Annotated in this window: 204 protein-coding genes and 3 pseudogenes (2 of these 207 only partly in view); 90 read left to right on the forward strand and 117 right to left on the reverse strand. The window is 61.3% G+C overall.

Translation table 11 applies throughout. The annotated features are described in order from the left end of the window. From ACSQ2W_RS07385 to ACSQ2W_RS07400, 4 genes are all read left to right on the forward strand, one after another. On the forward strand, positions 1-286 hold the 3' end of the coding sequence (locus ACSQ2W_RS07385) for an ornithine cyclodeaminase family protein (RefSeq protein WP_436085671.1). Its footprint begins 659 nt before the window's first position; only the last 286 of its 945 coding nucleotides appear in the window; its start codon lies off the left edge, out of view; it ends in the stop codon at positions 284-286. Between the two features lie 391 nt (positions 287-677). Next, positions 678-3,146 carry an ATP-dependent helicase HrpB gene (gene hrpB / locus ACSQ2W_RS07390; RefSeq protein ID WP_436085672.1) on the forward strand — a complete coding sequence of 823 codons (2,469 nt, stop codon included), beginning with the start codon at positions 678-680 and terminating at the stop codon, positions 3,144-3,146. Positions 3,147-3,176: 30 nt separating this feature from the next. Further along, the gene (locus ACSQ2W_RS07395) at positions 3,177-4,481 is read left to right on the forward strand and encodes an ActS/PrrB/RegB family redox-sensitive histidine kinase (protein ID WP_436085673.1); all 1,305 of its coding nucleotides are present in this window, start codon (positions 3,177-3,179) and stop codon (positions 4,479-4,481) included. Between the two features lie 80 nt (positions 4,482-4,561). Continuing rightward, entirely contained in the window at positions 4,562-5,155 is a 594-nt protein-coding gene (locus tag ACSQ2W_RS07400; RefSeq protein WP_436085674.1) for an ActR/PrrA/RegA family redox response regulator transcription factor, read from the forward strand. An 11-nt stretch (positions 5,156-5,166) separates the two neighbouring features. Here ACSQ2W_RS07400 and ACSQ2W_RS07405 read toward each other — a convergent pair whose 3' ends face one another. Beyond that, positions 5,167-5,700 carry an MmcB family DNA repair protein gene (locus ACSQ2W_RS07405; protein WP_436085675.1) on the reverse strand — a complete coding sequence of 178 codons (534 nt, stop codon included), beginning with the start codon at positions 5,698-5,700 and terminating at the stop codon, positions 5,167-5,169. Positions 5,701-5,881: 181 nt separating this feature from the next. Between ACSQ2W_RS07405 and ACSQ2W_RS07410 the strand changes: the two genes are divergently transcribed. Further along, entirely contained in the window at positions 5,882-6,544 is a 663-nt protein-coding gene (locus ACSQ2W_RS07410; RefSeq protein WP_436085676.1) for a L,D-transpeptidase, read from the forward strand. 139 nt (positions 6,545-6,683) lie between these two features. On the opposite strand, the gene ACSQ2W_RS07415 is transcribed toward ACSQ2W_RS07410, so the two are convergent. Continuing rightward, positions 6,684-8,855: a malate synthase G gene (locus ACSQ2W_RS07415; RefSeq protein WP_436085677.1), complete on the reverse strand. Its 2,172-nt coding sequence runs from the start codon at positions 8,853-8,855 to the stop codon at positions 6,684-6,686. A 109-nt stretch (positions 8,856-8,964) separates the two neighbouring features. After that, positions 8,965-10,965, reverse strand: coding sequence for a hydantoinase/oxoprolinase N-terminal domain-containing protein (locus ACSQ2W_RS07420; RefSeq protein WP_436085678.1), 2,001 nt, complete (start codon positions 10,963-10,965; stop codon positions 8,965-8,967). A 143-nt stretch (positions 10,966-11,108) separates the two neighbouring features. On the opposite strand from ACSQ2W_RS07420, the gene ACSQ2W_RS07425 reads away from it, so the two are divergent. After that, positions 11,109-11,726, forward strand: a complete 618-nt coding sequence (locus ACSQ2W_RS07425) for a hypothetical protein (protein ID WP_436085679.1) — start codon at positions 11,109-11,111, stop codon at positions 11,724-11,726. On the opposite strand, the gene ACSQ2W_RS07430 is transcribed toward ACSQ2W_RS07425, so the two are convergent. The 5 genes from ACSQ2W_RS07430 to hslV all read right to left on the reverse strand — a co-directional run bounded on the left by ACSQ2W_RS07430 (position 11,689) and on the right by hslV (position 16,622). Then, positions 11,689-13,083 (reverse strand): cytochrome P450, encoded by a 1,395-nt coding sequence (locus ACSQ2W_RS07430; RefSeq protein ID WP_436085680.1) that lies wholly within the window; start codon positions 13,081-13,083, stop codon positions 11,689-11,691. The two genes, ACSQ2W_RS07425 and ACSQ2W_RS07430, sit on opposite strands and share 38 nt — an antisense overlap. 79 nt (positions 13,084-13,162) lie before the next feature. Continuing rightward, positions 13,163-14,077, reverse strand: a complete 915-nt coding sequence (locus tag ACSQ2W_RS07435; protein WP_436087701.1) for a DUF1402 family protein — start codon at positions 14,075-14,077, stop codon at positions 13,163-13,165. A gap of 211 nt (positions 14,078-14,288) precedes the next feature. Further along, entirely contained in the window at positions 14,289-15,593 is a 1,305-nt protein-coding gene (gene hslU / locus ACSQ2W_RS07440) for an ATP-dependent protease ATPase subunit HslU (RefSeq protein WP_436085681.1), read from the reverse strand. Beyond that, complete coding sequence (locus ACSQ2W_RS07445; protein WP_436085682.1) at positions 15,590-16,108, reverse strand: GNAT family N-acetyltransferase; 519 nt, start codon at positions 16,106-16,108, stop codon at positions 15,590-15,592. The genes hslU and ACSQ2W_RS07445 overlap by 4 nt, the downstream gene beginning before the upstream one ends. After that, positions 16,098-16,622 (reverse strand): ATP-dependent protease subunit HslV, encoded by a 525-nt coding sequence (hslV, locus tag ACSQ2W_RS07450; protein ID WP_436085683.1) that lies wholly within the window; start codon positions 16,620-16,622, stop codon positions 16,098-16,100. Before hslV ends, ACSQ2W_RS07445 begins: the two co-directional genes overlap by 11 nt. 223 nt (positions 16,623-16,845) lie before the next feature. On the opposite strand from hslV, the gene hisB reads away from it, so the two are divergent. The 7 genes from hisB (at position 16,846) to coaA (ending at position 21,571) form a co-directional block, all read left to right on the forward strand. Next, positions 16,846-17,454, forward strand: coding sequence for an imidazoleglycerol-phosphate dehydratase HisB (gene hisB / locus ACSQ2W_RS07455; protein ID WP_436085684.1), 609 nt, complete (start codon positions 16,846-16,848; stop codon positions 17,452-17,454). Positions 17,455-17,480: 26 nt separating this feature from the next. Then, the gene (locus ACSQ2W_RS07460; RefSeq protein WP_436085685.1) at positions 17,481-17,960 is read left to right on the forward strand and encodes a DUF2628 domain-containing protein; all 480 of its coding nucleotides are present in this window, start codon (positions 17,481-17,483) and stop codon (positions 17,958-17,960) included. Next, positions 17,960-18,610: an imidazole glycerol phosphate synthase subunit HisH gene (gene hisH, locus ACSQ2W_RS07465; protein WP_436085686.1), complete on the forward strand. Its 651-nt coding sequence runs from the start codon at positions 17,960-17,962 to the stop codon at positions 18,608-18,610. Before ACSQ2W_RS07460 ends, hisH begins: the two co-directional genes overlap by 1 nt. Position 18,611: 1 nt before the next feature. Further along, the gene (gene hisA / locus ACSQ2W_RS07470; protein ID WP_436085687.1) at positions 18,612-19,355 is read left to right on the forward strand and encodes a 1-(5-phosphoribosyl)-5-[(5-phosphoribosylamino)methylideneamino]imidazole-4-carboxamide isomerase; all 744 of its coding nucleotides are present in this window, start codon (positions 18,612-18,614) and stop codon (positions 19,353-19,355) included. A gap of 103 nt (positions 19,356-19,458) precedes the next feature. After that, complete coding sequence (gene hisF, locus ACSQ2W_RS07475) at positions 19,459-20,235, forward strand: imidazole glycerol phosphate synthase subunit HisF (RefSeq protein WP_436085688.1); 777 nt, start codon at positions 19,459-19,461, stop codon at positions 20,233-20,235. Between the two features lie 18 nt (positions 20,236-20,253). Then, on the forward strand, positions 20,254-20,568 hold the full coding sequence (locus ACSQ2W_RS07480) for a phosphoribosyl-ATP diphosphatase (RefSeq protein ID WP_436085689.1): 315 nt from the start codon (positions 20,254-20,256) through the stop codon (positions 20,566-20,568). Positions 20,569-20,575: 7 nt separating this feature from the next. After that, positions 20,576-21,571 carry a type I pantothenate kinase gene (gene coaA / locus ACSQ2W_RS07485; protein ID WP_436085690.1) on the forward strand — a complete coding sequence of 332 codons (996 nt, stop codon included), beginning with the start codon at positions 20,576-20,578 and terminating at the stop codon, positions 21,569-21,571. Positions 21,572-21,574: 3 nt separating this feature from the next. Here the strand turns inward: coaA and ACSQ2W_RS07490 are convergent, their stop codons facing one another. The 3 genes from ACSQ2W_RS07490 to ACSQ2W_RS07500 form a co-directional block, all read right to left on the reverse strand. Further along, the gene (locus tag ACSQ2W_RS07490; RefSeq protein WP_436085691.1) at positions 21,575-22,186 is read right to left on the reverse strand and encodes an alpha-ketoglutarate-dependent dioxygenase AlkB family protein; all 612 of its coding nucleotides are present in this window, start codon (positions 22,184-22,186) and stop codon (positions 21,575-21,577) included. A gap of 68 nt (positions 22,187-22,254) precedes the next feature. After that, positions 22,255-22,689: an alternative ribosome rescue aminoacyl-tRNA hydrolase ArfB gene (gene arfB / locus ACSQ2W_RS07495; RefSeq protein ID WP_436085692.1), complete on the reverse strand. Its 435-nt coding sequence runs from the start codon at positions 22,687-22,689 to the stop codon at positions 22,255-22,257. Between the two features lie 139 nt (positions 22,690-22,828). Further along, positions 22,829-24,439: a phosphoenolpyruvate carboxykinase gene (locus tag ACSQ2W_RS07500; RefSeq protein ID WP_436085693.1), complete on the reverse strand. Its 1,611-nt coding sequence runs from the start codon at positions 24,437-24,439 to the stop codon at positions 22,829-22,831. A 340-nt stretch (positions 24,440-24,779) separates the two neighbouring features. On the opposite strand from ACSQ2W_RS07500, the gene ACSQ2W_RS07505 reads away from it, so the two are divergent. The 12 genes from ACSQ2W_RS07505 to trxA all read left to right on the forward strand — a co-directional run bounded on the left by ACSQ2W_RS07505 (position 24,780) and on the right by trxA (position 42,861). Next, positions 24,780-25,511 carry a response regulator transcription factor gene (locus tag ACSQ2W_RS07505; RefSeq protein WP_085995046.1) on the forward strand — a complete coding sequence of 244 codons (732 nt, stop codon included), beginning with the start codon at positions 24,780-24,782 and terminating at the stop codon, positions 25,509-25,511. Positions 25,512-25,695: 184 nt separating this feature from the next. After that, the gene (locus ACSQ2W_RS07510; RefSeq protein ID WP_436085694.1) at positions 25,696-27,477 is read left to right on the forward strand and encodes a stimulus-sensing domain-containing protein; all 1,782 of its coding nucleotides are present in this window, start codon (positions 25,696-25,698) and stop codon (positions 27,475-27,477) included. Then, positions 27,474-27,956 (forward strand): HPr kinase/phosphorylase, encoded by a 483-nt coding sequence (locus tag ACSQ2W_RS07515; protein WP_436085695.1) that lies wholly within the window; start codon positions 27,474-27,476, stop codon positions 27,954-27,956. The genes ACSQ2W_RS07510 and ACSQ2W_RS07515 overlap by 4 nt, the downstream gene beginning before the upstream one ends. 129 nt (positions 27,957-28,085) lie before the next feature. Then, a complete protein-coding gene (locus ACSQ2W_RS07520; protein ID WP_018327133.1) occupies positions 28,086-28,487 on the forward strand; it encodes a PTS sugar transporter subunit IIA in 402 nt (133 codons plus the stop codon). Next, entirely contained in the window at positions 28,456-28,773 is a 318-nt protein-coding gene (locus ACSQ2W_RS07525; RefSeq protein ID WP_436085696.1) for an HPr family phosphocarrier protein, read from the forward strand. Before ACSQ2W_RS07520 ends, ACSQ2W_RS07525 begins: the two co-directional genes overlap by 32 nt. Positions 28,774-29,003: 230 nt before the next feature. Next, positions 29,004-30,404, forward strand: coding sequence for an adenosylhomocysteinase (ahcY, locus tag ACSQ2W_RS07530; protein WP_436085697.1), 1,401 nt, complete (start codon positions 29,004-29,006; stop codon positions 30,402-30,404). A 504-nt stretch (positions 30,405-30,908) separates the two neighbouring features. Continuing rightward, entirely contained in the window at positions 30,909-33,389 is a 2,481-nt protein-coding gene (locus tag ACSQ2W_RS07535) for an ATP-binding protein (RefSeq protein ID WP_436085698.1), read from the forward strand. Further along, positions 33,389-34,879 (forward strand): tRNA (adenosine(37)-N6)-threonylcarbamoyltransferase complex ATPase subunit type 1 TsaE, encoded by a 1,491-nt coding sequence (gene tsaE, locus ACSQ2W_RS07540; protein ID WP_436085699.1) that lies wholly within the window; start codon positions 33,389-33,391, stop codon positions 34,877-34,879. The genes ACSQ2W_RS07535 and tsaE overlap by 1 nt, the downstream gene beginning before the upstream one ends. Positions 34,880-34,971: 92 nt before the next feature. After that, the gene (locus tag ACSQ2W_RS07545; RefSeq protein WP_436085700.1) at positions 34,972-35,712 is read left to right on the forward strand and encodes a nucleotidyltransferase family protein; all 741 of its coding nucleotides are present in this window, start codon (positions 34,972-34,974) and stop codon (positions 35,710-35,712) included. Next, positions 35,709-38,894: a double-strand break repair protein AddB gene (addB, locus tag ACSQ2W_RS07550; RefSeq protein WP_436085701.1), complete on the forward strand. Its 3,186-nt coding sequence runs from the start codon at positions 35,709-35,711 to the stop codon at positions 38,892-38,894. The genes ACSQ2W_RS07545 and addB overlap by 4 nt, the downstream gene beginning before the upstream one ends. After that, a complete protein-coding gene (gene addA / locus ACSQ2W_RS07555; protein WP_436085702.1) occupies positions 38,884-42,450 on the forward strand; it encodes a double-strand break repair helicase AddA in 3,567 nt (1,188 codons plus the stop codon). The genes addB and addA overlap by 11 nt, the downstream gene beginning before the upstream one ends. Positions 42,451-42,537: 87 nt before the next feature. Continuing rightward, positions 42,538-42,861, forward strand: coding sequence for a thioredoxin (gene trxA, locus ACSQ2W_RS07560; RefSeq protein ID WP_018327141.1), 324 nt, complete (start codon positions 42,538-42,540; stop codon positions 42,859-42,861). An 89-nt stretch (positions 42,862-42,950) separates the two neighbouring features. On the opposite strand, the gene ACSQ2W_RS07565 is transcribed toward trxA, so the two are convergent. From ACSQ2W_RS07565 to ACSQ2W_RS07590, 6 genes are all read right to left on the reverse strand, one after another. Then, positions 42,951-43,550: a GNAT family N-acetyltransferase gene (locus tag ACSQ2W_RS07565; RefSeq protein WP_436085703.1), complete on the reverse strand. Its 600-nt coding sequence runs from the start codon at positions 43,548-43,550 to the stop codon at positions 42,951-42,953. 169 nt (positions 43,551-43,719) lie between these two features. Beyond that, positions 43,720-45,063 (reverse strand): bifunctional folylpolyglutamate synthase/dihydrofolate synthase, encoded by a 1,344-nt coding sequence (locus ACSQ2W_RS07570; RefSeq protein WP_436085704.1) that lies wholly within the window; start codon positions 45,061-45,063, stop codon positions 43,720-43,722. A 111-nt stretch (positions 45,064-45,174) separates the two neighbouring features. Further along, positions 45,175-46,095 (reverse strand): acetyl-CoA carboxylase, carboxyltransferase subunit beta, encoded by a 921-nt coding sequence (gene accD, locus ACSQ2W_RS07575; protein WP_436085705.1) that lies wholly within the window; start codon positions 46,093-46,095, stop codon positions 45,175-45,177. Between the two features lie 50 nt (positions 46,096-46,145). Next, complete coding sequence (gene trpA / locus ACSQ2W_RS07580) at positions 46,146-46,985, reverse strand: tryptophan synthase subunit alpha (RefSeq protein ID WP_436085706.1); 840 nt, start codon at positions 46,983-46,985, stop codon at positions 46,146-46,148. 4 nt (positions 46,986-46,989) lie between these two features. Next, a complete protein-coding gene (gene trpB / locus ACSQ2W_RS07585; protein WP_436085707.1) occupies positions 46,990-48,210 on the reverse strand; it encodes a tryptophan synthase subunit beta in 1,221 nt (406 codons plus the stop codon). Continuing rightward, a complete protein-coding gene (locus tag ACSQ2W_RS07590) occupies positions 48,207-48,893 on the reverse strand; it encodes a phosphoribosylanthranilate isomerase (RefSeq protein WP_436085708.1) in 687 nt (228 codons plus the stop codon). Before ACSQ2W_RS07590 ends, trpB begins: the two co-directional genes overlap by 4 nt. 134 nt (positions 48,894-49,027) lie before the next feature. Between ACSQ2W_RS07590 and ACSQ2W_RS07595 the strand changes: the two genes are divergently transcribed. Then, complete coding sequence (locus ACSQ2W_RS07595; RefSeq protein WP_436085709.1) at positions 49,028-49,228, forward strand: YqaE/Pmp3 family membrane protein; 201 nt, start codon at positions 49,028-49,030, stop codon at positions 49,226-49,228. 5 nt (positions 49,229-49,233) lie between these two features. Here the strand turns inward: ACSQ2W_RS07595 and ACSQ2W_RS07600 are convergent, their stop codons facing one another. From ACSQ2W_RS07600 to ACSQ2W_RS07650, 11 genes are all read right to left on the reverse strand, one after another. After that, positions 49,234-49,992 (reverse strand): M48 family metallopeptidase, encoded by a 759-nt coding sequence (locus ACSQ2W_RS07600; protein ID WP_436085710.1) that lies wholly within the window; start codon positions 49,990-49,992, stop codon positions 49,234-49,236. 123 nt (positions 49,993-50,115) lie between these two features. After that, positions 50,116-50,547, reverse strand: coding sequence for a DUF2852 domain-containing protein (locus tag ACSQ2W_RS07605; protein ID WP_436085711.1), 432 nt, complete (start codon positions 50,545-50,547; stop codon positions 50,116-50,118). A gap of 144 nt (positions 50,548-50,691) precedes the next feature. Further along, entirely contained in the window at positions 50,692-51,969 is a 1,278-nt protein-coding gene (gene phaZ, locus ACSQ2W_RS07610) for a polyhydroxyalkanoate depolymerase (RefSeq protein ID WP_436085712.1), read from the reverse strand. 218 nt (positions 51,970-52,187) lie between these two features. Then, positions 52,188-53,021 carry an amidohydrolase family protein gene (locus ACSQ2W_RS07615; RefSeq protein WP_436085713.1) on the reverse strand — a complete coding sequence of 278 codons (834 nt, stop codon included), beginning with the start codon at positions 53,019-53,021 and terminating at the stop codon, positions 52,188-52,190. After that, positions 53,018-54,037, reverse strand: a complete 1,020-nt coding sequence (locus ACSQ2W_RS07620; protein ID WP_436085714.1) for a zinc-binding alcohol dehydrogenase family protein — start codon at positions 54,035-54,037, stop codon at positions 53,018-53,020. The genes ACSQ2W_RS07615 and ACSQ2W_RS07620 overlap by 4 nt, the downstream gene beginning before the upstream one ends. 97 nt (positions 54,038-54,134) lie before the next feature. Next, on the reverse strand, positions 54,135-55,109 hold the full coding sequence (locus tag ACSQ2W_RS07625) for an ABC transporter permease (RefSeq protein ID WP_436085715.1): 975 nt from the start codon (positions 55,107-55,109) through the stop codon (positions 54,135-54,137). A 42-nt stretch (positions 55,110-55,151) separates the two neighbouring features. Beyond that, on the reverse strand, positions 55,152-56,705 hold the full coding sequence (locus ACSQ2W_RS07630; RefSeq protein WP_436085716.1) for a sugar ABC transporter ATP-binding protein: 1,554 nt from the start codon (positions 56,703-56,705) through the stop codon (positions 55,152-55,154). A 129-nt stretch (positions 56,706-56,834) separates the two neighbouring features. Further along, positions 56,835-57,824, reverse strand: coding sequence for an ABC transporter substrate-binding protein (locus ACSQ2W_RS07635; protein WP_436085717.1), 990 nt, complete (start codon positions 57,822-57,824; stop codon positions 56,835-56,837). Between the two features lie 239 nt (positions 57,825-58,063). Continuing rightward, positions 58,064-58,510: an RbsD/FucU family protein gene (locus ACSQ2W_RS07640; RefSeq protein WP_436085718.1), complete on the reverse strand. Its 447-nt coding sequence runs from the start codon at positions 58,508-58,510 to the stop codon at positions 58,064-58,066. Between the two features lie 24 nt (positions 58,511-58,534). Next, positions 58,535-59,554 (reverse strand): aldo/keto reductase, encoded by a 1,020-nt coding sequence (locus tag ACSQ2W_RS07645; protein WP_436085719.1) that lies wholly within the window; start codon positions 59,552-59,554, stop codon positions 58,535-58,537. 32 nt (positions 59,555-59,586) lie between these two features. Continuing rightward, positions 59,587-61,092 carry a UxaA family hydrolase gene (locus tag ACSQ2W_RS07650; protein ID WP_436085720.1) on the reverse strand — a complete coding sequence of 502 codons (1,506 nt, stop codon included), beginning with the start codon at positions 61,090-61,092 and terminating at the stop codon, positions 59,587-59,589. Positions 61,093-61,373: 281 nt separating this feature from the next. Between ACSQ2W_RS07650 and ACSQ2W_RS07655 the strand changes: the two genes are divergently transcribed. Further along, the gene (locus tag ACSQ2W_RS07655; RefSeq protein WP_436085721.1) at positions 61,374-62,252 is read left to right on the forward strand and encodes an FCD domain-containing protein; all 879 of its coding nucleotides are present in this window, start codon (positions 61,374-61,376) and stop codon (positions 62,250-62,252) included. 17 nt (positions 62,253-62,269) lie between these two features. Further along, positions 62,270-63,361 (forward strand): mannitol dehydrogenase family protein, encoded by a 1,092-nt coding sequence (locus ACSQ2W_RS07660; protein WP_436085722.1) that lies wholly within the window; start codon positions 62,270-62,272, stop codon positions 63,359-63,361. On the opposite strand, the gene ACSQ2W_RS07665 is transcribed toward ACSQ2W_RS07660, so the two are convergent. Both ACSQ2W_RS07665 and gabD read right to left on the reverse strand, forming a co-directional pair. Further along, positions 63,362-64,165 (reverse strand): aldolase/citrate lyase family protein, encoded by an 804-nt coding sequence (locus tag ACSQ2W_RS07665; protein ID WP_436085723.1) that lies wholly within the window; start codon positions 64,163-64,165, stop codon positions 63,362-63,364. It lies immediately after the preceding gene. 160 nt (positions 64,166-64,325) lie between these two features. Further along, a complete protein-coding gene (gene gabD / locus ACSQ2W_RS07670; RefSeq protein ID WP_436087702.1) occupies positions 64,326-65,780 on the reverse strand; it encodes an NADP-dependent succinate-semialdehyde dehydrogenase in 1,455 nt (484 codons plus the stop codon). Positions 65,781-66,059: 279 nt separating this feature from the next. Here gabD and ACSQ2W_RS07675 point away from each other — a divergent pair, with 279 nt between their 5' ends. Beyond that, a complete protein-coding gene (locus tag ACSQ2W_RS07675) occupies positions 66,060-66,662 on the forward strand; it encodes a nitroreductase family protein (RefSeq protein ID WP_436085724.1) in 603 nt (200 codons plus the stop codon). Between the two features lie 67 nt (positions 66,663-66,729). Here the strand turns inward: ACSQ2W_RS07675 and gyrB are convergent, their stop codons facing one another. From gyrB to ACSQ2W_RS07700, 5 genes are all read right to left on the reverse strand, one after another. Then, positions 66,730-69,198: a DNA topoisomerase (ATP-hydrolyzing) subunit B gene (gene gyrB, locus ACSQ2W_RS07680; RefSeq protein ID WP_436085725.1), complete on the reverse strand. Its 2,469-nt coding sequence runs from the start codon at positions 69,196-69,198 to the stop codon at positions 66,730-66,732. Between the two features lie 117 nt (positions 69,199-69,315). After that, positions 69,316-69,690, reverse strand: coding sequence for a helix-turn-helix domain-containing protein (locus ACSQ2W_RS07685; RefSeq protein WP_436085726.1), 375 nt, complete (start codon positions 69,688-69,690; stop codon positions 69,316-69,318). After that, on the reverse strand, positions 69,687-70,244 hold the full coding sequence (locus ACSQ2W_RS07690; RefSeq protein ID WP_436085727.1) for a Smr/MutS family protein: 558 nt from the start codon (positions 70,242-70,244) through the stop codon (positions 69,687-69,689). Before ACSQ2W_RS07690 ends, ACSQ2W_RS07685 begins: the two co-directional genes overlap by 4 nt. Then, positions 70,237-71,346, reverse strand: a complete 1,110-nt coding sequence (mltA, locus tag ACSQ2W_RS07695) for a murein transglycosylase A (protein WP_436085728.1) — start codon at positions 71,344-71,346, stop codon at positions 70,237-70,239. The genes ACSQ2W_RS07690 and mltA overlap by 8 nt, the downstream gene beginning before the upstream one ends. A gap of 13 nt (positions 71,347-71,359) precedes the next feature. Further along, positions 71,360-72,052 carry a Tim44/TimA family putative adaptor protein gene (locus ACSQ2W_RS07700; RefSeq protein ID WP_436085729.1) on the reverse strand — a complete coding sequence of 231 codons (693 nt, stop codon included), beginning with the start codon at positions 72,050-72,052 and terminating at the stop codon, positions 71,360-71,362. A gap of 138 nt (positions 72,053-72,190) precedes the next feature. Between ACSQ2W_RS07700 and ACSQ2W_RS07705 the strand changes: the two genes are divergently transcribed. Together ACSQ2W_RS07705 and secB are read left to right on the forward strand one after the other, a co-directional pair. Beyond that, positions 72,191-72,703 (forward strand): FxsA family protein, encoded by a 513-nt coding sequence (locus ACSQ2W_RS07705; RefSeq protein ID WP_436085730.1) that lies wholly within the window; start codon positions 72,191-72,193, stop codon positions 72,701-72,703. A 77-nt stretch (positions 72,704-72,780) separates the two neighbouring features. Continuing rightward, positions 72,781-73,272 (forward strand): protein-export chaperone SecB, encoded by a 492-nt coding sequence (gene secB / locus ACSQ2W_RS07710; protein ID WP_436085731.1) that lies wholly within the window; start codon positions 72,781-72,783, stop codon positions 73,270-73,272. A gap of 54 nt (positions 73,273-73,326) precedes the next feature. On the opposite strand, the gene dnaQ is transcribed toward secB, so the two are convergent. From dnaQ to ACSQ2W_RS07735, 5 genes are read right to left on the reverse strand one after another with little or no spacing between them, the layout of a single operon-like run. Further along, positions 73,327-74,034, reverse strand: coding sequence for a DNA polymerase III subunit epsilon (gene dnaQ, locus ACSQ2W_RS07715; RefSeq protein WP_436085732.1), 708 nt, complete (start codon positions 74,032-74,034; stop codon positions 73,327-73,329). After that, positions 74,034-74,627 (reverse strand): dephospho-CoA kinase, encoded by a 594-nt coding sequence (gene coaE, locus ACSQ2W_RS07720; protein WP_436085733.1) that lies wholly within the window; start codon positions 74,625-74,627, stop codon positions 74,034-74,036. Before coaE ends, dnaQ begins: the two co-directional genes overlap by 1 nt. Continuing rightward, positions 74,624-75,484, reverse strand: coding sequence for a shikimate dehydrogenase (locus ACSQ2W_RS07725; RefSeq protein ID WP_436085734.1), 861 nt, complete (start codon positions 75,482-75,484; stop codon positions 74,624-74,626). Before ACSQ2W_RS07725 ends, coaE begins: the two co-directional genes overlap by 4 nt. Beyond that, positions 75,477-76,076 (reverse strand): Maf-like protein, encoded by a 600-nt coding sequence (locus tag ACSQ2W_RS07730; RefSeq protein WP_436085735.1) that lies wholly within the window; start codon positions 76,074-76,076, stop codon positions 75,477-75,479. The genes ACSQ2W_RS07725 and ACSQ2W_RS07730 overlap by 8 nt, the downstream gene beginning before the upstream one ends. A 31-nt stretch (positions 76,077-76,107) precedes the next feature. After that, the gene (locus ACSQ2W_RS07735; RefSeq protein ID WP_436085736.1) at positions 76,108-76,932 is read right to left on the reverse strand and encodes a pyruvate, water dikinase regulatory protein; all 825 of its coding nucleotides are present in this window, start codon (positions 76,930-76,932) and stop codon (positions 76,108-76,110) included. 404 nt (positions 76,933-77,336) lie between these two features. Between ACSQ2W_RS07735 and hemE the strand changes: the two genes are divergently transcribed. From hemE to ACSQ2W_RS07775, 8 genes are all read left to right on the forward strand, one after another. Then, positions 77,337-78,371 carry a uroporphyrinogen decarboxylase gene (gene hemE / locus ACSQ2W_RS07740; protein WP_436085737.1) on the forward strand — a complete coding sequence of 345 codons (1,035 nt, stop codon included), beginning with the start codon at positions 77,337-77,339 and terminating at the stop codon, positions 78,369-78,371. Further along, positions 78,368-78,907, forward strand: coding sequence for a protoporphyrinogen oxidase HemJ (gene hemJ, locus ACSQ2W_RS07745; RefSeq protein WP_436085738.1), 540 nt, complete (start codon positions 78,368-78,370; stop codon positions 78,905-78,907). The genes hemE and hemJ overlap by 4 nt, the downstream gene beginning before the upstream one ends. 193 nt (positions 78,908-79,100) lie before the next feature. Continuing rightward, on the forward strand, positions 79,101-80,366 hold the full coding sequence (rho, locus tag ACSQ2W_RS07750; RefSeq protein ID WP_436085739.1) for a transcription termination factor Rho: 1,266 nt from the start codon (positions 79,101-79,103) through the stop codon (positions 80,364-80,366). Positions 80,367-80,551: 185 nt separating this feature from the next. Further along, positions 80,552-81,871, forward strand: coding sequence for a tRNA uridine-5-carboxymethylaminomethyl(34) synthesis GTPase MnmE (gene mnmE / locus ACSQ2W_RS07755; RefSeq protein WP_436087703.1), 1,320 nt, complete (start codon positions 80,552-80,554; stop codon positions 81,869-81,871). Positions 81,872-81,967: 96 nt separating this feature from the next. Then, positions 81,968-83,851 (forward strand): tRNA uridine-5-carboxymethylaminomethyl(34) synthesis enzyme MnmG, encoded by a 1,884-nt coding sequence (mnmG, locus tag ACSQ2W_RS07760; RefSeq protein ID WP_436085740.1) that lies wholly within the window; start codon positions 81,968-81,970, stop codon positions 83,849-83,851. Continuing rightward, positions 83,848-84,486, forward strand: coding sequence for a 16S rRNA (guanine(527)-N(7))-methyltransferase RsmG (rsmG, locus tag ACSQ2W_RS07765; protein ID WP_436085741.1), 639 nt, complete (start codon positions 83,848-83,850; stop codon positions 84,484-84,486). Before mnmG ends, rsmG begins: the two co-directional genes overlap by 4 nt. A 14-nt stretch (positions 84,487-84,500) precedes the next feature. After that, on the forward strand, positions 84,501-85,295 hold the full coding sequence (locus ACSQ2W_RS07770; protein ID WP_436085742.1) for a ParA family protein: 795 nt from the start codon (positions 84,501-84,503) through the stop codon (positions 85,293-85,295). Between the two features lie 44 nt (positions 85,296-85,339). Further along, positions 85,340-86,227, forward strand: a complete 888-nt coding sequence (locus ACSQ2W_RS07775) for a ParB/RepB/Spo0J family partition protein (protein ID WP_436085743.1) — start codon at positions 85,340-85,342, stop codon at positions 86,225-86,227. A 59-nt stretch (positions 86,228-86,286) separates the two neighbouring features. On the opposite strand, the gene holA is transcribed toward ACSQ2W_RS07775, so the two are convergent. The 3 genes from holA to leuS are packed head-to-tail and all read right to left on the reverse strand — an operon-like array spanning position 86,287 to position 90,470. After that, positions 86,287-87,321, reverse strand: a complete 1,035-nt coding sequence (gene holA / locus ACSQ2W_RS07780) for a DNA polymerase III subunit delta (protein WP_436085744.1) — start codon at positions 87,319-87,321, stop codon at positions 86,287-86,289. A 13-nt stretch (positions 87,322-87,334) separates the two neighbouring features. After that, the gene (lptE, locus tag ACSQ2W_RS07785; RefSeq protein WP_436085745.1) at positions 87,335-87,853 is read right to left on the reverse strand and encodes an LPS assembly lipoprotein LptE; all 519 of its coding nucleotides are present in this window, start codon (positions 87,851-87,853) and stop codon (positions 87,335-87,337) included. After that, positions 87,840-90,470 (reverse strand): leucine--tRNA ligase, encoded by a 2,631-nt coding sequence (gene leuS, locus ACSQ2W_RS07790; protein ID WP_436085746.1) that lies wholly within the window; start codon positions 90,468-90,470, stop codon positions 87,840-87,842. Before leuS ends, lptE begins: the two co-directional genes overlap by 14 nt. A 248-nt stretch (positions 90,471-90,718) precedes the next feature. Between leuS and ACSQ2W_RS07795 the strand changes: the two genes are divergently transcribed. After that, complete coding sequence (locus ACSQ2W_RS07795; protein WP_436085747.1) at positions 90,719-91,378, forward strand: YggS family pyridoxal phosphate-dependent enzyme; 660 nt, start codon at positions 90,719-90,721, stop codon at positions 91,376-91,378. Positions 91,379-91,506: 128 nt separating this feature from the next. On the opposite strand, the gene ACSQ2W_RS07800 is transcribed toward ACSQ2W_RS07795, so the two are convergent. Further along, the gene (locus ACSQ2W_RS07800; RefSeq protein WP_436085748.1) at positions 91,507-92,388 is read right to left on the reverse strand and encodes a LysR substrate-binding domain-containing protein; all 882 of its coding nucleotides are present in this window, start codon (positions 92,386-92,388) and stop codon (positions 91,507-91,509) included. A 139-nt stretch (positions 92,389-92,527) separates the two neighbouring features. Between ACSQ2W_RS07800 and ACSQ2W_RS07805 the strand changes: the two genes are divergently transcribed. Next, positions 92,528-92,914: an ectoine synthase gene (locus ACSQ2W_RS07805; protein WP_436085749.1), complete on the forward strand. Its 387-nt coding sequence runs from the start codon at positions 92,528-92,530 to the stop codon at positions 92,912-92,914. 127 nt (positions 92,915-93,041) lie between these two features. Here the strand turns inward: ACSQ2W_RS07805 and ACSQ2W_RS07810 are convergent, their stop codons facing one another. Beyond that, entirely contained in the window at positions 93,042-93,743 is a 702-nt protein-coding gene (locus tag ACSQ2W_RS07810; RefSeq protein ID WP_436085750.1) for a DUF1013 domain-containing protein, read from the reverse strand. Between the two features lie 236 nt (positions 93,744-93,979). Here ACSQ2W_RS07810 and acs point away from each other — a divergent pair, with 236 nt between their 5' ends. Then, a complete protein-coding gene (acs, locus tag ACSQ2W_RS07815) occupies positions 93,980-95,932 on the forward strand; it encodes an acetate--CoA ligase (protein WP_436085751.1) in 1,953 nt (650 codons plus the stop codon). A gap of 43 nt (positions 95,933-95,975) precedes the next feature. Here acs and ACSQ2W_RS07820 read toward each other — a convergent pair whose 3' ends face one another. Together ACSQ2W_RS07820 and ACSQ2W_RS07825 are read right to left on the reverse strand one after the other, a co-directional pair. Further along, a complete protein-coding gene (locus ACSQ2W_RS07820; RefSeq protein WP_436085752.1) occupies positions 95,976-96,446 on the reverse strand; it encodes a thermonuclease family protein in 471 nt (156 codons plus the stop codon). 49 nt (positions 96,447-96,495) lie between these two features. After that, positions 96,496-96,696, reverse strand: coding sequence for a DUF1674 domain-containing protein (locus tag ACSQ2W_RS07825; RefSeq protein ID WP_436085753.1), 201 nt, complete (start codon positions 96,694-96,696; stop codon positions 96,496-96,498). A 125-nt stretch (positions 96,697-96,821) separates the two neighbouring features. Between ACSQ2W_RS07825 and htpX the strand changes: the two genes are divergently transcribed. The 4 genes from htpX to purH all read left to right on the forward strand — a co-directional run bounded on the left by htpX (position 96,822) and on the right by purH (position 102,825). Beyond that, positions 96,822-97,781 carry a zinc metalloprotease HtpX gene (htpX, locus tag ACSQ2W_RS07830; RefSeq protein ID WP_436085754.1) on the forward strand — a complete coding sequence of 320 codons (960 nt, stop codon included), beginning with the start codon at positions 96,822-96,824 and terminating at the stop codon, positions 97,779-97,781. Beyond that, entirely contained in the window at positions 97,772-99,196 is a 1,425-nt protein-coding gene (locus ACSQ2W_RS07835) for an RsmB/NOP family class I SAM-dependent RNA methyltransferase (RefSeq protein ID WP_436087704.1), read from the forward strand. Before htpX ends, ACSQ2W_RS07835 begins: the two co-directional genes overlap by 10 nt. Positions 99,197-99,401: 205 nt before the next feature. Further along, positions 99,402-101,087, forward strand: coding sequence for a heparinase II/III family protein (locus tag ACSQ2W_RS07840; RefSeq protein ID WP_436085755.1), 1,686 nt, complete (start codon positions 99,402-99,404; stop codon positions 101,085-101,087). A 124-nt stretch (positions 101,088-101,211) separates the two neighbouring features. Continuing rightward, positions 101,212-102,825: a bifunctional phosphoribosylaminoimidazolecarboxamide formyltransferase/IMP cyclohydrolase gene (gene purH / locus ACSQ2W_RS07845; RefSeq protein ID WP_436085756.1), complete on the forward strand. Its 1,614-nt coding sequence runs from the start codon at positions 101,212-101,214 to the stop codon at positions 102,823-102,825. Between the two features lie 185 nt (positions 102,826-103,010). Here the strand turns inward: purH and ACSQ2W_RS07850 are convergent, their stop codons facing one another. Then, positions 103,011-104,402 (reverse strand): MFS transporter, encoded by a 1,392-nt coding sequence (locus tag ACSQ2W_RS07850; protein ID WP_436085757.1) that lies wholly within the window; start codon positions 104,400-104,402, stop codon positions 103,011-103,013. A gap of 44 nt (positions 104,403-104,446) precedes the next feature. After that, the gene (locus ACSQ2W_RS07855; protein ID WP_436085758.1) at positions 104,447-109,234 is read right to left on the reverse strand and encodes an NAD-glutamate dehydrogenase; all 4,788 of its coding nucleotides are present in this window, start codon (positions 109,232-109,234) and stop codon (positions 104,447-104,449) included. A gap of 287 nt (positions 109,235-109,521) precedes the next feature. Between ACSQ2W_RS07855 and pdxY the strand changes: the two genes are divergently transcribed. Beyond that, positions 109,522-110,397 (forward strand): pyridoxal kinase PdxY, encoded by an 876-nt coding sequence (gene pdxY, locus ACSQ2W_RS07860; protein WP_436085759.1) that lies wholly within the window; start codon positions 109,522-109,524, stop codon positions 110,395-110,397. A 213-nt stretch (positions 110,398-110,610) separates the two neighbouring features. After that, positions 110,611-111,252, forward strand: a complete 642-nt coding sequence (locus ACSQ2W_RS07865; protein WP_436085760.1) for a carbonic anhydrase — start codon at positions 110,611-110,613, stop codon at positions 111,250-111,252. A gap of 265 nt (positions 111,253-111,517) precedes the next feature. Here ACSQ2W_RS07865 and ACSQ2W_RS07870 read toward each other — a convergent pair whose 3' ends face one another. Then, complete coding sequence (locus ACSQ2W_RS07870) at positions 111,518-112,339, reverse strand: lytic murein transglycosylase (protein ID WP_436085761.1); 822 nt, start codon at positions 112,337-112,339, stop codon at positions 111,518-111,520. Positions 112,340-112,561: 222 nt separating this feature from the next. Further along, positions 112,562-113,596 (reverse strand): aspartate-semialdehyde dehydrogenase, encoded by a 1,035-nt coding sequence (locus ACSQ2W_RS07875; protein WP_436085762.1) that lies wholly within the window; start codon positions 113,594-113,596, stop codon positions 112,562-112,564. 489 nt (positions 113,597-114,085) lie between these two features. On the opposite strand from ACSQ2W_RS07875, the gene ACSQ2W_RS07880 reads away from it, so the two are divergent. Beyond that, positions 114,086-115,972 (forward strand): MFS transporter, encoded by a 1,887-nt coding sequence (locus ACSQ2W_RS07880; RefSeq protein ID WP_436085763.1) that lies wholly within the window; start codon positions 114,086-114,088, stop codon positions 115,970-115,972. A gap of 150 nt (positions 115,973-116,122) precedes the next feature. Here the strand turns inward: ACSQ2W_RS07880 and ACSQ2W_RS07885 are convergent, their stop codons facing one another. The 3 genes from ACSQ2W_RS07885 to ACSQ2W_RS07895 form a co-directional block, all read right to left on the reverse strand. Continuing rightward, on the reverse strand, positions 116,123-116,797 hold the full coding sequence (locus tag ACSQ2W_RS07885; RefSeq protein WP_436085764.1) for a phosphatase PAP2 family protein: 675 nt from the start codon (positions 116,795-116,797) through the stop codon (positions 116,123-116,125). A 284-nt stretch (positions 116,798-117,081) separates the two neighbouring features. Continuing rightward, positions 117,082-118,194 carry a 3-isopropylmalate dehydrogenase gene (gene leuB / locus ACSQ2W_RS07890; protein WP_436085765.1) on the reverse strand — a complete coding sequence of 371 codons (1,113 nt, stop codon included), beginning with the start codon at positions 118,192-118,194 and terminating at the stop codon, positions 117,082-117,084. Positions 118,195-118,261: 67 nt separating this feature from the next. Next, on the reverse strand, positions 118,262-118,492 hold the full coding sequence (locus ACSQ2W_RS07895; RefSeq protein ID WP_436085766.1) for a hypothetical protein: 231 nt from the start codon (positions 118,490-118,492) through the stop codon (positions 118,262-118,264). An 89-nt stretch (positions 118,493-118,581) separates the two neighbouring features. On the opposite strand from ACSQ2W_RS07895, the gene ACSQ2W_RS07900 reads away from it, so the two are divergent. Next, positions 118,582-118,758 (forward strand): hypothetical protein, encoded by a 177-nt coding sequence (locus tag ACSQ2W_RS07900; RefSeq protein ID WP_436085767.1) that lies wholly within the window; start codon positions 118,582-118,584, stop codon positions 118,756-118,758. 119 nt (positions 118,759-118,877) lie between these two features. Here ACSQ2W_RS07900 and ACSQ2W_RS07905 read toward each other — a convergent pair whose 3' ends face one another. Both ACSQ2W_RS07905 and ACSQ2W_RS07910 read right to left on the reverse strand, forming a co-directional pair. Continuing rightward, positions 118,878-119,705, reverse strand: a complete 828-nt coding sequence (locus tag ACSQ2W_RS07905) for an amino acid ABC transporter permease (protein ID WP_436085768.1) — start codon at positions 119,703-119,705, stop codon at positions 118,878-118,880. Between the two features lie 10 nt (positions 119,706-119,715). Continuing rightward, a complete protein-coding gene (locus tag ACSQ2W_RS07910) occupies positions 119,716-120,513 on the reverse strand; it encodes a basic amino acid ABC transporter substrate-binding protein (protein WP_436085769.1) in 798 nt (265 codons plus the stop codon). Positions 120,514-120,760: 247 nt separating this feature from the next. Here ACSQ2W_RS07910 and ACSQ2W_RS07915 point away from each other — a divergent pair, with 247 nt between their 5' ends. Further along, positions 120,761-121,267, forward strand: coding sequence for a nuclear transport factor 2 family protein (locus tag ACSQ2W_RS07915; RefSeq protein ID WP_436085770.1), 507 nt, complete (start codon positions 120,761-120,763; stop codon positions 121,265-121,267). 43 nt (positions 121,268-121,310) lie between these two features. Here ACSQ2W_RS07915 and ACSQ2W_RS07920 read toward each other — a convergent pair whose 3' ends face one another. Next, positions 121,311-122,132 carry a class I SAM-dependent methyltransferase gene (locus ACSQ2W_RS07920; protein ID WP_436085771.1) on the reverse strand — a complete coding sequence of 274 codons (822 nt, stop codon included), beginning with the start codon at positions 122,130-122,132 and terminating at the stop codon, positions 121,311-121,313. A 100-nt stretch (positions 122,133-122,232) separates the two neighbouring features. Beyond that, positions 122,233-122,793: a 50S ribosomal protein L19 gene (gene rplS / locus ACSQ2W_RS07925; RefSeq protein WP_436085772.1), complete on the reverse strand. Its 561-nt coding sequence runs from the start codon at positions 122,791-122,793 to the stop codon at positions 122,233-122,235. Positions 122,794-123,100: 307 nt separating this feature from the next. Between rplS and ACSQ2W_RS07930 the strand changes: the two genes are divergently transcribed. After that, the gene (locus ACSQ2W_RS07930; protein ID WP_436085773.1) at positions 123,101-123,847 is read left to right on the forward strand and encodes a sulfite exporter TauE/SafE family protein; all 747 of its coding nucleotides are present in this window, start codon (positions 123,101-123,103) and stop codon (positions 123,845-123,847) included. On the opposite strand, the gene trmD is transcribed toward ACSQ2W_RS07930, so the two are convergent. From trmD to ffh, 5 genes are all read right to left on the reverse strand, one after another. Next, positions 123,829-124,521 carry a tRNA (guanosine(37)-N1)-methyltransferase TrmD gene (gene trmD / locus ACSQ2W_RS07935; protein WP_436085774.1) on the reverse strand — a complete coding sequence of 231 codons (693 nt, stop codon included), beginning with the start codon at positions 124,519-124,521 and terminating at the stop codon, positions 123,829-123,831. The two genes, ACSQ2W_RS07930 and trmD, sit on opposite strands and share 19 nt — an antisense overlap. A 10-nt stretch (positions 124,522-124,531) precedes the next feature. Beyond that, on the reverse strand, positions 124,532-125,095 hold the full coding sequence (gene rimM, locus ACSQ2W_RS07940; RefSeq protein WP_436085775.1) for a ribosome maturation factor RimM: 564 nt from the start codon (positions 125,093-125,095) through the stop codon (positions 124,532-124,534). Between the two features lie 93 nt (positions 125,096-125,188). Next, entirely contained in the window at positions 125,189-125,551 is a 363-nt protein-coding gene (gene rpsP, locus ACSQ2W_RS07945) for a 30S ribosomal protein S16 (RefSeq protein WP_436085776.1), read from the reverse strand. Positions 125,552-125,658: 107 nt separating this feature from the next. Then, positions 125,659-125,961, reverse strand: a complete 303-nt coding sequence (locus ACSQ2W_RS07950; RefSeq protein WP_436085777.1) for a chorismate mutase — start codon at positions 125,959-125,961, stop codon at positions 125,659-125,661. 18 nt (positions 125,962-125,979) lie between these two features. Further along, a complete protein-coding gene (gene ffh / locus ACSQ2W_RS07955) occupies positions 125,980-127,560 on the reverse strand; it encodes a signal recognition particle protein (RefSeq protein ID WP_436085778.1) in 1,581 nt (526 codons plus the stop codon). A gap of 375 nt (positions 127,561-127,935) precedes the next feature. On the opposite strand from ffh, the gene ACSQ2W_RS07960 reads away from it, so the two are divergent. Next, entirely contained in the window at positions 127,936-128,958 is a 1,023-nt protein-coding gene (locus tag ACSQ2W_RS07960; protein WP_436085779.1) for an MBL fold metallo-hydrolase, read from the forward strand. An 89-nt stretch (positions 128,959-129,047) separates the two neighbouring features. Here ACSQ2W_RS07960 and ACSQ2W_RS07965 read toward each other — a convergent pair whose 3' ends face one another. Then, positions 129,048-129,476 carry a GFA family protein gene (locus ACSQ2W_RS07965; RefSeq protein ID WP_436085780.1) on the reverse strand — a complete coding sequence of 143 codons (429 nt, stop codon included), beginning with the start codon at positions 129,474-129,476 and terminating at the stop codon, positions 129,048-129,050. Positions 129,477-129,753: 277 nt separating this feature from the next. Here ACSQ2W_RS07965 and dapF point away from each other — a divergent pair, with 277 nt between their 5' ends. The 5 genes from dapF (at position 129,754) to ACSQ2W_RS07990 (ending at position 135,091) form a co-directional block, all read left to right on the forward strand. Further along, positions 129,754-130,665: a diaminopimelate epimerase gene (gene dapF / locus ACSQ2W_RS07970; protein WP_436085781.1), complete on the forward strand. Its 912-nt coding sequence runs from the start codon at positions 129,754-129,756 to the stop codon at positions 130,663-130,665. Beyond that, positions 130,662-131,942 carry a tRNA (N(6)-L-threonylcarbamoyladenosine(37)-C(2))-methylthiotransferase MtaB gene (gene mtaB, locus ACSQ2W_RS07975; protein ID WP_436085782.1) on the forward strand — a complete coding sequence of 427 codons (1,281 nt, stop codon included), beginning with the start codon at positions 130,662-130,664 and terminating at the stop codon, positions 131,940-131,942. Before dapF ends, mtaB begins: the two co-directional genes overlap by 4 nt. Positions 131,943-132,031: 89 nt before the next feature. Further along, on the forward strand, positions 132,032-133,774 hold the full coding sequence (gene ftsY, locus ACSQ2W_RS07980; protein WP_436085783.1) for a signal recognition particle-docking protein FtsY: 1,743 nt from the start codon (positions 132,032-132,034) through the stop codon (positions 133,772-133,774). Positions 133,775-133,832: 58 nt separating this feature from the next. Beyond that, positions 133,833-134,507, forward strand: coding sequence for a septation protein A (locus ACSQ2W_RS07985; RefSeq protein WP_436087705.1), 675 nt, complete (start codon positions 133,833-133,835; stop codon positions 134,505-134,507). Further along, the gene (locus ACSQ2W_RS07990) at positions 134,504-135,091 is read left to right on the forward strand and encodes a DUF2585 domain-containing protein (protein ID WP_436085784.1); all 588 of its coding nucleotides are present in this window, start codon (positions 134,504-134,506) and stop codon (positions 135,089-135,091) included. Before ACSQ2W_RS07985 ends, ACSQ2W_RS07990 begins: the two co-directional genes overlap by 4 nt. A 195-nt stretch (positions 135,092-135,286) precedes the next feature. On the opposite strand, the gene ACSQ2W_RS07995 is transcribed toward ACSQ2W_RS07990, so the two are convergent. The 5 genes from ACSQ2W_RS07995 to ccmA all read right to left on the reverse strand — a co-directional run bounded on the left by ACSQ2W_RS07995 (position 135,287) and on the right by ccmA (position 138,463). Further along, entirely contained in the window at positions 135,287-135,889 is a 603-nt protein-coding gene (locus ACSQ2W_RS07995) for a DsbE family thiol:disulfide interchange protein (protein ID WP_436085785.1), read from the reverse strand. Then, a complete protein-coding gene (gene ccmD, locus ACSQ2W_RS08000) occupies positions 135,886-136,056 on the reverse strand; it encodes a heme exporter protein CcmD (RefSeq protein ID WP_436085786.1) in 171 nt (56 codons plus the stop codon). The genes ACSQ2W_RS07995 and ccmD overlap by 4 nt, the downstream gene beginning before the upstream one ends. A 2-nt stretch (positions 136,057-136,058) precedes the next feature. Continuing rightward, positions 136,059-136,820 (reverse strand): heme ABC transporter permease, encoded by a 762-nt coding sequence (locus ACSQ2W_RS08005; RefSeq protein ID WP_436085787.1) that lies wholly within the window; start codon positions 136,818-136,820, stop codon positions 136,059-136,061. A gap of 154 nt (positions 136,821-136,974) precedes the next feature. After that, complete coding sequence (gene ccmB / locus ACSQ2W_RS08010) at positions 136,975-137,634, reverse strand: heme exporter protein CcmB (RefSeq protein WP_436085788.1); 660 nt, start codon at positions 137,632-137,634, stop codon at positions 136,975-136,977. A 199-nt stretch (positions 137,635-137,833) separates the two neighbouring features. After that, complete coding sequence (gene ccmA / locus ACSQ2W_RS08015) at positions 137,834-138,463, reverse strand: heme ABC exporter ATP-binding protein CcmA (RefSeq protein WP_436087706.1); 630 nt, start codon at positions 138,461-138,463, stop codon at positions 137,834-137,836. A 267-nt stretch (positions 138,464-138,730) separates the two neighbouring features. Here ccmA and acnA point away from each other — a divergent pair, with 267 nt between their 5' ends. The 3 genes from acnA to ACSQ2W_RS08030 all read left to right on the forward strand — a co-directional run bounded on the left by acnA (position 138,731) and on the right by ACSQ2W_RS08030 (position 143,156). Continuing rightward, positions 138,731-141,421, forward strand: coding sequence for an aconitate hydratase AcnA (gene acnA / locus ACSQ2W_RS08020; protein WP_436085789.1), 2,691 nt, complete (start codon positions 138,731-138,733; stop codon positions 141,419-141,421). Between the two features lie 213 nt (positions 141,422-141,634). Beyond that, entirely contained in the window at positions 141,635-142,354 is a 720-nt protein-coding gene (locus ACSQ2W_RS08025) for a DUF1223 domain-containing protein (protein ID WP_436087707.1), read from the forward strand. A 394-nt stretch (positions 142,355-142,748) separates the two neighbouring features. Next, positions 142,749-143,156, forward strand: a complete 408-nt coding sequence (locus ACSQ2W_RS08030; RefSeq protein ID WP_436087708.1) for a DUF2794 domain-containing protein — start codon at positions 142,749-142,751, stop codon at positions 143,154-143,156. A 1-nt stretch (position 143,157) separates the two neighbouring features. On the opposite strand, the gene ACSQ2W_RS08035 is transcribed toward ACSQ2W_RS08030, so the two are convergent. The 4 genes from ACSQ2W_RS08035 to ACSQ2W_RS08050 form a co-directional block, all read right to left on the reverse strand. Next, a complete protein-coding gene (locus ACSQ2W_RS08035) occupies positions 143,158-143,715 on the reverse strand; it encodes an N-acetyltransferase family protein (RefSeq protein WP_436085790.1) in 558 nt (185 codons plus the stop codon). A 137-nt stretch (positions 143,716-143,852) separates the two neighbouring features. Beyond that, the gene (locus ACSQ2W_RS08040; protein ID WP_436085791.1) at positions 143,853-144,596 is read right to left on the reverse strand and encodes a Bax inhibitor-1/YccA family protein; all 744 of its coding nucleotides are present in this window, start codon (positions 144,594-144,596) and stop codon (positions 143,853-143,855) included. A 225-nt stretch (positions 144,597-144,821) separates the two neighbouring features. Continuing rightward, complete coding sequence (locus ACSQ2W_RS08045) at positions 144,822-147,374, reverse strand: ABC transporter permease (RefSeq protein ID WP_436085792.1); 2,553 nt, start codon at positions 147,372-147,374, stop codon at positions 144,822-144,824. Continuing rightward, positions 147,371-148,096, reverse strand: a complete 726-nt coding sequence (locus ACSQ2W_RS08050) for an ABC transporter ATP-binding protein (RefSeq protein WP_436085793.1) — start codon at positions 148,094-148,096, stop codon at positions 147,371-147,373. Before ACSQ2W_RS08050 ends, ACSQ2W_RS08045 begins: the two co-directional genes overlap by 4 nt. A 74-nt stretch (positions 148,097-148,170) precedes the next feature. Here ACSQ2W_RS08050 and ACSQ2W_RS08055 point away from each other — a divergent pair, with 74 nt between their 5' ends. Both ACSQ2W_RS08055 and thpR read left to right on the forward strand, forming a co-directional pair. Beyond that, positions 148,171-148,812: an arylesterase gene (locus ACSQ2W_RS08055; protein ID WP_436085794.1), complete on the forward strand. Its 642-nt coding sequence runs from the start codon at positions 148,171-148,173 to the stop codon at positions 148,810-148,812. 141 nt (positions 148,813-148,953) lie between these two features. Beyond that, a complete protein-coding gene (gene thpR, locus ACSQ2W_RS08060) occupies positions 148,954-149,544 on the forward strand; it encodes an RNA 2',3'-cyclic phosphodiesterase (RefSeq protein ID WP_436085795.1) in 591 nt (196 codons plus the stop codon). Here the strand turns inward: thpR and ACSQ2W_RS08065 are convergent. Beyond that, positions 149,481-149,945: a low molecular weight protein-tyrosine-phosphatase gene (locus ACSQ2W_RS08065; protein WP_436085796.1), complete on the reverse strand. Its 465-nt coding sequence runs from the start codon at positions 149,943-149,945 to the stop codon at positions 149,481-149,483. The genes thpR and ACSQ2W_RS08065 overlap by 64 nt on opposite strands. A gap of 92 nt (positions 149,946-150,037) precedes the next feature. On the opposite strand from ACSQ2W_RS08065, the gene ACSQ2W_RS08070 reads away from it, so the two are divergent. The 4 genes from ACSQ2W_RS08070 to rlmN all read left to right on the forward strand — a co-directional run bounded on the left by ACSQ2W_RS08070 (position 150,038) and on the right by rlmN (position 153,318). Further along, on the forward strand, positions 150,038-150,370 hold the full coding sequence (locus ACSQ2W_RS08070) for a 4a-hydroxytetrahydrobiopterin dehydratase (protein ID WP_436079652.1): 333 nt from the start codon (positions 150,038-150,040) through the stop codon (positions 150,368-150,370). A gap of 64 nt (positions 150,371-150,434) precedes the next feature. Further along, positions 150,435-150,812, forward strand: a complete 378-nt coding sequence (locus ACSQ2W_RS08075; RefSeq protein WP_436087709.1) for a YkvA family protein — start codon at positions 150,435-150,437, stop codon at positions 150,810-150,812. 500 nt (positions 150,813-151,312) lie between these two features. Beyond that, a complete protein-coding gene (locus ACSQ2W_RS08080; RefSeq protein WP_436087710.1) occupies positions 151,313-151,816 on the forward strand; it encodes an invasion associated locus B family protein in 504 nt (167 codons plus the stop codon). A 329-nt stretch (positions 151,817-152,145) separates the two neighbouring features. Further along, positions 152,146-153,318 (forward strand): 23S rRNA (adenine(2503)-C(2))-methyltransferase RlmN, encoded by a 1,173-nt coding sequence (rlmN, locus tag ACSQ2W_RS08085; protein ID WP_436087711.1) that lies wholly within the window; start codon positions 152,146-152,148, stop codon positions 153,316-153,318. A gap of 60 nt (positions 153,319-153,378) precedes the next feature. Here rlmN and ACSQ2W_RS08090 read toward each other — a convergent pair whose 3' ends face one another. Next, positions 153,379-154,020 (reverse strand): LysE family translocator, encoded by a 642-nt coding sequence (locus ACSQ2W_RS08090; RefSeq protein ID WP_436085797.1) that lies wholly within the window; start codon positions 154,018-154,020, stop codon positions 153,379-153,381. A gap of 204 nt (positions 154,021-154,224) precedes the next feature. Between ACSQ2W_RS08090 and ACSQ2W_RS08095 the strand changes: the two genes are divergently transcribed. Together ACSQ2W_RS08095 and ACSQ2W_RS08100 are read left to right on the forward strand one after the other, a co-directional pair. Further along, positions 154,225-154,734, forward strand: coding sequence for a BA14K family protein (locus tag ACSQ2W_RS08095; protein ID WP_436085798.1), 510 nt, complete (start codon positions 154,225-154,227; stop codon positions 154,732-154,734). Between the two features lie 232 nt (positions 154,735-154,966). Then, positions 154,967-156,184, forward strand: coding sequence for an argininosuccinate synthase (locus tag ACSQ2W_RS08100; RefSeq protein ID WP_436085799.1), 1,218 nt, complete (start codon positions 154,967-154,969; stop codon positions 156,182-156,184). A 61-nt stretch (positions 156,185-156,245) separates the two neighbouring features. Here ACSQ2W_RS08100 and ACSQ2W_RS08105 read toward each other — a convergent pair whose 3' ends face one another. Continuing rightward, positions 156,246-156,527, reverse strand: a complete 282-nt coding sequence (locus ACSQ2W_RS08105; protein ID WP_436087838.1) for a hypothetical protein — start codon at positions 156,525-156,527, stop codon at positions 156,246-156,248. Between ACSQ2W_RS08105 and ACSQ2W_RS08110 the strand changes: the two are divergent. From ACSQ2W_RS08110 to typA, 4 genes and pseudogenes are all read left to right on the forward strand, one after another. Next, positions 156,438-157,030 (forward strand): annotated as a pseudogene (locus ACSQ2W_RS08110) (LysE family translocator). The gene ACSQ2W_RS08105 and the pseudogene ACSQ2W_RS08110 sit on opposite strands and share 90 nt — an antisense overlap. Before the next feature lie 118 nt (positions 157,031-157,148). Beyond that, positions 157,149-159,239, forward strand: coding sequence for a M3 family metallopeptidase (locus ACSQ2W_RS08115; RefSeq protein ID WP_436085800.1), 2,091 nt, complete (start codon positions 157,149-157,151; stop codon positions 159,237-159,239). A 371-nt stretch (positions 159,240-159,610) separates the two neighbouring features. Next, on the forward strand, positions 159,611-161,176 hold the full coding sequence (locus tag ACSQ2W_RS08120) for an alkaline phosphatase D family protein (protein WP_436085801.1): 1,566 nt from the start codon (positions 159,611-159,613) through the stop codon (positions 161,174-161,176). 138 nt (positions 161,177-161,314) lie between these two features. Beyond that, entirely contained in the window at positions 161,315-163,144 is a 1,830-nt protein-coding gene (typA, locus tag ACSQ2W_RS08125) for a translational GTPase TypA (protein ID WP_113006703.1), read from the forward strand. 78 nt (positions 163,145-163,222) lie between these two features. Here typA and gfa read toward each other — a convergent pair whose 3' ends face one another. The 8 genes from gfa to ACSQ2W_RS08165 form a co-directional block, all read right to left on the reverse strand. After that, a complete protein-coding gene (gene gfa / locus ACSQ2W_RS08130) occupies positions 163,223-163,798 on the reverse strand; it encodes an S-(hydroxymethyl)glutathione synthase (protein ID WP_436085802.1) in 576 nt (191 codons plus the stop codon). Between the two features lie 124 nt (positions 163,799-163,922). Beyond that, complete coding sequence (locus tag ACSQ2W_RS08135) at positions 163,923-164,561, reverse strand: metallophosphoesterase family protein (RefSeq protein WP_436085803.1); 639 nt, start codon at positions 164,559-164,561, stop codon at positions 163,923-163,925. Between the two features lie 153 nt (positions 164,562-164,714). Beyond that, on the reverse strand, positions 164,715-165,284 hold the full coding sequence (locus tag ACSQ2W_RS08140) for a CarD family transcriptional regulator (RefSeq protein WP_436085804.1): 570 nt from the start codon (positions 165,282-165,284) through the stop codon (positions 164,715-164,717). A gap of 413 nt (positions 165,285-165,697) precedes the next feature. After that, positions 165,698-166,036, reverse strand: coding sequence for a ferredoxin FdxA (fdxA, locus tag ACSQ2W_RS08145; protein ID WP_436079664.1), 339 nt, complete (start codon positions 166,034-166,036; stop codon positions 165,698-165,700). 202 nt (positions 166,037-166,238) lie between these two features. Then, positions 166,239-166,652, reverse strand: a complete 414-nt coding sequence (locus ACSQ2W_RS08150; protein WP_436085805.1) for an RNA-binding S4 domain-containing protein — start codon at positions 166,650-166,652, stop codon at positions 166,239-166,241. A gap of 4 nt (positions 166,653-166,656) precedes the next feature. After that, positions 166,657-169,722: a helicase-related protein gene (locus tag ACSQ2W_RS08155; protein WP_436087712.1), complete on the reverse strand. Its 3,066-nt coding sequence runs from the start codon at positions 169,720-169,722 to the stop codon at positions 166,657-166,659. Between the two features lie 538 nt (positions 169,723-170,260). After that, positions 170,261-170,986, reverse strand: coding sequence for an acetoacetyl-CoA reductase (gene phbB / locus ACSQ2W_RS08160; RefSeq protein ID WP_436085806.1), 726 nt, complete (start codon positions 170,984-170,986; stop codon positions 170,261-170,263). 128 nt (positions 170,987-171,114) lie between these two features. Further along, positions 171,115-172,296, reverse strand: coding sequence for an acetyl-CoA C-acetyltransferase (locus ACSQ2W_RS08165; protein WP_436085807.1), 1,182 nt, complete (start codon positions 172,294-172,296; stop codon positions 171,115-171,117). Positions 172,297-172,521: 225 nt separating this feature from the next. Here ACSQ2W_RS08165 and phaR point away from each other — a divergent pair, with 225 nt between their 5' ends. Next, the gene (gene phaR, locus ACSQ2W_RS08170) at positions 172,522-173,103 is read left to right on the forward strand and encodes a polyhydroxyalkanoate synthesis repressor PhaR (protein WP_436085808.1); all 582 of its coding nucleotides are present in this window, start codon (positions 172,522-172,524) and stop codon (positions 173,101-173,103) included. A 91-nt stretch (positions 173,104-173,194) separates the two neighbouring features. On the opposite strand, the gene ACSQ2W_RS08175 is transcribed toward phaR, so the two are convergent. The 4 genes from ACSQ2W_RS08175 to mtgA all read right to left on the reverse strand — a co-directional run bounded on the left by ACSQ2W_RS08175 (position 173,195) and on the right by mtgA (position 175,666). After that, positions 173,195-173,602 carry a hypothetical protein gene (locus tag ACSQ2W_RS08175; RefSeq protein WP_436085809.1) on the reverse strand — a complete coding sequence of 136 codons (408 nt, stop codon included), beginning with the start codon at positions 173,600-173,602 and terminating at the stop codon, positions 173,195-173,197. A 216-nt stretch (positions 173,603-173,818) separates the two neighbouring features. Then, positions 173,819-174,004 (reverse strand): 50S ribosomal protein L32, encoded by a 186-nt coding sequence (gene rpmF, locus ACSQ2W_RS08180; protein ID WP_026203804.1) that lies wholly within the window; start codon positions 174,002-174,004, stop codon positions 173,819-173,821. A gap of 159 nt (positions 174,005-174,163) precedes the next feature. Then, entirely contained in the window at positions 174,164-174,811 is a 648-nt protein-coding gene (locus ACSQ2W_RS08185; protein WP_436085810.1) for a glutathione S-transferase family protein, read from the reverse strand. A gap of 78 nt (positions 174,812-174,889) precedes the next feature. Then, entirely contained in the window at positions 174,890-175,666 is a 777-nt protein-coding gene (gene mtgA, locus ACSQ2W_RS08190) for a monofunctional biosynthetic peptidoglycan transglycosylase (RefSeq protein WP_436085811.1), read from the reverse strand. A gap of 132 nt (positions 175,667-175,798) precedes the next feature. Here mtgA and ACSQ2W_RS08195 point away from each other — a divergent pair, with 132 nt between their 5' ends. The 3 genes and pseudogenes from ACSQ2W_RS08195 (at position 175,799) to ACSQ2W_RS08205 (ending at position 177,802) form a co-directional block, all read left to right on the forward strand. Continuing rightward, positions 175,799-176,713 carry a polyprenyl synthetase family protein gene (locus ACSQ2W_RS08195; protein ID WP_436085812.1) on the forward strand — a complete coding sequence of 305 codons (915 nt, stop codon included), beginning with the start codon at positions 175,799-175,801 and terminating at the stop codon, positions 176,711-176,713. Between the two features lie 67 nt (positions 176,714-176,780). Then, positions 176,781-177,059: pseudogene (locus ACSQ2W_RS08200) on the forward strand (aminotransferase class I/II-fold pyridoxal phosphate-dependent enzyme); the annotation flags it as partial. Positions 177,060-177,160: 101 nt separating this feature from the next. Further along, positions 177,161-177,802, forward strand: coding sequence for a LysE family translocator (locus ACSQ2W_RS08205; protein WP_436085813.1), 642 nt, complete (start codon positions 177,161-177,163; stop codon positions 177,800-177,802). 1 nt (position 177,803) lies between these two features. On the opposite strand, the gene ispG is transcribed toward ACSQ2W_RS08205, so the two are convergent. The 4 genes from ispG to ACSQ2W_RS08225 all read right to left on the reverse strand — a co-directional run bounded on the left by ispG (position 177,804) and on the right by ACSQ2W_RS08225 (position 181,560). After that, the gene (gene ispG, locus ACSQ2W_RS08210; protein ID WP_436085814.1) at positions 177,804-179,057 is read right to left on the reverse strand and encodes a flavodoxin-dependent (E)-4-hydroxy-3-methylbut-2-enyl-diphosphate synthase; all 1,254 of its coding nucleotides are present in this window, start codon (positions 179,055-179,057) and stop codon (positions 177,804-177,806) included. A gap of 121 nt (positions 179,058-179,178) precedes the next feature. Beyond that, on the reverse strand, positions 179,179-180,372 hold the full coding sequence (locus ACSQ2W_RS08215; RefSeq protein WP_436085815.1) for an MFS transporter: 1,194 nt from the start codon (positions 180,370-180,372) through the stop codon (positions 179,179-179,181). Positions 180,373-180,400: 28 nt separating this feature from the next. Beyond that, complete coding sequence (locus ACSQ2W_RS08220) at positions 180,401-180,781, reverse strand: VOC family protein (RefSeq protein WP_436085816.1); 381 nt, start codon at positions 180,779-180,781, stop codon at positions 180,401-180,403. Continuing rightward, the gene (locus ACSQ2W_RS08225; RefSeq protein ID WP_436085817.1) at positions 180,778-181,560 is read right to left on the reverse strand and encodes a DeoR/GlpR family DNA-binding transcription regulator; all 783 of its coding nucleotides are present in this window, start codon (positions 181,558-181,560) and stop codon (positions 180,778-180,780) included. Before ACSQ2W_RS08225 ends, ACSQ2W_RS08220 begins: the two co-directional genes overlap by 4 nt. Positions 181,561-181,855: 295 nt before the next feature. On the opposite strand from ACSQ2W_RS08225, the gene ACSQ2W_RS08230 reads away from it, so the two are divergent. The 3 genes from ACSQ2W_RS08230 (at position 181,856) to ACSQ2W_RS08240 (ending at position 184,185) form a co-directional block, all read left to right on the forward strand. After that, on the forward strand, positions 181,856-182,632 hold the full coding sequence (locus ACSQ2W_RS08230) for an amino acid ABC transporter substrate-binding protein (protein WP_436085818.1): 777 nt from the start codon (positions 181,856-181,858) through the stop codon (positions 182,630-182,632). A 114-nt stretch (positions 182,633-182,746) separates the two neighbouring features. Continuing rightward, a complete protein-coding gene (locus ACSQ2W_RS08235; RefSeq protein ID WP_113003755.1) occupies positions 182,747-183,427 on the forward strand; it encodes an amino acid ABC transporter permease in 681 nt (226 codons plus the stop codon). Then, complete coding sequence (locus ACSQ2W_RS08240; RefSeq protein WP_436085819.1) at positions 183,424-184,185, forward strand: amino acid ABC transporter ATP-binding protein; 762 nt, start codon at positions 183,424-183,426, stop codon at positions 184,183-184,185. The genes ACSQ2W_RS08235 and ACSQ2W_RS08240 overlap by 4 nt, the downstream gene beginning before the upstream one ends. 427 nt (positions 184,186-184,612) lie before the next feature. Here ACSQ2W_RS08240 and pyc read toward each other — a convergent pair whose 3' ends face one another. Together pyc and ACSQ2W_RS08250 are read right to left on the reverse strand one after the other, a co-directional pair. Then, positions 184,613-188,071 (reverse strand): pyruvate carboxylase, encoded by a 3,459-nt coding sequence (pyc, locus tag ACSQ2W_RS08245; protein ID WP_436085820.1) that lies wholly within the window; start codon positions 188,069-188,071, stop codon positions 184,613-184,615. A gap of 110 nt (positions 188,072-188,181) precedes the next feature. Further along, positions 188,182-188,922: a helix-turn-helix transcriptional regulator gene (locus ACSQ2W_RS08250; protein WP_436085821.1), complete on the reverse strand. Its 741-nt coding sequence runs from the start codon at positions 188,920-188,922 to the stop codon at positions 188,182-188,184. Positions 188,923-189,382: 460 nt separating this feature from the next. Between ACSQ2W_RS08250 and ACSQ2W_RS08255 the strand changes: the two genes are divergently transcribed. Beyond that, on the forward strand, positions 189,383-191,140 hold the full coding sequence (locus ACSQ2W_RS08255; RefSeq protein WP_436085822.1) for a glucan ABC transporter ATP-binding protein/ permease: 1,758 nt from the start codon (positions 189,383-189,385) through the stop codon (positions 191,138-191,140). Between the two features lie 57 nt (positions 191,141-191,197). On the opposite strand, the gene ACSQ2W_RS08260 is transcribed toward ACSQ2W_RS08255, so the two are convergent. The 7 genes from ACSQ2W_RS08260 to ACSQ2W_RS08290 form a co-directional block, all read right to left on the reverse strand. Then, on the reverse strand, positions 191,198-191,992 hold the full coding sequence (locus ACSQ2W_RS08260) for a 2-keto-4-pentenoate hydratase (protein ID WP_436085823.1): 795 nt from the start codon (positions 191,990-191,992) through the stop codon (positions 191,198-191,200). Between the two features lie 115 nt (positions 191,993-192,107). After that, positions 192,108-193,478, reverse strand: a complete 1,371-nt coding sequence (locus ACSQ2W_RS08265; protein ID WP_436085824.1) for an alpha-glucosidase/alpha-galactosidase — start codon at positions 193,476-193,478, stop codon at positions 192,108-192,110. Between the two features lie 23 nt (positions 193,479-193,501). Beyond that, positions 193,502-195,172, reverse strand: coding sequence for an ABC transporter ATP-binding protein (locus tag ACSQ2W_RS08270; RefSeq protein ID WP_436085825.1), 1,671 nt, complete (start codon positions 195,170-195,172; stop codon positions 193,502-193,504). 11 nt (positions 195,173-195,183) lie between these two features. Next, complete coding sequence (locus ACSQ2W_RS08275; RefSeq protein ID WP_113003727.1) at positions 195,184-196,305, reverse strand: ABC transporter permease; 1,122 nt, start codon at positions 196,303-196,305, stop codon at positions 195,184-195,186. Then, positions 196,302-197,315 (reverse strand): ABC transporter permease, encoded by a 1,014-nt coding sequence (locus tag ACSQ2W_RS08280; RefSeq protein WP_436085826.1) that lies wholly within the window; start codon positions 197,313-197,315, stop codon positions 196,302-196,304. Before ACSQ2W_RS08280 ends, ACSQ2W_RS08275 begins: the two co-directional genes overlap by 4 nt. 76 nt (positions 197,316-197,391) lie before the next feature. Then, complete coding sequence (locus ACSQ2W_RS08285; RefSeq protein ID WP_436085827.1) at positions 197,392-199,479, reverse strand: ABC transporter substrate-binding protein; 2,088 nt, start codon at positions 199,477-199,479, stop codon at positions 197,392-197,394. A gap of 175 nt (positions 199,480-199,654) precedes the next feature. After that, entirely contained in the window at positions 199,655-201,127 is a 1,473-nt protein-coding gene (locus tag ACSQ2W_RS08290) for an alpha-glucosidase/alpha-galactosidase (protein ID WP_436085828.1), read from the reverse strand. Between the two features lie 192 nt (positions 201,128-201,319). Between ACSQ2W_RS08290 and ACSQ2W_RS08295 the strand changes: the two genes are divergently transcribed. Next, positions 201,320-202,249 carry a helix-turn-helix domain-containing protein gene (locus ACSQ2W_RS08295; RefSeq protein ID WP_436085829.1) on the forward strand — a complete coding sequence of 310 codons (930 nt, stop codon included), beginning with the start codon at positions 201,320-201,322 and terminating at the stop codon, positions 202,247-202,249. Positions 202,250-202,271: 22 nt separating this feature from the next. Here ACSQ2W_RS08295 and ACSQ2W_RS08300 read toward each other — a convergent pair whose 3' ends face one another. Continuing rightward, the gene (locus ACSQ2W_RS08300) at positions 202,272-202,448 is read right to left on the reverse strand and encodes a hypothetical protein (protein ID WP_436085830.1); all 177 of its coding nucleotides are present in this window, start codon (positions 202,446-202,448) and stop codon (positions 202,272-202,274) included. A 293-nt stretch (positions 202,449-202,741) separates the two neighbouring features. Here ACSQ2W_RS08300 and ACSQ2W_RS08305 point away from each other — a divergent pair, with 293 nt between their 5' ends. Then, complete coding sequence (locus tag ACSQ2W_RS08305; protein WP_436085831.1) at positions 202,742-203,290, forward strand: flavin reductase family protein; 549 nt, start codon at positions 202,742-202,744, stop codon at positions 203,288-203,290. Between the two features lie 43 nt (positions 203,291-203,333). On the opposite strand, the gene ACSQ2W_RS08310 is transcribed toward ACSQ2W_RS08305, so the two are convergent. After that, positions 203,334-203,894 carry a type 1 glutamine amidotransferase domain-containing protein gene (locus tag ACSQ2W_RS08310; RefSeq protein WP_436085832.1) on the reverse strand — a complete coding sequence of 187 codons (561 nt, stop codon included), beginning with the start codon at positions 203,892-203,894 and terminating at the stop codon, positions 203,334-203,336. 111 nt (positions 203,895-204,005) lie between these two features. Beyond that, entirely contained in the window at positions 204,006-204,956 is a 951-nt protein-coding gene (locus tag ACSQ2W_RS08315; protein WP_436085833.1) for a LysR family transcriptional regulator, read from the reverse strand. Positions 204,957-205,125: 169 nt separating this feature from the next. On the opposite strand from ACSQ2W_RS08315, the gene ACSQ2W_RS08320 reads away from it, so the two are divergent. Beyond that, entirely contained in the window at positions 205,126-206,310 is a 1,185-nt protein-coding gene (locus tag ACSQ2W_RS08320) for an acyl-CoA dehydrogenase (RefSeq protein ID WP_436085834.1), read from the forward strand. 8 nt (positions 206,311-206,318) lie between these two features. After that, positions 206,319-207,503 carry a CaiB/BaiF CoA transferase family protein gene (locus ACSQ2W_RS08325; RefSeq protein WP_436085835.1) on the forward strand — a complete coding sequence of 395 codons (1,185 nt, stop codon included), beginning with the start codon at positions 206,319-206,321 and terminating at the stop codon, positions 207,501-207,503. 275 nt (positions 207,504-207,778) lie between these two features. Here the strand turns inward: ACSQ2W_RS08325 and ACSQ2W_RS08330 are convergent, their stop codons facing one another. Continuing rightward, positions 207,779-209,236, reverse strand: a complete 1,458-nt coding sequence (locus ACSQ2W_RS08330; RefSeq protein WP_436085836.1) for an NAD-dependent succinate-semialdehyde dehydrogenase — start codon at positions 209,234-209,236, stop codon at positions 207,779-207,781. A gap of 144 nt (positions 209,237-209,380) precedes the next feature. Then, entirely contained in the window at positions 209,381-210,649 is a 1,269-nt protein-coding gene (locus ACSQ2W_RS08335; protein ID WP_436085837.1) for a 4-aminobutyrate--2-oxoglutarate transaminase, read from the reverse strand. A 268-nt stretch (positions 210,650-210,917) separates the two neighbouring features. Here ACSQ2W_RS08335 and ACSQ2W_RS08340 point away from each other — a divergent pair, with 268 nt between their 5' ends. Both ACSQ2W_RS08340 and ACSQ2W_RS08345 read left to right on the forward strand, forming a co-directional pair. Beyond that, positions 210,918-211,163, forward strand: coding sequence for a type II toxin-antitoxin system RelB/DinJ family antitoxin (locus ACSQ2W_RS08340; RefSeq protein ID WP_436085838.1), 246 nt, complete (start codon positions 210,918-210,920; stop codon positions 211,161-211,163). Between the two features lie 27 nt (positions 211,164-211,190). Then, positions 211,191-212,012 carry a MerR family transcriptional regulator gene (locus ACSQ2W_RS08345; protein ID WP_436085839.1) on the forward strand — a complete coding sequence of 274 codons (822 nt, stop codon included), beginning with the start codon at positions 211,191-211,193 and terminating at the stop codon, positions 212,010-212,012. A 108-nt stretch (positions 212,013-212,120) separates the two neighbouring features. Here the strand turns inward: ACSQ2W_RS08345 and ACSQ2W_RS08350 are convergent, their stop codons facing one another. From ACSQ2W_RS08350 to ACSQ2W_RS08390, 9 genes and pseudogenes are all read right to left on the reverse strand, one after another. Further along, entirely contained in the window at positions 212,121-213,143 is a 1,023-nt protein-coding gene (locus ACSQ2W_RS08350; RefSeq protein WP_436085840.1) for an LLM class flavin-dependent oxidoreductase, read from the reverse strand. 238 nt (positions 213,144-213,381) lie between these two features. Then, a complete protein-coding gene (locus ACSQ2W_RS08355) occupies positions 213,382-214,389 on the reverse strand; it encodes an integrase (protein WP_436085841.1) in 1,008 nt (335 codons plus the stop codon). Positions 214,390-214,430: 41 nt separating this feature from the next. Beyond that, positions 214,431-214,583, reverse strand: a pseudogene (locus ACSQ2W_RS08360) (type II toxin-antitoxin system VapB family antitoxin); the annotation flags it as partial. Positions 214,584-214,688: 105 nt separating this feature from the next. Beyond that, on the reverse strand, positions 214,689-215,696 hold the full coding sequence (locus ACSQ2W_RS08365; protein WP_436085842.1) for a ScyD/ScyE family protein: 1,008 nt from the start codon (positions 215,694-215,696) through the stop codon (positions 214,689-214,691). Next, positions 215,675-216,409: a formylglycine-generating enzyme family protein gene (locus ACSQ2W_RS08370; RefSeq protein ID WP_436087713.1), complete on the reverse strand. Its 735-nt coding sequence runs from the start codon at positions 216,407-216,409 to the stop codon at positions 215,675-215,677. The genes ACSQ2W_RS08365 and ACSQ2W_RS08370 overlap by 22 nt, the downstream gene beginning before the upstream one ends. 22 nt (positions 216,410-216,431) lie before the next feature. Beyond that, positions 216,432-217,493 (reverse strand): ABC transporter ATP-binding protein, encoded by a 1,062-nt coding sequence (locus ACSQ2W_RS08375; RefSeq protein WP_436085843.1) that lies wholly within the window; start codon positions 217,491-217,493, stop codon positions 216,432-216,434. Between the two features lie 5 nt (positions 217,494-217,498). Next, a complete protein-coding gene (locus tag ACSQ2W_RS08380; protein ID WP_436085844.1) occupies positions 217,499-218,368 on the reverse strand; it encodes a carbohydrate ABC transporter permease in 870 nt (289 codons plus the stop codon). A 2-nt stretch (positions 218,369-218,370) separates the two neighbouring features. Next, the gene (locus ACSQ2W_RS08385; protein ID WP_436085845.1) at positions 218,371-219,294 is read right to left on the reverse strand and encodes a carbohydrate ABC transporter permease; all 924 of its coding nucleotides are present in this window, start codon (positions 219,292-219,294) and stop codon (positions 218,371-218,373) included. Between the two features lie 349 nt (positions 219,295-219,643). Beyond that, positions 219,644-220,903 carry an ABC transporter substrate-binding protein gene (locus ACSQ2W_RS08390; RefSeq protein ID WP_436085846.1) on the reverse strand — a complete coding sequence of 420 codons (1,260 nt, stop codon included), beginning with the start codon at positions 220,901-220,903 and terminating at the stop codon, positions 219,644-219,646. Positions 220,904-221,736: 833 nt separating this feature from the next. Here ACSQ2W_RS08390 and ACSQ2W_RS08395 point away from each other — a divergent pair. Next, the gene (locus tag ACSQ2W_RS08395; RefSeq protein ID WP_436085847.1) at positions 221,737-221,859 is read left to right on the forward strand and encodes a hypothetical protein; all 123 of its coding nucleotides are present in this window, start codon (positions 221,737-221,739) and stop codon (positions 221,857-221,859) included. On the opposite strand, the gene ACSQ2W_RS08400 is transcribed toward ACSQ2W_RS08395, so the two are convergent. Beyond that, on the reverse strand, positions 221,856-223,247 hold the full coding sequence (locus ACSQ2W_RS08400; RefSeq protein WP_436085848.1) for a sensor histidine kinase: 1,392 nt from the start codon (positions 223,245-223,247) through the stop codon (positions 221,856-221,858). The two genes, ACSQ2W_RS08395 and ACSQ2W_RS08400, sit on opposite strands and share 4 nt — an antisense overlap. Further along, a complete protein-coding gene (locus ACSQ2W_RS08405) occupies positions 223,247-223,921 on the reverse strand; it encodes a response regulator (protein ID WP_436085849.1) in 675 nt (224 codons plus the stop codon). The genes ACSQ2W_RS08400 and ACSQ2W_RS08405 overlap by 1 nt, the downstream gene beginning before the upstream one ends. Before the next feature lie 78 nt (positions 223,922-223,999). On the opposite strand from ACSQ2W_RS08405, the gene ACSQ2W_RS08410 reads away from it, so the two are divergent. Both ACSQ2W_RS08410 and ACSQ2W_RS08415 read left to right on the forward strand, forming a co-directional pair. Beyond that, on the forward strand, positions 224,000-225,067 hold the full coding sequence (locus tag ACSQ2W_RS08410) for an ABC transporter substrate-binding protein (protein ID WP_436085850.1): 1,068 nt from the start codon (positions 224,000-224,002) through the stop codon (positions 225,065-225,067). A gap of 261 nt (positions 225,068-225,328) precedes the next feature. Then, a protein-coding gene (locus tag ACSQ2W_RS08415) for a Bug family tripartite tricarboxylate transporter substrate binding protein (RefSeq protein ID WP_436085851.1) crosses the window boundary here: on the forward strand, positions 225,329-226,096 show its 5' portion. The gene runs 177 nt beyond the window's last position; only the first 768 of its 945 coding nucleotides appear in the window; its start codon is at positions 225,329-225,331; its stop codon lies beyond the right edge, outside the window.

The raw sequence follows: 226,096 nt of genomic DNA on the forward strand, positions 1-226,096 counted from the left end.
CTTCAAGCCGAGCATGCGCGAATCCGACGACCGGGCGGTGGAGCGCGCCACACTGTTCGTCGATACCCGCGACGGCGCGCTCAGCGAAGGCGGCGACCTCGTGCAGCCGCTGCGCGCCGGCATCATCACGGCGGGCTCGGTGATGGCAGACCTGACGGAACTGACGCGAGGAAGGCATCGGGGGCGCATTGAGGACGGCGAGATCACTCTGTTCAAATCGGTGGGTGCCGCACTGGAAGACCTGGCAGGTGCCATTCTCGCCTTCGAGCGTTCGCTGCAGATCTGATGGACGCCACTGGATCGCTCTCGGTTTTTGGTCCCCCATCGGCGGAGGCCATCGTTCCCTTCGCCGGATTTCCCATTGCGCCGCCACGACCGCACTTGCTATTGCGCGACTGGCGCGCGATGAGGATGTGAATGAAACCCGACGGCAACGCAGACGGTCTCTTTTTGGATGAGATTTGCATAAGTCCGGCTGTCTGGACACGACTGTGGCCTTCTGCGACTGGCCGCCCAGCCGGTCTCCTGACTACCATGGATCCACCCGGCTTCGGCCCCGGCTACCAGATGGGCCACCGAATTTTTTTCAGGGCGAAGAGCGAAGAACTGCCGTTCGTTGCGTCTGACCGCGCCGGCGCGCAAGCATCCGCACGGCGGGTTGGCGAGGATACAGGTCAATGAATGTGACGAGCACCCTGCCAGACCTGCCCGTGAAGGCTGTCCTTCCGAAACTTGGGCAGGCTCTGGCACAGGCACCCTCGGTCGTGTTGTCCGCCCCACCGGGTGCCGGCAAGACCACATTGGTGCCGCTCTTCCTGCTGGAGCAATCCTGGCGCGGCGACGGCCGGATCATCCTGCTCGAGCCGCGGCGGCTTGCCGCGCGCGCCGCTGCCGGCCGCATGGCAAGCCTGCTCGGCGAAACGGTGGGCGAGACGGTGGGCTACCGCATGCGGCTCGACAGCCGGGTCTCCGCCAGGACCCGCATCGAAGTGGTGACCGAGGGCGTCTTTGCCCGCATGCTGCTCGACGATCCGGAACTGCCCGATGTTTCGGTCGTCTTGTTCGACGAGTTTCATGAGCGATCGCTGGATGCCGATTTCGGTCTGGCGCTGGCGCTCGACGTGCAGCAGGCGCTGCGCGCCGATCTGAAGCTGATCGTGATGTCGGCAACGCTGGACGTCGAGCGCGTTGCCGGGCTTCTTGGCGGCGCCCCGGTCATCGAAAGCCAGGGGCGCAGCTTTCCGGTGGATGTGCGCTATCAGGAACGGCCGTCCACCGAACGGGTGGACGATGCCGTGACGCGAGCGATCATCGAAGCTCACCGTCAGGAAACGGGTTCGATCCTTGCCTTCCTGCCGGGGCAGGCGGAAATCACCCGCACGGCCGAGCGGCTGGAGGGTCGGTTCGACGCGACCACCGTTGTCACGCCGCTCTTTGGCAATCTCAGCCAGAAGGAGCAGGACGCGGCGATCCGCCCGGCACCTGCGGGCACGCGCAAGATCGTGCTGGCCACCTCGATCGCCGAGACGTCCATCACCATCGATGGGGTTCGTATCGTCATCGACAGCGGGCTTCAGCGGCTTCCCGCCTTCGAGGCCTCCACCGGCATCACCCGACTGGAGACCGTCCGTGTCTCTCGCGCCTCCGCCGACCAGCGAGCGGGCCGCGCCGGACGCACGGAGCCGGGCGTTGCCATCCGCCTCTGGCATCAAGGCCAGACGGCAGCGCTTCCGGCCTTCACGCCGCCGCAAATTCTCTCCAGCGACCTGTCCGGTCTCGTGCTTGACCTTGCCCATTGGGGCGTGACCGATCCAGCTGGGCTCGCCTTTCTCGACCTGCCGCCGGCCACGACATGGCAGGAGGCGAAAGTGCTGCTCACTCAACTTGGCGCGCTCGATGCCAACGGCGCGTTGACGGCGCGGGGAAAGCAAATCCGCCAGCTGGCCCTGCCGCCGCGTCTCGCCGCCATGGCCGTTTTGGCGGCGGAGGAGGGACAGGCGTATGAGGCCTGTCTTCTGGCCGTTCTCCTGACCGAGCAAGGATTAGGTGGAAATGGTATCGATCTCGAAGACCGGCTGCGTCGTTTCAAGTCCGAGCGCGGCGATCGTGCTGATGCCTCGCGCGGCCTTGCCCGGCGAATGGCAAAGGGTTTGAGTGCCGGCAAGGAGACGAACGACCCGGTGCAGCCGGGTATCCTGCTGATGCACGCCTTTCCGGACCGGATCGCCTTGCAGCGCGGAGGGCGCGGGCGTTTCGTCATGGCCAATGGCCGCGGCGCGGAACTGCCGGAAACCGAGCGACTGGCCGGCGCTTCGATGCTGGTCATTGCCGACCTCACCGGGCGAGCCGGCGGCCAGCGCATTCTTGCCGCCGCCGAGATTTCCCGCGCCGATGTCGAAGCCCATATGCCGCAAGCGATCATTCGCGAGGACCAGACGTTCTTCGACAAGCCAAGCCGGCAGGTCCGGGCAAGGCGGGTGACGCGCCTGGGCGCCATCGTTTTCGAGGAGACGCCGCTTCCGCGGCCGCGCGGCGAACAGTCCGCTCGTGCGCTGGCCGAGGGCCTGCGCCAACTCGGTCTGGCCGTTCTGCCGTTCTCGAAGGAGGCCGCTCAATTGCGTGACCGGATCGGCTTCCTGTACCGCACCATCGGCAACCCCTGGCCGGATATGTCGGACGAGAGCCTGCTTGCACGGCTGGAGGATTGGTTCGTGCCCCTTCAGGGTGAGACGCGGGGCATCGACGACATCAGCGCCGCCGGCCTTTCCGAAGGATTGCAGTCGCTGGTGCCGCACGAGATTGCCCGCGATCTGGCACGCCTCGCACCGACCCATTTCGAGGCGCCGACGGGACAGCGCCATCCGATCCGCTATGACGGCGACGAACCGGTTCTGTCGATCCGCGTGCAGGAGCTCTTCGGATTGAAAACCCATCCGTCGATCGGTGGCGGGCGGAGGCCATTGCTTCTGGAGCTGATCTCGCCCGGTCACAAACCAATGCAGACCACGCGCGATCTGCCGGGATTCTGGTCCGGGTCCTGGAAGGATGTCCGTGCCGATATGCGCGGCCGCTATCCGAAACACCCCTGGCCGGAGGATCCGGCAAATGCGCTGCCGACGACACGGGCAAAACCGCGTGGTACATGAACGGCAGTGACCTTGACGACAGGAAACCGGATGACCGTGGCAGCAATCGAAAGTGATGAACCGACCACAAGCCGGGTGCTGCGCCTGCAGACGATCGTTCGTCTGCGCTGGCTGGCGGTCGGCGGGCAATCGATCGCAGTGATCATCACCGCGTTCTGGCTGCAATTCCCCTTGCCGCTGATTGCCTGTTCCTCGCTCATCGCCGTTCTTGCCTGGGTCAATGCCTATCTCACGATCCGCTACCCGCCGACGCACCGGTTGCAGCCGTCTGCGGCTTTTGCCCTGCTCGGCATCGACCTGGCGCAATTGACCGCACTTCTCTTCATCACCGGCGGCCTCGCCAATCCTTTTGCACCGCTTGTCTGCGTGCCGGTGATCATTTCCTCCGCCTCGCAACCCAAATGGCACAGCGTCGCCCTTGCGGTCCTCGCCATTCTTGGCATCACAGCGCTGGCGTTCACGCCCTTTCCGCTGCCGTGGTATCCGGGCGTCGTGCTTCTGGTACCGACGATCCTGACGGCGGGGTTCTGGTTCGCCATCGTTTCGACCACGGCCTTTGCGGCCTTCTATACTTACCGCGTCTCGCTGGAGGCGAGCGAACTTTCCGAGGCGCTGACAGCAACGGAACTGGTACTGCAGCGGGAAAAACACCTGTCACAGCTCGACGGGTTGGCAGCGGCGGCGGCGCACGAACTCGGAACACCGCTTGCTACCATCAGTGTCGTCGCCAAGGAGATGGAACGCGAGCTCGGCGACGACCCGCGTTTTGGCGAGGACGTGCAATTGTTGCGCAGCCAGAGCGAACGCTGCCGCGATATCCTGCGGCGGCTGACGACTTTGTCTTCCGAGAACGAAGCCCATATGCGGCATCTGCCGCTATCGTCGTTGATCGAGGAGGTGATGGCACCGCACCGTGAATTCGGCATCCAGATCAACCTGGTCGAAAGAGGCGATCGCGCCACCGAGCCCGTCGGCAACCGCAATGCCGGCATTCTCTACGGCCTCGGCAATCTTCTGGAAAACGCCGTCGACTACGCCAAGAAGGAAGTAACGGTCACGGTCACTCATACGCCGGACATCGTCTCGGTCACTATCGAGGATGATGGCGACGGCTATGCGCCTGACATTCTCAGCCGAATCGGCGAACCCTACGTGACCAAACGCCAGAAGGACGACAGCGCCGGTGGACTGGGCCTCGGCCTGTTCATCGCCAAGACGCTGCTGGAGCGCTCGGGCGCCAAACTGACTTTCGAAAACGGCGGCCCGGACAAGCCGGGTGCGCGCGTCAGCGTCGAATGGCCACGCATGCTGATGGACACGAAACTTACAAAATGACTTTATGGCATTTTGAACCGGGAATATGCGAACTTACATAGAGCGCAGAAAAAATTGAGCCCTGCGCCGAGGATTGCGACATGACGGAAAGAACGACCGAACAGGCAGCCGCCCCCGGTGACGGCAAGCTGGATGCATCGTTGATCGGAGCCGACACCTCCCTGCTGATCGTCGATGACGACGCCCCCTTCCTGCGCCGCCTTGCCCGCGCGATGGAGACGCGTGGCTTTTCCGTCGATATCGCCGAATCCGTCGCCGAAGGCATCGCCAAGGCGAAGACCCGTCCGCCGAAACACGCGGTCGTCGATCTGCGGTTGGGCGACGGTAGCGGTCTCGACGTGATCGAAGCGATCCGCGCCAAGCGCGACGACACCCGCATCATCATGCTGACCGGCTATGGCAACATCGCCACCGCCGTCAACGCCGTGAAGCTCGGCGCCGTCGACTATCTCGCCAAGCCGGCCGACGCCGACGACATCTTCGCAGCATTGGTGCAGAGAGCTGGCGAACGCGCCGAGCCCCCGGAAAACCCGATGTCGGCCGACCGCGTCCGCTGGGAGCATATCCAGCGGGTCTATGAAATGTGCGAGCGCAATGTTTCCGAAACCGCCCGGAGGCTGAACATGCACCGGCGGACGCTGCAGCGTATCCTTGCGAAACGCGCACCCAAGTAGAGGGCGCCGTCTTACGTCTCGCTATCCAGCGAGACCGAGCCGATCTCGCGCATGTTCGGGCTGGTATCGCCCGCCCGATCTGCCGACCATTCCGCCAGCATCAGCCGCTGCGCCGCGGCCCGCGCGAAATTGAGGGATACCGACTTTCGCGTCGGAGCCGCAAGCCTGTGCTCCGGCGCGTCGCGGATCATCTCCGCATCATAGCCGTCCGACAGGAGCAACCCGCATTCTTCCGGAAAGATATCGAGCGGCACGCCAGTATGGGTGGCGAAGTAAAGCCGGTCCGAATGCATCCGGTAATCGGGCCATTTCCGGTCGACCTTGAAATCCTCGATCGAGGTCTTGATCTCGACAATCCAGATATCGCCCTTCGGCGAGATGGAGATCAGATCCGCCCGCCTTCCGCTCGCAAGCGTCAACTCCGGCAGCACCGCATGACGCATTTCATGCAAGAATCGCTGCACGCCGCGGCGCACCATCAGCGCGCGCTGCGACTGCCGCCCGTCGATCAGAGGGCTATCGTTGTGGATAGAGAGAATCGCCATGCATTAAACTCTGGCACAAGGCCGCTTTTGTTGCAAAAAAGCACTCCGTGGAGTTTTTGACACATCCGACAGAAATGCTGCATCGCATTCACTTGCAATCGGGATGTTAATCGAAAATAAACCATAATCGCTGATGGTCGAGCCGACCCAGATATTCTTAACTTCATTTTAAGAGACACCCATGCGCTTCCGCAATGCAGTTCTGCTGTGCAGCCTCGCGGCCACCCTCGCTTTGGCCAGTTGCTCCACGGCACCGATCTCTCCGATCGGTGAAAAAGTCGCGACCAACCAGATTTTCTCCAATGGTTACGGTCCGGTCGAAGACCACGGCTACGCCTTGCCGGCGATCCCGATCAACAAGGTCAATGAGCGCTTCCACCGCCAGATCGTCGACTATACGACGCCTGAAAAGCCCGGCACAATCATCGTCAACACCCCGAACCGTTTCCTCTATTTCGTGCTGCCCGGCCGCAAGGCCGTTCGCTACGGCATCGGCGTCGGCAAGGCAGGCTTCGCATGGGAAGGCCGCGCCTACGTCGCCTGGAAACAGGAATGGCCGACCTGGCATCCGCCGAAGGAAATGGCCGAGCGCAAACCGGAAGTGGCACAATATGTCGAGGACGGCATGGGCCCGGGCCTACGCAACCCACTCGGCGCGCGCGCCATGTACCTGTTCAACGACGAAGGCAAGGATACGCTCTTCCGTATTCACGGATCGCCGGAATGGACATCGATCGGCACCGCGGCCTCTTCGGGCTGCATCCGGATGATCAACCAGGACATCATCGACCTCTACGCACGCGTTCGTCCGGGCAAGAACACCCGCGTCATCGTCCAGCAGTAACGAAACCCGGCGTTCATCGCAGATGCTTTCCAATCCCCGGCTCGTCCGGGGATTTTTGATTCGCGGCCGAGAAGCGCCAGGCGGCGTTCGGCCTGTCGCTCGCAGGCCCACGGTACAGGTTCGCAACCTTGGCTCCTGGTCACGAAATTACCTGACTTGCCTTCAGCTCCAGCCGGCGGCGGTGCAGGACAGGTTCGGTGTAGCCGTTCGGCTGTTCGCGACCCTTCAGCACCAGTTCGAGCGCTGCCTGAAAGGCGATGGAGCCGCCGAAATTGCCGGCCATCGGCGTGTAGGCCGGATCACCGGCATTCTGGCCATCGACGACCGCCGCCATGCGCTTCATCGTCTCGACGATCTGCTCCTCGGTAACGATGCCATGGTGCAGCCAGTTGGCCATATGCTGGGCGGAAATCCGCAGGGTCGCACGGTCTTCCATCAGGCCGATATTGTTGATGTCGGGAACCTTGGAGCAACCGACGCCCTGGTCGATCCAGCGGACGACATAGCCGAGAATGCCCTGGGCATTGTTGTCGAGTTCGCGCTGGATTTCCTCCGGCGTCCAGTTGGGACGCGGCGCGACGGGAACGGACAGAATATCGCTGAGTTTTGCCCGGGGGCGACTCTTCAGGCTGGCCTGGACCTCGGCGACATCGACCTTGTGATAGTGGGTTGCATGCAGCGTCGCGGCCGTCGGCGAGGGAACCCAGGCCGTGTTCGCGCCCGCCCTCGGATGGGCGATCTTCTGCTCCAGCATCGCCGCCATCAGGTCGGGCATCGCCCACATGCCCTTGCCGATCTGGGCATGGCCGGACAGGCCGCATTCCAGCCCGATATCGACATTCCAGTTTTCGTAAGCCGCGATCCAGGCCGCCTGTTTCATGTCGCCCTTGCGGATCATGGGGCCGGCCTCCATCGAGGTGTGCATCTCGTCGCCGGTCCGATCGAGGAAGCCGGTATTGATGAAGACGACGCGGTCTTTCGCCGCCCGGATACATTCCTTCAGGTTGACGGTGGTGCGGCGCTCTTCGTCCATGATGCCCATTTTCATGGTATTGGGGGCCATGCCGAGCACCTCTTCGACGCGACCGAAGATTTCCGAGGCGAAGGCGACCTCCTCCGGACCATGCATTTTCGGCTTGACGATATAGATCGAGCCTTCGCGCGAATTCATCCGGCCGCCGTTTGGGCCGATGTCGTGCAAGGCAATCAGGCCGGTGATCATGGCGTCCATGATGCCCTCCGGAACCTCGTTGCCGTCGCGATCGAAAATGGCCGGATTGGTCATCAGGTGCCCGACATTGCGCACCAGCATTAGGGCGCGACCTTTAAGCGAAATCTCCGATCCATCCGGCGCGGTGAAGCTAAAATCCGGGTTGAGCTTGCGTGTAAACGTCTTAGCCCCCTTGGTGACGTCCTCCTGAAGATCGCCCTTCATCAGGCCGAGCCAGTTGCGATAAACGACGACCTTGTCTTCCGCATCGACGGCGGCGACGGAATCCTCGCAATCCATGATCGCGGTAATCGCCGATTCGAGGATGACGTCGGAAATATGCGCCGGATCGTCCTTGCCGGTCGCCGTCGAGGCATCGATGACGATCTCGATATGCAGGTTGTTCTTTTTCAGGAGCAGATGAGATGGCGACGCCGCATCGCCGCGAGAGCCGGCAAACTGCGCCGCATCGGCGAGTGTCGTCGCACCGGCAGCCCTCGATATCGTCAGGCTTGAGCCCGTAACCGCAAATCCGGTGACATCGCTCCAGCTTCCGGCAGCAAGCGGCGCACTGGCATCGAGAAAGCCGCGCGACCAGGCAATAACCTTCTGGCCGCGAACCGGGTTATAGCCCTTGCCCTTTTCAGCGCCGCCGTCTTCGCTGATGGCGTCGGTGCCGTAGAGCGCGTCATACAGCGAGCCCCAGCGGGCATTGGCAGCATTCAGGGCATAGCGCGCGTTCATGACGGGAACGACGAGCTGCGGCCCGGCGATCGTCGCAATTTCGGGATCGACATTGCTGGTGGAAACGGAGAAATCCGGCCCCTCCGGCAGCAGATAACCGATCTCCTTCAGAAAATTTTCGTAGGCGGCGATATCGACCGGCGCGCCGTTCTTTCGGTACCAATCATCCAGCTTCTCCTGAAGAGCATCGCGCTTGGCCAGAAGCTTGCGATTTTTCGGCGCCAGATCGTGAATGATCTGAGAAAAACCCGAGTAGAATCGATCGACGTCGATACCGGTGCCAGGCAGCGCCTCGTTCACTAGGAAATCGTGCAGGCCTGCATCGATTTTCAGCCCATTCTTTTCAATCCGACCCATCGGCAACTCCCTGAAATAACGCTCAAATATGAGAGACTGCAGTCTCTCACTGTTTCATTCCCTGTCAATCCAGCGAAAATACGAAGAATTATTTCCGAAATCGAACAAATCAATCGTGCGCAACACGCGGCCGGCCGCTGGCGACGACCGTAAACCGTGCCTCGATGAGCTTGCGGCTGCCCTCGATCTCCGGCGCATCGATTTCCTCACGCATCGTCACCGCCGGCTCATCCGCACCGTTCGCCCGCGCCGCGGCAAGGGCTGCCGTCTCCGCCCGCTCGCGCGCTGATGCAAAGGCCTGCCCCTCGTCAAGGAAACGGCTGCTCGGCCCGGCACCGTTGACGATGAAGATACCCTCTTCCGGCGTCGTGACAAAGACGGTCACCGAAGCCCGTACCTGGCCGACGACCGCGCCGACCGCATTGGCGACACCCGCTTCTTCCGGAATGCACGACTCTGCACGCAACATTTCGGCGATGGCCGGATAATAGACCGGCGCGGAAGCGCCGAGCCCGACCAGCGGCCGGTCGAGGGAAAGAGAAAAGCCGACAATGCCGGGCTCACGCTTCAGCGCCCGGTCGACGGCCAACGATACCGCCGGATCGATCGCCGCACCATCTTCCGCCAGGCAGGAAGAAAGAATGGCCTCGGCGGACTGACGCGTCAGCCGCGCGACGATCATCTCCGACAGTTCCTCGGCCGACGCGGCAATCGGTTTGCCCGAACCGTCCTTCGTGCGCGCAGCGAGTTCCGCGCCCAGCCGCGCGGCCGTAGCATTCCACTGCCCCTGGCGTCCGAGCACATGCATGGCATCGGACGGCGTCAGGCCGCAGATATGCACGAGACCACGTGCCACCAACCGGTCCAACGTCGCCTTCTGCGGCGTGTTCGTCAAAAGATGCTCCACCGATACCGGGACAGCGCCGATCCGCTCATACAAGGCCCGTTCCTGCAGGTGAAGGCCGCTCGCCAGATGGTCAGGAAGGCCTGTGCGGACCGCAAAACGGCCGTCGTGGCGGCCGACATGGGGCGTGCGCAGCTGCCGTTCGAGCACGGAAATCACCGCATCCTCATGCTGCGCAGCCGCAAGGCTCAGAGGCAGGAACCGGCGCGGTCCGAGATCGATCTTCGCCTTAAGGCCACGATCGTTGATGCGGACCTCCGAATCGCCGCCAAGGCCGAACGTGCGCATGGCGACCGCCTCGACCATGGTGCGGAAACCGCCGACAACGGCACCCTCCGCATCGAGACGCGGGCGTCCCTGGTCGAGCACCGCCACATCCGTCGTGGTGCCGCCGATATCGGAAACGACGGCATTGTCGAGGCCGGTCAGGTGCCGCGCGCCGACAAGGCTTGCGGCGGGGCCGGAGAGAATAGTCTCGATCGGCCGCAACCGCGCTTCGGCAGCGGAAATCAACGCGCCGTCGCCGCGTACCACCATCATCGGCACATCGATGCCGCGCTGTTGCAAAAAGCCTTCGCAGGCGCCGATCAGCCGGTCGATCATCGAGACCAGGCGGGCATTGAGCAGCGTCGTGAGAGCCCGCCGCGGACCGCCCAACTTGGAAGACAGTTCGTGGCTGCAGGTGACCGGCAGATGCGAGGCTTCGCGGATACGATCACGCACCCGCTGCTCGTGAGCCGGATTCCGCACGGCAAAATAGCCGGCGATCGCGAAGGACGAAACTTCTCGCGAAAGCTGCGGCAACGCCGCATCCAGCGTCGTCAAGTCGAGCAGCGTCTCGCCGCCATGCACATTATGGCCGCCCGGCAGGAAGATCACCGGATCGGAGCCGAGCGCTTCCTGCAATCCGTCGCGCTTCAGATCGTCCGGACCGAAACCGATCATGACGAGACCGGCGCGGCCGCCCTGGCCCTCGACCAGCGCATTGGTCGCAAGCGTCGTCGACAGCGAAACGAGGCTGATGGCGGAAGCGGGAGCCTTGGCCTGCTCCAGTACCGCCTCGACGGCACCGGCGATGCCGACGGAGAGGTCGTGACGGGTGGTCAGCGACTTCGCCTTGGCGACAACCCCTTTGGTCTCGCTGAAAAGAACCGCATCGGTATAGGTTCCGCCTGTGTCGATACCGAGGAGAAGATGTTCAGTCAAAGCAACGTCCATTCAAGCAGGCGCCGGAAACCCGGCTTCAAAGCACATGGACGAGGTGATATGACATCTTTCAGCGAAAGGCCATCGCTGCGCCGACATGGGAATTTCGGCGCAGCGACAACGCGAAAAAAGAGGATCATCGCATGACCGGTTTCTCACGCATGCTCTTTCTGGCGATAGCACTTGCGGGTTGCCCGGCCCTTTCCGGTCCTGTTTTTGCTGAGGACGCCGAGGACGAGGAGGAATACAAGCCGGTCCTTCCCGATGTCTCGATCTACAAGGCGATGCTCGACGCCAACAAGACAACCGGCTGGATCCAGTTCCGTAATTACGACGACAAGCAGCTGATCTATTTCACCACGCTGCAGACCATGCATTGCCGGCTTTCGGAAATTCGCTACTCGGTCAATTCGGATGCTCTCGACAAACGGTTCCCGCTCGGGAAATGCAATCCGCACATCCCCTTCAACCTGCCCGAGGACAATACCAACGAATATGTCTATATCTCGCTGCCGGCTGGAGAGGCAAAGACACTGACCATCCAGGCCGTCTGGGATGACGGGGCGGGCAGCGAAATCGTCGTCTACAAGCCGTGCGAAGGCGTCGGCGATTCCACCTGTGCGCAGATCAAGACGATCAAGAAGCCGAAGAAACAGCTGCAGGAGCCGGTGCCGGCCGATTCGCCGATCCGCGCCGTGCAATCGGAAACGCCGGGCAAGACATTTACCGAGCCGACACCCTCAACGGCAGCCCGCCCCTAGGCTGCGTCGTCAGCCGTTGCACCGGCCAGGGCTTGGTTTCCGGCGTCATATCGAACCGGAACCGCTTCATCATGACGCCAAGCGCGATCACCGCTTCCTGCAGTGCAAAAGTGGCGCCGATGCAGATGCGCGGGCCTGCTCCGAACGGCAGGTACTGGAACCGATGCAGCTTGTCACGATTTTCCGGCAGGAACCGTTCCGGCATGAAGGCGCGCGGTTTTTCCCAGTAGAGCATATGGCGATGCAGCGTCCAGGGCATGATCAGGACCGAAATGCCCTTGGGGATCTCTACCCGCTCCCCTTCCGGCGAGGTCCATGAATCGGCCTTGATCGCCGCACGGTTGATCGAGGGCGCTGGCGGATAGAGCCGCATCCCCTCCTCGAAGGACGCGCGTACATGCGGCATCAGATCGAGCCAGTCTACCGGTTCGGCACCGCTCGACAGCACGCGATCGATCTCCGCCTCCATATTGTCGCGTACATGCGGGGAATTGGCGACGCAATAGAGCGTCCAGGCAAGCGCTCGCGCCGTCGTTTCGTGGCCGGCACCGATGAAGGTCAGGATATTGTCGGAAATTTCGTCGGTCGACAGCCCCTCCGGCCCTTCCAGTTGCAGAAGCAGCGTCAGGAAGTCTTGCGGCGCCGACGCCGGATCCGAGCGCATCAACTGGCGACGGTCGTCCATGGTTTTCTCGACGATCCCGCGGAATTCCGCCATCACCTTGGCGCCGCCGATGCGCGTGAGCCGCGGCACCCAGGGCGGCGCCAGCAAAAGGTCCATGGGATCGACGCGGCCCATGCGATGCAGCAGCCGTTCGACACTATCGGCAAACCCCTCGGTTTCGGCCGCGATCTGTCCGGAAAACAACGTCTCCGAGAGAATTCCGTAGGTCAGCTCGGTCATGTCGTTGGCGATGTTGACGACCGATCCTGTGGCGGCCGCCTCATCATACTTCACGACATATTCCTCGGTCTTGGCCAGCATCTGCTTGGCGAAACCTCTGGCATGACGCGGCGTGAAGGCCGGCGCCATCGCCTTGCGCGACCGCTTCCACACCTCGCCCTCGGCCGTCAGCAACCCGTCGCGCAGGATCGGCCGCAGAATGAGGCGGCGGACCTTGGACATTTCGTAGTTCGAGGCATTCTCGACCAGCACGTGGCGGATCAGGTTCGGATCGTTGACGATCAGGGTGCGCTGGTTGATGAACTTGGTGTCGATCCAGGGCAGCGTATAGGAGGGCTCGCCCCACAATTCGAGCGGATTGCGCATTACGGTGCGGATGATTTGCAGCCGCGACGGCGGCACCGTGCGCGGGATCGGCGCAGGCGGCTCGAACGGTTCAGGTCTCATATCCATGGATGGGCTTTCCGGACCGCCACACATTGGCGGCTCCAACCACACACCGTCGCATAAAGCTGTGGCGAATTCAGGAAAGTTAGAGCAGCGCCCTCAATTCCGCCAGCTTGTCATTGACCAGCCAGCCATAATAATTTTCCTCGGGCCACTGCACCTCGCCGCCCTCGTTCCTGGCGGCAAGTGCTGCAGCGCGCTGGTCGGGATTGCCGACATTGTAGAGGGTCGCGGTGATGCCGGGATTGCCGGAAATATCCATGCCGGCGATCGACTTGTAGGCGTCGATTGAATGACGGATCGAGGCCGCCATGTAGGCGAGCGACTGATCGGGATCCATGATTGCCGCGTAGACGCCAGACGCGTTGTTTTCATCCAGCCGGTCATAGCCGGAGACGCTCGACACCATGTCGGTCAACATAAGAGCCGTCAGCGGATTGATCTGGCCAAGACCGAATGTCTGGCCCGCGAAAAACGGCTGGAAGAAGACGGCGCTGAAGCGATTGTTCGGATAGGGCATCCCACCCACCGAATTGCCGCGGAATTGGCTGTCCCACACGCTTTCGCGGCAACTCCACAGCGCATAGGAGCTCTTCTTGCCCTCGCATTTGGCAAATTCCGGCCGCGACACGAATTGGGCGACACCTTCGCCCTCATAGCCGAAGCGGAAACTGTCGCCGGCATAGGCGGCGGCCTTGACGTAATAGGACTGCAGCCGGTCATAGGCATCGACATTGTAGGTATGTTCGCCGACGATGGCGCCGATCATATGGATCGGATCGATGCCATAGGCACGCGCCGTCGACTTGATCTTGCTCATCAGCTTGCCGTCAGTCGCAAGAAGATTGCGCACTTTCTCGTATTTCGCATCGAAGGATGTCTTCCCGGCTTTCGTTCGCCGCATCGAGGCGCCGGGAACGTTCGGCTGCTCCTGATACCGGTTGCCTTCGGGCACGACGCGCAATCCGTCGGCAACAGCGGGGCCGGTAACGAGAATCATTCCCGCAAGAACAAGCATTTGAACGATGGCGCGCACGAGCGGTTTTCCTGTGACCTGGCAAGACTGGCTTTGATGCGCGGGGACGCATGCGGCAGAATCGTGTCGGAATCATGCCCGGCACGCAGAAACGCTTATCGCGCGCCGGCTGAGGAAACAACAAGGGCGCCCATCGCATGACGGACGCCCTGTTCGGTTTCGCGACGTACTGCCGTTACAGAATATAGCGCGACAGGTCCGTATTGGCAGCGAGATCGCCGACATGAGTCTTCACATAGTCCGCATCGATCTTCAGCGATTCACCGGACTTGTCAGGCGCCACATAGGAGATTTCATCGAGCACCCGCTCCATCACCGTCTGCAGCCGCCGGGCGCCGATATTCTCGACGCTCGAATTGAGCATAACGGCAACATCGGCGAGCGCGTCAATTGCATCGTCGGTGAAGTCCAGGTTGACGCCCTCCGTTTCCAGCAGTGCCTTGTATTGCCGGATCAGGCTGACTTCGGTTTCGGTGAGAATGCGGCGGAAGTCTTCCTTGGTCAGCGCCTTCAGCTCGACACGGATCGGCAGGCGGCCCTGAAGCTCGGGGAGCAGGTCCGACGGCTTCGAGACGTGGAACGCACCCGAGGCGATGAACAGGATATGGTCGGTTTTCACCGGGCCATATTTGGTCGCAACCGTCGTGCCTTCGACGAGCGGAAGCAAGTCACGCTGCACGCCTTCGCGTGAAACACCGGCGCCCATGCCGCCGTCGCGCGCCGCGATCTTGTCGATCTCATCGAGGAAGACGATGCCGTCGTTTTCCGCGGAGCGCACCGCTTCGCGCTGGATCTCCTCGTTGTCGAGGAGCTTGTCTGATTCATCGTTGATCAGGATGCCGTAAGAGTCCTTGACCGTCGTGCGAACCTTCTTGGTCCGCTGACCCATCGCCTTGCCGAACATCTCCGACAGGTTGAGGACGCCGATATTGGCGCCCGGCATGCCGGGAATCTCGAAGCCGCCGGGCGTCGATGTATCGGCAATATCGATGTCGATTTCCTTGTCGTCCAGTTCGTTGGCGCGCAGCTTCTTGCGGAAGCTGTCGCGCGTCGCCGGTGAGGCGGTGGCGCCCACGAGAGCATCGAGTACGCGCTCTTCTGCATTCAGATGCGCCTTTGCCTTGACATCGGCCCGCTTCTTCTCGCGCACCAGGCCGATGCCAACCTCGACGAGGTCGCGGACGATCTGCTCGACATCGCGGCCGACATACCCAACTTCGGTGAATTTCGTCGCCTCGACCTTAATGAAGGGGGCGCCGGCGAGCTTGGCAAGACGGCGCGAAATCTCCGTCTTGCCGACGCCGGTCGGCCCGATCATCAGGATGTTCTTCGGCATCACCTCGTCACGCAGCTCGTCGGTGAGTTGCTGGCGGCGCCAGCGGTTGCGCAGAGCGATGGCGACAGCGCGCTTGGCATCGTGCTGGCCGATGATGAACCGGTCGAGCTCCGACACGATTTCGCGGGGTGAAAATGTGGTCATGACATCCTCTCAAATTCTATCCGGGTCAATTCCATCAGGATTGTTCGCCCAGTGCTGTCGTTCCATTCGCCATAAGGGGTAAAACCCGCCTTGGCATAAGCCCGCAGGGCCCGTTTATTCTCTGCATCGGGATCGATGATGATCCGTGGCGCGGTGCCTGCAAAAAGTCTCGCCGCAAAGGCTCTGATCACCACAGGCGCAATGCCCTTGCCGATCATGCCGGGCGGTCCGACAAAAATGTCGACACCCGGCGTATCCGGCGTCAGATCCTTAGCCCAGGGCTCGCTCTCATATTGCGTCGGCAGCCAGGACTGGATGTAGCCGGCCGGTTCGCCATCGACGGAAAAGACGAAGCCTTCGACTTCACCGGTTAAGCAGCCGTCACGGATCAGTTTCAGCTCTTCATCCGGCTCACCCCACCATTGCCGCACATGCCGCTGCGAAAGCCAGCCGAACAGCATCGGCATATGGCTCTCGTCAACAGCCGCGAAGGCGATGGATGGATCAGGCTGCATCGAGCTTTTCGATGACGATATTGCCGTTGGTATAGACGCAGATATCACCGGCGATCTCCATCGCCCGGCGGGCGACCTCTTCGGCCGTCTTGTCCGAATCCATCAGCGCGCGAGCAGCCGCAAAGGCAAAATTGCCACCCGAGCCGATGGCGATCGTGCCGTGTTCGGGTTCAAGCACATCGCCATTGCCGGTGATCGCCAGCGTGATCGATTTGTCGGCCACCAGCATCATCGCTTCGAGATTGCGCAGATATTTATTGGTGCGCCAGTCCTTGGCAAGCTCGACGGCGGCGCGCATCAGCTGGTCCGGATACTGCTCGAGCTTGGCTTCCAGCCGCTCCAGGAGCGTAAAGGCATCGGCGGTGGCGCCCGCGAAACCAGCGATCACGTCGCCCTTGCCGAGGCGGCGGACTTTTCGCGCATTGCCCTTCATCACGGTCTGGCCGAGGCTCACCTGGCCGTCGCCGGCCATCACCACCTGTCCGCCCTTTCGGACGGTAATAATTGTTGTCATGAAATACCTACCTGCCCGGCTGCCGGGCCTTTTCAAAGAGCCGAACATCGGCCCTGTTGAAGCGTATGTAAGGGCGCTTTTGCTGATTGCAAATAGCCCCATCCCACTTCCCTGCCGCGCTTAAGTCGGCTGCGCTTCGCGTCCGCGAGAATCACCGTACCGGTTCTGGATATTTCGCCCACCGCCTGATATGGAGCGGCTCTGTTACATTCGGGAGAACCTGATGGCCGACCAGCAAGCCAAGCGCACCGGCAGCGTTTCGCGCAAGACCAACGAAACCTCGATCACCGTATCCGTCAACATCGACGGCACCGGTACATCGCGCATTTCGACGGGCGTCGGCTTCTTCGATCATATGCTGGAACAACTTTCCCGCCATTCGCTGATCGACATGGACATCACCGCCGACGGCGACCGGCATGTCGACGATCACCACACGGTGGAAGACACCGGCATCGCCATCGGCCAGGCCCTCTCCAAGGCGCTCGGCGAACGGAGCGGCATTACCCGCTACGCCTCGCTCGACCTTGCCATGGACGAGACGATGACGCGCGCCGCCGTCGATGTCTCGGGCCGTCCCTTCCTCGTCTGGAACGTCGCCTTCTCCGCGCCGAAGATCGGTACTTTCGATACCGAACTGGTGCGCGAATTCTTCCAGGCTCTGGCTCAGCATGGCGGCATCACGCTGCATGTGCAGAACATCTACGGCGCCAACAACCATCATATCTCCGAAACCTGCTTCAAGGCCGTTGCCCGCGTGCTTCGCACGGCAACAGAGATCGATCCGCGCCAGGCAGGCCGCGTTCCCTCCACCAAGGGCACGCTGGTCTGACCGGGCCATATTGAAAGTTGGCTGACATGGCCTCCTATCTGGTTCTGACACCGCCCGCCGCCCTCAGAAACGACGAGGATGCGCGGTTCATCGCCGACAAGTTTTCCTGGATTGCCTTTCTCTTTCCGGCGATCTGGCTGCTCGTCAAAAGACAGTGGATTGCAGGCGTCACGGTTGCCATCCTGCAGTCGACCATCGCCATCCTGACCTCGGAGCTCCGCGCCATGCTGGCGGGGCTTCTGATCGGACTGGCGTTGCGCCTTCTCGTCGCTCTCGAAGGTCCGGCCTTTGTCGCGCGGCGACTGGAAGCTGCCGGCTGGACGCTCCAATCGGTCATCGCGACCGATGATCTGGCCCTTGCCGAAATGATCTACGACCACGAGACGGCTGCGCAGGCGACGGCGTCCGGCGATGCCGCGAGGCAGCTCCCGGCGCTGCCGCCGTCGACGGCACGATCCGAAAACCGCCCGGCCTTCGGCCTGTTTGAGAATTATGGAGAACGCTGATGCGCGTTGCGATCATTGACTACGGATCCGGCAATCTGCGCTCGGCAACGAAAGCCTTTGAGCGTGCCGCCCGTGAAGCCGGCATCGACGCGGAGATCGACCTCACCGACAAGGCTGACCGCGTCGCAAGCGCCGACCGCATCGTCCTGCCCGGCGTCGGCGCCTATGCCGACTGCCGCCGTGGTCTCGACGCGGTGGACGGCATGCAGGCGGCGCTGGCGGAAGCGGTGGAAAAATCCGCCCGTCCCTTCCTCGGCATCTGCGTCGGCATGCAGCTGATGTCGTCGCGCGGGCTGGAAAAGACGACCACTCAAGGGCTCGGCTGGATCAGGGGCGATGTCGTTGAGATGGTGCCCGCCGATCCGACCCTGAAAATCCCGCAAATCGGCTGGAATACGCTGGAGCTGAGGAAGCCGCATCCTCTGTTCGATGGCATCAAGACCGGCGAGGATGGGCTGCACGCCTATTTCGTCCATTCCTACCACCTCGCCGTCGAAAACCCGGACGACCTGATCGCCACGACCTCGTATGGCGGCGTGGTGACCGCCTTTGTCGCCCAGGGCAACAAGGCTGGCGCGCAGTTCCATCCGGAAAAGAGCCAGACGCTCGGCCTCGCCCTCATCTCGAATTTCCTGCGCTGGAAGCCCTGACATGATCCTCTTTCCCGCCATCGACCTCAAAGACGGCCAGTGCGTGCGCCTCAAGCTCGGCGACATGGAACAGGCGACCGTCTACAATCCCGACCCCGGCGCCCAGGCCAAGGCCTTCGAGGACCAGGGGTTCGAATGGCTGCACGTGGTCGATCTCAACGGTGCCTTTGCCGGCGAGACGGTCAACGGGGCAGCTGTCGATGCGATCCTGAAAGCCACGAAAAATCCGGTGCAGCTCGGCGGCGGCATCCGCACGCTCGATCATATCGAGAACTGGCTGTCACGCGGGCTTGCCCGTGTCATTCTCGGCACCGTCGCCGTGCGTGATCCGGCGCTGGTCATCGAGGCCTGCCGGAAATTCCCGGACAAGGTTGCCGTCGGTATCGACGCCAAGGGCGGCAAGGTGGCGGTCGAGGGCTGGGCGGAAGCCTCCGAACTCGGTGTCATCGAACTGGCGAAGAAATTCGAGGGCGCCGGCGTTTCGGCAATCATCTATACTGATATCGACCGCGACGGCATCCTGACCGGCATCAACTGGGCGTCGACGCTGGAACTGGCCGACGCCGTCTCCATCCCGGTGATCGCGTCGGGCGGCCTTGCCTCGATGGACGATATCCGCCGCATGCTTGAACCCGACGCAGTGAAACTTGAAGGCGCCATTTCCGGCCGCGCGCTCTATGACGGCCGCATCGACCCGACCGAGGCGCTGACCCTTATTCGCAGCGCGAAAGGAAAATCGGCATGACTTTAAATGCCCGTGTCATTCCCTGCCTCGACGTCAAGGACATGCCGCGACGCCCGCAGCCGCAAAGCGGCGAGCACGCGCAAACCAAGAAAGAGGCTGTCCTATGACCCTCAAAGCCCGTGTTATCCCCTGCCTCGACGTCAAGGACGGCCGCGTCGTCAAGGGCGTCAGCTTCGTCGACCTGATCGATGCCGGCGACCCCGTCGAATCGGCCAAGGCCTATGATGCCGCCGGTGCCGATGAGCTCTGCTTCCTCGACATCACCGCCTCCTCGGATAACCGCGACACCATCTTCGACGTCGTGGCGCGCACTGCCGACCATTGCTTCATGCCGCTCACTGTCGGCGGCGGGGTGCGCACGATTGCCGATATCCGCAAGCTGCTGCTCGCGGGCGCCGACAAGGTCTCGATCAACTCGGCCGCGGTGAAGAACCCCGATTTCGTTGCCGAGGCGGCCGACAAGTTCGGCAACCAGTGCATCGTCGTCTCGATCGATTCCAAGAAGGTGTCGCAGCCCGGCGAGGAAGACCGCTGGGAGATCTTCACCCATGGCGGACGCCAGGCGACGGGTCTCGACGCTGTCGCATTCGCCGATAAGATGGTAGAGCGCGGCGCCGGCGAGCTCCTGCTGACCTCGATGGACCGCGACGGCCAGAAGACCGGCTACGACATCGCGCTCACCCGCACCATCGCCGACCGTGTTTCGGTTCCGGTCATCGCTTCGGGCGGTGTCGGTAACCTCGACCATATGGTCGAAGGCATTCGCGACGGGCATGCGACGGCAGTGCTTGCCGCCTCGATCTTCCATTTCGGCACCTATAGCATCGGCGAGGCCAAGCGCTATATGGCAGAGCATGGCATCGCCATGCGGCTCGACTGAGCGACAGGACGGAAACCGATGAGCGACTTTTCTCTTTCCAGCCTCGAGGCGATCGTCGCCGAGCGCGCCACGGCGTCGCCGGAGCACTCCTGGACAGCAAAACTCGTGGCCCATGGCCAGGCGAAGGCTGCCAAGAAACTTGGCGAGGAAGCGGTGGAGACAGTGATCGCGGCGATTTCGAACGACCGCGCCAATCTCGTCGCGGAAAGTGCCGATCTGCTCTATCACCTTATGGTCGTCTTGAAAATTGCTGATATTCCGTTGCAGGATGTGATGAGCGAACTCGAACGGCGCACCCGCCAGTCGGGTCTCCAGGAAAAGGCGAGCCGGTAGAGAATTCATGACCATCGCGGCAAAAGACATAGGCCCAGCCGATATTCCGGATCATTTCGGCAACACCGACTATTCCCCCTATCGTTTCTTCTCGGCCGAGGAATGGTCCCGCTTCCGCGCCGACACGCCTTTGACGCTGACGGCCGATGAGGTTCAACGTCTGCGGTCGCTCAACGACCCCGTCGATCTCGACGAAGTCCGGCGCATCTACCTGTCCTTGTCGCGGCTTCTGTCGGCCCATGTCGAATCCTCGCAGATGCTGTTTGCCCAGCGGCAGCGTTTCCTCAGCATGTCCGGAGAGGCGAAAACGCCCTTCGTCATCGGTATCGCGGGTTCGGTCGCCGTCGGAAAATCGACCACGGCGCGTATTCTCGCCGAGCTCCTGTCGCGCTGGCCATCGAGCCCGAAGGTCGATCTGGTGACGACCGACGGTTTCCTCTTTCCCAATGCGACGCTGCTTCGGGAAAACATGATGGACCGCAAGGGCTTTCCCGAGAGCTACGACATCGGCGCGCTCTTGCGCTTCCTGTCGGCGATCAAGGCCGGCCAGCCGAACGTCAAGGCGCCAACCTATTCGCACCTGACCTACGACGTGCTGCCCGACCAATTCCAGATCATCGACCGGCCGGATATCCTCATCTTCGAAGGCATCAACGTGCTGCAGTCGCGCAACCTGCCGGCAGACGGCAAGATCGTGCCGATGGTCTCGGATTTCTTCGATTTCTCGATCTATATCGACGCCGAGGAAAGCCTGATCCACAGCTGGTACGTCGACCGTTTCATGCGTCTGCGCCAGACGGCCTTCCGCAACCCGGATTCCTTCTTCAAGCGCTATGCAGAGGTCAGCGAGGAGGAGGCGCTGTCGATCGCCGAAGGGCTCTGGAACAACATCAACCTGAAGAACCTTCGCCAGAACATCCTGCCGACGCGGCCGCGCGCCGACCTGATCCTGCAGAAGGGCCCGAACCACCTCACCGAGACGGTGGCGCTGCGCAAACTCTGAGGCTCAGACGGTGACCCGGCGAAGTGTCAGGTTGATGCGGCCGCCGTTTTTCAGAAGTGTCGAGGTGTTGGGATAGATCCTGTCCACGCCGTGAAAGGCAAGACGCCCCTCGCCGCCCAGCACGACGACATCACCACTCGACAATTTGAACGACAGGGTCCGGTCGTTTCGCTCCCGCCCGCCCACGCGAAACAGACAGCTATCGCCGAGCGAAATGGACACGACCGGCGTCTCCAGATCCTGCTCATCACGGTCCTGGTGCAAGCCCATGCGGGCATCCTCGCTATAGAAATTCACGAGACAGGCCTGCGGTTCCTTGGACGGGCCGGAAACGGCGCGCCAGATATCGAGAAGCGCGTCCGGCATCGGCGGCCAAGGCTTTCCGGTAACAGGGTGCTCGCGCTGGTACCGATAGCCGCGCTCCTTGTCCGTCACCCAGCCGAGCGGGCCGCAATTGGTCATGCGCACCGACATCGGCTTTCCGGTCTTCGGCATCGCCGGCACGAAAAGCGGGGCCTCCGCGACGATGGCGCGAATGCTCTCCACCAGAGCTTCCTGCTTTTCGCGGTCGAGAAAGCCGGGGATATGGCGAATACCCTGGGGAAGAACCCGCATCGAAACACCTATTGCTCCAGCCTAACAGAGTGCAGTGACGGACAAAAACAAGGTCCGTGCGAAAAACCTCATTCGCTTTCAGGACGGCCGCGCATCTTCTTGACTTCGCCGCGCCCCGTCTTTTCCTTCAGGCGGCGCTCGATCGAGCCCTTCGTCGGCCTGGTCTTTCGCCGCGGCGGTGGCGGCGGCTCGGCAGCCTTGAGGATCAGTTCCTTCAACCGTTCGCGCGCATCCTCGCGATTGCGCTCCTGGCTGCGGAAACGGCTCGCCTCAATCATTAGAACGCCGTCCTTTGACACCTTGCGACCGGCGAGCTTGACGGCGTTTTCGCGCACCCGCTCCGGCAAAGCCGGCGATGCCTTGATTCCGTAGAACAACTGGACGGCCGTCGAGACCTTGTTGACGTTCTGGCCGCCCGGACCGCCGGCCAGCACGAATTGCTCCGTCAGTTCCCAGCCGGCAATGACGATGTTGTCGTTGATATAAAGCGGATCGCTGGCCATGACGTTCTTCCTTCCATCGCTCTATCTCACAGGATGGCGAGCTTGAAAACGCATGAACCGCCAGACATAAGAAAACCCGGCCTTTTCAAGCCGGGTTTCACGTGAATCATAGCCTGCGATTTATATTCGGTTGTCTTTTTTACTCCGCAGCGAGCTTGGCGCCCGGGGCAGCATCGCGAACGCTGCCGTCGACGTGGTTTTCGAACTTGGCGAAATTGGCAACGAACATGTCCACCAGCTTGCGGGCCTGCTCGTCATAGGCGGCACCGTCGCTCCAGGTCGAGCGCGGATCGAGGATCTTGCTATCGACGCCGGGAACCGCAACAGGCACGGCGAAACCGAAATTGCTGTCCGTGCGGAACTCCGCCGATGCCAGAGAACCGTCGAGTGCTGCTGCAAGCAGCGCGCGCGTCGCCTTGATCGGCATGCGGTTTCCGGTGCCATAGGCGCCACCGGTCCAGCCGGTGTTCACGAGCCAGCAATTGACGCCGTGTTCTGCAATCAGCGTTTTCAAGAGGTTGCCATACTCGGACGGATGGCGCGGCATGAAGGGGGCGCCGAAGCAGGTCGAGAAGGTCGCTTCCGGCTCGGTCACGCCCTTTTCCGTTCCTGCCACCTTGGCGGTGTAACCGGAGAGGAAGTGATACATGGCCTGGTCAGGCGTCAGACGCGCGATCGGCGGCATCACGCCGAAGGCGTCGGCCGTCAGCATGATGATCGTGCCCGGATGGCCCGCAGTGCCGGTCTTGCTGGCATTCGGGATGAAGTCCAGCGGATAGGCACAGCGCGTATTTTCGGTCAGCGAGCCATCATTGAAATCCGGCACGCGGTTGTCGTCAAGGATGACGTTCTCGAGCACGGTTCCGAACCGGCGCGTCGTTGCAAAGATTTCCGGCTCGGCTTCGGCCGACAGGCGAATGGTCTTGGCATAGCAGCCGCCTTCGAAATTGAAGATGCCGTCGTTGCCCCAGCCGTGTTCATCGTCGCCGATCAGCGTACGCTTCGGATCGGCCGACAGCGTCGTCTTGCCGGTGCCCGAAAGACCGAAGAAGACCGCCGCGTCGCCAGTCGGACCGACATTGGCAGAGCAATGCATCGGCATCACGCGCTTGGCCGGCAGCAGGTAGTTGAGCATGGTGAAGACCGACTTCTTCATCTCGCCGGCATAGGACGTGCCGCCGATCAGGATGATGCCCTTGGTGAAGTTGCAGGCAATCACGGTTTCGGTGCGGCAACCATGGCGGGCAGGATCACCCTTGAAACCCGGTAGATCGATGATCGTCAGCTTCGGTGCGAAAGTGGCGAGCGAAGCCTTTTCCGGGCGGATCAGCAGGTTGCGGATGAACAGCGAATGCCAGGCAAATTCCGTAACGACGCGTGTCGGCAGCGCGTTTTCCGCATCAGCGCCACCGATCAGGTCCTGAACATAAAGCGACTTGCCCTTGGCATGGTCGAGCATGTCCTGATGCAGGATCTCGAAGTGCTCTGGCGACATTTCATTGTTGTTGTCCCACCAGATTTCGCCCGCCGTATTGGCGTCGCGGACGACGAATTTGTCCTTCGGGGAACGGCCCGTATGCTGTCCCGTCAGGGCACGCACAGCGCCATGAGCGGTCAGCTGCGCTTCGCTGCGGCGCAGGATTTCCTCATAGAGTTCAGCGGTGCCGAAGTTATACCGAACCATGTCCAGGTTGGTGAAACCGATTGATTCCAGCCCAAGGGATGGGTTGCGAATGCCGAGTTCCTTCATGGTTCAGCTTTCCTCCGTGGTTTGCCTAAAGAACGTTGAATGTTAGTGAACATAAAAGGAGCAGTGAGAAAAGACAAGGTTGCTGTCTCAAAATATCTAATAATTTCAGTATATTAATCGATTTAAAAGAATTTATTGCTTTTTTAATCGGTTGAATCGCCGCTTTTCGAACGGCTTTTTTCCAGCCAAATGGCGCTTTCCCCGCCTGCCACATTGCTTTTGCTTTTTACTTCGCCACAATTTGTTCCACCTTTATACTCAAGAAACGCCTCGTGCCGCAGCAGTGACCCGGACGACCGGGCTTCCGCGGAGGCGTAGTGAAATGGTGGAAACCTATACGATGCAGACGATTGCACTTGTCGATGACGACCGGAACATCCTGACCTCGGTGTCGATTGCGCTGGAAGCGGAAGGATACAAGGTCGAAACCTATACCGACGGTGCCTCGGCCCTCGATGGGCTGCTTGCCCGGCCACCACAGCTGGCCATCTTCGACATCAAGATGCCGCGCATGGACGGCATGGAGCTTTTGCGCCGCCTGCGCCAGAAGTCGGACATTCCGGTGATCTTCCTCACCTCCAAGGACGAGGAGATCGACGAGTTGTTCGGCCTGAAGATGGGCGCCGACGACTTCATCACCAAGCCCTTCTCGCAGCGACTGCTGGTTGAGCGCGTCAAGGCGATCCTCCGCCGTTCGGCCAACCGGGAAGCCGCGGCTGCAGCAAATTCCGGCGGCGCCGCCAAGACCGCCGCCGATGTGCAGGCGCGCTCGCTGGAGCGCGGCCAGCTGTCGATGGACCAGGAGCGTCATACCTGCACCTGGAAAAACGAGCCGGTCACCCTGACGGTTACCGAATTCCTCATCCTGCATTCGCTGGCGCAGCGCCCCGGCGTGGTGAAGAGCCGCGATTCACTGATGGACGCTGCCTATGACGAACAGGTCTATGTCGATGACCGCACGATCGACAGCCACATCAAGCGGCTGCGCAAGAAGTTCAAGATGGTCGATAACGACTTCGACATGATCGAGACGCTCTACGGCGTCGGCTACCGCTTCCGCGAATCGGCCTGACGAACGCCGGCAATGATACGGCTGCGGCGCGCGGTTCTCTGACGCGTCGCGGCCACACTGGCATGGTTTGTCGCGGAACTGTATGATACGGCTCCGCGCCGGGGCGAACCGCAGATAGGTTTTCGCCGATAACAGCCATATCTGCCATTGATATGCAGGAGCCGCGCGAGCGGGAGTGGAAGGCTTGGTCGAAGTCTTGCGAAACATCGATGTGGAAGACAGCGACGTAAAATCCGCCTCCGGCCGGAAGTGGGCGCATCCCTTCACGCTGATTCGCCGCATCTTCGGCAATGCGGTGTTTTCGAGCCTGACGCGCCGTATCCTGTTCTTCAATCTGGTCGCGCTCGTCGTCCTTGTCGGCGGCATCATGTATCTGAACCAGTTCCGCGAAGGACTGATCGACGCGCGCGTCGAAAGCCTGTTGACGCAGGGCGAGATCATTGCCGGCGCCATCGCGGCTTCCGCGTCGGTCGATACCAACTCGATCACCATCGATCCGGAAAAGCTCTTGGAACTGCAGGCCGGACAGAGCATAACGCCGCTGCCGAGCGACGAGGATCTCGAATTTCCAATCAATCAGGAACGTGTGGCACCGGTTCTGCGGCGTTTGATCTCGCCGACCCGCACCCGCGCCCGCCTGTTCGACGCCGATGCAGACCTGCTCTTGGATTCACGCCACCTCTATACCGGCGGACAGGTGCTGCGTTTCGACCTGCCGCCGATCGAACCGGAATCGGTGACATGGTCCGAGCGGCTGAATTCGTGGTTCAATCGCGTCCTGCAGCCAGGCAACCTGCCGCTCTACAAGGAACCGCCAGGCGGCAACGGCGCCATCTATCCGGAGGTCATGAATGCACTGACCGGCGTCCGCGGCGCCGTCGTGCGCATGACCGAAAAGGGTGAACTGATCGTTTCTGTCGCGGTCCCCGTCCAGCGGTTCCGCGCCGTTCTCGGCGTTCTTCTTCTGTCGACGCAGGCCGGCGATATCGACAAGATCGTTCATGCCGAGCGGCTTGCCATCATCCGCGTCTTTGGTGTCGCAGCCTTGGTCAACGTCATCCTGTCCTTGCTGCTGTCGAGCACGATCGCCAATCCGCTGCGGCGCCTTTCGGCCGCGGCCATTCGCGTGCGGCGGGGCGGCGCCAAAGAGCGCGAGGAAATCCCGGATTTCTCCTCGCGCCAGGATGAGATCGGAAATCTTTCGGTTGCCCTGCGCGAAATGACCACGGCGCTGTACGACCGTATCGCCGCGATCGAGAATTTTGCCGCGGATGTCAGCCACGAACTGAAAAACCCGCTGACATCGTTGCGCAGCGCCGTCGAAACCCTGCCGCTCGCCCGTACGGACGATTCAAAGAAGCGGCTGATGGATGTCATCCAGCATGACGTGCGCCGCCTCGATCGCCTGATCAGCGATATCTCGGACGCTTCGCGGCTCGATGCCGAGCTTGCCCGCAGCGACGCCAAGGCCATCGATCTGGAGAAACTGGTCGGCGATCTCGTCGATATTTCCCGGCAGATACGCGGCGGCAAGAAACCGGTGCAACTCAGCTTTGTCGTCGAGCGCAAGGACAATCCGAGGGCCCGCTTCGATGTCGCCGGTTACGAACTCAGGATCGGCCAGATCATCACCAACCTCATCGAAAACGCCCGTTCCTTCGTGCCCGAGGAAGGCGGCCGCATCATCCTGCGCCTGACACGAACCCGCAGCCGCTGCCTGATCTATGTCGAGGACAACGGACCCGGCATCCAGGCAGAGGACATCGACCGGATCTTCGAACGCTTCTACACCGACCGGCCGGAAGGCGAGGATTTTGGCCAGAATTCGGGCCTCGGCCTGTCGATCTCTCGCCAGATCGCGGAAGCCCATGGCGGCTCTCTGAAAGCCGAGAACATGACGGACGCGAGCGGCAGGATCACCGGCGCGCGCTTCATCCTGTCGTTACCAGTCGAGACCAACGCATGACGGACGAAGCGGTCAATATTCACGCTACTGCCATCGTGCTCGGGACCCGTGGTTTCCTGTTCGTCGGCCCCTCCGGCGCAGGCAAGACGGCCTTGGCGCTCTCCTGTCTGGCGGCAGCGAGAGGAAGCGGATTGTTTGGCGCCCTGGTATCGGATGACCAGGTGCTGATCTCGGTGCGAAATGGCAGGGTCCTCGCCCGCCGGCCCGCCTCCATCGCCGGGTTGGCCGAGATCCGCGGCGCCGGCATTGTTCAGGTGGAGACGATAGCCGCCGCTGTGATGGATTTCGCCGTTCAGCCCGTCAAGTCGCCGTTTGAACCGCGCCTGGCGCCTGAAAACGAGGTGTTTGCCCTTCCGGCAGGCAATTTTTTACCCTTGTTGCGCCTTCCCTTCGGAGAAGGCTTGAATTCCTTCGAAATTTTGGGGCGTATTTTGCCTCAAAACGCCAATTTTCAAGGACAATGCTGCCTTCAAAAGTAGCATTTTTGGATTTTTAACTTGCACTTCGCCTTTTCCTTGCCAAGATGGCCGCCCCAAAGGTGGACGAAATTGCTGCATTGCGATATCTGACCATCGTAGATTAGCGGATGCAGTTGGAGCGGAGACATCATGATCGGACTTGTGCTTGTCACTCACGGCAAGCTGGCTGAAGAGTTTCGTCATGCGCTGGAGCATGTCGTTGGTCCGCAAAAGTCGATCGAGACTGTCTGCATCGGCCCTGAGGATGACATGGATCAACGCCGCCAGGATATCCTGGAAGCGGTTCTCTCGGCCGATGAAGGCAATGGCGTCATCATACTGACGGATATGTTCGGCGGAACGCCGTCCAATCTGGCGATCTCGGTGATGCAGAGCGGCACCGTCGAGGTCATCGCCGGCGTCAACCTACCCATGCTGATCAAGCTCGCCGGCGTCCGCGGCGAAAGCGATATGGACAAGGCACTCGTCGAAGCATCCGAAGCAGGCAGGAAGTATATCAATGTCGCAAGCCGTGTCCTCAGTGGCAAATAGCGAAGTGGCCTCAGTGGCGCTTTCCCGCGAATTGCTGATCATCAACAAGCGAGGGCTGCATGCCCGCGCTTCCGCCAAGTTCGTCCAGACGGTGGAAGACTACGACGCCGAGATCCAGGTCTCGAAAGACGGCATGACCGTCGGCGGTACGTCGATCATGGGGCTGATGATGCTTGCCGCCAGCACTGGCTGTTCCATCTCCGTCGTCGCCAGCGGCCGGCAGGCCCAGGAGGCGCTCGACGCCCTCGACGCGCTGGTCGCCGACAAGTTCGGCGAGGAAATCTGAGCTTCCTTTTTTTGTTCGGATGAGCCGGTTCCGCGTTCGATCGGAAATCGGCTCACCAAGAGACATAAAGATATAAAGACTTCTTTATGTCCTGTTGCTCCCTTTCATGAATCCTGCTAGGTGAGAACCAAACTTCTCGGCTCCCTGCCGGAAGTGCGAATTTCAGTGCGCCCTGCCCGGATCGTAAACACGTCAGGTCCCGGTGCATGGCCTCAAGCCCGGAGAGCTTCATGAGCACGACGAACGACTATCTGGTTGCGGACATCGGCCTTGCCGATTTCGGCCGCAAGGAAATCACCATTGCCGAGACGGAAATGCCGGGCCTGATGGCCTGCCGCGAGGAATTCGGTGCGAAGAAGCCGCTGAAGGGCGCGCGTATCACCGGTTCGCTGCACATGACCATCCAGACGGCCGTGCTGATCGAAACGCTGGTTGCACTCGGTGCCGAGGTCCGCTGGGCATCGTGCAACATCTTCTCCACCCAGGACCACGCCGCCGCGGCGATCGCCGCCAGTGGCGTTCCGGTCTTCGCCGTCAAGGGCGAGACGCTGGAGGAATACTGGACCTACACCGACCGGATCTTCCAGTGGGCCGATGGCGGCGTCTCCAACATGATCCTCGATGATGGCGGCGACGCCACCATGTATATCCTGCTCGGCGCCCGCGCCGAGGCCGGCGAGGACGTGCTGTCAAGCCCGAGCTCGGAAGAAGAGGAAATCCTCGTCGCCCAGATCAAGAAGCGCCTTGCCTCCTCCCCGGGCTGGTTTACCAAGCAGCGCGACGCGATCAAGGGCGTGACCGAGGAAACCACCACCGGTGTCAATCGTCTCTACCAGCTCCATGCCAAGGGCCTCTTGCCCTTCCCGGCGATCAACGTCAACGATTCGGTCACCAAGTCGAAATTCGACAACAAGTACGGCTGCAAGGAATCGCTGGTCGATGGCATCCGCCGCGGCACCGACGTGATGATGGCCGGCAAGGTCGCCGTCGTCTGCGGTTACGGCGATGTCGGCAAGGGTTCGGCAGCCTCGCTGTCGGGCGCTGGCGCCCGCGTCAAAGTCACCGAAGTCGACCCGATCTGCGCCCTGCAGGCCGCCATGGATGGCTATGAAGTCGTGCGGCTCGAAGATGTCGTCTCGACCGCCGATATCTTCATCACCACGACCGGCAACAAGGACGTCATCCGCATGGACCACATGCGTGAGATGAAGGACATGGCGATCGTCGGCAATATCGGCCACTTCGACAACGAGATCCAGGTTTCCGCTCTGCGCAACCTGAAATGGACCAATGTCAAGCCGCAGGTCGATCTGATCGAGTTCCCGAAGGGCAACCGGATGATCCTTCTCTCGGAAGGCCGCCTGCTCAATCTCGGCAACGCCACCGGCCATCCGTCCTTCGTCATGTCGGCGTCGTTCACCAACCAGGTTCTGGCCCAGATCGAGCTCTTCACCAAGGGCGAACAGTATGACAAGAACGTCCACATCCTGCCCAAGCACCTCGACGAGAAGGTTGCCCGCCTTCATCTCGGCAAACTCGGCGTCAAGCTGACGGAACTTTCGGAAGAACAGGCCAACTATATTGGCGTGAAGCCGCAGGGTCCGTTCAAGGCTGAACACTACCGCTATTAATCCTTATCCGGATAATCCACAACATATAGAGGCCGCGATCTTGACAGTAGATCGCGGCCTCTTTTTTTGCCTCGCCCTTTCCGACGATTCGCCGAAGGCGTATGTTTTTGGGACAATGATTCGTGACAAAGATGCGGTACAGACCGTCGCGAATGGGATGTCTTGTCGTTTATGCGGCAAACGGACGGAGACATCCCGGGCTGCAATCGAAATTGAACGAGGCCTGCCGACGGCAGGATTTCGATTTGGCACGACGTGGCGATTTGCAACCGGCCTCCTGCATTAATTCCTTAGATCAGAATCGATTTAAGGACAAAATTATGCGGCAGGTCAAACTGTTGCAGGGCCGCGTGTCCGAACGGACGCGTAGCCCTGCAAAGACCTTGTACAGGCTCCGCCGAAAGGTCGGGGCACGCTTCAAGGTGTTGAAGACACGTGAGATCGTCCATGATTCGGTTTTTTCGGATCATGGCATCCTATGTGATGCAAACGGGGAAGCATGCCATGGAAACAGGTCCTTCGAAACGCGCTGGTGGCCGGATTCCGTCCTTGCTGCGCCGGTTCATGGCGAGTTCCGCGCTTGCGATCGGCGCCGGCCCTGCCCTTGCGGCGGCTGGCGACATCACCACGGCGAGTGTTTTCCACTCCTCCGAAGTCGTCACGTTTTCCGTCCTGATCGGGGTGATCTCGGCGGCAATGATTTCCGCCATCTGGCTGATCCGCCAGCGCGGCAGTATCGAAACGGACAACCGCGAGCTGAACGCGGCGCTGGCCGACGCCAATCACAAGATTTCGCGTTTTCAGGCCCTGATCGCCGACAAGAACCGCCGTATCGTCGTCTGGGAGGGGCTGTCAAACAAGCCGGAGTTCCTGGGACATCTGCCTGCCGAAACGGGCGCTCCGCAGGATGACCGCGATTTCCTCGCGTTCGGCCGCTGGATCAAATCCCAGTCTGCCTCCGAGCTCGAAAAGGCTATCGAGCTTTTGCGTTCCAGTGCCCAGAGCTTCGATCTGATCGTCGAAACAACCCGCGGCGAGATCATCGAGACCCAGGGCCGTGTCTCCGGTGGCCGGGCATTCGTGCGCTTCGTCGCACTCAACAATTTGCGCGCAGAACTCGCCGAAATGAAACTGGAGCGGGATCGCCTGCATGGATCGCTGCTCAGTCTTCAGACGCTGCTCGATGCGATCGATCTGCCGGTCTGGCAGCGCGGGGCCGACGGCACGCTCCTTTGGGCCAATGAAGCCTACGCGGATGCGGTCGATTCCGTCAATCCGGCTGTCGCGGTGAAGGAAAACCGCGAGCTTCTGGCGACGGTAGCGCGCGAAAAAATCCGAGCGCTCAGCACCTATGATTCCGCTTATCGCGAAAAAGTCTCCACCGTGGTTCGCGGCAACCGGACATTCTTCGACGTCGTGGATGCCAGAAGCCCGGCCGGATCGGCCGGCATGGCGATCAATGTCTCGGATGTCGAGGCCGTTCGCGAGGAACTGAACCGGACCCTGAAAAGCCACGCCGAGACACTCGATCAACTGGCCACCCCCGTTGCGATCTTCGATGGTAGCCAGCGCCTGCAGTTCTACAACCAGGCCTTCCAGAGGCTCTGGGATCTCGACATGGGCTTCCTGGAACGAAAGCCGGGCAACGGCGAGATTCTCGACCGGCTGCGCGCTGCCGCAAAGCTGCCTGAGCAATTAAACTGGAAGCAGTGGAAAGAAAATGCCCTCGCCGTCTATCAGGCGATCGACACGCAATCCGACCTCTGGCACCTGCCGAACGGCCAGACGCTGCGCGTTTTCGCAACGGCCCGGCCGCAGGGCGGCGCGACCTGGGTGTTTGAGAACCTGACGGAGAAGGTCGATCTCGAAACCCGCTACAATACGCTGGTGCAGGTTCAGGGCGAGACCATCGACCACCTGTCCGAAGGCGTTGCCGTGTTCGGGCCGGATGGACGCATCAAGCTGTCCAACCCGGCCTTCCGCGCGCTGTGGGGCGTCACCGAGGCGGAAGCCAAGCCCGGCACGCACATCCGCGCCATCGAGCAGGTCTGCGCGCCGTCCTACGACCGGCCGGACGGCTGGAAGCGGTTCTCGCATCTCATTACCAGCTTCGACGACGAGCGGCCGTCCTGCCAGGGCATCCTCGAACTGCGTACCGGTCTCATTCTGGATTTTGCCGTCATCCCGCTGCCGAATGCGCAGACCATGCTGACCTTCGTCAACATCACCGACAGCGTGCGCGTCGAGCGGGCACTGACCGAGAAGAACGAGGCGCTGCGGATGGCCGACCACCTGAAGAACGACTTCGTCCAGCACGTCTCCTACGAGCTGCGCTCGCCGCTGACCAACATCATCGGCTTTGCCGATCTTTTGAAGACGCCCGCCTTCGGCATGTTGACCGAGAGGCAAGCAGAATATGTCGACCATATCTCCACCTCGTCCTCGTTACTGCTGACGATCGTCAACGACATTCTCGATCTCGCCACCGTTGATGCAGGCATCGTCGAGCTCGACCTGTCGGAAATCAACCTGACCGACTTCCTCGACGAAGTCTCTCTTCAGATGGCCGATCGGCTGCAGGAAAGCGCCGTGACGCTGCAGATCGATACGCCCGACATGCTCGGCCTGTTCGTCGCCGACCATCAACGGCTGAAGCAGATCCTTATCAAGCTCCTGACCAATGCCGCCAATTTCGCGCCCGACGGCAGCACCGTCAGCCTGAAATGCCGCCGCGACGGCAGTGATTTCGTCTTCAGCGTGACCGACAACGGCCCCGGCATCCCACAGGACGTTCTCGATACCGTGTTCAACCGGTTCGAAAGCCATGGGACACGCGGCGGCGCCGGTCTTGGTCTTTCCATCGTCGAGAGCTTTGTCAGCCTGCATCATGGTAGGGTGTCGATCCGCAGTCACGAGGGCGAAGGAACGGAAGTGACGTGCCGCATCCCCTCGGGCGACCTTCCGAAATTCGCAGCGGCGGAATGATGCGGGACATTACACTTTTCCTGAAAGACGAGGCTGCGACCATCCAACTCGGCGAGGACCTGGCGCTGGCCTTGAAGCCGGGCGACTGCCTGGCGCTCTCCGGCGACCTCGGCGCCGGCAAATCGACGCTTGCCCGCGCCTTCCTGCGCGCCATGGCCGACGACGAGACGCTTGAAGTGCCAAGCCCCACCTTCACCCTGGTGCAAAGCTACGATCTGCGCATTCCCGTTTCACATTTCGACCTCTACCGGCTGGCGGACGTGTCCGAGCTCGACGAACTCGGTCTCGACGAAGCACTCTCCGACGGCATCTGCCTGGTGGAATGGCCTGAAAACGCGCTGTCGGCGCTGCCAAAGACTCGGCTCACCGCCACCTTTTCCCACCTTGACGATGGTCGTCGCGTCACCATCTCCGGCGACCTGATGGCCTTGTCGCGGGTCAAGCGCAGCCTGGCAATTCGGTCCTTCCTGGAAGACCGTGGATATGGCAACGCAAGGCGCCGGCATCTCAGTGGCGATGCGTCGGCACGCGCCTATGAACGGATTCTGGTCGAGGGGCAGCCAGTGAGACTTCTGATGGATTCGGCCCGCCACAAACCCGGTCCGATCCTGCAGGATGGCAAATATTACCAGCAGCTCGCCCATCTCGCCGAAGATGTCGTCGCCTTCGTCGCGATTGCTCGCGACATTCGGAACAAGGGATTTTGCGCCCCCGACGTTTACGAAGCCGATCTCGACACCGGCATTCTCCTGATCGAAAATCTCGGCAGTGAGGGCATCCTCGACGCAGACGGGCAGCCGGTTGCCGAGCGCTATCTCGAAAGCGTGCGAATGCTTGCGCATCTGCATGCGCAGCCGGTGACTCGCGACATACCGCTGTCCGAGACCATCACGCACCACATCCCCGATTTCGATCGCGCGGCGATGAAGATCGAAACCAGTCTGTTGATCGACTGGTATCTTCCCTGGAAGCGTGGAGAGAACGCGTCCGATGCCGAGCGCGACACGTATTTTTTGGTTTGGGATTCACTGATCGAGCTCCTTGGCGCGTCGGAAAAGAAGCTGCTGCTGCGCGATTTCCATTCGCCGAACATTATCTGGCGCGACGATTGCTCAGGCTTCGACCGCGTCGGCATCATCGATTTCCAGGACGCGATGATCGGCCCTACAGCCTATGACGTAGCCTCGATCACGCAGGATGCGCGGGTGACGATCAAGCCGGACCTCTGCGGCGAGATGCTCTCGCTCTACTGCTCGGAACGCCACGCTCTCGGCGATTTCGATGAAATGACGTTCCGGCGCGACTGGCATCTCATGTCGGCACAGCGCAACTGTAAGCTTGTCGGCATCTGGGTCCGGCTGATGCAGCGCGACGGCAAGCCCTTCTACATGAAGCACATGCCGCGGACATTTTCCTATCTTCAGGTGGCGCTCGAACACGAAGCGCTCGCGCCCTTGCGCGAATGGTGCATAAAGGCTGGAATCCTTTAAAGCGCAACGCGTCAAACTTGACGCGCAAAGGTCGCTATAACACTTTGAAACCCGAATCACCGGTCAGGAATTCAGTGGATCACGTGCTGCCTATGCCCATCAAGAACGCCATGGTGCTTGCCGCGGGACTTGGCACCCGGCTGCGGCCCATTACCGATACCATGCCGAAACCGCTGGTGCCCATCGCCGGGAAGCGGATGATAGACTACGTGCTCGATGCGATCGAGGGTGCCGGTGTCGAGACGGCGGCGGTCAACGTCCACCATTTCGCCGACCAGATGGAAGCGTATCTGAAGGATAGACGCCGGCCCAGGATCGTCATTTCCGACGAGCGGGCTGCGCTGATGAATTCCGGCGGCGGTCTTGCCAAGGGCTTGAAACTGCTCGACGACGGCCCTGTCCTCGTCATGAACGCCGATCTCTTCTGGGTCGGCGAAAAGCCGGACGCGCCTTCCAATCTCGAGCGTCTTGCATCGTTCTTCGATCCGGAAACCATGGACATGGCGCTGCTGTGCGTGCGCAACGAAGACACGACCGGGCATAACGGCAAGCTGGATTTCTCGCTCGATCCACAGGGCCGCCTTTCCCGCTACAAGGAAGGCATGGAAAATCCGGTCGTCTATGCGGGCGCGATCGCCCTGCATAGCCGGCTTTTCGCCGATGCTCCAGAGAACGCCTTCAACCTGAACATCTATTTCGACAAGGCGATCGAGAGAGACAGGCTGTTCGGCATCGTGCTCGAAGGCCATTGGCTCACCGTTGGAACGCCGGAAGCGATCGACGAGGCCGAGGAGGCGATCCGCCGCTTCCAGACGAGGGCCGTGACGACGTGACGGAAACTCTTTCCAACGTCTTCACCATTCCGCCCGGTCTTCCCTTCCTGAAGACGTTGGTCGAAAAACTGTGTTCCGGTGAACTGGTGCCCGGTTTCCGCTATGCGGAAGCCGATCCGCTGGCCCTTGCCGGTATCACGATCTTCGTGCCGACCCGCCGCTCGGCGCGCGTATTGCGCTCGGAACTGGTCGATTGCCTCGGCGGCGGCTCGGCCATCCTGCCGATGATCCGGGCACTGGGCGAAACCGACGATGACAGTGGGTTCTTCGATGCGGAAATCCCGGCGATCCTCGATCTGGCGCCGCCTTTGCCGAACACCGCCCGGCTGATCGAGCTTGGCCGCCTCATCCTCGCCTGGCGCAACCAGCTGCCGAAGGCCGTGGTCGATGTGCACGCGGAAAGCCCGCTTATAGCCCCTGCAAGCCCTGCCGACGCGATCTGGCTCGCCCGCAATCTCTCCGAGATCATCGACGCGATGGAAACCGAGGAGCTGGATTGGGAGGCGCTCGACAATCTCGATGCAAACGATCATGCGCTGTGGTGGCAGCTAACCCTCGAATTCCTTAAAATCGCCCGCACCTACTGGCCGGCGCGGCTGGAGGAACTCAAGCAATCGTCGCCCGCCCGGCACCGCAACGCCATCCTCGAGGCAGAGACCCAGCGCATTGCCGCCGGCAAGGTGACCGGCCCCATCATCATTGCCGGATCTACCGGCTCCATCCCCGCAACGGCCAAGCTGATCGCCGCTGTGCAGAAAGTGCCGAACGGCACCATCGTGCTGCCCGGGCTTGACCAGACGATGAGCGATGCGCAATGGACGACGATCGCGCCGGAAACAGCGAAACTCACCGGTGATCCGGCCAGCCGCAGCCATCCGCAATACGGATTCGTCCGCTTGCTGAAGCGCATGGACATCAACCGCAGCGACGTCCAGCCGCTCGGCGCCGCGGACGCTGACCTCGATTATCGCGCGGAAATGATGTCCCACGCGCTCTTGCCGGTGCAGGCAACGAGCAGCTGGACAGCTCTTCGTGCCGCCGTCGATCAGGGCCGGCTTACGGCGGCCTTTGCGGATGCAGCGTTGATCGAAACCGCCAATGAGCGTGAGGAGGCGACAGCGATCGCCATCGCGCTTCGGCTAGCGCTCCACGGCAGCGAGGAAACCCAGGCCGCACTGATCACGCCCGACCGCGACCTTGCCCGCCGAGTGGCGGCAGAGCTCCTGCGTTTTGGCATCGAGGCCGATGATTCGGCCGGTACGCCGCTTTCGGCCACCGACCCCGGCAGCCTGATGCGGCTGCTTCTCGAAGCCGCGCTGCGGCCAGGCGATCCGGTCTCGATCACAGCGCTGTTGAAGCATCCGCTGGCACGCTTTGGCCTGCCTGCCGATGTCATGAACGCTGCGGCAGACACGCTGGAACTGATGGCGCTGCGCGGCGGCACCGGTAGCGCCGACATTTCCGAACTTGAGGTCCTTCTCGATGAGGCGCTGCGGCGCGAGACCGGCAAAAAACATCTGCCGGAATGGCGAGGCCGGATCGACGACACGGCGATCATGCAGGCGCGAGACCTTGCCTGGCGGATCGCCGCCGCGACGGAACCTATGGCGGGCACGCTAGTGCGCCACCACAGAAGCGGGCGCGGCCTGACGGCGGCCCTGACGCTTGCCGAATGGGCGGAAAAAACCGGCGTGGCGCTGGAGGCGGTTGCCGTCGACGAACACGGCAGTCTTGCCGGCCTGTGGTCGGGTGAAGCCGGCGAAGCGTTGGCGACGCTTCTGCGCTCCGTCATCGATACCGACGGTCAGCTGACAGCCGATGGACCACAATGGAGCGACATCATGGAGGCGCTCTCAGCGAGCGAGGCGATCAAGCCGCGCTCCATGCGTCATCCCCGTGTCTTCATCTTCGGCGCCCTGGAATCGCGCCTGCAAAGCGTCGATCTCGTCGTTCTCGGCGGCATGAACGAGGGCACGTGGCCCGGACAGACGTCCAACGATCCATTCCTGTCGCGCACCATGAAAACATCCATCGGCCTGGAACCGCCGGAGCGGCGCATCGGCCAGCTGGCCCATGATTTCCAGATGGCTTGCGGCACCCGCAAGCTGATCCTGGCGCGGGCGATGCGCAAGGGTGCCACACCGACCGTCGCCTCCCGCTGGCTGCAACGGCTTCTCGCCGTCGGCGGTCATGATTTCGCAGCGAAACTGCGCGAGAATGGCAAGGATTATCATCATTGGGCGAGCATGCTCGACAGGGGCGTTACGCAGCCACTGGCGACCCGCCCGGAGCCGAGACCTTCGCCCGAGCTGCAGCCACGCAGCTATTCCTTCAGCGAGGTCGCCCGCCTGCGGCGCGATCCCTATGCTGTCTATGCCAAGCGGATTCTGCGCCTGCAGCCGATCGATCCGTTTAACCGCGATCCGGGTGCGGCCGAGCGCGGCACACTCTATCACAAGATCGTCGAACGTTTCGTCCGCGCCGATCTCGATCCCGCGTCGCCGAAAGCGACGCAGGAAATGAGCCGGCTGATCAACGAAGCCTTCGACGAGCAGGCGCTGCCCGCCCATATCGACGTCGTCTGGCGGCCGCGCTTTGCCGCCGTCGGCAAGGCGTTCATCGAGTGGGAAATCGCCCGCCACGCCGATATCCGGAAATCCTATACGGAGCTCTATGCCTCGATGGAGATCGGTGTCGAGGATATCAAGCTGACCGGCATTGCCGACCGTATCGATATTCTCGGCGATGGCGGAGCCGTTCTGATCGACTACAAGACCGGTTCCAGCCCCTCGGTCAACGAGGCGCGTGCGCTGCTTGATCCGCAACTGGCGCTCGAGGCGGCCGCGCTGAAGGCCGGCGCCTTCAAGCACGCGGGCGCGCGACATCCGCAGTCGCTGGTCTATGTCCGCCTGAAACCCGGCGAACGATTTAAACCTGAGGAAGTCAACAACGAACACGTCAAGGCGCGCGGCAATGTCGAAACCAAGTCGGCAAACCAATTGGCAGACGAATCGCTGAAGGAGCTGAAGGGGCTCCTCACCGCCCTGATGAACGGCAAATACGGCTTTGCCTCACGCGTGATTGTGCAGAAAGAGCGCGACTACGGCGGCGAGTATGATCATCTTGCCCGTGTTGCCGAATGGGCGACAGCCGAAGGCGAGGAGGATGCCAATGAGGGATGACGATTTTGGTCCTCTCGAGCCCTCCCCTCAAGGCTGGCTCGACTGGACGTCCTCCAAGCAGGCGCTTGCTTCCGATCCCGCCCGTTCGGCCTGGGTGTCGGCCAATGCCGGCTCGGGCAAGACGCATGTGCTGACGCAGCGCGTCATCCGGCTACTCTTATCCGGCTGCCGGCCGTCTGCCATTCTCTGCCTGACCTATACCAAGGCTGCCGCGTCGGAAATGTCCAACCGCGTATTCGAGCGATTGGCCGAGTGGGTGACGCTCGACGACGAGGCGCTGGATGACCGGATTGCGGCGATCGAGGGCGAGCGTCCGGATCTCTTGAAACGCCAGGAAGCGCGGCGCCTGTTTGCCCGGGCACTGGAAACGCCGGGCGGGCTGAAGATCCAGACGATCCACGCTTTCTGCGAAGCGCTGCTGCACCAGTTTCCACTCGAAGCCAATGTTGCCGGTCATTTCTCGGTGCTCGACGACCGTGCTTCCGCGACGCTTCTTGCCGATGCCCGCCGCGCGCACCTCACAGCCACGGCAAGCGAGGAGGACCGCGAACTGACGGAAGCCTTTGCGACCGTTCTCGATCTCGCCGACGATACCGGGCTCGAAAAGCTACTGACGGCAATCGTCGCCAACCGCACCGCCATTCAGTCATTCCTCGATGAAGCCAACCACAAGGGCGGTATCGATCAGGCACTTCGATCGGCGCTCGGTCTCGCGCCCGGCGAAACGTCGGAGGCGGCGATAGCCGGATTCTGGCCCTTGCCAGGTCTCAACGGTGCGGCACTGGAGCGCTATGTCGGCATCGCACTTGCCACAGGCGGCACGAAGGCTATCGAATTCGCCGAAGGTCTTCGCGCCGTCGCCAAGCTCGCCGATCCGTTGCAACGCTTCAACATGCTGCGAGACCTGTTCTACACGCAGAACAGCAAGATGAAGGCGGATTCGGCGTTCATCTCCAAACCGATCCGCGACAAGGCACCGGATCTGGAGCCTCTTGTCCTCGCCGCCCGCGAACATATTGCCGCCTCCATGGATCGTCTCAACCTGGTCGCTATGTTCGAGGCGACGAATGCGGCCCTCACGCTCGCTGACCGGTTGAACGGCGACTACGAGGACATCAAGAAAAGCCGCAGCCAGCTGGATTTCGACGACCTGATCAACCGCACCGCGGCGCTGCTTTCGCGCGGCGATGTCAGCGCGTGGGTCCACTACAAGCTCGATCAGGGCATCGACCACATTCTGGTCGATGAAGCGCAGGATACGAGCCCCGTGCAGTGGACCATCATCCAGTCGCTGGCGAAGGATTTCTTCTCCGGCGAAACAGCGCGTGGTGGTAACCGTACGATGTTTGCCGTCGGCGACGAGAAGCAATCGATCTACTCCTTTCAGGGTGCGCGACCGGAGCGCTTCTCGGACGAGAGCATCGAGACGGAAAAGCGCGTACGTCACAGCGGCCGGGCCTTCAGCCCGATCCGGCTGCAGCTTTCCTTCCGCTCGACCGAGGACGTCCTGTCCGCCGTCGATACGGTGTTCGAAAACCCGCTGCACGCTCGCGGCCTCAGCGCCCGGCGCGATGCGGTCGTGCATGCGTCCAACCGCATCGGTCATCCGGGACTGGTCGAGGTATGGGATGCGATCGCGCCCGCAGACAGCATTCAGGAGGACGATTGGACCGCAGCCTTCGACGCGACGCCCGAGGATGCGCCAGCTAACATTCTTGCCCAACGTATCGCCGCTGTGCTCGCCGACTGGATCGGCAAGGAAACGGTGATCGAAAAAGGCATCAGGCGGCCGATGCAGCCGGGCGACGTCATCGTTCTCGTGCGCAAGCGAGATGCCTTCGTCAACGCTCTCACCCGGGCTTTGAAAACACGCCGCAACATTCCGGTTGCCGGAGCCGACCGGCTGGTTCTCACCAACCATATCGCCGTGCAGGACCTGATGGCACTTGGACGCTTCGTGCTCTTGCCCCAGGACGACCTTTCGCTCGCCGCCGTGCTCAAAAGCCCGTTGTTCAATCTGAGCGAAGACGACGTCCGCGATTTGGCAGTCGACCGCCCGCTCTCTGTCAGCGTCTGGCAACGCCTGCAGGAATTCGGCGCCGACGAGGGGGCGCGCTACAATGCGGCCCTGCAAAAGCTGCAGCGATACAGGGCATTGTCGCGCACTCTGCCTGTCCATGATTTCTACGCCCGTATCCTCGGTCATGACGGCGGCCGGGCCGCTTTCCTCGGCCGGCTCGGAACCGAAGTCAGCGACATTCTCGATGAATTCCTGACCTTTGCGCTTGATCACGAGAAAAACGGGCTGCCGGGCCTGCAGGCCTTCATTTCCGGTCTCGAAATGGAAGCACCGACGGTCAAGCGCGAGCAGGACAAGGAGCGCAACGAGGTGCGCATCATGACCGTGCATGCCGCCAAGGGGCTGGAGGCGCCGGTGGTGTTCCTGGTCGATGGCGGCGGCAAGGCGTTCAATTCGCAGCACGTGTCCGGTCTTCGGCTGATCCAGCCGGACGATCACAAGACTGACAATCCGCTCCCCGTCTGGCGGCCGCCGGGTGCCGCGTCCAACACCTTGATCGACGCGGACACCGCTCGGCTGAAGACTGCAGCCGAAGAAGAATATCGCCGGCTTCTTTATGTCGGCATGACACGGGCCGCCGACCGGCTGGTCGTCTGCGGCTATCAGGGCAAACGGGCCAATCCCGAAAGCTGGCATGCCATGGTAACGACCAGCCTGTCCGGCGACGAACGTGGTCGCAGCACGCCGCGGACCTTCGCCGCAGGCAATCAGGAATGGACGGGCTATTCGTGGCAGACTTCCTCCGCCGCGCGCGACCTGAAGACGCAGGATGCTGGCAAGGAAGCTGCAGATACGCGCCCGGTGGGTTTGCCGGCCGCGCTTCTTAAGCCCTTGCCGCCGCAACGACATCTGCCCCGTCCGTTAAGCCCTTCCGGCGCAGGCGCCGTGATTGACGAGGACGAGCCCGGCGCCATTGTCGGTTCGGCGCTGTTCTCGCAAAAAGCCGGCGCCAACCGGTCGCTGCTGCGCGGCGCGATCCTGCACCGGTTCCTGCAGGTGCTGCCGTCGATCGCGCCAGAGGAACGGTCCGCCGCCGCCGAGCGCTACCTGGCGCGCTCCGTGCCGCGCTGGTCCGCAAGCGAGCGGCAGGCACTGACGGCTTCGGTCTTCAGCGTGATCGACCGTCCGGAACTGACCGCACTGTTTTCCGCGACGAGCCGCGCGGAAGTGTCGGTGATGGGTACGTTGAAGCTCGGCGCGCGCGATTTCGCCGTATCCGGCCGCATCGACCGGCTAGCAGTCTCCGGCAAGACGGTCATCCTCGCCGATTTCAAGACCAACCGGGAGGTACCCGCTTCGGCGGAGGATGTGCCCTTCGTCTACCGGGCGCAGCTGGCGATTTACCGCGCGCTGCTCGCGCCACTTTATCCGGATCACGCCTTCCAATGCGTGCTGATCTACACGGAGGGACCGGCGGTGCTGACTTTGCCGCGGGAGATGCTGGACAGGAGCCTTGTGGAGCTCTCGAAGAAGTGAGATACCGAATATTGAAAAAGATGCGTTCCGCTATCACATCTTCACCAACCGTTCGAAGAACGCCGATTTCGAAACAAGGAGCAGCCTATGGCTACCGTAAAAGTCGATACCTCCAATTTTCAGGATGAAGTGCTGAATGCCGCCGAGCCGGTCATCGTGGATTTCTGGGCCGAATGGTGCGGCCCCTGCAAGATGATCGCCCCGAGCCTCGAAGAACTTTCCGTTGAACTTGCCGGCAAGGTGAAGGTTGCCAAGGTCAACATCGACGAAAACCCGGAAATCGCTGCCCAGTACGGCGTGCGCTCCATTCCGACACTCGCCATGTTCAAGGCCGGCGAAGTCTCCGACATCAAGGTCGGCGCTGCTCCCAAGACCGCGCTGTCGTCCTGGATTTCCAACGCAGCCGCTTAAGTTCTGATTTTGGAACAATTGAAAAAGCCCGGGAGACCGGGCTTTTTTGTTGCTTGCGCCCACGGGCGCCGCTGAGGCGGTTTCCCTGGTCAGACGCCGTGGCGCGGCATATCCAACAGCGGGACATGAGGCGCGGCAGTCTTTGGCAGCAGACCCGTCAGGCGTGGATCGTCGTGGACCTCGACCATCAGGGCGTAGGGCCTAAATCCCGATCGCTGATAGAATGCAAAGGCGGCGGGATGATCGAAGTTGCACGTGTGGAGCCAGAAACGATCAATCGGCTGGGTCCATGCTTTGGCAATCGCCTCATTCATGAGAAAGCGCCCGACGCCCTTGCCGATCGCGTCCCTGGCCAAGCCGAAAAAGACAAGCTCGCATTCACCCGACACACGAAAGTCGAGTTCCAGAAGGCCGATGTGCCGTTCCCCGTCCTGCAGAGCATACACCTCGACGGCGGGATCGGAGAGTATTGCCCGCACTGCGTCATCGTCCATCTCAAGGCGAGACACCCACATCCAGTCCTCCCCGATCAGCCGAAACAGCCGCCGGTAGTCCTGGAGATCCTCGGCGGTCAGACGCGCCAGAGCGAGTGGAGCGCCAACAATAGTGGCATTCTCCGGCCGCGCGCGCATCTCTAGGAAAGTGACCGCGTTGGCAATCTTGCCCGGCGGGACCGGCGAATAGCCCATTGGCAATTCAGGATTCGTGTTCATTCGCTTGCCTTGTTAAAAATGGAACATCGATAGACGATCGGACGTCGCGCCTGTGCGAAATCTGTTGGCGCATTTGCACTCGACGCACCAGTACCTTCGGATCGTCCTTGAGGCTGCGCCACGCAACAGGATTTCCGGCCTGAAATTACCTCGGCGGCGTGCCGTTGTCGGCAAGCACATCGCCAACCAGATAAAGCGACCCGCCAATCAGGATGCGCGGCGATGCCGGATCGTTCGAAAACATCTGTGTGATGGTCGCCAACGCCTCGGCCACCGTCTCGAGCGGTGTCGCCTCGAAGCCGGCCGCGCCTGCGTCGTCGGCGAGCGCCACCGCGTCGATCCCGGCATCCGAGCCGCGGATCGGCACGGTAAAGACCTGTTCGGCCAACCCCTTGAAGGCCTTGAAATAACCGACCGGGTCCTTGGTGTTGATCATTCCGATGATCAGGAACAGCGGACGAGGATCGCGTTCCTCGAGATTGGCCATGGTTTCGGCGATAACTTGTCCCGCACCCGGATTGTGTCCGCCATCGACCCAGATTTCGGCGCGCTTCGGCGCAAGCGAAACAAGCTTGCCGTCGCTCAGGCGCTGGAGCCGGCCCGGCCATTCGACAGTGGTCAGACCCGCTTCGATCGCGCCCTCCGTCAGATCGAAACCGGCAGCCTTGACCGCGCGGATTGCGGCGGCGGCATTGGCGTGCTGATGGCGGCCGGGCAGGCGCGGCAGCGGCAGGTCCGCAAGCCCGAACTCGTCCTGATAGATCAACCGACCGAATTCCTCATGCGCCATGAAATCTTGCCCGTAGACCGAGACCGGGCATTTCAGGCGCTCGGCCGTCGATACCAGCAGGTCGCGTGCGGTGTCTTCCTCCTGATGGCCGATCACCACCGGGCAACCGTGTTTCATGATCCCGGCCTTCTCTGCTGCGATCAGCTCGACCCGGTCGCCGAGATAGGATTGGTGATCGAGCGAGATCGGCATGATGACGGAAACGGCCGGGGTCCTGATCACATTGGTGGCATCGAAGCGGCCGCCGAGGCCGACCTCGATGATCGCGACATCTGCCGGATGTTCGGCAAAGAGGAGGAAAGTGACGGCCGTCAGGATTTCGAAAACGGTGATCTTCTGCCCGCTGTTCGCCGCTGCCACGCGCCGGACCGCATCCGCCAGGACGGCGTCGCTGACCAGCGCGCCGCGCCCGCCCTTTTTGCCGATACGGTAGCGTTCGTGCCAATTGACGAGGTGCGGCGAGGTATGGACGTGGACGCTCAGACCGGCGGCTTCGAGGATGGCGCGCGAAAAGGCGGTGACGGAACCCTTGCCGTTGGTACCGGCGACGTGGATGACCGGCGGCAACCTGTCCTGCGGATTGCCGAGCACGTCGAGCAACCGCGTGATCCTGTCGAGCGACAGATCGAAGCCCTTTGGATGAAGGGCCAGCAGCTTGTCGATCTCCTGTCCCGCCTCGCTGACATGCGCTGTCGTCATCACCGCTCCTGCAAACCGCTGTTGGAGCGCTGCACGCCATCGAGCGAGCCGAGAACGCTACAATCTCAAATTCTTAACATCCGCCTGCGCACGGGTGAACGCGGGGTGTCCTCAAACGCTGGCCGAGGCCGCAATCGGCAGGGCGGCCAAAGGCGTGTTGCCACTCAACTTAGCGGCATCCATCGGCTTCTTCATCAGGATTTTCAGGACACGGGCGAGCGTCGCGGGAATGTCGTGGCGCTTGACCACCATGTCGACCATGCCGTGCTCCATCAGATATTCCGATGTCTGGAAGCCCTCGGGCAGCTTCTCGCGGATTGTCTGTTCGATCACGCGTTTGCCGGCAAAGCAGATTTCTGCGCCGGGTTCGGCAAGGTGCAGGTCGCCCAACATCGCATAGGAGGCGGTGACGCCGCCGGTGGTCGGGTTGGTCAGCACGACGATATAGGGAAGACCCGCTTCCTTGAGCATCTGCACCGCGACAGTCGTGCGCGGTAGCTGCATCAGTGACAGGATGCCTTCCTGCATGCGCGCGCCGCCCGATGCCGGAAAGATGACCAGCGGGCACTTTTCCGCAATCGCCTTTTCGAAGGCCTTGATGATCGCCTCGCCGGCCGCCATGCCGAGCGAACCGCCCATGAAATTGAATTCATGCACGACACCGACGAGCTTCACGCCCTGTACGCGGCCGACGCCGGCAACAATCGTGTCTTCCAGATCCGTCTTCGTGCGGCTGTCGCGCAGGCGATCGACATACTTCTTGGAATCACGGAACTTCAGCGGGTCCTGAGCCACCTTGGGCTGCGGCAGGGCTTCATAAACGCCGTCATCGAACAAGTCCCTCAAACGCGCCTTAGCCGGCATCTTCATATGGAAGCCGGAGGCGGGGATGACCCATTTGTTCTCTTCGAGATCGCGGTGGAACACCATCTCGCCGGTCTCCGGGCACTTGATCCAGAGATTTTCCGGAACTTCCCGGCGGCCGAGCATCGAGTTGATCTTCGGTCGAACGTAATTCGTGATCCAGTTCAAATCCAAACTCCTGAATATTTAAAACCGGTCCTGCCCCATAATGTGGGCAATTATTCGGCCGCTACAAGCCGTGCGGAACGAACGCCGGCGGAAAGGCCACGCACCAGGGCTTCCACGCCCGGCACCGTCGCCCCTGTCGATTTCCCGTCTTCGGTCAGACTTGATGCCACCTGATTGACGATGGCGGTACCGACGACCACGCCGTCGGCCGACGCGCCGATGGCGTGCGCATGTTCGGCCGTCTTGACGCCGAAACCGACGCAGACCGGCAAATTCGTGTGGCTCTTGATCCGCTGCACGGCGCCGCCGACAACCGAGGGATCCGGCAGGGCCGAACCGGTGATACCGTTCATCGAGACGTAGTAGACGAACCCGGAGGTGTTTTCGAGAACCTTCGGCAACCGCTTGTCGTTGGTGGTCGGGGTCGCCAAGCGGATGAAATTGATGTCCTTCTTCAGCGCCGGGATGCAAAGCTCGTCATCCATTTCCGGCGGCAGATCGACGACGATCAGGCCATCAATGCCCGCCCCCAGCGCATCATCGAGGAAGCGCTCGACGCCATAGACGTAGATCGGGTTGTAGTACCCCATCATGACGATCGGCGTGTCCCGATCGTCGGCACGGAAACGGCGGGCGATTTCCAGCGTCTTTGTCAGCGTCTGTCCGCTCTTTAACGCACGCTGGCCAGCGAGCTGGATCGCGGGGCCATCGGCCATCGGGTCGGAAAAGGGCATGCCGAGTTCGATGATGTCGGCGCCGGCCGAAGGCAAGGCCTTCATGATCGCCAGCGACGTCTCGAAATCCGGGTCTCCGCCCATGAAATAGGTGACGAGCGCCGGGCGGCCTTCGGCAGCAAGATCGGCAAATCGTTTGTCCATGCGTGCGGTCATGCTCTTATAACCCCATTCCAAGAATCTTGCCGACGGTGAAGATGTCCTTGTCGCCGCGGCCGGAGAGGTTCATCAGGATGGTCTCGTGCTTGCCCATCTTCGGCGCGCGCTTGATCACTTCGGCGATCGCGTGGCTCGGTTCCAGCGCCGGGATGATGCCTTCGAGACGCGTCAGCAGCTGGAATGCCTCCAGCGCCTCATGGTCCATGATCGGCACATATTCGACACGGCCGACATCGGCGAGCCAGGAATGTTCCGGGCCGATCCCAGGATAGTCGAGGCCGGCCGAAATGGAGTGGCCTTCCTTGATCTGCCCGTCGCCATCCTGCAGGAGGTAGGTGCGGTTGCCGTGCAGCACGCCGGGCGAACCCGCCGTGATCGAGGCGCAATGCTCGTCACCTTCCAGTCCCTTGCCGCCCGCCTCAACGCCGACCATCTTGACGGATTCGTCATCGAGGAACGGATGGAAGATGCCGATGGCGTTCGATCCGCCGCCAACGGCTGCGACGACCAGATCAGGCAGTCGGCCTTCGGCCTCCAGCATCTGTTCGCGCGCTTCCGTGCCGATCACCGACTGGAAATCGCGGACAAGTTCCGGATAGGGATGTGGGCCGGCGGCCGTGCCGATCAGGTAATAGGTACTGTCGACATTGGTAACCCAGTCGCGCAGAGCCTCGTTCATCGCATCCTTCAGCGTGCCGGAACCGGCGGTAACCGGCTTCACTTCGGCACCGAGCAACTTCATGCGAAACACATTCGGCGCCTGGCGCTCCACGTCAGTGGCGCCCATATAGACGACGCAAGGGAGACCGAAGCGCGCGGCAACCGTTGCCGAGGCGACGCCATGCTGCCCGGCGCCGGTTTCGGCGATGATGCGGGTCTTGCCCATGCGCTTGGCAAGCAGGATCTGGCCGATGCAATTGTTGATCTTGTGCGAACCGGTGTGGTTCAGCTCTTCGCGCTTGAAATAGATCTTGGCGCCGCCAAGATGCTCGGTCAGTCGCTCGGCAAAATAAAGCGGGCTCGGCCGGCCGATATAATGGGCGCCGAGATGCTTGAGTTCCGCCTGGAATTGCGGATCGGTCTTGGCCTTGTTCCACTCGTCCTGCAGGTCGAGGATCAGCGGCATCAGGGTTTCGGCGACGAAGCGGCCGCCGAAAATGCCGAAACGGCCGTCCTCGTCGGGACCCGACCGAAACGAATTCAGTTTGGGCGTTTCGTTCACTTGTTTCTCCCTGCCAATGCTATATCTCCGGCGATCGCCATTTCCGCGCGCAGAACGGCATCGAAAAACTCTTCCATGCGCTTCAGATCCTTGACGCCCGGCGCGCTTTCGACGCCGGACGAGATATCGACGGCCTTTGCGCCCGTGAGCGCCAGCGCCTCGCCGATATTGTCCGCATTCAATCCACCGGAAAGCATGTAATCGACGCTGTCGTCAAGCGCGTCGAGCAGCCGCCAGTCGAAAGAAACGCCGTTGCCGCCCGGCAGATCCGAGCCTTTCGGCGGCTTGGCATCGAACAGGAAGCGGTCGGCGATGCCGATATAGGGCGCGATGCGTTTCAGATCGTCGGCTTCGCGAATGGAGAGCACCTTCATGACCGGTAGCCCGTAGACGGCCTTGACCGTCAGGACCCGTTCGGGGCTTTCGTTACCATGAAGCTGCAGTATATCCGGCGACAGCGCCGAGACGATCTCGTCAAGCAGATCGCTATCCGCGTCGACCGTCACCGCGACGATCTTCGCCTTGCCACGAATGCGATCGGCGAGGCGACCGGCATCATCGGGCTCGATGTTGCGCGGGCTCTTCGGAAAGAAGATGAAACCCGTGTGGCGCGCACCGAGCGTCACGGCCCGATCCACGGCCTCGGCAGTCTTCAGCCCGCAAATTTTCACTTCCGTTTTCATGCACAGCGACCTGACATGAAATGCCGCGCGAGTCGAGCTTAAAACACATCGAACTGTGGCGCCAATGATGCTTCAACCATTGCTAATAGCGGTAAACGGTCCCATATCGCCATCGAAAATGAATGGAGAATCCCATGCGTCTCTTGCTTGCCCTCATCCTGCCCTGGCTTCAGTTTTTCACCATCGGCCGGCCGTTCGCCGGGATCATCTGCCTGATCCTCCAGATCACGCTGATCGGCTGGGTTCCGGCTGCGATCTGGTCGGTCTATGCGCTCAGCCAATACAAGACGGACGAGAAGATCAGGGAAGCGCTGGGGTACCAGTATCGGCGCTGAGCCGGTCAATCGAAATCGATGGCGTGCAGCATCGTGCCGTTGCGCTTCAGCCAGCGCTTGGCATCTTCCATGGCCGGGCAGAGTTCTTCGCAGAGATCCCAGAAATCCGGTCCATGATTCATCTCGCGCAAATGCGCCACCTCGTGTGCGGCCAAATAGTCGATCACCTTCGGCGGCGCCATGACAATGCGCCAGGAGAAGCTCAAGCTCCCATCGGCGGCGCACGAGCCCCAGCGGCTGCGTGTGTCCTTGAAACTCAGGGACTTCACCTTGCGGCCGATGATGCGGGCATAGATAGCAACCAGGTGTTCCAGGTCGTTCCGCGCTTCCTTCTTCAGGAAATCCGCAATCCGGCGGCGCAAGTGCTCTTCTGCGCCGCTCACCCGGAGCACGGCCTCGTCGTCGATGACGACGGCTTCGGTCAGACCACGCAGCTTGCCGGTGCGCTCGATCCGATGGGCAACGCCGCGCAGCAGGATGGTGCCGCCCTCTTCCAGAACACTTTCGCCGGAAAACCGGGCGAGCTTGGTCATCAACCAGCCCTGATGCCGGTCGAGAAAGGCGTTGATTTCACGCTCTGGCAGCCCGGCCGGGATCGTCATCTTCAAGGAACGACCACCCGGCTCGATCCGCAGCGTCATCCGCGTGGCGCGGGCATTATGCCGGATCGTCAGCGGCATCGCCTTGCCAGCAACGTCTATCGTCCGCTGCACGGACGGCGGCGGGGACTTGGGCTGACGCGACTTTCGAAGCAGGGAGAACATGAGGGATTGATAGCCGATTCGTTTGATGGGCGCATGATCCCCGAGATGCGCGCACGATATATCAAAAAGAAAAACCGGTATCCGAGGAGAATACCGGTTTTGTCGTCCAGCTGACCATAGCGATCAATGCGCGGGGAAGCCCGGGGTGGAGCCAGAACCGCCGGAATTGCGTTCGCGCATGAAGCGGTCGAATTCTTCCTGGTCCTTGGCGCGACGCAACTCGCGAACATAGTCGTCGAACTGCTGGCGCATTTCATCGAGCTTGCGGCGTTCTTCATCGAGGCGAGCAAGTTCTGCTTCGCGCCAGTCGTCAAAGGCGACGTTGCCGGTGCGAAATTGCGGACCGCAGAAGCCGCGGCCGCCGCCACGCTTGAACGACGTAAAGACGCCGTCGATGGTCGAATTGGCGTCCTTCTTGAAGGATTTCAGCCTTTCGCCGAACAGGATGTAGGCAAGCACGGCAAGGCCAAGCGGCCAGAAAACCACGAAACCGAGCACCATCATGGCAATGGTCGCAGGCGTCCAGTCCGGACGGATCAATGCAGATTGGTTCATGTTCAGAAGTCCTCACTAACAGTGGGCCTCTCCTTCGGGCCCGCTTATAACGAGATGGGAAGAGGTCTGCCGCTCTGCAAGGCAAACCTTCGCAGATTCCGGCAAACCCCTGATATCGACCGGTGAAATCGATATAAGCGGGGATCAGCCGGTTTTTCCGCCTTTAATCAGCCGCGGCATCGGCGGCTTGGCGCTGCGGGCATGCTCGCGCTGGAACGCGGTGATGCGCGGCGCAATCTCGCGACGGAACCGCGATCCGTTGAAGACGCCGTAGTGGCCGACATCCGGCTGCATGTAGTGCATACGCATGTTCTCGGGGATGTTGGTGCAGATCGTCTGCGCCGCCTTGGTCTGGCCGACGCCGGAAATGTCGTCGTTTTCGCCTTCGACCGTGAGCAGCGCCACCTTGCGGATCGCGGTCGTGTCGACGCGGCGGTCGCGATGCATCATCTCGCCCTTCGGAAGGGCATGGCGCATGAAGACGGTCTCGACCGTCTGCAGGTAGAACTCGGCTGTCAGATCCATGACGGCCATATATTCATCGTAGAAGTCGCGGTGCTTTTCGGCGGCGTCGCCATCGTTCTTGACAAGGTGTGCGAAGAACTCCTTCGTCGCGGTCAGGTGGCGGTCAAGATTCATCGACATGAAGCCGGAAAGCTGCAGGAAACCGGGATAGACCGGACGCATGAAGCCCGATTGCGGGAATGGCACCGGCATGATGACTTTGTCGCGGAACCATTCGATCGGCTTGTCTTCGGCGAGCTGATTGACCGCGGTCGGGTTGATGCGCGTGTCGATCGGGCCGCCCATCAGCGTCATCGAGGACGGCGACAGCGGATCGTTATCCGCCTCCATCAGCGCCACGGCGGCAAGCACCGGAACGGCCGGCTGGCAGACGGCGATCACATGGGTGTCCGGCCCAAGGGCATGCAGCATCTGGATGACGTAGTCGATATAGTCATCGAGGTCGAAGGTGCCCTCGGTCAGCGGCACTGTGCGGGCATCGATCCAGTCGGTGATATAGACATCAGATTGCGGCAATAGCGCTTCGACGGTGCCGCGCAGCAGCGTCGCATAGTGTCCGGACATCGGTGCGACGACCAGCACCCTGGGATCGGCCGTCCTGGTTTTCGGGAGCGCACGCTCGAAATGGATGAGGTTGCAGAAAGGCTGGCGCCAGACAATGCGCTCGTCGACGGCGACGGACATGCCATCGACGATCGTTTCGGGCAAACCAAATTCCGGCTTGCCGTAGCGACGCGTCGTGCGTTCGAAAACCTCGAGGCCGGCGGCAGCCGCGCGGCCGAGATAGGTATGCGCAAAGGGATTAAGCGGATTGGCGTAGGCCAGCCGCAAGGCGTCCGCTGCGGCGCGCCATGGGGCCATCATCGCATGATTGAGCTCGTAGAGCTGGTAAAACATCGGAAGCGTTCTCCTTGTTACCCTAGACGACAACGCCGCTCCCCGTTGGATGCAACCTTGCACTTGTTCTTTTATCCGCTTGTTCGTTAGCAAGGCAAACAGTAACACTTTTCTTGTGCGACGCAATAAATATGCCCTGCTCACTTAGGACTAGTTCTATTACAAATCTGTCATGGAAGGCTTGGTACTCGGAAAAGGCGCTTGCGCGAGCCTGCCCATCACGAATCAATGCCGTAGAAACGCGCGGCACTCGTTCCAAGAACCGCCAAACGAGCGCTTTCATCAAGGTCTCGCAGCAATTCGTTCGCCGCTATCCACCATTTTTCATAATTCGCATCGAGATGAACGACAGGCCAATCGCTGCCGAACATCATGCGTTCCGGTCCGAAAACATCGAGCAGGTGCAAGACGTAGGGCCGCAGCCGATCCACCGTCCAGCCGCGGCCAGCTTCCGTGACCAGCCCGGAGAGCTTGACGCAAACATTCCGCCGGCCGGCGAGCGCAGCCATGTCGGCGCGCCAGGGCTCGATAATTCCCTTGGCTATGAACGGCTTTGCCCCGTGGTCGATGACGATCGGCAGATCGGGCAACCGGTCGGCGAGAGCCGTGATAACCGGCAGGTGGCGGGGCTGAATAAGAGCGTCGAAACGCAGGCCCAGTCCCGGCAGCATCTCCAACGTGCGCATCGCCTCGGGCTGAAGGATGCAGAACGTATCCTCCAAACCCTGCAGCATCGGACGGATTCCCCTGAACTTCGGATGGCGCTTGAACCGCTCCAGATCGGAACGTGCCGCTGGCGACCACACGTCCACCCAGCCGACAACGGCGGCGACGGTTCCTTCGCGTTCTGCCACATCAAGCAGGAATTCGGTTTCGGCCAGGTTGGGTGCCGCCTGGACCAGCACGGTTTTGGTGATGCCGGCTGCCGCCAGATGCGGCCTCAGGTCTTCCGGAGTAAAATCCCGATGAATCTCCGAGAGCTCCGGCGGCGGCCAGTCATTGTGGCCAAGGCCGAGCGTCCAATAGTGCTGATGAGCATCGATATGGCTCAAGGCGACACCTTTACCACGGCCTTGATCAATCCGGCCTTCTCATGCGCCCAGCGCGGCAGGTCACTTACTACGTCATCCAGAGTGGTGCGATGCGTGATCAACGCTTCGATCGGCACATGGCCGGCGCGGATCGAGGCTGCCACGTGCTCAAAATCCTGCCGCGTCGCGTTGCGGCTGCCAACCAGCATCATTTCGCGCTTGTGGAACTCAGGATCGGAAAAGCGGATGTCGTCCTTGACGACGCTCACGAAGACAAGGCATCCGCCATGGGCGACGAAGGCAAAGGCTTTTTCCATCGAGCCGCCGAAGCCGGTGGCATCGAAGACGACATCAAAGCCATCGCCGCCTGTCGCTGTCAGCACCGCATCCAATGCGCCATCACCAGCGAGAATGCCATGTGCAAATCCAAGCCGATCGGCGGCCATCGCCAGCCGCTCGGGGCTCGCATCGAGAAGCGTCACCTCATGGCCGGCGATGCGCGAAAACAGCGCAGTGCCAAGGCCGATGGGTCCGGCACCGATGACCAACGCCCGCGATCCGGACGGCGCAAGTGAACGGCGCACGGCATGGGCACCAATCGCCAGAAACTCGACAGTTGCCGCCGCCTCCAGCGATAGGTCGCCAGCCGGATAAAGATTTCCCTCCGGCACCAGGATTTCCTCGCAGAAGGCGCCGTCGGCATGAACACCCAGCACCTTGATCGCCGCGCAGCAATTCGGCTTGCCCTTGCGGCAGGCAACACAGGTTCCGCAGGAAAGATAGGGATTGACGATGACAGGCGTTCCCGGCGTCAACGAAACTCCTTCGCCGGATTCTATCACTGTCGCCGAAATCTCGTGACCCATGACGCGGGGATATTCGAGAAAGGGATGTTTGCCTTCGAAGATGTGATAGTCGGTGCCGCAGATGCCGACGTGGCTGACGGAAAGTCGCGCCCAGCCCCTTGGCGGCGCCGGCGGTAGCGGTCGGTCAGTAAGTTCCAGACGCCCGGGCTCGGGGCAGATCGCGGCTTTCATGGCAGGCAGTTCCTTGCAATCGTCCGCAACAACGTGAGTCACGGTTTTGATCGGCATCCGGCCGGCTGGCTCCAGCCGGCCGGATGTGGGAGGACAGTCAGCGCGAGCCGCGGCGGCGCAACTGGTCGAAATAGACGATGACGATGATCAGCACGCCGGTGATGATGCGCTGCCAGAACGAGTTCACGTTAAGCAGGTTGGCGCCATTGTTGATCGTCGCCAGGATGAAGGCGCCAAGCAGCGGCCCTTGCACCGAACCAACCGCACCGAACAGGCTGGTGCCACCGATGACCGAGGAGGCAATCGCCTGCAGTTCCCAGCCTTCCGCCTGAGTGGCGTTGCCGATGCCGATGCGCGAGGCAAGCAGCAGGCCGACGAAGGCAGCGCAGGTGGAGGACAGGATATAGGCAAGGTAGATCGTCCGGTTGACATTGACGCCGGACAGGCGCGCCGCTTCGCTGTTGGAACCGACGGCGAAGAGATAACGGCCCCAACGGCTTAAGTGAAGGAACACATAGGCCGGGATAGCGACGACGAGAACCATCCAGAACAGGCTGGGAATGCCGAGGAAATCAGCACGGGAAAAATTCGTGAAAGCCTCGTTGCTGATCGAGATCGTCGAACCGTTGGTGATGAGAAGGCCGATGCCACGCAGCGACGTCAAGGTTGCCAGCGTGATGATGAATGCTGGAAGTCCCATACGCACAATGCCGAAAGCATGGAACGCGCCGATCAGCACGCCAATCAGCAGCGTGATGATCATCGCCAGCCAGAGCGGCACACCGGCGGCGAGCAACCAAGCAACCGCAACGCTGGCAAAACCGACGACGGCGCCGACAGAAAGATCGATGCCGGCGGTGATGATGACGAAGGTCTGCCCCACCGCCAGGATCGCCGTCATCGCACCCTGACGCAAGAGATTGCTGAGGTTGTTTGATGTCCAGAAGCTGTTGGTCGAAAGACCGAGAAGCAGCCAAAGGAACAGCAGAAGCCCGAGCAGGGTGAGCCCGAACAGAATGTTCATTCCTCGTTTCGGCACAGGTGCCGCTTCTGTTGTCGCTTCAACGCTCATGATTTTCCTCCACGCATATGTTCTTCTGGTCTTTTCACGATTTCACACGCCGATCGCCTGGGTCAGCACGTCCTCGTGCGAGCCGCCGCGATAGCTGTGACTAGCCACGAGTTTTCCCTGCCGGAACACATGCAGCCGGTCGGCAAGTTCGTAGACCTCCGGCAGATAGGACGAGATCAGGATGATGCCCGCCCCCTGTTCCAGCAGCCGGGCAAACAATCGGTAGATTTCAGCCTTGGTGCCGACGTCGACGCCAACCGTCGGCTCATCGAAAATGAACAGCTTGGCGCCGTGGCTCAGCCACTTGCCGATGACGATCTTCTGCTGGTTGCCGCCGGACATGGCAGACGCCAGCACCCGGCGCGTCGGCGTCTTGATCTTCAGGTCCTTGATCTGGCGGTCTGCGTTTGCGATCTCGCGGCGACGGTTGATGGTGAAACGGCTTGTCAGCCGGTCGAACACCGGCAGGTTGATGTTGAGGCCGATCGGCAGGTTGAGGCAGAGACCTTGGTCGCGGCGGCTTTCCGGCGCAAGCGCAATGCCAAGGTCCATCGCCTGGCGCTCATTGCGGATGTCGACCTTCTTGCCCTGCCAGTAGATTTCGCCGGACGTGACCGACTGGCGGCCATAGAGCCCAAGCGCAAATTCGCTGCGCCCGGCGCCGATCAGGCCGTAAAGCCCGACAATTTCGCCGGCCCGTACGGAGAGCGAGATATCCTCGAAGCCGGGACCGGAAAGGCCGCGCGTCTCGACGATGGTGGCGCCGATCGGCAGGGTTTCCTTATGATAGATCTGCTCGATGGTGCGATTGATCATCAACGCGATCAACTCGGCATCGTTGGTCTCGCTGATCTTGCGGGTGCCAACATGGGTGCCGTCGCGAAGGACCGAAACGCGATCGGCGAGTTCGAAGACTTCTTCCATGCGATGGCTGATATAGACGATGGTCACGCCTTCGGCCTGAAGCCGGCGAATGAGCCGGAACAGCTGCGCCGATTCCTGACGTGTCAGATAGGCGGTCGGCTCATCGAAAATCAAAAACTGCGTGCCACGCATCGCCGCGCGCGCCGTAGCGACGAGTTGCTGCTGGCCGATCGTCAATGTCGACAACGTCGCTGCCGCCGGCAGGTTGAAGCCGAGATCATTGAGCACGGCCTGCGCCGCATCGGTCATGGCGCGCTTGCGCATCAGGCCGCTATTGTTCATCTCGTCGCCGAGGAACATGTTGGCGGCGACGCTCAGATGCGGGCAGAGCACGACTTCCTGGTGAACGGCATTGATCCCGCGCGAGATCGCCTCTGTCGGATTGGACAGCTGAACGGGTTCGCCGCACCAGAAAACCTCACCGGACGTTCGCCGGATAACGCCAGTCAAAAGCTTGATCAGAGTCGACTTGCCCGCGCCGTTTTCACCGACGATCGCATGGATTTCGCCGCACAGGAACGTCAAGTTGGCCGGTTTCAGGGCCTCGACGGCACCATATTTCTTCTGCAGGCCGCGCAATTCCAGGATTAGCTCTCCCCTGGGAACGGGATGCCTGGCAACCGTCGCCGCTCCTTCCTCGTGCCGGTGGCTGACGTCAAATAGTCCTGTCATGGCGGCTCCTCTCCTGGACCCAAAAACCTGCTCCAAGCCGAAGTTTCAGCCTGAAGCAGGTCAAGATCGCGCTCTGCGGGGGGCGGCAGGGCAGTCGCCCAACGGCTGTGATCCTGCCGCCTTTGTTGATCAGTTGACCTTCGGGTTCAGAAGGGCGTCGATCTTCGGGTCGCTCATGTTGGCTTTTGTCACCAGGTTGGCGCCGGTATCAACATTGGCTTCGACCTTCTCACCCTTGGAAACGGCCAGCGCGGTTTTGATGCCGTCATAGCCCATCCGGTAGGGATCCTGGACGACGAGGCCTGCAAGCACGCCTTCCTTGAGGAAGCCGACCGTCTTTTCATCGCTGTCGAAGCCGATGACCTTGATCTTGTCGCCGAGCTTGTTTTCGGCGATCGCCTGGCCGACGCCCTGCGCCATGATCAGGTTGGAAGCAAAAACGCCAACGAGATTCGGGTTTGCGGTGATCAGGTCGGTCATCATGTTGAGGCCGGTGGTAGCCTGACCGTCGGCATATTTATCGGCGACGACCTTGAGGCCCGGATATTTCGCGGCGATCTGTTCCATGAAGCCATTGTGGCGCTGATCGAGCGAGCCGACGCCCGGCAGGTTGGTGATGATGGCGATTTCGCCCTCTTCCTTGCCCGTTGCTTCCTTAATCGCGGCGGCAAGACCGTCAGCGGCGATACGGCCACCCTGTGTGTTGTCCGTCGTCAGGAACGAGCTGAAGGCCTTGGAATCAGCGGCCGAGTCGATCCCGATAATCGGCACGGATTTGGCAGCTTCGTCGATCGGCTTGCCGAGCGCCTTGAATTCCGTCGGCGAGATGACCACGGCGGCCGGGGAGCCGGCAACGGCGTTTTCAAGAATGCTGATCTGGCCGTTGATGTCGGATTCGGCCTGCGCGCCGAGTTCCGGCACATTGACGCCGAGATCCTTGCCCGCAGCGCGGGCGCCGGCCAGAACGATCTGCCAGTAGAAGGACGTCGTGTCCTTGACGATGATCGGGATGGTGACGTCTTGGGCGAACGATGTCATCGGCATCATTGTGGCGAACACGGCGGCACCAGCAAGGCTGGTAAAGGCGCGGCGCGACAGGATATGCTTCATAAGAGTCATGGTGTTGTTCTCCTCCAACAGCGCCTTGTTGAGTTCTCCTCGGATCGAGCCGCAAGACGCGAACAGTTCGACCTTTTATCGATAAAAAACATATTACCCTGGCAAGCTATCTCAGCAATTTCGAAATTGCAAGCGGTGGGCTCTGTCCTTGCGCATTGATTTCCTCCCAACGCCAAGTCACTGTTTTCCATCACGAAGATGATCCGGCCATGTCCCTTGGCCGGGCATTTCGGGGGCCTCTACACCCGGTAAAGTTCCTGCGGATGCACGACACCCTTTTTCAGGATGATATTTCCATAAAGGCGAAACTCGGTGGTCGCGACGATATAGGCCGCCCTGCGCGCGCGCGCGTAGAAGGCAAAGCGCTCGATCGGCACGACCCTGAAATCGCCGGCAAGCTTGTGGACCAGCTTCTGGAATTCGACGCAGACTTCCGGCTCGGCCGACGGATCGCCGACGACTTCCATCCGCCAGGCGGATTCGTCGGCGAAGGTATCGAGAGGCATATGCGCAAGGATTGCCTCGGTGATGCTCAAGGCGTCGACCCCATCGGCCCTCACCACCTTCGGCCCCATGGTGCTGGCCGGAAAATTGGCGTCGGCGACCACGATCTCGTCGCCATGGCCCATCGTGCGGATCGCATGAAGCAGATCCGGTCCGAGCAATGGATGTATTCCCTTCAGCATTCCGCTTTCCCTTTCACGATCCGGCTAGACTCGAACAGCTTCCGTTCCCATTTCGGGCGCGACCAGCGTATGGGCGTCGTAAGGCTCAAAGTCGGCCGGCTGCAGGCGCCGTTCCGTCAATTCCATATTGCGCGTCAGGCTCGACGGTTTTGCCGTTCCGAGCAAGACGGAGGCAACGACCGGATTCTGTAACGGAAACTGGATCGAGGGTGCCGCAAGCGGCAGCCCTTGCGATTGAGCGATCCTCTCCAGCGCACCCACCTTATCCAGAACCTCCCGGTCTGCCGGCATATAGTCGAAATGCGATCCCTCCACCGGACCCGTGGCCAGAATACCCGAATTGAAAACGCCGCCAACCACCAGCGAGGTTTTCTTTTTCTCGCAGAGCGGCAGCAATTCGGCAGTGGCAGTGCGGTCGAGCAGTGTGTAGCGCCCTGCAAGCAGGATGCAGTCGAGATCCGCCTCTCGCATCACATCCAGGCAGACAGGTACTTCATTGACACCAAGACCGTAGGCGGAAATGGCGCCGCTCGATTTCAGCTCCTCCAGCGCCTTGAGGCCGCCATCAAACAGCTGGCGCAGATAGATGCGGTTGCGCTCGGCGCCATGCGTATAGACACCGATGTCATGAACGAAGAGGATATCGATGCGGTTCAGGCCAAGCCGGGCATAGCTGAAATCGACCGATCGCATGACCCCATCGTAGGAATAGTCGTAGTCGGTGTCGAACGGCAGCGGATCGACGAAACCGTAGCTCGGCACCTTGTCGTCCGCCACCGGGCGCTGCAGGCGGCCGACTTTCGTCGATAGAACATAACTGCCCTTGGGCTTGTCCCGCAGGAAATCCCCGACCCGTCTTTCGGCCAGGCCAAACCCATACCAGGGTGCCGTATCGAAAAGCCGCAGGCCTGCATCCCAGGCGAAGCCAAGCGTTTCCATTGCCGTCTCGCGCGGGCAGGCGCGATACATCCCGCCCAGCGGTGCGGTACCGAAACTGTATTCGGTAACGGACAGATCCGTCCGACCGATCCTTCTTGTCTGCATCAACCCTCTCCTCCCTCTGACGGCTGCTTCCGTCAGAGTGTCGCGCCCAGGTGCCAGGGCACGAATTCATTGTCGCCGTAGCCGAACAGTTCGCTCTTGGTCTTCCTTCCGGACGCGGTATCGATGATCAGGTCGAAGATCTCGCGGCCCTTGCCGGCGATCGTCGCATCTCCGGTGGCAATCGTGCCGCAATCGATATCCATGTCCTCCTCCATGGCCCGATAAAGCGCCGTGTTGCTCGTCAGCTTGATGGAGGGACAGGGGCGGGAGCCGAAACAGCTGCCGCGGCCGGTCGTGAACGTGATCACATTGGCGCCACCGGCGACCTGGCCGGTTGCCGATACCGGGTCATAGCCGGGCGTATCCATGAAGACGAGGCCATGTTCGGTCACCCGCTCGGCATAGTGATAGACCGCCGTCAGCGGCGAGCGACCGCCCTTGGCCACCGCGCCGAGCGACTTTTCGAGGATGGTGGTCAGGCCACCGCGCTTGTTGCCGGGCGACGGATTGTTGTCGAGCGACGCGCCATGCATCTCGACATAGCTTTCCCACCAGGAGATCAGCCCATCGAGCTTCCGCGCGACATCCTCGTTGACTGCGCGGCTGCGCAGCAGATGCTCAGCGCCATAGATTTCCGAGGTTTCCGACAGGATCGCCGTGCCGCCGGCGCCGGCCAGGATATCGACCGCCGCTCCGAGCGCCGGGTTTGCCGTGATGCCCGAAAGTCCGTCCGAACCGCCGCATTGCAGGCCGACAATGATCTCGCTGACCGGGATCGGAATGCGTCTGGCAGTACCGATTTCCTCGGCAATCTCCTCGAGCACGCCGATCGCCCGGGCGACGGCACGGCGCGAACCGCCGGCATCCTGAATATTGAAATGACGTTTGCCGGCGCCGGAACCGCTCTGGCCGTAAAGGGTCAGTTGGTTGACCTCGCAGCCAAGGCCGACCATCAGCACGCCGCCGAAATTCACATGGCGGGTGTAGCCGGCCAGCGTCCGGTGCAGGTTCTTCATGCCGTCGCCGGTCGAGCTCATGCCGCAGCCCTGATCATGGACGATCGGCACGAAGCCGTCGATGCCGTCATAACGCGGCAGGATGGTCCGGTTGGCCTCGTCGGCAATGGCGCGACAGACCGTGGTGGAACAGTTGACGCTGGCGATGATGCCGATGAAGTTGCGCGTCGCAGCGCGGCCGTCGGCGCGGCGATAGCCCATGAAAGTGCGCGCCTTGTCGGCAGCACTCGCGGCCTCCGGCTGCACCGGCGCGCCGATCGACAGGCGGTCCTGATCGAAGGCGAGATTGTGCGAATGGACGTGGTCGCCGGGCGCGATATCGACGGTCGCGCGGCCGATCGCCTGGCCGTACTTCACCACCGGCTCGCCGGCGGGAACCGGATGGATCGCCACCTTATGGCCTGGATCGATCCTGGCTCCGGCGCGCACGCCATCCGGCAGTTCGCCACCCGGCTCGAAGGCGAGCGACGCGACGGCCACATTGTCTTCCGCCGACAAAACGATAAAGGAAGGTGCGGTCACCCTGGTATCTCCCTTGACGGTTTTTCTCTGAGCAAGAGTGCTGATTCATTTTTGTCTTTTATCTACAATAGACAGTTCGCCGTCAATGGGTATTATGCATCAGACCGGGTCGCAGCAAAAAGGCAACGACCGCATCAAACCAAAATCAGGGACCGCAACACTATGAAACTTCGGGTATCAAGCCGAGACAGCGCCGGACAGACCGGATAGAGCAGCCTTCCAAGCCGAACCGGGAATCTCCGGTTCGATCGACAGAAACCCCTATCCGGCCGGGCAAAATCATGGCGAAACAGAACACCGTCTTCAAGGACGCCTTCAACCGCTGCCTCAAGCTGCTTGCGGAAACGTCCGCCCTGCCCTCCGAGCCGGAACTCGGCGCGACGCTCGGCGTCAGCCGCACGACCATCCGGGCGATCTTGGCACGGATGGAAGAGCTGCAGCTGATCGCCTGGAACAAGCGGGCGAAGGCGGTTCTGCGACAGCCGAAGGCCGAGGATTATTACCCGGCCGAGGAAACCGATTCGCTGTCCGAAATCATCGAGCGCAGCTTCATGCGCCGGATTCTGGCCGGCGGTGCCGAGCCGGGCATGCAGATCAACGAGCTTGAGCTCGCCCGCGATATCGGCACGGGCACGACCAGCGTGCGCGAGTTCCTCATCCGCTTCAGCCGCTTCGGACTGATCGAGAAACGGCCGAACAGCCACTGGATCCTGAAAGGCTTCACCCGCGAATTCGCGCTGGAGCTGACCGAGGTCCGCGAGATGTTCGAGCTGCGTTCCGCCGCAAGTTTCGCGGTCCTCGATGCCGATCATCCGGCATGGCAGGAGTTGGACCGGATCGAGGCGCTGCACCAGGAAATTCTCGCCGATATCGACAATCGCTACCGCGACTTCTCCGAACTCGACGAACGCTTTCACCTGCTCGTGCACAAGTCCTCGAGCAACCGCTTCATCGTCGATTTCTACGATATCATCGCTATCGTCTTCCACTACCACTACCAGTGGAACAAGGCGAATGCGCGCGAACGCAACGCCCGGGCGCTGGAAGAACACCTCGCCTATATCGCAGCGCTGAAAACACGGGACGTGGCGCAGATCGAAGCCGCATGCAAGCGACATCTGAGGTCAGCGCGCGAAACCCTGCTCCAATCCATTCAATAGCCGGATTCATCAGACCCATGCCGACACCAATCGTCCAGTTTGGAACCAGCCGCTTCCTGCAGGCCCATGCCGATCTCTTCATCAGCGAAGCGCTTGGCACGGGCGAGGCTATCGGAAAGATCACCATCGTCCAGACGACCGGCTCGGCGGAACGGGCGGGACGGCTGAACGCGCTGGCGGCGCCGGAGGGATTTCCCGTGATTGTCCGGGGTCTGGCCGATGGTGTCGAAATCGACCGGAGACAACAGGTGACCAGCGTCGCACGGGCGCTCACGACGGCAAGCGATTGGCAAGAGGTGAAACGGATCGTCGCGGAAGAGGCGGAAATCCTGGTCTCGAATACCGGCGACACCGGCTACGATGTGGAAAGCGGCGATCCTGGCACGGAAATCCCCCCGTCCTTTCCTGGAAAACTGCTCCTGCTGCTTCATGCCCGATTCGTTGCAGGCGGCAGACCGCTGACGGTTCTGCCCTGTGAGCTGATTGCCCGCAACGGCGACAGGCTGAAGGAGGTCATTCTGCGCATTCAAGCCGAGCGGATCGGCGATGCCGGTTTCGAGACGTGGCTGTCATCGGCCGTTGTCTGGGGCAATACCCTTGTCGACCGCATCGTTTCGGAGCCGCTAGAACCAGCCGGTGCCATCGCGGAGCCCTATGCGCTGTGGGCAATCGAAAACCAACCAGGACTATCGATACCCTGTACGCACCCGTCAGTCCTTCTGATCGACGACCTGACGCCGTATGAAAAGCTCAAACTGCACATTCTCAATCTGGGTCACACCGTGCTTGCCGACATCTGGCTGAAAACCGGCCGCCTGCGCGACGAAACGGTGAAGGAGATCCTGCGCGACCCCCATGTCGCGGCGACATTGACGGAGATCTACGTGACTGAAGTCATTCCCGGCTTTGCCGCCAGAGGGCTTGGCCGGGAGGCGGCCGACTATGTCGCCCTGACGCTCGACCGGTTCCGCAATCCGTTTCTCGAGCACCGGCTTGCCGACATTGCCAATCACCACGCCGAAAAAATCGTCCGGCGCATCGCCGATTTCCGGGCCTGGAGCCCGGAAGTTGCCATGCCGCGGCTGGCAGCGATCACCAGCAACCGATGATCAGTAGCCGACAACCGGTTTGGCTTTGCTCTCTCCGCCGGTCAGGAAATCCTCGCGCAGTTGGGCGGTAGCGCTGACGAGAAGCGTCACATCGGTTCCGATCGCCATGAAGTCCGCGCCCATGTCGCGATAGAGACGCGCTTGATCCAGGCTAAGGGTCATTATGCCGCGGGCCTTGCCGGCTTTCCTGATCCGCTCGAACGCGTCCTTGATGGCAGCGGTCACCACCGGATGGCCGGGCTGGCCGAGATAGCCCATATCGGCGGCGAGATCCGATGGACCGATGAACAGCCCGTCGATCCCGTCAAGCGCAGCAATCTCGTCAAGGGCTGCAAGGCCCGCCCGGCTCTCGATCTGGACGATGAGGCAAATTTCCGAATTTGCCGTCTCGAGATAATCGTCGATGCGGCTGAACTGGGACGCCCGGCCAAGCGCAGCGCCGACCCCACGGATACCATGCGGCGGATAGCGCACCGCCCGGACCAGCGCCCGTGCCTGTTCAACACTCTCGACCATCGGGATCAGCAGCGTCTGCGCCCCGGCGTCGAGGATCTGCTTGATCATCCACGTCTCGCCGACCGGCAGCCGCACGATCGGATGGCTTGCCGAGCGGGAAACCGCCTGGATCTGCGACGACAGGAGCGGAATATCGTTCGGCCCATGTTCGCCATCAATCAGCAGCCAGTCATAGCCGCTGCTGGAGACGATTTCGGCCGCATAGGGACTTGCGAGAGCGACCCACAGACCGAGCTGGAAACGGTCCTCGCGGATCGCGGCCTTGAAGTTGTTTTTCGGGGCGGGCATCGCTGTCTCTCCTTGCGCTGTCACGGCTACTTAAAACGCCACTACAACACCTGTGAAGCAGTTTCCGTCGATGCCGGCCCGCGAATTCTGGTCATGAGCCAGAAAAAACAAAGGCCAACAGGATTTCTCCAGCCGGCCTTGCCAGTTCATATGCCTATGTTCATGCGATGCCGCCGAGGCAGACATATTTGATCTCGGTGAATTCCTCGATGCCGTATTTCGATCCTTCGCGACCGAGGCCGGACAGCTTGACGCCGCCGAACGGTGCTTCCGCCGTCGAGATCAGGCCGGTATTGACGCCGACCATGCCGTATTCCAGCGCTTCGGCGACCCGGAAAACGCGGGCGAGATCCTTGGCATAGAAATAGGATGCGAGACCGAACTCGGTGTCGTTGGCCTGCTCGATGACGTCGGCTTCGTCCCTGAAGCGGAACAGCGGCGCTAAGGGCCCGAAGGTTTCCTCGCGCGCCACCGCCATGTCCTTGGTGACATCGGCCAGGATCGTCGCCTCGAAGAAGGTGCCGCCGAGTGCATGTTTCTTGCCGCCCTGCAGGATCCGCGCGCCCTTGGACATTGCATCGGCGATATGCTCCTCGACCTTTGCGAGCGCTGCCTTGTCGATCAGCGGTCCGAGGATGACGCCTTCGTCAAAACCGTTGCCGGTCTTCAGCTTGCCGACGGCGGTTGCCAGCTTTTGGGCAAAGGCGTCGTAGACGCCGTCCTGCACATAGATGCGGTTGGCGCAGACGCAGGTCTGGCCGTTGTTGCGGTATTTGGCGATCAGCGCGCCTTCGACGGCGGCATCGAGATCGGCATCATCGAAGACGATGAACGGCGCATTGCCGCCAAGTTCGAGGCCGAGTTTCTTGATGGTCGGGGCGCTCTGCTTGTAGAGTTCGGTGCCGACCTCGGTCGAACCGGTGAAGGTCAGCTTGCGCACCACCGGGTTCGACGTCATCTCGCCGCCGATCGCCGAAGCCGAGCCGGTGATGACGCTGAACAGGCCTTTCGGCAGTCCGGCGCGTTCGGCGAGAACCGCAATGGCGATCGCCGAGAACGGCGTCTGCGAGGCGGGCTTCAGGACCATGGCGCAGCCTGCAGCAAAAGCCGGGCCGGCCTTGCGAGTGATCATCGCATTCGGGAAGTTCCACGGCGTTATCGCGGCGACGACGCCGATCGGCTGCTTCATCACCAGGATACGCTTGTCCGGCTGGTGGCCGGGGATCATGTCGCCATAGATGCGGCGGCCCTCCTCGGCGAACCACTCGATGAAACTCGCGCCGTAGACAATTTCGCCGGTGGCTTCCGCAAGCGGCTTGCCCTGTTCCAAAGTCAGGATGCGGCCGAGGTCATCCTTGTTCTCGATCATCAGGTCGTACCATTTGCGCAGAACGGCGCAGCGCTCCTTGGCGGTACGCGCCGCCCAGCCCTTCTGCGCAATCCGCGCCGCTTCAATCGCCGCCTTGGTTTCGGCGGCGCCCAGCTTCGGCACACGGCCGATGATTTCGCCGGTCGCCGGATTGTTCACTTCGATCGCGTTTTTCGGGTCGGCATCGACCCAGTTTTCGCCGACAAGAGCGGCCTGGCGAAACAGCGAAGGGTCTTTCAAGGTCACAGTCATCAGCGGCATTCCTTTGCTTCGGAAAAATCTACAGAACTTATACAACTTTTTTCTGGTATTCGACAATGGCTCTCGACGGCGTTTCTGCGTCCTCTTTCCGCCATTCGAATTATACCCCATCCACTCCAGTTTGGCCTTTTGTCTTCACGCTGGAAACGGTCCGTCGCCATACCGCACCCTAGTGGGGACTCACTCCGCCACCATATACGGACTGCGTCCGTTTTCATCGAACGTTGCACCTCCAACTTCCGACCTCCCAGACAGGAATTTGTCATGACAACCTCCAGCAACTACCGCCAGGCCGATTATCCGATCGAGCCGAGCTTTCTAAACCGTTGGTCGCCGCGCGCGTTCACTGCTGAGACCATCTCCGAAACCGAGCTCCTGACCGTCCTGGAGGCTGGGCGCTGGGCGCCGTCGGCCTACAATTCGCAGCCCTGGCGTTTCGTCTATGCGCTCCGCGGCACCGAGCAGTGGAACCGCATCTTCCCGATTCTCAATGAGTTCAACCAGGGCTGGGCCAAGTCCGCTTCGGCGCTCGTCATCATGGTCTCGAAGACCCATTTCGCGGCGCCGGGAACGACCGAAGAAAAGCCATCCTACAGCCACAGCTTCGACACCGGCGCCGCCTGGGGCGCGATCGCCCATCAGGCCCAGCTCCTTGGTTTCCAGGCGCACGGCATGACCGGCTTGCATTTCGACAAGGCCGTCGAAATCCTCGGCATTCCGGACGGCTACCGCGTAGAGGCCGCCGCGGCCATCGGCCGTCTCGGCAACAAGACACAGTTGCCGGACTATTTGCAGGCAAGCGAAACCCCGAGCCCGCGCCGTCCGCTGGCGGAAATCGCCTTCAACGGCATCTTCGGCGCCGAATAAACTCTAGAAAACGAAACCACGCCTTCTTGCGGAGGCGTGGTTCCGAAGTTCCAGCAATTTGCCCGGATCAGATATCGAGGTTGGCGACGCTGAGCGCGTTTTCCTGGATGAAATCGCGGCGCGGTTCGACTTCGTCGCCCATCAGACGCGAGAACAGGCCGTCGGCGTCGGTCGCGTCGGCGACCCTGACCTGCAGCAGCGAGCGGACGTTCGGGTCGAGCGTCGTTTCCCAGAGCTGCTCGGCATTCATTTCGCCAAGACCCTTGTAACGCTGCATCGACAGGCCCTTGCGGCCGCTGGCAAAGATCGCGTCGAGAAGTGCGCGGGGGCCGCTGATTTCCAGCGCACCGTCCTTGCGGCGCAACGTCGGCGGATGCCCGTAGATCTCTTTCAGGCGCGGGGTCAGCTGGTCGATGTGGCGCGCGTCGGATGAGCCGATCAGCGCCATGTCGAGCGAGGCCACTTCCTTGACGCCGCGCACCATCCGCTCGAAGCGCAGCCCACCATCGCCGCCGACCACGGCCGTCCAGCCGCGTTCCGTTTCCTCGGCGATCAGGTCGAGGCGCTTCGCGACCTCGGCTGCTGTTGCTTCCGACTGCTCGGTGTGCTGGTTGAGTTCCGGATTGAGCGCTCCGGCAATCGCCGCCTGCTCGACGACGGAACGGCTGTAACGCGAATGCAGACCTTCGACCAGCGAGCGCAGGCGCAGCGCGTCGACGATCACTTCGCGCAGGTCCTGGCCGGCCCGGACCTCGCCGGAGCCAAGCTCAAGGGCCGCATCCTCGAGGCCCATGGAGATCAGATATTCCTCCAGAGCCTTTTCGTCCTTCAGATACTGCGCCGACTTGCCGCGCGCGACCTTATAGAGCGGCGGCTGGGCAATATAGAGATGGCCGCGCTCGATCAGCTCCGGCATCTGCCGGAAGAAGAAGGTGAGCAGCAGCGTTCTAATATGGGCGCCGTCGACGTCAGCATCGGTCATGATGATGATCTTGTGATAGCGCAGCTTTTCCGGATTGAACTCGTCCTTGCCGATCGAGGTGCCGAGTGCCGTGATCAGTGTGCCGATTTCCTGGCTCGATAGCATCTTGTCAAAGCGGGCGCGCTCGACATTGAGGATTTTACCGCGCAACGGCAGGATCGCCTGGTTTTCGCGCGAGCGACCCTGCTTGGCCGAACCGCCTGCCGAATCCCCTTCGACCAGGAAGAGTTCGGACTTGGCCGGATCCCGTTCTGAACAATCGGCCAGTTTTCCCGGCAGTGAGGAAATATCCAGCGCGCCCTTGCGGCGGGTGAGTTCGCGCGCCTTGCGCGCTGCTTCGCGGGCCGCAGCCGCCTCGACAACCTTGCCGACGAGGATTTTCGCGTCGCCCGGATGTTCTTCCAGCCAGACGCTCAGCGCTTCGTTGACGAGGCTTTCGACCACCGGGCGGACTTCCGAGGAAACCAGCTTGTCCTTGGTCTGCGAGGAGAATTTCGGATCCGGTACCTTGACCGAGAGAACCGCCGTCAGACCTTCGCGGCAGTCGTCACCGGTCAGCGTCACCTTTTCCTTCTTCATGATGCCGGAGCTGTCGGCATAGGAGACGATCTGGCGGGTCAGCGCGCCGCGGAAACCGGCCATATGCGTGCCGCCATCGCGCTGCGGAATGTTGTTGGTGAAGCAAAGCACGTTCTCGTGGTAACTGTCGTTCCACCACATGGCGACTTCGACGGTGATGCCGTCCTTTTCACTGCGAATAGAGACAGGCTTCGAGACCAGCGGCTTCTTGGCGCGGTCGAGATAGGCGACAAAGGCTTCGAGACCGCCGTCGTAGATCATCTCGTCCTGGCGGATGTCGGAATGGCGCTTATCGGTGAGCAGGATGTGGACGCCGGAATTCAGGAAGGCCAGTTCGCGCAGCCGGTGCTCGAGCGTGCCATAGTCGAACTCGACCATGGTGAAGGTGTCGCCGCTCGGCAGGAACGTCACTTCCGTGCCTGTTTCGCCGTTGCTGTCGCCCACGACTGCCAGTGGCGCATCGGCAACGCCGTGCGTAAAGGACATCTCATGGATCTTGCCCTGGCGCTTGATCCGAAGCTTCAGCTTTACCGAAAGCGCATTGACCACCGAGACGCCGACGCCGTGCAGACCACCGGAGACCTTGTAGGAATTCTGGTCGAATTTGCCGCCGGCATGCAGCTGCGTCATGATCACTTCGGCAGCCGATATCCCTTCGCCAGTGTGAATGTCGGTCGGAATGCCGCGGCCATTGTCGGTAACGGTTACCGAGCCATCGGCATTCAGCGTCACGGTGACGATGTCGGCATGGCCCGCCAGCGCCTCGTCGATCGCGTTGTCCACGACCTCATAGACCATGTGGTGCAGGCCGGAGCCGTCGTCAGTATCACCGATATACATGCCCGGCCTTTTGCGGACAGCATCGAGACCTTTCAGGACCTTGATGGAATCGGCACCATATTCGGCGTATGCGCCGGCTTCGGTTTCAGGCAAATCGGTCATTCGGCTATAAGTCTTTCCAGGTTTTGATGCCATGTCTTCGGAGATCGGATTCCGTGCGAATCAGCCCTCGATGGCGCTCCCCGAATATAGGGATTTTGTCCAGAGTTCCAAATCCCGTGCAGCCTGAAAGCGGCAGAATTCCGGGGATCATCAGAGTTCCTTATCAGCAAACCGGCCTTTTTCCAAAACATCTTCCAGCATGCGGATGGTTTCGCCAGATAAGCTACGGATGCGGCCCGCGAGCCGGTTGGCAAAAGCCGTGTGGGCGGGCGACAGGCCGGAGGTGTCGAGTACGACTTTTGGATCGGAAAGTGCAGCCAGGCCGAAAAGCTCGTCGGCATCATCCCAGATGACGTTGAAATATCCCGCGACCCTTTGCAGGAACTCAAAGCTCGGCGCGCCGCGTTTTCCATGCTCCAGCGCCGAGAGATAGGCAGGCGATACGCCGATCGCGACCGCCATCTGTTTCTGCGAGACACCTCTCAGCCCCCGCAGCCGGTGCATCGCTTCGCCAAAGGGCGTCATGGCGTCGAACCCATCGGCTTCGACAGGCGGACATAGAGCGCGCCCTCGCCGCCGTGGTTGCGTGCTGCCGGTTCATAAGAGGAAATCAGCACCCGGAATTCGGGTAGCGAAAACCACATCGGCACCGCCCGTTTCAAGGCACCGTCGCTGCCGAGCGACGTCCCCTTGCCGGTGATGACGAGCACGTGCCTCAAGCCCCGCTCATGCGCGCGCAGGAGAAAATGCAATAGAAACCCATGCGCCTCGTTTTGGATCATGCCGTGCAGGTCGATCCGCGCCTCGATCGGCAGATGGCCTTTTGCCAGTTTGCGTTTGACCGGTTTTTCGAGAGGATGATGGACACGCGGGCGCTTCACAGCTTCCGGGGCGCCGCCGAAAGACTCCGCCAGCGATTTTCCTTCCCTGATCACGGGCGGCGGCAGCTTTTCAGGTTCCGGCACCGGCTCTTCGAATTCGGCAAGCTCGTCCATGCGGCCGGGCAGCGGACGGGTGGTGCGGGCAACCTTGCCCCACAATATCCGGTCCTCGCTGGTAAGCTTCTTGATCCTAGCCATGGTCGTATCTTGCCGCTGCGGCCTTCGGAATGAAAATGAAAAAGTCGGCCTCGTTGCGCACGGCCCCAGCCAGGCGCCCGGCATCGTCACCAGAGCCGGTGAAGATATCGCCGCGAGCCGGGCCGACGATCGCCGAGCCGGTATCGAGCGCCAGCATCAGCCGGCGGAACGGCTGGCCGTCATCGATCGAGGTCAGGCTGTCGCTCGAGATGAAGAAGGGAACGCCGAAGGTATGAATAAGGCGGTCGACCGCGAGCGAGCGGCCGGGTTCCAACGCCACCTTCGCCGCTGCGACGGGCCCGAGTCCGGCATCATCGACCTCCGCCTCGCGAAAGAAGATGAACGACCGATTGTTCCAGAGCACCTCGTCAGCCTCATCCGGATGATCATCCAGCCACTTGCGGATCGACTGCATCGAGACGGTCGCCGCGTCGATCTTGCCCCGCTCGATCAGCAACCTTCCGGTCGCCGAAAAATAATGCCCGGTCTTTGCCGCATAGGTGATGCGCTTCATCGATCCATCAGGAAAGACCAGCCGGGCCGCGCCTTGCACATGGGCGAAGAACACGTCGACCTTGGACTTCGCATAGGCGATCTCCAGTCCGCGTCCGGCAAGAAAGCCCTGCTCGATCGCCTTGCGATCCGGATGTTCGCCAACGACACCGTCCTTCAATTGGCCGAAGGCGAAATACGGGTCCAAACCATCCGGCCGATTGTTATCGTCGATATCAATGAGGTCGGCCGGCCGGCGGTAGAAGGGAAAGCGGAACGTCTCGTCCGGCCTCGCGCTGACGAGGACTTCGGGTTCGTAAAAAGCCGTGACGAAACCAGGCCTGCCGTCCCTGCGGACGATCTTGAACGGGACGAAGTGCTCTTCGAAGAAAGCGCGCGCCGCGCTTTCGGTCCGTATCTCAACTGTCGATGCCGCCGCATAGGCCGGCATCAGGTCGGCGGACGAGACGCCGAGCGATCCTGTCTTGTGCGGTTTGACGGCTGCGACTTGTCGGCGACAGCGCCTGAGGGCAGACAGCAAAGGCAACGGATTGTCGTCGTGCCAACCGGGGAGGCCGGAAAAGTCGATCCGCTGCAAATCGAAATCCATCGCCCGGTCCCGATCAGTTTTCGGATTCGGTGGCGATCAGCTTCCAGTTCGGATCGCGCGAGCGGATGTCGCGGGCAAAGGTCCAGAGATCGTTGACTTCAGAGACGGCCTCAGCGTCGCCATCGACGATGGCCCCGGATCTGTCGTAGGTCGCGGAAATCAGCTGACTGATAATGCGCAGCGTGATGTTGGCTTCGCTGTCCTTGATCTCGGCATGCACCATGTCGGCCTTCTCGATGCCAACGAAGGTGGATTTGACCACTTCGCCCTTGCTTTCGCGCTCGGAAATCGCGGCATCGAAACCTTCATAGACCTCGCGGGACAGAAGACCTTTGAGCGTCTTGCGGTCGCCGTCGGCAAACGCCATGACGATCATTTCATAGGCCATCTTGGCGCCATTGACGAACTCCAGCGGGTCGAAATTCGGATCGGCATCGTTAATGCGGCGCAGTGCATCATTGAGCGGCGTTCCGGCCTTGGTGAAGGCATCGATATCGGCATAACGTGTAATGTCCTCGCCGGCGCCATCGCGGCGGGGAAGTTGCACGACCTTGCCGGTTGCTTCCGGGGCGGCCTCGCGAGGCGAATAGGGATCAACGGGCGGACGTTCGTTTCCGGTCCTCTTGCCCAGCACGCTGCGCAACTGGAGGAAGATGATCACCGCGGCGACCAGGAAAAACAATGTGATGAAGTCGAAAGAGCCCATTTCCACCCAGAACCGCTGTTAAAATGCCGTGCAATCATCCCATATAGTCTGCATGGCACGATCATTCAAATGACTATATCACTTCTTTGCACTTGCCGGTCCAACAGGGACGGGCTGCATTCACATTAAGTGGACACCATGCGCGCTCTGATCATTCCGCTGCTTTTTCTTTTGATGCCGCTTGCAGAGATCGCGGCCTTCATTTTCGTTGGCCGCGAAATCGGTGTCGGCATGACGTTGCTTATGGTGCTGGCAAGTACGATCGCCGGTGCCGTTCTCCTGCGTACCCAGGGCATAGGCGCGTTGCGGAAAATTCATGAGGCCGCGCAGACCGGCACCGACCCTGGGCGGCAGCTCGCGCATGGCGCAATGATCGTGATCGCCGCATTCCTGCTGATCATTCCCGGCTTCATCAGCGATGTCATTGGGCTGCTGCTTTTCATTCCAGCTGTCAGGGATCTCGGCTGGTCGCTAATCAGGAACCGGCTGACAATCGTGACGACAGGGGGCGGATTTTCGCGGGGGCCGGACCCCGACCGCGGTTCGCCACACCGATCCGGCCCGCAGGTCATCGACCTCGATGAAGACGAATTTTCCCGCACCAATGGCCGCGGCCGCACCGATCCGAACGAGCGCGACCGCCTGAAGTGAGAGGCGCTCCGGGTTGTAAGCCCCGGTGCGAAGTGCTAGATGGCCTCACCAAATTCATGTCCGAAGGAAAAGGCCTTATGACCGATACCGCATCCACTCCCAACGGCGGCGCTACAGAGAGCCCGTCCCTGAACATCCTGGCGCAGTACATCAAGGACCTTTCGTTTGAAAATCCGGGTGCGCCGCGTTCGCTTCAGGCCCGCGACAAGGCCCCGTCGATCAACATCAATGTCAACGTCAACGCCAATCCGCTGTCGGATGCCGAATTCGACGTCGTGCTGACGCTGAACGCCGAAGCCAAGGACGGCGACAAGATGCTGTTCAACGTCGAGCTCGCCTATGGCGGCGTCTTCCGTGTCACCGGCTTCCCGCAGGAGCACATGCTGCCCCTGCTCTTCATCGAATGCCCGCGCCTGCTCTTCCCGTTCGCCCGCCAGATCGTTTCCGATGCAACGCGCAACGGCGGCTTCCCGCCGCTGATGATCGACCCGATCGATTTCGCCCAGATGTTTGCCCAGCGCATGGCTGAAGAAAAAGTCCGGGCGCAGGTCTCCGCCAACACGAACTGATCCGGTTCCTGTCGCGTGTGAATTGAATGATGCCCGGTCTTCGACCGGGCATTTTCATTTGGCGGGTTCGTATTTCGCCCAGATGGCCTTCGCACCCATTTTAGCGATGAGCGCGGCATGCGCTTCGATTTCTGCAATGCTCAACCGGGAGCCGAGCTGCTGCGGCCTTTGCCCGGCGACGATGATGACCTCGCCGGTTTCGACGGCCGAGCCACCGCGGTTCTCACCTGACAGAAGGCCAAGTGCAGCCTGCCTGCCGCCGATCATCTCGATATAGACTTCCGCCAAAAGCTCGGAGTCGAGCAACGCGCCGTGCTTGGTCCGGTGAGAGTTGTCGATCCCATACCGCCGGCAGAGCGCATCGAGCGAATTCGGGCCCATCGGGTGTTTGCGGCGGGCCAGCGCCAATGTGTCGGTCACCAGATCATTGGCGATCGCCGCCAGGCCGAGCCGGGCAAACTCGGCGTTCATGAAGCCCATGTCGAAGGTCGCGTTGTGAGCCACCCAGCGGGCATTGCCGAAAAATTCGAGCAGTTCGGTGACGATGCCGGAGAAGTCAGGCTTGTCTTTAAGGAACTCGTCCGAAATGCCATGGACCGCCAGAGCGTCGGGATGCACCTTCCGGTCGACGGGATTGATATAGACGTGAAACGTCCGGCCTGTCGGAAAATGATTATCGAGTTCGATGCCGCCGATTTCAATGACGCGGTCCAGCCTGTTATCGAGGCCCGTCGTTTCCGTATCGAAGATGATTTCGCGCATCATAGCCTCTTCTGGGTAGTCACGTGCCGGACGATCGCCGCAACTTGGGCGCGGGTCGAATCAAACTCACCACTGGTATCGATGATGTAATCCGCTTTCGCACGTTTTTGGGCATCTGGAACCTGGCGGGAGAGAATGAGGGCGAATTTTTCCTCCGTCATCCCCGGCCTTTTCATCACGCGGTCCCTCTGGGTCGCCGGATCGCACGTAACGACCACCACCGCATCGACACGGTTCTCCGCCTTCGTCTCGAACAACAGCGGGATGTCGAGCAGGACGAGCGGTGATTTTTCTGCGCGGTGACGGGCAAGGAACGCTCTTTCCGCCTTGCGCACAAGCGGATGAACGATGGCTTCGAGCGTCTTGAATAAGGCCGGATTTTCTGAGAGCTGCCGGGACAGTTCCTTCCTGTCGACGACACCCGCCACCGTCGCTCCCGGGAACACCGCCTCTATCGGCGCGACCGCCTCGCCCCGATAGAGCGCATGCACGACGGCGTCCGCGTCGTTTACAGGCACGCCGAGATCCGCGAACATTTGCGCGGCGGTCGATTTGCCCATGCCGATCGATCCTGTCAGTCCCAGAATGATCATGCGTGCCGCGCCATGTCGTCAATGATGATCTGCCGCAGCGTCGCATCAACCTGCGGTCTCTTGCCAAACCATTTTTCAAATCCGGGGGCTGCCTGGTGCAGGAGCATGCCGAGACCATCAACGATCTTATGACCCTGTGCTTCGGCTTGCCGCAGGATCGGCGTCTTCAATGGGACGTATACGATATCGGTCACGACGCTACCGGGTCGCATCATCGCGAAGTCGATGGCGGGCGCCTCTGATCCGTCCATTCCGAGAGACGTGGTGTTGATGAAAAGGCCGGCGTCTTGCATGACCTCCGCCAAGGCCTCCATCGGCTGCGCATGAACCGCCGGTCCGAACCGATCGGCCAGTTCCTGTGCCCGGGCTTGCGTGCGGTTGACCACATGAATGGTCTTGACGCCGCGATCGCGCACCGCCTGGATCACTGCCCGGCTGGCGCCGCCGGCACCGAGGACGATCGCGGTGTCGCATCGATCCCAGCCCGTGGAGCGTTCGTCGAGATTAGCCGTGAAACCATAACCGTCGGTATTGGTCGCATGCACCAACCCATCCTCGACCCACAGCGTATTCGACGCACCGAGTTCGGTGCTCAATGCGTCCGGCCGGTCGGAAAGGGCGAAGGCCATTTCCTTGTGCGGGATGGTGACATTGCCGCCGATAAAACCGGACCTGCCATTCCGGAGCGACGCGATGAAAGCCGGAAAGTCGTCCGGGGCGACTTCGTACGCCCGGTAGCTTCCTTCGAGACCAAACTGTTTCAGCCAATAACTATGGATCAAAGGCGAGCGGGAATGCTTGACGGGATAGCCGGCGACGAAGGCATGGTTAACAAATGTTTCACGTGAATCACGCATCGATCACTCGCAAATCCCTGAGTTTCGCCAGAAGCGGCAGCATGGGCAGACCGAGGATCGTGAAATAATCACCTTCGATCCTCTCAAAAAGCTGGATGCCCTCGCCCTCCAGCTGATAGGCCCCGACGCTCGACAGGGCCTTTGCCCCGACGCGCTCGAGATGCTGCTCGACGAAGCCAGCGCTTAGCGCCCGAACCGTCATCCGGGCACAGGAAACGTGTTTCCAGAGGATACCGGTGCCGCGGGTCAAGACGATCGCGCTGTTCAGCTGGTGGGTCTTTCCAGAGAGCGACAGCAGATGCTCCCTCGCCTCATTCATATCCTTGGGCTTGTGATAGACGCGCTCGCCAAGCGACATGGTCTGGTCGGAACCAACAATGATATCATATGGAAGGGTTTCCCCGACGTTGCGTGCTTTCGCCTCGGCGAGGATGAGCGCCATCTCCTCTGGCGGGAGATGCTGCTGCTCCATCTGACTTTCGATCGCCCGTTCATCGATCTCGGCCGCCATCGCTTGAAAACGGATACCGGCATTCTCCAGCAGCATGCGCCGGAAGGGGCTCGCCGAAGCGAGGACAAGAGAGCCTGCCATTGTCTTCCTATCCTGATTGACCGGATTCGCCTTAACGCAGCCGCGGTCTCAGGGCAACAATTGCCGCCGCCGTTTCCTCGATAGACCGGCGGGTCACGTCGATCATCGGCCAGTTGTTGCGGGTGCAGAGCGATCGCGCATATTTCAGTTCCTCGGCAATCGAGGCTCTGTCAACATATTCTTCTGCGCGGAAATTATGGGATGCTGTTCCAAGCACCCGGTTCTGCCGCACCTGGGAAATCCGGTCGACGGTCGCGATCAGTCCGACAACCAGCGGCCTCGTCGCCTCCATCAGCCGGTCCGGCAGCGGGACGCCGGGCACGATCGGGATATTGGCGGTCTTTATGCCACGATTGGCCAGATAGATGCTGGTCGGCGTCTTCGAGGTCCGGCTGATGCCGACCAGCACGACATCGGCATCGTTGAAATCTGCGGGCATCTGGCCGTCGTCATGATCCATCGTGAAATTGAGCGCATCGATGCGCGCGAAATAGTCGGCATCCATCACATGCTGGGCGCCGGACCGCCGCCGCGATGTCGTGCCGAGATAGGACTGGAAGAGATCGATGATCGGGTCGAGCACCGAGACACACGGCAGCCCCATCTCCTTGCAGGCCGCATCGATGATATCGGCCAAGTCCCGGTCAACTATCGTATAGAGCACTATCCCCGGCGCGCCGTCCACCGCCTCCATCACCTGCATCAACTGCTTGCGGTTCCTGATCAGCGGATAAACGTGCTCAAGCGCATGCGACGACTGAAACTGTGCGGCCGCTGCCCGGCCCGCCGCGATCAGCGTCTCGCCGGTCGAATCGGAGATCAGGTGCAGGTGGAAATAATTTTTATGGTTCTCCACGCTATTCTCCGGAGGTTGTTGATAAACCGGGACAGCCACAGCTAAAGGCGGCCGCGTTTCAAAGGCAAGGGGAAAACCGGCGAGTTATTCACAATCCGGATTCTTGGGAAGCTGATTTCCAGCCCTTGTGGACAAGACTCATGGTTGGACAAAATGTCACGTTCGTCCACCGCTTATCCACATTAAACCGCAGGCGGAGAATAAGGCTCAAGAATTTGAATCCTTGATCGTTTTCTGGATTATCCCCATTCCTTTGGGAAAGATCGTCAATGCAATTCAGTCATCGGCCCGATCGCGACCAAATGTGGAAAGGGACCGGATGGCTTTTAATCCTTGATAGTCACCGACTCTAAGAAATAGAAACCTTAGATAAATGATTTCTTTTATATTGGGAGAACGTCTCGGTGACCGCGAAAACCCGCAAGGTGTTACAGGTGTTGAATGGTGAAACCCTGTCACCTCCCCCCGTCTGGTTGATGCGGCAGGCGGGCCGTTATCTTCCCGAATACCGCAAGACGCGCGCAACAGCTGGCAGCTTCCTCGATCTCTGCTATTCACCGGAGCTTGCTGTCGAGGTGACGTTGCAGCCGATTCGGCGGTATGGTTTTGACGCTGCCATTCTGTTTTCCGACATCCTTGTCATTCCCGATGCGCTGAAGCGTAACGTGCGCTTCGAAGAGGGGCATGGACCACACATGGATCCGATCGATGCGGCGGAAATCGCAAAGCTCGATGTCCGGCCCGTTTCCGATCACTTGAAGCCGGTTATCGAAACGGTGCGGCGCTTGCGTCAGGAATTGCCTGATGAAACGACGCTGCTCGGCTTCTGCGGTGCGCCCTGGACGGTGGCGACCTATATGATTGCCGGCCACGGAACGCCGGACCAGGCGCCCGCGCGCTTGTTTGCCTATCGCTATCCGCAAGCCTTCCACCAGTTGCTGGCGACGCTTGCCGATGTCTCGGCGGATTACCTTGTCGAGCAGATTGATGCCGGCGCCGACGCGGTGCAGATTTTCGATTCCTGGGCAGGCGTTCTCGGCGAGGACGAGTTTCTGCGTTATGCTGTTAAGCCCGTTCGCCGGATGATCGACAGTGTTCGCGCTCGCCGGCCGCATGCCAAGATCATCTGCTTCGCGAAGGGTGCCGGTATTCTGCTCAAGGATTATCGCCAGGGAACCAGTGCCGATGCGATCGGTCTCGACTGGTCAGTCCCGCTTTCCTTTGCCGCCGAGCTTCAGAAGGATGGTCCGGTGCAGGGTAATCTCGACCCAATGAGGGTGGTGGCCGGCGGCCAGGCCCTGGACGAAGGCATTGACGCGATCCTGCAAGCCCTCGGCAATGGTCCGCTGATCTTCAATCTCGGCCATGGCATTACGCCGCAGGCTGATCCGGAAAACGTCTCCCGTCTCGTCTCTCGCGTGCGCGGAGCAAGGCAATGAGCGAACGGCAGACCGCTGCGGGTCCCGGGAGCAAGGCCCGGGCGCGCGCCTCAATCGTGATCGCCCTGTTCCTGGCGCTGCTCGCCACATTGTTTCTCTGGCAGCCCGACAACCTCTATCTCTGGATCAAGGCCCTGCACCTCATTGCCGTGATGTCCTGGATGGCCGCGCTGCTCTACATGCCGCGGCTGTTCATCTATCACACCGATGCGGCGCCCGGTTCGGAACAGTCCGAAACGTTCAAGGTGATGGAGCAGCGGCTGTTGAAGGTCATCATGAATCCGGCAATGATGATCACCTGGGTGCTCGGGCTCTATCTCGCCTGGAGCGTCTATGGATTTCAGGGCGGGTGGCTGCATGCGAAGCTGTTGCTCGTGGTTATCCTGACCGGCGTCCATATCCTGTTCGCCCGTGCCGTGCGCGCGTTTGCGCGGGATGAAAACACCCGCAGTGCCCGGTACTGGCGGCTGATGAACGAAGCGCCGACCCTCTTGATGATCCTGATCGTCATCATGGCAGTGGTGAAACCTTTTTGATTCATGTGCGTTCAAGAGGAAACTTCGGGTAATTTCTCCAGACCCCTTGCGGCGCATCGAGTGAATCGCTATTTTCCCGCCACCTCCTCTTTCGTGGCATATGTAAACGTTACGAGTCTGCCCCTTCCCGCCGCAGCTCCCCTTACATCAGACACGCCGATTTTCCTTTCGAATTCCAAGTGTGGTCCCCTTCATGGCTGAAATGAAGCTACAAGAACTTAAAAACAAATCTGCGACCGATCTGTTGGCCTTTGCCGAATCGGTCGAGGTCGAGAACGCCAGCGTCATGCGCAAGCAGGAACTGATGTTCGCGATCCTGAAAATGCTTGCGAGCCAAGATATCGAGATCATCGGTGAAGGCGTCGTCGAAGTGCTGCAGGACGGCTTTGGCTTCCTGCGCTCCGCGAATGCCAACTATCTGCCGGGTCCGGACGACATCTACATTTCCCCCTCGCAGATCCGCCGCTTCTCGCTGAAGACCGGCGATACTGTCGAGGGCCCAATCCGCGGGCCGAAGGAGGGCGAACGGTATTTCGCCTTGCTCAAGGTCAATACGATCAATTTCGAGGATCCGGAAAAAATCCGGCACAAGGTGCATTTCGACAATCTGACGCCGCTCTATCCGAACGAGCGCTTCAAGATGGAGCTTGAGGTCCCGACCTCGAAGGACCTCTCCGCCCGCGTCATTGACCTGATCGCCCCGCTCGGCAAGGGCCAGCGTGGCCTGATCGTCGCGCCGCCGCGAACCGGTAAGACGGTTCTGCTGCAGAACATCGCCCATTCGATCACCGCCAACCATCCGGAATGCTACCTCATCGTTCTCCTGATCGACGAGCGGCCGGAAGAAGTGACGGACATGCAGCGTTCAGTGAAGGGCGAAGTCGTATCGTCGACCTTCGACGAGCCGGCAACGCGCCACGTCCAGGTGGCCGAGATGGTCATCGAAAAGGCCAAGCGGCTTGTCGAGCACGGTCGCGACGTCATCATCCTGCTTGATTCGATCACCCGTCTCGGTCGCGCCTACAACACGGTCGTGCCGTCATCGGGCAAGGTGCTGACCGGCGGTGTCGACGCCAACGCCCTGCAGCGGCCGAAGCGCTTCTTCGGTGCCGCCCGTAACATCGAGGAAGGCGGCTCGCTGACGATCATTGCCACGGCCCTGATTGATACCGGCAGCCGTATGGACGAAGTCATCTTCGAAGAATTCAAGGGCACCGGTAACTCGGAAATCGTGCTGGATCGCAAGGTCGCCGACAAGCGCATCTTCCCGTCTATGGACATCCTCAAATCCGGTACGCGCAAGGAAGACCTTCTTGTGCCGCGCCAGGACCTGCAGAAGATCTTCGTGCTTCGCCGTATCCTTGCGCCGATGGGCACCACCGACGCGATCGAGTTCCTGATCGACAAGCTGAAGCAGACCAAGACCAATGGTGATTTCTTCGATTCGATGAATACCTGATCGACTCGATCAATTTCCAGACAAGGCCCAGGTTCAGCCTGGGCTTTCGTGTTTTCAGCCATCGATATCTTAGCCGGAGTCATGGCTGTGTAACGCGCAGTGAAACGCTATATGGCGTATAATCGCGCCTGTTATCTGGTCCGAGCGAGGATGTTGCGGCGGTGAACCATCAACACGATCAAGCAGTGGCAGACACGATCTATGCCTTGTCCTCCGGCGGACTTCCGTCCGGCGTGGCCGTGATCCGTATCAGCGGTCCGCAGACAAGATCGGCTCTCGAACGGTTGTGTGGATCGCCACCTCGGCCAAGACAGGCGACGCTGCGACTGGTTCGCAATCGTAACAATGATGTGCTTGATCAGGGGCTGGTGCTTTATTTCCCGGCGCCCGCTTCTTTCACGGGAGAGGATTGCGCAGAACTCCAGGTCCATGGCGGGCGCGCCGTGATCGATGCCATTCTGGCCGAGCTCTCCGTTATTCCCGGACTGAAACATGCCGAGGCCGGCGAATTCTCGCGGCGCGCCTTTCACAATAACAAGCTCGACCTTGTGGAGATAGAAGGCCTCGCTGATCTGATTGCCGCGGAAACCGAGATGCAACGGCGCCTTGCACAGGAACATTCGAGCGGACACCTCTCGGCCCTTTATCAGGGTTGGGCGCGCCGGCTCGTCCATGCAAGGGCAATGATCGAGGCCGAGCTTGATTTCGCCGACGAGGACGATGTCCCGGGCTCCGTGGCAGAGTCGATCTGGGTGGATATGCGAGCCCTGCGCAATGCGATCGACGAGCATTTGGCCGGTGCCGGCACAGCGGAGATCATCCGCGACGGCCTGAAAATCGTGATTGCCGGCGAGCCGAACGCCGGCAAATCGAGCCTGCTCAACCATCTTGCCCGCCGCGATGTTGCCATCGTCACCGATATAGCTGGCACCACCAGGGACGTGCTGTCGGTCGATCTTTCCTTAGCCGGATTCGCTGTTCGTCTGTTTGATACCGCCGGCCTTCGGAGTACCGATGACGTGGTTGAGAAAGAGGGCGTCCGGCGTGCCTATATGACCCTTGAGCAGGCAGACGTCATCCTGCTGCTAGCGGACGCCCCGGGCGGATTTCCGGTCATGGGGGGGGCGAACGCGGCCAAGCCGGTGATTCGCGTCGGCACCAAGATTGATCGGAATGGCAATTTGTGGGATAAGGCTGACGCCGATGTCCTGATATCGACGATAACGGGCGAGGGGATTGACCGGCTTATCGAACAATTGAAAAGCCACCTGCCCGACCTGTCGGGTCAAACAGCATTGTCCTTGCCGTCCCGCAAGAGGCAAGTCAGTTGTCTCAGGCAGGCGCGCGATGCGATCGATATGAGTTTGGCGCAATCTAATCGCGGCCTTGATATTCAGGCGGAGTATCTGCGGCAGGCGGGCGATGCGCTTGGCAGAATTACTGGGCGGGTCGATGTGGAAGACCTGCTGGATGTGATTTTCTCGGAGTTCTGTATCGGCAAATAGGTTGCTACCGCCAATACAACGTGTGCGAGTCTCATCGGATGTTTCACGTGAAACGATTCGGACCCGATTTGATACCGTGATGGAGACGGTTTTGGTATGATTGATTACGATGTCATTGTCATTGGCGGTGGCCACGCGGGCGGCGAAGCGGCCAGTGCGGCCGCTCGTTTGGGCGCGCGAACTGCACTCGTCACGCACAAACGCGACACGATCGGCGTGATGTCGTGCAATCCGGCGATTGGCGGCCTTGGCAAGGGTCACCTCGTTCGCGAGATCGATGCGATGGACGGGTTGATGGGCCGCGTCGCTGACGCTGCCGGCATCCAGTTCCGTCTGCTCAATCGCCGCAAGGGTCCAGCCGTTCGAGGCCCGCGCACGCAGGCTGATCGAAAGCTCTATCGACTCGCGATGCAGGCTGAGATTCAATCCATCGAAAACCTGGATGTCATCGAAGGTGATGCCTTTGATCTCCGGCTTCGGGACGGCCGCGTTAGTGGCGTCGTTCTCGCTGACGGACGTTTGCTCAGTTGCGGCGCTGCCGTGCTGACAACGGGGACGTTCCTGCGCGGTCTTATTCATATCGGCAATCGGAAAATTGCTGCGGGTCGCGTGGGAGAGGCGCCGTCAGTGGGCCTGTCTGCCACGCTTGAAGGCTTCGGTCTGCGGCTCGGCCGTTTGAAGACCGGTACGCCGGCCCGATTGGACGGAAAGACGATCGATTGGCAATCGATCGGCCGTCAGAGCGCGGACGAGAATCCCGTGCCGTTCTCGTTCATGACCGACCGTATTGCCAATAGACAGATCGATTGTGGCGTCACGCGCACCACGGCGGCAACCCATCAAATCATCGCCGACAACCTTAGTAAATCCGCGATGTATTCCGGCCAGATCGAAGGCATCGGGCCGCGCTATTGTCCATCAATTGAAGACAAGATCGTCAAGTTTGGCGAGCGTGACGGCCACCAGATCTTTCTCGAGCCGGAGGGTCTGGACGACGATACCGTCTATCCCAATGGCATTTCGACGTCGCTGCCCGAAGATGTTCAGGACGCGTTCATTCGCACTATACCGGGTTTGGAACGGGTCTCAATCCTGCAGCCGGGCTATGCCATCGAATATGATCACGTCGATCCTCGCGAACTTTCTGCATCGCTGGAAGTGCGGAAAATCCGCGGTCTGTTCCTTGCTGGCCAGATCAATGGCACAACCGGATATGAAGAAGCCGGCGCCCAAGGACTGGTGGCGGGGCTTAACGCTGCCTTGCTTTGCGGCGGAAGCGCCGCCTATCAGTTCAGCCGAACGAACTCTTATATCGGCGTGATGATTGACGACCTCACATCTCGGGGGGTTGCCGAGCCGTATCGTATGTTCACGTCTCGCGCGGAATACCGATTGTCCCTGCGGGCTGACAACGCTGATGTGCGGCTTACACCTGAGGCGCTATCTCTCGGTTGCGTTTCAACTGCGCGCGCGGAGAAATTTGGAAAGTGGATTGCAGCGATCGAGTCCAGTCGCCGGATGCTGAAGTCCCTCACGGTAACGCCGACGGAAGGCCGGGCTCACGGCTTGAAGCTCAATCTCGATGGCCAACGGCGTTCTGCTTTTGAACTCCTGTCCTACGCCGAGCATAGCGTCCAGACACTCAGCACCGTTTGGCCAGAACTCGCAGCGATGGAGACAAAGCTGGCCGAAGCGTTGGAAATTGATGCGACCTACGCGGTCTATATGGACCGGCAAGCCGCGGACATTGCCGGCGTCCAGCGGGAAGAAAGCCGGCTCATTCCAGACGAGTTTGATTTTCAGTCGCTGTCGGGCCTTTCCAACGAACTGAAGCAGAAACTCAACACGGCGAAGCCCCGCAATCTTGCCCAGGCGATGAAGGTCGATGGCATTACTCCCTCCGCCATCTCCTTGATCCTTGCTCATATTCGCAAGACCGAGCCGGCATCGGTTGCATATTCCAGACAGGCAATTCAATGAATACGAGTCCATCGCAGGAGCTGAACGGATTGCGTGTTTCACGTGAAACGTCCGAGAAGCTTGAGCATTTTGCCGCGCTTTTCCAGAAATGGGCAAAGTCGATCAACCTGGTCGCGCCGTCGACCTTATCCGCTTTCTGGCAACGCCACATCGCGGATAGTGCGCAAATCTTCCAGCTATTCCCAGGGCCGAAGCGATGGGTCGATCTCGGCAGCGGCGGTGGATTTCCCGGCATCATCACTGCCATTTTTCTCGCGGAGTTGGGTGATGGATGGGTTCACCTGGTTGAAAGCAACAACAAGAAGGCGGCTTTCCTTCGCGTCGCCTTGACCGAAACCGGCGCGCGCGGCTCCGTGCATGCGATTCGCATCGAGGATGCCATCACGATTATCCCGGAATGCGATGCAATCTCCGCCAGGGCGCTCGCGGATCTGCCTCAATTGCTGGATTACTGTGTGCCGTGGATGATGGCCGACAGCAAACCGCACGCGTTTTTTCACAAAGGCCGGGATTACCAGCAGGAAGTCGACAATGCCGTTGGCCGGTTTCAATTTGATCTGGTAAAACACAAAAGCGTTATCGAGCCGGATTCTGTGGTTCTCGAAATTGCAAATCTTTCGCGGAAAATACAATAACGGCGGACCGTGGCATGACAGGCGAAAAGAACCGGATCATCACCATCGCCAATCAAAAGGGTGGCGTCGGAAAAACCACAACGGCAATCAACCTTGCAACGGCCCTGGCGGCGATTGGTGAAAAGGTTCTGATTGTGGATCTCGACCCGCAGGGCAACGCCAGTACCGGCCTGGGGATCCAGCGACGCGATCGCAAGCTCTCATCCTATGAACTGATGATCGGCTCGCACGGCGTTGATGAGATCGCCCAGGAGACGGTCGTTCCCAATCTGACGATCATTCCATCGACCATGGACTTGCTTGGCGTCGAGATGGAGATTTCCCGCGAAAACGATCGCGTCTTCCGGCTGCGAAAGGCGTTGGCCTCTCCCGAAGCGCTTGCATATTCCTATGTTCTTGTTGATTGCCCGCCGTCTTTTAACCTCTTGACGATGAACGCTATGGCCGCGGCACATTCGGTGCTGGTGCCGCTTCAATGCGAGTTCTTCGCTCTGGAGGGGTTAAGCCAACTGCTTGAAACCGTCGATCAGGTTCGCCGTTCCGTCAATCCGGCGCTGGATATCCAGGGCATCGTTCTGACGATGTTTGATTCGCGTAACAATTTGGCCCAGCAGGTGGTCAATGATGTGCGGACCCATTTGGGTGAAAAGGTCTACCATACGCTGATTCCGCGTAATGTCAGGGTTTCCGAGGCCCCATCCTATGGCAAACCGGCGATCCTTTACGACCTGAAATGCGCCGGCAGCCAGGCTTACCTTCAATTGGCATCCGAAGTAATTCAGCGCGAACGGCAGCGGAAGGCTGCCTGACCGCGATCGATTCGACATCGTAACGATAGGTGTGAGTGCAGACGATGAATGACGATAATTCGAGAAGAAGACTTGGACGTGGCCTTGCCGCCTTGATTGGCGAGATGGACCAGCCTCTGCAGGCCAGTGGTCCAGTTGCACCTGTCAATGCTGACCGGCGCATTCCAATCGAATTTGTCGCCCGTAACCCGCGCAACCCGCGCCGCTCTTTCGATGAGGCAGAACTGCAGGATCTGGCGAGCTCGATCCGTCAACACGGTATTGTCCAGCCGGTCGTTGTGCGCACGATTGCCGATGAACGCTATGAGATTATTGCCGGAGAACGCCGCTGGCGCGCGGCGCAGCTCGCTGGATTTATCGATATCCCGGTGATTGTCCGTGATGTGGATGACCGGACGGCATTGGAGATCGCGATTGTCGAAAACGTTCAACGATCCGACCTCAATCCGCTGGAAGAGGCCCTCGGTTACGACCAGCTGATCGCCGAGCACGGCTATACCCAGAATGATCTTGGCGAAATCATCGGCAAGAGCCGCAGCCATGTCGCCAACAGTCTTCGTTTGCTGAAGCTGCCGGAACCTGTGCGCGATATGCTCTCCTCCGGCACGTTGTCCGCCGGTCACGCGCGAGCCCTCATTCCGACGTCCGACCCGGTCAGCTTGGCGCGCTCGATCGTCGCGAAAGGCATGTCCGTGCGCGACGCGGAGCGGTTGGCGCAGAACGATATCCGCGCCCAGAACGACCCCAACTACGGCAAGCCGTCTCACAAGGAGGAAAAGGATGCCGACACGCTTGCGCTGGAAAGAACGCTCTCGGATAGCCTCGGTCTCGACGTGACCGTCAGCCACAAGGCGACCGGCGGTCAGTTGCGCATTTCCTACAAAACGCTCGATCAGCTTGAGGAAATCTGCCGTCTGCTTGAGCGGCGCTAATATTGTTTCGGATTCGAAACATATATGGAATCTGGTTATATATCAATCTGATAAGAAAGTTATCGCCGCGCCGACTGCAAGGTGATGGCCAAGAGTGTCTGCATGGCGATGCTGTCTTCCAGGCTTTGCCGGGCGCGGCTCTGGAAAATTGCCGTTTGCAGTCGGCCGAGTTCCCTGCGGATCGCGGGTAAAGTCCAGGTCTTCAGCGCTGCTTCGACAAGCGGCTTGCGGCGGAAATGGATGTGGCGGCCCAGCGTCGCGACAACTTGGCTCGGTTGCTGGCGCTTGTCGTCCATCTCCGCCCGCATCAGGTCGAGAAGCTGAAACTGCTTCAGGCAGGCCTGTAACACGAGGAAGATTGCCGTCTTTGAGGCCGTTATCTTGCGGATGGCATGCTGCAGACCGTCGACATCGCCCTTGAGGACCGCATCGATTGCGTCATCGACCGAAATGGCGCTGGCATCGCCAACGATCTCGGACACGTGTTCCTCTTCGATCATACTCAAGCCGCGGCAGTAGAGCGCCAGCTTGCGGATCTCGTTGCGGGAGGCAATGCGATCGCCGCCCAGCGCCTCATTCAGCCGCTCCCGCGCCGCCGGGGTAATCCGCAAGCCTTCCTGGCCGAGTTCCTGGTCGATCAGGCTATTCAATGCGCGCGCATCATCGCTGTAACAGGCAACGGAAACAACCGAACGGGCGGTTTCGCCGATCTTTCGGACGCCGGTCCCCTTCTTGAGGTCGCCAGCCTCGATGATTACGTAACTGCCGCCAGGGGGGTGCTGCGCCAATGCGGTGAAACTATCGACAAGCGCCTTTTCGGTGCCTGACGCACGGATCCAGACGAGTTTTTCACCGCCGAAAAGACCGATCGTATTGACCTCGTCCAGCAGACGACCAGGGCTTTGCTGCAGGTCAGAGCCATCGAGTTTGATCAGCGAGAAGGGATCGTCGAGCGCCACGCCACTCTTTGCGGCGATCTGGCCGGCGCGTTCGGAAACAAGGCCGCGATCCGGTCCATAGACGAGATAGAGCCTGTTGTCCTTGAGCGGACGCTGGAGAATCCCATCGAATTCATGCGCCTTGATTTCGGTCATGCCGCCACCTTGATCAGCGGCCGAGCGCCGCCGCTATGTCCGCCCGGATGATTTCGGCCAGTTCGGTGGCCGCGCGCTTCTCGGCGTCGCGGGTGGCACGAACCTTGGCGAATTCCTGCTCGGGGAAGTCGACAAGGGCAACCGCACTGCGATTTCCGGAGCGGACGGTTTCGCCGCTGTCGGCACGTGTCAGGTTGTAGTCGGCCCTGACGACGACGCGGCCCGCACCGGCGGTGTCGGATTCCTGATCGTAAAGCACGCCCATGACCTCGCTGGTGGCGTTCAGTGCCATCCTGTACTCCGGATGCGCCGGTTCGCCCGCGCCACCGGATGTCAGAAACACCAGTGCGTTGCGGACCTCCTGTTCGACGCGATCGTCGGCATCGGAAATCTCGATCGAGGCGAGCGCCTTCGCCGGCTTGCCATGCGGCCCCTCGGAATAGAGCGGCTTCACCTGGCAGCCCGCCAGGGTTACGAAAGTGCCGATTGCCAGAAGTTGTGCGTATCTTTGAGCTTTTTCAGACAACGACATTCACGATCCTCTGGGGCACGACGATGATTTTCTTCGGGCTCTGGCCGTTCAGTGCGGCCTTGACGGGGTCGAGCGCGAGGACCGCGCTCTCGATCGCAGTCTGATCTGCGTCGCGCGCAATTGTCAAATCACCACGCTTCTTGCCGTTGATCTGAACCGGCATTGTTACCTCGTTCTCGGCAACCAGCGCCTCGCTAAAGGCCGGCCACGCCGCCTGCGCCACCAGACCCGTACCACCGATCTCCTGCCAGCACTGCTCGGCAAGATGCGGCATCATCGGCGCGACCAGGTTGATCAGGATCGCGGTTGCGTCCTTGACGGCGGCAACGGTCTCAGTATTGGCGGTCCCTTCGGCTACCTGCGTCAGCGGATTTGCAAGCGCATTCACCAGCTCATAGAGGCGCGCCACGGCCTTGTTGAAGGCCAATTTGTCATAGTCCGCCTGGACAGCTTTGAGCGTTTTGTGGGCGAACTGTGAGATCGCCAATGCAGGACCGCTGGAAGCGGGCTTTGCCTCGATGGCCTTCAGCGCGCCAGATGCTTCCGAGACCAGCCGCCACAGGCGCTGCACGAAGCGGTGTGCGCCTTCGACGCCGGCTTCCGACCAGATGACGTCCCGATCCGGCGGAGAATCCGACAGAACGAAGAACCGAGCCGTGTCGGCGCCATAGGAGGCGATGATGTCGTCGGGATCGACGACGTTCTTCTTCGACTTCGACATCTTCTCGATCGAGCCGATGGTGATGGGTTCGCCGGTTTCAATTAGCGTCGCCCCGCGCTTGCCATCGACTTCCTCGATCCGGATTTCGGCCGGCGTGATCCATTCGCGCTGAGCGCCCTCACCCCGGCTGTAGGTCTCGTGCACGACCATGCCCTGGGTGAAGAGGCCCTTGAAGGGTTCGTCGAGACCGGCGTGGCCGGTTGCTTTCATTGCCCGGGTAAAGAACCGCGAATAGAGCAGATGCAAAATCGCGTGCTCGATGCCGCCGATATACTGGTCGACCGGCAGCCAGCGATCGACGACGGCCGGATTGGTTGGGTTGTTTTCCCACGGCGCGGTAAAGCGGGCGAAATACCAGGATGAATCGACGAAGGTATCCATCGTGTCGGTTTCGCGGCGCGCGTCCTTGCCGCAGTGCGGACAGGCGACGTGCCGCCAGGTCGGATGGCGATCGAGCGGATTGCCCGGCTTGTCGAAGGTCACATCATCAGGCAGTTTTACCGGCAAATCGGCCTTCGGCACGGGCAGCACGCCGCAATCATCGCAATGGATGACCGGGATCGGGCAGCCCCAGTAGCGCTGGCGCGAAATGCCCCAGTCGCGCAGGCGGAAATTGACCTTGCGCTCGGCCTGCGGCGCATTGCCGATCGTGGTGTTTTCCAGCGTCGCCGCGACTTTCTCGAAGGCATCTTCAATGGAAAGACCATCGAGGAAGCGTGAATTGATCATCACGCCGTCGCCGACATAGGCCTCGTCGTTGATCGTGAAACTGCCCGCATCGCCGTCCCTCGGCATCACTACGGCAACGACCGGCAGGCCGTATTTGCGGGCAAAATCGAGGTCGCGCTGGTCGCCAGAGGGGCAGCCGAAGATGGCGCCTGTGCCGTAGTCCATCAAAACAAAATTGGCGACGTAGACCGGCAGTTCCCAGCTCGGATCAAGCGGATGCCTGACCCGGATACCGGTGTCGATCCCCTTCTTCTCGGCTGTCTCGAGCGCGGCCAGCGACGTGCCGGCGCGGCGGCATTCGTCGCAGAACGCGGCGATCTCGGCGTTTGCGGCAGCGGCCTGTTGCGCCAGCGGGTGATCGGCGGCGATTGCCAGGAAGGAGGCGCCAAACAGCGTGTCCGGCCGCGTCGTATAGACGGTCACTTCGGATGCCTCGGCACCGCCGGCGCCCGGCACGATTTCCCACCGGATCGTCAAACCCTCCGACCGGCCGATCCAGTTCTTCTGCATCAGCCGGACCTTCTCCGGCCATTGGTCGAGCGTGTCGAGCGAATCGAGCAGGTCCTGGCTGAAGTCGGTGATGCGGAAGAACCACTGTGTCAGTTCGCGTTGTTCGACCAGCGCGCCGGAGCGCCAGCCTCGGCCGTCGATGACCTGCTCATTGGCAAGAACCGTGTTGTCGACCGGATCCCAATTGACCTTGGATTGCTTGCGATAGACGAGACCTTTTTCGAGGAAGTCCAGGAACAGGTGCTGCTGGTGCTGGTAATAATCGACATCGCAAGTGGCGAACTCACGCGACCAGTCGAGTGACAGGCCCATCACCTTCAGTTGTGCCTTCATCGAGGCGATGTTCTGGTAGGTCCAATTGGCCGGATGCACGCCGCGTTCCATGGCCGCATTTTCCGCCGGCATGCCGAAGGCGTCCCAGCCCATCGGGTGCAACACATTGTACCCACGAGCGCGCTTGTAGCGCGCAACGACGTCGCCCATCGCATAGTTGCGCACATGGCCCATATGGATGCGGCCTGACGGATAAGGAAACATCTCGAGCACGTAGTATTTTTCGCGCGGATCGTCGTTGTTCGTCGTGAAGACGTTGTTCTGCTCCCATTCCTGTTGCCAGCGGGGTTCAGCATCGCGCGGATTGTAACGTTCGGTAGTCATATGATCGATGTTCCGGAAATTTGGGCGAGGGAAAATCACTCCCTCCGATGTTTGGCGTGACCTTCACCATGAAACAAGCGTAGCGTCAAGTTTTGGAAGGCTTTGCGGGCAAATCTTTGAGCATTCGGACAGTCGGCGGCGATAACGCCTTGGCATTCGCGTCCTGTTTGACTATTGCGCCAAAAAGGCTGGTTTTCTGATGCCCGGAGGACCGGCGTGGTCAAAGGATTGTGGTGGAGACGGTGGCGATGAGCGTGGAAGAACGGTTGAATGATGTCCTGAGCCGGATTCGCAACGCCGAGGCCGGTGCGAACCGGGCCATGGGCTCCGTCTGCCTGGTCGCTGTGTCAAAGACATTTGACGCCGAGGCGATCCGGCCGGTGATTGAAGCGGGGCAGCGGGTCTTCGGCGAAAACCGGGTGCAGGAAGCGCAGGGCAAATGGCCGGAGCTTCGCGCGGAAACCCCCGGTATCGAACTGCATCTGATCGGCCCGCTGCAATCCAACAAAGCGGCCGATGCGGTTGCCATCTTCGACGTCATCGAGACGGTCGACCGGGAGAAGATCGCCAGAGCTGTGGCCGCTGAGATTGTCCGCCAAAACAAGCCAGTTCGCCTCTATGTCCAGGTCAACACCGGCCTCGAGCCGCAAAAGGCCGGCATCGCGCCAGATGAAACCGTTGCCTTCGTCGCGCTGTGCCGGGAGATGATCGGCATTCCGATCGAAGGCCTGATGTGCATTCCGCCGGCGGATGAGAATCCGGGACCGCATTTTGCGCTGCTCGCCAAGCTAGCAGCGCGATGCGGGCTGACAAAGGTGTCTATGGGCATGTCGGGCGATTTCGAGGCCGCCGTCCAGTTCGGGGCCACAAGTGTGCGCGTCGGCTCGGCGATCTTCGGCACGCGTTGATCTGACGCATTCTGCTGGCTGGCCCCTTTCGCGGTTCCGCTGCGTCGCGGAAGCCGGAAGATGCCGATCGACGATCCGGCCGTGCCTGAAGAAATCTCGGTACCGCTGCAGGCATGCAGCACCTCTGGTTAGCCGAATTCGCGGAAACTTTCCGCCAGACCGCAAAACCAGTCCCGGAATTTGATGGCGCCGCCGCTTGGTGGCTTGGCGGTAACCAGAAAATAGCTTTCGTCCGTCAAGGTCTCGATGTCGGAAAGAATAACGAGATCGCCACTGTCGAGTTCACGGCGAAAGACCTCCGTCGGGCAGAGCGCAATGCCGTGGCCGGCGATCACGGCTGTCGCCAGCAGATTGAAGTCCTGGAACACCGGGCCGCGCAACGGACCGTCCATTTGCAATCCCGCTCTCCTGCACCAGTTCAGCCAGCGATCCGGCGTCTCGTCGTGCAGGAGGTCGGCGGCGGCGATCTCTTGGGCGGTCTGCGGCTTGCCCCGGCGCGCAAGATAGGTCGGGCTGGCAACCGGCCGGTTGGCCCGGGAAAACAGCCGGGTGCACTCCCGTGTCTCGCTTCCATCTTCGCCAAGTGTGATCAGGACGTCGCAATCGCCCTCGCGAAACCGTTGCTCACCCATCGCATAGATGACGCGCACGTTGATGTCCGGATTGGCGTTCAGGAAGTCCGGAAGGGCTGGAATGAGCCATCGCGTGGCGATTGAGGCAATGCAGGCGACCGTGAGTTCGCCCGTCGCCTTGATGCGGAAGGCGCGGGTCTCCGCTTCGATCCGCGCCAGGCTGACGGACAGCGTCTGCGCCAGCGCCACCGCGTCGGGCACAAGCCGAACGCTGCGCTTTTCCCGCAAAAACAGCGGCCGGCCGAACCAGTCTTCGAGCAGACGAATCTGATGGCTGACCGCGGCATGCGTGACATGTAGCTCGTCTGCGGCACGCGAAAAGCTGTTGAGCCGCGCGGCGGCCTCGAAGACGCGCAAAGCGCTGAGTGACGGCAGCATAGTCAAGTTTTCCTTACAGGAACGGCGAGAAAGCATCATTTGTCGAGAGAAAAAATGCAAGCGATACAGGCAATCGGAGAGAGATTGTGACCCTCCTTCAATCCCAACGTCAAATGTTCCTGAAGAAAGGCCAAAGCCGATGTTCGTTCGCAGTCTGAAGCAGGTTGAGGATACCCCGCATTTTGTCGAATGGGGAAGCGGCACCAGCCATCGTCTGCTGACCGAGCGCGATGGCATGGGTTTCACCGTCTGCCACACCGTGGTGCGCGCCAACACCACCTCGCTGCTCGAATATCGAAACCACCTCGAGGCATGCTACTGCATCGCCGGCAACGGAGAAGTCGAGGATATGGCCGGTAACGTCTTTCCGATCGCGCCGGGCGACATCTATGTGCTGGACAAGAACGACAAGCATTACCTGCGTGGCGGCAAGGACGGGGACCTGATTCTGGTCAGCATTTTCAATCCGCCGCTCAAGGGCACGGAGCGGCACCGGCTGGATAGAAGCGAAGGTTCGGCCTACTGACGATCTTTCTTCCCGCCAAAACTCCCTTTCACGCGACGGACGTCGCGTGGCAACATCGAACCACATTTTCCGAGCACAAAAAAAACCCGGATCGGGCAATCCGGGTTTTCCGTTCGGAGTGGTTCGATCAATAGTGATCGTCTTCGTCTTCGTCCTTGCGGCCGGACTTGAGCGACTTGAGCTTGGCGAAAACGGCGTCGGCATCCATTTCCTTCTCTTCTTCGCGCTCATAGGAGAACGGCAGTTTTTCGGTTTCCTTCGATGCTTCGAGCGTCGCGCCGAGCTCGGCAGCGGTCGGCAGCGGCCGGCCCTTCGATGCGCGTTCGACTTCGAGGTCGAGGTCGATCTGTGTGCAGAGGCCGAGCGTGACCGGATCCATTGCCGTCAGGTTGGTCGAGTTCCAGTGCGTGCGATCGCGGATCTGCTCGATCGTCGATTTGGTCGTGCCGACGAGACGCGAGATCTGGGCGTCCTTCAGTTCAGGATGGTTGCGCACCAGCCAGAGGATGGCGTTCGGCCGGTCCTGGCGCTTGGAAACCGGGGTGTAGCGCGGGCCCTTGCGCTTGTTGTCCGGAACGCGAACCTTTGGTTCGGAGAGCTTCAGCTTGTGGTTCGGGTTGGCTTCGGCGCGGGCGATTTCGTCGCGCGACAGCTGGCCGGTTGAAATCGGGTCGAGGCCCTTGATGCCCTGCGCCGATTCACCGTCCGCGATCGCCTTGACCTCCAGCGGATGCAGCTTGCAGAACTGGGCGATCTGTTCGAACGACAGAGCAGTGTTGTCAACAAGCCATACGGCCGTCGCTTTGGGCATAAGCAGTTGTTGAGCCATGGGTATAGTCCTTCTGTCCGTCCGCGCCGGTGTCGCGGGCCGTGGGGTGTAACCACTTAATTTCCGGGAAATTAGCGCCTCTATACCCTCGTCGTCGCATAAATGCAATTCTTCTCGCAGAAATGACCTTTTGTCTAATTGCCGCCGGGTGTTGACCTGATATGAATGACGCCCGGAGCAGACGCGCACGGGGAGTTGTGCCGTCCAGAAATGCCTGCGCAGGGAGGAAAATCTGCATGTCCGTGAAAACCTATCCGGTCCTCAAACCGGCGAAGCAACGTGCCCTGATCGACAACGCCACCTATCGCAGGTGGTACAAGCAGAGCGTCGCCGACCCAGAGACGTTCTGGGGCGAACATGGCAAGCGCATCGACTGGTTCAAGCCCTATACCAAGGTCAAGAATACAAGCTTCGAAGGCAGGGTTTCGATCAAGTGGTTCGAGGACGGCCTCACCAACGTCTCGTACAATTGCATCGACCGGCATCTGGAAAAACGCGGCGACCAGGTGGCGATCATCTGGGAGGGCGACAATCCCTATGACGACAAGAAGATCACCTATCGCGAGCTTTACGACCATGTCTGCCGCCTTGCCAATGTGCTGAAGGCAAACGGTGTCAGACGAGGCGACCGCGTCACCATCTATATGCCGATGATCCCGGAAGCAGCCTATGCGATGCTCGCCTGCGCCCGCATCGGTGCCATTCATTCGATCGTCTTCGGCGGTTTCTCGCCCGACGCGCTGGCCGGCCGCATCGTCGACTGCCAATCGACCTTCGTCATCACCGCCGACGAAGGCTTGCGCGGCGGCCGGTCGATCCCGCTCAAGGCCAACACCGACCAGGCGATCGAGATCGCCAGCCGGAACGGCGTCGAGGTGAAGTCCGTCGTCGTCGTCCGCCGCACCGGCGGCAAGATCAACTGGTCCGCGGGTCGCGACATCTGGTATCATCAGGCCGTCACCACGGTGAAAGCCGATTGTCCGCCGGCGAAGATGAAGGCGGAAGACCCGCTGTTCATCCTCTACACCTCGGGCTCGACCGGCAAGCCGAAGGGTGTGCTGCACACGACGGGCGGTTATCTCGTCTATGCCTCGATGACGCATCAATATGTCTTCGATTATCATGACGGCGATATCTACTGGTGCACGGCCGATGTCGGCTGGGTCACCGGCCATTCCTACATCGTCTACGGACCGCTCGCCAATGGCGCGACGACATTGATGTTCGAGGGCGTGCCGACCTATCCGGATGCCGGCCGGCTGTGGGACGTGGTCGACAAGCACAAGGTCAACATCTTCTACACGGCGCCGACGGCGATCCGCGCGCTGATGGGCCAGGGCGATGCCTTCGTCACCCGCTCGTCACGCCAATCGTTGCGCACCCTCGGCTCGGTCGGCGAGCCGATCAACCCGGAAGCCTGGGAATGGTACTATCATGTGGTCGGCGAGGGCCGTTGCCCGGTGGTCGATACCTGGTGGCAGACGGAGACCGGCGGCATCCTGATCACGCCGTTGCCCGGCGCGACGGCGTTGAAGCCGGGATCGGCCACGCGGCCCTTCTTCGGCGTCCAGCCGCAGCTGGTCGATAATGAGGGCAAGGTGATCGAGGGTGCGGCCGACGGCAATCTCTGCATCACCGACAGCTGGCCCGGCCAGATGCGCACCGTCTATGGCGACCACGAACGCTTCATCCAGACCTATTTTTCGACCTACAAGGGCAAATATTTCACCGGCGACGGCTGCCGCCGTGACGAGGATGGCTATTACTGGATCACCGGCCGCGTCGATGATGTCCTCAACGTCTCCGGCCACCGCATGGGTACCGCCGAGGTCGAATCAGCGCTGGTCAGCCATGATGCGGTTTCGGAAGCCGCCGTCGTCGGCTATCCGCACGATATCAAGGGCCAGGGCATTTATAGCTACGTGACGCTGATGGTCGGCCAGCAGGGGTCGGAAGAGCTGCGCAAGGAGCTGATCTCCCATGTCCGCAAGGAAATCGGCGCCATTGCCTCGCCGGACAAGATCCAGTTCGCCCCCGGCTTGCCGAAAACCCGCTCCGGCAAGATCATGCGCCGGATTTTGCGCAAGATCGCCGAAGACGATTTCGGCTCACTCGGCGATACCTCGACGCTTGCCGATCCGCACGTGGTCGATGATCTCATCGCCAACCGGCAGAACAGGAAAGCCTGATCTCCTGCCTGAGCCATTCCTGACCCGGGATGGCTCGGCACCTCTACCAGACGGACGAACAGTTTTCCTTCTTGTGTCCACCGTCATAGGGCGTCACGTAACCGGCCGACAGCATTTCCTGAGCCGGATTCCGCCCGTTGGAAAAACTGATATCGGCGACCACCCGGCCAAAATACTTGTCTCCCGATATCCGCATCAGCTGGATGTCGTGTTGGTTTCGGGTCAGGTCCGTCAAGGCGGCGCGCGCCTGCTGGCCGGCATTGCGGGTTGCTGCACAGGATGATTTCAGCTCCGGTGCGTCGATGCCGCGCAATCGCACATAGACTTCCATGGTTTGCTGCGGCCAGGGCTTTGCCGCGACCAGGATCGTGTCTCCATCGATGACGCGGATGATCTCCGCGCTGACCGGCCCGGTGATTTCGATTCGTTTGCCGGATTCGAACGCAGAAGCGTCGAAGGCCAGAAGTGGCGCGATCGAAGCGGCGAAGCAAAAGGAGCGGGTGCGAGATGTCATGATAGGAAAATATACCGATCAATCGCACCTTGCAACAGGAATTATTTCCTTAGAAGTCGATTGCCCGCCCATTGATCTCCCAATCGCCGAAACGGGCCGGTTCCGCTCCGCCGCGGCCACCCAGTTCCTCCGGCAGGTTCAGCGGCTCTTGGCGCTTCCTGCGCTCTTCCGCCTCGGCCAGGGCGCGTTGGGCCACAGGCGAGAGCGGTTTGCGGAGTTCAACCAGGGAGTTATCGTTGTCGTTTTGCATGCGAGACCCAAAATTTCCGCGAAAATGTTGAAGAATGCGGCCGATGTCACCATCATATAGGAACCTTGTGTGGAAACGGAACCGTGATTCACGTGAAACATTGCTGAACTTCTGGAGATTGACCGATGAACCTCGTGCGCACCGCGATGCTTCTGGCCTTCATGACCGCCTTGTTCATGGCGGTCGGCTTCCTGATCGGCGGCAGGGGCGGCATGATGATCGCGCTTCTCATCGCCGCGGGCATGAATTTCTTCTCCTATTGGAATTCCGACCGCATGGTGCTGCGCATGTACCGGGCGCAGGAAGTCGACGAACGCACCGCCCCGGAATATTACCGTATCGTGCGTGACCTGGCGAAAAATGCCGGACTGCCGATGCCGAAGGTCTATGTCATAGACAATCCGCAGCCGAATGCCTTCGCCACCGGCCGCAATCCGGAAAATGCTGCCGTTGCCGCCTCCACCGGACTCCTCAACGCGCTAACCTATGACGAGGTTGCAGGCGTCATGGCACACGAACTCGCCCATGTGCAGAATCGCGACACGCTGACGATGACGCTGACGGCGACGCTTGCCGGCGCCATCTCCATGCTCGGCAATTTTGCCTTCTTCTTCGGGGGCAATCGTGAAAACAACAATCCGCTCGGCTTCGTCGGCGTGCTCGTGGCGATGATAGTCGCGCCGCTCGCAGCCATGATCGTGCAGATGGCGATCAGCCGGACGCGTGAATATTCCGCCGACCGGCGCGGTGCGGAGATCTGCGGCAAGCCGCTGTCGCTCGCCTCCGCGCTCGCCAAGATTTCGGATTTCGCCCATCAGGTGCCGAATGTGGAGGCCGAGCGCAATCCGGCCACCGCGCATATGTTCATCATCAATCCGTTATCCGGCGAGCGCATGGACAACCTGTTTTCCACCCATCCGGCGACGGAAAACCGCATCGCGGCACTTCAGCAGATGGCGAGTGAGATGTCTGCGGTCTCGACGGCGACGGTCAGGGCTGATAGTCCGGTGCGCAAATCGCGCTCCGTGCCGCCGACAGGCTGGGGTCGCGGTGGTTCCGAACCACCGAAAGGTCCCTGGTCTTGACGTCCGACGAAAATAAAACCGCTTCGCACCCGAAACGAAATAGCCGCAAACCGGGTTCCGTTAAGAAAGGGCCGGAAAATCAGGCCTTCGCGCGCAGCGACAAGCCTGGCCTCCAAGCCCGGCAGGCGGCGGCCAAGATGCTGGCGGCGGTGGTCGATCGCAAGACCTCGCTGGATGGCATGCTCGACGCCGCAAACGGCAATCCTGTTTATCGCGAGCTCAACGAAGCCGATCGCGCCCTAGTGCGGGCTATCCTGAACTCGGCTCTGCGCCAGTTGCCTCGCATCGAGGCAATGATCGGCTCACTGCTGCAGACGCCGCTGCCGGAGGGCGCGCGGGCGCTGGACCACGTCCTTGCCGTTGCGGCCGCGCAAATCCTCTATCTCGATATCCCCGATCATTCCGCCGTTGATCTCGCCGTCGAACAGGCGCAGACCGACCCGCGCAACAAGCGCTTCGCCAGTCTGGTCAACGCGGTCCTGCGCCGCCTTTCGCGCGAAAAACAAGACCTGCTCGAATCGATCGGTGAGAAGACACCGGCGATCCCCGCTTGGTTCCATAAGAGACTGGTCGACTACTACGGTGCTGAAGAGGCCGCCCGCATCGCCGATGCCTTGCTCACGCCCGCTGCGATCGATTTGACCGTCAAGTCGGACGCAGAAGGGTGGGCGGAACGCCTGAGCGGTCGGGTCCTGCCGACGGGTTCCCTGCGTCTCGCCGGCTTTTCCGGCGGGGTGCCGACCCTTTCGGGCTTCGAGGACGGGGAATGGTGGGTGCAGGATGCCGCCGCCGCCCTGCCCGCGAAACTGTTCGGCTCACTTGCCGGCAAGCGCGTGGTCGATCTCTGTGCGGCACCAGGCGGAAAAACCGCGCAATTGGTTCTGGCCGGAGCGGATGTCACCGCCCTCGACCAGTCGGCAAGTCGCCTAAGGCGTCTTCAAGGCAATCTTGCGCGCCTGGGGCTCCAGGCTGCGACGCAGGAAATCAATATGGCTGATTTCCGCGCGGAAGAGCTGTTCGACGCCGCCCTGCTTGATGCGCCCTGCTCCTCAACCGGCACGATCCGCCGCCATCCGGACGTTCTGTGGACCAAGGGGCCGGAAGACATCGAGAAACTGGCCCTGCTGCAGGAGAAGTTGCTGCGCCACGCACTGACCTTGGTCAAGCCCGGTGGTCTTGTCGTCTTTTCCAACTGCTCGCTCGACAAGCGCGAAGGTGAAGAGGTTGCTGAACGCGTCGTTGCCGAAGGCGGTTGCGAACGCGTCGCCATCGATCCGGCGGATTGGCCTGGGTTGGAAGATGCGATTACGCCGCTTGGCGAATTCCGCACCACGCCGGCGATGATTCCGCCGCAGGATGGTTTTTCCGGCGGCCTTGACGGTTTTTATGCGGTGATCTTGCGCCGAAAAACATAATTTTGGCTGTCAACAGCCCGCTTTCATACGTCAATTGACGCATTGGCCGCGTTTGCCTAACAATGCCGGCACGATCCATAAAAGTTTAATGACTTTTCAGGCACGATCGTGGTCCTGGTAGTATCTGGTGCGGACAGCAATCATTCCGATAGTTTCATGCGGTTTGAAGCCCGGTCCGGGAGTGGGGAGGCACACGGGCTCAACGATGCAGATTTCGGACCGGCAAAGGCTTCTCTATTTGTATCTGCGTGAAGGTTGGCGCCGCTTTTCGCGCCGCCTTGCCTTGGGTCGCAACTCCGCGTTTCGTTTCACCGGCACCACGCCGGATCGCCTGATCGTTGCGCCGACGGATCTGCGGGCTGTCGATTCCTTCGTTGCCGAAGAAATCCTGCAGGGCCGTTTTCCCCTGGCGGGCCGCGTGCTCGATACGGAAGGCCAATCGCCCTTCGAGATCGACCTGCCCTCGCGCGAATTTGCCGTCCGGCTGCATTCCTTCGGCTGGGTTCGTCACATGCGCTCGGTCAAGGAGGAGGCATTCGGGCAACTGCGTCACATCGTCAACGACTGGATCGGCACGCATGGCCGCCTTATCGATGGTGTCGCCTGGGAACCGGACATCATTGCCCAACGCCTGATCGCCTGGCTGTCGCATTCGCCGATCATCCTGCGCAATGCCGAGCATGGCTTCTATCGCCGCTTCCTGAAAAATATTGCATTCCAGGTCCGTTATCTGCGCCACGTCGCTGATACCACCTGCGACGGCGAAGCGCGGCTGCGCGTGCGCATCGCCCTTGCCATGGCTTCCGTCGCCATGCCCGCGTCCGACTCGGCGATCCGCAAGGCCGCCCGCAATCTTGATCTCGAGCTTGATCGGCAGATCCTGCCGGATGGTGGCCACAGCTCGCGCAACCCGCGTGCCGGGCTTGAGCTACTCATTGATCTGCTGCCGCTGCGCCAGACCTATGTCAATCTCGGCCATGATGTCCCGGCCAAGCTCATCCCCTGCATCGATCGCATGTATCCGGCCCTGCGCTTCTTCCGTCATCAGGGCGGCGAGCTGGCGTTGTTCAATGGCGCCACCTCGACGCTGGCCAACGAGCTGATGGCTGTCCTGCGTTATGACGAGACCGCCGGCGCACCGTTTAAAGCCTTGCCGCATATCAATTATCAGCGTCTGGCCGTGAACAATGTCGTTGTCATCGTCGATACCGGATTGCCCCTTTCGCCGGAATTGTCGCGCACAGCCCATGCCGGCTGCCTGTCGTTCGAAATGTCGTCTGGCCGCCACCGTTTCATCATCAATTCGGGATCGCCAAAGTTTGCCGGCGAACGATTCCGCCAGTTGGCGCGGCTTACGGCGGCGCATTCGACCGTCACCATCAACGATCGTTCGTCATCGCGGCTATCCGAGTCGCATTTCCTTGGCCCCATCGTCACCGGCGGTGTCTCCAGGGTTGTCATGAGCCGGCAAGAGGAGGAGGAGGACCGACCGGACGCCGTTATCGCCAGTCATGATGGCTATGTTCAGTCTTTCGGTCTGATGCATGAGCGCGATATCAGTATAAACGGCCAGGGAAATACAGTCCGTGGCCGCGACCGGCTGTACCAGCCGGACGGCGCGGATCCGGCGGAGACCAATCCGGCCGTCGCCGTTGCCCGCTTTCATATCCACCCGGCGATCAGTCTGCGCCAGCACAGCCCGCATGAGGTCTATCTCACGCCGCCCGATGGAGAAAGCTGGCTGTTCACCTGCCGCGACAGCGAGGTCGCGATCGAAGAAGACATTTTCTTTGCCGACCCTTCTGGCGTGCGCAAGACATCGCAGATCACTGTCACTTTCGCTGCGGCCTCACAACCGGAGATCCAATGGATTCTGTCGCGCGAAGCGTGACAACCGGCGAGGCCGCACCCAGGCGAATCAAACGGTTTCTTCATGGGGAAAGCTGTGCTAACGGCAGGCGGACAGTTGCCGGAAGACCTTCCCGATATCCGGCGCGTTACCAAGGAGCTTGATGATGGCTGTTGCCTCCAAGAAAATTCCCGCCCCGGATCAAGTAACAATCCGCACCGCTCTGCTCTCCGTTTCTGATAAAACCGGCATTGTCGAGCTTGCTCGTTCGCTGCACCAGAAGGGCATCCATCTGGTCTCGACCGGCGGTACGCACAAGACGCTGGCCGAAGCGGGCCTGCCGGTCACGGACGTCTCCGACCTCACCGGGTTTCCGGAAGTCATGGATGGCCGCGTCAAGACTTTGCACCCGGGCGTGCACGGCGGCCTCCTGGCCATCCGCGACGACGAAGACCATGTCAAGGCGATGACGACGCATGGCATTACCGGCATCGATCTGGCGGTCATCAATCTCTACCCGTTCGAGGACGTGCGCGCCAAGGGCGGCGATTACCCGACAACGGTCGAAAATATCGATATCGGCGGCCCGGCGATGATTCGCGCTTCGGCCAAGAACCACGCCTATGTCACCGTCATCACCGACGCCGCCGATTACGCGGCGCTGCTCGCCGAGTTGGGCAACGGTGCCGCGACCTCCTTCGCCTTCCGGCGTCAGGTGGCCGCCAAGGCCTATGCCCGCACGGCAGCCTACGACACCGCCATTTCCGGCTGGTTCGCCGAGGTTCTCGACACCCCGATGCCGCTCCACCGCACCATTGGCGGCGTCTTGAAGGAAGAGATGCGCTACGGCGAGAATCCGCATCAGAAAGCCGGGTTCTATCTGACCGGCGAAAACCGTCCGGGCGTTGCGACGGCGACGCTTTTGCAGGGCAAGCAGCTGTCCTACAACAATATCAACGACACCGACGCGGCCTTCGAACTCGTCGCCGAGTTCCTGCCGGAAAGGGCGCCGGCCTGCGCCATCATCAAGCATGCCAACCCATGTGGCGTCGCCACGGGCGCAACCCTGCTCGAAGCCTATGAACGCGCGCTCGCGTGCGATTCCACCTCGGCCTTCGGCGGCATCATCGCGCTCAACCAGGAGCTCGACGGCTTGACCGCGGAGGAGATCGTCAAGCTGTTCACCGAAGTCATCATCGCTCCCTCCGTCAGCGATGATGCCAAGGTCGCCATCGCCGGCAAGCCGAACCTGCGCCTTCTCGTCACCGGCGCCCTGCCCGATCCGCGCGTGCCGGGCCTTGCCGCGAAAACCGTTGCCGGCGGGCTGCTCGTCCAGACCCGCGACAACGGCATGGTCGAGGATCTGGAATTGAAAGTCGTCACCAAGCGCGCACCGACTGCGCAAGAATTGGAAGACATGAAGTTCGCCTTCAAGGTGGCGAAGCATGTGAAGTCCAATGCCGTCGTCTATGCCAAGGACGGCCAGACCGTCGGCATCGGCGCCGGCCAGATGAGCCGCGTCGATTCGGCCCGCATCGCTGGCCTCAAGGCCGAGGAAGCGGCCAGGGCGCTCGGCCTGCCGGCGCCGCTGACGCGCGGCTCGGCCGTTGCGTCGGAAGCCTTCCTGCCTTTCGCCGACGGCCTGCTCTCAATGATCGCCGCCGGCGCCACCGCCGTCATCCAGCCGGGCGGCTCGATGCGCGATCCGGAAGTCATCGCCGCCGCCGACGAAGCCGGCGTCGCCATGGTCTTCACCGGAATGCGCCATTTCCGGCATTGAAGACGGGTCGCTTGAGCCTTGTGGTTCACTCATGTGACTGCTGGCGAGGAGGGGTATGGCGTCGACTCCGTCATGGTCGGGCTTGACCCGACCATCCATGGGTCCGGGAAATGGATCCTCGGGTCGAGCCCGAGGATGACCGGAGTGTTGTAATACACTCCCAAACAACCACCGCCTTGCTCTCCTCACGCCGCTCTATTCGCCGGATAAGGAGTGCGCAGCAGGATCAGCAGCCCGACCGCCAGAAACGCCACCAGAGCCATCATGCCGATGCGGGCCGACCCTGTTGCAAGCGTGATGGTGGCGACGGAGGCCGGTGCGAGAAACGAGGTTGCGCGTCCCGAGAGCGCATAGAGGCCGAAATAGCGCCCCGCCTCATCGGCGCTGACGCTGCGGGCCAGATAGGAGCGCGACGAGGCCTGCACCGGGCCAAAGGCGATGCCGACCAGCAGGCCGAAGACGATATAGGCCTTTTCCGCGGCGGTGCCGAAAAGGCCGCCGGCGTCGGTGGTCGGCAGCTGCAGAAGCCCGAACAGCGTAAAACCGGGGCCGGTCGAGACGATGCCGAGCGTCGCAATCGTCAGGCAGATGAGGCTCGCAGTGACGATCACCTTCGAGCCCAGCTTGGCGTCAAGACGGCTGGCATAGAGGCATCCACCGATCGCCACGACATTGAGAATGATGCCGTAAACGCCAAGTTCGACCGTCTGCCAGGCAAACATGCCGGCTGCGAACGTGCCGCCAAGTGCCAGCAGCCCATTGACGCCGTCCTGAAAGATCATGCGGGCCACTAGAAACCGCAGGATGCCCGAGCGTTCCCGCAATTCTCCGATCGTGTGCCCAAGCTCGGCAAGGCCGGTGCGCACCGCAACGGCCGCAGGCACCGACACCCTCTGCGCGTCCGGCGTGAACAGGAACATCGGCAGGATGAAGATCAGGTACCAGACGGCCGAGATCGGTCCGGTAATGCGCGCATCGGCGCCGGTTGCCGGATCAAGGCCGAACAGCGGGTCCATTCCAAGAATTGTTTTGCCGGATTCAGGACTGCCGGCGAGAAGCGTGACCACGGCGATCAGCACGATCATGCCGCCAAGATAACCCAATCCCCAGGCCATGTTGGAAATGCGACCGATCTGGCTTTCGCTCACCAGCCGCGGCATCATCGAATCGTTGAAGACGATCGAAAATTCCGCCGCGATCGAAGCGAGAATGATGAAGATGAACGGATAGACCAGCGGCGATCCCGGCACAGCGTACCAGAGAAGAGCCAGGGACGCGATCTTGATCACGGCGAAGAAGGCGATCCAGGGTTTGCGCGTGCCGGTCGCATCGGCGATCGAGCCGAGCACCGGCGACAATATCGCGATGATGAAGCCGGAGATGGTGATCGTATACCCCCACATAGCCTGACCATGCACGGGATCGTCCGTGAGCCGGGAAACGAAATAAGGGCCGAAGATGAAGGTGATGATCACCGTGAAGAAGGGCTGGGCAGCCCAGTCGAACAGCATCCAGCCCGCAAGGCCGGCGCGCGATACTCTTGGCTCGTCGCTGGCCCCTGCGGTGATGCTGCTCACTTGATTCTCCACTGTCTGCTCCGCTTGTTTCGGCGCAGACAGTGTCACCTCGCCCTGTCCTGCGCAAGATCGCTGAGAAGACCGGCGGCGACGGTGATCTTGGCCAGCGTCGTTTCGCCCTTCTCCGTCAGTTGCGCCAACTGGTCGGTAATGCGGTTGACCCTGCTGCGATCGCTGTCCTGCCAGGCGAGCACCGGATTCTTTTCCGATTTCCCGTTGGCAAGCGCCGCGATGGTGATCTCGCGGCGGGCATTGGCGATATCGCTGATGCTGCGCGACAGTGCCATCGCCTCATATTGTTCCGTCGCCGAAACGCGCTCGGCTGCGGCCAGAAGCCGGGCGATCCGCAGGTTCTGGGTGACGCCGAAGTAGCTCTGTGCCGTGCGTGCCAGCGTCACGCCGGTCTCGGCGGAAATCTGCATGATCTCTGGCACCAGCGTCAGCAGGAACAGGCCGGCCACTTCGTCGGCCAAAACTTGCGGCACGCCGCGCTCGGCGAAATAGGCCGCCTTCTGGCGCGCCTCTTCGGCTGCGTCCTCCGGAATCGAGGAATGCAGGCTGGGTTTCAGTTTTGTGAGCGCCTGGCGCAGCTTGTCCACTGCCTCGCCGAGTGGCCCGGCGATTGCCCGTGTCCGCAATGTCCGTTCGGTCACGATGGCGAAGATGCGCCCGGCTTCCTGGTAAAGCTCGTTCTGGACCCGGCCGCTGACAATGGTGTCGAGTGCGTCGATTTCCCCCTGAATGCGCGTCAGGTCATAGCCGTCGCGCGCCAGCACCGCGGCTTTCACCACATCGGCCGGCATGAAGCCCGTCTGGTCGATGAGACTGCTGACGAAGGCCGGGCCGCCGCGATTGATCGTGTCGTTGGCGAGCACCGTGGCGATGATTTCTCGGCGCAGCCGGTGTTCGGTGATGTCGCTGGCATGCGCCTTGTGCATCTTCGCCGGAAAATAGTCGCGCAGTGTTGCAAGAAAATAGGGATCATCCGGCAGATCGCTGGCGACGATCTCGTCGAACAGGACGATCTTGGCATAGGACAAGAGCACGCCGATCTCGGCGCGCGTCAGCGCCTTGCCGCTCTGGTAGCGCTCGCTGAGCGCCACGTCGTTCGGCAGCACTTCCACCTTGCGGTTCAGATGCCCGTCGGCTTCCAGCCTTGTCATCAGCCGCGCTAGCGCCGTCCGGTTGCCAGCACCGAGCATCTCGGTGAGCGAGATCGACAATGACTGTTCGTAGTTATTGCGCAGAACCAGCGCCGCCACTTCGTCGGTCATCGAGGCGAGCAGCGTGTTACGCTTGGCGCGTGTCAGGCGCTCGTCTCGCATGGCGGAAGCCAGTGCGATCTTGATGTTGACCTCGAAGTCGGAGGAGTTGACACCGGCGGAGTTGTCGATCGCGTCGGAGTTGCAGCGTCCGCCCTTGAGACCGAAGGCGATGCGGCCGCGCTGGGTGACGCCGAGATTGGCGCCCTCGCCGATCACCTTGGCACCGACCTCGTCGGCCGTAATGCGGATCGGATCGTTGGCGCGGTCACCGACCTCCGCATCCGTTTCGCTCGGACCCCGCACATAGGTGCCGATGCCGCCGAACCACAAGAGATCGACCGGGCTTTTCAGGATCGCCGTCATGATCTCGAACGGTGTTGCCTGTTGCTTGTCGATGCCGATCGCCGCCATCGCCTGCGGCGTCAGCGTCACGGATTTCTCCGTGCGCGGAATGATCATGCCGCCGGCCGAAAGTGTCGTTCGGTCGTAGTCCTGCCAGCTCGAGCGCGGCAGGTCGAACATGCGCTTGCGCTCGGCAAAGGAGCGGGCGGTATCCGGGTCAGGATCGATGAAGATGTCGCGATGGTCGAAGGCGGCGATCAGCCGGATTTTTTCCGAAAGCAGCATGCCGTTGCCGAAGACGTCGCCGGACATGTCGCCGACGCCGGCGACGATGAAGGGCGTCGTCTGGATGTCGATGTCCATTTCGCGGAAATGCCGCTTGACGGTTTCCCAGGCACCGCGCGCGGTGATGCCCATCTTCTTGTGGTCGTATCCGGCCGAGCCGCCGGAGGCAAAGGCATCGTCCAGCCAGAACCCAGCTTCCTGCGCAAGCCCGTTGGCGGTGTCGGAGAAGGTCGCGGTGCCCTTGTCGGCGGCGACGACGAAATACGGGTCGTCCCCGTCAAGCCGCAGCGTGTCGGCCGGGGGCACGACATCCTGGCCAACAATGTTGTCGGTGATCGACAGCAACGTCCGAATATAGGTCTTGTAGGCCTCGGTGCCGGCCTTGAAGATCTCGTCTCGGGTGCCGCCCACTGGCAGCTGCTTCGGATAGAAGCCGCCCTTGGCGCCGACCGGCACGATGACGGCATTCTTCACCTGCTGCGCCTTGACGAGGCCGAGCACCTCGGTGCGATAGTCCTGCGACCGATCCGACCAGCGCAGGCCACCGCGTGCCACCTTGCCGAAGCGCAGGTGCACGCCCTCGACTTCGGTGCCGTAGACGAAGATTTCGCGGAACGGGCGCGGCTCGGGCAGGCCGTCGAGGATTTTCGGATCGAGCTTGAAGGCCAGCATCGCCTTCGGATTGCCGTCTTTATCTCGCTGGAAATAATTGGTGCGCAACGTCGCCATGATGGCATTGACGTAGCGGCGCAGGATCTGGTCTTCGTCGAGGCTGGGGACCGCGTTCAACGCCTGCTCGATCGCCGCCGAGAGCGCCGCCATGCGCTTCGTTCGCGGCTTGTCGTCGAGCGAGGGGTCCAGGCGGGTGACGAAGAGCTTGAAGATGTCGGCAGCGATAGCCGGATACTTGTTCAGCGTCTCGGCAATATAGCCTTGGGAATAGGTGATGCCTGTCTGGCGCAGGTAGCGCGCATAGGCCCGCAGAACGGTCACTTCGCGGGCCGTCAGGCCGGCAAGCATGATCAGCCGGTTGAAGTTGTCATCCTCGATCAGGCCGTTCCAGACGGCGAGGTAAGCTTCTTCCAGCATCGCGGCGCACTTGTCGAGGTTGAGTATGTGCCCGTCCCGATGGACCAGTTCCATATCGTGCAGAACGACGAGGCGCGGCCCGCTCGTAGCGTCGGTGACGGCGATATCATGCGTCTGTTCGCTGATCACCCGGAAGCCGAGATTTTCAAGCAGCGGAACACGATGGGAGAGCGACACCGGTTCGCCGGCGTGGAAGATCTTCAGCTCGAGAGCTCCCGGTGCCTTGCCGCGCTTCTGATAGAAGGCGATGCGGATGGGGTCGGTGGACAGGCAGGCCGCGATATCGTCGAGGTCGGCATAGGCTTCGGCCGGCGTGAACGCTGCCTGATAGGCTTCGGGGACGCTGATTTCGACACCCTTGTGGCGGGCAAGCAGGTTGAACCGGTCGATCCAGCGCGTGACGATCTCGCGCACGGCCTCCTCCAGCTTTGCCTGCGGCACACGGGGTGTCTTGCCGGTGTAGCGCCCGATGATGAAATGGACGCGTGCCAGGCCGCCTTCCGGAAAAGCTGGATAGTAGGCGGAAACGCGGCCGTCATAGATGGTTTTCAGGTAGTTGCCGATCTTTTCGCGGACATCGGAATCATATTGTTCGCGCGGCACATAGACGATCACCGAAACAAACCGATCGAAATGATCGATGCGCGGCAAAACCCGGATTCGCGGCCGGTCGCCGAGTTCGTTGATCTGTTCGCAGAAGCTTGCGAGCAGGCCGACATCGATCTGGAACAGGTCGTCGCGCGGATAGGATTCCAGCGTGTTGGCCAGCATCTTGCCGGAATGGCTCTGCGGATCGTAGCCGAAATGATCGACGATCTTCTCCACTTTGAAGCGCAACAACGGAATTTCCGCTGCCGGCCGCGTATAGGCGCTGGAGGTGAAGAGGCCGACAATGCGCAACTCTCCGGTGACGTTGCCCGCCTCGTCGAAACGCTTGACGCCGATGTAGTCCATATACGCGCGGCGGTGGACGACCGATTTCACATTCGCCTTGGTAACGATCAGGAAATCAGGTCCGTTGAGGAAGGCGAGGATTTCCGGCGTCGTCAGTACCGCGTCCTTGCCCTGGCGCAGGACATGAACGTCCGGATTGGAGAGAATGCCAAGCCCCCGGCCCTTGCCGCGCTCGACCACGGCGCTATCCCCCTTGCCCGAATAGGTGTATTCGCGCATGCCAAGGAAGGTGAAATTGTTGTCGCGCAGCCAGCGCAGGAAGGCCAGTGTTTCTTCACGATCGTTCTTCCTGCGTGAGGGAGCGTGGTTTTCGAGCTCGTTCATTGACTGGTCGAGCAGGGCCGTCATCTGCGTCCAGTCGCCAACCGCGTGATGTACCTGCGAAAGGACATTGCCGACCCGTGCTTTGAGGTCGTCCGCCTCCGCATCGCTTAGCCTGGAGAGATGAATCTGGATATGGCTGACCCGCGAGGCCGGATCGCTCTTTTCTTCCGGATCGAAGAGTTTAGCCGGCTTTCCAGCTTCGAGCACCAGGATGGGATGCACGGCAAGGTGAATATCGCGGTGGGTGGCGGTGACCTCGCCCATGATTGAGTCGTAGAGAAACGGCATGTTGCGGTCGGTGACGGACAGGATCGATACGTCCGTTCCGCCGGGGGTGACGCCATCGATGGATTCGACGGTGATGATCGGCCGGTCGCTTTCGCTCCGGCTCACTTCTTTCAGGGCATGCGCCGCGGTCAGCGCCAGCATCTGCGGCGTATATTGATCGAGATCATCATGGCTTGCTCGGCGGAACAGGATTTCCGGCGAAAGCATCGTCAGTCCAAGTGCCTTGCCGGCCTCGCATACAACTTCAAAGTGCCGGTCTCGTTTCGGATTGTATTTGGCGCCCATGGCAGTCTCTCCCCCGCAATCACCATTTTTGCCGAACCTAACAGAAGAATGGCCGTTGGCGACTGTTTTTGTGGATGTTTTTCGCGCATTTTGAGCGAATTCGGAATGGATTCATGAAAATTTCGGAGAAAATGCACCAATTTTGAAATTAAATCGGTTGTATTCGCTCAGCGATCCTGCTCATCTATTGGACGGCGAAAGGCGCTTTTTCATCTTTTCCTGGTCACAGTTGACAGCGGCATGACTGTCGGGCGATCTGAGGGTGTCGAAATAGCGGAAAAACATGAATGTCCGAGCCTGCACCCGGCGCCGTCATCGTCATTTCAAGCCATGTGATTCGCGGTTCCGTCGGCAATCGCGCCGCGGTCTTTGCGCTTGAGATGCTGGGTTATCCGGTCTGGGCTGTGCCGACGGTCATCCTGCCCTGGCATCCGGGCCATGGCCCCTCGACCCGGGTGACGGTGGGTGAGGACGACTTCAACAGCCTGATCGATGACCTCATCCGGGCGCCGTGGACAGGTGAAGTCCGCGCTGTTCTCTCCGGCTATCTCGGGGCAGCTCATCAAGCAGAAGGGATCGCGCGGCTCGTCGAGGCGCTGAGGAAGAAAAATCCCGACCTTTTCTATGCCTGCGATCCGGTGATGGGCGATGTCGGCGGCCTTTATGTCCCTGAGGCAACAGCGATAGCGATGCGCGACAGGCTTTTGCCGCTGGCGTCGCTTGCCACGCCCAACCGGTTCGAACTGTCCTGGCTCTGCGGCGTTCCGCTTGAAACCAACGCCGCCATTCTTGAGGCTGCTTTGGCGCTCGGGCCGCCGCGCATGCTGGTTACCTCGGCAATCGGGATGATGCACGGCAGCACCGGCAATCTCTATCTCTCCGGCAATCATGCGCTGCTGGCCGAACATCGCCTGATCGACAATCCCCCCAGCGGCACGGGTGACCTGCTCGCGGCGCTGTTTGTCGCCCGGCTTCTGGAGGGGCTGAAGGAGGAACGGGCGCTGCAATTGGCGACGGCCAGCGTCTTCGAAATCATTGCCCGCACCGGCAAACGCGGCGCCGACGAGCTGACGCTCGAGCGCGATGCCGCAAGCCTCGCGACGCCGATGGCGATGGTCCAGATGCGCCGGCTGATGCATCCAAGCCAGAAGCGGCGCTCGTGATGCGGCGGCGCACATCGCTCTTGCCTCCCCCTGCCCTGAGCGAATAAACCGGTTGGACCTTACGCGGGACGAGTTGGGAGATTTCACGGATGTTGCCGGCGGCATGGGCTGCCGGAAATTTGCATGTGCGCGGCGCACAAAGGCTGTGTCCCTCAGGTGGCAAGCGTGCAATGTACATCCCAATTGTCTTAAATAGTCGGAGTGATCGAGCACATGCAGCGTTTTCCGGACCATCTGCTGAACGGCTACAACAACTTCATGAGCGGGCGTTTCAACGAGCAGCAGCAGCGCTACAAGGCGCTCGCCGAAACCGGACAGCAGCCGCAAACCCTCGTTATTGCCTGTTGTGACAGCCGCGCCGCGCCTGAGACCGTCTTCGACAGCGGCCCCGGAGAGCTTTTCGTCGTCCGCAACGTCGCCAACATGATGCCGCCCTACGAGCCGGACGGTCATTATCACTCGACCTCCGCTGCCCTCGAGTTTGCCGTTCAGGTGCTGAAGGTCCGCGATATCGTCGTCATGGGTCACGGGCGTTGCGGCGGCATCAAGGCGGCGCTTGATCTCGATGCCGGGCCGCTGTCGCCCGGCGATTTCATCGGTCGCTGGATGCATCTCCTGAAACCTGCCGCCGAACAGATCCAGAGCAACGACATCATGACCGCCGCCGAGCGCCAGCGGGCGCTGGAGCGCGTCTCGATCCGCAATTCCATCGCCAACCTGCGCACGTTCCCCTGTGTCGATATCCTCGAAAAGCGCGGCAAGCTTAGTCTGCACGGCGCCTGGTTCGACATTTCCACGGGCGAACTCTGGGTTATGGACGCCAAGACCGGCGATTTCGCCCGGCCGGGGATGTGACGGACGTACGCACTTTCAGTTTCTGGCGGCACTATCGCCCCCGTCATCCTCGGGCGAGCATAGCGCGTTCCGGAAATCCTGCCGCACCGCGTCTGCGATGCAAGACACTCTTTCACGCGATCGACGTCGCGTGGCTGGATCCCGGCCCAAGGCCGGGATGACGGAGAGAAATTGGATTGCTCTGAGCGCAAAGCCCATCCCAAACAAAAAACCGCAGCCTGGCTTCCCAAGCTGCGGATGATTTCCTTCCGAAACGGCACCGCTATCAGTCGCCGTCGATTTCCGCGCCGATGATGGCGATCGCCTGCTGGTAGACGCTGGCGGCATTCCAGCCCTGGATCGCGCCGAAATTGCCCTCGCCCGGCTGATAGCCGCCGCCGGCGCTCCAGCCGTGGCCGCGCAAGAAGTTGGCGGTCGAAAAAAGCGCGTCCGCCTTGGAGCGAACCATATCGATATGGCCGTTGCCGTCGCCATCGACACCGAATTTCAGCACGTTGGCCGGCAGGAACTGCGTCTGGCCGATTTCACCATGAGCGGCGCCGTGCGCATCCGGGCTCAGATCGCCGCGCTGCACGAGGTTGAGCGCCGCATAAAGCTGGTCAGTGAAATAGTCGGAGCGCCGGCAGTCATAGGCGAGCGTCGAGACGGCCGACAGGGTGTGTTCCTTGCCCATGAAGCCGCCGAAGCCGGTTTCCATGCCCCAGATGGCGATGATCGGGCCGGCTGGCACGCCGTAGCTGCTTTCGATCGTGTTGAAGAGGGCCGCGTTCTGCGCCTTCATCTTCCTGCCGCGCGAAATGATCGCCTGGCCGCCGCGCTTCTGCATGAACTGGTCAAGCGACAGCTTGAAGCTCTTCTGGCCGCGGTCGGCGCGGATCGTCGCCTTGTTGTAGTTGACTTTGGCAAAAGCCTTGTTGAGTACGGACGGGCTGATGCCCTGGCTTGCAGCCTCGCTCTTGAAATCCTCCACCCAGGTCTCGAAGCCGCCTGCATTGTTGCCGCATTGCGCCGCCGATGCCGTGGCGGGCAGAATTGCCGCCACCATGATTGCCGTGAAACCTGCCAGTACGCGCTTTGCTTTGTGCATGTGAAAAACCCCGTGAGCGCCCGAATCCAAATTTGATGTCCGCAAAATGTCAGTCTTTGCGGGGCCTGTCACGATTCTGGCGCAGTATGGAGAGGCCGTGTTTCACGTGAATCCCCCACAGATGAGCACAATATCGCGGCAGACTGTCGTTACGAAAGAAGCCCCGCATTCCTCTAACGGATCATGCGGGGCTTTTATTGGTTAAAACCTTATATTTCCTGATCAGGCAGCCTGCTTCTTCGCCTTGATCAGGCCGCGATTGACGAGAAGCTCGGCGATCTGGATGGCGTTGAGGGCTGCACCCTTGCGCAGGTTGTCCGAAACCACCCATATGTTGAGGCCGTTCTCGACGGTCGCGTCCTCGCGGATGCGCGAGATGTAGGTCGCGTCTTCACCGGCCGATTCGTAAGGCGTGATGTAGCCACCGTTCTCATGCTTGTCGATGACGAGGCAGCCCGGCGCTTCACGCAGGATGTCGCGGGCCTGGTCGGCGCTGATCTCGTTCTCGAATTCGATGTTGACCGATTCCGAATGGCCGATGAAGACCGGAACGCGCACGGCCGTGCAGGTCACCTTGATCTTCGGGTCGAGCATCTTCTTGGTCTCGGCCAGAACTTTCCACTCTTCCTTCGTGTAGCCGTCTTCCATGAACACGTCGATGTGCGGAATGACGTTGAAGGCGATGCGCTTGGTGAACTTCTTGCTCTCGACCGGATCGGCGACGAAGACGGCGCGGGTCTGGTTGAACAGTTCGTCCATGCCTTCCTTGCCGGCGCCGGATACCGACTGGTAGGTCGAGACTACAACGCGCTTGATCTTGGCGAAATCATGCAGCGGCTTCAGCGCGACGACGAGCTGGGCGGTCGAGCAATTCGGGTTGGCGATGATGTTGCGCTTGGAAAACTGGGTGATGGCATCGGGGTTTACTTCCGGAACGATCAGCGGCACGTCCTGGTCATAGCGCCAGGCGGACGAGTTGTCGATGACGACGCAGCCCTGCGCACCGATCTTCGGCGACCACTTCAGCGACACGGCGCCGCCGGCCGACATCAAGCAAATGTCGGTGTCGGAGAAATCGTAGTTCTCGAGGTTCTTCACCTTCAGCGTCTTGTCGCCGAAGGAGACTTCCGTGCCTTGGCTGCGGGCCGAAGCGAGCGCCACGACTTCGTCGACCGGGAAGCCGCGTTCGGAAAGGATGTTCAGCATTTCGCGGCCGACATTTCCAGTCGCACCTGCTACGGCAATCTTGAAACCCATTGTCTTTGCTCTCTTTCTCATTCTCTCCGCAGGCTTTGGGGAGAAACCCGCCGGCCAGGGGCGCGGGCTTCGGGTCCCCGGCCAAACCGGGGAGAGAGCGGGTGGGCCAGAGACGTCAGACGGTTTTCGTCGTCGTTTTGGCCGTTGTTTCGGAAAAAATTGCGAAGGAGCGAACCCGCCCGGCAACGAATGCCGGGGCGATCAGCGCAGCGATGGAAGTCCCAAAACGGTGCATGGCGCGGTCCCTTTTCCGCTGTTGCTCATACTGGGTTTTGCCGCGGAGTCAACAGAAAGCTGAAAGTTCGGCGCATTCCCCGCCCGCCCGCGTCATGCCGTCTCATTCGACTAAAGTCATAATCCCAAAGCATCTCTGCCGTCTTCAGGCCTTTTCTGCCATTTTGTCGCCATGGCGCACTTCGCTTCGGATCAGGGAGGATTTGGAGCAAATCAGGTGCGTACAAGCCGTTGTTGAAGTGGAGGACAACCGAAATGGCAGATATTGTAGCAGTGGGCAGAGCCAAGGCCGCCCCCATGACAGGCGAGCAGAAGAAGGTGATTTTCGCCTCTTCGCTCGGCACGATCTTCGAGTGGTACGATTTTTATCTCTACGGTTCGCTGGCCGTCTATATTGGCGCCACCTTCTTCTCGCAGTATCCTGAAACCACCCGCAACATCTTCGCGCTGCTCGCCTTTGCGGCGGGCTTCCTGGTGCGCCCGTTCGGTGCGCTGGTGTTCGGCCGCCTCGGCGATCTCGTCGGCCGCAAATATACCTTCCTCGTCACTATCGTGATCATGGGTCTGTCGACCTTCCTCGTCGGTATCCTGCCCGGTGCCGCCTCGATCGGCATCGCCGCTCCGATCCTGCTGATCGCGCTGCGCATGCTGCAGGGCCTGGCGCTCGGCGGTGAATATGGCGGTGCAGCGACCTATGTCGCCGAACATGCACCGCAGGGAAAACGCGGTTATTTCACCTCGTGGATCCAGACGACGGCAACGCTCGGCTTGTTCCTGTCGCTGGCGGTCATCGTCACCGTGCAGATGATGCTTGGTAAGGAAGCCTTCGCGGCCTGGGGCTGGCGCATTCCGTTCCTGCTCTCCTGCATCCTGCTTGGCGTCTCCGTCTGGATTCGACTGAAAATGAACGAATCGCCGGCCTTCAAGAAGATGAAGGAAGAAGGCAAAGGCTCCAAGGCACCGCTCACGGAAGCCTTCGGCCAGTGGAGAAACGCCAAGATCGCGCTTCTCGCTTTGTTCGGTGCCGTGGTCGGCCAGGCCGTCGTCTGGTATTCAGGCCAGTTCTACGCGCTGTTCTTCCTGCAGAACATCCTGAAGGTGGACGGCCAGTCGGCAAACATCATGGTTGCGGCATCGCTGCTCCTCGGCACCGGCTTCTTCGTCTTCTTCGGCTGGCTTTCGGACAAGATCGGTCGCAAGCCGATCATCATGGCTGGCCTGCTGCTCGCCATGGTCACCTATTTCCCGCTGTTCAAGGCGCTGACCTGGGCCGGCAATCCGGCACTGGCGCAAGCGCAGGAAACCATTCGGGCGACCGTCACCGCTGCTCCGGGCGACTGCAAGTTCCAGTTCAACCCCACCGGCACGGCGAAGTTCACGACATCCTGCGATATCGCGACCTCGTTCCTGACACGCAATTCCGTGCCCTATGACGTCGTTGCCGGTCCGGCCGGCTCGGCCGGGACGGTCAAGATCGGCGATGCAGCCATCAGCAGCTACGATGCGATTGCTGCAGGCGACAAGGCCAAGGCCATGGGCGGCGCCTTCGAAAAGCAGGTCAACATGGCTCTGCAGACCAGCGGCTATCCGTTGGTTCGTGCCGCCGCCAAGGTTCCCGAAAGCAAGCTTGACGGCTTTGTTGCCGCCAATCCGGAGCTGGCGCTCGATGCCGCGGCCGTTCGCGGCGGCGAGAAGGCAACGATGACCGGCGAGCAGATGGTCGCGGCCAAGCTCCTGACGGCGGAAGAAGCCGCCGGCGTCACCGAGATGCCGGTCTATACGGTAGCCAAGGGTGGCACCTTCGCCATGGTCGCCGATCCGGCCCGGGTCGACTGGGTCGTCATCATCGCGGTTCTGACTGTGCTGGTCATCTATGTGACGATGGTCTACGGCCCGATCGCAGCGCTTCTGGTCGAGCTCTTCCCGACCCGCATCCGCTATACCGGGATGTCCCTACCCTACCATATCGGCAACGGCTGGTTCGGTGGTCTGTTGCCGGCAACGGCGTTTGCGATGAGCGCTGCCCAGGGCGATATCTATTACGGCCTCTGGTACCCGATCGTCTTTGCCGGCATCACGCTGGTGATCGGCATGCTCTTCCTGCCCGAGACGAAGGATCGCGACATCCACGCGATGAACTGATCCCACATTTTCCCCCGCCAACTGAGCCCGGCACTCCCTTGTGCCGGGTTTTTTACTGCATAATTCCAAGCGTTACAGCGACGTTTGCGCGTCTGCAAAGACGCGCGGCGCTGTAGTGCCGGCTCGGTTGCATCGGTACGGAAAAAGCCGCTACACCTTCGGCCGAGGCCAGCCCTGCTCGTCCAGCCGGAACAGCCAGTTCTGCCGCGCGAAGACAAAAGCGGTCATCAGCGCGACCCAGAGGCCAAGCAGCAGCCCGGCCGCCACGTCGCTCGGATAATGGGCGCCGACGACGACACGGGTGATACCGATCGTCAGTGCGCCGAGCGCAAAGAGGATGCGCAGGCGGGGCACGAGCATGGCAAAGGCGCCGAAAAAGGCGCCGACCGCCGTGGAATGGCCGGAGGGGAAACTCTCGAACAGCCATTCATTGGCAAAGGGGGTCAGGCTGCGGGCGCCGTATTCCAGGAAAAGCTCCGGCCGTGCCCGGCCGATGACGAGTTTGAGCAGGTGAACCAGCGCGCTGGCGCTGCCGATCGTCACGAGGAAATAGAGCGCCAGACGCCACGCCGTCTTCGTCTTCGAGGAGAAGCCGTCGCTGCGCGAGACCCGGTGCAGGATATAGGCGACGATGGTGATCGAGCCTGAGCCGTAGATCATCCAGGCGAACGTGCCGAAATCGGTAATCCGCTCGTTGAAGGCGACGATCGCGGGCGGCAGGGCCTGTGCGCTTTGCGAGAGCAAGCCGTCGAAAGGAACGAGCGCGACGACCAGAACGCCCGTCGCCAGCAAAAGCCAAAGGGATGAGGAAAGCGGTCGGTTCATGAATTGCCTTTTTCCGATAAACGGCTTTTTCCATGGCGCTCTCCTCCTCCGTCATCCTCGCCCTTGTCGCGGGGGATCCAGCGGCGGCGCGTCTGCGCCGCAAAGACTCTTTCACGTGACAGACGTCGCGTGGCTGGATTCCTATGACGAGCACAGGAATGACGGAGGCGGAATCTGCCACCGAAGGAAGGTGTGGGCTTTGACAAGAGAATCAAGCCCATCAGACAAAACGGCACCCGAACCCATTGTTCGGATGCCGTCAAATCAATCAGATCGCCCGAAACTCAGGCCGAAAGCGCCTTGAATTCGGCGAGGATCGCGTCGCCGATCTCGGCGGTGCCGACCTGGCGGGCGCCGTCGGCCATGATATCGCCGGTGCGGATGCCCTTGTCGAGCACGTTGGCGATGGCCTTCTCCAGATTGTCGGCTTCTGCCACCAGGTTGAAGGAGTAGCGCAGGCACATGGCAAACGAAGCGATCATGGCGATCGGGTTGGCGATGCCCTTGCCGGCAATGTCCGGCGCCGAGCCGTGTACCGGCTCGTAGAGCGCCTTGCGCTTGCCGGTCTCGGCATCCGGGGCGCCGAGCGAGGCCGACGGCAGCATGCCGAGGGATCCGGTGAGCATAGCAGCGACATCCGACAGCATGTCGCCGAACAAGTTGTCGGTCACAATGACGTCGAACTGCTTTGGCGCACGCACCAGCTGCATGCCGCCGGCATCGGCCAGCATATGCTCCAGCTGCACGTCGGAATATTTCGCCTTGTGCGTCGCCGTCACCACCTGGTTCCAGAGCACGCCGGACTTCATGACGTTGCGCTTTTCCATCGAGCAGACGCGGTTTTTGCGTGTCCGTGCCAGCTCGAAGGCGACGCCGGCGATGCGCTCGATCTCGTAGGTATCATAAACCTGCGTGTCGATGCCGCGCTTCTGGCCATTGCCGAGATCGATGATTTCCTTCGGCTCGCCGAAATAGACGCCGCCGGTCAGCTCGCGCACGATCAGGATATCAAGGCCCTCGACCAGCTCGGCCTTCAGCGAGGAAGCGTTGGCCAGCGCCGGGTAGCAGATCGCCGGGCGCAGGTTGGCAAACAGCTCCATGTCCTTGCGCAGGCGCAAAAGGCCGGCTTCCGGCCGCACTTCGTAAGGCACCTCATCCCATTTCGGGCCGCCAACGGCGCCGAACAGAACGGCGTCCGCGGCAAAAGCCTTTGCCATATCCGCGTCGGAAATCGCCGCACCATGGGCGTCGTAGGCGCAGCCGCCGACAAGGCCTTCGTCCGTGGTGAAGCCGGCCGCCATCTCGGCGTTCATGTAGGCGATGATTTTGCGGACTTCCGCCATGGCTTCCGGGCCGATGCCGTCGCCGGGCAGAAGGAAAAGATTGCGCACTGTCATGGGGCATTCCTTTTAAGTCGAAGAGTGGGCTTGTCAGATGTTGGCGCGTTCTTAACGCAACTTCCGTTCAAGGAAAATGCGGTTCAGGAAAGAATTGTTCGCGCAGTTTCAGTTCCTGCCGGAACAGGCGCTGCTGCCGGAGCGTGGGATTCTTCCATTCGCCGCCGCACGCCGGTTCAACCATCGAAGATCCATGCGCAAACTTATCCAACCCGTTACCGCAGCCACGCGGGTAATGCTGGAGATGCTTTTCTTTAACGGAAAATCGAAATCCGGAAAATCGAAAACCCTGTTCCATCCGGAACAGCGTGGGCGTCGGGGGCGTGGAATAGTCGGGTCACTGGATGAGGGAGGCTCATCCACACAAGATCTCAAGGAGAGACCCGCATGCGCAAGTTCGTTTTGACCGTCGCCATGGCAGCCATCACCGCCGTTTCCTTCGCCGCCCCGTCGCAGGCTGGCTACTACAGCGATGATTGCCAGCCCTATTGCTTCATCAAGAAGGTCAAGGCCTACGATTACTACGGCAACCTCATCATCAAGAAGATCCGCGTCTGCGAATAAGCGCAAGCTATCTGGCTTCCTCCCTGAAAACCCGGCTGTCCCTGCGGCCGGGTTTTCGGCTGTTCTCCCCATCATCCGGCACCACCTTCTCCCTGCTGGGGAAAGGTGGCCACCAGCGTTCAGCCTGCCCCCCGGTGTCCCCGACGCATCCGATTCTCAAGCCGCCGCAACCCCAGCGACAAACCGATCGTCAGGATAAGATAAATATAGGCGACGATCGAATAGGTTTCGAAGAAGCGGAACGAACCGGACGCGTAGATCTTGCCCATCTGGGTGATATCGGCGACGCCGAGCACGGAAACGAGGGAACTATCCTTCACCATTGCCACGAAATCGTTGCCGAGTGGCGGCAGGATGACGCGGATCGCCTGCGGGAAGACGACCAGCCGGAAGCGATGATAGCGCGAAAGGCCCAGAGCCTTCGCCGCCTCGATCTGCCCCTTGTCGACCGAGAGGATACCGGCGCGAAAGACCTCGGCGATGAAGGCCGAATAGCCAATGGTGAGCGCCATGATCGCCCGCCACATCAGCGAGACGTCACGCACCAGAAGCGGCTTGGCAAAACCGGCCTCCACCAGCGGGCTGAGAACCGTGTTGACCAGTGTCACCAGCGCCGGCGCGCCGACGAAGGCGATGTAGAACAGAAGAACAAGGATCGGTATGCCGCGGATGACCTCGGTATAGAACCGCGCGATCTGGCGCAGGGCTGGGCGCTCCGACAGCGCCATCAGCGCAATGCCGAGCCCGAGCAATGTTGCAAAGAAAAAACCGAGCAGCGTCACGAGGATGGTGATGCCGATGCCGGCCGAGACGATGCTAAAGACCTGGGCGTAGATATCGTTGGAGGCGATCACCACGGCGAGTGCTGCGGCGATAATGGCAAGGGCGACCAGCCACCAGGGATAGTCGCCCTTTTGAGATGTGTCTTGCGGCTGCGCAGGCGTCATCGGCAAGCGATCATTCGCCCATCTTGTAGTCGACGAACCACTTCTGGTTCAGCCTGTCGAACGTGCCGTCGGCCTTCAGCGCGGCGATCGCGGCATTGACGGGTGCGACGAGGTCCGAGCCCTTCTTGAAGATGAAGCCGAAATCCTCCGTACCGAGCGGCCCGCCGATCACTTTCAGCGCACCGTTCGAGGAATCCACATAGCCCTTGGCCGCAACGCTGTCCGTCAGCACCGTATCGACGTCGCCCGCCTTCAAGGCCTGCACCGTCGCGCCGAACGTCTCGAACAGTTTGATCCGCGGGTTCTGCTCGTTGCCGTCGAGGATTTCATAGACCGCCGTGTAGAACGGCGAGGTCCCCGGTTGGGCGCCGACAAGCCCATCGGCAAACGCGCCAAAAGTCTTGGCGTCGGTGAAGCGGCTCTCGTCGCCGCGCACCAGCATGAACTGCTGCGAGCGCATATAGGGATCGGAGAAATCCACCTGCGTCTTGCGCTCGTCCTTGATGGTGATGCCGGTCATGCCGATGTCGTACTGGCCGTCGGCGACCGCCTGGATCATCGCATCCCAGGAGGTGTTCTGGATTTCCAGCTTGAAATTCAACCGCTTGGCGATCTCCTCCATAGCATCATATTCCCAGCCGATCGCCTTGCCGCTCTTTGGATCGACGAACTGCAGCGGCGGATAGGCATTCTCGGTCACGACTACCACCGTTCGCCCGCCCAGATCCGGCAGCTCGGCGGCGGCAGCGCACAAAGGTGTGAGAATAAGGGCGGTCAGGCCGGCGAGAACGGTGCGGCGGGAAAACATGGATGGCTCCTGAATTGTGGCGGGCAAGACTGTCACGAAACCTCCGGCCAAGGCAAGGAGGGATCGTCCCTTGCGACCGTGTTTCGATGGCAGGCGCTGGCACTATCGACGATGAAGCGGTGACGTGCAGGGAACCTGGTTCTCTTTTCAATACCATCGGCGGAAAAACTGCCGTCTTTCCTTGCCGCACCGCAGCCTCTAGTCCTTGCAAACAGCGCAGGCTTTGTGCCGGAACAAAGGAAAGACAATGAAAACAGCCGTAACATCCGCCGTTCTTGCCCTGTCGCTGCTTGGCGCGGCGCTTTCGGCCCCGCCGGCGAGAGCACAGGAGGCGGTGGTGGCAGCCGCGGACGCTGAAGCGCTCTTCACCAGCCCCGACCCGAAGCTCCAGGCCAACAAACAGGTGGTCTACGGCATCATCCGTGATCTGCTCGAAGCCAACCACTGGGACAAGGCCGGCGACTATCTGACCGAGCGCTACATCCAGCACAATCCCAATGCCGCCTCCGGCCGCGCCGGCGTCATCGCCTATTTCACGGAAGTCCTGAAGCTGCAGCCTTCGCCGATCCCCGAGAAGATCAAAACCCCGGTCGCCTTCGTGACGGCCGAGGGCGACCTCGTCACCGTCGGCTATGTTCGCGAAATCAAAGATGAGAAGGACCCGGCCAAGACCTATACCACCACATGGTTCGACACCTGGCGGATCAAGGACGGCAAGGCCGACGAGCATTGGGACCCCGCTACCCGGCCCTGACGAGTATCAGCGTACTTTGCGCGTCAGGCTTGACGCGCCGCGCCTAGACGGCCTTCCTCGCCCCGACCGAAAACGACAGCGGCATGCGCGGCAGGCCCGGCCCGAGCTCGAACTGGTCCTCGCCCGTCTCGACCATGTCGGGATAATGCGGCCAGGTCAGGATCTCGTGCTCGTTGAGGAAATCCAGCGCCATCCCGGCTTTCAAAAGCGCGTTGACGATGTTGCCCAAGGGATGGAACCATTCATACATGCGCCTGTGCGTCAGCGAACGCTCGTCGCCGGTATATGTATGGGTTTCCTCGAACAGAAGCGGCGCATCGTGCGGCGTGCGCCAGCCGTGAGCCAGCGAAAGCCGGCCGCCGACGGCCTCATGCTGGAACATCTGCGGATGCCCGTCGAGCAGGTAGAGCCGTCCGCCGGGCCTGAGCAGAGTTGAAACAACCTTGGCCCAGCGGAAAATGTCCGGCAGCCAGTGGATCGCACCCCAGGTGACGAAGACGATGTCGTAGGTCCGGTGCCCGAGAGCTGCCGCCGCGTCGTAGACGGATGCCTCGACGAATGTCACTTCCGTTCCGGCGCTTGCGGCAAATTCGCGTCCTGCGGCAATGGCGACGGGCGAAAAATCGAGCCCGGTCACGCTTGCCGCGCCGAGATGCTTCAGGCTCAGCGTGTCGAGCCCGATATGGCATTGCAGGTGGACGATATCCTTGGCGGCGACGTCGCCGATCTCGCTCGCCTCCAGCGCATGCAGCGACGAGCCACCGGCAAGGACCTTGGCAATCCGGTAGCTGCCGGTGGTGTCGGTCGCGTGCAGCGCCGCCCGGTCGTCCCAGTTCAGCCGGTTGGTCTCGATATAATTGTTCATTGCCCTATCCCCCCACAGAAAGGTGCCCCACAGAAAGGCGCGCCCAAAGAAAAAGGCGGCCCGAAGGCCGCCTTGTCCAACAATCCCGATGGATTGAAACTTATTCTGCTGCAGTCTCTTCAGCAGCCTTTGCAGCGGCTGCTTCTTCAGCGGCCTTGGCTGCTGCAGCTTCTGCCGCTGCGGCTTCGGCTGCTGCTTTTTCGGCGGCCAGAGCCTGTGCTGCTGCAACCTTTTCAGCTTCCAGACGTGCCTTTTCCTCGGCAACGGCCTGGCGCTCGGCGTCGTTCAGCTTGCGGGCGCGAACGCCGGTATCTTCAACGATACGGGCCGACTTGCCGCGACGATCGCGCAGGTAGTAGAGCTTGGCGCGGCGGACCTTACCGCGGCGAACGATCTCGACGCTCTCGACGAGCGGAGAATAGACCGGGAATACGCGCTCGACGCCTTCGCCGTAGGAAATCTTGCGGACCGTGAAGCTTTCGTTGATGCCGCCGCCGGAGCGGGCGATGCAAACGCCTTCATAGGCCTGGATACGGGTACGGGTACCTTCCGTCACGCGGACGTTGACGCGGAGGGTATCGCCTGCGGAAAATTCCGGAAGCGTGCGCTTGGCTTCGATCTTGGCGGCCTGTTCGGCTTCCAGCTGCTGGATGATATTCATTGGTCTAACCTTCTCAAGTTCTTCTGAAACAGCCAGAGCGCTCAATCATGCCTCTTGGACCAAGCCTCGGATGAGGGCCTCAAGGATTTGTTTCTCGGAAGGAGAAACAGGAGCGAATTCACCATTCTTTGTTTTCGGAGCTGCGGGATTTTTCCCGAACCGGTCGGGCGAATACACCAAAGACCGGCATTTGTCATCCCCGAATGACAAAAATTCTCTCTGCCGCAAGCCTGCTGTTGTCGATTTCCGCGACTTGCCGCCGGTTGGCCCCTCAGGCTATGTCGATTTCTACCGCAGGAGGAGCGCCATGTCCACAATTACCGCCATCACGCTGTTTATCGCCGGTTTCCTGTCCGGCGCCGTCAATGCCGTCGCGGGCGGCGGCACGTTCCTGACCTTCGGTGCCATGACGCTCGCCGGTCTGCCGCCGATCGTCGCCAATGCCACCTCCTCGATCGTCCAGTTTCCGGGCTACATCACCTCGGCGCTCGCCTATCGCCGGGAAATCATCGCCGACCGTCGCGAGGTGATCGTTCTAAGTATCATCTCGCTCATCGGCGGGCTTGCCGGAGCGCTGATCCTGCTGTCGCTGTCCAATCCGTCCTTCCGGGCGATGGTTCCCTGGCTGCTGATCGCCGCAACCGCGATCTTCGCGCTCGGCCCGCTGCTTCGGCCGAACCCGAGGGAAGACGGCGCGCCGGTCGGGCCGCTCGGCATGGCCGGACAGTTCGTCACCGCCATCTATGGCGGCTTCTTCGGGGCCGGCATGGGCATCATGATGCTCGCCGTGCTCGGTCTGTCCACAGGCGGCGACTATCACCGCGTCAATGCGCTGAAGAACTTCCTCGCCATGGTGATCGCCGCCGTTGCCATCGTCGTCTTTGCCGGCGGCAATGTCATCGGCTGGCTGCATGCCGCCTTCATGATCCCCGGCGGTGCGCTGGGCGGCTACGCCGGCGTCTGGCTCGCCCGCCGCGTCCCGCAGGTCTCTATCCGCGCCATCGTCATTGCCGTGGGGCTGTTGCTCGCGGTTTATTATTTCGTGACCGGGTGAGGCAAAAGATCAGGCCGCCGCTCTTCCGTCAGTTTGTGCGCCTCCGCCTTCCGCCATTTCTCGATCTCGCCATGATGGCCAGACGTGAGTACGGCCGGGATTTCCATGCCCTCGAAGACCTGTGGCCGGGTATAGTGCGGATGCTCCAGCAGTCCGCCCTCGAAACTCTCGTGCATGCCGGAGAGATCGTTGCCCATGACGCCGGGCAGGATGCGCACGACCGCATCGAGCAGGACGAGCGCCGCCGGTTCGCCGCCGGAGAGGATATAGTCGCCGATCGAAACCTCTTCGAGCCCGCGGCTGTCGATCACCCGCTGGTCGACGCCTTCAAACCGGCCGCAGACGATGATCGCGCCGGGGCCAGCCGCGAGTTCGCGCACGCGCTTCTGCGTTAGCGGTCGCCCGCGCGGGCTCATCAACAGCCGCGGACGGTCGTCGCCAGCCGAGGCATGGTCGATCGCCTTGGCAAGGATGTCTGCCCTCAGCACCATGCCGGCGCCGCCGCCGGCCGGCGTGTCATCCACCGTGCGGTGCTTGTCTTCGGCGAAATCGCGGATCTGCACCGTATCGAGTGACCACTGGCCGCGCTCCAGCGCCTTGCCGGAAAGCGAATGGCCAAGGTGCCCCGGAAACATGTCCGGATAAAGCGTCAGGATTGTCGCGCGGAAGCTCATGGCCTGGCCGTCATTTCTTCTTCGGCTTGAACGGTGCGCTCGGATCTTCTTGGCTGTCGTCGACAAGCCCGGCTGCCAGCGGATCGACCAGCATGGTTCCGGCTTCGAGATCGATTTCCAGCACAGACCATTCCGAGAACGGGATCAGCACCGGCCGCTTGCCCGGGCCTTTCAACTCCAGAAGGTCACCCGCGCCAAAATCGAAGACGCCGGTGACGGTGCCATAGCTCTTGCCTTCGCCGTCGAGCGCTTCCAGCCCCTCGAGGTCCGCATAGAAGAATTCATCCTCGTCGAGATCGTCGTCCGGCAGGTTGTCTCGCTCGACGTAAAGATCGAGCCCGTTCAGCGCCTCGGCCGCATTGCGGTCGTTGATGCCGCGAAAGCGGACGATGACGACATTCTTCGCCTCGCGCACCTCGAGCACTTCAAAGGAACGGCCGTCCTCGGCATGGAGATGCCCGTAGTCGCCGATCGCCGCCGGTTCGGCGGCAAAGGACTTGACCCGCACTTCGCCGCGCAGGCCCTGCGCCGCGCCGATCGTTCCCATCAGGACAGGGTTGTTCAGTTTGCTCATCGCCGGGTCATCTCCAGAGTGTGCCCTTCGCATAAACGAAAACGGGCGGCATGAAAACGCCGCCCGCCTTCAAAAAATATGCTGTCGCGCGGCTTATTCGGCAGCAGCAGCAGCGGCGTCTTCGGCCTTCTGCTTGGCTTCGGCGGCGCGTTCCTGGGCCTTCTTGCCCGGTACGGCCTTTTCCGGGTTGTTGCGGACTTCGCGGTTGGCAATGCCGGCCTCGTTGAGGAAGCGCAGAACGCGGTCGGTCGGCAGCGCGCCGTTCGACAGCCAATACTGGATGCGCTCGTTGTTGAGTTCAACGCGCTTGGCGTCGTCCTTCTTCAGCATCGGGTTCCACGAACCGACCTTTTCCAGGAAGCGGCCGTCGCGCGGTGAACGCACGTCGGCAACGACGATCTGGTAGAACGGGCGCTTCTTGGAACCACCGCGGGCGAGACGAATTTTCAGTGCCATGTCATGTACTCCTTGAGATATTTCTCAGCCGCTTCTGACGACCGGATTGTTGGTGCTGTTTGCTTTGGGATTGATCTGGTCCGAAAACCGGTTTCCACTTTTCGGGATCAATCCTTGAGATCGGCAGCGATTGCTTCATGATGCCGGATCACCTCGTGGATGATGAAGTTCAGGAACTTCTCCGCGAAATCCGGGTCCAGATGTGCGTCTTCGGCAAGCTGCCGAAGACGGGCGATCTGGTATTCCTCGCGCGCCGGGTCCGCCGGCGGCAAATTGTACTTGGCTTTCAGCACGCCCACCGCCTTGGTGCAGCGAAACCGTTCGGCCAGCATGTGGACGAGTGCCGCGTCGATATTGTCGATCGACTGGCGGTAGCTCGACAGTTCTGTTTTGACGGCAGGATCAACCATTCTGCTTCCCGTCCTCACTCACTTCTTCTTCGGCAGGCCGGGAAGCCCCGGGAAGCCGCCGCCGAGACCGGGCAGCTTCATGCCGTTGCCCCCTAGACCGGGCAGACCGCCCGGCAATCCGCCGCCGCCGGGCAGACCCTTGCCGAGACCCGCGGCCTCGGCCTGCTTCTGCAGGGCTTCGAGCTGCTTGGGGTCCATCTTCGACAGGTCCGGCATGCCGCCCATGCCACCGCCCATGCCACCAAGTCCCATCTTGCCGGCGAGGCCCCCCATCATCTGTTTCATCATGCCGCCACCCTTCTTGCCGCCCATCATTTTCATCATGTCGGCCATCTGGCGGTGCATTTTCAGGAGCTTATTGATTTCGGCCGCATCCGTGCCGGAACCGGCCGCGATGCGCTTCTTGCGAGAATGCTTGAGAATGTCGGGATTGGCGCGCTCGGCCTTGGTCATCGAGGAGATGATGGCGAGCTGGCGGCCGAACATCCTGTCGTCAAGGCCGGCGGCGGCCATCTTGTCCTTCATACCGGACATGCCGGGCATCAGCCCCATGATGCCACCCATGCCGCCCATCTTCTGCATCTGCCTGAGCTGGTCGGCGAGGTCGTTGAGGTCGAACTTGCCGGTCTTCATCTTGGCGGCCATGGCCGCCGCCTTCTCGGCATCGATGTTTTCGGCGGCCTTCTCGACCAGCGAGATGATGTCGCCCATGCCGAGAATACGATCGGCGACGCGGCGCGGATGGAATTCTTCCAGCTCCGTCATCTTTTCACCGACGCCGATCAGCTTGATCGGCTTGCCGGTGACGGCGCGCATCGAAAGCGCCGCACCGCCGCGGCCATCGCCGTCCATGCGGGTGAGGACAAGGCCGGTGATGCCGACGCGCTCGTCGAAATTGCGGGCGAGGTTGACCGCGTCCTGACCGGTCAGCGCATCGGCGACAAGCAGGATTTCATGCGGGTTCGAGCGGCGCTTGATCTCAGCCATCTCGATCATCAGCGGCTCGTCGATATGCGTGCGGCCGGCAGTATCGAGGATGACGATGTCATGGCCGCCGAGCTTGGCGGCCTGCACGGCGCGCGCGGCGATATCGGTCGGCGACTGGCCAGCGATAACAGGCAGCGTATCGACGCCGGTCTGGGCACCGAGCTGGCGCAGCTGCTCCTGCGCGGCCGGACGGCGCGTGTCGAGCGACGCCATCAAAACCTTCTTCTTGTCCCGCGTCGTCATGCGAAGGGCGATCTTGCCCGTCGTCGTCGTCTTGCCCGAGCCCTGCAGACCGATCATCATGATGACGACCGGCGCCGGCGCGTTGAGATCGATCGGCACGCCTTCCGAACCCAGCATGTTGATGAGTTCGTCATGGACGATCTTGACGACCATCTGGCCGGGCTTGATCGACTTCAGGATTTCCGCGCCGACCGCCTTTTCGCGCACCTTGTCGGTAAAGGACCGCACGACCTCGAGCGCGACGTCGGCTTCCAGGAGCGCACGGCGAACCTCGCGCAGGGCAGCCGTTACATCGGCTTCCGACAGCGCGCCACGGCCGGTCAATCCATTCAGAATGGATCCAAGGCGGTCCTGGAGACTTTCAAACATCGCTTCATCCTTGTCGTTTCGGACTTTTGGTTTTGCGCATATGCCTTTCTTTCTCGGCTTCGCCTCGAAAGGGACATGCGCGGATGCCCGAAACGTTGTGCTTTTCCATGACGAAAACAAGACGCAAAGCCAAAAAGCACCCGAGGGCGCAACGCGCTGTCGGGTGTTGACCTCCGGGATCTGTTTATACCGTCTTGGGGTCCCGGTCGGCGGCTTCAAGTCTCGTTACTTGTCGCAGATTGCGGGCGGTAAACACGAAAGCGGCGGGAAAGTCAAGGATAGAGGGTAAAAATGCCGGAAATAGCGGCAAGGAGCCCTTACAAACAGAGGGCCGGCATACCAGATCATCCTCCTGATTTCACCCGATCGGTCCCCATGCCAAAGACGCCGCTATCCAGGAAACCGCGCAATCCCTACTACACAGGCCCCGTCTCCGATCATTTCGACGGCACCTTTTTCTTCAACCCCGAAGGCGAGGCGCCGCTCGGTTTTCGCGAGCTGATGCGCTGGCAGTTCGGCGGCGGCAGGTCCGCCTGGCCGAAACAGGCACCAAGTCCCTTCCCGCCGGCAATGCCCAACGATCACATAGATGGCGACGGCCTGCGCGTCACCATGGTCGGCCACGCCACCCTGCTGATCCAGGTCGCCGGCCTCAATGTCCTGACCGATCCTGTCTGGTCGCCGCGCGTCAGCCCGTTTTCCTTCGCCGGACCGAAGCGCGTCGTCGAGCCCGGCATCCGCTTCGACGACCTGCCGCCGATCGACATCGTGCTCGTCACCCACAATCACTACGACCATCTCGATCTCGCGACGCTGAACCGGCTGCACAAGACGCACGGCCCGCATATCATAACCCCGCTCGGCAACGACACGATCATCCAGCGCGCCATCCCTGACGCCAGAATTTCAGCCGTCGACTGGGGCGACCGGCTCTCGCTCTCGGACGATGTGACGATCGACTGCGAACCCTGCCACCACTGGTCGGCCCGCGGCACCCGCGACCGCCGCATGGCACTCTGGGCTGCCTTCGTCATTTCGACGCCCGCCGGAAAGATCTACCACATCGGCGACACCGGCTTTCACGGCGGCTTCAACTACCGCGCCGCGCACGAAAAACACGGCCGCTTCCGCCTTGCCAACCTGCCGATCGGCGCCTACGAGCCGCGCTGGTTCATGAAGGCGCAGCACCAGAACCCGGCCGAAGCGGTCAAGGGCATGCGGCTCTGCCACGCGGCCTATGTCGCCGGCCATCACTTCGGAACGATCCAGTTGACGAATGAGGCGATCGAGGAGCCGGTCGCGGCATTGAAAAAGGCCCTTGCCGAGCAGGGCGTCGCGGCGGAACGCTTCCGGGCGCTGAGGGCGGGCGAGGTATTCGACGTGCCAGAGGTGGTGTAGCACCCTCCTCCGTCATCCCTGTGACAGGCACAGGGATGACGGAGGAGGGGGAACCGCCCTTGCATCCCTTCTGGGAACCGGGCAGACCCTCAATCCTCCGGAAACTCCCGATACTGCGGCAGATTGTCGGTGATGTCGTACCACGGCGCTTTCGAGCCGACGAAGATGTGGCCGGTCGGCCGGATCGTCGGCGCATCCACCAGCGTGCCCATGGCAACATGGACATAGTCCCCGTCCCGGACGACGGAATAAAGGAGCGATCCGCAGGTCCCGCAGTGAACGTCATGCGCGTCGTCACCATTGCCATAGATCAGCAACGCGTCCTCGCCCGTCACAAGCCGCAGCTTGTCCCGCCCTATTCCGGCAAAAGGCTTGAAGGCCGCACCGGTGGTGCGCCGGCAGTTGGAACAATGGCAGTTCATCGAATATTCGAAGGCATCGCCGACGGCGTATTCCACGGCTCCGCACATGCATTTTCCGATCAGCAACGCGGTCTTGTCCTGGTCGGTAGCTGTCATCGGTATTCTCGCAGTTGCATCGGGGCCGCTCAACACTAGTAAGATTTCGCCGATCCGCCTATGGCACCCCCAAAAAATTTCACCATCGGGCGAAGCCACCGATTCCGAATCTGCCGCGCCCCCATCGCCTCGCTTTGCTCCCTCTTCTCCCCGCTGGGGAGAAGAGGGAGATCCACATCCCCGTTGGGGCGGAAGGTGAATCTCTCAACCGCTTCGCCACTGGTAATTTCCCCTTAATTCCGCCATATACACCGCAAAACGCAACGGAAGTGCCTCCATGAACACGACGGTTGAATTCGCGAAGATGAACGGGCTTGGCAACAAGATCCTGGTCGTCGATATGCGCGGCCGCACGGACAGGGTGACGCCGCAGGCCGCGATCGCGCTCAATGCCCATCCGGAAACCCGGTTCGACCAGATCATGGCGATTCATGATCCGAAGGCTCAAGGCACCGATGCCTGGATCGACATCCTCAATTCCGACGGCTCGAAGGCGCAAGCTTGCGGCAACGGCACGCGCTGCGTCGTGCAGGCGCTGGCCAGTGAAACCGGCAGACGCGCTTTCATCCTCCAGACCGTTGCCGGCGTCCTGAATGCCGAAGAGCATGCCGACGGAACGATTTCGGTGGACATGGGCACGCCGGTCTTCGAGTGGAGCCGCATTCCCCTTTCGGAGGAATTTTACGACACGAGCCGCATCGAGCTGCAGATCGGCCCGATCGACGATCCGATCCTGCATTCGCCCTCCGTCATGTCGATGGGCAATCCGCATGCTATCTTCTGGGTGGATCGCGACGTCATGTCATTCGATCTCGAACGCTTCGGCCCGCTGCTCGAAAACCATCCGATGTTTCCCGAGCGCGCGAATATCACCCTGGCTCAGGTCACCTCGCCCTCGTCGCTGACGACCCGCACCTGGGAACGTAGCGCCGGCCTGACGCTCGCATGCGGCTCGGCCGCCTGTTCCGCCGCAGTCTCGGCCGCCCGCACCGGCCGCACCGGCCGCACCGTGGCGATCACGGTCGCCAGCGCCACCCCGCCCGGCATCCTGTCGATCGAATGGCGCGAGCGCGACGATCATGTCATCATGACGGGACCTGCCGAATGGGAATGGTCCGGCACCGTCGACCCCACGACGGGCCTCTGGTCCCGCGACCAAACCGAGGTCACAGGAAGCCGGGTGCTTTGAGCGGCGTCGATATCATAACCTTCGGCTGTCGCCTCAACACCTATGAATCCGAAGTGATGCGCGCCAAGGCCGAGAAGGCGGGGCTGAACAATGCCATCCTCGTCAACACCTGCGCCGTCACCGGCGAGGCCGTGCGCCAGGCCCGTCAGGCCATCCGCCGCGCCCGCCGCGAAAACCCTGATGCCCGCATCATTGTCACCGGCTGTGCCGCTCAAGTCCAGAAACAGACCTTCGCCGACATGCCGGAAGTTGATGCCGTGCTCGGCAATGAGGAGAAGCTGAAAAGCGCCTCCTACCGGTCGCTCCCCGATTTCGGCGTCTCGGCGGAAGAGAAGCTGCGTGTCAACGACATCATGAGCGTGCGCGAGACAGCACCTCAGATGATCAGGTTGATCGAGGGTCATGTCCGCGCCTTCATCCAGGTGCAGAACGGCTGCGACCACCGCTGCACCTTCTGCATCATCCCCTATGGCCGCGGCAATTCCCGCTCGGTGCCAATGGGCGCCGTCGTCGATCAGGCGCGCAAGCTCGCCGACAGCGGTTATCGCGAGATCGTACTGACCGGCGTGGATGCGACGAGCTACGGCGCCGACTTGCCCGGAACCCCGACACTCGGCCTGCTGGCAAAGACGCTGCTGAAGCAGCTGCCCGACATCCTGCGCCTGCGCCTCTCCTCGATCGACAGCATCGAGGTGGACCACCATCTCATGGACCTGATCGCGGATGAGCCGCGCTTCATGCCGCATCTGCACCTGTCGCTGCAGCATGGCGACGACATGATCCTGAAGCGCATGAAACGCCGCCACAGCCGGGCTGACGCCCTGCATTTCATCGAGAACGTGCGCCGCCTGCGGCCGGGAACGAGCTTCGGCGCCGACATGATCGCCGGTTTCCCGACGGAAACGGAAGAGATGTTTGCAAATGCCGTAAGCCTGGCTGAGGAAGCCCGCATCGCCCATCTGCATGTCTTTCCCTACTCACCACGCGAGGGAACGCCCGCCGCCCGCATGCCGCAGCTCGATCGCGCCCTGGTCAAGGAACGCGCCGCCCGGCTGCGTGCCACTGGACTTCAGCTCCATCAGGCCCATCTTGACAGCATGATCGGAACGCAGCAAAGCCTGCTCGTGGAGAACAACGGCTTGGCGCATACTGAGAATTTCACAGCTGCTGCTGTCCCCGGCCTGACCCCGCGCGACATGGTTGAGGTGACAATCACCGGCCACAATGGCAAACACCTCACGCATGTCACCCAAACCTGCTCAGCGGCCTGGGAATGATATGCAGGAAGACAAAGACCTGAAGCGCGTCGCGCTTTGGACATGCAACTGACGGCCCCCTACGCGGCCCCGAGTCTTACGGATACCCCATGGCGCTCAGCTTTCTGAAAAAGGTGTTCACCTTCGGCAAAGACAAGCCGATCGAAGCCGAGCCCGCCGCCGTGCCTTCGGTCGACGAGGTCATGGATCTCGCCGAATCCGCCTTCAAGCCTGAAGAAACCCGGGCGATCGAAGCGGAGCTCGAGCCGCATTCGCGCACCGCGGACCTGCCGGTTGCCACCGATCCGGTGCTGGCGGAAGGAATGGAGACGGCCGGCGGCCCGTCAGCGGATACTGCCGATACGCTCGAGTTCGAGACGGAAGCCGCTTCCGAAGACGAGGCGCATGCCATTCTGCCGGCTGCCGACCAGATCGGCGATATCGGCCTGATCCCGCTGTCGTTGCTGGAGGCGGAAGCGGAAGCGTCCGAGGTCGATGAAAGTGCGACACCCCCCTCTGTCCCTTCAGGACATCTCCCCCACAAGGGGGGAGATCAGCCGGAGACTGGCGCCCTTTCGTGGCCCGAAACTGAGCCTGCACGCGAGACTCCGGCCGGTGCAGCAATGTCCTCAGACGCAGAGGCAAATATCGCGCTTGAATTTGCCGCGAGTCCAATCTCCCCACCTGTGGGGGAGATGTCGGCGGAGCCGACAGAGGGGGGTGAACCCTCCACGCTCTCCGATGCCTATGGCGAAAGCCGGAGCGCCCCACCAGCGATCTCCCCCCTTGAGGGGGAGATGCCCGACAGGGCAGAGGGGGGTGGCGAACTTTCCGCAAATGCGGAACCCGAACCGACGGCCGAAATCGCCCTCCCCAGGGGTTTCGCCACCGGCCTTGCCGCCGTCGAACCGCAACCTGAAGCGCCGAAACAGAAACTCACCTGGTTCCAGCGCCTGCGCCAGGGTCTCGCCCGCACGTCGTCTCAGCTCACCGGCCAGATCACGGCGCTCTTCACCAAGCGCAAGCTCGACGACGAGACGCTGCAGGATCTGGAAGATCTCTTGATCCAGGCCGATCTCGGTGTCGAGACGGCGCTGCGCGTCACCGACACGCTCGCCTCCGAGCGCTACGGCAAGGACGTGACCGGCGAGGATGTCACCCGCATCATGGCGGCCGAAATCACCAAGGTCCTTGCCCCGGTCGCCAAGCCGCTACAGCTCGACCTCTCTCATAAGCCGCATGTCATCCTCGTCGTCGGCGTCAACGGCACCGGCAAGACGACGACCATCGGCAAGCTCGCCGCCAAGCTTTCGGGCGCCGGCATGAAGGTCATGCTTGCCGCCGGCGACACGTTCCGCGCGGCAGCCATCGAACAGCTGAAGATCTGGGCCGAGCGCACCAAGTCCGACATCGTCTCCTCCAAGCTCGGCGCCGATGCCGCCGGCCTCGCCTACGAGGCCTTCGAACAGGCCCGCCAGAAGAAGAGCGACGTGCTGATCATCGATACCGCCGGCCGGCTGCAGAACCGCGCCGAGTTGATGGCCGAACTTGAAAAGATCGTCCGCGTACTGGGCAAGCTCGATCCGGACGCGCCGCACACCGTGCTGCAGACGCTCGACGCCACCACCGGCCAGAACGCCCTCAATCAGGTCGAGATCTTCCGCAATGTCGCCGGCGTCAACGGCCTGATCATGACCAAGCTCGACGGCACGGCGCGCGGCGGCATCCTCGTTGCCATCTCTGCCAAGCACAAGCTGCCGGTCTATTTCATCGGAGTCGGTGAAGGCGTGGATGATCTCGAGCCTTTCGAGGCCAGCGACTTTGCCCATGCCATTGCCGGGATTGCCCATTGATGCCATGCCGTGGGAAGCGTACATGGCGAGGCGAAACAAACCAGGTTTGACCGATCCCATGAAATTCGAGAGCGACACCACACCCACCGCCGAAGACCGGCACCATCCCATGCTCAAGCTGGCGCTGGAGCTGGGACCGCTGCTCGTCTTCTTCTTCGCCAATCTACGCGGTGAATGGCTGGCCGCGAACTTTCCGGTTCTGTCCTTGCTCGGCGGGCCGCTTTTCATAGCAAGCGGTCTCTTCATGGCGGCGACGGTGATTTCGCTCGTCGTTTCCAAGGTCGTGCTTGGCCACCTGCCCATCATGCCCTTCATATCGGGCATCGTCGTGATCGTCTTTGGCGGCCTCGGCATCTATCTGCAGGACGAACTCTTCTTCAAGATGAAGCCGACCATCATCAACACTCTGTTCGGCGTGGTGTTGCTTGGCGGTCTTGCCTTCGGCAAATCGCTGCTCGGCTATGTCTTCAACGCCGCCTTCCAGCTCGATGAGGAAGGCTGGCGCAAGCTGACCCTGCGCTGGGGCGTGTTCTTCCTGTTCCTCGCCGTCTTGAACGAAATCGTCTGGCGCGGCGCCAATGCCTATTACCTGCCCAACGCCAAGGCCGCCGATGATTTCTGGGTCGCTTTCAAGGTCTGGGGCACCATGCCCGTCACGCTCGCCTTCACCATGTTCCAGATGCCGCTGATCATGAAGCACTCGCTGAACCCGCCGGAAGAGGCCGGCAAGTGAGCGCCATTGACGCTCGGAACCCCGCGCAACGGCAAACCGCCTGGCTTCTTGCCTGCGCCGCCATAGTCGTGCTGCAGGTCGTCATCATGTATTGGATGGGCCGCATCCCGATCTGCGAGTGCGGCTATGTCAAGTTGTTCGAGCCGGTCGCCAACGGCCCCGGCAATTCCCAGCACCTGGCGGACTGGTACACCCCCTCGCACATCATCCACGGCTTCCTGTTCTACGGCATTGCCCATCTTGTGCTGCGCCACAAGCCGATCGCCGCCAGGCTGCTTCTGGCGCTGGTGATCGAATCCGGCTGGGAACTGCTGGAAAACTCGCCCATCATCATCGACCGCTACCGCACGGCGACCATCTCGCTCGACTATTACGGCGACAGCATTCTGAATTCGGCGATGGACACGATCTTCATGACGCTGGGTTTTTTGCTTGCCTGGCGCGCACCGGTCGCCGCCACCGTCGCGATTGCAATAGCCTTCGAGATTTTCACCGGCTGGCTGATCCGCGATAACCTCACCTTGAATGTCCTGATGCTGGTTTATCCGCTGGAGACAGTGAAGGCGTGGCAGAGCGCTCTTTGAGACACATCCGCGAAGGTCACGACGCCCGTCACTCAGCGGTCGCCCTCGGGTCATCCTCGCCCTCGCCCCTCGGGTCATCCTCGGCCTCGAGCCGAGGATCCACCCCCGGGCGCTGTCATTAAGGAGGCCGGCCGTTTGCGAATGGATACTCGGGTCAAGCCGAGCATGACTGAAAAGAGAGGTCGGTGCCGGGTCTCAGGAGCCAGCCACAGCCTTCTCGATTGCCGGGTAAAGCCCTTCCTTCAGGCTTTTCTCGTCGAACGGACCGACGCGCTTGTAGACGATGATGCCGTTGGCATCGACCAGATAGGACTCCGGAATGCCGTAGACGCCCCAGTCGATCGCCGCCTTGCCGCGCGGATCGATGCCGAGGGCGGAGAACGGATTGCCGAGCTCGCCGAGGAACCGCAGCGCATTGTCCGTCTGGTCCTTGTAGTTGATCCCGACCACCGTCAGCCGCGTGTCCTTGGCGAGCTCAAGAATGATCGGATTTTCCTCTCGGCAGGGCACGCACCAGGACGCCCAGACATTGACCAGCGTCAGCTTGCCCTTGATCGCCGCGTCGGTCAGCGCCGGCATGGCAGCCCCCTCGAAGGTCGCGCCTTCGAGCGGCGGCAGGTCGAGCGACGGCGCCTTGGTGCCGATCAACGCGGAGGGGATTTCGCCGATATCCCGGCCAGAATCGAGCTGGCTCCAGAAAATCACCGCCAACCCGGCAAAAATCAGAAGCGGGAGAGCCGCAAAGACGATGCGCATCTTGCCCGGCCGGCCCGGCTCGATCGGTGTTTCGACACTCATTGCGCCTCTCCGGCCTGTGCCGACCGGCGGCGGATGCCGGCGTCATCGAGCGCCTGCAATTCGCGGCGGCGCGCGCGTCCATCGGCCCAGACCCAGAGGCTGAGCACCGCAACGATGACGGCGGCGATGCCATAGCTGGCGGCGACATAGCCGGTGTGGATCATCATGGTCAGGCCTCCCGGCCGGCGGCTCTCGCTGCCTGACGACGCATCGAGGTTACCCGGCGGCGCCAGATCTCGTTGCGCATCGCGGCGATATGCAGCGTGAAGAACAGAAGCGTGAAGGCAACGGCCATCACCAGCAGCGGCCACAGGAATTCCGGATCGATCGCAGAGCCGCCGAGCCTGAGAACACTTGCGGGCTGATGCAGCGTGTTCCACCATTCGACCGAGAACTTGATGATCGGAATGTTGACGAAGCCGACGAGGATCAGGACAGCCGACACCTTCGCCGCCTTTCCGGGGTCGTCCATCGCCCGGTTGAGCGCGATCAGCCCGAGATACATCAGGAAGAGCACGAAAACCGAGGTCAGCCGCGCGTCCCAGACCCACCAGGTGCCCCACATCGGCTTGCCCCAGAGGGAACCGGTAACGAGCGCAAGAAAGGTGAAACAGGCGCCGATCGGCGCGGCGGCCCGAGCGGAAACATCGGCCAGCGGATGCCGCCAGACCAGCGTTCCGAGCGCCGACATCGCCATCACCGTGTAGCACATCATCGACAGCCAGGCGGCAGGCACGTGCACATACATGATGCGCACCGTCTCGCCCTGCTGGTAATCGCCCTCGGTGGTGAAAGAAAGATAGAGGCCGATCGCAAACAGCACGGCCGTCAGCCCGATGAGCCACGGCAATACACGCGCCGCCAGGCCTAGAAACCGGGTCGGATTGGCAAGGTCGCTGAATTTGCGGATGGCCACGCTGTTTTCGCTCATGATGCTTCTTTAACGCCGAAGCGCCTTTTCTTCAATGAAGACTGTGCGATCACATTTGCGTCAGAGCGCCACGCGTTCAATGAACGCGTAAAGGTCGCTCCATCTCTTATTTCTAGAGCATTTTATCCGCCCTTCTATCAAAGGACGGAATGCTCTAGTCCGACGCGGATCGCAGCGCTAGTGCCGCCGAAAGCGGTCCGATCACCGCAAAGAAAAGCGTAATCGCGATCAATATCATCAAGGGCGGCAGAAACGGCGCGGGGTCCTCGACGGCCGCATAGGTCGCGCTGACCCCGAAGATCAGGACGGGGATGGTAAGCGGCAGCACCAGGATCGACACCAGCAGTCCGCCGCGCGGCAGCGTCACCGCAACGGCAGCGCCGGCCGCGCCGATGAGGGCGATGGCAGGCGTGCCGGCAAGCAGCGTCAGCATGGTCGCGCCGATCGCAAGCTCGTTCATGTTCATGAAAAGCCCGAGTAGTGGCGAGGCGATCACCAGCGGCAGGCCGGTCGCCGTCCAGTGCGCCAGGCACTTCACCAGCACCGTCAGCACCAGCGGCGTCTCCTGCATCAGCATGAGATCGAGCGAGCCGTCCTCCCGCTCCGCCTGGAACAACCGGTCGAGGCCGAGGAGCGAGGCAAGGAGCGCGCCGATCCAGAGGATCGCCGGGCCGATCCGCGACAGGAGGTTGAGATCCGGACCAACGGCGAACGGCACAACGGCGACCACCGTCATGAAGAACAGTACGCCGATCAGCGCGCCACCACCGGCACGCATGGCGAGCTTGAGGTCGCGGAGGAACAGGGAGGTCATGGGTGGCCTCCTCCCGCGCGGAGAGTTTTACCCCCCTCTGTCGGCGACGCCAACATCTCCCCCACAAGGGGGGAGACACTCGACCTCACCAATATTCCGCCAGTCAAGATTGAACGCTGCGGCGCGGCCGGTGATCTCCCCCCTTGTGGGGGAGAAGTCACGGAGTGACAGAGGGGGGTGAATGCGGCACACGCGATCCTCAAACCACCATCCCCGCAAACCCCGTCATCGGCAATTCCCTCGCCTCAACCCCCAGCGGCTGGTGCGTCGCCGCCACGACGATGCCGCCCGCGCCGAGATGCCGGGTTACCAGCGCCGCAAACAGCCTGTCGGCACTGGCATCGAGCGCTGCCGTCGGTTCGTCCAAAAGCCAGACCTGGCGGTAGGCGACCAGCAGTTTCGCCATCGCCATCCGCCGCTGCTGGCCCGCCGAGAGGTAGCCGAACGGCAGGTGGGAAATGCCGCCGAGCCCGAGGGCTTCAGCAGCTTCCTCGACGGCCATTCCCGCGCCGCCGGCCGAATCACCCATGAAGGATTTCCAGAAGGAAAGATTTTCAGCGACCGTGAGTTCGCGCTTCATTGCATTGCGGTGGCCGAGATAGTGGCAGAGTTCGCGCGGGTGGCCGATTTCCGACGCCACTCCGTCCAGTCGCACCGTGCCGGATTCAGCCGTCAGAAGGCCTGCCAGAACGCGCAGCAGCGTCGACTTTCCCGACCCGTTCGGCCCCGTCACGACAAGGGCTTGTCCGGCCTTGAGAATGAACGAAATTTCGTGGAAAATCAGGTCCTCGCCGCGCTTCGCACTGAGGCCTTCGACGACGAGGCTGATCGGCATTCACATTCCTTTTACGACGTTCGTCGCAACGCAAAAAAATTGTCTCAAATTGGTCGTCCTTGGTCTGGCACGTTCCGGAGAAATTATCTATAACCGCCCCAACACGCCAGCGGTCGGCGTGAATTTCATCCTAGCGCCGAACATGGAATGATTTCCACGTACGGACAGCGGAAATGGCCGTACCCGCATCCCATATCGCGCATAAAATGCGCTCGGGCGTTCGTACGTCACTTTTGGCGATCAAACGGAACGGGGTATCCAGTGTCCAAATCCCTTGACAGTTTCAATTGTCGGTCGACGCTTACGGTCAACGGCACAGACTATGTCTATTACAGCCTGCCGAAAGCCGAAGCGAACGGCCTCGCCGGTGTTTCCAAGCTTCCCTATTCGATGAAGGTTCTGCTCGAGAACCTGCTGCGCTTCGAAGACGGCCGCTCGGTCACTAAGGAAAACATCCTTGCCGTCGCCGAATGGCTTAACAACAAGGGCCTCGTTGAAAACGAAATCGCCTACCGCCCCGCCCGCGTGCTGATGCAGGACTTCACCGGCGTCCCGGCCGTGGTCGACCTCGCAGCGATGCGTGACGCCATGGTTTCGCTCGGCGGCGATCCGGAAAAGATTAATCCGCTTGTGCCTGTCGATCTCGTCATCGACCATTCCGTCATCGTTGACGAATTCGGTACACCGACTGCCTTTGCCAAGAACGTCGAGCTCGAGTACGCGCGCAACGGCGAACGCTACCGCTTCCTGAAGTGGGGCCAGCAGGCGTTCAAGAATTTCCGCGTCGTTCCGCCCGGCACCGGCATCTGTCATCAGGTGAACCTCGAATATCTCGGCCAGACCGTCTGGACGAAGGAAGAAGACGGCGAGATCACCGCCTATCCGGATACCTGCGTCGGCACCGACAGCCATACGACCATGATCAACGGTCTCGGCGTGCTCGGCTGGGGCGTCGGCGGCATCGAAGCGGAAGCGGCCATGCTCGGCCAGCCCGTCTCCATGCTCCTGCCGGAAGTTATCGGCTTCAAGCTGACCGGCAAGCTCAAGGAAGGCGTCACCGCCACCGACCTCGTGCTGATGGTCGTGCAGATGCTGCGCAAGAAGGGCGTCGTTTCGAAGTTCGTCGAATTCTTCGGTTCCGGCCTCGACAACATGACGCTCGCCGACCGCGCGACGATCGGCAACATGGGTCCGGAATATGGCGCGACCTGCGGCTTCTTCCCGGTCGATTCCGAAACCATCAACTACCTCACCATGTCCGGCCGTGAAGAACAGCGCATCGCGCTGGTCGAAGCCTATTCCAAGGCGCAAGGCATGTGGCGCGAAGGTGACGGCGCTGACCTCGTCTTCACCGATACGCTCGACCTCGACCTCGGCGACGTGGTTCCCGCCATGGCCGGCCCGAAGCGTCCGGAAGGCCGCATCCCGCTCGAAAACATCGCGTCAGGCTTCGCAGGTTCGCTTGAGAGCGACTACAAGAAACCCGGTCAGCTTTCCACCCGCTATCCGGTCGAAGGCATGGACTACGATATCGGCCACGGTGACGTGGCGATCGCGGCCATCACCTCCTGCACCAATACGTCCAACCCGTCCGTGCTCATCGCGGCCGGCCTTCTTGCCCGCAACGCCGTTGCCAAGGGCCTGAAGACCAAGCCGTGGGTCAAGACCTCGCTCGCGCCTGGAAGCCAAGTGGTCGGCGAGTACCTTGCCAAGTCCGGCCTGCAGGCCGACCTCGACAAGCTCGGCTTCAATCTCGTCGGCTTCGGTTGCACGACCTGCATCGGCAATTCCGGCCCGCTGCCGGCGCCGATCTCGAAGACGATCAACGAGAAGGGCCTGATCATGTCCGGCGTTCTCTCGGGCAACCGCAACTTCGAAGGCCGCATATCGCCGGACGTCCAGGCCAACTACCTCGCCTCGCCGCCATTGGTCGTTGCCTATGCGCTCGCCGGCACCGTGCAGAAGGACCTGACGACCGAGCCGCTTGGAACGGGCAGCGATGGCCAGCCGGTCTATCTCAAGGATATCTGGCCGACCTCGCAGGAAATCCAGGAATTCATCCTGAAATACGTCACCCGCGCGCTCTACGCATCGAAATATGCCGACGTGTTCAAGGGCGACGAGAACTGGCAGGCGGTTCAGGTTCCGGCAGGCCAGACCTATGCATGGGACGACAACTCGACCTATGTGCAGAACCCGCCCTATTTTGTCGGCATGGGCAAGACCGGCTCGGGCATCTCCGACATCAAGGGCGCCCGCGTCCTCGGCCTGTTCGGCGACAAGATCACCACCGACCACATCTCGCCGGCCGGTTCGATCAAGGCCGCTTCGCCGGCTGGTGCATACCTCATCGATCATGGCGTCGGCGTTGCCGACTTCAACCAGTACGGCACGCGCCGCGGCAACCATGAAGTGATGATGCGCGGCACATTCGCCAATATCCGCATCCGCAACCACATGATGGGACCGAACGGCAAGGAAGGCGGCTATACGATCCACTATCCTTCGAAGGAAGAGATGTCGATCTACGACGCGGCCATGCAGTACAAGGCCGAGGGCGTTCCGCTCGTCATCTTCGCCGGTGTCGAATACGGCAACGGCTCCTCGCGCGACTGGGCGGCCAAGGGCACCAACCTGCTCGGCGTCAAGGCCGTGATCGCCCAGTCGTTCGAGCGTATCCACCGCTCCAACCTCGTCGGCATGGGCATCGTGCCCTTCGTCTTCGAGCAGGGCACGACCTGGGAATCACTCGACCTCAAGGGCGACGAGCTTGTCACCATCGACAATCTCACCAATGTCCAGCCGCGCGAGAAGCGGGTGGCAAACATCACCTACAGCGACGGCTCGGTGAAGCAAGTTCCACTGATCTGCCGTATCGATACGCTCGATGAGGTGACCTACATGAACAATGGCGGCATCCTGCAGACCGTTCTGCGCGATCTCGCTGCCTGATCACTCCGGGTGAAAACAGGGGCCGGGGCTGCAAAAGTCCCGGCCTTTTTGCGTTCTGGCGCGCTAAAGATCTGCGATGCCGCGCGGCTCACTCCAACGTGACTTTCTGTTGAAAGACGAGCGGCGTATGAAAAGGCTTCCAATTGCTTCGCAGCTCCCCCGTGTCCTTGAATGGAACTCCCGATGCCTGGATCACTTCACCTTCGCCGCATCATGCTCGCCTGCGGCCTTGGCGTTATGGCACTGCCTGTCGCCGCCGGCGAACCGGCAGGTGTCGTCGAACTGTTCACCAGCCAAGGCTGTTCCTCCTGCCCGCCGGCGGATGCGGCCCTGAAGAAACTCATCAACGACGGCAAGGTCGTCGCACTTTCCTATCATGTCGATTACTGGAACTATCTCGGCTGGGCCGACACGCTCGCCACCAAGGACAACACCGCCCGGCAATATGCCTATGCCCGGATGCTGGGCCGCAGCGGCGTCTATACGCCCCAGGCAATCCTCAACGGGCGTGACCACATCAACGGCGCTGATCTCGATGGCATCAACCGGCGGCTGGCGGAAATGAGCGTCAAAGGCAAGGGCTTGGCCGTTCCGGTCAACGCGGTGGTGCGCAAGGATGAGGTCGACATCAACGTCGGCGCCGGTAATGGCAAGGCCAATGTCGTCGTCGTCTATTTCAACCGCGAACAGCTGGTGGACGTCACCAAGGGCGAAAACAGCGGCAAGCGAATCTCCTACTGGCACTCCGTTCGCGATATCCAGACGATCGGCATGTGGGACGGCAAACCGGCCAGTTTCGTGCTGCCGGCCTCGATCCTCAACGAGGGCGAAAACGGCGGCTGTGCCGTGCTCTTGCAGAAGATGAAGGATAATGAAACGCCTGGTGCGATCCTCGGCGCGACGACCGTCATGGCGGACAGCGCCGCCAACTGACTTTGCAAAATTATGGTTCGGCCCGGCAGCATCGAGGGGCTGGGGCTGAGGGTTCGAAGATACCGGACCGAACCGGCCAAATTTCTTGGCAACGGACGCTGCCAGGAAACATGACGTTTGGAGTGGCCGCGCCCGATGGGCGCTAGATGGCCAACCACCCCAAGACTGCTTCCGCTCGAAGAACGCATTCCTCGAACGACATGCAGACCGGACACTTCGGAGGACTCCCCTAATGTCGGCGAGCGCGAGTGTCGTTGCGAATTGGGGCACGGTTTTGGCTGAAATGCGGCACACTGAAGAAAGTCTCTGGCAATCGGAAGCGGCTTGCGACTTGCATTTCAGCGAAGGTCAGGCAAACTGTAACCGTCCTGTCACAATTAAAGCCGGGGTACAGATGACCGATCAGCCGGATTTGCCGCAAGGCGAGACCCGTTCCGAAAGGCAGCCAACCTCCAATGTGGTTGTCCACCTGCACGAATACCGCAGCAGCAGCCAGGACCCGCCCCCCATCACCTTCCACCGCAGGGAACTCGACATGATCCTCAGGGTTTACGGCCGGATGGTCGGCGACGGCGAGTGGCGCGACTATGCGATGGACCACCTGCGCGACAGGGCGGTCTTCTCCGTATTCAAGCGGTCGGGAGAAATGCCGCTGTTCCGGATCGAGAAAAACCCGAGACTCGCAGCAAAACAGGGCGCCTACAGCGTCGTCAACACCCAGGGGATGATCCTGAAACGCGGCCATGACCTGCAGCAGGTCCTGAAAGTCTTCGACAAGATGCTGAAGCTCATCAAGACCTGATTCAGCCGCGATACAGCGTATCCGGATAGACGCCGGGCTCTGGATCGGTCGTCAGCCCCTCGCCGAGCGGCAGTTGCATGATGATCGTATCGAGCCAGCGGCCGTGCTTGAAGCCGGTCGCCTTCATCAATCCGCCATGTTCGAAACCGGCCGCGCGGTGCACCGTCACCGACGCCGGATGCGCGCCGCCGATGACGGCGACCATCTGCCGAAAACCGAGCTGCGTGCAGCGGCTGATGAGTTCGGCCAGCAGAGCTTTGCCCACGCCCTGTCCCCTCGCCTCCGGCGCTAGATAGATCGAATCCTCGACCAGGAAGCGATAGGCCGGCCGTGTCCGGAATGCCGAGGCATAGGCATAACCAAGCAGACGGCCATCGGGAGCGACCGCGGCGATATAAGGATAACCATTGTTGACGATCGCTGAAAACCGCGACGCCATTTCCGCTTCGGCCGGAGGGGTTATCTCATAGGAGGCAACGCCGTTGAGGACCGATTCCCGGTAAATATCGGTGATGGCCGGAATGTCGGCAAGGGTGGCATCGCGCAGGGTGAAAGACATGGGCAAGGCCTGATTGGATGGAGGTAACGTGTTCTCTCTCATACCGGGATGCGGCGATCAAGCAAGCCTCAAACTGCGCAGATCAGGCAACAAAAAAGGCGGCCGAAGCCGCCTCTTTCGATTGTCTGCCGTTCCGGTTATTCGCGATTTCCAAGGAAACGCAGCATGAACAGGAACAGGTTGATGAAGTCGAGGTAGAGCGTCAGTGCGCCCATGATGGCCTTGCGGCCGGCGACTTCGGCACCGTCTGCTTCGAAGTACATTTCCTTGATCTTCTGGGTATCCCAGGCCGTCAGGCCGGCGAAGATCAGAACGCCGATGACGGAGATCGCAAAATCAAGCGCCGACGAGGCGAGGAAGATATTGACGACCATGGCGATGATCAGGCCGATCAGACCCATCATCAGGAACGAACCCATGCCGGACAGGCTACGCTTGGTGGTGTAGCCGTAGAGCGACAGACCGCCGAACGAAGCCGCCGTGACGAAGAACGTCTGGACGATGCTCTGGCCGGTATAGATCAGGAAGATCGACGACAGCGAAAGACCCATCAGGCCCGCATAGACCCAGAAGGTGGTCTGCGCGGCGGGCACGCTCATGGAATTGATGCGGAAGCTCATGTAGAACACCAGTGCCAACGGCGCGAGTATGACGACCCACTTCAGCGGGCTCACGTAGATCGCCTGACCGAAGGCGGTCAGCTGTCCGTCCGCAAATGCGAATTGGAAGGCGGCGTAGGCGGCGATACCGGTGATCGCCAGACCAAGGGCCATCAGGTTGTACACCTTGAGCATATAGGTGCGCAGACCTTCATCGATTACGGCCCCCGCCTGCGCACCAGTCTGCGCCGTCCGGGTTTGGTAGTTTCTAAGATCAGCCATTGTTTCCTCTTATAAGCCCCGGTTAAGTTTACGGTGTCAGGCCACGAGGGCGCATCGTTTTCAAGATGCCAGCCACCCGGCCCAGGCGCCGCTGCGGGGCTCCAGCATGCCTCAGTAGAATATGATGTCGAAATATGACTTGCACAAGACCGGCAGGGCCGTGAATCGCTCGAAAAGCCGCCCTGAACGCCTTTTGCGCCATAACGTTAACGGTTAACTGGCCGATCAGAGTTCCCGCAGCACGGGTGCGGCTTTCTGGCCGAGCACCCGCCAGGTGCCGGCAAGGCCGAAACCGACGGTGACGATCAGGGCGACCGCCATCGTCACCAGGGCGACGTCCGGCAGGAAGGACGACGGCAAGGTCATGACCTGGCTCACCACGTACCACGCCGCCACGCCGCCAGCAAACAGCGCAAAGATGGCCGTCGACAGCCCGAGCATCGCATATTCATAGCAGAAGGCGCGGATCAGCGTCGAACGAGTCGCGCCGAGCGTCTTCAGGACGACGGCATCGTGAGTGCGGGCCCGGTTGCCGGCGGCGAGTGCTCCGGCCAGCACCAGAACCGAGGCGACGAGCGCGACGGCCGCGGCAGCGCGGATGGCGGTCGCAAGCTGCCCGAGCAGTTGATTGATGATGTCGAGCGCATCCTTGACCCGGACGCTGGTGATCGTCGGATAGGCATTGGTCACGGCCTTCAGCGCCGCCGCCTCATCTGCCGCCGTGGCGTTGGGGTCGATGACCGTGGCGAGCCAGGCATGCGGGGCGCCGGCAAAGGTGTTTGGCGAAAACACCATGACGAAATTGATCGACAATGATTCCCACTCCACCCTGCGGAAATTGGCGATGCGGGCCGTGATGTTGCGGCCGAGCACATTGACGGTAACGGTATCGCCGAGCTTCAGGCCGAGTTCGCCGGCTTCCTCCGCCGAGAAGGAAACGAGCGGCTCGCCGGAATAGTCCGGCGCCCACCAGCTGCCCTGTGTCAGGGACGAATTTTCCGGCCGGTTTTCAGCATAGGTGATGCCCCGGTCGCCACGCAGGACCCACTGTCCGCCTGGCGGCACGTTCATCTTAGTCACATCCTGCCCGTTGAACGCCAGGATGCGGCCGCGCAGCATCGGCACCTCGACGATCTTGCCGTCGGGGAGGCTTTTCTGCAGCAGCGAACGGAAGCCATCGACCTCGGCGCCCTGAATATCGACGAAGAAGAAGTTCGGCGCCCGCTCCGGCAGGCTGCCGGTGAGCTCTCGGCGCAGATTGCCGTCGATCAGCGCGATCGTGACGAGAAGCGCAAGCCCGAGGCCGAGCGACAGGACCACCGACGGCGTCAGCGCGCCGGGGCGATGGATATTGCCGATGGCGAGCCGAAACGCCGGCGAGCTGACGCGCGGCGACCGGCGGGCAAGCATGGCGACGAGAACGGCGACACCGCGCAGCACGATGAAGGCGAAGGCGATGGCACCGAGGAAGGTGAGCGAGATCCTGCGGTCATAGGCCGTCAGGATGGCAAGGCCGGCAAGCGCTGCAAGGCAGAGAGCGGCGGCAAGCAGATAGGGCCAGGACGGCAGGCGCGACCGTTCGAAGCTCTGCTCGCGGAAGAGCGCGGTCGCCGGCACCTCGCGGGCGTGGCCGAGCGGTAGGATGGCAAAGGCGAGCGCGGTCAGGAGGCCGAACAACGCGGCAAGGCCAAGTGCGGCCGGATAAAGCTGGAAGGCGGTGGACACCGGGAGCATCCCGGCCAGGAATTGCGCCGCGACAAAGGGAATGAGCGCGCCGAGCACAAGGCCGATGCCGATACCGATCAGCGCGATCATCAGAATCTGGATGAGATAGATGGCCGTGACCGTGGCGGCGGGCGCACCGACGCATTTGAACGTCGCGATGACGCCTCGCTTGGAATCGAGGTAGGAGCGCACCGCATTGGCAACGCCGACGCCACCGACGATGAGGGCGGTCAGGCCGACGAGGGTCAGGAACTGCGAGAAGCGGGTGATGTTCGCCGTCAGCGCCGGCGCCGCGTTCTGGCTGGTGCGGATCGACCATCCGGCCTGCGGGAATTTCTCCTCGGCCTGCCGGCGCAGGGCGGGAACGCTGGAGGGATCGTCGACCTTCACCTTGTAGACATGTTCGACGAGACTTCCCGTCTGCACCAGCCCGGATGCCGTAAGCGCATCCGCGGACAGAAGCAGGCGCGGCGCAAAGCCGAACCCGTCCGACAGGGCGTCCGGCTCGCGAATGATCAGGCCCGAAATACGGATGCGGGCCGTGCCGAGCAGGATTTCGTCGCCGGCCTTGATGCCGAGCCGCTCCAGAAGCAGTGGGGCTGCAAGCGCATCATGGACGCCGCCATGATTGGCCAGCAGGCCGGCGAGCGGTGCCGCCGGCTCGCTTTCGAGCTTGCCGTAGAGCGGATAGGCGCCATCGACGGCCTTCAGCTCGACCAGCGCCTGGTTGGAGCCATCGGGAAGCCGGGCCATGGACCGCAGACCGGCAGACACCGCGACCGTGCCCATGTCGTCGATGAAGGCTCTTTCCTCAGGCGTCGCGACTCGGTTGTTGAGTTCGAAGCGGATATCGCCGGCCAAAAGGTCGCGGCCCTGGCTGGCGATCGAGCTGGTGATCGACTGCGACAGCGAGTTGACCCCGGCGATGGCGGCCGTGCCGAGCGCAACGCAGGCGAGGAAAATGTAGAAGCCCTTCAGGCCGCCGCGCATTTCCCGCAGCGCGAGGCGAAAGGCGAGCCCAAGACGAAAGCCGCTGGCAACGCCGGCCGTCATGCGGAAACCGCCTTCGACAGCGATGCTGCAACCGATGGGTCATGCCCGGAACCGGAGAGGATTTCACCGGAACGGACCCGCACCTGGCGCGAGCAGCGGGCGGCAAGCGAGGCGTCATGGGTCACGAGGACGAGCGTCATGTCGCGCTCGGCCTGCTTGGAGAAAATGAGATCGGCCACCTGGCGGCCGGTCTCGGCATCGAGATTGCCGGTGGGTTCGTCGGCGATCAGCAATTTCGGGGCCGGCGCCAGCGCCCGGGCGATCGCCACGCGCTGCTGCTCGCCGCCGGAAAGCTGGCCGGGATAGTGCGACAGCCGCTCGCCAAGGCCGACGGAGGCGAGCTCCTGGCGGGCGATCTCGAAGGCGTTGCGGACATTGGCAAGCTCGAGGGGCACGGCGACGTTTTCGAGCGCCGTCATGTTGGGGATCAGATGGAAGGACTGGAAGACGATGCCGATGTTGCGGCCGCGGAATTCCGCCACCCGGTCTTCGCTCAAACCGTGCAGCGGCGTGCCATCGATGGTGATTTCGCCGCTGTCGAGGCGTTCCAGACCGGCGAGAACCATCAGCAGCGTCGATTTGCCGGAGCCAGAGGGGCCGACGATGCCGACCGATTCACCGGCGTCGATGATCAGATCCATGCCCTTCAGCACATGAACGGACGCGGCAGCCTGGCCGAGTGTCAGATCCGCATTTTTCAGTTCGATCATGGTTTTTGCCAAGGGAAACTGTCCTATATATGTAGAATATGGAGATTGCCGGAGCGGCTGACTTTTACCGATTTAAGGGCGCATTCATGCGAATAAAAGGTTTCATGGCATTTTTGTTGGCGATCACGGCAATTGTGATCGCCTCGGTCCCGGCTCATTCCGCCACGCTCAACCTCGTCGGCTTTGGCGACAGCCTGATGGCCGGGTACCAATTGCCGCCGGAAGATGCCTTTCCCGCCCGTCTGGAAAAAGCCTTGCGCGCAAAAGGCCATGACGTGACGATCGCCAATGCCGGCGTTTCCGGGGATACGACCTCGGGCGGACTGGCGCGGATCGACTGGTCGGTGCCCGACGGCACCAAGGGCGTGATCCTCGAACTCGGCGCCAATGACGCGCTGCGCGGCATCGCGCCCGAAGAAAGCCGCAAGAACCTCGTAGTCATGATCGAGAAGCTGAAATCGCGCGGCATCGCGGTCCTGCTTGTTGGCATGCTGGCGCCGCCGAACATGGGCGGCGACTATGCCGGCCGGTTCAATCCGATCTATCCGGAGCTTGCCAAGACCTACGACACCGAACTCTATCCATTTTTTCTTGACGGTGTGGTGGAGAATGCCAAGCTCAAGATCGAGGATGGCATGCATCCGAACGGCGATGGCATCGGCATCATGGTCGAGCGCTTCCTGCCCGTCGCCGAACGCTTCGTGCAATCGCTTTCAACAGGAGGCTGAGGGAACCGGGAAAAAAATGAACTCACTGTTCAACGACTGTTAATCACGTTGGATAAATATTGCAGGTGCGAAATTATAGTTGCGCGCAGGTGTCAGGCGTGATTCGCTGACGATATCTGCTAGAGATTCGGGGAGCTCGTCATGCCGAGACTTTTCACCGCCCTCGAGATACCGCGTAATGCCGCGATGAGCCTTTCATTGTTGCGTGGTGGTCTACCCGGCGCCCGCTGGATCGATGTGGAGAACTACCACATCACACTCCGCTTCATCGGTGACGTCGACAACCGGACCGCAGACGAGATCGTCGACCGGCTCGACCGCATCGAACGCCCGGAATTCCAGTTGCAACTGACCGGCACCGGCGCCTTCGGTTCGAAGAAACCGCACTCCGTCTGGGCCGGCGTCAGTAACCCGCCGGAACTCTATGCCCTCCAGGCCGAAATCGAGCGCATCTGCCAGCGGCTGGGCCTGCCGGCCGATCCGCGCAAGTTCACGCCGCATGTGACGCTTGGCCGGCTGCGCTCGTCGCGGGTCGAGGATGTCGTCGGTTACCTGTCGGGACGCGGCGGCTTCTTCACCAGCCCCTTCACCGTCTCGCGCTTCGTGCTCCTGTCATCGCGCGATTCGATCGGCGGCGGCCCATACATCACCGAGGAGGTCTTCCCGCTCTACGAGCCAGCCTCCTCCAGCCTGCCGATGAGCGACAAGCATCCCTCGGAAAGCATGCTGTAGACGGCTTCGAAGCCTTCCGGGCCTTCATGATAGGGGTCGGGCACGTCACGCTCGGCGCCCAGCGTATAGTCGAGGAAAAGATGCAGCTTGTGCCGTGCTGCCGGCGGCGTCAGCGTGCGCAGTGTCGCGAGATTGCTCCGGTCCATCGCAAAGATCAGATCGAAAGCCTCGAAATCGCCGGTATCGATCTTGCGGCCGCGCTGGCCGGTAATATCGATACTGTGGCGCCTTGCCACGGCAATCGAGCGATGGTCCGGCAGGTCACCGATATGCCAGCCGCCCGTTCCGGCGGAATCGACATCGACCGGACGGCCCTGCGACAGATGCCGCAGAATGCCTTCGGCCAACGGCGAACGGCAGATATTGCCGAGACAGACAAAGAGAATTCTGACAGGTTTCATTTTATCCAAAAGGCTTGAGGAAGGTTGAACCTATCCAAGGCTGCTGCGTTGTGAAACCACAATGTTGCCGTTACCAATAAGGGGGAATTGCCATGAAACAGGAAAAGCTCACTGCAGAGACCGTTGCCGAGAACCTGCACAAGATGGAGGGCTGGGTGCTTTCGGAGGACGGCTTGTCGATCTGGAAGACCTTCCGGTTCAGGAGTTTCGTCGAGGCATTCGGCTTCATGAGCGAGTGCGCGCTGGCGGCGGAGAAGTTTGGACATCACCCCGAATGGTTCAATGTCTACAACAAGGTGGACGTGACGCTGACCACGCATGATTCCGGCGGGCTGACCGAACTGGACTTCAAGCTCGCCGCGCGCATGGACCGCGCTGCGGCGGGGCGCATGCCCGACCATATGAAGGAGGCCCATTTGAAATAGCCGTAGCGCTCAACCATATGCTTTTCCATGACAGACATTTCCCATGACGGACGGGGCAAAGAAGATGGATGACGTCAAGATCGGCGAGATTTTGCTGCCTGGCGAGGAGAGCGAACAGGAGGCAAGGGCCCGCAAGGTCGAGCGCCGCTTCTGGCCCACCCTGAAGCGCGCCATGCGACAGGTGCCGTTCAGCCGCGACCTCGTTGCCGCCTATTATTGCGCGATGGACCCTGCGACGCCGATGCGCACGCGTGGCATCCTTCTCGGCGCGCTCGCCTATTTCGTCCTGCCGATCGATTTCATCCCCGACGTTCTCGCCATGGTCGGCTTTTCCGATGACATTGCCGTGCTGACAGCCGCCTTCGCCGCGATCGCCGGCCAGATCAAGGAACAACACTACGCCAAGGCGGACGAGGCATTGCAGGACAAGCTGCCGGACTGAGCCGCCGGCGGCGCGCGGCGAAATGCTGTCTTGCCGACATCGTCCCCCTTTTTTGGCGGCCTTCGCCGTCAGGTTTTCTCAGTATCCCACGACAGGTACGGCGCTTTTGCCAAAGGTCAAACTCTTGCCTGATTCTTTGTGACATAAACGAGCGTCAAGCACGCTTTGGCTGATGGGCAGCCGCACAACCAGCCAAGCGCGCAAGGCAGACGGAATTCGGCACTTTCTCGCCGGGAACCGTTCCCTGGATATTCGCAAAACCGTGAAGCTATCAGGCTTGCATCGTTCGGGCGCGCCTTTGCCATCCTGAACATCAGCGGGCCTGAAGCTCGAGCAGGATTTGCGTCGCAATGTGTTCCGTACTAAAGCGGATGCGCAGTGAATTCAGAGAATGTTGACGGTTTGGTAACCTGAATTAAGTCAAAATAAATCAAATCGTGACCAGCGTTGCCCGGCTGATGCTGATCGGGCTCTGGCAGCCAAGAAACCGGCAGGACAAGATGTTTGTAAGAAAGTTCATCACCGCACTCGCACTCGTGACGGCATTTGCCGGCGTCGCTTCGGCCCAGTCGCCGACCCGCATCCAGCAGTTCAATGCCTGGGGTGCCTATTCCTATACATCCGGTGCCAGCAAGGTCTGCTACGTTCTGTCGGTGCCGAAGGAAAAGAGCCCGGCCAATGTCGATCATGGCGATATCTTCTTCCTCGTGTCGCAGCGCCCCGGCCAGAACATCTCTTACGAGCCGCAGGCCATGATGGGTTACGCGCTGCAGGAAAACTCGAAGGTGACCGTCACCATCGACGCCAAGGACTTCGTGATGTTCACCAAGGGCAATTCGGCCTGGGTGGAGAATGCGGCGGAAGAGCCGGCGCTCGTCGCCGCGATGAAGGGCGGCAAGGCTATGTCGGTCGCTGCCAAGTCGCGCAAGGGTACGCCGACCGCCTATTCCTACTCGCTGTCGGGCATCTCGGCCGCGCTGAAGCAGATCGAAAGCTGCAAGTAAGACCATTCGTTCTCATCGAATCTCCAAAAGGCCGGCTCGTCCGGCCTTCTGCCGTTAAGGCATTCGTCCTTTTGCTGATCTGGCCCTGATGCGCCGGAGGGTGACGCCAGGCAAAAACCGTGCTAAAGGCCCGCACCATGATGGCTGCGCGGATCCTTGACGGTCCCGAGACGCGGCAAACGAACTCTGATCTTAGCATTTCACGCAACCGGCCGCAGGCGAAAGCGCTGAACGGGCTTTGCGTATCCAAGACACGGGAACTGGCTAGAATGGCCGCAACTGAAGCACTCAATCTGGACCAACCCGTCAAGGCACCGGTGCGTCCGGCCATGCCCGCCGAGATGCCGTCGCTGATCGGTCTTTCGCGCGAGGACATGGGCAAGGCCCTGGCCGACATCGGGGTTCCGGAAAAGCAGGTGAAAATGCGCGTCAGCCAGCTCTGGCACTGGCTCTATGTGCGCGGCATCTCCGATTTCGACCACATGACCAATGTGTCGAAAGACATGCGCGAGATGCTGAAGAAACATTTCACCATCGCCCGGCCGGAAATCGTCGAGGAGCAGATTTCGACCGACGGCACCCGCAAGTGGCTGTTGCGCTTTCCGCCGCGCGGCGCCGGTCGCCCCGTCGAGATCGAGACCGTCTACATTCCTGAGGAAGGCCGGGGTACGCTGTGCATTTCCAGCCAGGTCGGCTGTACGCTCACCTGTTCCTTCTGCCACACCGGCACGCAGAAGCTGGTGCGCAACCTGACGGCGGAAGAAATCCTCGCCCAGCTTCTGCTCGCCCGCGACCGGTTGGGCGATTTCCCGGACCGCGATACGCCGGCTGGCGCCATCGTGCCCGCCGAGGGCCGCAAGGTGTCGAACGTGGTGATGATGGGCATGGGCGAGCCGCTCTACAATTTCGAAAACGTCAAGACGGCGCTGCTGATCGCCACCGACGGCGACGGGCTTTCCCTGTCGAAGCGCCGCGTGACGCTGTCGACCTCCGGCATCGTGCCCGAAATCCACCGCACCGGCGCCGAGCTCGGCGTCATGCTGGCGATCTCGCTGCATGCCGTGAAGGACGACCTGCGCGACATGCTGGTGCCGATCAACAAGAAGTATCCGCTGAAGGAACTGCTTGACGCCTGCCGAGCCTACCCGAGCCTGTCGAACGCGCGCCGCATCACCTTCGAATATGTGATGCTCGAAGGCGTCAATGACTCGCTCGAAGATGCCAAGGAACTGGTGCGGCTCTTGAGGGGCATCCCCGCCAAGATCAACCTGATCCCGTTCAATCCGTGGCCCGGCACGAACTACCAGTGTTCTTCCTGGGAGCACATCGAGAAATTCGCCGATTTCATCAATGCGGCCGGCTATGCCTCGCCGATCCGCACGCCGCGCGGCCGCGACATTCTGGCGGCCTGCGGTCAGCTGAAATCCGAATCCGAGCGCATGCGCAAGGTCGACCGCATGGCCTTCGAAGCCATGATGATCTCCAATCACGGCGAGGATTGATCGATTGAATTGGCTGCGGCGGAAAGCGGACGGCGCCTTGTCTTTCCTTCGCCCGCCCGGTTACCGCGATTGCGCGAACAGGATCTTCACCGCGAAGATCGAGAAGACGCCCGCGAAGGTGTAGTCGATGCCGCGCATGACGCTTTTCTTGCGCTGCAGCCAGCCGGAGAGCCAGTCGGCCGTCAGGATGACCAGCACGTTGACCGGCATCGCCGCGACGATGAAGAAGAAGCCGAGGAACAGCAGCTTCTGCGTCACGGCCGGATCGTTGGCGGTGACGAATTGCGGCAGGAAGGTCATGAAGAAGATGATGACCTTCGGATTGAGCAGATTGACCCACAGCCCCGTCGAGATGTTGGCCATGGCGGATGCGCCGGTGTCTTCAACCTTCTTCACCGACAGGCTCGAGCCGTAGCGGATCGCCTGCACCGCCAGCCAGAACAGGTAGGCGGCACCGCCGGTCTTGAGGATCATGAACGCTGTCGGCGAGGCGGTGATCAGCGCCGAGATACCGAAGGCGACGAGCAGCGTGTGCACGACGCAGCCAAGACTCGTTCCAATCACGATGAAGAAGGCGGCCGCCTTTCCCTGCGACAGCGCCCGGCTGATCGACAGCGTCATGTCGGGACCGGGCGTCGCGGCCAGAAGCAGCGTTGCAGCGGTGAAGGCGAGAAGTGTCGGTAGGCTTGGCAGAAAATCCATGGTGTGAGGTCCTCGAATGGCAACGTGCGCAATCCTTGGATTGCATGTAACGAAAACACCACGATGCCGCCAGTGCAAAAACGGGCTTACGGCGCTTTCGCGGGGGATGCGCTCTGTTTCGCGTAGTGGAACATTTTCCTACTTTCAGGTATTCTTATAGACGGAGACAGGAAAGGAGAAGGGCTGAAGACAGGAGAGAAGCTGATGAGAAAACTCGCGATCCTCATGATTTCGCTGATCACAGCCTTCACAAGCGTTGCACCGGCACAGGCCTTTCCGCCCGTCAATATGGCAACGACCGTCAAAAATCCGGATGTTATCGACGTCCGCCACTGGCGCTATCGTGGCCGCGATGACTATCGTTACGGGCGGCACCATTACCGGCACCACAGGCACAACTATGGTGGCGCGATTATCGGAGGTCTTGCGGCCGGCATGATCTTTGGCGGCATGCTTGGCTACCCATATTATGGACCGAGCTACTATGGCCCGGGAGCCTTTTACGGTCCCAGGGCTTTTTATGGCCCGGGAGCTTTTTATGGTCCCAGGGCTTTTTATGGCCCGAGAGCTTACTATGGTCCTAGAGCATACTACCCGCGGGCTTACTATGGCGGCAACGCACATGTTCGCTCGTGCTACGCCCGCTATCGGTCCTATCGCGCCTGGGATAACACATACCAGCCATATTATGGTCCTCGCCGGCAGTGCCTGTAAGGACAGGCCGATCAAACTTATGCCCGCCGTCATCCCTGGCGGCGGGGCGATCTTTGACGCTGTTCGACGTGAACCGCTCTTCGGCCTGCCCGATAAAGGCGCGCTGGACGCAAATTCCCTCGACCCAAAGGCTTGCGCACCCCGGCAATCTCGCTAAAAGTGCCCCAGAATTTTTCCCGCGAAATCCCTTGGGAGCGCGATTCCGCGCTTTCCGACAGACGGACAGACAAACATGGCAAAGCAAGTCAAAAAGGTCGTTCTCGCCTATTCCGGCGGTCTCGACACCTCCATCATCCTGAAGTGGCTGCAGACCGAACTTGGCGCAGAAGTCGTCACCTTCACCGCCGATCTTGGCCAGGGCGAAGAACTCGAGCCGGCGCGCAAGAAGGCGGAGATGCTGGGCATCAAGGAAATCTACATCAAGGACGTCCGCGAGGAGTTCGTGAAGGATTTCGTTTTCCCGATGTTCCGCGCCAATGCCGTCTATGAAGGCGTCTACCTGCTCGGCACCTCGATCGCCCGGCCGCTGATCTCCAAGCACCTGATCGAGATCGCCCGTGAAACAGGCGCCGACGCGATCGCCCATGGTGCTACCGGCAAGGGCAACGACCAGGTCCGCTTCGAGCTGTCGGCCTACGCTCTGAACCCGGACATCAAGATCATCGCCCCCTGGCGCGACTGGTCGTTCAAGAGCCGCACTGACCTCTTGGAATTCGCCGAAAGGCACCAGATCCCGGTTGCCAAGGACAAGAAGGGCGAAGCGCCGTTCTCTGTCGATGCCAACCTCCTGCACTCGTCCTCCGAAGGCAAGGTGCTCGAAGATCCGGCAATCGAAGCCCCGAACTACGTCTATATGCGCACTATCTCTCCGGAGGAGGCGCCGGATGTGGCAACCACCGTCAAGATCGGCTTCCGCAAGGGCGACGCCGTTTCGATCGACGGCAAGGAGATGAGCCCTGCCTCGATCCTGACCGCGCTCAATGCGCTTGGCCGCGATAACGGCATCGGCCGCCTCGACCTCGTCGAAAACCGCTTCGTCGGCATGAAGTCGCGCGGCGTCTACGAAACCCCCGGCGGCACGATCCTGCTTGCCGCCCACCGCGCCATCGAATCGATCACGCTCGACCGGGGTGCGGCACACCTCAAGGACGAGATCATGCCGCGTTACGCCGAGCTGATCTATTACGGCTTCTGGTTCTCGCCGGAGCGCGAAATGCTGCAGGCGCTGATCGACAAGAGCCAGGAGCATGTCGAGGGCGAAGTGACGCTGAAGCTCTACAAGGGCAACGTCATGGTCACCGGCCGCGAGAGCGCCAAGTCGCTCTATTCCGACAAGCTGGTCACCTTCGAGGACGACCAGGGCGCTTACGACCAAAAGGACGCGGCCGGCTTCATCAAGCTCAATGCGCTTCGCCTGCGCACGCTGGCAGCGCGCAACCGCGACAAGTAAGCGGAACACATCGAACGGTCCAGGCCTGCATCCGCGCGGATGCGGGCCTTTTCATTGCGCGCTACTCGCCTGCGGACGCCGCTTCCACCGTGGCAGCCTGCCGGGCCGCCTGATGGAACCGGCAATAGCCTTCAAAAGCCCTGCCTCCATCTTGACGGAATCGACAACGCAAGGTGGAATGGCTCTCCACGCGCAAGGAGGTTCCATGACGCAGGCTCTGCTTTTCGGCGCCTTTCTGGCGGCGCTGTTCTACGTGCTCATTCCAGGCCCCGCTTTTCTTGCCCTGCTCGGCATCGGTGCCGGTCAGGGCCGCAAGGCGGGCGCTCTGTTCATGGGCGGCCATCTGGCGGGCGATCTGCTCTGGTCGGCGCTGGCGCTGGTGGCGATCGTCGGCGCCAAGACCATCGGCAGCACGATTTTCGATGTCCTCGGTCTGCTCTGCGGCTTCTACCTTGCCTGGATCGGCTGGATGGCGCTCCGGGCAAAGCCGCGCGCCAAAACCGGCCCTTGTTCAGCGTCGAGCGGCCTTATCGCCGCGGCCTCATTTTCGGCCTCACCAACCCCAAGGGATATCCGGTGGCGCTTGCCACATTCACGGCCCTGCTTGCCAGCTCCTCGAATGCGCTGGATATCCGCGCCTTGCCGGCGCTGCTCGCCGTGTCGGTCCTCGGTTTTCTCGTCGCCTACTTTATCCTCATCGGCATCATCGGCGCGTCTGTCGTGCGGCGTTTCTATCGCAGGCACGAACTTGCCATCATCCGGCTTTCAGGCGTGCTGTTCATGGGTTTTGCCGTGCAGGCGATCTGGCACGCGACGCCGGGGCTATTGGGTCTACGCAAAGCTTGATACGGAGCCTGCACGCGCCTACCTGACAATCTTGATATCTCCACAATCGCTGCCGACAAGATCAGGCAGCGTTCCGCCATCCCTGGCGGGAAAATCGCAATGCGAAAGGACTGACTTCATGACTTCGAGCCCCGCGCTGAACCCCGCCGTCACCGACTGGAATGGCCCGGATGGCCTACCTCGCTTCGAGGCGGTCAGTGACGGCGATTTCGCGCCGGCCTTCGAGGCGGCGTTCGGCGAGCACGAGGCGGAGATCGATACGATTGCCGATAATCCTGCGGTGCCGACATTCGAGAACACCATCGTGGCGCTGGAGATTGCGGGCGACCGGCTGTCGCGGGTTTCCGCACTGTTCTGGAACCGCACTGGCGCCCATACCAACGATGCGATCCAGGCCCTTGAGCGCGATATCGCGCCGAAGATGTCGCGGCACTATTCGAAGATCGGCATGAATGCAGCACTTTTCGCCCGCATCGACGCACTGTGGGAAGGCCGCGACACGCTGGGACTCGACCTTGAGGCGACACGCGTCGTCGAGCGACACTGGAAGGGCTTCGTCAAATCCGGCGCAAAACTGCAAAAACCCGACCAGGAGCGGCTGGCGGCGATCAACGAGACGCTCGCAAGCCTCGGCGCGAAATTCGGCCAGAACGTGCTTTCGGACGAGAAGAGCTGGGCGCTGATCCTCGACAAGGAAGACGATCTGGCGGGCCTGCCGCAGTTTCTGAAGGACTCGATGGCTGCCGCGGCGAGCGATCGAGGCGAGCAGGGCAAATATGCCGTCACGCTGTCGCGCTCGATCATCGAGCCGTTCCTGACCTTTTCCGAAAAGCGCGATCTGCGCGAACAGGCCTTCAAGGCCTGGGTTGCCCGCGGCGAAAATGGCGGCGGGACCGACAATCGCGATATCATCCGTGAAACGCTGGCATTGCGCGCGGAGAAGGCAAAATTGCTCGGCTACGAAAACTATGCGGCGCTGAAGCTCGACAATACGATGGCGAAAACGCCGGAGGCGGTGAACGGGCTTCTGACCCAGGTCTGGGAGAAAGCAGTCGTTCGGGCGCGGGAAGAAGAGGCCGATCTTGCCAAGTTGATTGCGGCGGAGGGCCGCAATCACCCCGTCATGCCGTGGGATTGGCGTCACTATGCCGAAAAGCTTCGGGCGCAGAAATTCAATTTCTCCGAAAGCGAGCTCAAACCGTACCTGCAGCTCGAAAAGATCATCGACGCCTGCTTCGACGTGGCGCAGCGGCTGTTCGGCATCACGGCAACGGAGAAGAAAGGCGTCAGAGGATATCATCCGGATGCCCGGGTCTTCGATATCCGCGACGCGGACGGCAAGCTCGTGGCGTTGTTCCTCGGCGATTATTTCGCCCGCGCCTCGAAGCGCTCCGGTGCCTGGATGAGTTCCTTCCAGTCTCAACATCGCCTGCCGCTGAAGAACGGTGCTGTTGGCGAGCTGCCGATCATCTACAATGTCTGCAATTTCGCCAAGCCGGCGGATGGCAAGCCAGCCCTGCTGTCGCTCGACGATGCCCGCACGCTGTTTCACGAATTCGGCCACGCCTTGCACGGCATGCTGTCGGATGTGACCTATCCCTCCGTTTCCGGCACCAGCGTCTCGCGCGACTTCGTCGAATTGCCCTCGCAGCTTTACGAACATTGGCTGACGGTTCCGGCAATCTTGAAGAAATATGCCGTACACGAGGCAACCGGGGAGCCGATGCCGCAGGAATTGCTGGACAAGGTCCTCGCCGCCCGCACGTTCAATTCCGGCTTCGCCACCGTCGAGTTCACCTCATCAGCGCTGGTGGACATGGCGTTCCATACACACGGCACTGTCGCGGATCCGATGGCGGTGCAGGCCGAGGTGCTGGAAAAAATCGGCATGCCGGCCTCGATCGTCATGCGGCATGCAACGCCGCACTTCCAGCACGTCTTTTCCGGCGACGGCTACTCGGCCGGCTACTATTCCTACATGTGGTCGGAGGTGCTCGATGCCGACGCCTTCGCCGCCTTTGAGGAAACCGGCGACGCCTTCCATCCGGACACGGCCGCGAAGCTCAAGGACAACATCTATTCCGTCGGAGGCTCGATCGACCCCGAAGATGCCTACAAGGCGTTCCGTGGCAAGCTGCCGAGCCCGGAGGCGATGTTGCGGAAGAAGGGGCTGGCGATGATGGAAGAACTGACTGGCTCCGACGCTTGAAGCCTGAGCCTATCAGCGATACCGACAAGATCCTCTAGCAGCCGCACGGGGATATCCATCCGTTCGTAAAGGATGGCGGTGACGCCAATCATGCCGTTCGGGAGTTCGCGGAAGAAGAGGTAATGCCGGTCGTATCCTGTGAAAAAAGCCTATGTCTTCAGATCGGCCGGATCAGCGAGCTCGCCCGGTAACCTGCCCAGAGAGCTTTTGCTGGTGGGCATGCACGCCGGCGATATGGGGTGAGCGGGAGTCACAGAACTGTCGCCAAACCGTTGGAATAGATTCATCCAACTGTAAACCAGCTGACATGCAGTTCGCCAAAGGTCTGCCTCGGGATGCCTATGATTCCCGAGACCGTACCGGAGGCAGATTTGGCCACTACCCAGGATACATTGACCCGCCGCTCCTTTTTGCTCTCCGCTGGGGCCGCGGGATTTGCGGCCACATCGGTTCTTGCCACTCCCTTCTACGCGCGAAACTTCGGCAGGCCCTCCTTCACCCATGGCGTCCAGTCCGGCGATGTCGATACGAAATCCGGCATGATCTGGACGCGGGTTGATCGGCCCTCCCGCATCGCGGTCGAATATTCGACGACCGAGAGTTTTTCTGCGCCTGTACGCCTCCCATCGATCGACGCCCTGCCGAACAGCGATTTCGCCGCAAAGTGTCTGCTCGACAACCTGCTGCCCGACCAGGACATCTTCTACCGTTTCACCGCGTCCGACCTTTACGACAGCAACAGCGTCTCCGAGCCGATCGTCGGCCGCTTCCGGACCGCACCGCTTGACAGGCGTTCCGTCCGCTTCGCCTGGTCCGGCGACACGGCCGGCCAGGGCTGGGGCATCGACGATGTCGGCATGAAGACCTATTCGACGATGAAGCTGCACGAACCGGACTTCTTCATCCATTCCGGCGACACGATCTATGCCGACAATCCGATTCCCGACGAGATACCGCTCAGGGACGGGACGCTCTGGAAAAACCGCATCGTCACACCCGAGAAGCGGGAGGTCGCCCGCGCGCTGGACGAATATCGCGGCCAGTGGAAATACAATCTGCTCGACGAGCATGTCCGCGCCATGAACGCCGTTTGCCCGACCTTCTATCAGTGGGACGACCATGAGGTGCTGAACAACTGGTCGGCATCGACCGACCTTCGTGACGATCCGCGTTATCCGGAAAAAAATGTTTCGGTCTATGCGGCGCGCGCCATGCGGGCGTTTCAGGAGATGACGCCAATCCGCGCCATTCCTGCCCAGCCCGGTCGCATTTTCCGCAAGATTCCCTATGGCCGGCTGCTCGATGTCTTCTTCGTCGACCTGCGCTCCTATCGCAGCGCCAACCAGGGCGATGCGAATGACGATCTGTTCGGCTGGCGCCAGGCCGACTGGCTGAAGCGGGAACTGGCCGCCTCCGAGGCCACCTGGAAGGTGATTGCCTGCGACATGCCGCTCGGCCTTGTCGTCTGGGACGACTTTACCCATCGTCGCGGCTCCGATGCGATCGCCAATGGCGACAACGGCCAGCCCAGCGGGCGCGAACGGGAATTTGCCGATGTTCTCACCTTCATCCGCGACAATGCCATAGAGAACATCGTCTGGCTGACCGCCGACGTGCACTATACCGCAGCCCACCACTACGACCCCGCCCGCGGTGCCTTCAAGGATTTCCTACCCTTCTGGGAGTTCGTCTCCGGCCCGCTGCATTCCGGCACCTACGGGCCGAAGGAACTGGACATGACCTTTGGACCGGAAGTGCGCTTCATCAAGGCCTCCGGCGCCGGCATCGACCAGAACCTCCCGCCTTCGGCCGGCCTGCAATTCTTCGGCCTCGTCGATATCAACGGCCAGACCGAGCAAATGACGGTCAGGCTGATGGACCGGGAGGATCAGGAGTTGTGGCGGGTCACGCTCGATCCGGCGGGAAACAGCGTCTAGCGCGCTTTGCCGATTCACCGTTCATCAAGACTTTGCCGACTGCCCCCTTTCGCAAATGCAAAAAAACCTGTATGAGCCGCGCAATTGAAGATGTGGGCAGTTCCTCAGATACGCCCCGAAACCTCCGAGTATTCACACATGAAGATGCGCAACATCGCGATTATCGCACACGTTGACCATGGGAAAACCACGCTTGTCGACGAACTTCTGAAGCAGTCGGGTTCCTTCCGCGACAACCAGCGCACGACCGAGCGCATGATGGATTCGAACGATCTCGAAAAAGAGCGCGGCATCACCATTCTGGCGAAGGCCACCTCCATCGAATGGAAGGGTGTCCGTATCAACATCGTCGATACCCCCGGCCACGCCGACTTTGGCGGCGAAGTCGAGCGCATCCTGTCGATGGTGGATGGCGCAATCGTCCTGGTCGACTCGTCGGAAGGCCCGATGCCGCAGACCAAGTTCGTCGTCTCCAAGGCGCTGAAGGTTGGCCTTCGCCCGATCGTCGCGATCAACAAGATCGACCGTCCGGACGGCCGCCACGAAGAAGTCATCAACGAAGTCTTCGATCTCTTCGCCAACCTCGACGCCACCGACGAGCAGCTTGACTTCCCGATCCTCTACGGTTCGGGCCGCAACGGCTGGATGAACGTCAATCCGGAAGGTCCGAAGGAAGAGGGCCTTGCGCCGCTTCTCGACCTCGTTCTGAAGCACGTTCCAGAGCCGAGCGTCGGCGACGAAGACGGCGCGTTCCGCATGATCGGCACGATCCTGGAAGCCAACCCCTTCCTCGGCCGCATCATCACCGGCCGTATCCATTCCGGTTCGATCAAGCCGAACCAGGCAGTTAAGGTTCTCGGACAGGATGGCAAGCTGATCGAAAATGGCCGTATCTCCAAGATCCTCGCCTTCCGCGGCATCGAGCGTACGCCGATCGAGGAAGCCCATGCGGGCGATATCGTCGCAATCGCCGGTCTGTCCAAGGGCACGGTCGCCGACACATTCTGCGATCCTTCGGTCACCGAGGCTCTGCATGCCCAGCCGATCGATCCGCCGACCGTCACGATGTCGTTCATCGTCAACGATAGCCCGCTTGCCGGCACCGAAGGCGACAAGGTGACCAGCCGTGTCATCCGTGACCGCCTGTTCAAGGAAGCCGAAGGCAACGTCGCGCTGAAGATTGAAGAAGCCGAAGGCAAGGATTCGTTCTACGTCTCCGGCCGTGGCGAATTGCAGCTGGCCGTTCTGATCGAAACCATGCGCCGCGAAGGCTTCGAGCTTGCCGTATCGCGTCCGCGCGTCGTCATGCACAAGGACGAAGCGACCGGCCAGATGCTGGAGCCGGTCGAAGAAGTCGTCATCGACGTCGATGAAGAGCATTCCGGCGTCGTCGTCCAGAAGATGTCCGAGCGTAAGGCTGAAATGGCCGAGCTTCGTCCGTCTGGCGGCAACCGCGTTCGCCTGAAGTTCTTCGCACCGACCCGCGGCCTGATCGGCTACCAGTCGGAACTTCTGACCGACACGCGCGGCACAGCGATCATGAACCGTCTGTTCCACGAATATCAGCCTTACAAGGGTGACATTGGCGGCCGCGTCCAGGGCGTTCTGCTCTCCAACGACGCCGGCGAATCCGTCGCCTATGCCATGTTCAACCTGGAAGACCGCGGCCCGATGATTATCGACGCCGGCGAGAAGGTCTATGCCGGCATGATCATCGGCATCCACACCCGCGACAACGACCTGGAAGTGAACGTGCTGAAGGGCAAGAAGCTCACCAACATGCGCGCCTCGGGCAAGGACGAAGCCGTCAAGCTGACGCCGCCGATCCGCATGACGCTCGACCGCGCCCTCTCCTGGATCCAGGACGACGAACTGGTCGAAGTGACGCCGAAGAATATCCGCCTGCGCAAGATGTACCTCGACTCGAACGACCGCAAGCGTTTCGAAAAGTCGCGCGGCGCCGCATAAGCGGCAGCCTCGCGCTGAACAGGAACGAGGGCGCTACGATGAAGATCGCGGCGCCCTCTTTCATTTCTCACGCGGGGATCAGGATTTCAGCACGCCGCTCTTCCTGGCCGTCCAGGTGGCGATAAAGTCCATCAACGTCGGATTGAGGCAGTCGTAGGGAGGCAGGCCGAGGCCGCTGAGGCGCTGGCGGATACCGTTCATATCGGCCGGATCGGTGCCGGATTCGATGATGGAAGAGACGAAGGCCGCGAATCCGGGCGGTGCCCAGCCATCTTCCTGGAAACGCTCGGGGTGAATAAAATCCAGCCCCTTGAAGGCATGGTCGCGCTCCACCGGGCCGTACATGTGCACACCGCAACCCTTGCAAGCGTGCCGCTGGATCAGTGCCGATTTGTCGACCACTTCGAGCTTGTCGCCGTTTTCAAGCACGGTGATCTTGTCATGCGGGACAACCGCGACGATAGAAAACGTCGCGCCCACAGGCTTCCAGCATTTCGTGCAGCCGCAGGCATGGTTATGGGCGACGTCACCCTCTACCTTGAGCTTTACGGGTCTGTCTGTGCAATCGCAGACGAGCATCCCACCTGTAAAGCCCGGTGAGCCCTTGGGCAAACCCTTGTCGAGTAGCGGATGTAGAGAAACGGTAGCTGTCATTTTCTCCTCCAGTGCCGGTCGTGGTTTCGCCCTGCCGCGCCGGCGGGTCGCAACAGGACGCCTCGCTGACAGCATAGCACGAAGGCGCAAGGAACCGCTCGAGTTCATGAGACCCGCAGAGCGCTCACCATCCCGCTTTAACGAACTCAAGCGGGCCGCCGGCCACATCATCGTCGAAGACCGCGCAGGTTAGCTTGCCACCGAAGACGCAGCCGCTGTCGATATTCGTTCTGTTGCCGATGGTGCGGGGATTGATTCTGGACGGCGTATGTCCATGGCAGAGATGTTTGCCCCAGTAATATGCTGACGTTTGCGGCCGCAGCCAGAGCAGGTCCTGCGGCGATTGTTTGTCGAGCGGCACCTCGGGATCGACGCCCGCATGGACGAAGATACGGTGTCTGTCCAGATGCATGAGCGGCAGCCGCTCGGCCCATGCCAGATCCTCAGCCGGCACCCTGCCACCGTAGGAAAACTCGGTCTCCAGGCCGCCATTGTCGAGCCACCAATCCCGATCATAGCGGCCGGCATATGCTCCAACCATCATGTCCTCATGATTGCCCTTGAGCATGATCCATTGCCAGCCAGGTTTTTCCGGACCGACCTTGAGCAGATCGATCACGCCCCGGCTGTCTGGCCCGCGGTCTATGTAGTCTCCGACAAACACGATGGTTCCTGAAGTCCAGCGAGCCTCGACGATGGCCAGGAGCTTGCGCAGAGGCTCGAGGCAACCGTGGACGTCACCGATTGCGAAAGTGTAGCTCATGACGTTCTGCCCGGCAGCAAGCGCATCGCTAAGGAGTCAGAATACAACGATCCGCGACAGACAGATATGGCATCGCCAACGAGCCTGGCGCGCATAAAAAAGCCCCGTCATTGCTGACAGGGCTTTTGAATGCAGGCGCCGTTGGAAGCGTGCTTACGCTGCTTCTTCCTGCGTTTCGTCTTCTTCGAGGGCCTTGCCGCGCTTCGGACCCTTGCTGAGGTTGGCTTCGACGAGACGGACAGCTTCGGTTTCCGACATCTTGTTCACGGCTGCGATCTCGCGCGCCATGCGGTCAAGGGCAGCTTCGTAGAGCTGACGCTCGGAATAGGACTGCTCCGGCTGGTTATCAGCGCGGTAGAGGTCGCGTACGACTTCGGCGATCGAAATAAGATCGCCGGAATTGATCTTGGCATCATATTCCTGCGCACGGCGGGACCACATGGTTCGCTTGACGCGCGCCCTGCCCTGGACAACCTTCAATGCACGCTCGACAAAATCGGTTTCAGACAGCTTGCGCATGCCAATGCTGACGGCCTTGGCAACCGGCACCTTGAGACGCATCTTGTCCTTTTCGAAATCGATTACAAACAGTTCGAGCGACATGCCCGCAACCACCTGGTCCTCGATTGCCACGATCTGTCCGACGCCATGAGCCGGATAAACGATCGATTCACCGGTCTTGAATCCATGGCGTGCTGAAGATTTTTTCTGCTGGGTCGTCATTCGTTTCAAAAACTCCCTGTTACGCTCCCGGCTACAAGCCGGGGCCGGGTCAGTCAGGCCCGGGATGGACGGGGGCACCGTCGGGTGACTCCACGCTGATCCGAGCCAACGGTCATCAAATCGATCTTCTGCGGGGCGATCACACACAAGCAACAGACGTTGCGTATTTGGGGTCAGCCGCGCCGTAGGATTCTTTTGCTTTCGTGATGGTTTTCGGGCACACCTAGTGCCTCGAGTGGATCAGTGTTTTGACCCTATCATAAAAAACTGCCGAAATCAATAATTTGCTTTACAACGGCAGCCAAGGCCAACCCGCCCCGCAGGGACAAGGTTAAGCCATAATTCTCACAATTTCGCCACTTTTTTGCGACCGGAACATCAAACCTGAACCGGTCGCATAAAGCCCTTGAAGGTCAGTCGCCCGTGCCGGGCTCGGGCGAAAAAAACTTCTCGTACTTGCCTTCCACGCCGTCCATTTCCTTGGCTTCCGGCATCTCGTCTTTCTTGACGGTGATGTTCGGCCACTGGGTCGCGAATTCGGCGTTGACTTTCAGCCACTTGTCGAGGCCCGGCTCGGTATCTGGCTTGATGGCGCCTGCCGGACATTCCGGCTCGCAGACGCCGCAGTCGATGCACTCGTCGGGATGAATGACCAGGAAATTCTCGCCTTCGTAGAAGCAGTCCACCGGGCACACTTCCACGCAATCGGTATATTTGCAGCGTATGCAATTGTCGGTCACGACATACGTCATGAGGTACTCCAGCGATTTCTCACATTCGATGGCAGACAGCAACCGAGAGCGAAGTCCGCTTGTCCGCATCCGTTCGGGATATCAGCCCGACCGCGCTTTCACGGCGCAACAGGACTGCTCATTTGTCCCGTCAGGTAAAGGCTTTGCCAGGGCTTTGCAAGAATAATCCATGCGCCAAAGCGCCGCCCGGCGAGACAGTTTTCTAATCCTCCCGCCAGCCCGGTCGCAGCCGGTCTACCTCGCGGCGCTCCTTCTTGGTCGGCCGCCCACTGCCGCGTTCACGCGTCGCCTGTTCGAAAGCATTCGGCTTGTCGCCCGGCACTGGCGGCGGCGTCAGATCCTCGTAGAGAAGCCGCGCCTCCTCATACGGGCCGCGTCGATTGCCGGGCTGCAAGACGCGCACCGTCATATCGCGCCGATCGAGCGAAAGAAGGACGACATCCCTGGTTTTCACGGCAAAGGAAGGCTGGGTGATGCGGGTCTCGTTGACCCGGACATGACCGGCCTCGATCGCCTTCTGGGCGATCGAGCGGGACTTTTGCAGCCGCGTGAAAAACAGCCATTTGTCGAGACGCTGGCGGAGAACCGGCAGGGACTGGGGCTGTTTTTCGGCCATGGCGTTATTTTTTCATCTGCTCCTTCAGGGCAGCGAGCTTGGCAAAGGGCGAATCCGGATCGATCGGCTTTTCCTTGCGCGGGGGGCGCGCCTCGAACTTGGCGGCCTGCGACTTTCCGCCGCGGTCGTTGCGATCGGGACGATCCTGGCGCTCGCCCTTCTCTTGACGCTGGCCGCCCTGCGGCTTGCCGCCGTCGCGGCCGCGATTGCGGTCCGGTCGGCCACCACCCTTACGATTATCGTCGCCACGCGCTTCGCGGCGGCCATCGCCGTCGGGGCGCTGTTCAGTCCCCTCACGGCGCGCTTCACCCTGATGTGCCCGGTTGTTGGCGCCACGATGATTGCCGTGCGGACGTCCGCCTGCGCGCTGGTTGTCGTTGCGGCCGCCCGGTCGCCACAGGAGCACGGGCTTGGCTTCAACCTGCTCTGCGGGCTCGCCAGCGGGTTCAGCGGCGGCAGCTTCTGCCTCCGGAGCAGTCTCAGCGGGCGCTGCCTGTTCCGGCGCCGGCTCGGAAGCCTCTTCGCCTGGCGCATCCGCGTCGTCATGGTCGGTTGTCTCGGCCGTCGTTTCGACTGCGGCCGAGTCAGCCGGCGTGGTCACATTGCCCGACTGCGCAGACAGGAACGCGGCAGCTTCCTCGGCCTTCACGATGTCAGCGCGATAACCGAGACCCTTGAGGATCTCTTCCATATCGTCGGGCGTGGCACCGAGAATGGACAGCATGGCCGTCGTCGCGGTGAAGCGGCGGCCGTCATAGGCGCCGTCCGGACGCGCCGTCGTGCCCGGTTTCCACTGCAGAAGCGGACGGATGAGATCGGCGAGCCGTTCGAGAATATCGATGCGGACGGCGCGCTTGCCGAGGAAACGGAAGCCGGCGAGCTTGTAGAAATTGCGCTCGAAAGACGCATCGGTGACGACCGAGGTTCGGCCAGCTGCCAGAACCGGGATGAGATCGCCGTAACCAGGCTTGTCCAGGCCGTCGTTCTTCAAGGCCCAGAGCAGTGTGATGAGCTCGGCCGGAGCAGGCTTCAAGAGAGCCGGCATGAAAATGTGATAGGCGCCAAACCGGATGCCGTGGCGGCGGATCGAGGCGCGCGCCTCCTGGTCCAGCGACTTGACCTCGTCGGCGACGTCGCGGCGGAACATCACCCCGAGATTTTCGACGAGCTGGAACGCCAGACCCTTGGCAAGACCTTCGAGATCTTCGGCACGCGACAGATCGTCGAGCGGCTTCAGGACCGTCGAGATATGGTGGTTGACGAAGCGCTCGATGCGGGCAAGCACATGATCGCGAGCGTTGCCTTGCAACTGCTCGTCGGCAAGCAGAATGACGCGCGGGCGCATGACGTGCTCGCTCGCGGCGAGCCGCGCGACGGGATCGCCGAGCCAGCGCACGAGACCATCGGAAGCCAGCGCCAGATCGGCATTACCCGCCGCATGCAGGCGCGCTGCCCGCGCTTCGAATTCCAGCGCCAGCGCCTTCTGTGCTGCTCCCTGCACCGCGCGCGCGTCGAGACCGTCGGTCACTGCCGCCAGCGTGAAACGGAACCCGGCCAATTGTCCCACATGATGTCCTTCAACGAAGACATCGCCATTTACACTGATTTCAGCTTCCAGCATCGCATTCTCTCTCAGGCGCTTCATGAGCACAGATGTCCTGCGATCAACAAAGCGTTTCGTCAACCTTTCATGTAACGCGTCAGACAATCGATCTTCGATTTCCCGCGTCTTTTCTTGCCAGTGTGTCGGATCGGCAAGCCACCCCGGACGATTGGATACATAGGTCCATGTCCTGATTTGTGCAATTCTCGCGGACAATGTGTCGATTTCACCATCCGTTTGGTCCGCGCGGCGAACCTGTTCGGCCATGAAATCTTCGTTCACTGTGCCACGCCGGACGAGATCGGCATAGATGGTCGAAATCAGATCGGCATGTTGCGCCGGCGTTATGCGCCGATAGTCGGGAAGCGCACAGGCCTCCCAGAGTTTTTCTACACGCTCCGGTGTCGTTGCGACACCGGAGATTTCCGGATAATGCGAAAGATAATCCAGCGCCTGCTGGTCCACCGCCGGTAACGCCCGCGTCAGCCCGTTTACCGCCGGCGGGGCATCGAGGCTTTTCTTCAGGGCCGCAAGCGAGGCAAAGTTAAGCGCCTTGGAGCGCCACTGCAGCACCCGCACGGGGTCGAACTGGTGCGATTCGATGCGGTGGACGAGTTCGTTGTCGAACGGTTCCACCCGCGAGGTGACGCCGAAGGTGCCGTCGCGCAGGTGGCGGCCGGCGCGGCCGGCGACCTGCGCCAGTTCGCCCGGGTTGAGATTGCGGAACTGATAGCCGTCATACTTGCGATCCTGGGCAAAGGCGACGTGATCGACATCGAGGTTCAATCCCATGCCGATTGCGTCGGTCGCCACCAGATATTCGACGTCGCCCGCCTGGTAGAGCGCAACCTGCGCGTTGCGTGTGCGGGGTGACAGGGCGCCGAGCACGACGGCGGCGCCACCCCGCTGGCGGCGGATCAGTTCGGCGATCGCATAGACCTCTTCCGCCGAAAAGGCGACGATCGCCGTGCGCTGCGGCAACCGGGTGATTTTCTTCGAACCGGCATAGAGAAGCTGCGACAGTCGCGGCCGCTCGACGACGGTAATGCCTGGCAGCAGGTGTTCGAGGATCGGCCGCATGGTCGCGGCGCCGAGAAGCAGGGTTTCGCTTCTTCCGCGCAGATGCATCAACCGGTCGGTGAAGATATGGCCGCGCTCGAGATCGCCGGCGAGCTGCACCTCGTCGATCGCCACGAACGCCGCCTTGGTCTCGCGCGGCATGGCCTCGACGGTGCAGACCGAGAAGCGCGCCATATGCGGGGTGATCTTCTCCTCGCCGGTGATGAGCGCCACATTGTGGGCACCGACTTTTTCGACGAGGCGCGTATAGACCTCGCGGGCAAGCAGCCGCAGCGGCAAACCGATCACGCCGGATTCATGCGCGACCATGCGCTCGATCGCATAATGCGTCTTGCCGGTGTTGGTCGGGCCGAGGACCGCGATCACGCCGCGGCCGCTCAAGATCATGGGTTGGTCAGGCACTGTCTCGATCCTGCGCACTTTCACTCTGCGAAGGCCATTCACGGCGGAAAAGCCGTTTCAACCGGCGCAGCACACATGCCCACACGACAACATAAACGCAAGGGTGTCGGAGCATGAAATACTGCAAATGGGGCTTGCGGCCTGCATTTCCACCCGCATTTGCCGGAATCGGAACAGCCATGGAACGAATCGGAGACGAATCGCTGACTCCCTCGGATTCATCTTTTGTTCACTGCTAGATATTGATTTTCTGAGCCGGATTCTCACCAGATGCTGAATCGTCATTTCCAGGCGAAAACGGGTGCGGACAATGGCTTCGGTCGCATCCTGCACTTCGCGAGATTCAGAATCCAAATAACTGAAAAATCAGAAAAATTTAACCAAGTTGATTAGTCGGTTCGCCGCGGCGCATCGATTGCCGATGCTGAGCTCAAACATCGAACGAATCGGCGACAATCGCGACGCTGGATAACGCGGAACGGCGCCACAACGGCGCCGTTCGCAACAGCAGGAATCCATTTGATCAGACGAAGAACTGGCCGCCATTGGCGGAGATCGTCGAACCGGTGATGAACCCCGCGTCGTCGGAGGCGAGGAACACGGCGATACGGGCAATCTCCTCCGGCTCGCCGAGACGGCCGACAGGGATCTGCGGTATGATGCGTTCGACCAGGACCTTTTCCGGAATTGCCCGGACCATTTCAGTCCCGACATAACCTGGGCAGATCGCGTTGACGGTGATCCCCTTCGATGCCCCTTCCTGAGCCAGTGCCTTGGTGAAGCCGAGATCGCCCGCCTTGGCGGCCGAATAATTCACCTGGCCCATCTGGCCTTTCTGGCCGTTGATCGAGGAAATATTGATCACCCGGCCGAAATTGCGGTCACGCATGCCGGTCCAAACCGGATGCGTCATGTTGAAAAGGCCGCTGAGGTTAGTGTCGATGACGTCCTTCCAATTCTCCGGTGTCATCTTGTGGAACATGGCATCGCGGGTGATGCCGGCATTGTTGACGAGAATTTCGATCGGGCCGAGGTCGGCCTCAACCGTGGCGATGCCGGCAGCGCAAGCCGCGTAGTCGGAAACGTCCCACTTGTAGGTCGCTATACCGGTTTCGGCGGTAAAGGCCTGCGCCTTCTCGTCATTGCCGGCGTAGTTTGCCGCGACCTTGTATCCCGCGCCCTTCAAGGCGATGGATATGGCCGCACCGATGCCGCGCGACCCGCCAGTGACCAATGCTACTCTGCTCATCCGTCTCTCCCTGTTGCCTCGTTCTTGGCCCGATGCCTGTGCTCGCAAGCGCAAGCACAATTCTCCCGGCTCTTGCCGTGAAGTCTGCTCCGGCCGCTGGGCCGGAGCGAATGCCTAACGGATAATTGTCACAGCCGTTCGACACACATGGCGACACCCATACCGCCACCGATGCAGAGCGTTGCAAGTCCCTTGGACACGCCGCGACGCTTCATTTCGAACAGGAGCGTGTTGAGAACGCGCGCGCCAGACGCACCGATCGGGTGACCGATGGCGATGGCGCCGCCATTGACGTTGACGATCGACGTATCCCAGCCGAGATCCTTGTTGACCGCACAGGCCTGCGCTGCAAAGGCTTCGTTGGCTTCGACAAGTTCGACATCGGCAACCGACCAGCCGGCTTTTTCCAACGCCTTGCGCGAAGCCGGGATCGGGCCTGTGCCCATAACCTGCGGATCGACGCCCGCTGTCGCCCAGGAGACGATCCGGGCCAGCGGCTGGATACCCCGGCGTCCGGCTTCTGCCTCGGTCATCAGCAATGTTGCGGCCGCGCCATCGTTGAGCCCGGAGGCATTGCCGGCGGTGACGGTGCCTTCCTTGTCGAAGGCCGGGCGGAGCTTTGCCATGGAGTCCAGCGTGGCGCCGTGGCGGATATATTCGTCCTGATCGACGGTGACATCACCCTTGCGGCCCTTGACGATGAAGGGAATGATTTCGTCGGCGAACCGGCCAGCCTTCTGGGCTGCCTCGGCCTTGTTCTGCGAGGCGAGTGCGAACTGATCCTGTTCATCGCGCGACAACTGCCATTTGCGGGCAACGTTTTCGGCTGTTGTGCCCATGTGATAGCCGTAGAAGGCGTCGGTCAGGCCGTCCTTGATCATGGTATCGACCATCTTGAAGTCGCCCATCTTGACGCCGCCGCGCAGGTGCGCGCAGTGCGGTGCCATCGACATGGACTCCATGCCGCCGGCCACGATGATCTTGGCGTCACCCGTGGCAATCTGCTGCATGCCGAGTGCAACCGCACGCAGGCCGGAACCGCAGAGCTGGTTCATGCCCCAGGCGGTCGCCTCCTGCGGAATGCCGGCCTTCATGGCCGCCTGACGGGCCGGGTTCTGGCCTTCGCCCGCCGACAGGACCTGGCCGAGGATTACCTCGTCCACTTCGCCGGCATCGACGCCGGCGCGCTCAAGCACACCCTTGATGACCGCGGCGCCCAGTTCGTGCGCAGCTGTATTGGCAAAGGAACCGTTGAAAGACCCGACGGCGGTGCGGCCGGCGCTGGCGATGACGATAGAGGGAGTGCTCATCAGATATTTCCTCGTTCATTTTTTTCGCAACTGCCAAAGACTGGCAAAGGTCAACGCGCAAGTCAAACGTCATAATGCACTCGCCGTCTTTTCAGTCCACAATCCAGGCGCGAAAATAAATTTTGCAGCTGCGTCGTCGCATTGCACAAAGAGATTGTCAGAACAGGTTTTTTACGGATACTCTGAAAAACTCAATAAAGACGGGAGCATGGGGAGGAGACCCTGATGGCAAAACACGACGGCCAGATCGTTATCAAGAAATACGCCAACCGGAGGCTCTACAATACCGGTACCAGTACATACGTCACACTCGACGATCTCGCGGTCATGGTGAAGAAGGGGGAGGAATTCACTGTTCAGGACGCGAAGTCAGGCGAGGACATCACGCATCAGGTGTTGACGCAGATCATTTTCGAGCAGGAATCCAAGACCGGCAACACGCTTTTGCCGATTTCCTTCCTGCGCCAGCTGATTTCCTTCTACGGCGACCAGATGCAGATGGTGGTGCCGAGCTATCTCGAACATTCGATGCAGGCTTTCACCGACCAGCAGGTGCAGATGCGCGAACAGATCAACAAGGCCTTCGGGGAAACGCCGCTCGGCAAGAACCTCGCCGTCCCCTTGCAACTGGTGGAAGAGCAGGTCCGGCGCAATACAGAGCTGTTTCATCAGGCCATGCAGATGTTCTCGCCCTTCATGGCTGCGACACCTCAGGCCAAGGAGCCACGCAAGGCCGAGGCCAAGGACATTGATGAACTGAAGGAACAGCTTCGCGCGCTGCAGACAAAACTGGAAAACCTGGGGTAAGAGCGTGATCGGGCATGCCGCACCGACCTCCTCTGTCACTGTCGCCGACAGAGGAGGGCTCCTCATGAAGCCCAGCTTGGCGAAAGCGACATCAAAGGCCGATCGACACGTCCCGCCCGGCTGTGCGCATCGACACCGAGAAGCCGGCAATCACGTCGATGAAGCTGATCGTCATCAGGATGAAGAAGGTGTGAGTTGCGGCATTGGCGACCAGCAGGAACTCCACCAGGAAGATGATAAACAGAACCATCGACAAGAGATGATCCATCAGCGCCTTGGAGCTGACGCGGGTCGCCTTGAGGATTTCGACGAAAAGCAGGACAAGCGCGATGACGATCACGAGATCGCCGACGCTCATCGTCCAAACCGCGCCCGACAGCATCGTCAGCGACAGGAGCGTCATTTCGAAGACCGCAACGCCGCCGCTTCCCAACATGCCGACCATGCCCAGATTGTAGAGAATGAACGGCAGGATCAGCAGTGGAATGGCGGTAATCATCGACAGGAACTCCCAATTTATCGCCGGGCCTCCTCGGGCCAGGCGTCGATCGATATTTGCCTACAGTACGCACATGGTCAAGAAAATGACCGCGCGATGCAGATGCGGCGACGATCCGGGAAAAACGCCCGAAGGTCGGGCGTGCCCGCAAGCGGACAACAGAAAAGGGCCGGCGAAAGCCAGCCCTTCAAAACACGAGCCTGACGGCGACGCTGATTAAGCGGAAGCCTTCGGGGTAAGAACCTGGCGACCGCGGTACATGCCGGTCTTCAGATCGATGTGGTGCGGACGGCGCAGTTCGCCGGAGTTCTTGTCTTCGACGTAGGTCGGAGCCTTCAGCGCGTCAGCGGAACGGCGCATACCGCGCTTGGACGGGCTTGTTTTTCTTTTCGGTACAGCCATTTCATACTCCACTTATCGGGCAAAACTCTGTTGAGCGGCCAGACCGTTGGCCGGGACAAACAGATGTCAATCTCGGAATTTGCCGGGCTTATACATGCCTCACAGGCGTTTGACCAGTCCCCACAGGTATTTTTTCATGCTGACCGGCGGCGGGACGAATCACGCTTCGTCTTCCGGCACGATCCAGGTTTCCTTAAGCGCCGCCTCCTGCCACTTGGCGAAGGCCGGATGGGTTTTCACCGCATCCATATAGGCGAGCGAGCCGGGATTGCGGGTGAGGTCATAGACCTCGAACCGGTTGACCACGGGCGCAAACATGGCATCGGCGGCGGTGAAGCGGCCGAACAGGAACGGGCCGCCGGAGCGGGCCACGGCCTCACGCCAGATCGTCTCGATCCGCTCGATATCGCCCATGACGTCATTCGGCAGGTTGATCGCCCGCTTTTCGCGCCGAATGTTCATCGGGCAGGCGCCGCGCAGCGCCCGGAAACCGGAGAGCATCTCCATCGAATAGCTGCGCGCGACCGCCCTTTCGGCGGGATCTTCCGGCCAGAGGCCGGCCTGCGGGAAAAGCTCGGCGACATATTCGATGATCGCCAGCGATTCCCAGACGCGGACATCGCCATGATGCAGAACCGGAACCCGCCCCGTCGGAGAAATATCCCTGAACTTCGGATTGCCGGCCGGGAAATCGAAGGGGATGACGACATCCTCGAACGGCACGCCGCAGCCTTCCAGCGCGAGCCAGGGCCGTAGCGACCAGGAGGAGTAGTTCTTGTTGCCGACATAGAGCGTGAGCTTGGTCACCGGTCTTCTCCGATCTTTGCGAATGAAGCACTGCTATAAAGGGAAAGCCGGGTTCAGCGCCAATGAAAAGGCCTGATCTCATTCATAAAGGCATTTGATATATTCGCCGGAGCGACCGGCACGACGCTCGATCACGGAGGCGAGCCGCCGCAGGCCGCGGCCGGGCTTGCCGGCATTGCGCTCGAGCGGATTGGGCAGGGCGACGGCCAGCAGCGCGGCTTGGCGGCGTGTGAGCTTGGCGGCAGAAACGCCAAAATGGTGCCGGGCCGCGGCTTCTGCGCCATAAATTCCGGGGCCCCATTCCGCGACGTTGAGATAGAGCTCCATCATTCGCCGCTTGCTCCAGACGAAATCCGCGACGAGCGCCAGCGGAAGCTCCATTCCCTTGCGGACGAAGGAGCGGCCGTTCCAGAGAAACAGGTTCTTGGCGGTCTGCATCGGGATCGTCGAGGCACCGCGAGTGGATTCGCCTTCCAGCGCATCCGTGACGACACCGCGCATCTGCACCCAATCGACACCGTCATGGAGACAGAACTGCCCGTCTTCCGACATCATCACCGAGCGGACGAGATTGGGAGAAATCTCGCCGAACGCGACCCATTGGCGGTCATACCCGCGCAGAAACACGAGATCGCGCAGCATCAGCGTTGAAATCGGGTGGATAAAAATCGGTGTATAGAGGATGATCAAAACATAGGGCAGGAGGATGACGGCGACAGCGATCGACAGCAACCGGCGCCAGCGTTCACGCAGAACATCCCGCCAGCCTCGCGAACGGCTGGAAGACACGTCTTCCTCCTCTTCCCGAGTCTCCGGTACGATGTCCACCCCTGAAGCGCCCGCCTGATAATCCATAAGGTTCTCATAGAGCAAGAACGGGTAAAATTGAACGGTTTTCTCGGCTTTGCACCGCCAGCCGGGCCGGCGCCTGCCGATATGGTAAAATCCCGTTGCCAGCGGGCTTACAGTCATGCCAAAGAGCGCCGCATGAGCGAAAACTCCGCATCCTTCAAATCCCGCCTGAAGAACAATGCTGCAGAGGTCGAGGCCTGTCTGGCCAGCATCCTCGGCGACACGGTGCGACCGGATGAAATCGCCCGGCCGGAACCGCTTCTGGCGGCCATGCGCCATGGCGTGCTGAACGGCGGCAAGCGCCTGCGCCCGTTCCTGGTAATGGAGAGTGCGGCCCTTCTCGGTGGCGATGCGGAGGCCGCCTTGCGCGTCGGCGCGGCACTGGAATGTGTTCACTGCTATTCGCTCGTCCATGACGATCTTCCGGCCATGGACGACGATGATCTGCGCCGCGGCCAGCCGACCGTGCATATTGCCCACGGCGAGGCAAACGCGATCCTGGCCGGCGACAGCCTGCTGACGCTCGCGTTCGATACCATCGCCGCACCGGAAACGCGGCTCAAGGACCGGCAGAAGACCGAGCTTATCCTCGCATTGGCGCGCGCGTCAGGCATCGGTGGCATGGCCGGCGGCCAGGCGCTTGACCTGGCGGCGGAAGGCTGCGTGCTCGATGAGGCGGGCATCACGACGCTGCAGGCGATGAAGACCGGCGCGCTGATCCGCTTTGCCTGCGAGGCGGGTGCCATCATCGCCGGAAGCGGCGACGCGGAGCGGCAGCTCATGCGCCTATATGGCGAAAAGATCGGCCTCGCTTTCCAGCTGGCCGACGACCTTCTCGACCTGACGGCCGACGCGCAAACCATGGGCAAGGCGACCGGCAAGGACGCGGCGCGCGGCAAGGGCACGCTCGTTGCCCTGCATGGGAGGGACTGGACCGCCACACAGTTGGAACAGCTTGTCCTTGGCGCGGAAGACCTGCTATCCGCCTTCGGCGACCGAGCAGCTATCCTGATCGAGGCCGCCCGTTTCATCGCCAATCGCAGGAACTGACGGACGAGCAAGTTCTGGTCGCCGATCGTCGGCACGCTGAAGCCCTATTCGGCCGGCGAGCAGCCGCGCATGGTTCGACGTGACGTGCCACGCTGTCATCGCCTCGCGAGACCGCGTTTCCGGTGCGTTGCGCCAGCGTGGCTTCGAGGTGCTGCCTTCGCAGGCCAACTTCGTGTTTGCCCGCCATCCCGACCACAGCGGTGAGGCACTGGCGAAGGGCCTGCGCGAGCGCGCGGTGCTCGTGCGCCACTTCGCCAAGCCGCGTATTTCCGATTTCCTGCGCATCACCATCGGGACACCGGAAGAATGTAGCCGGCTTATCGAAGCGTTCGACGGCATTCTGTGAGAAGGGTAACGGCGGGGAATATTGTCACCACAACAAAATGCCCGTTTCGCTGAAAGGGATAACGGGCATAGTGGCGCCGAAAGACCTATCGGAAATCGCCTATGTCCTACCTCTTGCCCTATCTGCCGCAACTCATGGTCGCCTGGGGCGCCTATCTGATCGCCACCGCCTCGCCCGGTCCGGCCGTGCTTGCCATCATCGGCACGTCGATCAGCCGCGGCCGCAGTTCCGGCGTGGCACTGGCGCTGGGCGTGCTGACCGGTTCCTACATCTGGGCAATGCTGACGGCAGCAGGGCTTTCCGCCCTGATCCGCTCCTACGGCCAGGCATTGATCATCCTGAAGATCGCCGGTGGTCTCTATCTGCTCTGGCTGGCATTCAACGCGCTAAGGGCGGCACTTCGAAAAGAGCCGCCGAAAGACATCGCGGAGAACGAGGCCGCGCCGTCCCTGCGCCGGCTCTACCTCAAGGGATTGGGTATCCACCTGACGAACCCGAAGGCCATTTTCAACTGGATCATGCTTGTGTCGCTCGGCATGCCGAAGGACGCGCCGGTCAGTGTCGTCGCAGCATTCATCGCTGGCTGTATGGTGCTCGGCGTCGCGGTCCTCACCGGCTTTGCGCTTCTGTTTTCACTCGGGCCGGTGAACCGGGTCTATCGCAAGGCGCGCCGGTGGATCGAAGGGGCGATGGCCGGCTTCTTCGCCTTTGCCGGATTGAGATTGCTGACGGCAAAACTGTAGCCTATTCGGCCGCTGCCTGACCCTGTCCGAAACGCTTCTCGATATAATCGGTAACGAGCGCTTCGAAATCGCCGGCGATATTGGTGCCGCGGATCGTCATCGCCTTCCTGCCGTCGATATAGACCGGGGCCGCCGGAAGCTCGCCGGTGCCGGGCAGCGAAATGCCGATATCGGCATGTTTGCTTTCGCCCGGGCCGTTGACGATGCAGCCCATGACCGCGACCTTCAGGCCTTCGACGCCCGGATATTTTTCGCGCCAGACCGGCATGTTGCGGCGGATATCATCCTCGATCTTCCGCGCGAGCTCCTGGAAGACGGTCGAAGTCGTCCGGCCACAGCCGGGGCAGGCCGCAACGACCGGGATGAATTGGCGAAAGCCCATGACCTGAAGCAGTTCCTGCGCCACCTGCACCTCACGGGTGCGGTCGCCGCCGGGTTCGGGCGTCAGCGAAATGCGGATCGTATCGCCAATGCCCTGCTGCATAAGGATGCCGAGCGAGGCGGCTGAAGCAACGATGCCCTTGGAGCCCATGCCGGCTTCGGTAAGACCGAGATGCAGAGCATGGTCGGAGCGCGTTGCCAGCATCGCATAGACGGCGATCAGGTCCTGCACGTTCGAGACCTTGGCCGACAGGATGATGCGGTTGCGCGGCAGGCCGATTTCTTCCGCCAGTTCCGCCGAGATCAGCGCCGACTGGACGATGGTTTCGCGCATGACTTGGCTGGCCGTCAGCGGAAAGCCCTTCGCCTGGTTGTCGTCCATCATCCGCGTCAGCAGTTCCTGGTCGAGGGAACCCCAGTTGACGCCGATGCGCACCGGCTTGTTGAATTCGATGGCGCGCTCGATGATGGCGGCGAACTGCTTGTCCTTCTTGTTCTTGAAGCCGACATTGCCCGGGTTGATGCGGTATTTCGCCAGCGCCTCGGCGCAGGCCGGATGGTCGGCGAGCAGCTTGTGGCCGATATAGTGGAAATCGCCGATCAGCGGCACATCGAGACCGAGCCGCTCGAGCCGCTCGCGGATTTTCGGCACGGCGGCAGCGCTTTCGTCGCGGTCGACGGTGATGCGCACCAGTTCGGAGCCGGCACGATGCAGCGCCGCGACCTGGGCGACCGTCGCATCGACATCGGCGGTGTCGGTATTGGTCATCGACTGCACGACGACCGGCGCTGCTCCGCCGACGATCACGCCACCGACATCGACGGCAACGGAGGCGCGGCGCGGCTGCGGATCAAAATCGAAGGCGGAAGACATGAAAGCCCCTTGCACGTGCTGTTGCGGCGATTTCCCTTGAGGTGGATGAGGAAAGCCGCCTTGTCAACGGCAACATCATGGATTGACGGCGAATTGATGGCTGCGCAGTCGCAGGCCACCCTCAGTCGTGCCCTTTCGGATCGGCGTGAACGGCATGATGCGACAAAAGCAGCACCACGATGAACAAGGCCGGAATGCAGGCGAAGATGATCGAAAAGCCGGTGTGTTCGGCAATGAAGCCGATCAGCGACGGCGCAAACAGCATGCCGGAATAGCCCATGAAGGTGGCGACCGACAGCCCGATGCCCGGCGCGAGGCCCGGCATGTTGCCGGCAGCCGAAAAGGCGATCGGCACCATGTTGGAAATGCCGACGCCGGCCAGCGCAAAGCCGAAGATGGCCAGCGGCGCATTCGGCGCAAGACCGGCCAGCACGAGGCCGACAAGGGCCGTCAGGGTGCAGACGCGCAGGGTCTTCACGCCACCGAACCGATCGCGCACGTGATCGCCGGCAAAGCGCATGATTGCCATGGTCGCCGAAAAGGCGGCAAAGCCGAAACCGGACAGGGCAACCGAGGCGCCGAGTTCGTCGCGCAGGTAAAGCGCGCCCCAATCCAGCACGCTGCCCTCCGGCACCATCGAAAACAGCGCCACGAGACCGATCAGCCAAGGCAGAGGCGTCATCGGCAGACGCAGCTTCTGCTTGGCCACGTCGGGATGCGGCCGGTCATGAAGGATCATCGGCCAGGCAAGGCCAAGCACCGCAAGGCAGAACAGCGTGACGAGAATCGCGTGCGGCAATACGCCGAACTGCGCCATGACCACACCACCGCTCGCCGCGCCGATGAGGCCGCCAAGGCTCCAATAGGCATGGCAGGACGACATGATCGCCCGGCGCATCGACTTCTCGACTTCGACCGCATTGGCGTTCATGGCCACATCCATGGCGCCGACAAAGCCGCCAAGCAGGAACATGCCGATCGCTGCCGTCCAGACATTCGGCAGCAGGGTCAGAAGCAGGAGAAGCGGTGAAAGAATGACGGCCGTGACCTTCACGACCTTTTGCGAGCCGAGCCGGGCGATGAAACCGCCGGCGATCGGCATCAGCACAAGCGAGCCAATGCCGAAAGCAAGAATGAGCAGGCCGAGCACGCTTTCGCCGATGCCGAGCTTCTCCTTGAATTCCGGAATCTTCGGCGCCCAGCTGCCGGTGACGAAACCGTTCATCAGAAACAGCAGCGACACGGCAAGACGGGTTTTCGGCATATAGCCCGAGCGGACGGCGGCCTGCGGCTTGGGGATGTTGCGTTGATCCATGATCTTTTCCGTGCGATCCGTGTCGGGTTCAAACCGTGATTTCAATGAGATTGCCGTCGGGGTCCTTAAGGACCGCCTCGTAGAAGCCATCGCCCGTCATGCGGGCGGGAGACATGAGAATTCCGGAAGCCGCCGCCTGCGCCGCCATTGCATCCACGGCTTCGCGGCTGCCGAGCGACAGCGCAAGATGGGCGTAGCCCTGCCGTTCTTCCAGCCCCTCTCGCGTGATCCAGGGTCCTTGCATGATTTCGATCGAAGGACCGTCCTTGAGGTATACAAACCGCGAGGAGAAACCGGGTCGCCGTGCGCTTTCATAGTGATTGCCCACAACGGCGCCGAACGTCTCGGCCCAGAAGCGGCAAAGGCCGTCGAGATCGGCAGTCCAGAGGGCGACGTGGGCGATCCTCATGCCTTGGCCCTTCGCGCATGCGCAATGGCGATGCCGGCCTCCTCGCAGCAACGGACAGCGTCCGCCGGTGCATCATGCTCGACGACAAGTGCGGAGCAGCGACTTGCGGCGATGACCCGATGCGGCGCCGAAGTCCCGAACTTGTCGTTGGTGATTGCGGCGAGCACCGATGCGCTGCTCAGTGCCACAAGCCGCTTGAACTCCGCATCCTCGTACTCGAAGACGGTCAGTCCGGCCTCGATATCGGCACCGCAGGCGCCAAGAATGCAGAGATCCGGTCGCAGTGTCTCGATGTCGCGCTGCGCCTTGGCGCCGACCGCAGCACCCACACGCCTGTCGATCTTGCCGCCGATGACAATCAGATCGACCCCGGGCTTGTCCATCAGCGCGGCGGCGATCAGCGGCGTGTTCGTCACCGCCGTCAGCTCCAGATCATTCGGAAGAGCCTCAGCGATCGCCAGATTGGTCGATCCCGCATCGAAGAAGACGGTCATTCCCGGTTTGATGAAGGCAAGCGCGGCAACGGCCAGCGCTGCCTTGCGCTCGGGCGCCTCGCCGACACGCTGGGCAAGGGTGGTGCTGCCCGGCGAGACCGGCAGCGCGCCACCATAGACCCGTTCGCAAAGCCCTGCGGCCGCAAGCTCGCGCAGATCGCGGCGGATCGTATCTTCGGAGACGTTGAATTCCTGCGCCAGATCGACAGCCAGTACCCGGCCGGACGCCCGCAGCCGGTCCTGTATCAGCCGCTGACGTTGTTGAAGAAGCAGTTCTGTCTGCATGGGTTCGACCAAATCGTGCATAATTACGGATAAATCGGCACAAACAGGCATACACATAGGTTCATCGGGGTTCAACCGATTTTTATGATTTCTTAAAAAATGTGCCGCGAAAGCCGGCAAGCCGCCTTGAATTTGAGCGATCGGCGCCAATTTTTCCGTGGAAACAGCCGCCATTGGAGAAAAACCTTCGCTATTGCGCCGCACAATTGAAGTTTTGTGCGCTGTCGGCGGTGGGTCCATATGCGATTGTCCTCTCACACCGGCGACGGGCCGGATAGAAAGATGGAAAAAGACAATGAAATGGGTTCACACACTTCTCGCCGCCGCAGCAATCACTCAGCTGGTTTCGGTCGCTCCGGCTTTTGCCGGCGAAAACCTTGAGGCCGTCAAGTCGGCCGGGGCGCTGAAGATCGGCACGGAAGGCACTTATGCGCCCTTCACCTATCACGACGAAAGCGGCAAGCTCGTTGGTTTCGACGTCGAGATCGGTGAAGCCATCGCCGAGAAGCTTGGCGTCAAGGCCGAATTCCTCGAAGGCAAGTGGGACGGCCTGATCGCCGGCCTCGATGCCAACCGCTACGACACCGTGATCAACCAGGTCGGCATCACCGAGGAGCGCAAGAAGAAATACGATTTCTCCGAGCCCTACATCGCTTCCAAGGCCGTCCTGATTGTCAAGGCCGACAATGACGAGATCAAGGATTTCCCGGACCTCAAGGGCAAGAAGGCGGCCCAGTCGCTGACCAGCAACTTCGGCAAGCTGGCTGAGGCCTCCGGCGCCGAACTCGTCGGCACCGACGGCTTCGACCAGTCGATACAGCTCGTATTGACCGGTCGCGCCGATGCGACAATCAATGACAGCCTGTCCTTCCTCGATTTCAAGAAGCACAAACCGGATGCGCCCGTGAAGATCGCCGCCGAGCAGGCGAATGCCGACTACTCCGGCATCATCATCCGCAAGGGCGAGCCGGAGCTTCTGGAAGCGATCAACAAGGCGCTCACCGAGATCGAGGCCGACGGCACCTATGACGCGATTTCGAAAAAGTATTTCGGCGCCGACGTTTCAAAGTAATCCCAATTATGCGGCATGACCGGACAGGTTTCGCCGCGCCTCTCTCTACACTATACGTTTTGATCCGTTCCGGGCGCTCCGGGGCGGATCATGTCGTTTGAAAGGCCCCAGTCCGTGCCCTCCTGGCTCCAACTCATGCTCGATTCGCTCCTGCCGCTTTTGCGAGCTGGGCTGATCTTCACCATCCCGCTGACGCTCCTGTCCTTCGGCCTTGGTCTGGCACTTGGCCTCCTGACGGCGATCACTCGTCTCTTCGGGCCCAAGCCGCTGGTCGCCGTGGCGCGTTTCTATGTCTGGATCATTCGCGGCACGCCGCTGCTCGTCCAGTTGTTTGTCATCTTCTACGGCCTCCCGAGCCTCGGCATTCTGCTCGACGCCTTCCCGGCGGCGCTGATCGGCTTCACGCTCAACATCGGCGCCTATACCTCGGAAATCATTCGTGCCGTCATCTCCTCGGTGCCACGCGGCCAGTGGGAAGCGGCCTATTCGATCGGCATGAGCTGGGGCCAGGCGATGCGCCGCACCATCCTGCCTCAGGCGACACGCGTTGCCGTACCGCCGCTGTCCAATACGTTCATTTCGCTGGTGAAGGACACCTCTCTCGCCGCTGCCATCACGGTGCCGGAACTCTTCCAGACGGCGCAGCGCATTGTTGCCACGACCTACGAACCGCTGATCCTCTATATCGAAGCGGCGTTGATCTATCTGGCGCTCAGCTCCGTTCTCTCCGCCCTGCAGGTGCGTCTGGAAAACCGCTTCGCCCGCTATGGCGGTTTCCTGGAGGCGCGCAAATGATCGAGCTCACCCATATCGAGAAGCGTTTCGGCGACAATGTCGTCTTGAAGGATATCAGCGTCACCATCGCCGAAGGCACGGTGACGGCACTGGTCGGACCCTCCGGCGGCGGCAAGAGCACGCTGCTGCGCTGCGTCAACCTGCTCGAAATCCCGACATCCGGCGCCATCCGGCTGGGCGAGGAGCGGATCGAGTTTGCTCCTCACAGGAAGACCGGTTGGGACGCCATCCAGCGCCTGCGCCGCCAGACCGGCATGGTCTTCCAGAACTTCCAGCTCTTTCCGCACCAGACGGCGATAGAGAACGTCATGGAAGGGCTGGTGACGGTCCTGAAATGGCCGAAGGAAAGGGCAAGGGCCCGCGCGCTCGAGCTGCTGGAAAAGGTCGGCATGGCCCACAAGGCCGATGCCTGGCCGGCAACGCTTTCCGGCGGCCAGCAGCAGCGCGTGGCGATCGCCCGCGCGCTTGCCCCTTCACCGCGCGTTCTCCTCTGCGACGAGCCGACCTCGGCGCTCGACCCGGAACTGGCCGAGGAAGTCGTCGAGGTCCTGAACCGGCTTGCGGCCGAAGGCACGACGATGATCATGGCGACCCACGACCTGCGGCTCGCCTCGAAAGTCGCCGACCAGGTGCTCTTCCTCGACGGCGGCCTGATCGTCGAAAGCGGACCGCCGAAGAACATCTTCCAGACGCCACAGCGGGAGCGTACGAAGAAGTTCATTTCGTCGCTGAACATGGGGAATGATTACGAGATTTGACGGGAGGGGGAGTAGTGCTCTTGAGGGAAAATCTGGCCACGCTTTCCCCTCAGAGCGGTCCCCTCTGCGCCCCGTCCCCGCCATCGTCATCCTCGCCCCTTATAGTAGGCGAAGATGACCGGGGGGAATCTCGGCGCGAAACGCCGCATGTCCCTATGTGTGGAGGCTCTTACTGCCGCTCTCGCTCCCTCCTAGGGCCGTCATCCTCGGGCTTGACCCGAGGATCCACGCTCCCGGATGCAGGAAAAGTGGGTCCGCAGAGATTGCGTCTGGATCCTCGGGTCAAGCCCGAGGATGACGGAGCAAGAGGCAGCGGGCGTCTCGTCAAGCCAGACGAGAATGCCCTTGGGGGCTCGCATGCGCGACCCCGAGCACGACGGTATCGGAGAACAGGCCGCGGCAAACTCCGCCCGACCTTAAATCGTCCTCAAGCCCCGTAGACGATCAACAGGTCCTTGGCATCGATCTGGTCGCCGGTGCGGACGAGGACCTCTGCGATGGTGCCGTCCTTCTCGGCGTGCAGCGCCGTTTCCATCTTCATCGCCTCGATGGAGAGCAGCACGTCGCCGGACTTGACGGTCTGTCCGGCCGAAACGGAGACCGTCGAGATGACGCCCGGCATCGGCGCGCCGAGATGGGCAGCGTTGCCGAGATCGGCCTTGCGACGGGCGGCGCTGGAGGCTGAGCGGTTGCGGTCCGGCACCTTGATCAGGCGCGGCTGGCCGTTGAGTTCGAAGAACACCTTGACCATCGCCTGCTCGTCCGGCTCGCTCTTCGCCTGATGCAGAATGACCAGCGAGACGCCCTTCTCGAGTTCGGGCAGCAGCTCCTCGCCGGCCGATAGCCCGTAGAAATAGGCGGGCGTCGGCAGCACCGAGACCGGGCCGTAGGTGTCGGCGGCCTGCGCATAGTCGGTGAAGACCTTCGGATACATCAGATAGGAGGCGAATTCGAAGTCGGTGACCTTGCGCTCCAGCTTGGTCTCGATGTCCTTCCGCTCCTTGTCGAGATCGGCATCGGCAAGCAGCGAACCCGGACGCTCCGTATAGGCCTTGTCACCCTTCAGGGCCTTCTTCTGCAGGGCCTTCGGCCATCCACCGGGCGGCTGGCCGAGATCGCCCTTCAGCATCGAGACGACAGAGTCCGGGAAGGAGACGTCCCTGGCCGGGTTCTCGACATCGGCAACGGTCAAGTCCTGGCTGACCATCATCAGCGCCATGTCGCCGACGACCTTGGAGGACGGCGTCACCTTGACGATATCGCCGAACATCTGGTTGGCATCGGCATAGGCCTGCGCCACCTGGTGCCAGCGGGTCTCAAGCCCGAGTGAGCGAGCCTGTTCCTTGAGGTTGGTGAACTGACCGCCCGGCATTTCGTGCAGATAGACTTCCGACGCCGGCCCCTTGAGGTCGCTTTCGAAGGCGGCGTACTGATTGCGTACGGCCTCCCAATAGAAGGAGATACGGCGGATCCATTCCGGATCGAGGCCTGGGTCGCGCTCGGAGCCGCGCAGCGCCTCGACGATCGAGCCGAGACAGGGCTGCGACGTATTGCCGGAGAAGGCATCCATCGCGGCATCAACGACATCCACCCCGGCGTCCACGGCGGCAAGCACTGTTGCCGCCGCGATGCCCGACGTATCGTGGGTGTGGAAATGGATCGGCAGGTTCGTCGCCTCGCGGAGCGCCTTGAACAGCACCGTCGCGGCGGCCGGCTTCAAGAGGCCGGCCATGTCCTTCAGCGCGATCATGTGCGCGCCGGCTTTTTCCAACTCAGTGGCCAGCGCTGTGTAGTATTTCAGATCATATTTCGGCCGGGCGGAGTTGAGGATGTCGCCGGTGTAGCAGATCGCCGCTTCGCAGATCTTGTTTTCTTCCGCGATCGCATCCATCGAGACGCGCATATTGTCGACCCAGTTCAGGCAGTCGAACACACGGAAGACGTCGATGCCGCCCCTGGCCGCCTGGCGGACGAAGTATTTGACGACATTGTCGGGATAGTTCTTGTAGCCGACGCCGTTGGCGCCGCGCAGCAGCATCTGCAAGAGCAGGTTCGGCGCATCTTCGCGCACCTTGGCGAGACGCTCCCACGGATCCTCGGTCAGGAAGCGCATCGAGACGTCGAAGGTGGCGCCGCCCCAGCATTCGAGCGAGAAGAGATTGGGCAGGGCGCGGGCGTAGGTGCCGGCGACACGGGCGATGTCATAGGTGCGCACGCGGGTGGCGAGCAGCGACTGATGGCCGTCGCGCATCGTCGTATCGGTCAACAGCACCCGCTTTTCAGCGCGCACCCACTCGGCGAACTTCTGCGGGCCGAGCGCGTCGAGCTTCTGCTTGGTGCCGTCGGCGATTGCGGCGTTGCTGTGCGGAACGATCGGCTTTGCCGCATCCGCGCTCGGCTTCGGCCGGCCCTTGGCTTCCGGGTGCCCGTTGACCGTCACGTCGGCTAGATAGGTCAAGAGCTTGGTAGCGCGGTCCTGGCGCTTGACCTGCTGGAACAGTTCCGGCGTGGTATCGATGAAGCGGGTTGTGTAGGAATTATCCGTGAACTTCGGATGGCTGATGATCGCTTCGAGGAAGGTGAGATTGGTTGCCACGCCACGGATACGGAATTCGCGCAGCGCCCGATCCATGCGGGCGATCGATTCCTTCGGCGTCGGCGCCCAGGCGGTGACCTTGACCAAGAGCGGATCGTAAAAGCGGGTGATGACCGCGCCCGGATAGGCGGTGCCGCCGTCAAGGCGGATGCCGAAGCCGGAAGCGGAGCGGTAGCCGGTGATGCGGCCATAGTCCGGGATGAAATTCTGTTCCGGATCTTCGGTGGTGATGCGGCACTGCAGCGCATGGCCGTTGAGACGGATGTCCTCCTGTTTCGGCACGCCCGATTCCGGCGTTCCGATGGCAAAGCCGTCGAGGATGTGGATCTGCGCCTTGACGATATCGATGCCGGTCACAACCTCGGTGACGGTGTGCTCGACCTGGATGCGCGGATTGACCTCGATGAAATAGAATTTGCCGGTGTCCATATCCATCAGATATTCGACGGTACCGGCACCAACATAGTGCGTCGCCTGGGCGATCCGGGTCGAATAGCTCGCCAGCTCCTGGCGCTGCGCTTCGCTGAGATAGGGAGCCGGGGCGCGCTCGACGACTTTCTGGTTGCGGCGCTGGACCGAACAATCGCGCTCGAACAGATGCACGACGTTGCCGTGCGTATCGCCAAGCACCTGGCTCTCGACGTGGCGGGCACGCTCGACCAGCTTTTCCAGATAAACCTCGTCCTTGCCGAAGGCGGCCATGGCTTCGCGTTTGGCTTCCGTCACTTCGCGCGCCAGGTCCTTTGGATCGCGGATCGCCCGCATGCCGCGGCCGCCGCCGCCCCAAGACGCCTTCAGCATCACTGGGTAGCCGATCTCCGCCGCCATCGTTGCCACGACATTCATGTCGTCAGGCAGCGGCTCGGTAGCCGGTACGACCGGCACGCCGATCTCGATGGCGAGATTGCGGGCAGCGACCTTGTTGCCAAGACGCCGCATCGTGTCGCCGGTCGGTCCGATGAAGATGATACCGGCCGCCTTGCAGGCATCGACGAATTCCGGACTCTCGGAAAGAAGGCCGTACCCTGGATGGATCGCATCCGCACCCGACAGCTTGGCGACGCGAATAATTTCCTCGATCGAAAGATAGCTCTCGATCGGCCCGAGATCGCGGGCCAGATGCGACCCGCGACCGATCTGGTAGCTTTCATCCGCCTTGAAACGATGCAGGGCGAGCTTGTCCTCCTCCGCCCATATCGCAACCGTTTTTATTCCCAGTTCGTTTGCGGCGCGAAACACGCGGATTGCAATTTCGGAACGGTTGGCGACCAGGATTTTCGAGATGGGCAAGTCGGACTCCTCAAGACTTGAACGCGGTCATGCTGCACCGCGAAAAGGATTATTAGCGGTTCATGACGTGAAGTTCAATTTCAGAGTCGGCATGAGGGCGTTCATTTCCGTCAGGAAATCAATCCCAGGCGGAAGGACAGGGCAACCGCGTGATGGCGGTTTTTCGCGCGCAGTTTTTCCTGGATGCCGTTCATGTACCAGTCGACGGTATGGTTGGAGATTTCGAGGATCCGGCTGATCTCGTTCGAGGTCATGCCGTCGGCCAGGTAGTTCAAGGCCTCCATTTCGCGGCGGGTCATCTGCACATCGACGCTGGAGACCATTTCGGCGAGGACCGCCGGATCCGTAAGTTCCAGCAGCCGCCAGAAGATCTTCTTGGCAATGCCGTCGAACAGGCTCATCTCCACCGGACTGAGATCGACCACGCGGCCACCCACTGTCAAATTGCCGAGCAGTCCGCGGCGGCCGTGAACGGGAAAGATGTAGCCGTCGTTGAGACCGTAGCCCCGTGCCTCGACCATCATCCGCTCCATGCGCTTGCGGTGCGGGTCGGAGCGGAAGGCAACCAGCGTCTCGCGCCAGCGAAAGCCGCGCTGCGCATGGCCGAGAAAGCGGATCGTCGGATCGATGACGACAAACTTCTTCTTGATGTAGATCTGCGGCCAGCCATCGGGCCAGCGTCCGGCAAGCAGCAGGCTCAGCGGATTTTCGTTCGGCTTCGGCTGGCGGACGATGCCGTAATAGTCAAAGCCGTAGCGGTCCAGGACCCGCTCGAACTCCTGAACGATTTCGTCCCTGCTCTTCATCTCGTCTATGAGCGCCAGAAACTGCACCAGCAACGTAATATTCATGAATGTCCCTTCAAAAAATTCATTCCGGCCTTTGACCGCGCCCACCGCAGCGCAACATGATTGTCCTGTTCAGCACCCATTCATGTTGCGATCGCAATAATCCCCCCGTCAGTCATGGAACCACCTAACACCGCATCGCCGTTGACTCGCAAGGCGCAAAAAATAGCAAACTATGAATAATTCTACCGAGGCGACACGAGCAATTTGTCTCACTCGGTATTTATCACAGATGCGCTTGTTCGTTCGACCTGAAAGTTGACCAACGACGATGTTTGTTTGCCATGAAAAAGAAAGAAGGACTGGAAATTTATCGGGAAGAATTGAGCGAGGTCATCAAGGATGACGATCCACAACGCTCCTTTTCTCAGGATATCCTTCCTTCTCAGTAACTTATACCGCGATGCTAATGCCCTGTTGCTTTTCATTGCACCGCAACCAGCTGCCCAAGAGGGATAAGACAGTGTCATTGTTCCAGGTCTATGCAAGAGCGCTTCAGTATCTTGCCGTTCACAAACTTCGTGTCTCCGCGATCGTTATCGCCAACATCGTCCTGGCGATCATCACGATCGCAGAGCCCATTTTGTTCGGCCGCATCATCGACGCGATCTCCTCCAAGCAGGCCGTAACACCAATGCTCCTGATGTGGGCCGGTCTCGGCGTCTTCAACACGATCGCCTTCGTGCTGGTCGCCCGCGAGGCCGACCGGCTGGCGCATACGCGCCGTTCGACCCTGATCACGGAAGCTTTCGGCCGCATCATCTCGATGCCTCTTTCCTGGCATAGCCAGCGCGGCACCTCCAACGCCCTGCACACGCTGCTGCGCGCCTGCGAAACGCTGTTCGGCCTTTGGCTCGAATTCATGCGCCAGCATCTTTCCACAGCCGTGGCGCTGGTTCTGCTCGTTCCGACAGCCTTTGCCATGGATGTACGCCTGTCGCTGGTTCTCGTTGTGCTTGGCGTTCTCTACGTTGTGATCGGCAAGATGGTGATGACACGCACCAAGGAAGGCCAGGCCTCTGTCGAGGATCACTATCATACCGTCTTTTCACACGTCTCCGACTCAATCAGCAACGTCTCGGTCGTACACAGCTACAACCGCATCGAAGCTGAAACCCGCGAGCTGAGGAACTTCACCCAGAAGCTGATCTCGGCCCAGCTGCCGGTCCTCGACTGGTGGGCGCTTGCCAGCGCGCTGAACCGCATGGCATCGACCATTTCGATGATGGCGATCCTCGTGATCGGTACCTTCCTCGTCCAGAAGGGCGAGCTTGGTATCGGCGACGTCATTGCCTTCATCGGTTTTGCCGGCCTGCTGATCGGCCGTCTCGACCAGATGAAGGCTTTCGTGACGCAGATTTTCGAAGCCCGCGCCAAGCTAGAGGACTTCTTCAGTCTCGAGGATTCGGTCCGCGAGCGCGAAGAGCCTGTCGATGCCGGTGAGTTGCACCATGTCCGCGGCGAGGTCGAATTCCGCGACGTGTCCTTCAACTTCGCCAACTCGAACGAAGGCCTGCGCGATGTCTGTTTCACCGCCAAGGCGGGGCAGACGATCGCCATCGTCGGTCCGACCGGCGCCGGCAAGACAACGCTCGTCAACCTTTTGCAGCGCGTGCATGAGCCGGCAAGCGGCAAGATCCTGGTCGACGGCGTCGACATCTCGACGGTGACCCGCAAGTCGCTGCGCCGCTCGATCGCCACCGTGTTCCAGGATGCAGGCCTGCTCAACCGGTCGATCTGCGAGAACATCCGCCTTGGCCGTGAAGACGCATCGCTGATCGAAATCATGGAGGCGGCCGAAGCAGCAGCAGCAGCCGACTTCATCGAAGGCCGCCAGGGCGGCTATGACACTAAAGTCGGCGAACGCGGCAACAGGCTCTCCGGAGGGGAACGCCAGCGCATCGCCATTGCCCGCGCCATCCTCAAGAACGCGCCGATCCTCGTGCTCGACGAGGCGACCAGCGCGCTTGACGTCGAAACGGAAAACCGCGTCAAGGCGGCGATCGACAACCTGCGCAAGGATCGAACGACCTTCATCATCGCCCACCGCCTGTCGACGGTGCGCGAGGCCGATCTGGTGATCTTCATGGATCATGGCAGGATCGTCGAGATGGGCGGCTTCAACGAGCTCAGCCATAGCAACGGCCGTTTTGCAGCCCTGCTGCGGGCGAGCGGCATCCTGACAGACGAGGATGTCCGCAAGAGCCATACGGCAGCCTGATCGACGGGCAACATGCTCTTTCATATCTCCCCTCATGGCGCTGCCATGGGGGGTTTTTTATGCGGGAATCGATCCGCCCGCTTCCAGCATGGATGCGTTGCGCGTCGATGCCGCCGTCACGGTCAGCGTCGTAAACCCGCCGATGGCGATTGCCGCCCGCTCGGGCACCGGGATGGCGCCGCAGAGGCTGCCGGTGGTGACGATCTGGCCTTGGGCAACAGCCTCCGTCAGCGCATTGGCGAAGGCGAGGAAGGGTGCCACCGGATCGTCGTTCGGGTGTTTTCCCGGGCCGCGAAAAACGGTGTCGCCGTTGATCGTCACCGTCAGGGGCAGCGTTGAACCCGGTTCGAGCACGGTTTCCCTCAATTCTTCGCCCAGCACATAGCCGGCATTGCCGAGGCGATCCGCGAGAAACAGCAGCGCCGGCGAGCGGCCGCCTTCGTCCAGCCGGTGGCCGAGGAATTCGACGCCGGAATAGATACCGCTCACGTAGCCGAGAAGCGTTTCACGGGTATAGAGCTTGCCGTCCGGCGGCGGCAGATCCTTGCCGAGGACGAAGCAGATTTCCACCTCCAGCGTATCGACGGCCGGTCGCTCGAAGCCGGCGGTGCCCGATGCGCTGGCATGGGTGATATGGGCCATGGGCGCTGAAATCGAGCTTCCGTCCGAACGGATCGCAACCTTGTAGCCGGCTGTCGGCCAGCCGTTCAGGGCAAGCGTTTCGCTTTGTACGGCAAAGGCTTCCGCCGGGGCGGCGAGTTCCGCAAGCGTCGCCGAGGCAAGACGCATGCCCCCGTTGTCGGCGTCGGACAGTTGGCGGGCGAGCGTCGTCGTGGCGGAACCGGCGGGCATTTTATTCTCCTGAACAAGCGGCGAGGCGTCGTTCCTTTCGACCACACCCGGCATAAAAGGAAAACCCCGGAATTGTTGTTCCGGGGTTTCCTCGTCGCGCAACCGGGAGAAGGAGTTACGCGGCTTGGACCTTCTTGGCGACCCGGGCCCATTCCGGGATCCACTGGCCGTGCGCGGCCAAAAGATCGTCGGTGAGCGACCAGATCTGGTCGAGATCGAGCTCGGCGGCCGTGTGCGGGTCCATCATCGCGGCATGGTAGAGGTGCTCGCGGTTCTCGGTCATCATTGCCGCCACCGTCAGTTCCTGCACGTTGATATTGGTGCGGATGAGCGCGGTGAGCTGCGGCGGCAGGTCGCCGATGAAGGTTGGCTGGATGCCGTTTTGATCGACGAGGCATGGCACTTCGGCGGCACAATTCTCCGGCAGCGAAGTGATGCAGCCGTTGTTGCGCAGGTTGCCGTAGATCACCGAGGGCTCGCCGGTCCACACCGAGTTGATGATCGAGGAGGCGTATTCCTTCGACTGGGCGACCTCGATCTTTTCGGCCGAACGGTAGGCGGCGGCCTCGCTCTTCCATCTCTCGACCTGCTCGATGCAACGCTTGGGATATTCGTCGAGCGGAATGCCGAACTTCTCGATCAGGTCCTCGCGGCCTTCCTTGATGAAATAGGGCGTGTATTCGGCAAAGTGCTCCGAGCTTTCGGTGACGAAGTAACCGAGCCGGGTCAGCATCTCGTAGCGAACCTTGTTCGGGCAGCGCGGGTTCCAGGTCGGCTTCGGCGCCCGGCCTTCGCGGTAGCCGCGCACGAGATCCGGATAGAGGTCGCGGTAGGAACCGTCCGGCTGGCGATGCTCGAACTTCAGGAAGAAGGCCATGTGGTTGATGCCGGCCGAGCGGTAGCGGATTTCCTCGTAGGGAATGTCGAGATCTTCCGCCAGCTCCATCGCCGTGCCCTGGACCGAGTGGCAGAGGCCGACCTGCTTGATGTCAGGGTATTTCTCGGCGATCGCCCAGGTGTTGATCGCCATCGGGTTGACATATTGCAAGAGGATGGCCTCGGGGCAGACCTGCATCATGTCTTCGCAGATCTTCCAGAGATGCGGCACGGTGCGGAGCCCCCGCATGATGCCGCCGACGCCGAGCGTATCGGCGATCGTCTGGCGCAGGCCGTATTTCTTCGGCACTTCGAAATCGGTGACGGTGCAGGGCTCGTAGCCGCCGATCTGGAAGGCAACGACGACGAAATCGGCGCCTTCAAGGGCCTTGCGCTGGTTGGAATGCAACTCGATGGTTGCCTTTGCCCCCAGCGTCGAGATCAGTTTCCCGACGACGATCTCGCTTTCTTCCAGCCGCTGCGGGTTGATGTCCATCAGCGCGATCTTCGCGCCCGACAGCGCCGGGCGCTGCAGAACGTCGCCGATGATGTTCTTCATGAAGACGGTCGAGCCGGCGCCGATGAAGGTGATTTTGGGTTGTCTCGCCATGGAATAAGCCTCTTGTCTAGCGATTATGCGGCCACTTCGAAGGCGGCTCTGACGAGCCGTTCGGTGTAGGCGGTCTTGGGATGGGATAGAACGTCTTCGACCGGCCCCTCTTCGACGATCTTGCCGTGCTGCATCACCACCACGCGGTGGCAAAGGGCGCGCACGACTTTCAGATCGTGGGAGATGAAGAGGTAGCTCAGTCCCTTCTCGTCCTGCAGCTTGCGCAGCAGTTCGATGATCTGCGCCTGCACCGAGAGATCGAGTGCCGAGGTCGGCTCATCGAGCAGGATGAACTCGGGTTCAAGTGCGACCGCGCGGGCGATGGCGATGCGCTGGCGCTGGCCGCCGGAGAATTCGTGCGGGAAGCGCGACAGGATGTTGTTCGGCAGGCCGGCGTTGTTCAGTGCCTCCTTCACCCGCTCCAGCCGTTCGTTGCGGGTTGCGCCGAGCTTGTTGACGATCAGTCCCTCCTCGATGATCTGGCCGACCGACATGCGCGGGTTGAGCGAGGAGAACGGGTCCTGGAAGACGATCTGCATGCGCGAACGCAGCGGCCGCATCTCGTCGCGGCTCTTGTTCTGGATCGGCTGGCCGTCAAACAGGATCTCGCCGCCTTCCGCCGTCAGAAGCTTGACGAGCGCCTGGCCGAAAGTCGTCTTTCCTGAGCCGGATTCGCCGACGAGGCCTAGCGTCTCGTGGCGGTGAAGCTTGATGCTGAGGCTGTCCACGGCGACGAGCTCCTTCAACTGCGGTCTGAAGAAGCCGCCGGACTTCAGCATGAAGGAAACGCGGACATTGCGGCCTTCGAGGATGGCGGCGGAATCGACCGGCAGCGGATTGGCCATGCCCTTCGGCTCGGAGTTGAGCAGGTGACGGGTATAGGGGTGCTGCGGATTCTGGAACAACGCCGCGGTGGTGTTGTGTTCCTTCACTTCGCCGTTCTGCATGACGTAGACATAATCGGAGAACTGGCGCACGACGGTCAGGTCGTGAGTGATCAGGATCACCGCCATGCCAAGCGTCTTCTGCAGGTCGCGGATAAGGTTGAGAATCTGCGCCTGGACGGTGACGTCGAGAGCTGTCGTCGGTTCGTCGGCGATCAGCACGTCGGGATTGTTGGCGAGCGCCATGGCGATCATGATGCGCTGGCGCTGGCCGCCGGAAAGCTGGTGCGGATATTGGTTGAGACGTGCTTCGGGGTCGGGAATCTGCACCTGGCGCAGCAGCTCCAGCGTCCGCTCCATCGCCTGTTTGCGGTTCATCTTCTGGTGAACACGGATCGCCTCGATGATCTGGGCGCCGATCGTATAGACCGGATTGAGCGAGCTCATCGGCTCCTGGAAGATCATCGAGATGCGGTCGCCGCGCAGTGCCCGGCGCTGGCGATCGGAGAATTTCAGGACGTTCCTGCCGTCATAGGAGATGCTGGAGCGATCCGACACCGTGGCGCGCTTGGTGAGCAGACCCATGACGGTGCGGGCCGTCACCGATTTTCCCGAGCCGGATTCACCGACGACCGCGATCGTCTCGCCGCGGTAGAGCTGGAAGGAGACGTCCTTGACGGCATCGACCGTGCCATGCTCGACCTTGAATTTCACGCCCACGTGGCGGGCATCGATGATCGGCGTGCCGACGGCAGCGGCATGATCGTGCCGTTGTTCGGGTGCGAGTATGGTCAAATCCAGGAGTGCCACGGGTCGTCTCCTCAGTATGGGTCGACGGCGTCGCGCAGGCCATCGCCAAGCGCATTGAACGCAAAGACGGTGACGAGCACGAAGGCCACGGGGGAAAGGATCCAGGGGTAGGATCCGATGACGGAATAGGTGGCGGTATCCTGCAGCATCAGCCCCCAGGACATCAGCGGCGGCTTCACCGCAAAACCGAGGAAGCCGAGGAAAGATTCCAGCAGCACCACATTCGGGATCGCCAGCGTCACGGCGACGATGACGTGGCTCATGACGTTGGGGAAGATATGCTGGAAGATGATGCGCCGGTCGGTGGCGCCGATCGCCATCGCCGCGCGAACATAGTCGATGCGGGCAAGCGCCAGCGTCTTGCCGCGGACCTCGCGCGACATCTGCGCCCAGCCGAGCGCCGACATCACGATGATGACGAAGGCGAGGAAGACATTGGTCGGCGCTGTCACGGGTATCAGCGAGGTGAGCGCCAGGTAGAGCGGCAACTGCGGGAAGGCGAGCACGAGTTCGACGAAGCGCTGCATCCAGTTGTCGAAGCGGCCGCCGAAATAGCCCGACACCATGCCGACCGTCGTGCCGACGACGGTGACAATGAAGACCACCGTCAGTGCGATCATCAGCGAGACACGGGAGCCATAGAAGATACGGGACAAGACATCGCGGCCGAACTTGTCGGTGCCGAGGAAGTTGACCGGCGTGCCGTCGACAGCGCCGAAGAAATGGCGGTCGGTGGGGATCAGGCCGAGAAGCCGGTAGCTGAAGCCCTTGACGAAGAAGCCGAGGTTTTTCGGGTTGGCATAGTCCGGACCGACGATCGGCTGGAAGGTGATCGGATCAAGCTCGGTGCCCTCGCCGACCTGGTAGGTGCGCGGCCAGACGAGATTGCCCTCCTGATCGGTTATGCTGATCGTCTGTGGCGGAGCGAAGCCAACGCCTGTCAGCTTCGGATCGACCGGCGAAAAGAACTCGGCGAAGATCGTCATGATCATCAGCAGGCAGACGAGGATCAGGCCGATCAGGCCGGTCCAGGACCGCTTCAGACGGCGCCAGACAAGGGCCCGATACGTTTCGTTGCCGTGATGCGGTGCCGGCACCGGCACGGTGATGGCGTCTTGAACGTCGGCTTTCATGCGTGTGCTCCTCCACCAAGGCGAACCCGAGGATCGAGCATGGCCAAAAGCATGTCGGCGATGATGTTGCCGACGATCAGCGTTGCGGACAGGACCAGCATGAAAGTGGCGGTGACATAGACGTCACCCACCCACATGGAGCCGACGATGGCCGGGCCGACGGTCGGCAGCGCAAAGATGATCGCCGTCTCGATCTCGCCGGTCAGCATGTAGGGCAGCACGACGCCCTGGTACATGACCAGCGGATGCAGCGCGTTCGGCACGGCGTGGCGCAGGATGACGGCGCTCTCACTCAGGCCCTTGGCCCGCGCCGTCTCGACATACTGGGCGTTCAGCGTATCGAGCAGATTGCCGCGCATCACCCGCATATTGTAGGCGAGGCCGCCGAAGGTGGCGATGGCGATCACCGGCCAGACGTGTTTCAGGAGATCGACGAACTTGTCCCAGGACCAGGGCGCACCTCCGTATCTGGCGGAGTGGAAACTGTTGATCTCGGTGACGTTGAAATGGAACACCATGATGTAGACGATGACCAGCGCCATCAGGAAGCGCGGCACTGTCATGCCGAGGAAGGAAATACCGGATAGCAGGCTATCGACCCAGGAATATTGCCGGGTCGCGGCAAGAATGCCGAAGGTGATGCCGATCACCGAGGCGAGGATATGGCAGACGAGGGCCAGCGCCAGCGTGCGGGGCAGGCGCTCGCCGACAACCTCTGCCACCGGCTTGTTGTAGAAGAGGCTATGGCCGAAATCGCCGCGCGTCACAATACCGGTGATCCAGTTCACGTATTGCACCGGCAGGGGCTTATCGAGACCGTTGGCGACCTTGTAGGCCTGCGCCTGGGCGTCGGCCTCCTCGAAGGATGCACCGCCCTGGTTGATCATTTGCGAGCGGATATAGTCGCTGTAATCACCCGGCGGCGCCTGGATGATCGCGAAGGTCACGACGCTCAGCACGAAGAGCACGGGGATGGCGGATGCGATGCGCACAAGCAGAAATCGGAACATGGCTGTTGGGTTCTCTTGTGTGTTCAGGGGCTGCCCCGGCCGCAATGTCGGCGGCCGGGGCGTGTTTCAGGAAAGATCAGTTGATCGGGCCGTTTTCGCCCGGCTTGCCGGGAAGCTGCTCAGGGAAGAGTTCGTAATCTCCCTGCTTGTCGGCGGCAGCGAAGACCCGTTCGCGGATGATCGTATCCTCAGCCCAGTTGAACATGAAGATCGGGGCACCGACCGGAATGTTCGAGAAGCGCTTGTTGATGATCAGTGCGCCCGGATATTCGGTGAGGCCAACCGTATCGACATTTTCCGTTGCGACCTTCTGATACTGCTTCATCAGTTCGGTGCGCTCGGTATTGTCGTCCGAGGCGATGAACTTGTTGACGATGTCCACGAGTTCCTTCTCATAGGGCAAGAGGTCGAGCGTACCGTCCGTGCCGGCGCGATGATGCCAGCTTGTGCGAGGCCCCATCGGAGCGAGCTGGGTGGTGTTCTGCACCACGGACGTCAGGTCCGGATCGTTGCGGCGGATCGTCCAGTCGAACTGGCCGGCATAGTGTGCGTTGTCTTTCTTGGTGCCGTCGAGCGCGTTGAGCGTCACCTTCAAGCCGAGCTGCTCCATCTGGCCGATCACGCCTTCCGCAAGGTTGCGGTCGGTGCCGTAGTCGCCATTGCTCAAGAGCACGACCTGAACGTCCTGACCGCCTTCCGTTGCGGCTGGGAAGTTGACGAAACCGTTGCCGTCCGTATCCTTCAGACCGGCCTTTTCGAGAAGCGCCTTTGCGCCTTCGAGATCGAAGGGATAGTAGACCGTCGATTGGCGGTCGTAGAAGCTCGTGCCCGACGAAAGACCGCCGGGATAGATCGCGGTGAACGGGCCCTTGACGAGCGATTCACCGATCTTCTTGCGGTCAAGCGCCATGGTGACAGCCTTGCGGAAGTCCTCGTTGCGATTGAGCTCGCGCACGGCCTTGCCGCGGGCATCGGGCTCGCCCCAGCCGTTTGCGGAGAGATTCATACGCAGATTGTAGCCGATCAGGCGGGCGCCGAAGGCAAGGCGAGCCGGTGCCGCGTCGGACGCAGCGCGCTTGAGCGATTCAACGAAGTTTTCCGGTTGCTCGAGGTTGGAGAAGTCACCGGAACCAGCGATCGCCTGCACGTCGCGGTCGGCCCAGGTCGAGAGCTTGTAGTGCATCTCGTTAAGGTAGGGCAACTGATGGCCTTCCTCGTCGACTTTCCAGTAGTAGGGATTCCGGCGCAGGACGATGATGTCGTCCGCCCGGTACGAGACCGGGACCCAGGCCCCCATCACGGGAATGTTCATATATTCGGCCGGGAAGCCGTTCTTGTACTGGTCGTAGGTCACATCCTTGTTGTATTTGGGATGCTTGGTCTTCAGGATATGCGCCGGGCCGGGGCAGAACGTGCCGTAGGCCATGGCATAGAGATATTGCCGCGGGAAGGCTTCCTTGAAGGTCCACTCGACGGTGTTGGCGTCAATGGCTGTCAGCGTCGTGCCTTCGCCGAAGGTTTCGGGGGTTGCTCCATTCAGCGGCGACACGTTGGGATCGACGACGTTGTCGTCCCAATAGAACATCACGTCTTCAGAGCTGAACGGCACGCCGTCCGACCATTTGGCACCTTCGACCAGGTGCATGGTCAGCTTGTGGCCGTCTTCGGACCAATCCCAGCTCTTGGCGAGGTTCGGCAGCGGCTCGACGTCGCTGGCTTCGACCTGGTAGAGCGGCGCGGTGCGCGTCAGGCATTCGGATAAGCCGATATCGATGCCGCCCCAGCCTTGCGTCTGGCCGGCCGAATAGTTCCAGCCTTCCGGGCGACCGCCGATGACGTGGCGCATCGTGTCGCCATAGACGCCGATGCCGTCCGGCATGTTGCCGGTCTTGAAAACCATCGGCTCCTTCGGCAGCCGCTCGGCCACCGGCGGCAGCTTGCCGGTCTTGACGAATTTCTCGGTGACCCAATCCGGTTCCTTGTATTCCGGCAGCGCCTTGAATTCGAGGATCGAATCGCGCGGTACATAGGTGATCTTGCCCTGCGCCGGGAATGGCGGCTGCTCGGGCACGACGGTGGGCTCGGCAGCCCAGGCCGTCACGGCGAACGCCGATACGCCCAATAGAAGGGCGGTGGTGGTTTTCAGATGGCGAAAGCGTTTCATTGTCGTTGTTTCTCCCTCATGCTTCAGGCCGTCCCGGTATGGGCGGCTCTCCTCCTAACAGCACCCGGCGGGACAGCGTCATGCCGTCTGCCGGAAGAGCGGGCAAACGGATTGCCCACTCCCAGACCTGCCTCCTCCTCAGGAAAACGGGCCTCGCATATCTCGCTGAAACCGTTCAGCTCGCCGCTTTCAGCTTGGTTGCTTCCTTTTCGGCGCGCAGCTCCTCGACCGAACGGACCTCGCGGCGGGCAACGCCCTTCCAGTCGCGGGTCTTGACCGTGGCCTTGCTCAGCCGCTCCTTGGCGGCGGGAACCGCATCGGCATATTGCGGCAGCCACTCAGCCTGGGCGACCACCATTTCGTCGACCATCTGCCAGACCTCCTCCGGCGTGCAGATGGCGCCGACCAGCGGATCATGCAGCACGGCCAGTTTCAGAAGATCGATATCGCCGGTGATGGCGGCATGGACCGACATGCGCTGGACGTTGATCGAGGAAATGCACGTGGCGGCGCAGGCTTCCGGCAGCGTGATGCCGGCGACCATGTTGATGCCGAAACGATCGACGAAGCCGGGCGATTCGATGATCGCGTCCGATGGGAGGTTGGTGATGACGCCGTTGTTCTTGACGTTGAAATGGCCGCGATAGACGCGTCCGGTTTCCAGCGCTTCGAGGATGTGGCTGGCATGCTCATTGGAGCGGCGGGCCGGGTCGATTGGCTTTTCTGCATCCTTGAGGAACTGCGGAAATTCGGTCTCGAACCAGTTGCGGGTCTCGGTCGAGTAGCGCAGGTAGCCGCCGGTTTCGCCGTGGATCCAGTCGGACATATCGATCCAGCGGGTAATTTCCTCCGGCCGCTTGCGGTACCAGGGCAGGTATTCCGAGAGGTGGCCGTTGCTTTCGGTCGAATAGACGCCGAAACGCTTCAGAACGTCGATTCTGAGCTTTTCCTGCTGCGAGAAAACCGGATGCGCTTCGAAGGCTGCGACCAGCTCGTCCTTGCCTATTCTGCGGCCCTTGACGCGCACATCGACGAACCAGGTCTGGTGGTTGATGCCCGAGCAGATGTAGTCGAGCTCGCCATCCTTGGCGCCGAGGATCTCGGCGATCTGTTCGCCGCCGTGCTGGACGCCATGGCAGAGGCCGATCGTGTCGACCTTGCCATATTCAAGCGCCGCCCAGGTGTTCATTGCCATAGGGTTGGCATAGTTGAGGAACTTCGCGCCGGGTTCGGCAAGCTCGCGGATGTCCTTGCAGAAATCGAGGATCACCGGGATGTTGCGCTGGCCATAGAGAATACCGCCGGCGCAGATCGTATCGCCAACGCACTGGTCGACGCCATATTTCAACGGGATGCGGATATCGTCGGCGTAAGCGGCGAGGCCACCAACGCGGACGCAGGAGATGATATAGCGCGCACCGGCGATTGCCTCGCGGCGGTCGGTCGATGCCGTCACCTTGGCCGGCAGGTTATTGGATTCAACGATCTTGTCGAGGATCGACTTGATCATGCCGAGATTGTGCTCGCTCAAATCGGTAAGCGCGAACTCGACGTCGCGGAACTCCGGCACGCAGAGAATGTCGGTGAAGAGTTTCTTGGTGAAGCCGACACTGCCGGCGCCTATTATGGCAATCTTGAAGCTGCTCATGCTGTCCTCGTCGCTGGTCATTCGGCCGGGAAAAAACGGACAGGGTAAAATCAATGCGCGGGAAATGCGGCGTCCTGGCGCCTTTATCCTCCCAGCTCTCCCTGTCGATGCCGCTCCAACCCGGTCATCTTGCTTTATTGAGGGGTATTATGCGTATAATATTCTTCATCGCCAGAGAGGTATTGTGCTTTCATGGGTAATTCTGTGCTGAAACGATTGATCGAGAATGGCCCCGTCATGCGGACCGTTTCGCTGCCGCGCGGACGCCACAGCCTGCACACCATGCCGACCAGCACGGGCTATGAGATCCGCACCGATCAGAGCTACGACTGGGACGGCCGAAAACGCGGCCAGACACCGTTCACCGTGCTGCAGCACACGATCGCGGGTGCAGGCAATCTTCGCTATGAGAGCCGCAACTATCGGGTTCGCGAGGGTGAGACCTTGCTCGTGCTCGTGCCGCACAATCATCGCTACTGGCTCGAGCAGAACGGACGCTGGGAGTTTTTCTGGATCTCGATGAATGGCGAGGAAGCCCTGCGCATCCACAAGGCCATTCTCTCGACGACCGGGCCGATCCTGAACCTCAAGCCGGAGACGATCGAGCATCTGGCCGATTGCAGCCTGAGACTGATTTCCGGCGGCGCCGACGCGCCGGGCAGTGCGTCGGCGATCGCCTACGAGGCGGCGATGGCGCTTTACGACGACGTGTTCGGGGCGCACCCGGTGTTCAGCCAGGAATACCGGACGATGCAGCATGTCATCGACCACATCATCGCCAATCTCGAGCATCCGCTTCCGGTCGAAAAACTCGCGGATGTTTCCGGCCTCAGTCGGGCGCATTTCTCGCGGGTCTTTGCGGCGAGCGAGGGCATGCCGCCAGCCGAATTCGTGCTGCGAAAGCGGCTGCAGCGGGCTACCAAGCTCCTGACGAAGGCTGCGGACTTGTCGGTGAAGGAAGTGGCGATCATGTCCGGCTTCGAGGATCCGAACTATTTTGCCAAGGTATTCAGACGCTATTTCGGCGCGAGCCCGACGGAATTCCGTACCACGGGCATGTATTCCAGTGTTGCCACCAATGGCCGGGGTGTGTCTGCTTCAGCTGCTGCACCGCCGGAATGAGGCTGGGAAATGAGCGGGAAGGTCAGTAGAAAAGGTGCCAAGGCGTGAGAAACGCGCGGCTCAGTTCCTGATCGCGTTGCTGCTCGATTTCGACGGTTTCCTCCTGGTCCTTGCGCGATGCTATTTCAACGCGAACAGTTTTTTCCGGCTTAGCCGGAGGCCTCAGATAACCGAGCGTCATTCCACCGTGATAAAACATTCGTTCTCCGCTGTTCCCTTGAATTTATTAACGGGCGTTAACACAATCCTGCCACAATTGGTGATGCTGTCAATAGTCTATGAAAATCGTGCCTTATTGCTGAAGGCTGCATTTCGGCAGCACATCACTGTCGCAAAATCCCGTGCCTGCGGGAAAATAATGTAATCTATAAATTTAATGATGATTGAAAAATCGATCCGGCTTCGGGAGCGTGTGCGGGCGTTCTTTGCTTGAGAAAACCGGACTTTCCGTGCGTAAATTCCCTGGACGAAACGGCAAAAGAGTGGACGCGCATGAACCTTGCCTTGCGAAATTCGATCGACCGGGTCGCCTCGACACGGGAACAACCCTTCGAGCATGTGGCTGATCAGGACGCGCTGAAAGCGGCGATGCGGCGGATGTCGGGTGGCGTATCCGTCCTTACCGCCGGCGTCGGCGACGAGCGGACGGGCGCCACCGTGACGTCTGCCACGGCCCTTTCCGTCGAGCCTCCGACAATGATCGTCAGTATCAACCGCAACTCTTCCAGCTGGCCGGTCATCAGCCGCTATCGTCACTTCTGCGTGAATATCCTCTCCGCCGAGCAGCAGGACGTTGCCGACCGGTTTTCTGGAAAGGGCGGATTGAAGGGTGCCGAGCGGTATGACGGGGCCGAATGGTTCACGCTCGCCAGCGGCGCCTCGGTCCTGCGCGGTGCGCTGGCCGGCATCGATTGCGAGGTCGACGAGGTGATCGAGCGGCACAGCCATGCCATCATTCTCGGCCGTGTCGTCTCGATCGTTGCCGGCGATGGCCACTCGCTTGTCTACAGCAATGGCCGTTACGGTCGGTTTTGTCTCTGAGCAGAAAGACGCCTATCGGCCCGTCCTTGATTCGCGAAAAAGTTCACGCCGCGCGGTTTTCGTGGCGGCCTTCCTCGATTTCCTCGACGATCTTGTTGACGAAAGGCTGAAGGTCGCCCGGGTTGCGGGAGGTGATGATCCCCTTGTCGGTAACGACAGGTTCATCCGACCAATTGGCGCCAGCGTTTTTCATGTCGGTCTTGATCGAGATATAGGAGGTCGCCTTGCGGCCCCGCACGGCGTCGGCCTCGATCAGCAGCCACGGCGCGTGGCAGATGGCCGCTACGACCTTGCCGGATTTGACGAATTCCTTGACGACACGCATGGCGTCCTCGTCATGGCGCAGGATATCCGGGTTGATCTGGCCGCTGGGCAGGACCAGCGCATCGAAATCGTCGATCTTCACATCCTTGGCCAGGAGGTCGACATCGACCGTGTCGCCCCAGTTCTTCTTGTCCCAGCTCTTGATAGGTTCCTTCTTCGTGGACGCGACTTTCACCTGCGCGCCGCGCTTCGTCAATTCTTCCAGCGGTAAGCGGAGTTCCGAGCGCTCATAGCCATGCGTCGCAAGAATGAGGATTTTCGATTTGTCGATGAAAGGCATTTCGCCGGCTCCTTTGCAATCATAGGGGAGGGTTCGCGCCTACAACGGTCGCGTCCGGCACTCGTTCCGAGGTTTTTCCGAATTTGCCGGACTGCGGGGTGACTATTAAATTTATTGATACGAGGAACTATGATCTTGCGGCTCGACGTCGTCGACATATTTGAGGAAAGCCGCTTCGGCGGGATTGAGGATGGCATTCTGATTCCAGATGCGGAAAACATCCGTTGCCGGCAGCAGATCGTAGGGTGGCAACTGCCAGAGCTTGCCAGCCGCCAGCTCCGGCGCGGCCAGATGGCAGGGCAGCATGCCGATGCCGATGTTGGCGGCGATCAGGCGAATGACCTCTTCGACATTGCAGGAGACGGCGCGAACCTGCTGGCCGAAGGAGCCCATGGCGCGCACGGCCGTTATGGCGTTCATGTGCTGCCCGCCCAGAACGTCTGCGATGAAGGCGATGAAAGGATCGCCACGAAGTTCGTTGAATGCAGCATCCCGGACACCGAACAGCCTGTGGCCGCAGCCGCAATAGAGGGCATATTGCTCGCGAATGTGGAAAGCCTTGCTCAGGCCGTCGGGGATATTGCCGTCGCTGAGACCGATGGTGGCGATATTGCGTTCGACGGCGCTGATGACGCTGACCGTCGTTTCCACGGTGATGCTGATCGTCACCTTCGGGTGCACGCAAAAGAAGCTTTCAAGGCGGCTGTCCCAGGCGGGATTGTGCACATGGCTGACCGAATGAATGCTGACATGGCCCGTTACCTCCTCGCCAGCCTCTTCGAGCGCGTTGGGCAGCCGCACAACGGCGGCGAAGATATCCCTGCATTGGCGGCGCAGCTTCTCGCCGGCTTCCGTCAGGTCGAAGCGTCCGGGGCGGCGGTCGATCAGTTTCTGGCCGACCGTCCGCTCCAGCCGTTTCAGCGCCATGCTGACTGCCGGTTGCTGCAACAGCAGTCGGTTGGCGGCGGCGGTAATGCTGCCTTCCTCGACCAGCACCACAAAGGTGCGCAACAGGTTCCAGTCGAGATTATGGGCGAAGCGTTCGAGGCGATGGTCTGGCATGGAGATCCCGGTGAGACGTTTCCGTTGCGATATTCGCGGTATTGGCGGCGGCATGCCGGCCTACCCTGCATTCCGGCTGCGCATGAGGCAGTGCCGCATTTTCGTTTGTATCGTTCCGCCCGTCTTGCCATAACCATTTCAAGAACGAAAGCGAAGGGAGGATGGCATCATGGCTAGACAGGAATTCCAGTGGGACGATCCCTTTCTGCTGGAGGAACAGCTTTCCGAAGACGAGCGGATGATCCGCGATACGGCGCGCGCCTATGCGCAGGAAAAGCTGCAGCCGCGCGTGATCGAGGCCTATCGCAACGAAACGACCGATCCCTCGATCTTCCGCGAGATGGGCGAACTCGGGCTGCTCGGTGTCACGGTGCCGGATACCTATGGCGGCGCCGGTGCCTCCTATGTCGCCTACGGCCTGGTTGCCCGCGAGGTTGAGCGCGTCGATTCCGGCTATCGCTCGATGATGAGCGTGCAGTCCTCTCTGGTGATCTATCCGATCCACGTCTACGGCTCAGAGGCGCAGCGGCGGAAATATCTGCCGAAGCTGATCAGCGGCGAATGGATCGGCTGTTTCGGTCTGACCGAGCCGGATGCCGGCTCCGATCCGGGCGGCATGAAGACGCGGGCTGTGAAAACCGAAGGGGGCTACCGGCTCATTGGCTCGAAGATGTGGATCTCCAACGCGCCGATCGCCGACGTCTTCGTAGTCTGGGCGAAATCCGAGGCGCATGGCAATGCCATCCGAGGCTTCGTGCTGGAAAAGGGCACGAAGGGACTGAGTGCGCCGAAGATCGGCGGCAAGCTGTCATTGCGGGCCTCAATCACCGGCGAAATCGTGCTCGATAATGTCGAGGTCGGCGAGGAGGCGCTGCTGCCGGATGTCGAGGGGCTGAAAGGGCCGTTCGGCTGCCTCAACCGCGCCCGCTACGGCATCTCCTGGGGCGTGCTCGGTTCGGCGGAATTCTGCTGGCATGCGGCGCGGCAATATGGCCTCGACCGCAAGCAGTTCGGCCGGCCGCTGGCGCAGACGCAGCTTTTCCAGAAGAAGCTTGCCGACATGCAGACGGAAATCGCCCTCGGCCTTCAGGCTTCGCTTAGGGTTGGTCAACTGATGGATGCCGACCGCATGGCGCCGGAAATGATCTCGATCGTCAAGCGCAACAATTGCGGCAAGGCTCTGGATATCGCCCGCGCGGCCCGCGACATGCATGGTGGCAATGGCATTTCCGAGGAGTATCAGGTGATGCGTCACATGGTGAACCTGGAAACGGTCAATACCTATGAAGGCACCCATGACGTGCACGCCCTGATCCTCGGCCGCGCCCAGACCGGGCTGCAGGCCTTCTTCTGAGTGCCGCGATGGAAACGCCGCTCAAGGGACTGAAGGTTCTCGAACTGGCCCGCATCCTCGCCGGGCCGTGGATCGGCCAGACGCTGGCCGATCTCGGCGCCGACGTCATCAAAGTGGAGAGCCCCGCCGGCGACGACACGCGGAGCTGGGGGCCGCCCTTCGTCGAGGGCGATGGCGGCGAGCATCTGGATGCCGCCTATTTCCACGCGTGCAACCGGGGAAAGCGCTCGGTCGTGCTCGATTTCACCACGGAGGAAGGGCAGGAGGCGGTGCGCCGGCTTGCAGCGCAGTCGGACGTGCTGCTGGAGAATTTCAAGGTCGGCGGCCTGGCGAAATACGGCCTCGATTATGAACGTCTGAAGAAGATCAACCCGCGGCTGATCTATTGCTCGGTCACCGGCTTCGGCCAGGACGGCCCCTATGCCCACCGCGCCGGTTACGACTATATCATCCAGGGCATGAGCGGCATCATGGATCTGACCGGCGACCCGGAAGGGGAGCCGCAGAAGATCGGCGTCGCTTTTGCCGATATCTTCACCGGGCTCTACGGCGTCATCGCCGTCCAGGCTGCGCTTCACATGCGCGAGCGCACCGGTGTCGGCCAGCAGATCGATATGGCGCTGTTCGACTGCATGACCGGCGTTTTGGCCAACCAGGCGCTGAATTTCCTGGTCTCGGGAAAATCTCCCCGCCGCCTCGGCAATGCGCATCCGAACATCGCGCCCTATCAGGTCTTTCCCGTCTCGGACGGCCACCTGATCGTCGCTGTCGGCAACGACCGGCAGTTCGTCAAGTTCTGCGCTCTGCTGGCATTGGACGACCTGGCAACGGATCCGCGCTACCTCACCAATGCGACCCGGGTGAAACACCGCGACAGCCTGACGCCGGAACTGGCCGCGCGGACGGCAACGTTCAGCCGCGCCGCGCTGCTTGACATGCTGGAGGCAGCCGGCGTGCCCGGCGGGCCGATCAATACGGTGGCGGACGTCTTTTTCGATCCGCAGATCATTCATCGCGGCATGCGGATCGATACGCCGCACACCGGATCAGCTTCAGGAACGGCGCCGGGCGTGCGTACGCCGATTTCGTTTTCAGATTCGGAACTGGCGCTGGAACGCGGTGCGCCACGGCTTGGCGAGCATACGCAGGAGGTTCTGGCCGAGATCGGGATGAGACCGGAGGTATCCAACTAGGGATTGTTCCGTGGTAAACTAGTCTCGTCTTGGGGGATTGATATTATGCGGATTACAGTCGTTCTGGACGATGAAATGTTTGCTAAATCAGGCGTATACGGGGTTTACGAAGAAATCCGCAGTTATCCGGCACGCGTTGACATCCCTTATCCAGCGTGAAGCCTCAGCGAGGCTGGCGGAGCTTGGCGGCAGTCAGCCGATTTAGAACATATACCAAGGCGGCGCCCTTGGACTGACGAGGATGCTTGATTGCGACCACTCCAAGTGTGGCCGCCTCAAATATTCCCCATGCAGAGATATTTCATTTCCAGATAGTCCTCCGCGCCGTGGCGGGAGCCTTCGCGGCCGATGCCGGATTGTTTGAGACCGCCGAAAGGGGCGGCTTCTGAGGACATGCGGCCAGTATTGATGCCGATCATCCCGTATTCCAGCGCTTCGGCGACGCGCCAGACCTTCTTCAGTTCGGTCGCGTAGAAATAAGCGGCAAGGCCATAGATCGTGTCGTTGGCCTGCAGGATGACGTCTTCCATCGTCTCGAAGCGAATGATCGGCGCCACCGGCCCGAAGGTTTCGTCGCAGGCGACCAGCATGCTCTTGTCGACGTTGGAAAGCACGGTCGGCTCGAAGAAGGCGCCCGAGACCCGTTTTCCGCCGCAGAGAAGCGATGCCCCCTTTGCGGTCGCGTCGTTCACATGCGTTTCGACCTTTCGGATCGCCCTGTCGTCGATCAGCGGGCCGATCGCGACGCCCGGCGAAAAGCCGTCGCCAACCGAAAGCTTGCCAACCTGCGCCGCCAGCTTTCGGGCAAATTCATCATGGACGCCGCTCTGCACATAAATGCGGTTCGCCGAGGTGCAGGTCTGGCCGGCATTGCGATATTTCGCCTGGATGGCACCATCGACGGCCGCATCGATGTCGGCGTCGTCAAAGACGATGAAGGGGGCACTGCCGCCGAGTTCGAGGCTGATTTTCTTGATCTGGTCGGAGCATTGCCGCATCAGGATGCGGCCGACCTCGGTCGAGCCGGTGAAGCTGATCTTGCGCACCCTGGGATTGGCGCAGAGTTCGCGACCGATCGCATCGCCTTGCGAAGCGAGGATGAGGTTGAAGACCCCCTTCGGAAAACCGGCGCGGATCGCCAGCGCGTGCATCGCCAGCGCGATGAGCGGCGTCTGTTCGGCGGGTTTCAGGATGACCGTGCAGCCGACGGCAAGCGCCGGCGATATCTTGCGCGCGACCATCGAGGCTGGAAAGTTCCAGGGCGTGATCGTGCCGACGACGCCGACGGGCTGTTTGATCACCAGCATGCGGCGGTCGGTCGAGGGCGCAGGAATGGTCTCGCCGTAGATGCGCTTGGCCTCTTCCGCATACCATTCGATATAGGCCGCGGCGTGCTGTAATTCGGAGCGGGATTCGGGCAACGGCTTGCCCATTTCCGCGGTCAGGATGGCCGCAAGATCATCGAGATGGGCGATGAGGAGATCATGCCAGCGGCGGAGAATCGTGCTGCGGTCGCCGGCCGGGCGTTCGGCCCAGGGAAACTGGGCTGCATAGGCCGCGTCGATCGCGGTTCGCGTTTCCGTCACGCCCATGTCGGGCAAGGTCGCCAGCAACGCTCCGGTGGAAGGATTGTGCACATCGAAGGTCCTTGTCGCGGCCGCGCCGGGCGCATTGACCGGCCCGAGCAGGCGCGGCTCCTTCACATGGGCGATCAGCGTCTCGGTAAAGATCATCGGTGATCCTTTCTGGCGGTCCACGCATCGAAGGCGCGGGGCGGCACGTGTCCTCGTGGGACGATGCCGATAGCCGATAAACACGGCCGGGTCCATCGGGCAGCGCCAGTAGGGCTGCCCGATGTCATTTTCAGTAAGTCCGCGTCAGGCCCGTGCTTCCATGATCGACGCTTCGAGAATGTCGAGCGCCTCGGCGAAGACATCGTCCTGAATGGTGATCGGCGCGAGGAAGCGGATGACATTGCCGTGGACACCGCAGGTCAAAAGGATCAGTCCCTTTTCCAGAGCGATCAGGCGCACGCGGTTGGCAAAATCCGCACTCGGTAGATTGGTCTTCACGTCGTTGAACTCGACGGCGTTCATGAAGCCCGGGCCGCGGATATCGACAATTTCCGGCGCCTGGTCGCGGATGGCGGCGAGGCGCTGCTTGAGGCGGCTGCCGAGTTGCTCGGCGCGCTCACAAAGCTTTTCATCCTCGATGATGTCGAGAACGGCATGGGCGGCGGCGATGCCGATCGGACTGCCGCCATAGGTACCGCCGAGGCCCCCCGGTGCGGGGGCATCCATGATTTCCGCGCGGCCGGTGACAGCTGCAAGCGGAAAGCCGCCGGCAAGGCTCTTTGCCATGGTCATCAGATCGGGCGCAACGTCGTGGTGTTCCATGGCAAACAGCTTGCCGGTACGGGCAAAGCCGGTCTGCACCTCGTCGGCGATCAGGAGGATGCCGTGCTGGTCGCAGATCTCGCGAAGGGCGCGCATGAAGGATGTAGGCGCCGGATAGAAGCCGCCTTCGCCCTGCACGGGCTCGAGGATGATGGCGGCGACGCGGCCCGGATCGACATCGGCCGCGAACAGCTTCTTCAGGGCGGCGATCGACTGTTCGACGCTGACGCCATGCAGCTCGATCGGGAAGGGGGCATGGAAGACATCGCCCGGCATTGCGCCGAAGCCGACCTTGTAGGGCACGACCTTGCCGGTCAGCGCCATGCCCATGAAGGTGCGGCCATGGAAGCCGCCACCGAAGGCGATGACGGCCTGGCGACCGGTGGCGGCACGGGCGATCTTGACGGCATTCTCCACGGCTTCCGCGCCGGTGGTGACGAAGATCGTCTTCTTGGCGAAATTGCCCGGTGTCAGGGCATTGAGGCGCTCGGCGAGGTGAACGTAGCTTTCATAGGGCACGACCTGATGGCAGGTATGGGTGAAGCGATCGATCTGCGCCTTGACGGCCTCGATAATGCGCGGATGGCGGTGGCCGGTGTTGACCACCGCGATGCCGGCGGCAAAATCGATGTAGCGATTGCCTTCCTTGTCCCAGATTTCGGAATTTTCCGCGCGGTCCGCATAGATCTGCGTGGTCATGCCAACGCCGCGGGAAATTGCTGCATTCTTGCGATCGGTCAAACTGGTCACGGTCGTCATCCTGAGGTTGAGGAGCAATTTGCAAATCCTACATTTTTTCTGTAGGTTTGCAAATTAATTTTGATGATCACAAATACTACATTTGTGATGCTTTTTCTTGTCACCCAGCGGCATCTGTGGCTACATTGATGCTTGGTGCATTGGACGGATATTTTTCTGATACTTCGAACACTTAGGATTTCGCGGCGACGTCCGATTGGCCTATTTCCCGGGTTGGCACCGCCTCGTTGTAACGAGTAGCAATAGGAGAATGATGCCGATGACTGCTGATGCCATTATCCGTGCACGTATCGATTCCGCAACAAAACAGAAGGCGATTGCGGCGCTGGACGCCATGGGCCTTTCGGTTTCCGATGCTATCCGTCTCCTGATGCTGCGCATTGCCGAAGAAAAACGTCTGCCTTTCGAACTGAAGGTGCCGGACGGTGCCCCTGTGCTTCCCGGCGATCGCGGTTCACGCCATCTGGACAGCGGCGAAGACCTGTTTCGCGATCTGGAACATTGACGGCATGAGAATTTCGAGTGGTGGCCCATGAGCGATGCCATCTCCGTACGGTACAAGGTGGCGGAGGCGGCCCGCCTTGCCGGCGTCTCGGCCTCGACCTTGCGGCTCTGGGAGACGCAGGGGCTCGTCGTGCCGGAGCGCTCCGCTACCGGACACCGGCAGTACAGCGAGAGCGACGTCGCCCAGCTGAAGCGCGTCTCCTGGTTCCGTGCCGAGCGTGGTCTCAATCCGGCGGCCATTCGCGAAGCGCTCGAAGCGGAAGCCGGCGAGACCGATGCCGCCGCTGCCGCCGCAGATGCAAATCCAGCATCGCAGGTCGGACGCAAGCTCAGGAGCCTGCGTCATGCGGCGGGCAAGACACTTGAGCAGGTGGCCGGTGAGATCGGCATTGCAGCGTCCATTCTCTCGACGCTGGAACGCACCTCGCAGGGTGTCTCCGTCGCGGTCCTGCACAATCTCGCGGAATATTTCGGGACGACGGTTTCCAGCCTTTCCGGCGAGGATGAGCCGGAGGTCCGGGCGCTCGTCCGTTCCGGCGAATGGCGAACCTGGCCGCGCACGACACCCGGCGTGACGGTTCAGCTGCTGGCCGAAGGCCGCAACCAGATGGATTGCCACCGGTTCGTGCTCGAACCTGGCGCCTCAAGCGAAGGCGCCTACAAGCATGAAGGCGAGGAGTTCGTCTATGTGCTATCGGGACGAGTGGAGTTCGTGCTTGATTCCGATCAGTTTTATGACCTGGCCGCCGGCGATTCGCTCTATTTCGAGAGCCGGCGCCATCACGCTTGGTCGAACTGGCATGATGGCGAGACGGTGCTGCTTTGGATCAACACGCCGCCGACTTTCTGACGCTTCCTTCTCGGGGAAAAACTCCACGAGGCCCATCCGGTCACGGAGTTATAGGCAACGCTGTCAGTCTGCCGGATCAATTTGACCTGGACCTGTCCGGATCCGCCATTAGCGCCAGCCGAGAGCCGGCGCGACGTGTTTCAGGATCGCCTCGATGACGTGCGTATTGTAGTCGACACCGAGCTGGTTGGGGACGGTGAGAAGTAGCGTGTCGGCTTCCGCGATCGCCTCGTCCGCGGCGAGCTGCTTGACGAGTTCCTCCGGCTCGGCCGCATAGGAGCGGCCGAAGATCGCCCTTGTGTTCTCGTCGATATAGCCGATCGAATCCTCCTCTTTGCCGCCGCGGCCGAAATAGGCGCGATCGCGATCGTTGACGAGCGCGAAGATGCTGCGGCTGACCGAGACGCGCGGCGTGCGGCTGTGGCCGGCTTCCTTCCAGGCCTCGCGGTAAGCCCGGATTTGGGCGGCCTGCTGGACGTGGAAGGGTTCGCCTGTCTCGTCATCCTTCAGGGTGGAGCTCTGTAAATTCATGCCGAACCTGGCGGCCCAGACGGCCGTGGCATTCGAGCCAGCGCCCCACCAGACACGTTCGCGCAGGCCCTCCGAATAGGGCTCGAGACGAAGCAGGCCTGGCGGATTGGGGAACATGGGGCGCGGATTGGGCTGGGCGAAGCCCTCGCCTCTCAGAACGTCGAGGAAGACCTCGGCATGGCGACGGCCCATATCGGCGTCGCTTGATCCGTCCGGCGGCTGAAAGCCGAAATAGCGCCAGCCATCGATGACCTGTTCCGGCGAGCCACGGCTGATGCCGAGTTGCAGGCGGCCGCCGGCGATGAGATCGGCGGCGCCGGCATCTTCCGCCATGTAGAGCGGATTCTCGTAGCGCATGTCGATGACCGCCGTGCCGATCTCGATGCTCTTCGTTTTCGCACCGACCGCGGCCAGAAGCGGGAAGGGGGAGGCAAGCTGCCGGGCGAAGTGATGAATTCGGAAATAAGCTCCGTCGGCGCCGAGCGCCTCGGCCGCGACCGCGAGGTCGATGGACTGGAGAAGGGCATCGCCGGCGGACCGGGTCTGCGATTGAGGGGAGGGGGTCCAGTGACCGAAGGAAAGGAAGCCGATTTTTTTCATGGATATTCTGCCTCGACGCGGGTCCGTTGCGGGGGATCTCCAACATGGGATATCGCGGCCGGCTTGAAAAGGCACAGAACGCTAACGCTGCGTTCACAGAGTGGCATCGTCTGCACCGCATCGTCGACAAATGCCGCGAAAGCGCGGCCTTCACCAGGGTCGGCCGCGAGCTGTTCGATCCGCCGGTCCAGGTCGCGGCCGACGCGCTCACCATCGCGAACGCTGTCGCCATAATGCTTCATGTAGGCGTTGAACCGCTGCTTGATCTCGATGCGGAGGCAAGCCCGGCGCGCAGCGAATGGCCTGAGAATTTTTCGGCGCGCTCATTTTCGCTGAGGTCGCCGCGAACACCGGCGGCAAGGGCAGCCGACTTGACGAGGCGGGCAACCTCCTTGTCGTTGAGGCGATCCGGCCCAACATCTTTGCCTTTTCCGGTGACCCGGCGGAAGAGGGGACCTGTGGCGAGCTTTGCGAACCTGATCCAGGTCTCGACAGCGACGACCGGGCAGGTCGTGTCGGAGGAGCCGCGGCCGATCTCCACCTCGCGCCAGCCGGTCTTGCCGCGCAGCGACACGAGTAGCCCCTTGTCGAGGATTTCGATCCAACCGCGCCCGTCCTCCGTCTGGTCTCGCCCAAGATCGAGGCCGGTGATCTCCGAGCGGCGCAGGCGGCCAGCGAAACCGATCAGCAGCATCGCCCGGTCCCGCAAGCCGCGTAAACTGCCGCGATCCAGGGTCTCCAACATGGCGATCAGATCCTCAGGCAGGATCGCCTCCTTCTGCCGGGGCGGGGCGGCGTGGGTGTTGCGGATGCCGGCCAACACGGTGGCAATGTGCCTGTCCTTGCGGTCGAGCGGCATGCCGCGTTGTGCACAGTTCCAACCTATGGCGGAGAGGCGACGCTCGATGGTGGAGACAGAGTTTGCCTTCATGCCGCGTTCGGCGGTTCCGGAGGCGAGAGCCGTGATATAGAGGCCAACGACCTGCGGATCAGCGGGGAGGGGCGAGACATTCTGGCGCCGGCACCAGGCGGAAAAATGCTTCCAATCGGCAGCGTAGGCGCGGCGGGTATTGGCGGAACGGGCGGCCTCGACGTGAGTGCCGGCACGATCGGCAAGATCTTCGAAATGCGCTGTCAGGGGAGGGGAATGGGGTGTCGTGAGTTGCCGGTCAGTATCGCCCCCAGCACTGCCTGTGTCAGGGAGGTTTTCGGGTGGCGACGAAGGGTTCTCCATCGTGCGCCTCATGCCGCTCTTATGTCGGTTTGCGCGAAATCGTCGCCCTTGTACTCCAGCAGGGCGGCCTTGCGAGCCTCGGAGCCCATGCGGCGCAGTCGTTCTTTCAGGGCACGGCGCGTGGCGATCGTAATGGTCCCTCCCGTGCGTTCGGCCAGGGCGCGGGCCAGGCGTTCGGTCTCGGGGTCCTGGATGCTCAACGCCATCGGAAGGCTTCTCGTTCCTATTCGTCTATATTCTACCTCATGGCATGTCTTGTCGGAAAATGCACCCCGGCCCAGGACACGCGGACAATGCAGTCGCACCGGTCGTCAGTGAGCCGTTTCACGTGTTAGAAAATGGAGGTTGCCGCCCAGTTCAGAAACAACGAGCCGCCGCTCGTCCCAGACGAGGACGGATACCGGTCGCGTCAGGCCGTCGAGGATAACTGTTCGACGGGCCGTCATTTTGTCGAGCCGGAGCAACCGCCCGCTGCCCTTGTGGAAACCTTCCTTCTGATCGTAGGTACCGTGTTCGAGGACAAGCATGTCTCCATCGCTGTCGACGGCGATACTCACCGGCGCATTCAGGCTCTCGACGTCAACCCTTGGCATTGACGCGCCACCGGCCACAGGGATCGAAACGATCTTTCCCACGCCGGCAAGGAACGGGAAGCCGCCGAACAGAGCTATGTGAAGACGCTCGTCGCGAAGCCCGATGCCAGTTGGCACCGCGTCGACTTCGTAGCTCTTTTCTTCAGCGAATTCCGTTGGCGAAAGGTTTTGCAGCGCCGTCGTCGCCTCCCCCATGCGGCGGAACGTCATGATCGTGTCTTTCCGCCCGTCCGCCTGCACGCGCTCGACACTGTTTCGCGCGGAGTCGATGACGTAGTAAATTCCGCCGGCCACGATGAAATCGAACGGATTCCAGAAATCGCGGCTGATGACACGAAGCTTGCCGGTACCGTCGAATGCGACGAGCGCATGGTCAAGCGGACCCTCGTCGGAATTGACTGGCGTCCACCCTTGGGCGACGACAAGGACGTCGCCAGCGCGGACGACACGGTAGGGACCGGTCGGGTCGCCGATCACGTCGAGGCCATGGGGAAAGGCCGGACCAAATGCGGCAAGCTTGCCGTCCGGACCGCGCCGGTAAAGCCGGCCGCTGGCGAGATCCGTGACGAGCAGATCCTCGCCGTCTCGCGACAGGCCGGAATAAGCAGCCCCCGGCGTGCTGATCGTCTCGAGCCTGTAGCCGGGAGCAACGGTCGGCTCGGCACCGGCGTTAGCCGTCAAGAACAGAAGGCCAGCGGCGATTATCAATGCGCTGAGCGGACGCATCGGAAGCCTCCATTGGCTGAGAAACGGAATTCGGGATCATAGGCGAGGCGATAGGTCGTCGTCAGGTGCTTGCGATCGCTGTTCCAGGAGCCACCGCGAAGCACGCGGTGTGGTCCGGCGTTCCTCGCCGCGTTCCCGCCTTCATACGGCGCATAGAGATCGCCGGTCCACTCCCACACATTGCCGGCAAGATTGAGGGCACCCTCGCTGCTCGCGCCGGCCTCGAACGACTCCGCCGGCGCGGTCATCGGATAGCCGTCGCGCGCATCGCCAGAACAGCAGGCATCGGCGCCGGAATTTGCGCGCGTTTCGTCCAGTGGAGCATCACCCCATGGAAACGTGGCGCCCTTCGTTCCTCGCGCCGCCCGCTCATATTGCTGCTCCGACGGCAGGACCAAGCCGTAGTAGCGGCAAAAGGCATCGGCGTCTCCCCAACTCACCCCGACGACCGGACGGTCATCCAACCCGAGGAGCGGGTGATTGGCGTAGAAGGCAAGACGGTGACCGGTAGCCTTGACGAAGCGCCCATATTGCCGGTTCGTGATCTCGGTGCGGTTGATCGCAAATGGCCGCCCTTCAAGCTTGCGGCGCGGCCGTTCATTTGCAGGACCATCGTCGCGGCCGAAGACGAATGACCCGGCAGGAATTTCGATCAATGGATTGCCGGCGATGGGGCGGGTATCGGCGGCCGCGGCTTGCAATGCCACAGTCATCACCATTGCCGCCGCGCAGATGTCAGAGGTCAACACGATCCTGTGTCTCTCCATTGTACAGAAACACGCGATCCCTCGTGACCTTGATGCCGATCTCGTGGTCGATCTGACCCGCAAAATTCTTGTCGGCGCGCAGGGTTATCAGTTGACCGCCCAGCCGCAGACTGACGAGCGTATTCTCGCCGGTAAGCTCCACCGAGTAGATCGGCGCAACCAGATTGACGTCTTCATCCTCGGCCAAGACCGCATGGACGTCCTCCGGACGGATGCCAAGGACGGCGCGGGGAATGTTTGCCCGGCCGAAACCTCCGACCCTGAAGCCGGCGCTGGCGAATACACCCTCCCTCACCTCGCCCGGAATGAGGTTCATCGGCGGCGAACCGATGAAGCCGGCCACGAAGAGCGTGCGTGGATCATTGTAGATTTCGCGTGGCGTCCCAAGCTGCTCGATCACGCCCTTGTTCATCACGGCAACGCGGTGGGCGAGCGTCATCGCCTCTATCTGATCATGCGTGACATAGACCGTGGTGACCTGCAGCTCATGCTGAAGATGCTTCAGTTCGGCGCGCATCTGGGTGCGAAGCTTGGCGTCGAGATTGGACAGAGGCTCATCCATGAGAAAGACGCGCGGCGTGCGAACGATCGCGCGGGCGAGTGCGACGCGCTGGCGCTGGCCGCCGGAGAGTTCCTTGGGTAAACGGGACAACATCGTGTCGAGTTCGACACGCCGCGCGACCTCGGCTATTCGCCGCTTGCGTTCGGCAGGCTGCACTTTGCGAATCTTCAGCGGGTAGCCGATATTATCCTCGACGGTGAGGTGCGGATACAGGGCATAGCTCTGGAAGACCATCGCGACGTCGCGATACTTGGGCAGGACACCGTTGATGCGGTCCGCGTCGATAAAGATATCGCCCGAGGTGGCTTCCTCGAGACCTGCGACCATGCGCATGGTCGTCGTCTTGCCGCAACCGGAAGGTCCGAGCAGAACGAGGAACTCCTTGTCTTTGATCTCGAGGTTGAAATTGTTCACGGCGACGAATTCGCCGAACTTCTTGCAGACATTCTTGAACGTGACGGACGCCATAGGCCTCAACCTTTGACGGCGCCCAGGGACAATCCCCGGACGAGATGCTTCTGGACGATGAAGGCGAAAATGACGATTGGCAAGCAGGCCATGAACCCCGCCGCACTGATTTCGCCCCAATAGGTGTTGTACTGCGTCACCCGCCCGGCAATGCCGATCGGCAGCGTCTGCGATTGCTCCGTCAGCGTGATGATCAGGGACAGCAGGAATTCGTTCCACGAGATGATCAGGCAGAAGATGGCGGTTGCGGCGAGCCCCGGCCGGGCAAGCGGCAGGGCCACGTGAAGGAATGCGCCCCAGCGCGTGTCGCCGTCCACCATCGCCGCCTCCTCCAGCTCGACCGGAAGGTCCTGGAAATAACTCTTCATCATCCAGGTCGCAAACGGCAGGTTGAAAGCGGTGTAGGCGATGATGAGCGCCGACTTCGTGTTGAGCATGTCGAAGTAGTTGAAGAACAGGTAGAGCGGAATGATGCTGACGATCGGCGGCATCATGCGCGTCGAGAGGATCCAGAACGAAATCTGCTTGCGCCATTGCCAGGGATAGCTGAACCGCGCCAGCGCATAGCCGGCCATGGTGCCGAAACCAACGGAAATGATGGTCGTTCCGACGGCGACGAGAAAGCTGTTCAGCGCGTAGCGCAGGAACGGGCGCTGGATAAAGGCTTCGTTATAATGCTTCAGCGTTGGGTGCCGGGGCAGCCATTCCGGCGGCACGGCGAAAATGTCGATATCGAACTTGAACGAATTCGCCGCGATCCAATAGATGGGGAAAAGCGTGACGACCAGCGCGACCAGGATCGTCACATAAGCTGACAAACGAACGACCATCTCCCTGGTATGGCTGCGTGCATGCATTTTTGTGACAATTCTCATGGTCAATCCGCCAGCCGCATGCGCTTCATGAACCAGGTGCTCAGGATGATCGTTACGAACAGAACGAACAGCGATATCGCTGCCGCGTAGCCGGGGTCGGCGAAGCGGTATGCGACCTGGTAGATGTAAAGGCTCAGGACCTTGGTCCGGTCGGCCGGACCTCCGCCCGTCAGGATGAAGACCAGATCGAAAAGACGCAGCGCATCCATGGCACGCAAGAGAAGCGCAATGGCGATGACCGGCTTGAGGAAGGGCAGCGTCAGGTCCCAGAACTGCCGCCAGGATGAGGCGCCGTCAAGTGCGGCGGCCTCATACGGTTCGACCGGCAGGCTGGCCAGCCCAGCCAGCATCAGCAGGAAAATGAACGGCGTCCATTGCCAGACATCGGCGATAATGATCGAGAACATCGCCAGATCCACGTCGCCTGCCCATGCCTGCAGCGGGAGGCCGAGACGGTACATGATTTCGTTGAGGACGCCGAATTGCGGCTCGTAGATGAGCTTCCAGGTGATCGCCACTGCGATCGGCGGCAGCATCATCGGGATCATCAGCATCGTCTTCAGGAAGGTCAGCCGGCGGATATACTTGTCGAGCAGCAGCGCCAGGCCGAGACCGAGAAGGAATTCGACTGTCACCGCCGAGACGGTGAAGATGGCGGTGTTCAACAACGCGACATGGAATTGCTGGTCGGAAAGAAGCCGCACGAAATTGCCGGGACCGACGAACTCCCATGGCACATTGGGATTCGGGCTGATCCTGTGAACCGCGGCATAGAACATGTAGATACTGGGAAAAATCGTCAGCCCCAGCAGGGTGAGGACCGTCGGCGCGAGCATGAGGACGCGCAAATGCCGCTCTGCCCACCGCTCCAGGCCGCCGCCCGGTGGGAGCTGCTCAGTCGACATGCCGCTTCCGAACTTCAACATTGGCTCCTTCCCAAAGCCCCGGCGCGCCTGAATTGTCGGGTTTCAAGCTCGCCGGGCGCGATTGCCGGCGCTGTAACGCCGCGGGTCCGAAACCCGCTCCGCATGGCCACTGCTTACTGCATAATTCCTTAGATCCTATTCGATCTAAGGATAGAATTATGCAGCGATTCAAAATGCTACAGCGACCTTTGTGCGTCTGATAAGACGCGCGGCGCTGTAGAGTGGGCACGTCCCCACTCTAGTTTTTGATTGAGAGCCGCGCGCGTCCCGGTGAACGCGCAAAGGACGCTCTCTTTGATACCGAAGCATCTCCTCCGCTTTCAAATGTTCCCGTTGAAAGCCGGATGCTCTAGTAAATGTTTGTAATCCGCGAGACCGCATCCTGGGCGTTTTTCAGGGCTTTTTCCGGCGTGACGGTGCCCGCCACCGCCTTGGAAAGCTCGATGCCGAAGGCATTCTCTATCTCCGGCCACTTCGGGTGACGTGGACGGGGTGTCGAGGCCTGGATCGCCTCCATCAGCACCGGATAATGCCGGAACTTCTCTTGGCTAGTCAGTTCCGGATCGGTGAAGACCGAGGTTCGGACCGGCGGATTGCCGCGCTCGGCAGAAATCTTGATCTGCTCGGGCGAGGTTGCCCAGACCATGAAATCGAAGGCTTCCTGCTTGTTCTTCGAAGCCGACATGATGCCCATGGTCCAGTGACCGATTTCCGAACTGCCCGGTTTGGTTCCAGCCGGAATGGGGCTGTAGGAGATCTTACCGACCATCTTCGATTGGCTCGGATCCTCGAACGTCGCTACCCAGTTCGGCCAGTTGATCGATGAGGCAGCGGTGCCGGCAGCGAGCGCCGTGCCGACCTCGTTGGCATTGTAACTCTCGACCCCCTTGGGTGAGATATCGCGTAGCGCCATGAACGTCTTCATGGCGGCGGCTCCTTCGGGTGTATCGATCGTCACCTTGGTCCGGTCGGCATTGAACATATCTGCACCATAGGACCAGAAGATCGGCATGAAATCGGCGACCACCGGGTTTCCTTGACCGCCGCGGAAGACGTAGCCGAAATAGCGGCCGCCGCCGCTGTCGGTTAGCGCCTTGCCCGCCTTCAGCACGTCATCCCAGGACTTCGGGGCGTCGACGCCAACTTCCTTGAACTTGGCGGCGTCATAGAAGAACATCTGTGCGTTTCCCACATAGGGCAGGCAGACATAGGGCCCTGCATTGTAGGGGTTGCGGCAGATCGCCAGTGATTTCGAAAGGAAATCGCTGTCTGGCCCTTCCATCCCGGCGCTCTTGAAGAACGGCGTCAGGTCCTCCAGATGACCGTTCTCGGCGAAAAACGGAATCCACGGGTCATCCATCAGAATGATGTCGAAGACGCCGGATTTGGTGGAGCCTGCATTGGCACCCTGTTCGAAAACATTGGCATAAGGCGCCTGGACCGCCTCAACCTTCGTGCCCTTCAGCTTCGCGTAATCGGCGGCTGCGGCCCTCAGTCCGTCGCCCTCGCTGCCCGAGGGCACGAGGATCGTGATGTCGGCCCATGCGGCTCCGTTGACCGTGAGTACGGACGTCGCAATAGCCAAGGTGAAAAACAGTCTGCGCAGCATTGTAAACCTCCCGTTCCGAGCTGTTATCCAATGACCTTTTCGTAGGGGCCCACTCTTTCCGGCATGACGGAAAATGCTAACGCTCTACCCATGCGAACCACTCTGCGACAAGGCGAAACATCGTCCGGCATGTCGTCATCGGGCCGGCCCTGCTCCCAGTACCGATTTTATCACATCAGGCGCTTTATTTAGAGAGGTTGTATTAGCATTTGTTGAAATTTCCTCCTGGGTAGCAACCAAGTTCGATCGCTGGAGCGGAGTATTAGAATGTGCTGGCAACTGGTCAGCGGATGAAGGCAGGTGGCGGCCGCCGAGGAGGCGCCTCCCTCGGAAGGGTCGATTTGAAGGTCAAACAAATCTGCGGCGCCGATAACGATCTGCCGCGGCCCGATCGTCCACCATCCGGATTGATGATCTCATTATAGCCGATATTCGACCCACGCTGCGCCTTGTGGATGGCCCGGATCACGCGGCCCCCGGAAGGCGTAGCAGCGGCGTCTGCTTGCGACCCGCCATGATGGTAATGGGCTCGGCCATTGCCAATATATTATACATTGCTAATATTGAGGTGTCCGATCCAAGTAGGCCACCCTCTTCGGTCGGCGGGAGGTTTTGTCTTTCCCCGAGGCTAAGCCTCTTCAGGTCGCCGCCACCATATGTGGATAAGAAGCGACTAGAGACCCGGGCGGCGATTCTCGCACGCTGCCCGGGTCTCGTCTTTTCGCGGAGCGAAAGCCATGGCGTCCGCGCATGGCAGAATTGCTCTTCTCTCTCTGGCGAAATACAGGAAGAGCTGCTATCAGGCGCTCGCAACAATCCTATGGAGCTTAATCATGTTTTCGCAGCGCAAGCTGTCGAACCCGTCTGATCGCGGTTTTGTCCAGATGATCTGGAACGCGATCCTTCTCGTTCAGACCCGTGAAACGTCCTCGCTGATGACGGGTCGCGAACGCTAGGCGGAAGTCGCTGCCGGGAATGTCACCGAGGCTTTCAGCCCTTTGCCATCCGGCCCTTCGCCCAGCGTGAGATGTCCGCCGAACAGACCGGCGATTTCTTCGACGATCGGAAGTCCCAGTCCCATTCCCGGTGCTTCGCCGCGTCCGCCGCGCGCGAAACGCTGGCGCACGACCTGCCGCTTTTCCGGCGGAATGCCGGGGCCGTTGTCTTCGACGTCGAGCCGGACATTGTTGTCTTCATTTTCCACGCGAACGGTCACTTCCGCGCCTTTGCCGGCATAGGCAATGGCGTTTTCGATGAGGTTGCGCAGAAGCTCGCCGATCAGGAGAGGTTCGGCGCGGATCAGCGCCTTGCCTTCACCCTCGAAGCCGAGATCGACGCCCGCGTCGCCGGCGCCGGGCACGCGATCGCCGGTGACCTCCTGTGCCAAAGACAGCAGGTCGATGATCTCGACAGGCCGCGGCTCCGTCGAGCCGGCGGCATCGATCTTCGCCATCAGAAGCAGTTGTGCGAGGATGCGTTCGGCATGTGCCACGGCCTCATCGCCCTTGCGCGCCGCAGCCTGCGCCTCCTCCAGCGTCGCAGCGCGGGTTGAAAGGGCAAGCTGGGTGCGGATGATCGCAAGCGGGGTGCGCAACTGATGGCTGGCATTGCCGGAGAAATGCCGGAGTGCATCCAGCGCCGACTGCAGCCGCACCATGAAGGAATTGACCGTCTCGACCAGTCCCTCGACCTCGCTCGGCACCGATTGTTCGATCGGGTGCAGATCATCGGGGCTACGCTCGGCAATCGCGTCACCGAGGCGATAGAGCGGCCGCAGCGAAAAGGTCACCGCGACCCAGACGATCCCTGCTGCGCCGAGGATCATCATCAGCAGACGCAGCGCCGAACGCAGGAGAATGGCCTGCGTCAACTGCCGCCGCGCGATGGTGGTTTCGGCGACGGTGACGACGAAGGGGACGGAGTTGATGCCGGTGGAGGCCGAGCGCTCCAGCGCCGCGACCCGGATCGGCTCGCCGCGGAACTGCGCATCGGCATAGACCGCGGGCTGGCCCTTCATGTCGGCGATCGAGGGCAGGTTCTGATAACCGGTGATGAACCGGCCGGGCGGCCCGTCGACCCGGTAGAAGACGCGGTCCTGCGCCGCAGAGGTCAGCATTTCCAGCGCGACATAGGGGATGTCCACCTCCAGCGATCCGTCTTCCGCAACAACCACCCGCTCGGCAATCGCCAGCGCCGAGCCGGCAAGCACACGGTCGGAGACGACATTCGCCGTCTTCACCGCCTCGCGATAAGTGTCGATCAACGCCAGGCATCCGATGACCACGGTCGAGATCAGCAGCCAGGCAAGCAGCCTGCGGCGCAGCGAATAGGCGGCCCGCGGCATCAGCCGTCCGCCATCTTGTCGAGATAGTAGCCGATGCCGCGCGCAGTGCGGACCGTCAGCCCGTGCGGCGCGAGCCGCTTGCGCAGCCGGCTGACATATTGCTCGATCGCATTGGCGCTCAGATCGTCGTCGAAGGCGGTCAGCGACTGGATGATCGCTTCCTTGGCGACGACCTTTCCGGCCCGCATGAACAGGATTTCAAGCAAGCCAAGCTCACGGGCCGGAATATCGACGGTGATGCCGTTGGCGGAAAAGGTGCGGGAGTTGAGGTCGAAGGAGATTTTGCCGTAGCTGACGAGGGAGGAGCGGAGCCCGGCCTTTCGGCGCAAGAGCACGCGGACGCGGGCCTCGAACTCGCTGACGTCGAAGGGTTTGATCATGTAGTCGTCGGCGCCGAGATCGAGGCCGCGAATTTTCTCCTCCTGCGTCCCCCGCGCCGTCAGGATCAGCACCGCCGCCTTGTTCTGCCGCGCCCGCATCGAGCGCAGCACGTCGAGGCCGTCCATTTCCGGCAGGGTCAGGTCGAGGATGACGAGATCGAAATTTTCGGTCGCGGCCACGGCATCGGCCGAGGCGCCGTCGCTGACGACATCGACCGCATAGCCGCTGCCGCGCAGGATGGCGACCAGCCCTTCCGCAAGCGCCGTATTGTCTTCGACTAGTAGTATCCGCAAATCCGCAGTCTCCCTGAGGGCACTCTAGCGGTCGCCATTCGGCTTGTGAACGGGCCGGTGCTGCGGCAATATCATTTTATGCGCTTCCTTCTGTGGCTCAGTTTTCTCTGCGGATTTTCCCTGCCTGCCGCCGCCGGGCCGGTCGTGTTTCCGGCGCTCTCGGGCAATGCAGACGCGCCGACCGTTGTCGTCTATTCCTCGCTCGACGAACCTCTGGCAAGGCCGATGATCGTCGGTTTTCAGAAGGCCAATCCGGATGTGGCGGTGCGCTACGAGGATATGCTGACCGGCGAGATCTACGACCGGATCGTCAAGGAGACCGATGCGGGCGAAAAGACCGCGGACTTTGCCTTTTCGTCGGCGATGGACCTGCAGGTCAAGCTCAGCAATGACGGCTACGCCCAGCGCAGCGACCTGCCGATGAGCGCCCGCTGGCCGGACTGGGCCAATTGGCGCAACACGGCCTATGCGCTGACCTTCGAGCCGGCCGTCTTCGTCTATCACAAGCCAAGCTTCACAAAGGAAAAGCCGCCCTCGACGCGGGCCGAGTTCGTCGACTATCTCAAGCGTCAGGGAAGCGCGGTCTATGGAAAGATCGGCACCTACGATATCGAGCGATCCGGCGTCGGTTTCCTGTTCATGGCGCGCGACCAGGAGCAGTTCGGCGATATCTGGTCGGTGATCCAGACGATGGGTGCTGCCGGCGTAAAACTCTATTCCACCAGTTCGGCCATTCTCGAGCGCGTCTCCGACGGCCGTTTCGTGCTTGGCTACAATATTCTCGGCTCCTATGCGGCCGACTGGGCCTCGCGTCACCCGGATGTCGGCATCGTCCTGCCGCGGGATTATACCGTCGTCATGTCGCGCATCGGGCTGGTGCCGCAAGCGGCGGCCTCGCCGGATCTCGGCCGGCGCTATCTCGAATTCTTCATGTCGAAGGAGGGCCAGACAATCATGGCGCGCGAATTGCAGATCCCCGCCGTCAGCCCGGATGTCGCCGGCGCCAACACGGCCAATACGATGCGGGAGATGCTGGGCGGGCAGTTGCGGCCGGTTCCGGTCAGTCCCGGGCTGATGGTCTATCTCGATCAGGTCAAGCGGGCGCGGCTGATCGCCCGCTGGAACGAAGTTTTGCGCCTCCAGTAGACGAAGCGGAAAAATTAGCGGAGATTAATTCGGCAAGGTCCTGCTCGATGTCAGGTAGATGACAGCTTCCTGTGGTGCCTTGTGGTTCTTCATCATCCGTGGAGGCGGATGATCGAGGCGAATGGGAGGAAATTCACCAGACCCGGCGTCGTTTAGCCCAAGAAGCGAACGCGCGCCCGATCCAGAGTGAGCCAAACCCCCCGTCCGCAAAGATGAACACCGCGCGCCAGATCAAAGAGCGCGCCTGACGGAGGACTAATCTTGAAACAGTTTTTTCTGGCATCCATTCTCGCCGGCGCTCTCGCGCTTCCCGCTTTTGCGGCTGACTACACCATCATCGCACCGGCGAACCCCGGCGGCGGCTGGGACCAGACCGCCCGCTCGATCCAGAGCGTGATGCAGCAGGAAGGCATTTCCGGCAACGTCCAGGTGCAGAACGTCCCGGGCGCCGGCGGTACCATCGGTCTTGCACAGTTCGCCAGCCAGTCGAACGGCAACCCGAATGCCCTGATCGTCGGCGGTTATGTCATGGTCGGCGCCATCCTCACCAACAAGTCGCCGGTGACGCTGAATGACGTTACGCCGATTGCCCGCCTGACCGGCGAGTACGAAGCGATCGTCGTTCCGGCGGATTCGCCGCTGAAGACCATGGGCGATCTCGTCGAGGCGCTGAAGAAGGATCCGGGCGCGGTATCCTGGGGCGGCGGCTCTGCCGGCGGCACGGACCATATCGCAGTCGGCCTCATCGCCAAGGCTGCGGGCGTCGATCCGACCAAGATCAACTACATCGCGTTCTCCGGCGGCGGTGAAGCGCTGGCCGCCATTCTCGGCAGCCAGGTGACGGCCGGCATTTCCGGCTACGGCGAATTTGAATCGCAGGTGAAATCGGGCACGCTTCGTCTTCTCGCCGTTTCGAGCGCCGAGCGTATCCCCGGTATCGACGCGCCGACCATCAAGGAGAGCGGTCTCGACGTGGTGGTGCAGAACTGGCGCATGATTGCCGCAGCTCCCGGCCTGACCGACGAGCAG

The sequence above is a fragment of the Pararhizobium sp. LjRoot255 genome (genome assembly GCF_964252905.1).
Classification (GTDB): Bacteria; Pseudomonadota; Alphaproteobacteria; order Rhizobiales; family Rhizobiaceae; genus Pararhizobium.

What these genes read in the sequence shown, in the direction of transcription:
- hrpB (WP_436085672.1), top strand. Translation starts at nt 678, where the DNA reads ATGAATGTGACGAGCACCCTGCCAGACCTGCCCGTGAAGGCTGTCCTT.
- ACSQ2W_RS07395 (WP_436085673.1), top strand. Translation starts at nt 3,177, where the DNA reads ATGACCGTGGCAGCAATCGAAAGTGATGAACCGACCACAAGCCGGGTG.
- ACSQ2W_RS07400 (WP_436085674.1), top strand. Translation starts at nt 4,562, where the DNA reads ATGACGGAAAGAACGACCGAACAGGCAGCCGCCCCCGGTGACGGCAAG.
- ACSQ2W_RS07405 (WP_436085675.1), bottom strand. Translation starts at nt 5,700, where the DNA reads ATGGCGATTCTCTCTATCCACAACGATAGCCCTCTGATCGACGGGCGG.
- ACSQ2W_RS07410 (WP_436085676.1), top strand. Translation starts at nt 5,882, where the DNA reads ATGCGCTTCCGCAATGCAGTTCTGCTGTGCAGCCTCGCGGCCACCCTC.
- ACSQ2W_RS07415 (WP_436085677.1), bottom strand. Translation starts at nt 8,855, where the DNA reads ATGGGTCGGATTGAAAAGAATGGGCTGAAAATCGATGCAGGCCTGCAC.
- ACSQ2W_RS07425 (WP_436085679.1), top strand. Translation starts at nt 11,109, where the DNA reads ATGACCGGTTTCTCACGCATGCTCTTTCTGGCGATAGCACTTGCGGGT.
- ACSQ2W_RS07430 (WP_436085680.1), bottom strand. Translation starts at nt 13,083, where the DNA reads ATGGATATGAGACCTGAACCGTTCGAGCCGCCTGCGCCGATCCCGCGC.
- ACSQ2W_RS07435 (WP_436087701.1), bottom strand. Translation starts at nt 14,077, where the DNA reads ATGATTCTCGTTACCGGCCCCGCTGTTGCCGACGGATTGCGCGTCGTG.
- hslU (WP_436085681.1), bottom strand. Translation starts at nt 15,593, where the DNA reads ATGACCACATTTTCACCCCGCGAAATCGTGTCGGAGCTCGACCGGTTC.
- ACSQ2W_RS07445 (WP_436085682.1), bottom strand. Translation starts at nt 16,108, where the DNA reads ATGCAGCCTGATCCATCCATCGCCTTCGCGGCTGTTGACGAGAGCCAT.
- hslV (WP_436085683.1), bottom strand. Translation starts at nt 16,622, where the DNA reads ATGACAACAATTATTACCGTCCGAAAGGGCGGACAGGTGGTGATGGCC.
- hisB (WP_436085684.1), top strand. Translation starts at nt 16,846, where the DNA reads ATGGCCGACCAGCAAGCCAAGCGCACCGGCAGCGTTTCGCGCAAGACC.
- ACSQ2W_RS07460 (WP_436085685.1), top strand. Translation starts at nt 17,481, where the DNA reads ATGGCCTCCTATCTGGTTCTGACACCGCCCGCCGCCCTCAGAAACGAC.
- hisH (WP_436085686.1), top strand. Translation starts at nt 17,960, where the DNA reads ATGCGCGTTGCGATCATTGACTACGGATCCGGCAATCTGCGCTCGGCA.
- hisA (WP_436085687.1), top strand. Translation starts at nt 18,612, where the DNA reads ATGATCCTCTTTCCCGCCATCGACCTCAAAGACGGCCAGTGCGTGCGC.
- hisF (WP_436085688.1), top strand. Translation starts at nt 19,459, where the DNA reads ATGACCCTCAAAGCCCGTGTTATCCCCTGCCTCGACGTCAAGGACGGC.
- ACSQ2W_RS07480 (WP_436085689.1), top strand. Translation starts at nt 20,254, where the DNA reads ATGAGCGACTTTTCTCTTTCCAGCCTCGAGGCGATCGTCGCCGAGCGC.
- coaA (WP_436085690.1), top strand. Translation starts at nt 20,576, where the DNA reads ATGACCATCGCGGCAAAAGACATAGGCCCAGCCGATATTCCGGATCAT.
- ACSQ2W_RS07490 (WP_436085691.1), bottom strand. Translation starts at nt 22,186, where the DNA reads ATGCGGGTTCTTCCCCAGGGTATTCGCCATATCCCCGGCTTTCTCGAC.
- arfB (WP_436085692.1), bottom strand. Translation starts at nt 22,689, where the DNA reads ATGGCCAGCGATCCGCTTTATATCAACGACAACATCGTCATTGCCGGC.
- ACSQ2W_RS07500 (WP_436085693.1), bottom strand. Translation starts at nt 24,439, where the DNA reads ATGAAGGAACTCGGCATTCGCAACCCATCCCTTGGGCTGGAATCAATC.
- ACSQ2W_RS07505 (WP_085995046.1), top strand. Translation starts at nt 24,780, where the DNA reads ATGCAGACGATTGCACTTGTCGATGACGACCGGAACATCCTGACCTCG.
- ACSQ2W_RS07515 (WP_436085695.1), top strand. Translation starts at nt 27,474, where the DNA reads ATGACGGACGAAGCGGTCAATATTCACGCTACTGCCATCGTGCTCGGG.
- ACSQ2W_RS07520 (WP_018327133.1), top strand. Translation starts at nt 28,086, where the DNA reads ATGATCGGACTTGTGCTTGTCACTCACGGCAAGCTGGCTGAAGAGTTT.
- ACSQ2W_RS07525 (WP_436085696.1), top strand. Translation starts at nt 28,456, where the DNA reads ATGTCGCAAGCCGTGTCCTCAGTGGCAAATAGCGAAGTGGCCTCAGTG.
- ahcY (WP_436085697.1), top strand. Translation starts at nt 29,004, where the DNA reads ATGAGCACGACGAACGACTATCTGGTTGCGGACATCGGCCTTGCCGAT.
- ACSQ2W_RS07535 (WP_436085698.1), top strand. Translation starts at nt 30,909, where the DNA reads ATGGAAACAGGTCCTTCGAAACGCGCTGGTGGCCGGATTCCGTCCTTG.
- tsaE (WP_436085699.1), top strand. Translation starts at nt 33,389, where the DNA reads ATGCGGGACATTACACTTTTCCTGAAAGACGAGGCTGCGACCATCCAA.
- ACSQ2W_RS07545 (WP_436085700.1), top strand. Translation starts at nt 34,972, where the DNA reads ATGCCCATCAAGAACGCCATGGTGCTTGCCGCGGGACTTGGCACCCGG.
- addA (WP_436085702.1), top strand. Translation starts at nt 38,884, where the DNA reads ATGAGGGATGACGATTTTGGTCCTCTCGAGCCCTCCCCTCAAGGCTGG.
- trxA (WP_018327141.1), top strand. Translation starts at nt 42,538, where the DNA reads ATGGCTACCGTAAAAGTCGATACCTCCAATTTTCAGGATGAAGTGCTG.
- ACSQ2W_RS07565 (WP_436085703.1), bottom strand. Translation starts at nt 43,550, where the DNA reads ATGGGCTATTCGCCGGTCCCGCCGGGCAAGATTGCCAACGCGGTCACT.
- ACSQ2W_RS07570 (WP_436085704.1), bottom strand. Translation starts at nt 45,063, where the DNA reads ATGACGACAGCGCATGTCAGCGAGGCGGGACAGGAGATCGACAAGCTG.
- trpA (WP_436085706.1), bottom strand. Translation starts at nt 46,985, where the DNA reads ATGACCGCACGCATGGACAAACGATTTGCCGATCTTGCTGCCGAAGGC.
- ACSQ2W_RS07590 (WP_436085708.1), bottom strand. Translation starts at nt 48,893, where the DNA reads ATGAAAACGGAAGTGAAAATTTGCGGGCTGAAGACTGCCGAGGCCGTG.
- ACSQ2W_RS07595 (WP_436085709.1), top strand. Translation starts at nt 49,028, where the DNA reads ATGCGTCTCTTGCTTGCCCTCATCCTGCCCTGGCTTCAGTTTTTCACC.
- ACSQ2W_RS07600 (WP_436085710.1), bottom strand. Translation starts at nt 49,992, where the DNA reads ATGTTCTCCCTGCTTCGAAAGTCGCGTCAGCCCAAGTCCCCGCCGCCG.
- ACSQ2W_RS07605 (WP_436085711.1), bottom strand. Translation starts at nt 50,547, where the DNA reads ATGAACCAATCTGCATTGATCCGTCCGGACTGGACGCCTGCGACCATT.
- phaZ (WP_436085712.1), bottom strand. Translation starts at nt 51,969, where the DNA reads ATGTTTTACCAGCTCTACGAGCTCAATCATGCGATGATGGCCCCATGG.
- ACSQ2W_RS07620 (WP_436085714.1), bottom strand. Translation starts at nt 54,037, where the DNA reads ATGAAAGCCGCGATCTGCCCCGAGCCCGGGCGTCTGGAACTTACTGAC.
- ACSQ2W_RS07625 (WP_436085715.1), bottom strand. Translation starts at nt 55,109, where the DNA reads ATGAGCGTTGAAGCGACAACAGAAGCGGCACCTGTGCCGAAACGAGGA.
- ACSQ2W_RS07630 (WP_436085716.1), bottom strand. Translation starts at nt 56,705, where the DNA reads ATGACAGGACTATTTGACGTCAGCCACCGGCACGAGGAAGGAGCGGCG.
- ACSQ2W_RS07635 (WP_436085717.1), bottom strand. Translation starts at nt 57,824, where the DNA reads ATGACTCTTATGAAGCATATCCTGTCGCGCCGCGCCTTTACCAGCCTT.
- ACSQ2W_RS07640 (WP_436085718.1), bottom strand. Translation starts at nt 58,510, where the DNA reads ATGCTGAAGGGAATACATCCATTGCTCGGACCGGATCTGCTTCATGCG.
- ACSQ2W_RS07645 (WP_436085719.1), bottom strand. Translation starts at nt 59,554, where the DNA reads ATGCAGACAAGAAGGATCGGTCGGACGGATCTGTCCGTTACCGAATAC.
- ACSQ2W_RS07655 (WP_436085721.1), top strand. Translation starts at nt 61,374, where the DNA reads ATGGCGAAACAGAACACCGTCTTCAAGGACGCCTTCAACCGCTGCCTC.
- ACSQ2W_RS07660 (WP_436085722.1), top strand. Translation starts at nt 62,270, where the DNA reads ATGCCGACACCAATCGTCCAGTTTGGAACCAGCCGCTTCCTGCAGGCC.
- ACSQ2W_RS07665 (WP_436085723.1), bottom strand. Translation starts at nt 64,165, where the DNA reads ATGCCCGCCCCGAAAAACAACTTCAAGGCCGCGATCCGCGAGGACCGT.
- ACSQ2W_RS07675 (WP_436085724.1), top strand. Translation starts at nt 66,060, where the DNA reads ATGACAACCTCCAGCAACTACCGCCAGGCCGATTATCCGATCGAGCCG.
- gyrB (WP_436085725.1), bottom strand. Translation starts at nt 69,198, where the DNA reads ATGGCATCAAAACCTGGAAAGACTTATAGCCGAATGACCGATTTGCCT.
- ACSQ2W_RS07685 (WP_436085726.1), bottom strand. Translation starts at nt 69,690, where the DNA reads ATGACGCCCTTTGGCGAAGCGATGCACCGGCTGCGGGGGCTGAGAGGT.
- ACSQ2W_RS07690 (WP_436085727.1), bottom strand. Translation starts at nt 70,244, where the DNA reads ATGGCTAGGATCAAGAAGCTTACCAGCGAGGACCGGATATTGTGGGGC.
- mltA (WP_436085728.1), bottom strand. Translation starts at nt 71,346, where the DNA reads ATGGATTTCGATTTGCAGCGGATCGACTTTTCCGGCCTCCCCGGTTGG.
- ACSQ2W_RS07700 (WP_436085729.1), bottom strand. Translation starts at nt 72,052, where the DNA reads ATGGGCTCTTTCGACTTCATCACATTGTTTTTCCTGGTCGCCGCGGTG.
- ACSQ2W_RS07705 (WP_436085730.1), top strand. Translation starts at nt 72,191, where the DNA reads ATGCGCGCTCTGATCATTCCGCTGCTTTTTCTTTTGATGCCGCTTGCA.
- secB (WP_436085731.1), top strand. Translation starts at nt 72,781, where the DNA reads ATGACCGATACCGCATCCACTCCCAACGGCGGCGCTACAGAGAGCCCG.
- dnaQ (WP_436085732.1), bottom strand. Translation starts at nt 74,034, where the DNA reads ATGCGCGAAATCATCTTCGATACGGAAACGACGGGCCTCGATAACAGG.
- coaE (WP_436085733.1), bottom strand. Translation starts at nt 74,627, where the DNA reads ATGATCATTCTGGGACTGACAGGATCGATCGGCATGGGCAAATCGACC.
- ACSQ2W_RS07725 (WP_436085734.1), bottom strand. Translation starts at nt 75,484, where the DNA reads ATGCGTGATTCACGTGAAACATTTGTTAACCATGCCTTCGTCGCCGGC.
- ACSQ2W_RS07730 (WP_436085735.1), bottom strand. Translation starts at nt 76,076, where the DNA reads ATGGCAGGCTCTCTTGTCCTCGCTTCGGCGAGCCCCTTCCGGCGCATG.
- hemJ (WP_436085738.1), top strand. Translation starts at nt 78,368, where the DNA reads ATGAGCGAACGGCAGACCGCTGCGGGTCCCGGGAGCAAGGCCCGGGCG.
- rho (WP_436085739.1), top strand. Translation starts at nt 79,101, where the DNA reads ATGGCTGAAATGAAGCTACAAGAACTTAAAAACAAATCTGCGACCGAT.
- mnmG (WP_436085740.1), top strand. Translation starts at nt 81,968, where the DNA reads ATGATTGATTACGATGTCATTGTCATTGGCGGTGGCCACGCGGGCGGC.
- rsmG (WP_436085741.1), top strand. Translation starts at nt 83,848, where the DNA reads ATGAATACGAGTCCATCGCAGGAGCTGAACGGATTGCGTGTTTCACGT.
- ACSQ2W_RS07770 (WP_436085742.1), top strand. Translation starts at nt 84,501, where the DNA reads ATGACAGGCGAAAAGAACCGGATCATCACCATCGCCAATCAAAAGGGT.
- ACSQ2W_RS07775 (WP_436085743.1), top strand. Translation starts at nt 85,340, where the DNA reads ATGAATGACGATAATTCGAGAAGAAGACTTGGACGTGGCCTTGCCGCC.
- holA (WP_436085744.1), bottom strand. Translation starts at nt 87,321, where the DNA reads ATGACCGAAATCAAGGCGCATGAATTCGATGGGATTCTCCAGCGTCCG.
- lptE (WP_436085745.1), bottom strand. Translation starts at nt 87,853, where the DNA reads ATGTCGTTGTCTGAAAAAGCTCAAAGATACGCACAACTTCTGGCAATC.
- leuS (WP_436085746.1), bottom strand. Translation starts at nt 90,470, where the DNA reads ATGACTACCGAACGTTACAATCCGCGCGATGCTGAACCCCGCTGGCAA.
- ACSQ2W_RS07795 (WP_436085747.1), top strand. Translation starts at nt 90,719, where the DNA reads ATGAGCGTGGAAGAACGGTTGAATGATGTCCTGAGCCGGATTCGCAAC.
- ACSQ2W_RS07800 (WP_436085748.1), bottom strand. Translation starts at nt 92,388, where the DNA reads ATGCTGCCGTCACTCAGCGCTTTGCGCGTCTTCGAGGCCGCCGCGCGG.
- ACSQ2W_RS07805 (WP_436085749.1), top strand. Translation starts at nt 92,528, where the DNA reads ATGTTCGTTCGCAGTCTGAAGCAGGTTGAGGATACCCCGCATTTTGTC.
- ACSQ2W_RS07810 (WP_436085750.1), bottom strand. Translation starts at nt 93,743, where the DNA reads ATGGCTCAACAACTGCTTATGCCCAAAGCGACGGCCGTATGGCTTGTT.
- acs (WP_436085751.1), top strand. Translation starts at nt 93,980, where the DNA reads ATGTCCGTGAAAACCTATCCGGTCCTCAAACCGGCGAAGCAACGTGCC.
- ACSQ2W_RS07820 (WP_436085752.1), bottom strand. Translation starts at nt 96,446, where the DNA reads ATGACATCTCGCACCCGCTCCTTTTGCTTCGCCGCTTCGATCGCGCCA.
- ACSQ2W_RS07825 (WP_436085753.1), bottom strand. Translation starts at nt 96,696, where the DNA reads ATGCAAAACGACAACGATAACTCCCTGGTTGAACTCCGCAAACCGCTC.
- htpX (WP_436085754.1), top strand. Translation starts at nt 96,822, where the DNA reads ATGAACCTCGTGCGCACCGCGATGCTTCTGGCCTTCATGACCGCCTTG.
- ACSQ2W_RS07840 (WP_436085755.1), top strand. Translation starts at nt 99,402, where the DNA reads ATGCAGATTTCGGACCGGCAAAGGCTTCTCTATTTGTATCTGCGTGAA.
- purH (WP_436085756.1), top strand. Translation starts at nt 101,212, where the DNA reads ATGGCTGTTGCCTCCAAGAAAATTCCCGCCCCGGATCAAGTAACAATC.
- ACSQ2W_RS07855 (WP_436085758.1), bottom strand. Translation starts at nt 109,234, where the DNA reads ATGGGCGCCAAATACAATCCGAAACGAGACCGGCACTTTGAAGTTGTA.
- pdxY (WP_436085759.1), top strand. Translation starts at nt 109,522, where the DNA reads ATGTCCGAGCCTGCACCCGGCGCCGTCATCGTCATTTCAAGCCATGTG.
- ACSQ2W_RS07865 (WP_436085760.1), top strand. Translation starts at nt 110,611, where the DNA reads ATGCAGCGTTTTCCGGACCATCTGCTGAACGGCTACAACAACTTCATG.
- ACSQ2W_RS07870 (WP_436085761.1), bottom strand. Translation starts at nt 112,339, where the DNA reads ATGCACAAAGCAAAGCGCGTACTGGCAGGTTTCACGGCAATCATGGTG.
- ACSQ2W_RS07875 (WP_436085762.1), bottom strand. Translation starts at nt 113,596, where the DNA reads ATGGGTTTCAAGATTGCCGTAGCAGGTGCGACTGGAAATGTCGGCCGC.
- ACSQ2W_RS07880 (WP_436085763.1), top strand. Translation starts at nt 114,086, where the DNA reads ATGGCAGATATTGTAGCAGTGGGCAGAGCCAAGGCCGCCCCCATGACA.
- ACSQ2W_RS07885 (WP_436085764.1), bottom strand. Translation starts at nt 116,797, where the DNA reads ATGAACCGACCGCTTTCCTCATCCCTTTGGCTTTTGCTGGCGACGGGC.
- leuB (WP_436085765.1), bottom strand. Translation starts at nt 118,194, where the DNA reads ATGACAGTGCGCAATCTTTTCCTTCTGCCCGGCGACGGCATCGGCCCG.
- ACSQ2W_RS07895 (WP_436085766.1), bottom strand. Translation starts at nt 118,492, where the DNA reads ATGGAACAGGGTTTTCGATTTTCCGGATTTCGATTTTCCGTTAAAGAA.
- ACSQ2W_RS07900 (WP_436085767.1), top strand. Translation starts at nt 118,582, where the DNA reads ATGCGCAAGTTCGTTTTGACCGTCGCCATGGCAGCCATCACCGCCGTT.
- ACSQ2W_RS07905 (WP_436085768.1), bottom strand. Translation starts at nt 119,705, where the DNA reads ATGACGCCTGCGCAGCCGCAAGACACATCTCAAAAGGGCGACTATCCC.
- ACSQ2W_RS07910 (WP_436085769.1), bottom strand. Translation starts at nt 120,513, where the DNA reads ATGTTTTCCCGCCGCACCGTTCTCGCCGGCCTGACCGCCCTTATTCTC.
- ACSQ2W_RS07915 (WP_436085770.1), top strand. Translation starts at nt 120,761, where the DNA reads ATGAAAACAGCCGTAACATCCGCCGTTCTTGCCCTGTCGCTGCTTGGC.
- ACSQ2W_RS07920 (WP_436085771.1), bottom strand. Translation starts at nt 122,132, where the DNA reads ATGAACAATTATATCGAGACCAACCGGCTGAACTGGGACGACCGGGCG.
- rplS (WP_436085772.1), bottom strand. Translation starts at nt 122,793, where the DNA reads ATGAATATCATCCAGCAGCTGGAAGCCGAACAGGCCGCCAAGATCGAA.
- ACSQ2W_RS07930 (WP_436085773.1), top strand. Translation starts at nt 123,101, where the DNA reads ATGTCCACAATTACCGCCATCACGCTGTTTATCGCCGGTTTCCTGTCC.
- trmD (WP_436085774.1), bottom strand. Translation starts at nt 124,521, where the DNA reads ATGAGCTTCCGCGCGACAATCCTGACGCTTTATCCGGACATGTTTCCG.
- rimM (WP_436085775.1), bottom strand. Translation starts at nt 125,095, where the DNA reads ATGAGCAAACTGAACAACCCTGTCCTGATGGGAACGATCGGCGCGGCG.
- rpsP (WP_436085776.1), bottom strand. Translation starts at nt 125,551, where the DNA reads ATGGCACTGAAAATTCGTCTCGCCCGCGGTGGTTCCAAGAAGCGCCCG.
- ACSQ2W_RS07950 (WP_436085777.1), bottom strand. Translation starts at nt 125,961, where the DNA reads ATGGTTGATCCTGCCGTCAAAACAGAACTGTCGAGCTACCGCCAGTCG.
- ffh (WP_436085778.1), bottom strand. Translation starts at nt 127,560, where the DNA reads ATGTTTGAAAGTCTCCAGGACCGCCTTGGATCCATTCTGAATGGATTG.
- ACSQ2W_RS07960 (WP_436085779.1), top strand. Translation starts at nt 127,936, where the DNA reads ATGCCAAAGACGCCGCTATCCAGGAAACCGCGCAATCCCTACTACACA.
- ACSQ2W_RS07965 (WP_436085780.1), bottom strand. Translation starts at nt 129,476, where the DNA reads ATGACAGCTACCGACCAGGACAAGACCGCGTTGCTGATCGGAAAATGC.
- dapF (WP_436085781.1), top strand. Translation starts at nt 129,754, where the DNA reads ATGAACACGACGGTTGAATTCGCGAAGATGAACGGGCTTGGCAACAAG.
- ftsY (WP_436085783.1), top strand. Translation starts at nt 132,032, where the DNA reads ATGGCGCTCAGCTTTCTGAAAAAGGTGTTCACCTTCGGCAAAGACAAG.
- ACSQ2W_RS07985 (WP_436087705.1), top strand. Translation starts at nt 133,833, where the DNA reads ATGAAATTCGAGAGCGACACCACACCCACCGCCGAAGACCGGCACCAT.
- ACSQ2W_RS07995 (WP_436085785.1), bottom strand. Translation starts at nt 135,889, where the DNA reads ATGAGTGTCGAAACACCGATCGAGCCGGGCCGGCCGGGCAAGATGCGC.
- ccmD (WP_436085786.1), bottom strand. Translation starts at nt 136,056, where the DNA reads ATGATGATCCACACCGGCTATGTCGCCGCCAGCTATGGCATCGCCGCC.
- ACSQ2W_RS08005 (WP_436085787.1), bottom strand. Translation starts at nt 136,820, where the DNA reads ATGAGCGAAAACAGCGTGGCCATCCGCAAATTCAGCGACCTTGCCAAT.
- ccmB (WP_436085788.1), bottom strand. Translation starts at nt 137,634, where the DNA reads ATGACCTCCCTGTTCCTCCGCGACCTCAAGCTCGCCATGCGTGCCGGT.
- ACSQ2W_RS08025 (WP_436087707.1), top strand. Translation starts at nt 141,635, where the DNA reads ATGCTCGCCTGCGGCCTTGGCGTTATGGCACTGCCTGTCGCCGCCGGC.
- ACSQ2W_RS08030 (WP_436087708.1), top strand. Translation starts at nt 142,749, where the DNA reads ATGACCGATCAGCCGGATTTGCCGCAAGGCGAGACCCGTTCCGAAAGG.
- ACSQ2W_RS08035 (WP_436085790.1), bottom strand. Translation starts at nt 143,715, where the DNA reads ATGTCTTTCACCCTGCGCGATGCCACCCTTGCCGACATTCCGGCCATC.
- ACSQ2W_RS08040 (WP_436085791.1), bottom strand. Translation starts at nt 144,596, where the DNA reads ATGGCTGATCTTAGAAACTACCAAACCCGGACGGCGCAGACTGGTGCG.
- ACSQ2W_RS08045 (WP_436085792.1), bottom strand. Translation starts at nt 147,374, where the DNA reads ATGACGGCCGGCGTTGCCAGCGGCTTTCGTCTTGGGCTCGCCTTTCGC.
- ACSQ2W_RS08055 (WP_436085794.1), top strand. Translation starts at nt 148,171, where the DNA reads ATGCGAATAAAAGGTTTCATGGCATTTTTGTTGGCGATCACGGCAATT.
- thpR (WP_436085795.1), top strand. Translation starts at nt 148,954, where the DNA reads ATGCCGAGACTTTTCACCGCCCTCGAGATACCGCGTAATGCCGCGATG.
- ACSQ2W_RS08065 (WP_436085796.1), bottom strand. Translation starts at nt 149,945, where the DNA reads ATGAAACCTGTCAGAATTCTCTTTGTCTGTCTCGGCAATATCTGCCGT.
- ACSQ2W_RS08070 (WP_436079652.1), top strand. Translation starts at nt 150,038, where the DNA reads ATGAAACAGGAAAAGCTCACTGCAGAGACCGTTGCCGAGAACCTGCAC.
- ACSQ2W_RS08075 (WP_436087709.1), top strand. Translation starts at nt 150,435, where the DNA reads ATGGATGACGTCAAGATCGGCGAGATTTTGCTGCCTGGCGAGGAGAGC.
- ACSQ2W_RS08080 (WP_436087710.1), top strand. Translation starts at nt 151,313, where the DNA reads ATGTTTGTAAGAAAGTTCATCACCGCACTCGCACTCGTGACGGCATTT.
- rlmN (WP_436087711.1), top strand. Translation starts at nt 152,146, where the DNA reads ATGCCCGCCGAGATGCCGTCGCTGATCGGTCTTTCGCGCGAGGACATG.
- ACSQ2W_RS08090 (WP_436085797.1), bottom strand. Translation starts at nt 154,020, where the DNA reads ATGGATTTTCTGCCAAGCCTACCGACACTTCTCGCCTTCACCGCTGCA.
- ACSQ2W_RS08095 (WP_436085798.1), top strand. Translation starts at nt 154,225, where the DNA reads ATGAGAAAACTCGCGATCCTCATGATTTCGCTGATCACAGCCTTCACA.
- ACSQ2W_RS08100 (WP_436085799.1), top strand. Translation starts at nt 154,967, where the DNA reads ATGGCAAAGCAAGTCAAAAAGGTCGTTCTCGCCTATTCCGGCGGTCTC.
- ACSQ2W_RS08105 (WP_436087838.1), bottom strand. Translation starts at nt 156,527, where the DNA reads ATGGCCGCCCATGAACAGAGCGCCCGCCTTGCGGCCCTGACCGGCACC.
- ACSQ2W_RS08115 (WP_436085800.1), top strand. Translation starts at nt 157,149, where the DNA reads ATGACTTCGAGCCCCGCGCTGAACCCCGCCGTCACCGACTGGAATGGC.
- typA (WP_113006703.1), top strand. Translation starts at nt 161,315, where the DNA reads ATGAAGATGCGCAACATCGCGATTATCGCACACGTTGACCATGGGAAA.
- gfa (WP_436085802.1), bottom strand. Translation starts at nt 163,798, where the DNA reads ATGACAGCTACCGTTTCTCTACATCCGCTACTCGACAAGGGTTTGCCC.
- ACSQ2W_RS08135 (WP_436085803.1), bottom strand. Translation starts at nt 164,561, where the DNA reads ATGAGCTACACTTTCGCAATCGGTGACGTCCACGGTTGCCTCGAGCCT.
- ACSQ2W_RS08140 (WP_436085804.1), bottom strand. Translation starts at nt 165,284, where the DNA reads ATGACGACCCAGCAGAAAAAATCTTCAGCACGCCATGGATTCAAGACC.
- fdxA (WP_436079664.1), bottom strand. Translation starts at nt 166,036, where the DNA reads ATGACGTATGTCGTGACCGACAATTGCATACGCTGCAAATATACCGAT.
- ACSQ2W_RS08150 (WP_436085805.1), bottom strand. Translation starts at nt 166,652, where the DNA reads ATGGCCGAAAAACAGCCCCAGTCCCTGCCGGTTCTCCGCCAGCGTCTC.
- ACSQ2W_RS08155 (WP_436087712.1), bottom strand. Translation starts at nt 169,722, where the DNA reads ATGATCTTGAGCGGCCGCGGCGTGATCGCGGTCCTCGGCCCGACCAAC.
- phbB (WP_436085806.1), bottom strand. Translation starts at nt 170,986, where the DNA reads ATGAGCAGAGTAGCATTGGTCACTGGCGGGTCGCGCGGCATCGGTGCG.
- ACSQ2W_RS08165 (WP_436085807.1), bottom strand. Translation starts at nt 172,296, where the DNA reads ATGAGCACTCCCTCTATCGTCATCGCCAGCGCCGGCCGCACCGCCGTC.
- phaR (WP_436085808.1), top strand. Translation starts at nt 172,522, where the DNA reads ATGGCAAAACACGACGGCCAGATCGTTATCAAGAAATACGCCAACCGG.
- ACSQ2W_RS08175 (WP_436085809.1), bottom strand. Translation starts at nt 173,602, where the DNA reads ATGATTACCGCCATTCCACTGCTGATCCTGCCGTTCATTCTCTACAAT.
- rpmF (WP_026203804.1), bottom strand. Translation starts at nt 174,004, where the DNA reads ATGGCTGTACCGAAAAGAAAAACAAGCCCGTCCAAGCGCGGTATGCGC.
- mtgA (WP_436085811.1), bottom strand. Translation starts at nt 175,666, where the DNA reads ATGGATTATCAGGCGGGCGCTTCAGGGGTGGACATCGTACCGGAGACT.
- ACSQ2W_RS08195 (WP_436085812.1), top strand. Translation starts at nt 175,799, where the DNA reads ATGAGCGAAAACTCCGCATCCTTCAAATCCCGCCTGAAGAACAATGCT.
- ACSQ2W_RS08205 (WP_436085813.1), top strand. Translation starts at nt 177,161, where the DNA reads ATGTCCTACCTCTTGCCCTATCTGCCGCAACTCATGGTCGCCTGGGGC.
- ispG (WP_436085814.1), bottom strand. Translation starts at nt 179,057, where the DNA reads ATGTCTTCCGCCTTCGATTTTGATCCGCAGCCGCGCCGCGCCTCCGTT.
- ACSQ2W_RS08215 (WP_436085815.1), bottom strand. Translation starts at nt 180,372, where the DNA reads ATGGATCAACGCAACATCCCCAAGCCGCAGGCCGCCGTCCGCTCGGGC.
- ACSQ2W_RS08220 (WP_436085816.1), bottom strand. Translation starts at nt 180,781, where the DNA reads ATGAGGATCGCCCACGTCGCCCTCTGGACTGCCGATCTCGACGGCCTT.
- ACSQ2W_RS08225 (WP_436085817.1), bottom strand. Translation starts at nt 181,560, where the DNA reads ATGCAGACAGAACTGCTTCTTCAACAACGTCAGCGGCTGATACAGGAC.
- ACSQ2W_RS08230 (WP_436085818.1), top strand. Translation starts at nt 181,856, where the DNA reads ATGAAATGGGTTCACACACTTCTCGCCGCCGCAGCAATCACTCAGCTG.
- ACSQ2W_RS08240 (WP_436085819.1), top strand. Translation starts at nt 183,424, where the DNA reads ATGATCGAGCTCACCCATATCGAGAAGCGTTTCGGCGACAATGTCGTC.
- ACSQ2W_RS08250 (WP_436085821.1), bottom strand. Translation starts at nt 188,922, where the DNA reads ATGAATATTACGTTGCTGGTGCAGTTTCTGGCGCTCATAGACGAGATG.
- ACSQ2W_RS08260 (WP_436085823.1), bottom strand. Translation starts at nt 191,992, where the DNA reads ATGCCCGCCGGTTCCGCCACGACGACGCTCGCCCGCCAACTGTCCGAC.
- ACSQ2W_RS08265 (WP_436085824.1), bottom strand. Translation starts at nt 193,478, where the DNA reads ATGGCGAGACAACCCAAAATCACCTTCATCGGCGCCGGCTCGACCGTC.
- ACSQ2W_RS08275 (WP_113003727.1), bottom strand. Translation starts at nt 196,305, where the DNA reads ATGAAAGCCGACGTTCAAGACGCCATCACCGTGCCGGTGCCGGCACCG.
- ACSQ2W_RS08280 (WP_436085826.1), bottom strand. Translation starts at nt 197,315, where the DNA reads ATGTTCCGATTTCTGCTTGTGCGCATCGCATCCGCCATCCCCGTGCTC.
- ACSQ2W_RS08285 (WP_436085827.1), bottom strand. Translation starts at nt 199,479, where the DNA reads ATGAAACGCTTTCGCCATCTGAAAACCACCACCGCCCTTCTATTGGGC.
- ACSQ2W_RS08290 (WP_436085828.1), bottom strand. Translation starts at nt 201,127, where the DNA reads ATGAGCAGCTTCAAGATTGCCATAATAGGCGCCGGCAGTGTCGGCTTC.
- ACSQ2W_RS08295 (WP_436085829.1), top strand. Translation starts at nt 201,320, where the DNA reads ATGGGTAATTCTGTGCTGAAACGATTGATCGAGAATGGCCCCGTCATG.
- ACSQ2W_RS08300 (WP_436085830.1), bottom strand. Translation starts at nt 202,448, where the DNA reads ATGTTTTATCACGGTGGAATGACGCTCGGTTATCTGAGGCCTCCGGCT.
- ACSQ2W_RS08305 (WP_436085831.1), top strand. Translation starts at nt 202,742, where the DNA reads ATGAACCTTGCCTTGCGAAATTCGATCGACCGGGTCGCCTCGACACGG.
- ACSQ2W_RS08310 (WP_436085832.1), bottom strand. Translation starts at nt 203,894, where the DNA reads ATGCCTTTCATCGACAAATCGAAAATCCTCATTCTTGCGACGCATGGC.
- ACSQ2W_RS08315 (WP_436085833.1), bottom strand. Translation starts at nt 204,956, where the DNA reads ATGCCAGACCATCGCCTCGAACGCTTCGCCCATAATCTCGACTGGAAC.
- ACSQ2W_RS08320 (WP_436085834.1), top strand. Translation starts at nt 205,126, where the DNA reads ATGGCTAGACAGGAATTCCAGTGGGACGATCCCTTTCTGCTGGAGGAA.
- ACSQ2W_RS08325 (WP_436085835.1), top strand. Translation starts at nt 206,319, where the DNA reads ATGGAAACGCCGCTCAAGGGACTGAAGGTTCTCGAACTGGCCCGCATC.
- ACSQ2W_RS08330 (WP_436085836.1), bottom strand. Translation starts at nt 209,236, where the DNA reads ATGATCTTTACCGAGACGCTGATCGCCCATGTGAAGGAGCCGCGCCTG.
- ACSQ2W_RS08340 (WP_436085838.1), top strand. Translation starts at nt 210,918, where the DNA reads ATGACTGCTGATGCCATTATCCGTGCACGTATCGATTCCGCAACAAAA.
- ACSQ2W_RS08345 (WP_436085839.1), top strand. Translation starts at nt 211,191, where the DNA reads ATGAGCGATGCCATCTCCGTACGGTACAAGGTGGCGGAGGCGGCCCGC.
- ACSQ2W_RS08350 (WP_436085840.1), bottom strand. Translation starts at nt 213,143, where the DNA reads ATGAAAAAAATCGGCTTCCTTTCCTTCGGTCACTGGACCCCCTCCCCT.
- ACSQ2W_RS08355 (WP_436085841.1), bottom strand. Translation starts at nt 214,389, where the DNA reads ATGAGGCGCACGATGGAGAACCCTTCGTCGCCACCCGAAAACCTCCCT.
- ACSQ2W_RS08365 (WP_436085842.1), bottom strand. Translation starts at nt 215,696, where the DNA reads ATGCGTCCGCTCAGCGCATTGATAATCGCCGCTGGCCTTCTGTTCTTG.
- ACSQ2W_RS08370 (WP_436087713.1), bottom strand. Translation starts at nt 216,409, where the DNA reads ATGACTGTGGCATTGCAAGCCGCGGCCGCCGATACCCGCCCCATCGCC.
- ACSQ2W_RS08375 (WP_436085843.1), bottom strand. Translation starts at nt 217,493, where the DNA reads ATGGCGTCCGTCACGTTCAAGAATGTCTGCAAGAAGTTCGGCGAATTC.
- ACSQ2W_RS08380 (WP_436085844.1), bottom strand. Translation starts at nt 218,368, where the DNA reads ATGAGAATTGTCACAAAAATGCATGCACGCAGCCATACCAGGGAGATG.
- ACSQ2W_RS08385 (WP_436085845.1), bottom strand. Translation starts at nt 219,294, where the DNA reads ATGTTGAAGTTCGGAAGCGGCATGTCGACTGAGCAGCTCCCACCGGGC.
- ACSQ2W_RS08390 (WP_436085846.1), bottom strand. Translation starts at nt 220,903, where the DNA reads ATGCTGCGCAGACTGTTTTTCACCTTGGCTATTGCGACGTCCGTACTC.
- ACSQ2W_RS08395 (WP_436085847.1), top strand. Translation starts at nt 221,737, where the DNA reads ATGTTTTCGCAGCGCAAGCTGTCGAACCCGTCTGATCGCGGTTTTGTC.
- ACSQ2W_RS08400 (WP_436085848.1), bottom strand. Translation starts at nt 223,247, where the DNA reads ATGCCGCGGGCCGCCTATTCGCTGCGCCGCAGGCTGCTTGCCTGGCTG.
- ACSQ2W_RS08410 (WP_436085850.1), top strand. Translation starts at nt 224,000, where the DNA reads ATGCGCTTCCTTCTGTGGCTCAGTTTTCTCTGCGGATTTTCCCTGCCT.